Origin of the sequence: Dactylosporangium sp. NBC_01737, from assembly GCF_035963215.1 — a bacterium.
GTDB lineage: Bacteria > Actinomycetota > Actinomycetes > Mycobacteriales > Micromonosporaceae > Dactylosporangium.
On sequence record NZ_CP109153.1, the window covers coordinates 10,296,249 to 10,526,934 of the forward strand.

The 230,686-nt window shown below is 70.1% G+C and carries 195 protein-coding genes, 1 tRNA gene and 17 pseudogenes (2 of these 213 only partly in view); 105 read left to right on the forward strand and 108 right to left on the reverse strand.

Annotation, left to right across the window (positions count from 1 at the left end; translation table 11 throughout):
• The 11 genes and pseudogenes from OHA72_RS47280 to OHA72_RS47330 form a co-directional block, all read left to right on the forward strand.
• On the forward strand, window positions 1-1,068 hold the end of the coding sequence (locus OHA72_RS47280; protein WP_327002654.1) for an ATP-binding protein. 1,683 nt of this gene lie to the left of the window's left edge; 1,068 of the gene's 2,751 nt are visible here — the last part of the coding sequence; its start codon lies beyond the left edge, outside the window; the stop codon is at window positions 1,066-1,068.
• Window positions 1,069-1,315: 247 nt separating this feature from the next.
• Window positions 1,316-1,594, forward strand: a pseudogene (locus OHA72_RS65190) (tannase/feruloyl esterase family alpha/beta hydrolase); the annotation flags it as partial.
• 106 nt (window positions 1,595-1,700) lie between these two features.
• Window positions 1,701-2,123 carry a tannase/feruloyl esterase family alpha/beta hydrolase gene (locus tag OHA72_RS47290; RefSeq protein ID WP_327011798.1) on the forward strand — a complete coding sequence of 141 codons (423 nt, stop codon included), beginning with the start codon at window positions 1,701-1,703 and terminating at the stop codon, window positions 2,121-2,123.
• 425 nt (window positions 2,124-2,548) lie between these two features.
• On the forward strand, window positions 2,549-3,466 hold the full coding sequence (locus tag OHA72_RS47295; protein WP_327002656.1) for an NADP-dependent oxidoreductase: 918 nt from the start codon (window positions 2,549-2,551) through the stop codon (window positions 3,464-3,466).
• A 204-nt stretch (window positions 3,467-3,670) separates the two neighbouring features.
• A complete protein-coding gene (locus OHA72_RS47300; protein ID WP_442788771.1) occupies window positions 3,671-3,982 on the forward strand; it encodes a YybH family protein in 312 nt (103 codons plus the stop codon).
• A 12-nt stretch (window positions 3,983-3,994) separates the two neighbouring features.
• On the forward strand, window positions 3,995-5,458 hold the full coding sequence (locus tag OHA72_RS47305; RefSeq protein WP_327002658.1) for an FAD-dependent oxidoreductase: 1,464 nt from the start codon (window positions 3,995-3,997) through the stop codon (window positions 5,456-5,458).
• Between the two features lie 595 nt (window positions 5,459-6,053).
• Window positions 6,054-6,926 (forward strand): phytanoyl-CoA dioxygenase family protein, encoded by an 873-nt coding sequence (locus OHA72_RS47310; RefSeq protein ID WP_327002659.1) that lies wholly within the window; start codon window positions 6,054-6,056, stop codon window positions 6,924-6,926.
• Window positions 6,927-7,072: 146 nt separating this feature from the next.
• A complete protein-coding gene (locus tag OHA72_RS47315; protein ID WP_327002660.1) occupies window positions 7,073-7,534 on the forward strand; it encodes a cupin domain-containing protein in 462 nt (153 codons plus the stop codon).
• 159 nt (window positions 7,535-7,693) lie between these two features.
• Complete coding sequence (locus OHA72_RS47320; protein WP_327002661.1) at window positions 7,694-8,647, forward strand: winged helix-turn-helix domain-containing protein; 954 nt, start codon at window positions 7,694-7,696, stop codon at window positions 8,645-8,647.
• Window positions 8,648-8,800: 153 nt separating this feature from the next.
• Window positions 8,801-9,082 (forward strand): annotated as a pseudogene (locus OHA72_RS47325) (TraM recognition domain-containing protein); the annotation flags it as partial.
• Between the two features lie 44 nt (window positions 9,083-9,126).
• A pseudogene (locus OHA72_RS47330) lies at window positions 9,127-9,207 on the forward strand (hypothetical protein); the annotation flags it as partial.
• 42 nt (window positions 9,208-9,249) lie between these two features.
• Here OHA72_RS47330 and OHA72_RS47335 read toward each other — a convergent pair.
• Window positions 9,250-9,837, reverse strand: a complete 588-nt coding sequence (locus tag OHA72_RS47335; RefSeq protein WP_327002662.1) for a TetR/AcrR family transcriptional regulator — start codon at window positions 9,835-9,837, stop codon at window positions 9,250-9,252.
• An 89-nt stretch (window positions 9,838-9,926) separates the two neighbouring features.
• On the opposite strand from OHA72_RS47335, the gene OHA72_RS47340 reads away from it, so the two are divergent.
• The 4 genes and pseudogenes from OHA72_RS47340 to tnpB all read left to right on the forward strand — a co-directional run.
• Window positions 9,927-11,342, forward strand: a complete 1,416-nt coding sequence (locus OHA72_RS47340) for an MDR family MFS transporter (protein ID WP_327002663.1) — start codon at window positions 9,927-9,929, stop codon at window positions 11,340-11,342.
• Window positions 11,343-11,811: 469 nt separating this feature from the next.
• A complete protein-coding gene (locus tag OHA72_RS65195) occupies window positions 11,812-11,943 on the forward strand; it encodes a LuxR C-terminal-related transcriptional regulator (protein WP_442788772.1) in 132 nt (43 codons plus the stop codon).
• Window positions 11,944-12,238: 295 nt separating this feature from the next.
• Entirely contained in the window at window positions 12,239-12,814 is a 576-nt protein-coding gene (locus OHA72_RS47345) for an IS607 family transposase (protein ID WP_327011799.1), read from the forward strand.
• Window positions 12,811-13,764 (forward strand): annotated as a pseudogene (tnpB, locus tag OHA72_RS47350) (IS607 family element RNA-guided endonuclease TnpB); the annotation flags it as partial. The gene OHA72_RS47345 and the pseudogene tnpB, both read left to right, overlap by 4 nt.
• A gap of 81 nt (window positions 13,765-13,845) precedes the next feature.
• On the opposite strand, the gene OHA72_RS47355 reads toward tnpB, so the two are convergent.
• Window positions 13,846-15,546: an IS1182 family transposase gene (locus OHA72_RS47355; RefSeq protein ID WP_327001903.1), complete on the reverse strand. Its 1,701-nt coding sequence runs from the start codon at window positions 15,544-15,546 to the stop codon at window positions 13,846-13,848.
• 111 nt (window positions 15,547-15,657) lie between these two features.
• On the opposite strand from OHA72_RS47355, the gene OHA72_RS47360 reads away from it, so the two are divergent.
• Window positions 15,658-16,029, forward strand: coding sequence for a zinc ribbon domain-containing protein (locus OHA72_RS47360; protein ID WP_327002664.1), 372 nt, complete (start codon window positions 15,658-15,660; stop codon window positions 16,027-16,029).
• Here OHA72_RS47360 and OHA72_RS47365 read toward each other — a convergent pair.
• Both OHA72_RS47365 and OHA72_RS47370 read right to left on the reverse strand, forming a co-directional pair.
• Entirely contained in the window at window positions 16,016-21,367 is a 5,352-nt protein-coding gene (locus OHA72_RS47365) for an AAA family ATPase (protein ID WP_327002665.1), read from the reverse strand. The two genes, OHA72_RS47360 and OHA72_RS47365, sit on opposite strands and share 14 nt — an antisense overlap.
• 972 nt (window positions 21,368-22,339) lie before the next feature.
• Window positions 22,340-22,708 carry a cupin domain-containing protein gene (locus OHA72_RS47370; RefSeq protein WP_327002666.1) on the reverse strand — a complete coding sequence of 123 codons (369 nt, stop codon included), beginning with the start codon at window positions 22,706-22,708 and terminating at the stop codon, window positions 22,340-22,342.
• 571 nt (window positions 22,709-23,279) lie between these two features.
• On the opposite strand from OHA72_RS47370, the gene OHA72_RS65200 reads away from it, so the two are divergent.
• Window positions 23,280-23,348 (forward strand): hypothetical protein, encoded by a 69-nt coding sequence (locus OHA72_RS65200; protein ID WP_442788773.1) that lies wholly within the window; start codon window positions 23,280-23,282, stop codon window positions 23,346-23,348.
• A 140-nt stretch (window positions 23,349-23,488) separates the two neighbouring features.
• Here OHA72_RS65200 and OHA72_RS47375 read toward each other — a convergent pair whose 3' ends face one another.
• On the reverse strand, window positions 23,489-23,959 hold the full coding sequence (locus OHA72_RS47375) for an RrF2 family transcriptional regulator (RefSeq protein ID WP_327002667.1): 471 nt from the start codon (window positions 23,957-23,959) through the stop codon (window positions 23,489-23,491).
• Between the two features lie 67 nt (window positions 23,960-24,026).
• Here OHA72_RS47375 and OHA72_RS47380 point away from each other — a divergent pair, with 67 nt between their 5' ends.
• Window positions 24,027-24,776, forward strand: coding sequence for an SDR family oxidoreductase (locus tag OHA72_RS47380; RefSeq protein ID WP_327002668.1), 750 nt, complete (start codon window positions 24,027-24,029; stop codon window positions 24,774-24,776).
• A 405-nt stretch (window positions 24,777-25,181) separates the two neighbouring features.
• Here OHA72_RS47380 and OHA72_RS47385 read toward each other — a convergent pair.
• Window positions 25,182-26,065, reverse strand: a pseudogene (locus OHA72_RS47385) (non-reducing end alpha-L-arabinofuranosidase family hydrolase); the annotation flags it as partial.
• Between the two features lie 247 nt (window positions 26,066-26,312).
• On the opposite strand from OHA72_RS47385, the gene OHA72_RS47390 reads away from it, so the two are divergent.
• The 6 genes from OHA72_RS47390 (at window position 26,313) to OHA72_RS47415 (ending at window position 33,329) form a co-directional block, all read left to right on the forward strand.
• Complete coding sequence (locus tag OHA72_RS47390; protein ID WP_327002669.1) at window positions 26,313-27,668, forward strand: ricin-type beta-trefoil lectin domain protein; 1,356 nt, start codon at window positions 26,313-26,315, stop codon at window positions 27,666-27,668.
• A gap of 98 nt (window positions 27,669-27,766) precedes the next feature.
• Window positions 27,767-28,015, forward strand: coding sequence for a hypothetical protein (locus OHA72_RS47395; protein ID WP_327002670.1), 249 nt, complete (start codon window positions 27,767-27,769; stop codon window positions 28,013-28,015).
• A 48-nt stretch (window positions 28,016-28,063) separates the two neighbouring features.
• A complete protein-coding gene (locus tag OHA72_RS47400) occupies window positions 28,064-29,338 on the forward strand; it encodes an ABC transporter substrate-binding protein (protein ID WP_327002671.1) in 1,275 nt (424 codons plus the stop codon).
• A 75-nt stretch (window positions 29,339-29,413) separates the two neighbouring features.
• Entirely contained in the window at window positions 29,414-30,364 is a 951-nt protein-coding gene (locus OHA72_RS47405; RefSeq protein WP_327002672.1) for a carbohydrate ABC transporter permease, read from the forward strand.
• A complete protein-coding gene (locus OHA72_RS47410; RefSeq protein ID WP_327002673.1) occupies window positions 30,361-31,251 on the forward strand; it encodes a carbohydrate ABC transporter permease in 891 nt (296 codons plus the stop codon). The genes OHA72_RS47405 and OHA72_RS47410 overlap by 4 nt, the downstream gene beginning before the upstream one ends.
• A complete protein-coding gene (locus OHA72_RS47415; protein ID WP_327002674.1) occupies window positions 31,248-33,329 on the forward strand; it encodes a family 43 glycosylhydrolase in 2,082 nt (693 codons plus the stop codon). The genes OHA72_RS47410 and OHA72_RS47415 overlap by 4 nt, the downstream gene beginning before the upstream one ends.
• A gap of 10 nt (window positions 33,330-33,339) precedes the next feature.
• Here OHA72_RS47415 and OHA72_RS47420 read toward each other — a convergent pair whose 3' ends face one another.
• The 4 genes and pseudogenes from OHA72_RS47420 to OHA72_RS47435 all read right to left on the reverse strand — a co-directional run bounded on the left by OHA72_RS47420 (window position 33,340) and on the right by OHA72_RS47435 (window position 36,643).
• Window positions 33,340-33,438: an RICIN domain-containing protein gene (locus OHA72_RS47420; protein ID WP_327002675.1), complete on the reverse strand. Its 99-nt coding sequence runs from the start codon at window positions 33,436-33,438 to the stop codon at window positions 33,340-33,342.
• A 167-nt stretch (window positions 33,439-33,605) separates the two neighbouring features.
• A pseudogene (locus tag OHA72_RS47425) lies at window positions 33,606-33,794 on the reverse strand (transposase family protein); the annotation flags it as partial.
• A 322-nt stretch (window positions 33,795-34,116) separates the two neighbouring features.
• Entirely contained in the window at window positions 34,117-35,757 is a 1,641-nt protein-coding gene (locus OHA72_RS47430; protein ID WP_327002676.1) for a reverse transcriptase/maturase family protein, read from the reverse strand.
• A complete protein-coding gene (locus tag OHA72_RS47435) occupies window positions 35,711-36,643 on the reverse strand; it encodes a reverse transcriptase domain-containing protein (protein ID WP_327002677.1) in 933 nt (310 codons plus the stop codon). The genes OHA72_RS47430 and OHA72_RS47435 overlap by 47 nt, the downstream gene beginning before the upstream one ends.
• 851 nt (window positions 36,644-37,494) lie before the next feature.
• Between OHA72_RS47435 and OHA72_RS47440 the strand changes: the two genes are divergently transcribed.
• The 5 genes from OHA72_RS47440 (at window position 37,495) to OHA72_RS47460 (ending at window position 41,588) form a co-directional block, all read left to right on the forward strand.
• On the forward strand, window positions 37,495-37,995 hold the full coding sequence (locus OHA72_RS47440) for a hypothetical protein (RefSeq protein ID WP_327002678.1): 501 nt from the start codon (window positions 37,495-37,497) through the stop codon (window positions 37,993-37,995).
• Window positions 37,996-38,017: 22 nt separating this feature from the next.
• Window positions 38,018-38,674: a hypothetical protein gene (locus OHA72_RS47445; RefSeq protein WP_327002679.1), complete on the forward strand. Its 657-nt coding sequence runs from the start codon at window positions 38,018-38,020 to the stop codon at window positions 38,672-38,674.
• A gap of 20 nt (window positions 38,675-38,694) precedes the next feature.
• Complete coding sequence (locus OHA72_RS47450; protein WP_327002680.1) at window positions 38,695-39,267, forward strand: hypothetical protein; 573 nt, start codon at window positions 38,695-38,697, stop codon at window positions 39,265-39,267.
• Window positions 39,268-39,407: 140 nt separating this feature from the next.
• Window positions 39,408-40,613 carry an IS256 family transposase gene (locus OHA72_RS47455; RefSeq protein ID WP_327011800.1) on the forward strand — a complete coding sequence of 402 codons (1,206 nt, stop codon included), beginning with the start codon at window positions 39,408-39,410 and terminating at the stop codon, window positions 40,611-40,613.
• 729 nt (window positions 40,614-41,342) lie between these two features.
• Window positions 41,343-41,588 (forward strand): hypothetical protein, encoded by a 246-nt coding sequence (locus OHA72_RS47460; RefSeq protein ID WP_327002681.1) that lies wholly within the window; start codon window positions 41,343-41,345, stop codon window positions 41,586-41,588.
• Between the two features lie 164 nt (window positions 41,589-41,752).
• Here OHA72_RS47460 and OHA72_RS47465 read toward each other — a convergent pair whose 3' ends face one another.
• The 6 genes and pseudogenes from OHA72_RS47465 to OHA72_RS47490 form a co-directional block, all read right to left on the reverse strand.
• Window positions 41,753-42,493: a hypothetical protein gene (locus tag OHA72_RS47465; protein ID WP_327002682.1), complete on the reverse strand. Its 741-nt coding sequence runs from the start codon at window positions 42,491-42,493 to the stop codon at window positions 41,753-41,755.
• Between the two features lie 201 nt (window positions 42,494-42,694).
• Window positions 42,695-43,207 (reverse strand): DUF4184 family protein, encoded by a 513-nt coding sequence (locus tag OHA72_RS47470; protein ID WP_327002683.1) that lies wholly within the window; start codon window positions 43,205-43,207, stop codon window positions 42,695-42,697.
• A gap of 4 nt (window positions 43,208-43,211) precedes the next feature.
• Window positions 43,212-43,538, reverse strand: a complete 327-nt coding sequence (locus OHA72_RS47475; RefSeq protein WP_442788396.1) for an integrase core domain-containing protein — start codon at window positions 43,536-43,538, stop codon at window positions 43,212-43,214.
• Complete coding sequence (locus OHA72_RS47480; RefSeq protein WP_327000308.1) at window positions 43,516-44,916, reverse strand: IS30 family transposase; 1,401 nt, start codon at window positions 44,914-44,916, stop codon at window positions 43,516-43,518. The genes OHA72_RS47475 and OHA72_RS47480 overlap by 23 nt, the downstream gene beginning before the upstream one ends.
• A 47-nt stretch (window positions 44,917-44,963) precedes the next feature.
• A pseudogene (locus OHA72_RS47485) lies at window positions 44,964-45,892 on the reverse strand (IS3 family transposase); the annotation flags it as partial.
• Between the two features lie 59 nt (window positions 45,893-45,951).
• Window positions 45,952-46,254, reverse strand: coding sequence for a DUF4184 family protein (locus OHA72_RS47490; RefSeq protein WP_327002684.1), 303 nt, complete (start codon window positions 46,252-46,254; stop codon window positions 45,952-45,954).
• Between the two features lie 2,250 nt (window positions 46,255-48,504).
• On the opposite strand from OHA72_RS47490, the gene OHA72_RS47495 reads away from it, so the two are divergent.
• From OHA72_RS47495 to OHA72_RS47510, 4 genes are read left to right on the forward strand one after another with little or no spacing between them, the layout of a single operon-like run.
• The gene (locus tag OHA72_RS47495) at window positions 48,505-49,029 is read left to right on the forward strand and encodes an RNA polymerase sigma factor (protein WP_327002685.1); all 525 of its coding nucleotides are present in this window, start codon (window positions 48,505-48,507) and stop codon (window positions 49,027-49,029) included.
• Window positions 49,026-49,508, forward strand: a complete 483-nt coding sequence (locus OHA72_RS47500; RefSeq protein ID WP_327002686.1) for a hypothetical protein — start codon at window positions 49,026-49,028, stop codon at window positions 49,506-49,508. The genes OHA72_RS47495 and OHA72_RS47500 overlap by 4 nt, the downstream gene beginning before the upstream one ends.
• Complete coding sequence (locus tag OHA72_RS47505; RefSeq protein WP_327002687.1) at window positions 49,505-50,200, forward strand: ABC transporter ATP-binding protein; 696 nt, start codon at window positions 49,505-49,507, stop codon at window positions 50,198-50,200. The genes OHA72_RS47500 and OHA72_RS47505 overlap by 4 nt, the downstream gene beginning before the upstream one ends.
• Window positions 50,200-50,835, forward strand: coding sequence for an ABC-2 membrane transporter-related protein (locus tag OHA72_RS47510; RefSeq protein ID WP_327002688.1), 636 nt, complete (start codon window positions 50,200-50,202; stop codon window positions 50,833-50,835). The genes OHA72_RS47505 and OHA72_RS47510 overlap by 1 nt, the downstream gene beginning before the upstream one ends.
• Before the next feature lie 760 nt (window positions 50,836-51,595).
• Here the strand turns inward: OHA72_RS47510 and OHA72_RS47515 are convergent.
• The 3 genes from OHA72_RS47515 to OHA72_RS47525 all read right to left on the reverse strand — a co-directional run bounded on the left by OHA72_RS47515 (window position 51,596) and on the right by OHA72_RS47525 (window position 53,999).
• Window positions 51,596-52,216, reverse strand: a complete 621-nt coding sequence (locus OHA72_RS47515; protein ID WP_327002689.1) for a hypothetical protein — start codon at window positions 52,214-52,216, stop codon at window positions 51,596-51,598.
• 292 nt (window positions 52,217-52,508) lie between these two features.
• On the reverse strand, window positions 52,509-52,781 hold the full coding sequence (locus tag OHA72_RS47520) for a hypothetical protein (RefSeq protein WP_327002690.1): 273 nt from the start codon (window positions 52,779-52,781) through the stop codon (window positions 52,509-52,511).
• Between the two features lie 954 nt (window positions 52,782-53,735).
• Window positions 53,736-53,999: a hypothetical protein gene (locus OHA72_RS47525; protein ID WP_327002691.1), complete on the reverse strand. Its 264-nt coding sequence runs from the start codon at window positions 53,997-53,999 to the stop codon at window positions 53,736-53,738.
• A gap of 834 nt (window positions 54,000-54,833) precedes the next feature.
• Here OHA72_RS47525 and OHA72_RS47530 point away from each other — a divergent pair.
• On the forward strand, window positions 54,834-55,802 hold the full coding sequence (locus OHA72_RS47530; protein ID WP_327002692.1) for an NYN domain-containing protein: 969 nt from the start codon (window positions 54,834-54,836) through the stop codon (window positions 55,800-55,802).
• Between the two features lie 215 nt (window positions 55,803-56,017).
• On the opposite strand, the gene OHA72_RS47535 is transcribed toward OHA72_RS47530, so the two are convergent.
• Both OHA72_RS47535 and OHA72_RS47540 read right to left on the reverse strand, forming a co-directional pair.
• Window positions 56,018-56,971, reverse strand: a complete 954-nt coding sequence (locus OHA72_RS47535; RefSeq protein WP_327002333.1) for a DDE-type integrase/transposase/recombinase — start codon at window positions 56,969-56,971, stop codon at window positions 56,018-56,020.
• A 41-nt stretch (window positions 56,972-57,012) separates the two neighbouring features.
• A complete protein-coding gene (locus OHA72_RS47540) occupies window positions 57,013-57,444 on the reverse strand; it encodes a hypothetical protein (protein WP_327002334.1) in 432 nt (143 codons plus the stop codon).
• 211 nt (window positions 57,445-57,655) lie between these two features.
• Here OHA72_RS47540 and OHA72_RS47545 point away from each other — a divergent pair, with 211 nt between their 5' ends.
• From OHA72_RS47545 to OHA72_RS47555, 3 genes are all read left to right on the forward strand, one after another.
• Complete coding sequence (locus OHA72_RS47545) at window positions 57,656-58,132, forward strand: hypothetical protein (RefSeq protein WP_327002693.1); 477 nt, start codon at window positions 57,656-57,658, stop codon at window positions 58,130-58,132.
• 316 nt (window positions 58,133-58,448) lie between these two features.
• Window positions 58,449-58,925, forward strand: a complete 477-nt coding sequence (locus tag OHA72_RS47550; RefSeq protein ID WP_327002694.1) for a SigE family RNA polymerase sigma factor — start codon at window positions 58,449-58,451, stop codon at window positions 58,923-58,925.
• Complete coding sequence (locus tag OHA72_RS47555; RefSeq protein WP_327002695.1) at window positions 58,922-59,974, forward strand: hypothetical protein; 1,053 nt, start codon at window positions 58,922-58,924, stop codon at window positions 59,972-59,974. Before OHA72_RS47550 ends, OHA72_RS47555 begins: the two co-directional genes overlap by 4 nt.
• Window positions 59,975-60,185: 211 nt before the next feature.
• Here the strand turns inward: OHA72_RS47555 and OHA72_RS47560 are convergent, their stop codons facing one another.
• The gene (locus OHA72_RS47560; RefSeq protein ID WP_327002696.1) at window positions 60,186-60,365 is read right to left on the reverse strand and encodes a sensor histidine kinase; all 180 of its coding nucleotides are present in this window, start codon (window positions 60,363-60,365) and stop codon (window positions 60,186-60,188) included.
• A gap of 114 nt (window positions 60,366-60,479) precedes the next feature.
• On the opposite strand from OHA72_RS47560, the gene OHA72_RS47565 reads away from it, so the two are divergent.
• Complete coding sequence (locus tag OHA72_RS47565; protein WP_327002697.1) at window positions 60,480-60,662, forward strand: hypothetical protein; 183 nt, start codon at window positions 60,480-60,482, stop codon at window positions 60,660-60,662.
• Window positions 60,663-60,840: 178 nt separating this feature from the next.
• On the opposite strand, the gene OHA72_RS47570 is transcribed toward OHA72_RS47565, so the two are convergent.
• The 6 genes from OHA72_RS47570 to OHA72_RS47595 form a co-directional block, all read right to left on the reverse strand.
• The gene (locus OHA72_RS47570; RefSeq protein WP_327002698.1) at window positions 60,841-61,290 is read right to left on the reverse strand and encodes an Imm1 family immunity protein; all 450 of its coding nucleotides are present in this window, start codon (window positions 61,288-61,290) and stop codon (window positions 60,841-60,843) included.
• Window positions 61,291-61,486: 196 nt separating this feature from the next.
• Window positions 61,487-62,341, reverse strand: a complete 855-nt coding sequence (locus OHA72_RS47575; protein WP_327002699.1) for an Imm26 family immunity protein — start codon at window positions 62,339-62,341, stop codon at window positions 61,487-61,489.
• Window positions 62,342-62,754: 413 nt separating this feature from the next.
• Window positions 62,755-63,066, reverse strand: coding sequence for a DUF2199 domain-containing protein (locus OHA72_RS47580; RefSeq protein ID WP_327002700.1), 312 nt, complete (start codon window positions 63,064-63,066; stop codon window positions 62,755-62,757).
• 390 nt (window positions 63,067-63,456) lie between these two features.
• Window positions 63,457-63,858 carry a hypothetical protein gene (locus tag OHA72_RS47585; RefSeq protein ID WP_327002701.1) on the reverse strand — a complete coding sequence of 134 codons (402 nt, stop codon included), beginning with the start codon at window positions 63,856-63,858 and terminating at the stop codon, window positions 63,457-63,459.
• Between the two features lie 183 nt (window positions 63,859-64,041).
• Window positions 64,042-64,464 carry a DUF3592 domain-containing protein gene (locus OHA72_RS47590; RefSeq protein WP_327002702.1) on the reverse strand — a complete coding sequence of 141 codons (423 nt, stop codon included), beginning with the start codon at window positions 64,462-64,464 and terminating at the stop codon, window positions 64,042-64,044.
• Window positions 64,465-64,823: 359 nt separating this feature from the next.
• Window positions 64,824-65,174, reverse strand: coding sequence for a hypothetical protein (locus OHA72_RS47595; RefSeq protein WP_327002703.1), 351 nt, complete (start codon window positions 65,172-65,174; stop codon window positions 64,824-64,826).
• Window positions 65,175-65,864: 690 nt separating this feature from the next.
• Here OHA72_RS47595 and OHA72_RS47600 point away from each other — a divergent pair.
• The 4 genes and pseudogenes from OHA72_RS47600 to OHA72_RS47615 form a co-directional block, all read left to right on the forward strand.
• Window positions 65,865-66,063 (forward strand): annotated as a pseudogene (locus OHA72_RS47600) (IS630 family transposase); the annotation flags it as partial.
• A gap of 160 nt (window positions 66,064-66,223) precedes the next feature.
• Window positions 66,224-67,129, forward strand: coding sequence for a hypothetical protein (locus OHA72_RS47605; protein ID WP_327002704.1), 906 nt, complete (start codon window positions 66,224-66,226; stop codon window positions 67,127-67,129).
• Window positions 67,122-68,141, forward strand: coding sequence for an NUDIX hydrolase (locus OHA72_RS47610; RefSeq protein ID WP_327002705.1), 1,020 nt, complete (start codon window positions 67,122-67,124; stop codon window positions 68,139-68,141). The genes OHA72_RS47605 and OHA72_RS47610 overlap by 8 nt, the downstream gene beginning before the upstream one ends.
• Window positions 68,142-68,790: 649 nt before the next feature.
• Window positions 68,791-70,230 (forward strand): IS1380 family transposase, encoded by a 1,440-nt coding sequence (locus OHA72_RS47615; RefSeq protein ID WP_327002706.1) that lies wholly within the window; start codon window positions 68,791-68,793, stop codon window positions 70,228-70,230.
• 800 nt (window positions 70,231-71,030) lie between these two features.
• Here the strand turns inward: OHA72_RS47615 and OHA72_RS47620 are convergent.
• The 4 genes from OHA72_RS47620 to OHA72_RS47635 form a co-directional block, all read right to left on the reverse strand.
• Window positions 71,031-77,291, reverse strand: coding sequence for an RHS repeat-associated core domain-containing protein (locus OHA72_RS47620; protein WP_327002707.1), 6,261 nt, complete (start codon window positions 77,289-77,291; stop codon window positions 71,031-71,033).
• Between the two features lie 464 nt (window positions 77,292-77,755).
• Window positions 77,756-78,577 (reverse strand): transposase family protein, encoded by an 822-nt coding sequence (locus OHA72_RS47625; RefSeq protein ID WP_327002708.1) that lies wholly within the window; start codon window positions 78,575-78,577, stop codon window positions 77,756-77,758.
• Between the two features lie 347 nt (window positions 78,578-78,924).
• Window positions 78,925-79,446, reverse strand: a complete 522-nt coding sequence (locus tag OHA72_RS47630) for a hypothetical protein (protein WP_327002709.1) — start codon at window positions 79,444-79,446, stop codon at window positions 78,925-78,927.
• A 679-nt stretch (window positions 79,447-80,125) separates the two neighbouring features.
• Entirely contained in the window at window positions 80,126-80,515 is a 390-nt protein-coding gene (locus OHA72_RS47635; protein WP_327002710.1) for a hypothetical protein, read from the reverse strand.
• 429 nt (window positions 80,516-80,944) lie between these two features.
• On the opposite strand from OHA72_RS47635, the pseudogene OHA72_RS47640 reads away from it, so the two are divergent.
• From OHA72_RS47640 to OHA72_RS47650, 3 genes and pseudogenes are all read left to right on the forward strand, one after another.
• Window positions 80,945-81,886 (forward strand): annotated as a pseudogene (locus OHA72_RS47640) (reverse transcriptase domain-containing protein); the annotation flags it as partial.
• A gap of 138 nt (window positions 81,887-82,024) precedes the next feature.
• On the forward strand, window positions 82,025-82,675 hold the full coding sequence (locus OHA72_RS47645; RefSeq protein ID WP_327011801.1) for a group II intron maturase-specific domain-containing protein: 651 nt from the start codon (window positions 82,025-82,027) through the stop codon (window positions 82,673-82,675).
• A 1,048-nt stretch (window positions 82,676-83,723) separates the two neighbouring features.
• Window positions 83,724-84,086 (forward strand): GntR family transcriptional regulator, encoded by a 363-nt coding sequence (locus OHA72_RS47650; RefSeq protein ID WP_327002711.1) that lies wholly within the window; start codon window positions 83,724-83,726, stop codon window positions 84,084-84,086.
• 431 nt (window positions 84,087-84,517) lie between these two features.
• On the opposite strand, the gene OHA72_RS47655 is transcribed toward OHA72_RS47650, so the two are convergent.
• On the reverse strand, window positions 84,518-84,994 hold the full coding sequence (locus OHA72_RS47655; RefSeq protein ID WP_327002712.1) for a hypothetical protein: 477 nt from the start codon (window positions 84,992-84,994) through the stop codon (window positions 84,518-84,520).
• A 721-nt stretch (window positions 84,995-85,715) separates the two neighbouring features.
• Complete coding sequence (locus tag OHA72_RS47660; RefSeq protein WP_327002713.1) at window positions 85,716-86,738, reverse strand: hypothetical protein; 1,023 nt, start codon at window positions 86,736-86,738, stop codon at window positions 85,716-85,718.
• 165 nt (window positions 86,739-86,903) lie between these two features.
• Between OHA72_RS47660 and OHA72_RS47665 the strand changes: the two genes are divergently transcribed.
• Window positions 86,904-88,094, forward strand: a complete 1,191-nt coding sequence (locus OHA72_RS47665) for an IS701 family transposase (protein WP_442788719.1) — start codon at window positions 86,904-86,906, stop codon at window positions 88,092-88,094.
• Between the two features lie 293 nt (window positions 88,095-88,387).
• On the opposite strand, the gene OHA72_RS47670 is transcribed toward OHA72_RS47665, so the two are convergent.
• The 5 genes from OHA72_RS47670 to OHA72_RS47690 all read right to left on the reverse strand — a co-directional run bounded on the left by OHA72_RS47670 (window position 88,388) and on the right by OHA72_RS47690 (window position 91,183).
• A complete protein-coding gene (locus OHA72_RS47670) occupies window positions 88,388-89,098 on the reverse strand; it encodes a GGDEF domain-containing protein (protein ID WP_327002714.1) in 711 nt (236 codons plus the stop codon).
• 148 nt (window positions 89,099-89,246) lie between these two features.
• The gene (locus OHA72_RS47675) at window positions 89,247-89,636 is read right to left on the reverse strand and encodes a hypothetical protein (protein ID WP_327002715.1); all 390 of its coding nucleotides are present in this window, start codon (window positions 89,634-89,636) and stop codon (window positions 89,247-89,249) included.
• On the reverse strand, window positions 89,633-90,226 hold the full coding sequence (locus tag OHA72_RS47680) for an RNA polymerase sigma factor (protein WP_327002716.1): 594 nt from the start codon (window positions 90,224-90,226) through the stop codon (window positions 89,633-89,635). Before OHA72_RS47680 ends, OHA72_RS47675 begins: the two co-directional genes overlap by 4 nt.
• A gap of 114 nt (window positions 90,227-90,340) precedes the next feature.
• The gene (locus OHA72_RS47685; protein ID WP_327002717.1) at window positions 90,341-90,655 is read right to left on the reverse strand and encodes a hypothetical protein; all 315 of its coding nucleotides are present in this window, start codon (window positions 90,653-90,655) and stop codon (window positions 90,341-90,343) included.
• A gap of 66 nt (window positions 90,656-90,721) precedes the next feature.
• Window positions 90,722-91,183 carry a hypothetical protein gene (locus OHA72_RS47690; RefSeq protein ID WP_327002718.1) on the reverse strand — a complete coding sequence of 154 codons (462 nt, stop codon included), beginning with the start codon at window positions 91,181-91,183 and terminating at the stop codon, window positions 90,722-90,724.
• A 410-nt stretch (window positions 91,184-91,593) separates the two neighbouring features.
• Between OHA72_RS47690 and OHA72_RS47695 the strand changes: the two genes are divergently transcribed.
• Window positions 91,594-92,430 carry an ISL3 family transposase gene (locus OHA72_RS47695; protein WP_327002719.1) on the forward strand — a complete coding sequence of 279 codons (837 nt, stop codon included), beginning with the start codon at window positions 91,594-91,596 and terminating at the stop codon, window positions 92,428-92,430.
• Here the strand turns inward: OHA72_RS47695 and OHA72_RS47700 are convergent.
• Window positions 92,416-93,369, reverse strand: coding sequence for a DDE-type integrase/transposase/recombinase (locus tag OHA72_RS47700; RefSeq protein ID WP_327002333.1), 954 nt, complete (start codon window positions 93,367-93,369; stop codon window positions 92,416-92,418). The genes OHA72_RS47695 and OHA72_RS47700 overlap by 15 nt on opposite strands.
• A 41-nt stretch (window positions 93,370-93,410) precedes the next feature.
• Entirely contained in the window at window positions 93,411-93,842 is a 432-nt protein-coding gene (locus OHA72_RS47705; protein WP_327002334.1) for a hypothetical protein, read from the reverse strand.
• A gap of 164 nt (window positions 93,843-94,006) precedes the next feature.
• Between OHA72_RS47705 and OHA72_RS47710 the strand changes: the two are divergent.
• Window positions 94,007-94,567: pseudogene (locus tag OHA72_RS47710) on the forward strand (hypothetical protein); the annotation flags it as partial.
• Window positions 94,568-94,638: 71 nt separating this feature from the next.
• On the opposite strand, the gene OHA72_RS47715 reads toward OHA72_RS47710, so the two are convergent.
• Entirely contained in the window at window positions 94,639-96,927 is a 2,289-nt protein-coding gene (locus OHA72_RS47715; RefSeq protein ID WP_327002720.1) for a tyrosine-type recombinase/integrase, read from the reverse strand.
• A gap of 56 nt (window positions 96,928-96,983) precedes the next feature.
• The gene (locus OHA72_RS47720; protein WP_327002721.1) at window positions 96,984-98,033 is read right to left on the reverse strand and encodes a tyrosine-type recombinase/integrase; all 1,050 of its coding nucleotides are present in this window, start codon (window positions 98,031-98,033) and stop codon (window positions 96,984-96,986) included.
• Between the two features lie 192 nt (window positions 98,034-98,225).
• Here OHA72_RS47720 and OHA72_RS47725 point away from each other — a divergent pair, with 192 nt between their 5' ends.
• The 3 genes from OHA72_RS47725 (at window position 98,226) to OHA72_RS47735 (ending at window position 101,294) form a co-directional block, all read left to right on the forward strand.
• The gene (locus OHA72_RS47725; RefSeq protein WP_327002722.1) at window positions 98,226-98,648 is read left to right on the forward strand and encodes a hypothetical protein; all 423 of its coding nucleotides are present in this window, start codon (window positions 98,226-98,228) and stop codon (window positions 98,646-98,648) included.
• Between the two features lie 227 nt (window positions 98,649-98,875).
• Window positions 98,876-100,315 (forward strand): recombinase family protein, encoded by a 1,440-nt coding sequence (locus tag OHA72_RS47730; protein ID WP_327002723.1) that lies wholly within the window; start codon window positions 98,876-98,878, stop codon window positions 100,313-100,315.
• Window positions 100,254-101,294: an IS30 family transposase gene (locus OHA72_RS47735; RefSeq protein WP_442788399.1), complete on the forward strand. Its 1,041-nt coding sequence runs from the start codon at window positions 100,254-100,256 to the stop codon at window positions 101,292-101,294. The genes OHA72_RS47730 and OHA72_RS47735 overlap by 62 nt, the downstream gene beginning before the upstream one ends.
• A 48-nt stretch (window positions 101,295-101,342) precedes the next feature.
• Here OHA72_RS47735 and OHA72_RS47740 read toward each other — a convergent pair whose 3' ends face one another.
• The 3 genes from OHA72_RS47740 to OHA72_RS47750 all read right to left on the reverse strand — a co-directional run bounded on the left by OHA72_RS47740 (window position 101,343) and on the right by OHA72_RS47750 (window position 103,254).
• Window positions 101,343-101,519, reverse strand: a complete 177-nt coding sequence (locus tag OHA72_RS47740) for a hypothetical protein (RefSeq protein ID WP_327002725.1) — start codon at window positions 101,517-101,519, stop codon at window positions 101,343-101,345.
• A 70-nt stretch (window positions 101,520-101,589) separates the two neighbouring features.
• Window positions 101,590-101,682, reverse strand: a tRNA-Ala gene (locus OHA72_RS47745).
• 99 nt (window positions 101,683-101,781) lie between these two features.
• On the reverse strand, window positions 101,782-103,254 hold the full coding sequence (locus OHA72_RS47750; RefSeq protein WP_327002726.1) for a fibronectin type III domain-containing protein: 1,473 nt from the start codon (window positions 103,252-103,254) through the stop codon (window positions 101,782-101,784).
• A 234-nt stretch (window positions 103,255-103,488) separates the two neighbouring features.
• On the opposite strand from OHA72_RS47750, the gene OHA72_RS65205 reads away from it, so the two are divergent.
• Window positions 103,489-103,764, forward strand: a complete 276-nt coding sequence (locus tag OHA72_RS65205; RefSeq protein ID WP_442788774.1) for an integrase core domain-containing protein — start codon at window positions 103,489-103,491, stop codon at window positions 103,762-103,764.
• Window positions 103,765-104,281: 517 nt separating this feature from the next.
• On the opposite strand, the gene OHA72_RS47755 is transcribed toward OHA72_RS65205, so the two are convergent.
• The 9 genes from OHA72_RS47755 to OHA72_RS47795 all read right to left on the reverse strand — a co-directional run bounded on the left by OHA72_RS47755 (window position 104,282) and on the right by OHA72_RS47795 (window position 115,575).
• Window positions 104,282-105,055, reverse strand: coding sequence for a hypothetical protein (locus OHA72_RS47755; protein ID WP_327002727.1), 774 nt, complete (start codon window positions 105,053-105,055; stop codon window positions 104,282-104,284).
• The gene (locus OHA72_RS47760; RefSeq protein WP_327002728.1) at window positions 105,040-105,603 is read right to left on the reverse strand and encodes an RNA polymerase sigma factor; all 564 of its coding nucleotides are present in this window, start codon (window positions 105,601-105,603) and stop codon (window positions 105,040-105,042) included. Before OHA72_RS47760 ends, OHA72_RS47755 begins: the two co-directional genes overlap by 16 nt.
• A 481-nt stretch (window positions 105,604-106,084) precedes the next feature.
• Window positions 106,085-107,734 carry a glycosyl hydrolase family 28 protein gene (locus tag OHA72_RS47765; RefSeq protein WP_327002729.1) on the reverse strand — a complete coding sequence of 550 codons (1,650 nt, stop codon included), beginning with the start codon at window positions 107,732-107,734 and terminating at the stop codon, window positions 106,085-106,087.
• 257 nt (window positions 107,735-107,991) lie between these two features.
• Window positions 107,992-110,358, reverse strand: a complete 2,367-nt coding sequence (locus tag OHA72_RS47770) for a hypothetical protein (RefSeq protein WP_327002730.1) — start codon at window positions 110,356-110,358, stop codon at window positions 107,992-107,994.
• Window positions 110,352-111,203: an enolase C-terminal domain-like protein gene (locus tag OHA72_RS47775; protein WP_327002731.1), complete on the reverse strand. Its 852-nt coding sequence runs from the start codon at window positions 111,201-111,203 to the stop codon at window positions 110,352-110,354. Before OHA72_RS47775 ends, OHA72_RS47770 begins: the two co-directional genes overlap by 7 nt.
• 405 nt (window positions 111,204-111,608) lie before the next feature.
• Window positions 111,609-112,514 carry a 5-dehydro-4-deoxyglucarate dehydratase gene (locus OHA72_RS47780; protein ID WP_327002732.1) on the reverse strand — a complete coding sequence of 302 codons (906 nt, stop codon included), beginning with the start codon at window positions 112,512-112,514 and terminating at the stop codon, window positions 111,609-111,611.
• A 73-nt stretch (window positions 112,515-112,587) separates the two neighbouring features.
• Window positions 112,588-113,871, reverse strand: coding sequence for an ABC transporter substrate-binding protein (locus OHA72_RS47785; RefSeq protein WP_327002733.1), 1,284 nt, complete (start codon window positions 113,869-113,871; stop codon window positions 112,588-112,590).
• A 49-nt stretch (window positions 113,872-113,920) separates the two neighbouring features.
• Window positions 113,921-114,745 (reverse strand): carbohydrate ABC transporter permease, encoded by an 825-nt coding sequence (locus OHA72_RS47790; protein WP_327002734.1) that lies wholly within the window; start codon window positions 114,743-114,745, stop codon window positions 113,921-113,923.
• Complete coding sequence (locus OHA72_RS47795; protein ID WP_327002735.1) at window positions 114,745-115,575, reverse strand: carbohydrate ABC transporter permease; 831 nt, start codon at window positions 115,573-115,575, stop codon at window positions 114,745-114,747. The genes OHA72_RS47790 and OHA72_RS47795 overlap by 1 nt, the downstream gene beginning before the upstream one ends.
• Window positions 115,576-115,874: 299 nt before the next feature.
• On the opposite strand from OHA72_RS47795, the gene OHA72_RS47800 reads away from it, so the two are divergent.
• The 4 genes from OHA72_RS47800 to OHA72_RS47815 are packed head-to-tail and all read left to right on the forward strand — an operon-like array spanning window position 115,875 to window position 119,384.
• Window positions 115,875-116,747: an NAD-dependent epimerase/dehydratase family protein gene (locus OHA72_RS47800; protein WP_327002736.1), complete on the forward strand. Its 873-nt coding sequence runs from the start codon at window positions 115,875-115,877 to the stop codon at window positions 116,745-116,747.
• A complete protein-coding gene (locus OHA72_RS47805; protein ID WP_327002737.1) occupies window positions 116,744-118,264 on the forward strand; it encodes an aldehyde dehydrogenase (NADP(+)) in 1,521 nt (506 codons plus the stop codon). Before OHA72_RS47800 ends, OHA72_RS47805 begins: the two co-directional genes overlap by 4 nt.
• Entirely contained in the window at window positions 118,261-119,082 is an 822-nt protein-coding gene (locus OHA72_RS47810; protein WP_327002738.1) for an IclR family transcriptional regulator, read from the forward strand. The genes OHA72_RS47805 and OHA72_RS47810 overlap by 4 nt, the downstream gene beginning before the upstream one ends.
• A gap of 35 nt (window positions 119,083-119,117) precedes the next feature.
• Window positions 119,118-119,384 carry a hypothetical protein gene (locus OHA72_RS47815; protein WP_327011802.1) on the forward strand — a complete coding sequence of 89 codons (267 nt, stop codon included), beginning with the start codon at window positions 119,118-119,120 and terminating at the stop codon, window positions 119,382-119,384.
• On the opposite strand, the gene OHA72_RS47820 is transcribed toward OHA72_RS47815, so the two are convergent.
• The 7 genes from OHA72_RS47820 to OHA72_RS47850 form a co-directional block, all read right to left on the reverse strand.
• The gene (locus OHA72_RS47820) at window positions 119,377-121,464 is read right to left on the reverse strand and encodes a putative phage tail protein (RefSeq protein WP_327002739.1); all 2,088 of its coding nucleotides are present in this window, start codon (window positions 121,462-121,464) and stop codon (window positions 119,377-119,379) included. The genes OHA72_RS47815 and OHA72_RS47820 overlap by 8 nt on opposite strands.
• A gap of 110 nt (window positions 121,465-121,574) precedes the next feature.
• Complete coding sequence (locus tag OHA72_RS47825) at window positions 121,575-122,435, reverse strand: carbohydrate ABC transporter permease (protein ID WP_327002740.1); 861 nt, start codon at window positions 122,433-122,435, stop codon at window positions 121,575-121,577.
• Between the two features lie 14 nt (window positions 122,436-122,449).
• Window positions 122,450-123,448: an ABC transporter permease gene (locus tag OHA72_RS47830; RefSeq protein WP_327002741.1), complete on the reverse strand. Its 999-nt coding sequence runs from the start codon at window positions 123,446-123,448 to the stop codon at window positions 122,450-122,452.
• Window positions 123,449-123,453: 5 nt separating this feature from the next.
• Window positions 123,454-125,067: an extracellular solute-binding protein gene (locus tag OHA72_RS47835; RefSeq protein ID WP_327002742.1), complete on the reverse strand. Its 1,614-nt coding sequence runs from the start codon at window positions 125,065-125,067 to the stop codon at window positions 123,454-123,456.
• Complete coding sequence (locus tag OHA72_RS47840; protein WP_327002743.1) at window positions 125,049-128,528, reverse strand: glycoside hydrolase family 38 N-terminal domain-containing protein; 3,480 nt, start codon at window positions 128,526-128,528, stop codon at window positions 125,049-125,051. The genes OHA72_RS47835 and OHA72_RS47840 overlap by 19 nt, the downstream gene beginning before the upstream one ends.
• A 6-nt stretch (window positions 128,529-128,534) precedes the next feature.
• Entirely contained in the window at window positions 128,535-130,073 is a 1,539-nt protein-coding gene (locus OHA72_RS47845; protein ID WP_327002744.1) for an FAD-dependent oxidoreductase, read from the reverse strand.
• Window positions 130,074-130,078: 5 nt separating this feature from the next.
• On the reverse strand, window positions 130,079-131,770 hold the full coding sequence (locus OHA72_RS47850; RefSeq protein ID WP_327002745.1) for an FAD-dependent oxidoreductase: 1,692 nt from the start codon (window positions 131,768-131,770) through the stop codon (window positions 130,079-130,081).
• A gap of 198 nt (window positions 131,771-131,968) precedes the next feature.
• On the opposite strand from OHA72_RS47850, the gene OHA72_RS47855 reads away from it, so the two are divergent.
• Both OHA72_RS47855 and OHA72_RS47860 read left to right on the forward strand, forming a co-directional pair.
• Window positions 131,969-133,585 (forward strand): FAD-dependent oxidoreductase, encoded by a 1,617-nt coding sequence (locus tag OHA72_RS47855; RefSeq protein WP_327002746.1) that lies wholly within the window; start codon window positions 131,969-131,971, stop codon window positions 133,583-133,585.
• Entirely contained in the window at window positions 133,582-134,637 is a 1,056-nt protein-coding gene (locus OHA72_RS47860; protein ID WP_327002747.1) for a LacI family DNA-binding transcriptional regulator, read from the forward strand. Before OHA72_RS47855 ends, OHA72_RS47860 begins: the two co-directional genes overlap by 4 nt.
• Before the next feature lie 15 nt (window positions 134,638-134,652).
• On the opposite strand, the gene OHA72_RS65210 is transcribed toward OHA72_RS47860, so the two are convergent.
• The 10 genes and pseudogenes from OHA72_RS65210 to OHA72_RS47900 all read right to left on the reverse strand — a co-directional run.
• Entirely contained in the window at window positions 134,653-135,192 is a 540-nt protein-coding gene (locus tag OHA72_RS65210; RefSeq protein WP_442788402.1) for a transposase, read from the reverse strand.
• Window positions 135,128-135,772: a dienelactone hydrolase family protein gene (locus OHA72_RS47865; RefSeq protein WP_327011803.1), complete on the reverse strand. Its 645-nt coding sequence runs from the start codon at window positions 135,770-135,772 to the stop codon at window positions 135,128-135,130. Before OHA72_RS47865 ends, OHA72_RS65210 begins: the two co-directional genes overlap by 65 nt.
• Before the next feature lie 672 nt (window positions 135,773-136,444).
• Window positions 136,445-136,924 carry an RtcB family protein gene (locus OHA72_RS47870; protein ID WP_327002748.1) on the reverse strand — a complete coding sequence of 160 codons (480 nt, stop codon included), beginning with the start codon at window positions 136,922-136,924 and terminating at the stop codon, window positions 136,445-136,447.
• Between the two features lie 23 nt (window positions 136,925-136,947).
• On the reverse strand, window positions 136,948-137,832 hold the full coding sequence (locus OHA72_RS47875) for an IS5 family transposase (RefSeq protein ID WP_327002749.1): 885 nt from the start codon (window positions 137,830-137,832) through the stop codon (window positions 136,948-136,950).
• A gap of 158 nt (window positions 137,833-137,990) precedes the next feature.
• Window positions 137,991-138,912 (reverse strand): annotated as a pseudogene (locus OHA72_RS47880) (RtcB family protein); the annotation flags it as partial.
• A 357-nt stretch (window positions 138,913-139,269) separates the two neighbouring features.
• Window positions 139,270-139,548 (reverse strand): DUF1876 domain-containing protein, encoded by a 279-nt coding sequence (locus OHA72_RS47885; RefSeq protein WP_327002750.1) that lies wholly within the window; start codon window positions 139,546-139,548, stop codon window positions 139,270-139,272.
• A 1,448-nt stretch (window positions 139,549-140,996) separates the two neighbouring features.
• Complete coding sequence (locus OHA72_RS47890) at window positions 140,997-141,776, reverse strand: lantibiotic dehydratase C-terminal domain-containing protein (RefSeq protein WP_327002751.1); 780 nt, start codon at window positions 141,774-141,776, stop codon at window positions 140,997-140,999.
• Window position 141,777: 1 nt separating this feature from the next.
• Window positions 141,778-142,461 carry a lantibiotic dehydratase C-terminal domain-containing protein gene (locus OHA72_RS65215; protein WP_442788775.1) on the reverse strand — a complete coding sequence of 228 codons (684 nt, stop codon included), beginning with the start codon at window positions 142,459-142,461 and terminating at the stop codon, window positions 141,778-141,780.
• Entirely contained in the window at window positions 142,356-142,880 is a 525-nt protein-coding gene (locus OHA72_RS65220; RefSeq protein ID WP_442788776.1) for a lantibiotic dehydratase C-terminal domain-containing protein, read from the reverse strand. Before OHA72_RS65220 ends, OHA72_RS65215 begins: the two co-directional genes overlap by 106 nt.
• Window positions 142,881-143,053: 173 nt before the next feature.
• Window positions 143,054-143,185, reverse strand: a pseudogene (locus OHA72_RS47900) (transposase); the annotation flags it as partial.
• A gap of 95 nt (window positions 143,186-143,280) precedes the next feature.
• On the opposite strand from OHA72_RS47900, the gene mltG reads away from it, so the two are divergent.
• The 6 genes from mltG (at window position 143,281) to OHA72_RS47930 (ending at window position 147,734) form a co-directional block, all read left to right on the forward strand.
• A complete protein-coding gene (gene mltG / locus OHA72_RS47905) occupies window positions 143,281-144,486 on the forward strand; it encodes an endolytic transglycosylase MltG (protein ID WP_327002753.1) in 1,206 nt (401 codons plus the stop codon).
• A gap of 112 nt (window positions 144,487-144,598) precedes the next feature.
• Window positions 144,599-144,796, forward strand: coding sequence for an IS3 family transposase (locus tag OHA72_RS47910; protein WP_442788403.1), 198 nt, complete (start codon window positions 144,599-144,601; stop codon window positions 144,794-144,796).
• Window positions 144,797-144,804: 8 nt separating this feature from the next.
• On the forward strand, window positions 144,805-145,008 hold the full coding sequence (locus tag OHA72_RS47915) for a hypothetical protein (RefSeq protein ID WP_327002754.1): 204 nt from the start codon (window positions 144,805-144,807) through the stop codon (window positions 145,006-145,008).
• A gap of 63 nt (window positions 145,009-145,071) precedes the next feature.
• Window positions 145,072-145,461 (forward strand): hypothetical protein, encoded by a 390-nt coding sequence (locus OHA72_RS47920; protein WP_327002755.1) that lies wholly within the window; start codon window positions 145,072-145,074, stop codon window positions 145,459-145,461.
• A complete protein-coding gene (locus OHA72_RS47925; RefSeq protein ID WP_327002756.1) occupies window positions 145,458-146,816 on the forward strand; it encodes a hypothetical protein in 1,359 nt (452 codons plus the stop codon). Before OHA72_RS47920 ends, OHA72_RS47925 begins: the two co-directional genes overlap by 4 nt.
• 219 nt (window positions 146,817-147,035) lie before the next feature.
• The gene (locus OHA72_RS47930) at window positions 147,036-147,734 is read left to right on the forward strand and encodes a glycosyltransferase family 2 protein (protein ID WP_327002757.1); all 699 of its coding nucleotides are present in this window, start codon (window positions 147,036-147,038) and stop codon (window positions 147,732-147,734) included.
• Window positions 147,735-147,857: 123 nt separating this feature from the next.
• Here the strand turns inward: OHA72_RS47930 and OHA72_RS47935 are convergent.
• Window positions 147,858-148,046: pseudogene (locus tag OHA72_RS47935) on the reverse strand (hypothetical protein); the annotation flags it as partial.
• Between the two features lie 277 nt (window positions 148,047-148,323).
• A complete protein-coding gene (locus OHA72_RS47940; RefSeq protein WP_327002758.1) occupies window positions 148,324-148,527 on the reverse strand; it encodes a hypothetical protein in 204 nt (67 codons plus the stop codon).
• Window positions 148,528-148,699: 172 nt separating this feature from the next.
• Here OHA72_RS47940 and OHA72_RS47945 point away from each other — a divergent pair.
• The 18 genes and pseudogenes from OHA72_RS47945 to OHA72_RS48025 all read left to right on the forward strand — a co-directional run bounded on the left by OHA72_RS47945 (window position 148,700) and on the right by OHA72_RS48025 (window position 172,375).
• Window positions 148,700-150,383, forward strand: a pseudogene (locus OHA72_RS47945) (ISAzo13 family transposase).
• A gap of 260 nt (window positions 150,384-150,643) precedes the next feature.
• Window positions 150,644-151,123: a hypothetical protein gene (locus tag OHA72_RS47950; protein ID WP_327002759.1), complete on the forward strand. Its 480-nt coding sequence runs from the start codon at window positions 150,644-150,646 to the stop codon at window positions 151,121-151,123.
• A gap of 29 nt (window positions 151,124-151,152) precedes the next feature.
• Window positions 151,153-151,578 (forward strand): ISAs1 family transposase, encoded by a 426-nt coding sequence (locus tag OHA72_RS47955; protein WP_327002760.1) that lies wholly within the window; start codon window positions 151,153-151,155, stop codon window positions 151,576-151,578.
• Between the two features lie 148 nt (window positions 151,579-151,726).
• Window positions 151,727-151,954 (forward strand): hypothetical protein, encoded by a 228-nt coding sequence (locus OHA72_RS47960; protein WP_327002761.1) that lies wholly within the window; start codon window positions 151,727-151,729, stop codon window positions 151,952-151,954.
• Between the two features lie 65 nt (window positions 151,955-152,019).
• Window positions 152,020-152,592 carry a hypothetical protein gene (locus tag OHA72_RS47965; protein WP_327002762.1) on the forward strand — a complete coding sequence of 191 codons (573 nt, stop codon included), beginning with the start codon at window positions 152,020-152,022 and terminating at the stop codon, window positions 152,590-152,592.
• Window positions 152,593-153,170: 578 nt separating this feature from the next.
• A complete protein-coding gene (locus OHA72_RS47970) occupies window positions 153,171-153,692 on the forward strand; it encodes a hypothetical protein (RefSeq protein ID WP_327002763.1) in 522 nt (173 codons plus the stop codon).
• Window positions 153,689-154,315: a hypothetical protein gene (locus OHA72_RS47975; protein ID WP_327002764.1), complete on the forward strand. Its 627-nt coding sequence runs from the start codon at window positions 153,689-153,691 to the stop codon at window positions 154,313-154,315. Before OHA72_RS47970 ends, OHA72_RS47975 begins: the two co-directional genes overlap by 4 nt.
• Window positions 154,316-154,334: 19 nt before the next feature.
• On the forward strand, window positions 154,335-155,684 hold the full coding sequence (locus OHA72_RS47980) for an MAB_1171c family putative transporter (protein ID WP_327002765.1): 1,350 nt from the start codon (window positions 154,335-154,337) through the stop codon (window positions 155,682-155,684).
• On the forward strand, window positions 155,681-156,862 hold the full coding sequence (locus OHA72_RS47985) for a cytochrome P450 family protein (protein WP_327002766.1): 1,182 nt from the start codon (window positions 155,681-155,683) through the stop codon (window positions 156,860-156,862). Before OHA72_RS47980 ends, OHA72_RS47985 begins: the two co-directional genes overlap by 4 nt.
• Before the next feature lie 565 nt (window positions 156,863-157,427).
• Window positions 157,428-162,290 (forward strand): NAD-glutamate dehydrogenase, encoded by a 4,863-nt coding sequence (locus tag OHA72_RS47990; protein WP_327002767.1) that lies wholly within the window; start codon window positions 157,428-157,430, stop codon window positions 162,288-162,290.
• A gap of 36 nt (window positions 162,291-162,326) precedes the next feature.
• A complete protein-coding gene (locus tag OHA72_RS47995; RefSeq protein ID WP_327002768.1) occupies window positions 162,327-162,449 on the forward strand; it encodes a hypothetical protein in 123 nt (40 codons plus the stop codon).
• Window positions 162,450-163,207: 758 nt separating this feature from the next.
• A complete protein-coding gene (locus tag OHA72_RS48000) occupies window positions 163,208-168,628 on the forward strand; it encodes an AAA family ATPase (RefSeq protein ID WP_327002769.1) in 5,421 nt (1,806 codons plus the stop codon).
• A gap of 54 nt (window positions 168,629-168,682) precedes the next feature.
• Window positions 168,683-168,961 carry a hypothetical protein gene (locus tag OHA72_RS48005; protein ID WP_327002770.1) on the forward strand — a complete coding sequence of 93 codons (279 nt, stop codon included), beginning with the start codon at window positions 168,683-168,685 and terminating at the stop codon, window positions 168,959-168,961.
• Between the two features lie 186 nt (window positions 168,962-169,147).
• Complete coding sequence (locus tag OHA72_RS48010) at window positions 169,148-170,818, forward strand: hybrid sensor histidine kinase/response regulator (protein ID WP_327002771.1); 1,671 nt, start codon at window positions 169,148-169,150, stop codon at window positions 170,816-170,818.
• Window positions 170,819-170,867: 49 nt separating this feature from the next.
• Window positions 170,868-171,026 (forward strand): hypothetical protein, encoded by a 159-nt coding sequence (locus OHA72_RS48015; protein ID WP_327002772.1) that lies wholly within the window; start codon window positions 170,868-170,870, stop codon window positions 171,024-171,026.
• Between the two features lie 404 nt (window positions 171,027-171,430).
• A pseudogene (locus OHA72_RS65225) lies at window positions 171,431-171,508 on the forward strand (hypothetical protein); the annotation flags it as partial.
• Window positions 171,509-171,824: 316 nt separating this feature from the next.
• Window positions 171,825-172,037, forward strand: a complete 213-nt coding sequence (locus OHA72_RS48020) for a hypothetical protein (protein WP_327002773.1) — start codon at window positions 171,825-171,827, stop codon at window positions 172,035-172,037.
• Complete coding sequence (locus tag OHA72_RS48025) at window positions 172,028-172,375, forward strand: VOC family protein (protein ID WP_327002774.1); 348 nt, start codon at window positions 172,028-172,030, stop codon at window positions 172,373-172,375. The genes OHA72_RS48020 and OHA72_RS48025 overlap by 10 nt, the downstream gene beginning before the upstream one ends.
• Window positions 172,376-172,565: 190 nt before the next feature.
• Here OHA72_RS48025 and OHA72_RS48030 read toward each other — a convergent pair whose 3' ends face one another.
• A complete protein-coding gene (locus OHA72_RS48030; RefSeq protein ID WP_327002775.1) occupies window positions 172,566-173,666 on the reverse strand; it encodes an ArsR/SmtB family transcription factor in 1,101 nt (366 codons plus the stop codon).
• Window positions 173,667-173,811: 145 nt separating this feature from the next.
• Here OHA72_RS48030 and pdxR point away from each other — a divergent pair, with 145 nt between their 5' ends.
• On the forward strand, window positions 173,812-175,245 hold the full coding sequence (pdxR, locus tag OHA72_RS48035) for a MocR-like pyridoxine biosynthesis transcription factor PdxR (RefSeq protein ID WP_327002776.1): 1,434 nt from the start codon (window positions 173,812-173,814) through the stop codon (window positions 175,243-175,245).
• Between the two features lie 57 nt (window positions 175,246-175,302).
• Window positions 175,303-176,592, forward strand: coding sequence for a S1 family peptidase (locus OHA72_RS48040; RefSeq protein ID WP_327002777.1), 1,290 nt, complete (start codon window positions 175,303-175,305; stop codon window positions 176,590-176,592).
• Window positions 176,593-176,649: 57 nt separating this feature from the next.
• Here OHA72_RS48040 and OHA72_RS48045 read toward each other — a convergent pair whose 3' ends face one another.
• Window positions 176,650-176,781, reverse strand: a complete 132-nt coding sequence (locus tag OHA72_RS48045; RefSeq protein WP_327002778.1) for a hypothetical protein — start codon at window positions 176,779-176,781, stop codon at window positions 176,650-176,652.
• Between the two features lie 126 nt (window positions 176,782-176,907).
• On the opposite strand from OHA72_RS48045, the gene OHA72_RS48050 reads away from it, so the two are divergent.
• Window positions 176,908-177,525 (forward strand): tetratricopeptide repeat protein, encoded by a 618-nt coding sequence (locus OHA72_RS48050; RefSeq protein WP_327002779.1) that lies wholly within the window; start codon window positions 176,908-176,910, stop codon window positions 177,523-177,525.
• Between the two features lie 175 nt (window positions 177,526-177,700).
• Window positions 177,701-178,639, forward strand: a complete 939-nt coding sequence (locus OHA72_RS48055; protein ID WP_327002780.1) for an ATP-binding protein — start codon at window positions 177,701-177,703, stop codon at window positions 178,637-178,639.
• Here the strand turns inward: OHA72_RS48055 and OHA72_RS48060 are convergent.
• The 4 genes from OHA72_RS48060 to OHA72_RS48075 form a co-directional block, all read right to left on the reverse strand.
• Window positions 178,580-179,116, reverse strand: a complete 537-nt coding sequence (locus OHA72_RS48060; RefSeq protein ID WP_327002781.1) for a hypothetical protein — start codon at window positions 179,114-179,116, stop codon at window positions 178,580-178,582. The two genes, OHA72_RS48055 and OHA72_RS48060, sit on opposite strands and share 60 nt — an antisense overlap.
• Before the next feature lie 193 nt (window positions 179,117-179,309).
• Window positions 179,310-179,894 carry a hypothetical protein gene (locus tag OHA72_RS48065; RefSeq protein ID WP_327002782.1) on the reverse strand — a complete coding sequence of 195 codons (585 nt, stop codon included), beginning with the start codon at window positions 179,892-179,894 and terminating at the stop codon, window positions 179,310-179,312.
• Complete coding sequence (locus OHA72_RS48070) at window positions 179,891-180,355, reverse strand: hypothetical protein (protein ID WP_327002783.1); 465 nt, start codon at window positions 180,353-180,355, stop codon at window positions 179,891-179,893. The genes OHA72_RS48065 and OHA72_RS48070 overlap by 4 nt, the downstream gene beginning before the upstream one ends.
• 4 nt (window positions 180,356-180,359) lie before the next feature.
• On the reverse strand, window positions 180,360-180,656 hold the full coding sequence (locus tag OHA72_RS48075) for a hypothetical protein (protein WP_327002784.1): 297 nt from the start codon (window positions 180,654-180,656) through the stop codon (window positions 180,360-180,362).
• Between the two features lie 235 nt (window positions 180,657-180,891).
• Here OHA72_RS48075 and OHA72_RS48080 point away from each other — a divergent pair, with 235 nt between their 5' ends.
• The 3 genes from OHA72_RS48080 to OHA72_RS48090 all read left to right on the forward strand — a co-directional run bounded on the left by OHA72_RS48080 (window position 180,892) and on the right by OHA72_RS48090 (window position 184,810).
• On the forward strand, window positions 180,892-182,247 hold the full coding sequence (locus OHA72_RS48080; protein ID WP_327002785.1) for an AfsR/SARP family transcriptional regulator: 1,356 nt from the start codon (window positions 180,892-180,894) through the stop codon (window positions 182,245-182,247).
• Entirely contained in the window at window positions 182,244-184,049 is a 1,806-nt protein-coding gene (locus tag OHA72_RS48085) for an AfsR/SARP family transcriptional regulator (protein WP_327002786.1), read from the forward strand. The genes OHA72_RS48080 and OHA72_RS48085 overlap by 4 nt, the downstream gene beginning before the upstream one ends.
• A gap of 392 nt (window positions 184,050-184,441) precedes the next feature.
• A complete protein-coding gene (locus tag OHA72_RS48090; RefSeq protein WP_327002787.1) occupies window positions 184,442-184,810 on the forward strand; it encodes a hypothetical protein in 369 nt (122 codons plus the stop codon).
• Here the strand turns inward: OHA72_RS48090 and OHA72_RS48095 are convergent.
• Window positions 184,791-185,033, reverse strand: a complete 243-nt coding sequence (locus OHA72_RS48095) for a hypothetical protein (protein WP_327002788.1) — start codon at window positions 185,031-185,033, stop codon at window positions 184,791-184,793. The genes OHA72_RS48090 and OHA72_RS48095 overlap by 20 nt on opposite strands.
• Before the next feature lie 157 nt (window positions 185,034-185,190).
• Window positions 185,191-187,002, reverse strand: a complete 1,812-nt coding sequence (locus OHA72_RS48100) for an AMP-dependent synthetase/ligase (RefSeq protein ID WP_327002789.1) — start codon at window positions 187,000-187,002, stop codon at window positions 185,191-185,193.
• A 128-nt stretch (window positions 187,003-187,130) separates the two neighbouring features.
• Here OHA72_RS48100 and OHA72_RS48105 point away from each other — a divergent pair.
• Both OHA72_RS48105 and OHA72_RS48110 read left to right on the forward strand, forming a co-directional pair.
• Window positions 187,131-187,358 (forward strand): annotated as a pseudogene (locus OHA72_RS48105) (phosphoketolase); the annotation flags it as partial.
• Between the two features lie 140 nt (window positions 187,359-187,498).
• Window positions 187,499-187,714, forward strand: coding sequence for a hypothetical protein (locus tag OHA72_RS48110; RefSeq protein WP_327002790.1), 216 nt, complete (start codon window positions 187,499-187,501; stop codon window positions 187,712-187,714).
• Window positions 187,715-187,796: 82 nt separating this feature from the next.
• Here the strand turns inward: OHA72_RS48110 and OHA72_RS48115 are convergent, their stop codons facing one another.
• Both OHA72_RS48115 and OHA72_RS48120 read right to left on the reverse strand, forming a co-directional pair.
• A complete protein-coding gene (locus OHA72_RS48115; protein ID WP_327002791.1) occupies window positions 187,797-188,159 on the reverse strand; it encodes a hypothetical protein in 363 nt (120 codons plus the stop codon).
• Window positions 188,160-188,538: 379 nt separating this feature from the next.
• Complete coding sequence (locus OHA72_RS48120; protein WP_327002792.1) at window positions 188,539-188,802, reverse strand: hypothetical protein; 264 nt, start codon at window positions 188,800-188,802, stop codon at window positions 188,539-188,541.
• 690 nt (window positions 188,803-189,492) lie between these two features.
• On the opposite strand from OHA72_RS48120, the gene OHA72_RS48125 reads away from it, so the two are divergent.
• Together OHA72_RS48125 and OHA72_RS48130 are read left to right on the forward strand one after the other, a co-directional pair.
• Complete coding sequence (locus OHA72_RS48125; protein ID WP_327002793.1) at window positions 189,493-190,236, forward strand: SGNH/GDSL hydrolase family protein; 744 nt, start codon at window positions 189,493-189,495, stop codon at window positions 190,234-190,236.
• Between the two features lie 61 nt (window positions 190,237-190,297).
• The gene (locus tag OHA72_RS48130) at window positions 190,298-190,474 is read left to right on the forward strand and encodes an aldehyde dehydrogenase family protein (RefSeq protein WP_327002794.1); all 177 of its coding nucleotides are present in this window, start codon (window positions 190,298-190,300) and stop codon (window positions 190,472-190,474) included.
• Window positions 190,475-190,503: 29 nt separating this feature from the next.
• On the opposite strand, the gene OHA72_RS48135 is transcribed toward OHA72_RS48130, so the two are convergent.
• A complete protein-coding gene (locus OHA72_RS48135) occupies window positions 190,504-192,090 on the reverse strand; it encodes a GGDEF domain-containing protein (protein ID WP_327002795.1) in 1,587 nt (528 codons plus the stop codon).
• Between the two features lie 93 nt (window positions 192,091-192,183).
• Complete coding sequence (locus OHA72_RS48140) at window positions 192,184-192,768, reverse strand: FtsX-like permease family protein (protein ID WP_327002796.1); 585 nt, start codon at window positions 192,766-192,768, stop codon at window positions 192,184-192,186.
• A gap of 547 nt (window positions 192,769-193,315) precedes the next feature.
• On the opposite strand from OHA72_RS48140, the gene OHA72_RS48145 reads away from it, so the two are divergent.
• A complete protein-coding gene (locus tag OHA72_RS48145; RefSeq protein ID WP_327002797.1) occupies window positions 193,316-194,137 on the forward strand; it encodes a hypothetical protein in 822 nt (273 codons plus the stop codon).
• 722 nt (window positions 194,138-194,859) lie between these two features.
• On the opposite strand, the gene OHA72_RS48150 is transcribed toward OHA72_RS48145, so the two are convergent.
• From OHA72_RS48150 to OHA72_RS48165, 4 genes are all read right to left on the reverse strand, one after another.
• On the reverse strand, window positions 194,860-198,069 hold the full coding sequence (locus tag OHA72_RS48150; protein ID WP_327002798.1) for an FtsX-like permease family protein: 3,210 nt from the start codon (window positions 198,067-198,069) through the stop codon (window positions 194,860-194,862).
• Window positions 198,063-198,770 (reverse strand): ABC transporter ATP-binding protein, encoded by a 708-nt coding sequence (locus tag OHA72_RS48155; RefSeq protein WP_327002799.1) that lies wholly within the window; start codon window positions 198,768-198,770, stop codon window positions 198,063-198,065. The genes OHA72_RS48150 and OHA72_RS48155 overlap by 7 nt, the downstream gene beginning before the upstream one ends.
• Window positions 198,767-199,636 (reverse strand): ABC transporter ATP-binding protein, encoded by an 870-nt coding sequence (locus OHA72_RS48160; RefSeq protein ID WP_442788405.1) that lies wholly within the window; start codon window positions 199,634-199,636, stop codon window positions 198,767-198,769. Before OHA72_RS48160 ends, OHA72_RS48155 begins: the two co-directional genes overlap by 4 nt.
• A 288-nt stretch (window positions 199,637-199,924) precedes the next feature.
• On the reverse strand, window positions 199,925-201,625 hold the full coding sequence (locus OHA72_RS48165; protein ID WP_327002801.1) for a glucuronoarabinoxylan endo-1,4-beta-xylanase XynC: 1,701 nt from the start codon (window positions 201,623-201,625) through the stop codon (window positions 199,925-199,927).
• Between the two features lie 336 nt (window positions 201,626-201,961).
• Between OHA72_RS48165 and OHA72_RS48170 the strand changes: the two genes are divergently transcribed.
• Window positions 201,962-203,527, forward strand: a complete 1,566-nt coding sequence (locus OHA72_RS48170) for a Rieske 2Fe-2S domain-containing protein (protein ID WP_327002802.1) — start codon at window positions 201,962-201,964, stop codon at window positions 203,525-203,527.
• Window positions 203,528-203,588: 61 nt separating this feature from the next.
• Window positions 203,589-203,720 carry a hypothetical protein gene (locus tag OHA72_RS48175; RefSeq protein ID WP_327002803.1) on the forward strand — a complete coding sequence of 44 codons (132 nt, stop codon included), beginning with the start codon at window positions 203,589-203,591 and terminating at the stop codon, window positions 203,718-203,720.
• Window positions 203,721-203,776: 56 nt separating this feature from the next.
• On the opposite strand, the gene OHA72_RS48180 is transcribed toward OHA72_RS48175, so the two are convergent.
• Window positions 203,777-204,259, reverse strand: a complete 483-nt coding sequence (locus OHA72_RS48180) for a Crp/Fnr family transcriptional regulator (RefSeq protein ID WP_327002804.1) — start codon at window positions 204,257-204,259, stop codon at window positions 203,777-203,779.
• Window positions 204,260-204,440: 181 nt separating this feature from the next.
• Here OHA72_RS48180 and OHA72_RS48185 point away from each other — a divergent pair, with 181 nt between their 5' ends.
• The gene (locus OHA72_RS48185) at window positions 204,441-204,701 is read left to right on the forward strand and encodes a hypothetical protein (protein WP_327002805.1); all 261 of its coding nucleotides are present in this window, start codon (window positions 204,441-204,443) and stop codon (window positions 204,699-204,701) included.
• Window positions 204,702-204,723: 22 nt separating this feature from the next.
• On the opposite strand, the gene OHA72_RS48190 is transcribed toward OHA72_RS48185, so the two are convergent.
• Window positions 204,724-205,062 carry a hypothetical protein gene (locus OHA72_RS48190; RefSeq protein WP_327002806.1) on the reverse strand — a complete coding sequence of 113 codons (339 nt, stop codon included), beginning with the start codon at window positions 205,060-205,062 and terminating at the stop codon, window positions 204,724-204,726.
• Window positions 205,063-205,431: 369 nt separating this feature from the next.
• Here OHA72_RS48190 and OHA72_RS48195 point away from each other — a divergent pair, with 369 nt between their 5' ends.
• Window positions 205,432-207,255, forward strand: a complete 1,824-nt coding sequence (locus OHA72_RS48195) for a putative nucleotidyltransferase substrate binding domain-containing protein (RefSeq protein WP_327002807.1) — start codon at window positions 205,432-205,434, stop codon at window positions 207,253-207,255.
• A gap of 9 nt (window positions 207,256-207,264) precedes the next feature.
• Window positions 207,265-207,918, forward strand: coding sequence for a 3'-5' exonuclease (locus OHA72_RS48200; RefSeq protein WP_327002808.1), 654 nt, complete (start codon window positions 207,265-207,267; stop codon window positions 207,916-207,918).
• Between the two features lie 24 nt (window positions 207,919-207,942).
• Here OHA72_RS48200 and OHA72_RS48205 read toward each other — a convergent pair whose 3' ends face one another.
• Together OHA72_RS48205 and OHA72_RS48210 are read right to left on the reverse strand one after the other, a co-directional pair.
• On the reverse strand, window positions 207,943-208,992 hold the full coding sequence (locus tag OHA72_RS48205; protein WP_327002809.1) for an Acg family FMN-binding oxidoreductase: 1,050 nt from the start codon (window positions 208,990-208,992) through the stop codon (window positions 207,943-207,945).
• A 194-nt stretch (window positions 208,993-209,186) separates the two neighbouring features.
• Window positions 209,187-209,591, reverse strand: a pseudogene (locus OHA72_RS48210) (CoA-binding protein); the annotation flags it as partial.
• A gap of 491 nt (window positions 209,592-210,082) precedes the next feature.
• Here OHA72_RS48210 and OHA72_RS48215 point away from each other — a divergent pair.
• Window positions 210,083-210,664, forward strand: a complete 582-nt coding sequence (locus tag OHA72_RS48215) for a CBS domain-containing protein (protein ID WP_327002810.1) — start codon at window positions 210,083-210,085, stop codon at window positions 210,662-210,664.
• Between the two features lie 36 nt (window positions 210,665-210,700).
• Here OHA72_RS48215 and OHA72_RS48220 read toward each other — a convergent pair whose 3' ends face one another.
• Together OHA72_RS48220 and OHA72_RS48225 are read right to left on the reverse strand one after the other, a co-directional pair.
• Window positions 210,701-210,904: a DUF1918 domain-containing protein gene (locus tag OHA72_RS48220; RefSeq protein WP_327002811.1), complete on the reverse strand. Its 204-nt coding sequence runs from the start codon at window positions 210,902-210,904 to the stop codon at window positions 210,701-210,703.
• A gap of 182 nt (window positions 210,905-211,086) precedes the next feature.
• A complete protein-coding gene (locus OHA72_RS48225) occupies window positions 211,087-212,100 on the reverse strand; it encodes an Acg family FMN-binding oxidoreductase (protein ID WP_327002812.1) in 1,014 nt (337 codons plus the stop codon).
• 372 nt (window positions 212,101-212,472) lie between these two features.
• On the opposite strand from OHA72_RS48225, the gene OHA72_RS48230 reads away from it, so the two are divergent.
• Complete coding sequence (locus tag OHA72_RS48230) at window positions 212,473-213,279, forward strand: HEAT repeat domain-containing protein (RefSeq protein WP_327002813.1); 807 nt, start codon at window positions 212,473-212,475, stop codon at window positions 213,277-213,279.
• 19 nt (window positions 213,280-213,298) lie between these two features.
• On the opposite strand, the gene tal is transcribed toward OHA72_RS48230, so the two are convergent.
• Both tal and OHA72_RS48240 read right to left on the reverse strand, forming a co-directional pair.
• A complete protein-coding gene (gene tal / locus OHA72_RS48235) occupies window positions 213,299-214,399 on the reverse strand; it encodes a transaldolase (protein ID WP_442788777.1) in 1,101 nt (366 codons plus the stop codon).
• Window positions 214,400-214,442: 43 nt separating this feature from the next.
• Window positions 214,443-214,880 carry a hypothetical protein gene (locus tag OHA72_RS48240; protein ID WP_327002815.1) on the reverse strand — a complete coding sequence of 146 codons (438 nt, stop codon included), beginning with the start codon at window positions 214,878-214,880 and terminating at the stop codon, window positions 214,443-214,445.
• Between the two features lie 96 nt (window positions 214,881-214,976).
• Between OHA72_RS48240 and OHA72_RS48245 the strand changes: the two genes are divergently transcribed.
• Complete coding sequence (locus OHA72_RS48245) at window positions 214,977-215,642, forward strand: helix-turn-helix transcriptional regulator (RefSeq protein WP_327002816.1); 666 nt, start codon at window positions 214,977-214,979, stop codon at window positions 215,640-215,642.
• 12 nt (window positions 215,643-215,654) lie between these two features.
• Here the strand turns inward: OHA72_RS48245 and OHA72_RS48250 are convergent, their stop codons facing one another.
• The 8 genes from OHA72_RS48250 to OHA72_RS48285 all read right to left on the reverse strand — a co-directional run bounded on the left by OHA72_RS48250 (window position 215,655) and on the right by OHA72_RS48285 (window position 225,522).
• A complete protein-coding gene (locus OHA72_RS48250) occupies window positions 215,655-216,254 on the reverse strand; it encodes an adenylate kinase (RefSeq protein WP_327002817.1) in 600 nt (199 codons plus the stop codon).
• A gap of 124 nt (window positions 216,255-216,378) precedes the next feature.
• Window positions 216,379-216,669 carry a TraR/DksA family transcriptional regulator gene (locus OHA72_RS48255; protein WP_327002818.1) on the reverse strand — a complete coding sequence of 97 codons (291 nt, stop codon included), beginning with the start codon at window positions 216,667-216,669 and terminating at the stop codon, window positions 216,379-216,381.
• A gap of 11 nt (window positions 216,670-216,680) precedes the next feature.
• Window positions 216,681-217,445, reverse strand: a complete 765-nt coding sequence (locus OHA72_RS48260; RefSeq protein WP_327002819.1) for a rod shape-determining protein — start codon at window positions 217,443-217,445, stop codon at window positions 216,681-216,683.
• Window positions 217,446-217,600: 155 nt separating this feature from the next.
• Entirely contained in the window at window positions 217,601-218,353 is a 753-nt protein-coding gene (gene narI, locus OHA72_RS48265; protein WP_327002820.1) for a respiratory nitrate reductase subunit gamma, read from the reverse strand.
• Complete coding sequence (narJ, locus tag OHA72_RS48270) at window positions 218,350-218,964, reverse strand: nitrate reductase molybdenum cofactor assembly chaperone (protein WP_327002821.1); 615 nt, start codon at window positions 218,962-218,964, stop codon at window positions 218,350-218,352. Before narJ ends, narI begins: the two co-directional genes overlap by 4 nt.
• Window positions 218,961-220,592, reverse strand: a complete 1,632-nt coding sequence (gene narH, locus OHA72_RS48275; protein ID WP_327002822.1) for a nitrate reductase subunit beta — start codon at window positions 220,590-220,592, stop codon at window positions 218,961-218,963. Before narH ends, narJ begins: the two co-directional genes overlap by 4 nt.
• A complete protein-coding gene (locus tag OHA72_RS48280; protein WP_327002823.1) occupies window positions 220,592-224,266 on the reverse strand; it encodes a nitrate reductase subunit alpha in 3,675 nt (1,224 codons plus the stop codon). The genes narH and OHA72_RS48280 overlap by 1 nt, the downstream gene beginning before the upstream one ends.
• A gap of 47 nt (window positions 224,267-224,313) precedes the next feature.
• Complete coding sequence (locus tag OHA72_RS48285) at window positions 224,314-225,522, reverse strand: MFS transporter (protein ID WP_442788406.1); 1,209 nt, start codon at window positions 225,520-225,522, stop codon at window positions 224,314-224,316.
• Between the two features lie 186 nt (window positions 225,523-225,708).
• Between OHA72_RS48285 and OHA72_RS48290 the strand changes: the two genes are divergently transcribed.
• Together OHA72_RS48290 and OHA72_RS48295 are read left to right on the forward strand one after the other, a co-directional pair.
• Window positions 225,709-226,344, forward strand: a complete 636-nt coding sequence (locus tag OHA72_RS48290; RefSeq protein ID WP_327002825.1) for a response regulator — start codon at window positions 225,709-225,711, stop codon at window positions 226,342-226,344.
• 35 nt (window positions 226,345-226,379) lie between these two features.
• Window positions 226,380-228,044 carry a sensor histidine kinase gene (locus OHA72_RS48295; RefSeq protein ID WP_327011804.1) on the forward strand — a complete coding sequence of 555 codons (1,665 nt, stop codon included), beginning with the start codon at window positions 226,380-226,382 and terminating at the stop codon, window positions 228,042-228,044.
• A gap of 13 nt (window positions 228,045-228,057) precedes the next feature.
• Here the strand turns inward: OHA72_RS48295 and OHA72_RS48300 are convergent, their stop codons facing one another.
• Together OHA72_RS48300 and OHA72_RS48305 are read right to left on the reverse strand one after the other, a co-directional pair.
• Window positions 228,058-229,026 (reverse strand): Acg family FMN-binding oxidoreductase, encoded by a 969-nt coding sequence (locus OHA72_RS48300; protein ID WP_327002826.1) that lies wholly within the window; start codon window positions 229,024-229,026, stop codon window positions 228,058-228,060.
• On the reverse strand, window positions 229,023-229,826 hold the full coding sequence (locus OHA72_RS48305) for a nitroreductase family protein (RefSeq protein WP_327002827.1): 804 nt from the start codon (window positions 229,824-229,826) through the stop codon (window positions 229,023-229,025). The genes OHA72_RS48300 and OHA72_RS48305 overlap by 4 nt, the downstream gene beginning before the upstream one ends.
• A 194-nt stretch (window positions 229,827-230,020) precedes the next feature.
• Between OHA72_RS48305 and gap the strand changes: the two genes are divergently transcribed.
• Window positions 230,021-230,686 carry the 5' portion of a type I glyceraldehyde-3-phosphate dehydrogenase gene (gene gap, locus OHA72_RS48310; RefSeq protein WP_327002828.1) on the forward strand. The gene runs 357 nt beyond the window's last position, so the window shows 666 of its 1,023 coding nt (coding positions 1-666); its start codon is at window positions 230,021-230,023; the stop codon falls past the right edge of the window.

Sequence of the window (230,686 nt, forward strand, 5' to 3'; positions counted from 1 at the left end):
GAGGCCGTCGCGGTGGGCGATTCCACCGACACTGTCGTCGCGGCACGCCTGGCCGTCGCAGCGGCGTGGACCGCCAACCCTGCCAAGTACGACCCGGATCCGGTGCTGTCCGAGGCCGCGTTGCTCGCCGCACGCGACACCGCTGATCCCGTCCTTGTCAGCGCCGCCATCGATGCGACGGGTGTGGCGGCGATGAGGCAGGGCCGGCTGCGGGAGGCGCACCGTCTGACCCGGCAGCGATTCGACCTGACTTCCGCCATGCGGCGCGACGATCCACGCTCGGCTCCCGAGATCATGGACATCTTCGGGGCAGCGGTGGCCGACGCCATCATGACCGGAGACCTGCCCGCCGCAATCTCCGTCGCCCGGCAGTCCTTGGCGGACGAACTGCTCGGCGACCAGTCACAGATAGCGGCGAGTCGGATGATCCCCGGCCTGGTCCTCTCCGGCGATGTCGACCAGGCGCTGCGATACTCGGTCCTGTTGTGGGACGACTGGACGCAGGCCGGCCGTCCCCACGCGGGGTGGATGTGGCCGGCGGTGTGGGCGATCGCGCTCGCTCACGGTCTACGCAGGGACGCCGGCAAGCACGCATTGTGGCGCGCTAGGGTGGCGGAGGTCGCCGGGGCCGCGAACGTCGGCACCCGCCGGCTTTCGCCGATCGCCGCCTTCATCGACGCACGACTCGCCATCCAGACCGGCAACCTGGCCGACGCCGCCACCCTGGTCGAGAACGCCGTGGCCGGCGCGCCGGTCGGGCTGAGCCGCTACGAGACGTACGCTCGCGCCACCGGCGCTGAACTCGCTGTCGTCGCCGGGCTGCCCGACGCCACGGCATGGCTGACCGCCGCCGCCCCGGCCGCGGCGGAGAACGACTGGGCGGCCGCCTGCCTCGCACGCGCCGCCGGCCGGCTGCACCGCGACAAGTCCGCTCTCGCCGTCGCGGTCGAGGGCTGGGAGCGCATCGGCGCACGGTTCGAGCGGGCCTGCACCCTCCTGCTCCTGCCCGAGCGTGCCGACGAGGGCCGCACCGAACTGTCCGCGCTGAACCTCCCGGCGCCAGGCTGAGGCCGGATGCGGACGGGTTCGACGCATGCCGGCGAGGACGTTGCCGGGCGCTGTTGCGTTGGGCCTTCGTGTTGATCGAGCGCCGAAGAATTTCCACAACGATCGCCGGCGGGTCGACAACTGACTCCGCGCCGCACAGTTCCGGCGACGTCTATGCGGTACTTGTCCGGCTATCCACAAGGCCACGCGAGGCCATGATCGTTCGCTAGCCGCAGCTTCTCCGGCGGCTGATCTTGACGATCGCTCAATGCAACAGCGCCGGCAGCGGTATCTGCAGACCGGGTGCGGGGCGTTCTGCGGCAGTGTCGACTTCTTCGCCGACGCGGCGGACGGGTGCGTGCCACTGGACCGCGGCGACTTCGTCGTCGCCACCAACAACCAGGGGCACGTCGGCGTCTCCGGCTTCGACGCCACCTTCGGTGCCGACCCGCAGCTGCGGGTCGACTTCGGCTACCGGGCCGACCACGTCGTCGCGCTCGTCGTCAAGCGGCTCATCGCGCTCTACTATGGACAAGGCCCGCGCTACTCGTACTTCGACGGCTGCTCGCAGGGCGGCCATGAGGGGTTGACCGAGGCGCAGCGCTACTCTCTGGCACGGCTGGGCAGACCAGACGATCTCGCCCTACGGGACGATCGCCTACTACCACGGCCTCACCGAGCGCATGGGCGGGAAGGACGCCACTTCTCAGTTCGCCCGCCTGTTCATGCTGCCGGGCGTCGCCCACTGCGGTGCCGGTCAGGGACCGGATGCGTTCGACGCGCTCACCCCCACCCTCGCCTGGGTCGAGAACGGCGTCGCACCCGACCGGCTCGTCGCCACGAAGCGCCAGGACGACACCGTCGTACGGACCCGGCCGGTCTACCCCTATCCGACCGTCGCCCGCTACGACGGGAGCGGCAGCATCGACGACGCGGCGAACTTCGCACCGGCGGCGCCGCCCACGCGCTACGAGGACGACATCCCCTGGCTCGGGTCGTTCCGCTCCGGCTACGAACAGACCTGCGGCTGGCACGACGGCCACTGGTCCTGCACCCCCGCGCCGCAGCCGAGCTAGTAAGCGCGGCTTGCGTCCTACACCCCAACCGCGGCCAGGGCCTGCCGATCGGCTGCTTGTCGCCGCGCTGGACCACCTCGGCGTCTCCCCCGCCGACCTGCACCAGGCCGCATGTGGCGGGCATCCTGCCGGAGATGCCGGCGTGATCGGCGTCGGGTTGCTGCGGCTGCCGTGGTGGGCCGTCAGCGACCGGGCCTTCCGACACCCCGAAACGAGATACCGGTGTTGTGCGCCAGACGCTCGAACCCAGGTGCGGGAGTTCGGGGCCCATCGGTTTGCTGTGGTGTCAGAGGCGGAGTTGTTCGTAGCGGTCGCGTGGTTCGGCGGTGAGTGGGTTGATGCATCGGCGCAGCGGCGGGGTGAGCGCCGGGTATAACGACGCCGAGTCGGAGCAGGCCGCGCGGTCCGGTGACACGATCGACCCTATGAGGGCGATAGTGGTGACCGACCAGGCGGCCGGAACGGCCGGGATGACGCTGGCAGAGCGGCCGGAGCCGCCTGCGGGGATCAATGACGTCATCGTGCGGGTCCATGCGTCGGGATTCGTGCCGACCGAGCTGGAGTGGCCGTCGACCTGGACCGATCGCGCCGACCGGGACCGCACGCCGTCGATCCCCGGGCACGAGCTGGCCGGCGTGGTCAGCGCGCTTGGGTACGGCACGACCGGGCTGTCGGTGGGACAGCGGGTATTCGGCCTCACGGACTGGCATCGCGACGGCACCCTGGCGGAGTACGTGGCCGTCGAGGCGCGCAACCTCGCACCGCTGCCCGGCGACGTCGACTTCACGGTGGGCGCGAGCCTGCCGATCTCGGGCCTGACCGCGTGGCAGGGGCTGTTCCAGCACGGCCGCCTGCAGGCGGGGCAGAGTGTCCTCGCCCACGGTGCGGCCGGCGCGGTCGGGACGATGGTGACGCAGCTCGCGCGCGAGGCCGGCGCACACGTCATCGGTACGGGGCGCGCCGCCGACCGGGAGAAGGCGCTCGACTTCGGCGCGCAGGAGTTCGTCGACCTCGACAAGGACGCATTGGAGGACGTCGGCGGCGTCGACCTGGTCTTCGACGTCATCGGCGGCGACATTCAGCGCCGCTCCGCGGGCCTGATCCGCGCCGGAGGAGTCCTGGTGAGCGTCGTCGGGCCGGCCGAGGCGCGGCCCGCCGACGGCTTGGCGATCGACTTCGTTGTCGAGTCCGATCGCGCGCAACTCGGTGAGATCGTCCGCCGGGTGCGGGACGGACGGCTGCGCACCAACATCGGCACCGTTGCGACCCTCGACGATGCCGTCGCCGTCCTCAACCCGACCGAGCGGCTTCGCGGGAAGACGATCATCCGCATGCGTTCGTGAAATGGAGGGTGATCCTCCAGGACGGCCATCACCCGCCGCCTCCTCCGGTTACCCCATCACTCGCCGATAGCGTGGGAGCCATCGCAACTCCACCAACCTGGAGAGGAGATCGCGATGTCCGAGTCCTTTTCCCTCCCCACGGCGCCCGAGGGCGTCATCCCCGCGCTGGTCGAGCGTTTCAACTCCGGCAAGGTCGGCGAGTTGATGACCCTGTACGAGGGGGCGGTACTCGTCGCCGACGACGGGCGGACCGTTACCGACAGCACCGAGGTCGCGGCCGAGCTCGAGCGTGACATCAGCCTCGGGCTGCCGCTGGCGGCCAAGGCGCGCCATGTGTTCGTGGCCGGCGACATCGCCGAGATCGTGGTCGACTGGGCGATCGACGGCCCCGGTCCCGACGGCCGGCACGTGCACGTCGCCGGCACGGCCAGCGATGTGGCGCGCCGCGGCTCCGACGGCCGCTGGCGGTACCTGATCGATAACCGTCTTGGGACCGCGGTACGACAGCCTGCGTGACGGGGGTGCGCCATGACGACCATCGAGCTGTACCCGGACGACGTGCACAACCGGCGGACGATCCACCAGGGCCACCCGCCCGACTGGGTCAACCGCGACGGTGGCGACTACGACGTGGTGGTGGTCGGCGGCGGACCGGCCGGCCTCACCGCCGCCACGACGGCCGCCGCAGGCGGGCACCGCGTCGCGATGACGGAGCAGCGGCTGACCGGGGGCACCTGTGTCAACTTCGGCTGCACGCCGAGCAAGGCGCTGATCCGGTGCGCACGCGCGGTTCACGATGCGGGCCGCGGAGCCGAGTTCGGATTCCGGCTCGACGCCCCGCCCCGAACCGATTTCGGCGCGGTCATGGAGCGGGTCCGCCGGATGCGCTCCATGAGCAGCGCCGGCGACGCGGTCCAGATGGCCGAGGAGGCGGGGGTACAGGTCTACCTCGGCCACACCCGCTTCACCGCCCCGAACGCCGTGGAGGTCGACGGCCGGCCGCTGCGGTTCCGCAAGGCGGTGATCGCCACCGGATCGGAGCCCGTGGTGCCGGCCATCGACGGTCTGCGGACCGGCGAGTACCTGACCAACGAGACCGTCTTCGCCCTGACCGAGCAGCCCTCCCGGCTGGTCGTTGTCGGCAGCGGCCCGCAGGCGTGCGAGCTCGCCCAGGCCTTCCGCCGCCTCGGTAGTGAGGTCGACCTGGTCGGCCACTCCACGACCCTGCTGTCCCAGGACGAGCCGGAGGCCGGCGAGCTGATCCGCCGCCGGTTCGAGCAGGAAGGGATTCGGCTGCATCTGGGATTCACGGCGGTACGGGCAGGCGCCGGCCGGCTGCTGGCGCTCGGCCCCGGTGGGACACGCGAGCTGCCGTACGATGCCCTGCTGCTCGCCACCGGCCGCAAGGCGAACGTGGAGCATCTGAACCTGGACGCGGCCGGGGTCCACGACGCCGGGGATGGCGTGGCGGCGGATGCGTACCTGCGCACCGCCAACCCCGACATCTATGCCGCCGGGGATGCGACCTTCCCGCTGAAGTACACGCACGCGGCCAACGCGACTGCGCGGCTCTGCATCGCCAACGCCCTGGATGCAGCGCATCGCCCGGCCCGGGACCTCGTGATTCCCCACTGCACCTACACCGATCCCGAGGTGGCCGAGGTGGGCCTGACCACACGCCGGGCCCGCGACGAGGGCGTCGCCATCGACACGTACCGGCTCGACCTGACCAAGGTGGAGCGGGCCTTCATCGACGGCGAGGACGAGGGTTTCGGGGCGATCCACACCCGCAGCGGCAGCGGCGAGATCGCCGGCGCAACCCTCGTGGCAGCACACGCCGGCGAGATGATCAGCGAGCTGACGCTGGCGATCACGAACCGGCTGACGCTGGAAGCACTCGCCGACACGGTGCACTGCTACCCGACCCAGGCCGAGGTCTTCCAGCGGATCGCCCTGCAGGCCAGACCCCAGCGGGTTGCGACGGCCCACTGAGTCCGCCGGCAGGCCTGAGATCCGGGACGGCACCAGCCATGGCGGTGCCGTCCCGGATCCACCGATGACTCTCAACCGCCTACCGCGCTGTGCCGCCGCCAGCGAGGTCGAAGCACGCCGCCGAGCACGCCGCCGCCAACGGCTGGCCCAAGGCCACCGATGGTCACCCGCAACTCATAGTCCAATGTGGAGTGTCGACGGCGGGTGTTGTACCAGCCTTGAAGCCGGCCGAGTCAGGGGTCGCGATCCGGCACAGCCGGACTGTGGGCATGACAGCGAACCAGCCTCCGCAAACCTCTACCTCGTCAGCCTGCTCCTGCTCGCCGTAATCTCGATCGGCTGGCTGTCGCTGCGCATCGCCGGCCCCGGAAACTCGATCTGTTTATCACCTGGCCCTGACAGATAGGGTTCGCCCCGCCTGGGCATGGTCCCACTCGGCTCGGCGAGATCGCCGTGGTGGTCGGCGGGACGGTCGAGGGCGACGGCGCCGTGACGGTGACCGCGCCGACCGGGCTCGACGGCCGGCAGGCCTAGCCGGGCGGCCTCTTCATGTACGTGCAGCAGAAGTCTGTCCACGGGAGGAAAGGACCCCTTCGTGACCACCTCTATCTCGGCCCGTCCCCATCCGGGCACCGCAATGACCGACGAACAGCGCGCCGACTTCGAGCGGGACGGTTTCATCGTCGTGCCGGGCGCGCTCTCCGAGGACGAGGTCGCACACTACGCGGCCGCCGTTGACCGGGTCTACCAGGAGCACGCCGCCGCCGGCAAGCTCGCCGCCGACCGGTCGCTGCACAAGCTCAACGCGGTCGACAGCTGCAACGACCTGGCGCCGCTGCTCGACCACCCGAGCGTCTTCGGCCTGGTGTGGTCGATGCTGGGCTGGAACGTGCACGCGTACCACTCGCACCTCGACGTGCACCCGCCGCTGACCGAGAGGAAGCCGTTCCGGTTCGAGTGGCACCAGGACGGCGGCCGGCAGAACCGCGAGATCGAGAGCGACCCGCGGCCGCGCCTGTCGGTGAAGCTCGCGTATTGGCTCTCCGACGTCTCCGCGACCGGCCGCGGCAACTTCCAGGTCGTGCCGGGCAGCCACACCGCCAACTGGATCGACGGTCCGCCGCGCCGCGACATGGAGTGGCCCATCCCCAAGGGCGCGATCGAGGTGACCGCCAACCCGGGTGACGCGGTCTTCTTCGACCGGCGCATCTGGCACGCCCGGTCGAACAACTACTCGCAGATCACCCGCAAGGGCGTCTTCTTCGGGTACACGTATCGGTGGGTGCACACCCGCGAGACCATGTCCACGGACCTGGTCGGTCTCACCCCGGTGCAGCGGCAGATGGTTGGCCTCGAGGACGGCGACGGCGACCACGCGTGGGGTCACTACCCGAGCAAGGTCCCGCTGTACGGGCTACTGAAGGAGCATGACCTGCTCGACCCGAAGCACCCGCCGCTGAAGCCGTAACACGCCTCCGGAATCACCCGGCCAGTACCGTTTCGCTCCGCCGTTGCCGGAGATACCGGCAGCATCCCGGCGGGCACATCTCCGGACGTACGCACGTCTGTGTCTGAAATGGCGTCGAGCCGGGCCCATTCCGAGAAAGGACGTCCATGGAAGTCATCCGCGCTCCATGCAGGAGCCGGCCGGCCGAACAAGAGTGCTATACCGGCGTCGTATGGGTCGACCAGGAGGTGGTGGGTCTGCAGCCGTCGCGCCTGCTGACGTTCCGCGCGCAGTTCAGCCTTGGTGCGCGGACGGCCTGGCACCGCTGCCCGTACGGGCGGGTACTACACGTTCTGCACGGCGTGGGCAGGGTTCAGCGCCGCGGAGGCCCGGCCTACGAGGTGCACGCCGGAGACACGGTCGTCGCCGCCGCCGGAGAGTGGCATTGGCACGGCGCTGCACCGAACGCGTTCGTGGCGGTGATATCGGCCCACGAGACCGACCCGGATGGCACCGACATCGAATGGGGTGCGCACGTGACCGACGCCGAATACCTGCTGCCACCGCTCGGGATGATAGCTCCGCGCCAAAGCACGGATCGGGTCGCGCACCGCGAAGCGTGCTGGTAACAGCCCTGAGCTTCATGTTGAAGATCTTTCGGATTCGTGAGTCGTTGTCGATCGATCGGGTTGGCAGGTAAGACAATCAGCGTTGTGACTACCTCAACCCGGTCGACCGGTCCGCGCCGCGGTGTCGTTCGCGATGCGGATGCGTTGCGGGAGCAGCGGATGCGGGCGGTGGACATGTTCGAAGCCGGTTGCCGGCGGGTCGATGTGGTTAACGAGCTGGGTGTCACGGCGCAGGCCGCGTCACGGTGGTACCACCGTTGGCGGTCCGGCGGGCGGGAGGCGTCGATCGGTGCGGCGCGGCTGGGACGCCGGTCGTGGCTGTCCGACGAGCAGATCGGGCAGGTGGAGGCGGCGTTGCTGGCCGGGCCGAAGGCCCGCAGGTTCGGCGCCGACATGTGGACCCTGGCTCGGGTCGCCGACGTGATCGAGCGAGTGACCGGTGTGCGGTACTCGCCGACGCAGACCTGGCAGATCCTGCGGCACCGTCTCGGCTGGACCCGCCAGCGGCCGGCCCGCCGCGCCGTCGAGCGTGACGACGCGGCGATCGAGGCGTGGGTCAAGCAGGACCGGCCGAGGATCAAAGGGGGCTCGACGATCCGGCGCCTGGATCTGCTTCCAGGACGAAAGCGGATTCTCCCTCCTGCCCGTAGTCCGCGGGACCTGGACCCCGCGCGGGCAGACACCCGTCCTGCGGCACCGGTTCTCCTGGACCCGCATGTCGATGGCCGGCGTCCTGGCCTACCCACCCGACCGCTCCCGCGCGAAGCTGGTCTTTCAAACGAAGGCCGGCAGCTACAACACCGACAGCCTGATCGAGTTCCTCACCCAGCTGCGCCGGCACCTGCGCGGCAAACCCGTCGTGCTGATCTGAGACGGGCTGTCCGCGCACCGCTCCAAAACATGAAGGCCTGGCTCGCCACCCACCAGCACTGGCTGACCGTCGAAGCGCTGCCCGGCTACGCCCATGACCTCAACCCCATGGAACTGGTCTGGGGCAACCTCAAAACACCGAACTGGCCAACCTGTGCCCCGACATCCTCGACGACGCGGACACCGCCGCCCACACCGGCCTGCACCGCATCGGCAGCAGCTACCAAATGGTCGCGGCACTGACCGACCAGGTCATGCGCCATGGCGTATGCCGGGCCGAGGCCCGCGGCGGCCGGCTCGACCCACCGATACTGGCCATGCCCGACGAGGCCGCCAACATCTGCCCCACTGGCGGACCTGCCGCTGCTCTACAGCCACTACGGCAGCCGCTCCATCATGCTCGTCACCATCCTGCAGACCTACCAGCAGGGCAGCACCGTCTGGGGCGACAAGGGCATGGGCACCTTGTGGGGTGCCGCCACAGTGAAGCTCATCGGCGCTGGCGGTGACGACCCCTGGTTCGCCGCCGACGTGTCCTCGCTCATCGGCGAACACGACGTGGCCACCATGTCGCACATTCGCGACGGCAACGGCACCGTGTCGCGGCAGGATAGCGTCGGCCTGCAGCGAATCATGGGACCCGAGGACGTCCGCGCCCTCAAGCGCGGCACCGCCATCCTGCTCGCCTCCGGTGCCCGGCCCGCGCTGTTGCGGCTCGATCCGTGGTTCCGCCAGCCGTTGTCGACGGTGGCGACTTGCCACCCGGGTGCCAACTGCCGAGCGAGGCCGACCTTGCCGAGCGGTTCGGCTGCGGCCGGGACACGGTCCGCGACGCCTTGGCCGATCTAGCGCGTCACCCGGACGAGGGGCAGGAACAGCTCGTCGACGATCGAGCGGATGCGGGCCGGCTCCAGGGGTTTGAGGTCCATGAACAGGTCGTGGCGGACCAGATCGAACGGCATGCGCAGGACCGCGGCCGGGATCCGGTCCAGGTCGATCTCACCGCGGTCGTGGGCGCGCTGGTACATGGTCCGGCTGCGGAACAGCGGCTGATTGCCCAGGATCCGGTCGCGCACCTCGGCGGGGGTGAGTCCGGTGCCGGCCAGCAGGCCTGAGAAGGCGGCGGCCGCGGTGACGGCGAAGAAGGCGGCGCGGGCCTGGCCCATGCCGGTCAGCGCGGCGATCAGGTCGCCGCGCAGGGTGCCGGTGTCGGGCAGCTCGACCGGGTGGCTGGTGCGGTGGCGCTCGATCGCGGTGAGCACGAGTTCGTCCTTGTTGGCCCAGCGGCGGTACAGCACGGCGATGCCGGTGCCGGCCCGGGAGGCGACGGACTCCATGGTCAGCTTCGCGTAGCCGGCCTCGACCAGCTCCTCCCAGGCGGCGTCCAGCAGCGCGGCCTCGAGCTCGGGTCCGCGTCGGCGGGAGGTGGTCATAAGCACAGTATAAGGAAGGTTTGCATTCCCTAGTGCGCGGCCCTACCTTCCTAAGAGATGAATTCCTCTCTTAGGAGACGGGTGAGACGATGACCATGACAGAGGCCCCTCCGGCGACGCTGTCGCCGCAGGTCAAGTACGCACTGCTGGCACTGCTCGTCGGCGGGATCGCGGCGATCCTCGACTCGACGATGGTGACGCTGGCGATCCACACGCTGGTCGTGAAGCTGCACTCGAGCACCGGCGCGATCCAGTGGGTGACCACCGGCTTCCTGCTGGCGATGGCCGTGGCGATCCCGATCACCGGGTGGGCCGAGCGCCGCTGGGGCGGCAAGCGGGTCTGGATGGCGGCGCTGCTGTTGTTCCTGCTCGCCTCGGTGCTGTGCGCGGTGGCGTGGAACGACGCCAGCCTCATCGGCTTCCGGGTGCTGCAGGGCTTCGGCGCCGGGTTGATCTTCCCGCTGATGCAGACGCTCGCTGTGCGCGCCGCGGGCGGGCGGGTCAGCAGCTCGCTGATGGCGGCCGTCAGCCTGCCGATCGCGCTCGGCCCGATCCTCGGCCCGGTGTTCGGCGGCCTCATCCTCAACTGGCTGAGCTGGCGCTGGCTGTTCCTCGTCAACGTGCCCGTGATCGCCGTCGGGCTGCTGCTCGCGTGGAAGCACCTGCCGGCCGATCGCCCCGCGGCCGGAGCCGGGCGCGGCCGTCTGGACTGGCTCGGCCTGGGCCTGCTCGCGCCCGCCCTGGCCGGGATCCTGCTCGGGCTCTCCCAGTTGTCCGCGGACGGCGGGATCGGCCACGCCGGGGTGCTGGTGCCGCTGCTGGCCGGGACCGCGCTGCTGGCCGCGTTCATCGCTTGGGCGCTGCGGCCCGGCGACCGGGAGCCGATCGTCGACATCCGGCTGCTGCGGCTGCGGTCGCTCGGCACGGCCTCCGCGGTCCTGTTCACGGCCGGCGCGGCGATGTACGCCGCCATGTTCCTCCTGCCGCTCTACTACCAGCAGCTGCGCGGCGACAGCGTCCTGGACGCCGGGCTGCTCCTGATCCCGCAGGGCGTCGGCGCCCTCGCCGCCCGCTTCCTGGTCGGCAAGCTGGTCGACCGGCTCGGGGCACGCGCCGTGACGATCGGCGCGTTCCTGCTCACCACCGCCGCCACCGTCCCGTTCGCGCTGGCCGGGCCGGGCACCAGCCTGTGGTGGCTGGGTACCGTACTGCTGATCCGCGGCCTCGGCATCGGGACAGTGCTGATCCCGCCGATGTCCGTCGCCTACCAGGACATCGAGCCGGGCGGCATCCCGCACGCCACGATGAACACCCGCATCGTGCAGCAGGTAGGAGCCTCGTTCGGCACCGCGATCGTCGCCGTCGTGCTGCAGTCGCTCGTCGAGCACGGCGCCACGGACGCCTTCCGGGGCGCGTTCTGGTGGGCCATCGGCATCTCCGCGGTCGCGGTCATCCCCGCCGCCGCCCTCCCCGCCAAGCAGCCGAGGGTTGAGGCCCTGTCCTAGCGCAGCAGGGCATCGTGATCAAACAGCGCGGGAAACGGACCATCGTGCGCGAACGACCGACCCTGACACCGGTACCGCTGCTGGCGGGCGCCACGATCGTCGCGCGGCCCGTGACACGGCATGAGATCGAAGACCTCGGCTGGACGAGGCGGTCGCACTGTTCCGGCAGTCGCTCGCCCTGCCCGGGGTTGAGTACTGGCCGTTCGAGCATGCCCGGATCCGGCTGGCCCTCGGCGAACACTACCGCCGCCGCCAGCAGCCGGGCGCCGCCCGCCCGGAACTCCGCCGCGCCACCGACCTCCTCGCCCGCCTCGGCGCCACCACCTGGAGCCGCCGCGCCGAACAGGAGCTGCGGGCCACGGGCATCGCCGTCACCGGCACACCTCGCGCTGACACGGACCCGGTCGACCTCACCGCACAACAGCTCGAGGTCGCCCACCTGGCCGCCGCAGGCCTGAGCAACAAGGAGATCGGCCAGCGCCTGTACCTGTCCCAACGCACGGTCGGCGCCCACCTGTACCGCATCTTCCCGAAACTCGGCATCACCTCCCGCTCAGCCCTCCGCGACGCCCTCGACCACACGGACCACGAACGGTCTTGAGGGGGTGTGGGTGGAGCGAAGCTCCCCCACCGGGGAGCAAGGCGAAGCCTTGCGCGGGGCCAAGTGGAGCCACAACGGCGGATCGGCACAGCCGATGAGCAGGCTGCGCTGATTGGCGGAACGTGGGCCGGAGGTATCGCGATGCGAACCCGGCTCACGTGGTGGTCGGTGACCCACTGCCGCTGGCTCTTCGCGGGTCACTCGGGCGGAGTGAGGCCCGATGACCGACCCTGATCAGCGGAGCCGGGAGGGGGTTGCCAACTACTTGCGCTCGATGATGCGGTATGACGCTCTAGTGAACTTGAAGGAGTGGGCGGAGCGGGAAGGTGTACACCACGTCACCGCCTACCGCTGGTTTCGGGAAGGGAAACTGCCGGTCCCAGCACGCAGGATCGGCCGGCTCATCCTGGTCGACCCCGTCGCGACCGCCGCTCCCGTCGCCGCGACAACCGCTGTGTACGCCCGGGTGTCTTCCGCGGACCAGCGGGCAGACCTGGACCGGCAGGTCGCGCGGGTCACCACCTGGGCCACCGGGCAAGGGCTGGCCGTGGACCGCGTTGTCACCGAGGTTGGATCGGCGTTCAACGGGCGTCGCAAGAAGTTTCTTGCCCTGCTCCGCGACCCGCGGGTGTCCACGATCGTGGTCGAGCACCGGGACCGGTTCGCCCGCTTCGGTGCCGAGTACGTCGAAGCCGCTTTGGCCGCGCAGGGACGCCGCCTGCTGGTGGTCGATCCGGCCGAAGTTGATGACGACCTGGTTGGTGACGTCACCGAAATCCTGACCTCGCTGTGCGCCCGCCTGTACGGCCGCCGCGCTGCCGCGGACCGTGCCCGCCGCGCGGTCGAGGCGATCGGCTCGGACGTGCCGTGAAGACGATCCAGGCGTACCGGTACGCCCTCGACCTCACGGCACACCAGCAACGGGCCACGCTCGCCCACGCCGGCGCGGCCCGCGTCGCCCACAACTGGGCGCTCGCGCGGGTCAAAGCCGTCATGCAGCAGCGGGAAGCCGAACGCACCTACGACATCCCCGACAATCAGCTCACCGAGTCGATGTCGTGGACTCTGGCGGCGCTGCGCCGCGCATGGAACGAAGCCAAAGCCGAGGTCGCCCCGTGGTGGGCGGAATGTTCCAAAGAGGCGTACAACACCGGCCTCGACGCGCTGGCCCGCGCGTTGAAGAACTGGAACGACTCGCGGACCGGCAAGCGGAAAGGCAGGCCGGTCGGGTTTCCTCGGTTCAAGTCCCGCCGCCGCACCACCCCGTCGGTGCGGTTCACCACCGGCACCATCCGCGTCGAACCCGACCGCAGGCATGTGGTGCTGCCTCGGTTGGGCCGGCTGAAGCTGCACGAGTCCGCCCGCAAACTCGCCCGCCGCATCGAGGCGGGCACGGCCCGGATCATGTCCGCGACCGTGCGGCGCGACGGCAGACGTTGGCATGTCTCGTTCACCGTCGAGGTGGACCGCGCCGACCGCAAGCCAGCACGGCCGGACTCGGTGGTCGGGGTCGACGTCGGCATCAAGCATCTCGCGGTGCTGTCCACCGGCGAACTGGTCGCCAACCCCCGCCACCTACACGCCGCGCAGGCCTGCCTGCGGACGTTGGGGCGGGCGATGGCACGGAAGGTCGGCCCGGACCGGCGGACCGGTCGACGCCCGTCGAACCGGTGGCATCGGGCATCGGCCGCTTCCAGTCGCGCCCATGCGAGGGTAGCGAACCTGCGCCGCGACGTCCTGCACAAGCTCACCACCCGGCTGGCCCGTGAGTACGGCACGATCGTGGTCGAGGACCTGAATGTGGTCGGCATGCTCGCCAACAGGAGTCTCGCGCGGCACGTCGCCGACGCCGGGTTCGCCGAGATCCGCCGCCAGTTGGATCCTGCTGGCCAATTGTTGGGTTCATGCGGCTTGGGCGAGTCGGGCGAGGTGGCTGGTGCGGGTTCGTTCAAGGGGGTTGTCGTTCCAGTAGGCGGTAAGTCGTATCAGGTTGATCGCGACGGCGCTGAAGACGTTTTGCAGGTGGGTTTTGTTCAGTCCTCGGTAGCGGGCGTGGCGTGTGCCGGTGACGTTGACGGCTTGGCTGATGGTCCCTTCGACACCGGCGCGCCGCGCGTATTTCGCTTGCCAGGCTTGGGTTTGCTGCTCTGCGCGGACCTGTTGGATGGCTTCGTGGACCTGTCGGGGACGTATCGTCAGCTTCCGGCGGCCGGTGCGGTCGGTGGTGCACTGCTGACGCATGGGGCACGGCTGGCAGGTCGAGCGGGCGAACTGCACGACGATGACATCGTGGCCCAGGTTCGTGGTCGGACTCCAGACGGCGCTGCTGTGGCCTTGGGGGCAGGTGGCTTGCTGGTTGTCGAAGTCGATGGTGAACGCGGTGCTGTCGAAGCCGCCGGCAGCGCGCGCCTGGACGGAGTTGTTCTTCCGCAACGGGGTGACCAGCGTAATGCCGTAGCGAGCTGCGGAGGCGACGACCAGGTCGATGGACGGGTAGCCGGAGTCCAGGTAGTGCTCGTCAGGCAGCAGCCCACGCTGGTCCAACCGTTCATGGATCGGGGTCGTCATCACCGAGTCGTTCACGGTCGCGTCGGTGGTCATCACGTTGGTGACGAGGTTGGGCAGCTCATCTGCGGCCGGGTCCGGATCGTTGCAGGTTTCGCTGAAGTGGGCCTTGTAGCCGTGCCAGACCTTGCCGGCGGCGCGGGTGGTGCCCCACCGGGCGTCGGTGTCGTAGGGCGATGCGATGCGCTGTCTTCCCGGCGGGAGACCATCCACTGTGGACTCCCGCCGCCTGACCACCTCCCGCCCGTGCTCGTCGCGCTCACGGACGTAGTTCTGCAGCAGCACCACCCGCAGCACCTCCACGGCCGGGAGACGAGCTAACCACGCCGGGCTCGCAGGGTCGTAGACCGCCCTCAACAGCCCGAACCCGTCACGGCCGTAGACGTCGGCCAACTCGGCCCGGGCGGGCCGCGACGACGGCAGCCGCCACTCGTGGACCCGCTGCCCGTATCGCTTCGCCAGGACCGGCACGTCGAGTGTCTGCCCGACCCAGTCCGGCGCCGCCACCGCCAACGCTTCCAGACAGGCCCGCACCGACTCCCCGGCCAGTTCCAGCCGGCTCAGATCCCGTACAGCCGCCACCACATGGGTGGCGTCCGTGCGCTGCTTGCCACCCGCAGTCAGCAGACCCTCACCAATCAGCCTGGCCAGCAGCAGATCAAGGACCCGCTCCTCCAAGCCTTGAGCGACCACCCGGGCGCGGAACTCACTCAACACCGACGCGTCGAATCCCGTGTCGGTCAGTTCCAGTCCCAGCGCGTACTTCCACGACAGCTTGTCCCGGACCGCCTCGGCCGCCTGCCGATCGGTCAGGTTCTCCACCATCTGCAACACCGTGATCAACGCCAACCGACCAGGAGACCAGCCAGGCCGACCTCTCACCCCAAACGCCACACCGAACTCCTCATCGGCGAACAGCTCCCCCAACCGATCCCGCACCACCACCGGCAACGGAGCCTCACGCCCGACATACATGGCACGAATCACCGCAGCGACCTGCGGATCAGGCTCAGGCCACGGCATCGGCTGCATCGACATCGCCGAACCCACCTCCACAACAACCAACAAACAGAAAGCCGCAGAAGCTACCACGCCGTCACGCCGGAACAGCTACCACCACAACACTCCCAATTGGCCAGCAGGATCCAGTTGGCGTACAAGACGGAATGGAACGGTGGTCGGCTGCTGACGGCCGACCGCTGGTACCCGTCCAGCAAAACCTGCTCAGGCTGTGGCACGGCGAAAGCCAAGCTGGCCCTGGCCGAGCGTGAATACCACTGCGAGGCGTGCGATCTGGTCATCGACCGCGACCGCAACGCCGCTGCGAATCTGGCCGCGCTGGCGGCCGAGTTCGACACCGCCGGGAGTGGCCCGGTGGCTGGACGTGGAGCCGACCAGAAGACCCGCGTACGCGGGCAGGTGGCTGCGAAGCGTCAACCCGGCACCGCGTCAGCGGACAAGACCGGGACCGTCCCACCGCAAGATGGGACTCTCAATCGGATGCTGGCTAAAGCATCATGAAAGAGAACGGTTTCTCTCCCGGCTCCCGTGCTGAGGGGATCTCGACGGCCAGGCGTGTACCCTCGCCGTGCGGGCTGTTGAGGGTGATGCGGCCGCCGAGTGCCTCGACGCGGTCTTTGAGGCCGAGCAGGCCGGTGCCGTGGGTGAAGTCGGCGCCGCCGACGCCGTCGTCGTGGACCGTGACGCGCAGGATGGTGCCGTCGATGTCGACGGTGACCGTGATGGTCGAGGCGTGCGCGTGTTTCGTGGCGTTGGTCAGTGCTTCGGCGATGACGTAGTAGGCACTGACCTCGACCTGCTCGGGCAGCCGTCCCACGGTGCGGATGCCGAGCTCGACCGGGATCGGTGAGCGGCGGGCGAGGGCGCGCAGGGCCGGGCCGAGTCCGCCCTCGGTGAGGATCGCCGGGTGGATGCCGTGGGCGATCTCGCGGAGTTCGTCCGCGGCGGAGTTGGCTTCGGCGACGGCCTGGTCGAGCTGCTGGCCGAGTGTGTCGAGTTGGGGTGGCACGTCCGCCTGCGCGGCGCGCAGTTGCAGCGCCAGGACGATCAGCCGTTGCTGGGCGCCGTCGTGCAGGTCCCGTTCGATGCGTCGGCGGGTCTGGTCGGCGGTGGCGACGATCCGCGCGCGGGAGGTGGTGAGCTCGGCCCGGCTTTCGGCGTTGGCGATGGCGGTGGCGACGAGTTCGGTGAAGTCGGCCAGTCGTTGTTCGGTGTCCTCACCCAGCCGTTCGTGGCGGGCGGCGGCGCCGATGGCGCCCCAGAGGCGGCCCTCGACCACGATCGGGCTGGCGATCGCGGAGTGGTCTTCGGCGGGGGCGTGCTCGTTCGGGCCGCTCTGGAGCGGGCTGTATACGCGGTGGCGGTGCGCGGCGCGGCCGGTGGCCTGGACCGATGCCATGGCCGAGCGGGGGTCGAGTCTGGTCCGTGTGCCGGGTTCGATGCGCCTGACGCCGAAGCCTCCCATCACTGTCGCGTCGCCGTCCGGCTCGAACCGTACGATGGCCGTGTTGTCGGCGTCGAAGAGCGCGCCGACCTCGTCGGCCACCGCGGCGAAGACGGGGTCCGGACCGGCGCCGCGGGCGACCAGCGTCGCCACCCGCCGCAGTGCTGCCTGCTCGTTGGCGATCCGGCGGAACTCGGCATAGAGGCGGGCGTTGGTAAGGGAGACGGCGAGCTGGCCGGCGATGAGCTTGACGGCGTCGAGTCGTTCGGTGTTGAAGGCGCCGCGGATGAGGCGGTTCTCCAGCAGCAGTACCGCCTGCAGCGCGCCGCGGTTGACGATCGGCACGGCCAGCACTGAGCAGCAGCCGAGGTCGGCGAGGTACGGATCGCGGGCGAACCGGTCGTCGCGGGTGGCGTCGCCCACGACCAGCGGCTCGCGCGCCCGCTGGACGTATCGCAGCACGGACATCGGGATTGCGTGTTCGTGGCCGGTGATGCTGCCCGCGTCGGTGCCGCTCCCGCTCGGTGTCGGCAGCAGCCAGTGCTGCCGGTCGTCGCTCCACAACACCAGCTGTACCTGGGTGGCGCCGGTGATCGCGCCGAGCACCCGGACCAGATCGGCGTGCAGCCCCTCGATGCTGGTCTGCGAGCTCAGCGCCTGCGACGCGGAGAGAATGCCGAGCAGGTCGATCGTCCCGGTCGTGACGGAGGAGCGCCCGTGGTGCGCATCGCCGGGCCGATCGGGTGGTGGCCGCACGGTCGGGTAGGCCCAGTCGAGTTGGTGGACCTTCGCGGTCGCGCCCCACGCGAGGTACTCGTGGCGCGCTTCGAGCAGCAGGTTGTAGCCGGCGTGCTCGATGCCGTGGGCCAGCCAGAAGCGGGCCGTGTACTCGGCGATCAGAGCCCGATGCCACGGGCGGCTGCGCCGGGTCGCCTCGTGCCGTGCGGCGTCGAAGGCGAGGACGGCGGCGTGGAAGTCGCCGACCGCCGACGCCCGCTCGGCCTGGACCAGCCGCAGCAGGTGCAGGAAGTTCGCCGGCGCGTCCGCGGCGCGGTCGGCCAGCCACCGGGTCACCTCGTCCAGTTCCGACAGCAGCGCGCCGCGCTCCCCACCGCGGTTGTCCCGGGCCTGCCCGGCGAGGGCCAGCGCGCGCAGCAGATGGGCCAGGGCGGTCGGATAGAGGCCTGGGGCAGCCGGCAGCAGCGGCATCGCCGCCGCGGTGTGCTGTGCCAGGCCGACCGGATCGCCAAGGACGGCGGCGGCGAGCGCCCGGTTGACGTGCGCGTGGAACAGGGCCAGCGGGTCGGTGGCGTACCGGTCGGGCGCCGCCTCGGCGGCCGCGGGGGAGCACTCGCCGCGCAACACGTCGGCCAGCCATTTGTAGGTGTTGAGCCATTGGCCGGATTGTTCGCTGCCGGTACGCCGCATGAAGGCCAGCCCGGCCTCCACTTCGGCGACGCAGCTGTCCAGCGACGGCGCGCTGTCCAGCAGGCCCACGACGGTCGTGTAGTAGGTGAAGGCACCGTGGGTCAGGTCGCCCCCCGCGACGAGCCCCTCCCGGGCCTGCCGCCCGGCCTCGACACCGTTCTCGAGCGGCTCGAACCAGCAGGACCTGAGCGCGGACAGGAAGCGCACCTGTGAGGTGTCGGGCTCGTAGCCGTGGAACTCGCTCAGCGCCAGGACCCGCTGCAGCACCCGGTACCCGGCGGCGTAGTCCCCGTGCAGCACCGCCACGGTGGCGGCGGCGCCGGCCGGCCCGACGAGGGTGGGACCCGGGCCGTGCTCGAGCCACATCCGCAGCGCCTGCAGGCTCAGCCAGCTGTACGTGTCGTAGTGGGCGGCGAGGTAGGCGGCCGTCAGCACCGCGGTCAGTAGGTGGGTCGCGGCGAGGAGTGTCGGGTCGGTGATTTCCGGGCGAGCCAGTTCGTCTGCGTCCTCGGTACGGTCCAGCCACCGGTACAGATCGTCGAGCCCGGCCGGGAGCGGGTCCGCCGCCGGGACGGTGACGCCGAGCTCGCGCAGCGACCCGAGGCCGAGCTCGATCGCCTCCGCGAGCCGGTTGCGGTGGGTCAGGCTACGGACCTGCACGCACGTCGCGCAGGCACGGTCCATGACGCCGGTGGTCAGGCCCACGATCGCGCGGTACTCCTCGTCCGCCTCCTCCAGGCGCCCCAGGCAGTACAGCGCGGCGTGGCGGCCGGTGCGCACCTCGACGAGCGTGGCGGTCTCACCCGGGTCGACCAGCCGCAGCGCCGCGGCCAGCAGCGCGTTCACCAGAGCATGGTCCCCGATCACCACCGCCTGGCCGGCGGTCCGGCGCAGCAGCCCCACCACCCGACTCCGCTCCGCGGCGTCGTCGACCGCGTCGACCACCGGCAGGTACTGCTCCGCCGCGACCGCGAACAGCTCCGGAATGGCCGCCAGCCGCCGGGCCATCGCCAGCTGCAGCGGACGTCGCCGCCGCGGACCCAACCCGCCCAGGACCACCTCGTGGATCCGGTCGTGGCGGAACCGCACCGCCGGGTGTGTCTCGGGCTCCAGCACCAGCAGGCCATCGTCGAGGGCGGGCACCAGCCGCTGTTCCACCACGTCCTCCGGCACGGCGGTCGCCGTCCGCAGCACGCAAAGCTCAACCCGCCCACCCAGACACGCCATCGTCTCCACCAACTGCCGGGACGCCGGTGGCAGGGCGTGCACCCGCGCTGCGAGCAGCCCGGCGATTTCGGACCGGCCCAGGTGCGCACGCACGGCCGCCGCGTCCCACTGCCACCCGGCGACCGTGACGGTCAGCACGCCGTCGCGGCGCAGCGCGTTGAGCAGCTCCACCGTCTCGTACGGGTTGCCGGACGTGTACGGGTTGATCAGTTCGCCCAGGCCCGCCGCCCTGACCGGGTCCACGTGAAGCATCTCGGCGACCATCGTGATCGTGCCGGACACCGGCAGGTTGACCAGTCGCAGGTGCCGCACTCCCGGCTGCTCCCGCCATCGGGCCAGCGGCGCCGCGAGTGAACGGGCCGCGTCCACGTCGGCTTCGCGATACGCGCTCACCAGCAACAGGCCGTCGATCTGCTCCTCGTTCAGCACGATGTCGATGATGCCCAGCGGCGTGTGCCCCGCCCATTGCAGGTCATCGACGAACATCACCACGGGCCGTTTTCGCGAGGCGACCGCGCGCAACGCATCCACCGTCACCCGCTGCGCCCGCACTTGCGCGGTCAGCGGATCCCCCGGATCGGGCGGTACCCCCAGCAATGCCGCGAACTCCGGTGTCACCGCGGCCAGCAGGCCCGCGTTCGGCCGGACCGCCGCCAGAACCCGTTCGCGCACCTGCGCGAGCTCATCCTCCGGCTCGGCCAGCAACAACCGACCCAACGCCCGGAACACCTGACGGACCGCGTCGAACTCCAGATCCCGCCGATACTGGTCGAACTTGCCCGTCACGAACCAGCCGTCGAAGCGGGTCACCACCGGCCGCAGCTCATCGACCAGCGCCGTCTTCCCCGCCCCCGGCGCCCCTCCGACCAGCACCCCGCGACACCGGCCGGCCAGCGTCTCCTCGAACGCCGACTCCAGCACCGCCACCTCCGCGTCGCGACCCACCAGCCGCGACGGTGGCAGTAGCCGCAGCGGGACGTCGTGCTCGCCGACCCGCAGCCTGGCCGCGGCCCTCGGGCCGATGTCGCGCAACCGCTCCAGGTCGTGGACCACCCCCTCCGCGGTCTGGTACCGGTTGTCCGGTTCCTTCTCCAGCAGATGCATGATGATCCCGGACAGCGGCTCCGGTACGGCCCGGTTCACCTGCGACGGCGGCACCGGCACCCGAGCCAGATGGTCGTGCGTGAGGCGCAACGGATCGCCGAAACCGAACGGCGGCGTACCCGTGGCCAGCTCATACAGGGTCGCGCCCAGCGCGTACAGGTCGGCCCGCTGGTCCACCGACCGGCCGGTACGCCCGGTCTGCTCCGGCGCCAGATACGGCAACGTCCCCACGATCTCGGTGTGATGCGTGAACCTCGGACGAAGCTCGGCCAAGGACGAGGCCAGGTCGAAGTCCCCCAGGTACGGCGCGCCGTCGCGGGAGACCACGATGTTCGTCGGCGCGATGTCCCGGTGCAGCACACCCCGCCGGTGCATCCCCGCCACCGCCCGGGCCAACGCCACCGCCAGCTCGACCAGGTCGTCAACCGCCAGCGGCTTCACCAACTCGGCCAGACACGAGCCACCGACGTCCGCCATCACGACCGACCCCGGCAACCGCGGCGCATCCACCAGCTGCGCAACCCCTTCGACACCGCGCAGCCGCTCGAGGATGGCCACCTCGTGCTGCACCCGCCGCTGCGCATCCGGCCCCAGCGGCTCCTTGCGGACGACCGTGCCGCCCCCGGCCACGGGCACCCGAGTCACCCGCGTGTGTTCGCTCTCGTGCAGAGTGCTAGCCCGAGCCGGCGGACCTTGCCACGCCAGCTCCCGCTCTGCCAGGTCGCCGCCCGGTCCCATCCGACACCTCCGGTACCGGTAGGTCTAGTGCCCTGTTTACACCCATTTGACTGCAACGGCGAGCGACGCCGCGGATGGGCAGGGTGCCGGGCACGGACCGGCGACGAGCACGAGATCGTCGACGAGGCCGGTAACCGCCCCCGGCTGCCGACCGTGTGGGCCGGCTCCGACAGGCCCGGCATCGACGTGCGGACCTGGCCGCGTTCGCCGCGCACCGGCCAGCAGATGGTGCACTGTTTCACGCTCCACCTGCCCGAAGCCGTACCGGCGGCGCGGACCCGATCTGGTCGCCGTCGCGGGTGTTCCAGCGGCAGGACGAACCATGATCACAGCCGACTCGACGCCGTTCTTGCCCGTCTCGGCAAGCACGATCCGTTCGGCCACGCGCTCTGGGAGACGCTGGCCCGGCCCACGCCGACAGCAGTGCGGTCGCGGTTCGTAATCGAACTCGTTGCCCACCTGCACGACTCGCTGACCGACAGCTTCGTGACCGAGCGGGAGGTGTACCAGACCTTCGAGCGGACCGTCTCGATGCTCAGCTCCCGTCGCCGACGGGACGGCAGCGACCGTCCTTCAGCATGTCAACCCGCAGACACGTCCCGGTGGACTCGTTCGCAGCGGTCGACGGCCCCGAGGCGGTGTTGGACGGACCGCGGACGCTGTTGCGAGGCTCCACACCGAACGGCCCGACGCGAGCCCGGCGGACATCACTGCCGAGATCGGCGTGTCCGAGCGGCTTGTCCGCCGGCTCGTGTCCGGGCATCGCCGGTCGGTTGCGACATCCGGCCCGCGCGGCGCGGCGGACACCCAAGCTTGACCTTTATGGACGAGGTTTCGGCACGCACAAGGTCGAGCGGGCACATAGCGTCTTCAGGACGGCCGCGGTGCCCGCCGTCCGCGACGGCTCTGGAGCTCCTCGTCGTCGACTAGCCGAAGCATCGGTTCGCCAGGGACCATAATCATCATCACTACGAGCCGGAGCCACGTCGTTGGCAGGTTGTTGGCAGTTTGGTAGTGGATGACGTCCCCGCCGGGCTCCCAGAACGCCTCGCCGGCCCGGATGACGCGCTCGGGTTCACCCTCCAGTTCAAAGATCATTTCACCTTCGAGCACGTAGCCGTATACCGGACCCGAGTGGCGGTGCGGAGGCGTTCCCGGATCGCCCGGTGGCACCTCGACGAGCACGGTCATCACCTCGGGTGACTCCGGAATGAACGGGGGAGACTGGTCGAGCAGCATCGTCTGCACTGTGAGGTCGTTTCTCATTGTCATCCCAACATCGAGGCTGGCAAACCGTGGCAGGTGATCACCCGCCACCATGCTCACTGGACAGCTGGGGACCGACCACATGCTGGCCGGGTGATTGGGCCGGCCGGTTCGCCGGCTCCCACCGGGCGGTGGCTGTGACCGGACGACCCGGGTCCGCCGGGTCGAGGACCCTCGCAGCACTGACCGCAGCGCCATCCAAGCCAGCTCCAACTGCCCGTGCTGCTCGGCGCGCTCACCGGCGGCCCCGACGGACGTCGCTGGGCCGCGCACTTCGTCCGCGCTGAATCGCACGCTCGCCAGGCTCGCCGCCGCCCGCGCGCCGCACGTCGCCCGGTTACCGTCCGTCCCCGCCGGGCGCCCGTCGAAAGCCAACCCGAACCGCTCAACGCCCACAACCCGGCTGCTGAGGCTCGACGGCCTGGCCGTCGCTGCGGTCGCCGACGGACCGCATGGCCCGGTCGTGGACCTGGTCACCGCCGATGAGCAGGCACGCCGGTGTCCGGAGTGCGGATACCCCTACGCGCGGTCCAAGGGAAGGCGGGTGACCCGGCCACGCGACCTGCCCGTCGGCGGGCGGCCCACCCGGCTGCGGTGGTACAAGCGCCGTTGACGCTGCCGCCTCGGCTTTCGGCCACCTGCCCCCAGTGGCGTTCACGGCCGCCCTGGACTGCCTCGCCGACCTGCCCGCCGCCGACCGACCGGGCCGGGCACCGGCGCGGACGCCGGCCGGCTCGACCTGATGGCCGGTGCTCACGTGCGGGAGAGCAGCCGACGGGTGCGGGCGGGGGCGTCAGCGGGCAGCGTGCCGATGACGTCGGCCAGGCTGACCGCTGCCAGACTGGCTCGCCATGTCTCGTGGGCCGCGCGCATCGTCGTGGCTAGGACGCACGGCTCGGTGCAGTCCTCGGCGGGCAGCGCGCCACGCCCCTGCTGCCTGATCTCCCGGCACTGGTACGGGTCGGCACCGCCGTCGACAGCTTCGATCACGTCCAGCACGGTGATCTGCGACGCGGGCCGGGCTAGCCGGAACCCGCCCCGCGGACCCGTCGTGGCGGTCAGCAACCCCGCCCGGACCAGGTGTGCCAGCTGCTTGGCCAGGTAGGGCGCGGGAACGCCGAAGTGCTCCGCGAACTGGGCGGTGCTCGCCGTGGCCCCGCCGTCCAACTGCGCCAGGGAGGCGGCGCAGTGCAGGACCCACTCGGCACTCTCAGGCAGTTTCACGTGCCCAGTCTAGCCATAACTGCTATTATGGACCTCTTATATCTGCAATATGCAAGGAGCTGCCAAGATGCGAGTAGCCGTCATCGGGGCCACCGGACGGATCGGATCCCTGACCGTCGCCGCCCTGCAACGCGATGGGCACGACGTCGTGCCCATCAGCCGGACCCACGGTGTGGACGTCGTCGCCGGCACCGGCCTCGACGAAGCCCTGGCCGGGGTGGACGCGGTCGTCGACGCCACCAGCACCAACGCCGCGGCCGAGGCCGATGCCGTCGGCTTCTTCACTACCGCCACCGCCAACCTGCTCGCCGCCGAACAGCGAGCCGCGGTCGGCCACCACGTCGTGCTGTCCATCACCGGGGTGCGCGCCGTGCCCGGCAACGCTCATATGGCGGGCAAGCGCGCCCAGGAGGCGGCCGTCGAGGCCGGGCCGATCCCGTACACCATCGTTCCCGCGACGCAGTTCCACGACTTCCCCGCGATGGTCGCCGGCTGGGTCGAACAGGACGGGGTCGCACAGCTGCCGCCGCTGCTGATGCAACCGATCGCCCCCACCGACGTTGCGAACATCCTTGCCCGGGTCGCCGTCGGCGCCCCGCAGGGCCGCCACCGCGACATCGCCGGACCCGAGCCGCATGACCTGATCGACATGGCCCGTCGCACGCTCGCCGCCCAGGGCAGCAGCATCCGGCTCGTGCCGACCTGGCACGGCGGCATCTTCGACGAGACCGCGGCCGGCGACGTCCTGCTGCCCGCGGCCGACGCCGAGATCGCCCCCACCACCTTCGACGAATGGCTGGCCACCCAGCAACGATGAGCGAGCCTGGGGGCGAGACGTTAGTGAAGCGCATGTGCGCCGTCGCGGTCAGCGTCGACCCCTCGTCCAAAGGGCCTGGGGTATCGGCCAGGCCAACATCGGCGCCGACCTCGACTTCCTGCTCGGCTCCAGCGGCGATGAGGTTTCCCGCGAATCCCACTGACGAGGAATCCCGGTGAGCATCCCCCGCACCGCCGTCATTGCCAGCGACACGTGCATCATCAAGTGGACCTGGTGATGCACGTGCGCCGGCCGCGTACCGAGGGCCTTGCCGTCAGCGCTGCCGGGTCAGCATGCCCGGTCGCCACGGGAGCAGGTTGTAGTCGCCGCCCGCGCTGGGGTTCTTGCCCTGGTACAGCAGTTGCAGGTTGCACGGGTCGATGGTCTTGGTCTGGTCGGGGTCAGGTCACCGATGAGGGTCTGGTCGATGACGCCGGTGCTCGAGCCGGTGATGCTCCCGGTGAACAGTGTCTGCGGCGAGGACCAGCCGTTGGCGTTGGTCGGGTCGCTGGAGGTCTTTAGTGAACGCGTCCGGACCCCACTGGTAGGCCAGCACCCCGGTGTTCTTCGGGGCGAAGTAGAACAGCGTCGGCGCCACCGTGCCCTGGCTCATGCCGTTCTGGCTGGCCGAGGCCATGTCGGACCAGCTGGTGAAGAGGCTGAAGTTTCATCGAGCCGTACGAGCCTTCGCTCGAGACGTTCGACGCGTAGACCAGGTGCTTGCCGTTGTACATGACGCTGGTGAAGTCCTTCAGCGACACCCACCCGGACTTCGGGTTGGTCAGGGCGCCGGTCGACGACCAGCGATACGTCGACGGCAGTGAACAGTTCCCGCTCGGGCTGGCGCTCGGGCTGGCGCTGGCCGAGCCGGGCGAGCTCGCCGAACCGCCGACCGGGCCGTTGCAGGCGGTGCCGTTGAGCGCGAAGTCAGTGGGGACCGGGTTCGAGCCGTTCCAGGAGCCGTTGAACCCGAAGGCGGCGTTGCCGTTGGTGGAGCTGCTGTTGCTGTTGTAGCTGGCATTGGTGACTGTGACCTGGGCGCCGGACTGGGCGACCGAGCCGTTCCAGAGCTGCATGACGCTCCGCCCGGCGCCGAACGTCCAGGTGAGGCTCCAGCCGTCGACGGCGTCGGCGTAGTTGGTGACGGTGACATTGGCGTTCAAGCCACCCGGCCAGGAACTGGACACGACGTATTCGACACGGCAGCCGGCGGCCGCCTGAGCGGTGTTCGCGGTCAGCACCGCTTCGGTCCCGGCCACGGTGAGGCCCGCCGTGCAGGCGACCACCACCCAGGACCGCGAGCGCCCGCGACCGGCGCGGCAAAAGTGTTATGTGCGGCACTGCCGTGCGGTCGCGTTTGACAACGTGAAACTTCCATTCCTGGTCGGTTACTCCACCGGTTCCGAAGGAGTTTCGGAATGTGTTGTCTTCGCGTGAGGGCCGTGACAACATCGGCGCGCACGAATCCCCCGTGCGGCATCGCCAGGCGTTGCACCGCGACGTTCAGCGCGACGTGTTCGTGGAAGGAATCGCACGATGTCAAGACGCAGAGGTTCGCTCGTTGCCGTGATCGCGGCGGCGCTCGTCGCGGTCGCGGCCGGGTGGCAGGCCAGCGGCCACGACGCGACCGCGGAGGCGAGTACCAGCGGCACGCTCGCCACCACCGCCGGATGCGGCAAGGCTCCGACCCTCACGAGCGGCACCCGCTCCATCCAGAGCGGCGGCCAGAATCGTACGTACATCCTCAGAATCCCCGACAACTACAACAACAGTCATCCGTACCGGCTGGTCTTCGGACTGCACTGGTTGAACGGCTCCGCCAATGCCGTCGCCTCGGCCGGCTACTACGGGCTGCAGCCGTTGTCGAACAACAGCACCATTTTCGTGGCGCCCCAGGGCATCGACAACGGCTGGGCCAACACCGGCGGCCGTGACCTGACGTTCGTCGACGATCTGACCAGCCTCATCGAGAACGGTCTGTGTGTCGACACCGCCCAGGTGTACGCGATGGGCTGGAGCTACGGCGGCGCGATGAGCTACGCGCTCGCCTGCGCCAGGCCGAACGTCTTCCGCGCGGTCGCGGTGCTGTCCGGCGCGAACCTGAGCGGATGCAACGGCGGCACGCAGCCCGTCGCCTATCTGGGCATCCACGGCACGCACGACAGCGTGCTGAACATCTCGAACGGACGGTCGTTGCGCGACACGTTCGTCAGGAACAACGGGTGTACCGCGCAGAACCCGCCCGAGCCGGGTCAGAACAGCCTCACGCACATCGCCACGAGCTACTCGGGCTGCCGGGCCGGATACCCGGTGCGCTGGATCGCGTTCGACGGAGACCACACACCCAGCCCGGTGGATGGTTCCACCAGCCCCAACGACTCCCGGACCTGGACGTCCGGGGAGGCCTGGCGGTTCTTCACGCAGTTCGAGAGCACCACGCCGCCGAGCTCGACCCCGCCGAGCTCGCCGTCCTCGTCGCCGTCGACCCCGGCATCATCCTCGCCGCCCCCGCCGTCCGGTGCCAAGCGCATCGTCGGCGCGCAGTCGGGTCGGTGCGTCGACGTGCCGAACTCCTCGCACAACAACGGCACCCGCGTGCAGCTGTACGACTGCCACAGCGGGACGAACCAGCAGTGGACGCTCACGTCCAGCCGGCAGCTGACCGTCTACGGCAACATGTGCCTGGACGCCGCAGGGTCCGGCAACGGCGCGGCCGTGCAGATCTACAGCTGCAACGGCCAGGCCAACCAGCAGTGGAACGTCAACAGCAACGGCACCATCACCGGCGTGCAGTCCGGGCGCTGCCTCGACGTCTGGGGCACCGGCAACGGCCAGCAGATCCAGCTCTACGACTGCAACGGCCAGGCCAACCAACGCTTCAGCCTCAACTGACCCGCCATGTCGCCGGTGGTCGAACGGCCACCGGCGGCATCTTCAACGGCAACGGCGACGACTACGTCACCGCGGCCGACCGGTACGGCTTCATCATCGTGCTGCCCGAGGCGACGCGCAGCGGCAACTGCTTCGACGTGTCGACGCCGGCGGCCCTGCGACGTAACGGCGGCAGCGACTCCACCGGCATCATGTCGATGGTCGCCTACGCCCGCGCGAACCACCCGATCGACGCCTCGCAGCAGCGACAACGCCTTACGTCCACCGTCCGCGGCCGCGCGGGGCATGAAAGGTACATGCGCGACCCGATCTATCGAATATATGAACGTATCGATATTGACGATTGACATCATACGGCCTGCGTTTGCGCGGGTCCGACCGATCGGAGGAGTCACGTGAGTCGCCGCATTGCCGCAACGCTCGTCCTCGCCGCCGCACTCCTATTCAGCCAGGCCTGTTCCGGCGGGTCCGATGACGGATCCGCATCGTCCGGGTCGAACACCTTCGAGTTCTGGTCCTTCACGGGCATCAACCAGAAGTCCGACGTCGACCGCTACACCAAGGCGCACCCGGAGACGAACATCAAGCTGACGGAGGTCGGCAGCACGAGCGAGACCGCACAGGCGCTCACCGCCGCCCTTGCCGGCGGCAAGGTGCCCGACCTCGTGCTGATCCAGGGCGATGACCTGCCCAAGTTCATGTCGTCCGTGGACAACTTCGTCGACCTCAACACGCTGGGGGCCGACAAGATGAAGGGCGACTACCTCGACTGGGTCATCAGCCAGTCGACCGCCAAGGACGGCAAGATCATCGGCATCCCGACGGATGTGGGCGGCCTGGCCGTCGCCTACCGGACCGACCTGTTCAAGGCGGCAGGCCTGCCGACCGACCGGGACGAGGTCTCGAAGCTCTGGCCCACCTGGGACGCGTTCATCGGGGTCGGCCAGCGGTACGTGCAGGCGACCGGCAAGGCGTTCCTGGACAACGCGCCGACGAGCGTCTACTTCCAGGCCATCAACCAGGGCAACGAGCGCTACTACAACAACGCCGACCACAAGGTCTCCTACAAGACGAACCCGCAGGTGAAGACGGCGTTCGACGTCACGCTCAAGGCAATCGCGGCCAACATCAGCGCGAAGCAGGGCTCGTTCTCCTCGGGCTGGACCGCCGGCATGGGCAAGGGTGACTTCGCCGTCGTGTCCGCGCCGTCGTGGATGCTCGGTTCGATCCGGACGAACGCCCCCGGCACGGCCGGCAAATGGGACGTGGCCGCGATCCCCGGCGACGCCGGTAACTGGGGCGGCAGCTTCCTGGCCATCCCGAAGCGGGCGAAGAACCCGAAGGCCGCCTGGAAGTACATCACCGAGACGCAGTCGCCGGCCGGGCAGCTCGATCACTTCCTGCTCACCGGGGCGCTGCCGACCACGCCGTCGGTCTACGCGGACCCCAAGCTGGTGGCGCAGACCGACCCGTTCTTCTCCGGCGCCCCGATCGGCAAGATCTACACGGACTCCGTGACCAGGCTCAAGCCGTTCTACATCGGACCTGAGGACGGCACGATCGGCACCGAGTTCCTCAATCTCCTGACGAGCGTCGAGCAGGGGAAGGTCCCGCCTGACAAGGCCTGGTCGACCGCCATGACGAACGTCGAGAACGCCATCCGCGGCTGAACGGACGGGCCGGTGGGCGGTGGACGGTGTCGTCCGGCCGCCGCCCGCCGGGAAAGGGTGATCGCTGTGCCGACCATGCTCAGACCGACCGAGGCGGCGACCGCGCCGGCCGACCCGCCCAGGACCAGAGCCGTGCACCTGGGGGTACGGGAGCGGCTGGCGCCGTACGCCTTCGTGGCCCCCTTCTTCCTGCTCTTCGCCGTCTTCGGCCTGTTCCCGCTGCTGTTCACCTTCTATGTCGCCCTGTTCGACTGGGATCCCATCGGGGAACACACCTTCGTCGGGCTCGACAACTTCTCCCGGTTGCTCGACGATCCGCGCTTCTGGGGCGCGCTGCGTAACACGTTCAGCATCTGGGTGCTGTCGACCGTCCCGCAGCTGCTGCTCGCGCTCGCGGTGGCGCACGTGCTCAACCACGCGCGGTTGCGGGCCTCGGCGTTCTTCCGGATGTCGGTGCTGGTCCCGTACATCACCTCGGTCGCGGCCACCACCATCGTCTTCGCCCAGCTCTTCGACCGCGACTACGGCCTGCTCAACTGGCTGCTCGAGCTGCTGGGCCTCCAGCACGTCGAGTTCACCGCCTCCGTCTTCGGAAGCCATCTCATGATCGCCACGATGGTGATGTGGCGCTGGACGGGCTACAACACCCTGCTCTATCTCGCCGCGCTGCAGGCGGTGCCGCGCGACGTCTACGAGGCCGCCGCGGTGGACGGGGCCAGCGGCTGGCGGCAGTTCCGCCACATCACGATCCCCTCGCTGCGGCCGATCATCGTGTTCACCGTGGTCACCTCCACGATCGGCGGCCTGCAGGTCTTCACGGAGCCGCTGCTGGTCAGCCCCGGCTCCCTGACCTGCGGGGCGGCCCGGCAATGCCAGACCCTCACCCTGTTCCTGTACGAGCAGGGTTTCGGCCGCTTCCACTTCGGCTACGGCTCGGCGATCGGGGTCGCGCTGTTCGTCATGGTCGTCGTCGTGGCCACGATCAACTACCTGCTCATCACTCGGATCCGCTCGGAGCGCCCATGACCACCACGTCGCAGTCCACCCCGCGGCCGGCCGGGGCGACCGAGCCGCGCCCGCACCGCCACCGGCGCATCAGCCGGGTCCCGTGGTGGACGTACGGCCTCCTCGGCGTCATGACCCTGGGCTCCGTCTTCCCGCTGTACTGGATGTTCGTGGTGTCGACCACCGACTCGGCCGCGGCGACGAGCCTTCCGCCGCGCGTGGTCCCCGGCGGCAACTTCCTGCACCTGGCCGGGCTGGTCTTCGACATCGTGCCGTTCCTGCAGGCCATGCTCAACAGCCTCGTCGTCGCCACCGTCATCGGCGCCGGCCAGGCCCTGCTGTGCGCGCTGGCCGGCTTCGCGTTCGCCAAGCTCTCGTTCCGGGGGCGCGACACCCTGTTCCTCATCGTCGTGCTGACCATGACCGTCCCTACGCAGCTGTCGGTCATCCCGCAGTACCTCATCATCTCGGAGCTCGGCTGGGTGGACTCCCTGACCGCCCTGATCGTGCCCGGGCTGATGAGCGCGTTCGGCATCTTCTGGATGCGCCAACACATCGCCCACGCCATCAGCGACGAGCTGCTCCAGGCCGCGCGCGTCGACGGCGCGACGACCTGGCAGATCTTCTGGCGCGTCGCCTTCCCCCTGGTCCGGCCCGCGGCGTTCGTCCTGGGCCTGTTCGGGTTCGTCACCGCCTGGAACGACTTCCTGTGGCCGTTCATCGTGCTGAAGTCGCCGGATCGGTACACCATCCAGATCGCCATCAAGGCCCTGCAGAGCAGCCGGGACATCGACCTCGGCCTGGCCATGTCGGGCTCGTTCCTGGCGACGCTGCCGCTGCTGGTGCTGTTCGTGTTCGTCGGGCGGCGCCTGGTCAGCGGGATCATGGAAGGCGCGTTCAAGGGATGACCGACGGTGCCGGCCACGCCGTCAGTGGCGCGGGGCGCGTGATCCTGCCGCCGGTCCTGCGTTCGGGCGTCGCCACGGGGGCCGGCGTCCGGCTCGTCACCGACCATCCCGCCCTCGACGTCACCGGTGGCCGGATCGCCGGCCGGGCCACGGACCCCGTGACCGCCGTCATCCAGGTCGTGCCGGCGGCCGCCGACGGCCGCTCCGCCGAGCCGGAGGCGTTCGCGGTCACCGTGCTGCCGGCGGCCGCACCGGCGCTGCTGGCCGGCACCCGACGCCCGGACCCCGACCCGGACGTGTACCCGCCGCGCCTCGCCCTCGGCCTGCACCTGACCCTGGTGTCGGCCGAGGGCGCCGTCACCCGCCTCAACGACGGCCGCGCCGTGCTCTTCCCGCGCTCGGTGCCCACCGGGCACCTGGACGTGCGCCGGGTCCGCACGCTGCACGAACCCTGGGTGTTCGCGACGCCCGACGGGTACTCGGTCGTCGCCTCACCCGGCCGGCGCGACGGCTCGCCCGAGCCGGCCGCCGACTCCTCGGTGCTGGTGTTCCGGTCGGCCGACCTCATCCACTACGAGGAGATCGGGCTCGTCCCGGTGTCCGTCGGGGGAGGCGTGCGACGGCCGCGCGGGGTGTACGACAGCGCCCGCGCCGAGTACGTCCTGTGGTGGCGCGACGACGCGGGCCGGGACTGGTCCGCGCGGTCGGCGACGGTGCCCGGGCCGTGGGGCCCCGCGACACCGGGCGCGCCCGCCGTGCCGGGCATACCGGTGCCGGAACCGGCCGGCTCCGACGTCCCGGCCTGCGCCCTGCCGCTGACCGAGGAGGCCGCCGAGCGGCTCCGGCGCCGCTTCGGACGCATCCGCAACGTGGCCGCCGAAGTGCCGCCGCTGCTCGTCACGGCGGGCGAGCCGGCGCGCGACCTGCCGTGGGCGGAGCTGACGTACGACGACGGCTCGACCGCCCGGCGCCCGGTCGACTGGGACCCGGCCGGCCTGGCCGGTGTCGACTGGGGCACGCCCGGCGAGTACGTCGTCGCGGGCACGGTTCGCCAGCGCGTCTACCCGTTCCCGTTCGTCGTGGACCGGGCCGACCCGACGGTCCTCGCCCATGGCGGGCGGTGGTACCTCATCGCCACCGACGACCCCGGCGGCGACTGCGTGTCGACGACCGGCCTGCTGATCCGTACCGCCGACAGCATCGCCGGGCTCGCCACCGCGGCCGACCACGCGATCCTCGGCGTCGGGGCGGCCGGGATCGCCGGCTGCTTCTGGGCCCCGGAGCTGCACGTGTTCGGCGGCCGGCTGCACTGCTTCTTCGCCCCGTGCGTCGGGGCGGCGGACTGGAAACGGGTCCAGTGCCACGTGATGCGGCTGCGCGAAGGCGGGAACCCGGCGGTCGCCGCCGACTGGGAGCCGCCGCGCCCAGTCCGGCAGGCGGACGGGTCGCCGCTGCAGCTCGACGCCGAACACCCCGGGCTCAGCCTCGACATGACCTGCTTCGAGGACGCCGGGCGCCGCTATGTCGTCTGGTCGCAGCGGTACATCACCGACCGCATCGGCGACGCCGAGCTCTGGATCGCCACGATCGACCCGGCCGACCCCTGGCGCCTGACCAGCGACCCGGTCCGCCTCGTCGGCCCCGGGTACGGATGGGACGACGACGTCGCCGAGGGCCCGTTCCTGGTGCGCCATGGGGACCGCCTCGTGCTGACCTACTCCGGCTCGGCCGTCGGGCCGACCTACGCCGCCGGCGCGCTCGAGGCGACCGGCGGCGCCGACCTGCTCGACCCGGGCGTCTGGACCCGGACCCACGCGCCGGTCCTGGGCACCGGCGGCCACTTCGGCCACTGGGGACCGGGCCACAACACGTTCGGCCACGACGAGGACGGGCTGGAGATCGTCGCCTTCCACGCGCATCCCACGATCGCCACCCGCGGGCGGTGCACGGCGCTGCGGCGCACGCACTGGGCCGCCGACGGGCACCTGGTCCTCGACCAGCGCCCCGACGAGGAGGTCGCGCCCCACCTGCGCGAGGTCCGGGCGGTGGTGCGCGTGGCACCACCGCCCGGCTCCTGACCCGCCGGCCTCAGCCGCGCAGGCTCCACTGCTGGTTGGTGCCGCCGTGGCAGTCCCACAGCTGGGCCTGCGTGCCGTTGGCGGTCGACGCCCGCCGATGTCGATGCACCGGCCGGACGACCCGCCCACGATCGTGGCCCTCGTCCGCCGCTGCTGCCCGGCCGGCGCACGAGCCACTTCGACTAGGCCGAGCGGTTGCCCTGGGCATCCACCACGAACAGCCGCTAGTCCCCCGCGGTCGTCGGCACGGCGATGGACGTCGAGGTGCCGGCGGCGCTGGAAGCCGGCGGCAAGGCGGGCGTAGGTGTCACCGTTGCGCAGGTGGGCCAGGGCGAGCAACGCCTGCCGTGCGGGATCGAGGCGCCGCCACCGGGATCGATGCTGGTTGCGATGACGGCGGATGCGGGCGGCCAGGTGGTTCAGGGTTCGGCTGGACAGCGGGATTGCGGCGGGGTAAGACAGCACAGCGAGGCTCCCGGTTGGGGCATCGGATCTTGGTCGACTGCTGTCTTACCTGGAGCCTCGCCCTCATCGATCTCCGGGGCCGCCGCACACCCTCCGAGCTGCAACATCAGCTTGGAGGGTCGGGAGCTGGCGCGGTGCGTGTGCGTGGCGGTAGGTCCGGCAGTCTTCGTGTTCCTGTGGTTTCCCGTCAGGGTGCCCCACTGCCGTGACCGTGGCCCGGTCAGCTCCGTTTCCAACTCCCGCCCGTCAAGTGAAGTGGGCCGCCGGCGAGGTGCCTGTGGTTCAGGTCCTTTTCCGTCGGCCTCTTCCCGAACCGCGCGGGTCACTTTCGCAACACGCGGCTCTCCAGTGGTCGGTTCCGGGTGGATGCACTGGTCCGACCGGCGTGGATGTCCTCGTGGCAGGTGCGGCAGACGACCAGGGTCTTGCGTCGTCGTTTGGCCATGAGGTAGATCCAGGCGGGCTTGTCGGGTCGGTCAGGGCGGTTGAGATCGGCGAGTTTGCGGATGTGGTGGACCTCGATGTCGGTCCGCGAATCGCAGATCTCGCAGCCTCCCGCAAGGAGTCGGTGGATCAGCTCGTTGCGTTTGGTGCTGGCCATGATCGGTGACAGGTCGGACAGGACCGCTGTGCGTTGGCGTTTGAGCGGGATGCCGCCGAATTGGGCGACCAGTGGCTTCCTGCCTCGGTCCCGGTGGACGACGACCTGGAAACAGGTCCGTTTCCCCGAAGGGGTGTCGATGATCGTCTTGTACTTGGCGGCCATCGTGTTGACGGTGGACCGGTGTTTCCCGGCGAGGGTCTTGAGCATCGAGGTCTCGGTGACCCAGCGCAGGGTGTCCAGGCGGAACACGTCCTGGGCAAGGAGGTAGTACTGGACCAGTCCGCGGTACTCGGAGGCGTACTTCGCCACGATGGTGAAGTCGTCGTCGTGGAGGAGCGCACCTCGTTGGGCTGGTTTCCCGTGGCTCATGTAGCGGGCGCATCGCTGCCTGATGACGTCGCGGGGCACGAATAGGCCGATTTTCGCGTTGACCGACCGGCGTCCGGCCGTGATCTTCGCGTCGGCGTGTTGGGTTTTGATCTCGTAGCCGAGGAACCGTGCCGCCTGGCTGGTGGCATGGGTGATCAACGTCTTGGCTGGCGACAACTCCAGCTTGAGGTCGTCGCGGAGGAACCGCGCGATCTTCGACTTGATCTGTTCGGCTTCGTGCCTCGGTCCGGCGAACCCCAGCAGCCAGTCGTCGCAGTACCGCACATACCGTAGGCGCCGATACTCCGGATCGTTCGGGTCCTGGCTGGGCAACCGGCGGCGTTGCTGCTTGAGCATTCGCACCGCCCGCCGGTCACCGCGCCGGGTGGCCCGCTCGACCGCGTTGTCGACGTCCCGGTATGCCTCGTTGCGTCGCCGTTTGCTGCCGTGGTTGTACTCAGGTAGCAGAGTCTGTTCGACGAACTGGTCGAAGCGGTCCAGGTAGATGTTGGAGAGTACTGGTGATGCGACCCCGCCCTGCGGCGCGCCGCTGAGCGTGGCGTGCCACCGCCAGTCCTCCAGATATCCGGCCTGGAGCATGTTCGAAATCAACCGCAGGAACCGGCCATCGTGGATCTTCTCCGTCAGGACCGCGGTCATCACCTGATGATCCAGCGACCCGAAACAGTCGGAGATGTCTCCCTCGATGAACCAGTGCGTTCCGGACCAGACGTTGACCACCTCGTTCAACGCGGTGTGGCAGCCGCGTCCGGGCCGGAACCCGTGGGACCGGTCGGAGAACTGGACGTCGTAGTACGCCTCCAACAGCAGGCGCACCACCTCGGCGACCAGTTTGTCCGACCAGGTCGGCAACCCCAACGGGCGCGTCTTCCCGTTCTTCTTCGGGATGTGCACGCGTTTGACCGGCCGCCATCGGTAACGCTCACGACGTAACACGTCGATGATCGCCCCGATTTTGGCTTGGGACATGCCGTCCACGGTCTCCGGCGTGACCCCGGGCGTCATCGCACCCGTGTTGGTGTAGATGCGTCCGTAGGCCAGCAGGAACAGCTGCGGGTTGAACAGTTGTCGATACAGTCTCTCGAGCGGCAGGCCACGCCTGCCGCGTTCCCGGATGACGTTCAGCACCGTTGCGGCATCTCGCATGCGGGGAGATCACCCCGCCTTGCGGGGTGCCGGTCACTTCCCGACGAACCAGGCCCTGTTCCATGACTCCTGCGCGCAGCATCACCCGCAGCAGCTTCAACAGCGCCTGGTCACAGACGCGTTCCTCAACCGCCTGCATCAACTCCTGGTGCGGTATCGCCGAAAAGCAGTTGGCGATATCCGTCTCGACCACCCACCGCCTGCCCCGCGCGGACTCCTCGATGAGGACCTGCAAGGCATCGTGCGCCGAACGCCTCGGGCGGAACCCGAAACTGCACGGCAGCATGCCCGCTTCGAAGACCGGCTCGAGCACGATCTTCACCGCGGCCTGCACGATCCGGTCACGCACCGCAGGGATCGACAGCGGTCGCAGCTCACTGCCGCCGGGCTTCGGAATGAACACCCGCCGCGTCGGCAACGGCCGGTAGCTGCCGTCCCGCAGTTCATCGGCCAGGTCGTCCAGCAGCCGGCCAACGCCGTCCTGCTCGACCTGATCCAAGGTGGTCTTGTCGATGCCCGGAGCGCCGTCGTTGCGGCGCACCGCGACCCACGCCCGCCACAAGACGTCCCTGCGCAGGACCTTGTCTCGCAGCGCGTGGAACCGACGTCCGGGATCGGCCTTGGCCGCCCGGTAAAGCACATGCTGCAAGGCACGGACCGGATCAACGATCGATCCACCAGCGGCGGGACTAGCCAAAACGGCACTCACCGGGCCCCTCCTCCACGTCATGCGCATCGACGAAGCAGCGGTCCTTCCCTCACCGACGGTTCTGTTGTCCGCTCGGCTCGATCGGTACTACGACCGCCTCCGACGCCCTCCCGGCTGATCGTTCACTTCCCGAGGCCATCGGTTATAGAACGCCACGCTTCCGGTGACATCAGCGCAGACCACCGGGCCGGGGAGGGCCTCCCCAGTTCCCGCCGTCACTATCTGAACGTTCCGCGCCCCATACGCCGGACAGTCCCTCACGGCTGCAATCCAGGTGCTCCACCGCTTCCATGGCCTTCACCCCGATTTCGAAGGGCTCGGCACTGCCTGGTGCCACCCTCACAGGCAGCTGAGTAACGACGCCGCAGGCTTCGCTTCACGCTACGGACCGCTCAATCGCTCCCCCATCAGGGCTTTCGACACTGGGCTCCGACCCGGCCCGTTTCCAGACCAAGCCGCCAGCCTGCTACCGGGCCTCCTGGCAGTTACCCGGACCGGACTTCCACCGGCAAGCGACGACGAGCTTACGAACAAAGATCAACCACCTACACGGCCAACCTCCACTCTGCTGGGCGCACGAAAATGGCTCACGGGTTCACCGCGCCGCCCGATCAGGTAACGCAACGGCGCCGACTTGAGAGCTTCACCGCTCACCGCTCAAGTCTGCTCGATCTTGCCCTCGGCCAATGCAACAGTGCCCCCATACCGATCTTCGCCGGTCTATTGCAATTTTCGCCATTTGCCAAAATCATTCGAAACGATCATTCAGGCCGCCCGTAACGGGACGGCGAGGCTCGGATGCTGGCGGTAGCGTAACCCGAAACACCCACCACGAATCGGGGGACAAAATGGTGCGAAAACTGCTGTCTGCACTGCTCATCGGTGGACTCGTCGGTGTCTTTGCGACCGTTTCTCCGGCAAGCGCGTCGCCGGATCAGTGGTCGCCGACATCGAAGTCCCGCACCGCCGACGGAAAGCCTTTCATTGCACCCGACAAGAATGCGCTTGGAAGCCGCGGGGGTGTGTCACCGGCACTGGCGCCCGGCTGCTACGGCCAGACCGATCAGCCGCATTCCTCCAGCCACGTCAACGGTTCGATCAACGTCGTCGCCCGCACCGTGTGCTCCGGGCTCGGGGTTCACGTCGACGTGACGCTCTACCGCAGCCGGTGGTACGGGTGGGAGCAGCGCGGCTACGGCTCGAAGGACGGCTACAACTCCGTCAGTACGAATGCCGCCGAGAGCGCGGCGGACTGCGATGGCACGCACGACTACCTCGCGAACTCCTATCACGAGGCGAGCGACAGCTCATACGCGTACACGTCGAACTCGGCGAACGGGTTGACGTGCTGACGCACGGCTGCGCCCAGCGCAGATGACCGCCGGACGACGGCTGGTCACCGTGCTGCTGGCGGTCATCGCACCAATGGGTGGCCTGTTCGGCTGCACGGTGAACCAGTCGCGGGTAGACCGTCCGGACGCCATCGAAAGCCTCTCGTCTGGGATACCGCTCCCCGGATCCGGCCAGCCGATCTGGCGCGAAGCGACACCCCGCGCGCTGCTCCTCGGTGCGAACGGAAAGGACGAGATCGGCATCCTGCTGTCGTCGCGATGGTTCTCGCCGTCCGGCGACATGCAGACTACGGCTCCGGACGGATCGCCGGTCCATTGGCCGCCGGCCGTGCCAGTTTCGGTAGCGGCCGACATCGAAATACGTATACCGACGCAGTCGCACCCGACCGCGGTCGATGTCCGCCTCTTCCAAGGCGCGCTCGACGACAACGGAGTGCCGACATCCGAACCGCACGCAATTGCGTGCCCGGACGAACTGTCGTCGCCTGCCGTCCTGGAAACGGAGTGCCGTCTGAAAAACGATCAGGACGGGGCGCTGGTTCGCCTCACGAATAGTTCGGCATTCCCGGTGATCGTGCTTTATGCTGAGTGGTACGTTCCGGTTTCCAGCCGTCCAGCCAATGCCCGCGACAATGCGGTGGTGAGCGCCAGCTGGGGATTCCGCACCACGGAGGAGTAATATCGAGGAGGTGACCTGGCGTGCAGTGGTCTGAGGACGTTGCAGCGGCGCGGTGGATCGTCGAGAGACTGCATCCGTTCGCCCAGGATGTCGGCAGCCTGGTTCCCGAAGCGTTCGCCGCATACGCGCGGATCCGCCATCCGGAGGCCGGCACGCTCGACCGGCCGCAACTGGACGCGCTCCTCGAGGTGCTCCCGCGGCACGCACCCGAACCAGGATCGTGTTGGTTCGCCATCTGGGACGGGTACGCCTGGCTGCATGGGCCTCCCGCGATGACCGCGCTGACCCGCGACGGCAGTGCTGATCCACCGGCGTGGATCACCCCTCCGCTGGCGAGGATCCAGATGCCGTCCCGTTCCTTCGCGCTGTACCGCGGCGGGCTCGACGCCGCGCGGGCTCTGTGGGATGTGTCGTGGGAGCAGAGTCCCAACCTGTGGTGGCCCGACGACCGCTCCTGGTGCGTCGCCACCGAGATCGACCTCACGTCGACCTATCTGGGTGGCTCGGCCGCACTCGTGCGCGACCTGCTGGACGACCGCCGGATCAACGCGCAGCCGGCCCGCCCGGGCGACCCGATCGGTGCCGGCGCGTAGTACTGCAACGGCGGGGACTGTACAAATAACGGCGGATCTGCTGATCAAGGGAGAGACGCCAGATGACGACGGAGACCACCGTCGAGCAGGAACCGACCGGCGGGCCGGTCGGTGCGGTCACGGACGAGCAGTTGATCGCGATGCTGGTCGACCGGGCCCGTGGTGACGGTCTGCAGCTGACCGGTGAGGGCGGGTTGTTGCAGCAGTTGACCAAGCGGGTCCTGGAGTCCGCGCTGGACGGCGAGATCACCGATCATGTCGGCTACGACAAGCACGACCCGGCGGGCAAGGGCAGCGGTAACAGCCGCAACGGCGGCAGGACCAAGACGGTGCTGACCGATGTCGGGCCGGTCGAGGTGCGGGTGCCCCGGGACGTGGCCGGGACGTTCGAGCCGCAGATCGTGCGCAAGCGGCAGCGCAGGCTGTCCGGGGTCGATGACCTGGTGCTGTCGTTGTCGGCGAAGGGGCTGACGCACGGGGAGATCGCGGCGCACCTGGCCGAGGTGTACGGCACCGACGTGTCGAAGCAGACGATCTCGACGATCACCGACAAGGTGATGGACGGGATGGCCGAGTGGCAGAACCGGCCCCTCGACCCGGTCTATCCAGTGGTGTTCATCGATGCCATCAACGTGAAGATCAGGGACGGTCAGGTCGCGAACCGGCCGATCTATGTCGTCATGGCGGTGACCGTCGACGGGCACCGCGACATCCTCGGGATCTGGGCCGGCGACGGCGGCGAGGGCGCGAAACACTGGCTGCATGTGCTGACCGAGCTGAAGAACCGCGGCGTGCACGACGTGCTCATGCTCGTCTGCGACGGCCTCAAGGGCCTGCCGGACGCCGTTGCGTCGGTGTGGCCGCGGACCATCGTGCAGACGTGTGTGGTGCACCTGTTGCGCAACTCGTTTCGGTACGCGGCCCGGCAGGACTGGGACAAGATCGCCAAAGCGTTGAAGCCGGTCTACACCGCGGCGACCGAGGACGCCGCGACGGAACGGTTCCTCGAGTTCGCCGAGACCTGGGGCAAGAAGTATCCGGCGATCGTCAGGTTGTGGGAGAACGCCTGGGCGGAGTTCGTGCCGTTCCTGGCCTTCGACGTCGAGATCCGCAAGGTCATCTGCTCGACCAATGCGATCGAGAGCGTCAACGCCCGTATCCGCAAGGCCGTCCGCGCCCGCGGGCACTTCCCCAATGAACAGGCCGCGCTCAAGTGCGTGTATATGGCCTTGATGAGCCTGGACCCCACCGGGGCGGGCCGCCGGCGGTGGACCATGCGGTGGAAAGCACCGTTGAACGCGTTCCAGATCGCCTTCGAAGGCCGGCTCACCCCGGCCAACCACTGACCACCTCAACAAACCCGGATCAGCCGTTAATTTGACACTCCCGGTCACGGCAGATATCGCCAGGGCGGTTCGGGCACTGCCCAATCGGTTTCACGTTTCCCCAGGTCACATCCCGTGGTGGACCCGATGTGGCAGAACCCGAACCGCATTCACCCTGTTCCGGGCCCGATCGTGAACCTGACGGCCGTACGCCGACGTCTACCCTGACCAGCTCACTGATGGCCATCAGCCGCAGCGCCGCCTGACGGATCCGATCCGCGAACAGTTCTGGCGCTGCGGCCCCGGCCGCCCGACCACCACTGGTGGATCATGACGGCCAAGGCCGTCACCGACTGCCGGCGATCTTCCGCCGAAAGAGGTGCCGTCCTCGGCTTTCGCACCACCACGACCGGTGTGCGGCGCTTCGCTCCCGACATGACCAGAACAACGACTGCACGGCCGCGCAGGAACGCGACCCGTTCCGCCAGAGCCAGCCCACGCCGACTCGCCACTGGGGCTTCGCACCGACGCAGAGCCCGACCCCCGACACCGGCGACTACGTAGCGTCGTCGAACTGGACGCTAGAGGCCTTGATCAATTTACTCATTTGCCGATGTGCGTGCGACCGCACTTCTCGCTGAGGCTTCATGCCGGCACGCCCGGATCACGAGCAGCCTCTCCACGAACTCGGTCGCAAACATTCACAGCACTCCATGAAGTGGCTGTTGGCCGGCGCATAGGATTCGGCGGGTGAAGGACCGCCAGCCGATGTCGAACCGCGCCTCGTGGGTGTGGCCAACGGTTACGGTCGCTGTGTTCCTCCTGGGCGCGGTGGCGCTATGTATTGTTGGACTCTCGGCCGTGATCGCAGACTACGACGGAATCACCAGCTGGATCAACGCCGTCACTCTTGGAAGTTGCTGTGGTGTGGCCGTGTTGGTCTTGCTGGCGTTGCCAGTGTCGTGGTTCGTGCACGAGGCCTTCCGCGACCGTTGAGACCTGCCGCTGATTGCGTCCGCGGCGATCGACGCAACGCCCGCTCATGCCGTCGTTGGTGCGCGGCGCCTCGTGGGTACTCGTGGCGGTCGGTGATCCAACCCGCGAGGCGGCAAGGTCCGCGATGTCTTTCGACGGACTGACTCGGCGGAGCACTGATTCGTCTAGCGACGGCGGAAGAAGCCGCCCTTCGGCGGCTTCGGCCGCACGAGTTCCCCGATCAGCGAGCGGATCGCGTCGAAGGTGAACACCCCAGGGTTCCGGTCGGCCGACGCGATCAGCCCGAGGCAGCGCAGAACGAAGCCGCGGTCGTCCCGCCGCTCGGCGATGAAGACGGGACCGCCCGCGAATCCGTCGGGCAGTGAGCCCTGCCAGCGCACTACCCCGTCGGGGTCCCGTGCGATGTTGGAGGTGGCGATGGCCAGCGGTCGCTCCTCGCCCGGCTCGCCCACTTCCCTCGTGATGTGGCCCAGGGCGTACGCCCGGCGCGGCTGCGCATCGACGGCGCGCACGTGCTGGGCCTTGGCGGCGACGCCGTCGGTGATCTGCACGGCCACCCACGACCAGCCCCTCTTCGCCGCGTGTTCGTGGAGGAAGAACGTACGCATCACCGCCACACCGGAGCGCCGCGACCACATCTTCTCGAAGTCCGGCACGGCCAGATAATCCGACGCTGCGCCCGTGGGCTCTACGAGATCGGACCGCAGCCGCACCTCGCCCAGCTTGGTACGCGTCAAATGGTCAGCGGTCAGCCACCATTCGCGTACCCGGTCGCCCTCGGGCGTGGACTCCACGAGCTCGTTGTAGAAGAACGCCGTCCCCGCGCGCTTGCGCGGCCCCAAAGGCAGGGTGCATCCGCTCCAGTGTTCCAGAATTGCGCCAGCGAGTGGATCATCCTCGGTCACGGCTGACATCTTGCCTGCCGCGCGTCCGCGACCGCGACCCGACTGATGCGTGGCGTCCGCTTCTGCCGCCGGTCGTGCGCTGTGGCTCGCCGAGCGGTCGTCACGCTGTGTACGCCGCTCCGCCCTGCATGTCTGAGCTTCTGGCGCGCTCTCGAAGCCGATGTGCGGACGTTGGACGCCAACCGATGCAGTAGTCCCGGGCTAATCGGGTTCGGTCCTTCGGCGTTGCCTGGTCAGGACGGTCCAACAACCTGCGTACAGCATCGCGGCGATCAGGCCGCCCCCGGCGGCGCCCGTGCCGGCGAGGAAGACAATCCGGAGCAGTCCTTCACCATCGGGTGCGGGCAGCGCGGCGACAAGTCCACCCGCGATGCCAGCGAGCACGATGATCGCCCACGCCGTCCGTGCGGTCCACGCCGCAGGCTCGGAGGCGTGGGGAGTGACAGCTTGGTTTGCGTGCCACCAGCGCAGCAGCCAGGCGGCGATGCTGATCGCGCCGACGACGCCACTGGCGTACTGCGACCATTGGTAACCGGGTAGGCCGGTATGTTGCTCGGCCAGCCAGCCAATGTGTCGAGATCCCCATCTCCCGGCGTGCGTGAACGCGTCCCACAGTGTGTGCGTGGCCGCGCCCACGGTCAGCGAGGCCACTGTCAGCACGATGCCGCGCACCCTTGTGGAGTGAGTTGGGCCTTCGCCCCTGATCTTGGACACGCGTTTATGCGGCTTGGGGCAGCGTAGCTGACGTCGGTTGGTTGGCTTCGTAGGCGATTGGTGATCGGTGTCCGAGCCTGGAGTGGCGGCGGACGGTGTTGTAGCGGTGCAGCCATCGGAAGGTGGTGAGTCGGGCGTCGTGTTCGTCGGTGAAGGCTCTGCGGCCTTGCAGGGTTTCGCGTTTCAGTGAGGCGTTGAACGATTCGGCGGCGGCGTTGTCCGCGGAGCTGCCGATGGCGCTCATCGACTGCCGGACGCCGGCTGCGGTGCAGGCGGCGGCGAAGGCCTTGGACGTGTATTGACCGGATTCAACCAGTCGTCGCAACACCATTGTCCTGAATGGACATTAACAGCTCGTTGAGGACCTCGGTAGGTGTCCTCCATTCGAGTGTCTTACGTGGACGGTTGTTGAGAGTGGCGGCTACCGCGTCGAGGTCGTCGCGGTTCCAGCGGGCCAGGTCGGTGCCTTTGGGAAAGTACTGACGCAGCAGGCCGTTCGTGTTCTCGTTCGTTCCGCGTTGCCACGGACTATGCGGGTCGGCGAAGTAGACCTGGACGCCGGTGTCGATGCGTAGTTGGGCGTGCTGGGCGAGTTCTTTGCCGCGGTCCCAGGTCAGTGTCCGGCGCAGTTGCTCGGGCAAGGTGGTGATGGTGGCGGCGATCGCGTCGCGGACGGCTGCGGCGCCGTGGCCGGCCAGTGCGGGGCCGTTCTTCACGCGTGACTCGACTCCATAGCCTTCCATGCGGGGCAAGTGCAGCAGCATCGTGAAGCGGGTCGTGCGTTCCACCAGAGTGCCGATCGCGGACCGGTCCAGCCCGATGATCAGGTCGCCTTCCCAGTGCCCGGGCACGGCGCGGTCGGCCGCCTCGGCCGGCCGTTCGCTGATCATCACCTCTGGAGTGACCATGCCGTCGCGGCGTTGCTTCGCCCGTGCGCGTGGCACGCGCAGCGCGCGGCCGGTTCGCAGACAGGCGACCAGTTCACGCTTCAACGCCCCGCGCCCTTGAACGAACAAGGCTTGATAGATCGCCTCGTGCGAGATGCGCATGGACTCATCATCCGGGAAGTCCACCTTCAGCCGGTTGCTGATCTGCTCCGGGCTCCATCCGGTGACCCAGCGGCGATCCCCGCGCCGGGGCTTGTTGCGGCCCTTCCAATGCGCCCCTTGTGGCCCGGCAACCGGGCGGCCGTCCACCGCGCAGACCGCGCCGGAAAGTCGTTGCTGGACGTATTCGCGCAGCCGCTCGTCACCGGCCAGCTTCGCGGTCTTCGGACGGCGGGCCCGGCGCTCGGCATGCCACTGCGCGGCCGACGCCTTGTACTCGACGTTGTAGGTCCGGGTCGAGGCGTTGCGCCGCAACTCCCGCGAAATCGTCGATGGATCACGGCCGAGCCGGCGCGCGATCTCGCGGACCCCCTTGCCCTGCGCCCGCAACAGCGCGATGTCCTCACGTTCGCTGAACGACAAGAACCGACCCGACACCGTCGCAGGCAACCCAGGATTCACGCCGCCAGCATGCCGGAACCACCGAAACCCGACCGGAGACGACACACCCGCCGCCGCAGCCGCGTCCTCGGTCACCGCACCACGACCGATCGCGGCCCAGAACGTGACCCGATCCTCACGCCACGCCACCGACGGCCGCCCCGGCGACGGCATCTGCCCCCGATACTCCCGAACCTGCTTCTGCCGCGGCCCCAAACCCATCGCTCCACCCTCCGGAAGGGGTGTTGCGACCACCAGTTGAATCCGCCTTGAGATCCGTGATCGGTGTGTAGGACCGCCCCGTGCAGGCCGCCGAGGGCGGCTCGGGTGCGCTGGGCGGCGTGCAGGGCGTCCAGGACGAGGTCGGTGCGCATGTGATCGGCGATCGCCCACCCGGCGAGGCGGCGGGAGTGCAGGTCGATGACGGTGGCGAGGTAGAGGAACCCGCGGTCGCCGTGCGGCAGGTAGGTGATGTCACCGACGTAGCGCTGGTTGACAGCCTCGGCGGTGAAGTCCCGGCCGATCAGATCTGGTGCCTTCGCCGCGGCCGGGTCCGGGACGGTCGTGCGGTGCCGTCGGCGTAGCCGCAGGCCTTGCAGGCCGATAGCCCGCATCACCCGGGCGACGCGCTTGTGGTTGACGTGTTCACCGGTGTCGCGGAGCTCGTCGGTGATCCGCGGGACGCCGTAGGTGCCGTCGAAATCGGCGTGCACCTGCCGGATCTGCTCGACCAGCCGCGCGTCGGCCTCGGCACGAAGCGCGCGTGCCGGCGCGGACGCCTTCCAGTGATAGAAGCTGGACCGGGCGACGCCCAGGACCTGGCACAACCGCTTCACGCCGTAGCGCTCGGAGTGGTCAGCGACGAACTGGAAGCGGTTCACCAGCGCGTCTCCCCGGCGAAATACCGGGCCGCCTTGCGCAGGATGTCACGTTCCTCCTCCAACTCCCGCACCCGCCTGCGCAGCGCGGCGTTCTCCGCCGCAGCGGCCTCGACCGGATCGTCCGCCGCCGGTCGGCCCGTCGGCCGCGCCGCGGGGGTCGTGCCGCGCTGCCGGTCATCGACCCGGATCCAGTTCCGCAGTGTCTCGGAGTTCACGCCCAGATCGGCAGCGATCTGCGCGATCGTCGCGCCGGGCCGGGACCGGTACAACGCCACCGCATCGGCCTTGAACTCCGGCGGGTAGTGCTTCATAGCCATAGTCTTCCAGGACTCCCATCCACCCGGACCACTCAAGATCCAGGTTCAGGTGTCCAAGGTCAGGGGTTAACTCCCGTTCGTCGCTGCGACCCGGTTGCGGCGAGCCGGCTGCGCACGGGCGTCGGGGACACGGCGACCAGGAACGGCGCCAGTACGGCATGCCAGACCAGGAAGGCCGCGCCACCGAGCACGATGTCCACGGTGACCGTACCGACGGGCGAATGCGTCATGCCCGCATCGACCGGGACAGGTAGGTAGTACGGCAGGTCGGGCGCCATGCTGCCGATCACCAACGCGGATGGCACCAGCCCCCATCGCATGAGCGGCAGCACCGCAGCGGGATGGCTACCGGTGAACGGCACGTTGTCGCCTCATCGCCGCCAGAATAGGTGAGCGCCACGCTGATCACGTCGAGATGGGCGGGCGGCCGATGACGGTGTCCGATGGGCATGAACCCCGGCTGGACTCGGGCGCGCCGGTGAACGTCGTGTCAGGCAAAAGACGCCAGTTGTCGCCAGAGCAGCTGACGGGGCATGGCCCCGTTTTACCGATCCGCATCCACAAAGGAGCCGACAAGCCACCGACATCGACAAACCATCCGCACTATGCCGCCGATAGCGCTCGGCAAGCTGCTGATCGTCGGGGAAGCAGGACAGGCGACGCCGGCTTCGTTCACCCGTGCGGCACGACCGACACCGGCCGCCGGTAGCATCCGGGCATGCAGCCGCGACGTCACCGGATGCGCCAGCGGCAACGCCGTGATTCGGCACAGGAATGGATCCGTTCCGGTGCCGCGGTCACGGTGAAGAGCTACGCCAGACGGTACGGCGTCGACAAGTACGCCGCCTACGACGACCTGACCGCGCTCGGGTTCGCGTTGCCAGACTCGGCGCAGCAGTGGGCACAGCGCCCGCCAGCGACCCCCGCCGTACCGTCGACGCAGTGGCGACCAGATCGACGACGAATGGTGGATCATGCTGGACGGCAGATCGTTCTTCGTGGCGGGCTACACCTCCGGCGGCGCGCCCTACGGCATGTTCGCCGACGAGATGCTGCCACAAGATGATCCGCAATGAAGACGCTCCGGAACCAAGACCATGTGCACGGATTTGCCGCGATCCGATCGCTACCGGCTGTCACCGCTTACCGCATCAGCCAGCGCACGCTCGCACCAAGGACAAACGCGTTGCCAGCTCAGTCAGAGCCTCAACAGCTCACCGACGTAGCCGGCCACCGACGTCGGTACAGCGCCGGACAGGATCCCGAAGCACCACGCCCGGACCGCGTGCACGAACCAGACCCAACCCGCCAACATGGCCGGTCCGGCCAAATCAACGTGCCGTCGGAACACTCCGCCGTCACCGCACAAGCACGGCCGCCCTACCGCGAACACGCACGTTTTCCCAGGCCACGGGACACATCGTGAAGGCGGTTCGGGCACCGCCCAAACGGATTCACGTTTTCCCAGATCACATGCCGTGGGTGGACCCGATGTGGCAGAACCCGAACCGCATTCACCCTGTTCAGGGTCCAATCATCACCCTGACGGCCGTACGCCGACGCCTACCCTGACCAACTCACTGATGGCCATCAGCCGCAGCGCCGCCGGACGGATCCGATCCGCGAACAGTTCTGGCGCTGCGGCCCCGGCCGCCCGACCACCACTGGCGGATCATGACGGCCAAGGCCGTCACCGACTCCCGGCGATCCTCCGCCGAAAGAGGTGCCGTCCTCGGCTTTCGCACCACCACGACCGGTACGCGGCGCTTCGCTCCCGACATGACCAGAACAACGACCACACGGCCACACAGGAACGCGACCCGTTCCGCCAGAGCCAGCCCACGCCGACTCGCCACCGGGGCTTCGCACCGACACAGAGCCCGACCCCCGACACCGGCGACTACGTAACGTCGTCGAACCGGACGCTAAAGGCCTTGATCAATTTACTCATTTGTAGCCGATGTCCGTGCACCCGATCTTGGTCTTATGCCGCCCTTCGGGCGGCGTCGCAGACTCGCTGATATCAGATTCGGGCGCAGGGCGAGGCCGCGGGCGGTGATGAGGGCGACGAGGAGCGAGTGACGGCGGCGTCGGTGATCGCATCGGCGACGACGTCGAGCAGGTACCGGTGGGACGGCCGCCTTCGGCACAGCAGCGGCGACCCTGCCGACGCACGCAGGAAACTGCTGACCGGGCATGCAGCCTTGAGCGGTGTGCTCGCGCGGCTGGCCGGATCAACCCGAGGTGGCACGGGCACGTGTCCGGATCGACTTACTCAACGAGGTTTCCCCGCGCCTCAAGGCGTTGGAAGCGGCACAAGCCGTGGCCGGACGCGCCGCCGGTCGGATACACGAACTCGCTCCGGACGAGGCAGAGGCCGTTGGGGGATGTCGCAATTACCGCGACCGCCCAGCGTTGGTGACCTCGATGCGGCAACCGGCACCGCCAGCCGAATGATCGCTTGGAGACAGAAGGCGAATGCCTGCGGATCGGTCGGGGGTTGATAGCCATTCGCTGCCTGACCCCCCAATCGTCCTGCCAGGCAGGCAAATGCGTGAGGCGTGAACCTGATCGGATGCTCGCCCGACTGTTGATGGTGATGGGAGGATGAGATGACCGATGAGCTGCTGGTGGTGCACGCTCAGTTGGGCGAGCGGGCGGCATTGGCCGAGCTGGTGGCCCGGTGGCGCGTGCCGGTGTGGCGATACGTCCGGCGCATGCTGGACGCCGATCGGGCTGACGACGTCGCTCAGGAGATCTGGCTGGCCGTGGTCCGCGGCCTGCCACGGTTGCGGGAACCCGCCCGGTTCACGCCTTGGCTGTTCGCCATCGCCCGCCGATCGGTGGTCGACCGCCTTCGAACGGAGTACGCCCGGGAGCAAGCGACGCTGGTGCGGGACGAACCGTCGGTCGACGACCCGGTCGAGGCCATGGTGGCCCGCGCAGAACTCGTCGCCGCGCTCACGAGCCTGCCGGTGCTGGAGCGGGAAATCCTCGTCCTGCACTACTTGGAAGACCTGTCCGTCCAGGACTGTGCACAGATCTGCCGAGTTCCGGTCGGCACGGTCAAGTCCAGGCTGAACCGGGCTCGTCGCCTGCTGCGGGAGCACCTGAACGGGAAGGAGTACCGGTCATGACCGACGAGCCACGCCTGTCGGCACGGGAAATGCTCGACCGGCTCGAGGAGACGCTGTCACGAAGGACTCGCATCCGCGCGGTGGCGGCGCTGCTGGCCGGGCTGGCCGGCACGGTGTTCGTGACCTCGCTGTGGTGGAGCGAGCCGGGTCCGCTACCGGGCCGCACCCACCTGTCGTTCGCGCTGTTCACCGTGTTCTGCCTGGCCTGGGCCTGCTATGGGGGCTGGCTGCTGACCCGCCGGGTGCCGCTGTTCGCCACCGAGCAGGTGATCGCCGCCTGGATCGCCTTGGCCGCCTCCATCGTGACCACCGGTGTCGCGGCCGTCGCCGCAGCCCGAAGCGGGACCGACCTGGTGGCTGCGCTGGCGATCGGGGGCCTGTTCGTCGCGGCGGCGCTGGCGCTGGCCGTGCGGGCCCACACCCGCCGCGCCGCGCTGCTGCGCCGCGTGCGGCAGCTGACGCAGCAGGATCGGCCATGAACGCTCTCGAAACCAACGCGCTCGGCAAGCGGTACCGCCAGCGGTGGGCACTGCGCGAGTGCACGATCGAGCTGCCCGCTGGCGCGTCGGCCGCGGTGGTCGGGCCGAACGGGGCAGGCAAGAGCACACTGCTCAATCTGGTGACCGGCATGCTCGCGCCGACCACGGGTACGGTGCGCGTTTTCGGCCGACCGCTCCAGTTGGCCAGGGTCGCGTTCGTCGCCCAGGACAAGCCGCTCTACCGGCGCTGGAGCGTGAGCGATCTGCTGCGTTTCGGCGCCGCCACCAACCCCCGCTGGGACCATGGCCGCGCGGAGTCGTTCCTGCGCGCCCACGACATCCCGCAGCGCCAGCGGGTGGACCGGCTGTCCGGGGGCCAGCGCACGCTGGTGGCACTCGCGCTGGCCGTTGGCAAGCGGGCCGACCTGGTGGTGCTGGACGAGCCGCTGGCCGAGCTTGATCCGTTGGCCCGGATCCATGTGATGGAGGTGGTCCGCCGGTTGGAGGCCACCGTGCTGGTGTCCTCGCACATCCTGGCCGACCTGGCCGAGGTGTGCGACCACCTGATCCTGCTCGGCAGCGGCCGGGTCCGCCTGTCCGGCAGCTTCACCGAGCTTCTCGACACGCATCGCACCCCGACCCTGGAGGGACTCGTGCTGGACTACCTGCGTAACCCTGAATCGGCCCACTGATGGGGCTGCTGTGGGTGGCCTGGCGCGGCCAGCGCGCCCAGTTCGCCGCTATCGCCGCCCTGCTGCTGTTGTACGGCGCGGCCGCGCTGGTCGAGCGCAGCGAACCGGAGCTGACCGGGCTGACTGGCCAGTTGGCGGGCTTCCTGCCGGGCGCGGTGTGCCTGGTGTGGGGCGCGCCCCTCATCGCCCGCGAACTTGAGACCGGCACGTTCAAACTCGCCTGGGCCCAGAGCGTGACCCGGGGCCGCTGGCTGGCCGCCATCCTCGCCAGCGCCGCCGCCGGTGCCCTGGCGGCGACCGGCACACTCGCTGCGCTCCTCACCTGGGCGTTGCCCGACGCGGGAGGTGATCCGATGGCCTGGCCGCACTACGAAAGCCACGGCATCGTCCCGTTCGCCAGAGTGGTCTTCGCCCTGACACTCGGCGCCGCACTCGGCGCGGTGACAGGACACTCCCGCGTCGCCATGCCGCTGGCGGTGCTGCTGGTCGGCGTCAGCCAACTGGGCGGCCGGGCGATGCGCGGCCAGTTCCACCTGTCGTACTGGCCGATGCAGTCCGCCGAGGCGGCAGCATACGTCGGCATCACAGTCTTCCTGACCGGCATCGCCTACCTGGCGATACGCCGGCGGGCCTGACACAAAGGGACAATCGATGATCCACAATCCGAAGCTGATCCGCCGCAGGTTCGGCCGGACGACGCTGATCGTGGTGACCCTGCTCGTCGCTGCGGTGCTCCTCGCCGGTCTGATCGTCCTACTGAGCTGACGCAACGCCGGCCGGTGAGCCGTCGACTGTGCCGGTTGTTCCTGCTCCCGCTGGCCCGAGGTGCACGTCGTGTCCGTGTAGGCGTCAGGGTGGTGGACAGCAGTGGAGCCAGGTCGCTGAAGCGATGATGTTCGATCCGCACGAGTACCGTGCCGATATTGCGGCCATGTGCGCACTGACGGTCGGCGGGGACGACCGCGGCGCCTGACATGCGGCCTGCACGGGGCTACGGCGGCCAGCGGCGGCGGTGCGGGCGCGGCGCTCCGGTTGGCACCCCTCGGCACCGGTTGTCACCTTGCAGACGTGCCGGGCCTCACCGTCGTGACCTGGTCCTGAGGTCATCGCCTCACTGGCATGTACCCGGGACCGATGTTCCCGACGTCATCGACAGGTCGAGCGACCCCGACAGGTACAGCAGACCATCGGCTATCGACGCCAACGTCGATCATCGTTGAAACGCGCTCAACTGCCGCGTCTGGTGCGCGAAGGCCAGCTGGAGTTCGTCACAGTGGGTGACCGACGCTTCCACCACTAGTGGCCTGTCATGCCGATGAGCGGAAACGCGATCAAGGAGCCGGGGCAACGTGGGTGCCGGCTGTTCCTACCGCTCTTCCCGCACTGATCGGCGGGTCAGCCGCAGATCTCCCGCGTCTCGCGTTCGGCGACGGCGATCGGTGGCGCGACGAGCACCGACGTCACCTGGTCGAACGTGCGCAGGGTCGCGGCGGTGTCGTCCAGCGCCGCGGCATGGTCGTCGATCGCTTTGCGCAGGGCGGGGTTGATGGCCTTCGCAGCGATCGGGCGGATCGTCGTCGCCCAGGCCGTGAGCCCGTTCTTGGCCGCGCTCATGATGGCCTGCTGCTTCGCCGGGTCGGTGATCGCTTTGATGTCGCCGTGCTTTGAGAGCCCGCTGATGAACGCGGCCGTCTGGTCGAAGTTGACCTTCTTGAGCTCGTCGCACACCTGGCGGGTGTTGGCGGCGACTGCCGGATCTACGGGCGCCGACGACGAGGGTGACGGCGACGGCGGAGGTGACGCAGGCGGGGCGGCGGAGGTGGCCGCCGAAGACGACGAGCTCGCCTTCGCGGTGGGCGTGGCCTCGTCGCCGCAACCCGCGACGACGAGCAGCGAGAGACCGCAGAGCATGCCGAGAAGTTTTCGCACGCGCTCATCGTAGGGATCGCCGCGAATACCGTGTGTCCGCAGAATCGGGTGATGCCGTACGGGAAGTCGACCCATGATCTTGGACACCTGGAACCTGGATCGGCAGCACGGCGCGACGTCCGCGGCATGGTCGGCAGGCCTGCAGTTCGCGCACGTGAGCAGGCCTGTGCCCTGACGGCCGTTCGTTGCGAGGACGTCGTAGTCTCCTGGGCCGCGACGATCTTCAGGACGGCATGGAGGGGTAGAACTGTGATTCGGGGCGGGCGGTGGCGGCGCAGGGGATCGTCGAGGCTGAGCGGCGGCTCGAGATGACGTTGCCGCCGAGCTGTGTGCGGTTGCTGTCGACGCGGATGCTTTAGGGTGCATGTGGCCCGGCGCGTTAAGCGATGTGGCCCGGGGGCATGTCAGCCAGTTCGGCGATCGAGGGATCGTCGTCGGCAAGGTGGCTCATGCTGTCGATCAGCACCGCTCCGGGCTGGTTCGGGTCGTTGACTCCATCGCCGACGAGCCAACTGTTGTCATCAGTGTGGACAACCTCTCGGGCCGGCTCCGCGCCGGTGGACACGGTGCGCTGTACGACCGCCCCGAGCTGGTGCGGAAAGCGGCCGCCTGGGAACGGAAACTCGACGTCGCGGTACAACTCGTGAGACACGCCGCGAGTCTGCCTGATCACGTGTAGGCACGGCGCGTTGACGCCACCCGGTCCTGTCGGCGCAGTGCCCTCATCTGCCGCGATCCGTTCGCTACTGGCTGTCACCGCTTACCGCATCGGCTAACGCACGCTCGTACCGAGGACAAGGTGCGTTGCCAGCTCAGACAGAGTCCCAGCAGCTCATCGACGCAGCCGGCCGCCGCCGTCAGTACCGCGCCGGACATCACACCTAGCACCGCGCCGGGATCGCTTGCGCGAACCGGACCCAACCAGCCGACGTGGCCGGTCCGGCCGATCAACGTGCCGTCGGGAACACTCCGCCGTCACCGCATAAGAACGGCCACTCGACCGCGGACGCGCACGTTCGCCCAGGTCACGGCAGATATCGCCAGGGCGGTTCGGGCACTGCCCAATCGGTTTCACGTTTTCCCAGGTCACATGCCGTGGGTGGACCCGATGTGGCAGAACCCGAACCGCATTCACCCTGTTCAGGGTCCAATCGTCACCCTGACGGCCGTACGCCGACGCCTACCCTGACCAGCTCACTGACGGTCATCAGCCGCAGCGCCGCCGAACGGATCCGATCCGCAAACAGTTCTGGCGCTGCGCCCCCGGCCGCCCGACCACCACCGGTGGATCATGACAGCCAAGGCCGTCACCGACTGCCGGCGATCCTCCGCCGAAAGAGGCGCCGTCCTCGGCTTTCCCACCACCACGACCGGTACGCGGCGCTTCGCTCCCGACACGACCAGAACAACGACCACACGGCCACACAGGAACGCGACCCGTTCCGCCAGAGCCGGCCCACGCCTTGCCACTGGGACTTCGCACCGACGCAGAGCCCAACCCCCGACACCGGCGACTACGTAACATCGTCGAACTGGACGCTAGAAGCCTTGATCAATCTACTCATTTGCCGATGAGCGTGCGACGGATGTGGGCATCCCGTCTGCGTCAGCCCATGTTCAAGCCGTCGGTATTCAAAGCGCCCAGGTAGTTCTTCAGGAACCGTCTTGTTTGATCCTCATCTGCTACGAACTCGTTGTCATAGTGACTGTCCGCCCAGGAAGTCCTACCTGTTTCGCGAATACGTAGCTCTCCACTCACGATCTGGTAGTGCCTGTCGTTAGTGTTGTTCCTGTCCCTGTAGTGAGTCGATCTCTCGAATCCTTCATTCTGATCCAACAGCTGTCGAATCACCTGCTTCGTCAGGCGCATGATGCACATCCTTGGAAAATCCGTGCAACCGATTGTCGGCGGGCGTGTCGAGCACGTTGTCCAGCGATCGGGAGTGTACCTGAGCGCCTCCGCCTAACGAAAGTATCGAAGCCTGCGTCGCGGCACCTGTCAGTCCCACTTCAAACGGATCGAACCGTCTGAAGATTCGCACAATTCAGAACCGCGGAACGTCTCACAGAAAGGTAACCCCATGTCTCCGCAGGCGTTCTGTCTCGGTAGACGATGGCGCACGCACCGAGTGCCTGTCGACGGAGCGCGGCCCCACCAGCCGGCGCAGTCGCATTCCTCTGCCGCGATCCGGTGCGGTCATGGCTGTGCGTCGTCTTGTTCTCCGGCGAACTGCAGGTATCTGGACCAGATCTGGGCCTTGCGGTACGGCCGTCTCCGGCGTGGTCGATCTCCACGGCTCGTCCCACCCTGCCTCCTTCACGACTCGAACCCGCGCACCGGACGGCATGGCCAAGGATGGCCACTCGCGCGGCAACGGACGTCCCAGGAGCTGTTCCAATGCTGCTCGATCGGCCGCGTTCTCGCCTTCGTCGCCAGATTGCCCCGTTGACATATGGTCACCGTCGCGGATACCGGCCCAGGCTTGCAAGCCAGAGCCCGCCTGAGGATGCAATCGGCTGTGGCCGCGGGTCTGCGGCCAGTTGATCCAGTGCGCGGACATGCCGCGCGGAACTCGCGGCAGCCATAGAGGCGGGCACAGGACGTGACGCCCAAGGAGACCACCGGTGCGCGGTCACGCCGGCGAGAGTGCGTAGAGCGCGCTTTGGACCCTCATCAGGACTCGCGTCGCTCGGGGCTGGTGGCATGCTGTGGACCGTGAAGCCTAGGTGCTCTCTCTATGTGGACGTCGGCTATCTGCTCAGCGCCGCAGCCGTCCGGGTGACGGGGACGTCGTTCCGCAACGGGATCCAAGTCGACTATGAACCCTTGATCGACGCGCTTGTCCAGCAAGCCGAGGCGCTATCGGAGCTGCCGGTGCTCCGAGTGCACTGGTACGACTCTGCGACGGACGGCGTGCCCGACAATCAGCAGCAGTTCATCGGTGAACTGCCCAACGTCAAGTTGCGGCTCGGTCGGTTCGGCTTCGATGGCCAGCAGAAAGGCGTCGACCTGCGCATTGGGCTTGACCTCGTGGCGCACGCACGTAACGGAGCCGCGGACGTCTTCATCCTCGTTTCGGGGGATGATGATCTAACCGAAGCTGTCGAGGAGGCCCAAGTTCACGGCGTGCAGGTTATATTGCTCGCCGTTCCCAACGCGGACGATAAACCTCACGGCATCAGCCGACACCTAATTCGGGCCGCCGACGGGCTCAAAATCATATTTCCAGATACCATTGATCAGTCGGTTACTAAGGTCCAAGTGCCGCCAACGGCGCAGTCAATAGCACTAGCGCCGCAAGGCGGGCGACCACGAGCCAAGGCTACGTCTAGGGACCTTAACAACGAGGGAGTCCCTGGCGCGCTTCGCCCGCCCATGCTCACGTCCGGCGGAGCCATCAACAGCGAGCCGCCAAGTGCGCCGGCGTATGAGGATCCCGCTGAGCTTGCCAAACAAATCGATTCGGTGGTTGACAACGTCCTGCTGACTTTCCGTAGGTCCGCCACGCCAGAAGCGCTGGCGGAACTCACGGCAGGGAAGCCATCGATTCCACGAGACGTTGATAAGGCATTGTTGACTGACTTATCCGATCGCCGCGGTGGGATCGAGTTGAGTGAAGCTGTGCGACACAAGCTGCGGGCGCAATTCTGGGAGAAGTATGACGAGGCCTAGCCGAAGGGCCGAGCACCAGGATTCGAGTCCGTTGGTACGCATGCGGTTCTTCTTGGGATTGCGTCTGAGCGCTCCTTCCAGTTGCACCTCCGACGTCCAAAGGTCAGATGCACGGATTTGCCGCTGTCCGCTCGCTGCCGTGCAGTGAGATTCCGTGTGCCGTGGCTGTCGGTGCTGGCGATCGGTATCTGTCAAGTCAAATGAGACATTTGATGTCAAGTCTTCTGTAGTTCCTCGGCTGGTTGGTTGATCCAGCTGTGGTCGGGGATCTGGGGCGGGCGGGGTCGTCGGGCGAAGCGTTCGGGGTGGGCGGCTTGGGCGGTGTCGAGGGTGTGCTGGCGGGCGGCGTCGATCGGGCCGGTGGTCGCGAAGTGCACGGATGCCGGGGTGTGCCAGCCGATCCCGGAGTGGCGGTGGACGTGGTTGTACTCGGTGAAGAATCCGTCGCAGAACGCCCGTGCGGCCGGTAGGTTCGGGAATGAGCCGGGGAAGTCGTGCAGGTATTTCAGGGTTTTGAACTGCGCTTCGGAGAATGGGTTGTCATCCGATATCCGGGGTCGGGAGTGGGTTCTGGTGACGCCGAGGTTGGCCAGCAGCGCGGATACCGGCTGGGAGGTCATCGAGGTGCCGCGGTCGGCGTGGACGGTGTGCGGGATCTGGCCGTTGCGGGTGATGGCTTCGTCGATGAAGTCGCGGGCCAGGACGGAGTCCTCGGCGGCGGCGAGGATCCAGCCCGGGTTGTAGCGGGAGTAGATGTCGATCAGGACGTACAGGTGGTACCAGACGCCTTTGGCCGGTCCGCGGAGCTTGGTGATGTCCCAGGTCCAGACCTGTGACGGGGCGTCGGCGACGAGTTCGGGTTTGACCTTGGCCGGGTGGGTGGCCTGACGGCGTCGCTCCCTCGTCTGTCCCGCGGCGGCGGCGATGCGGTACATGCTGGAAAGCGAGCACCAGTAACGGTTTTCGTCGAGTTCACGGATCCAGATCTGCCCGATCGACAACTCGGCGTAGCCGGTCTGGTTGATCACTTGCAGGACCGCGGCCCGCTCCGCGGTGTCCAGTGCCTGCGGGCCCGGCTGACGTCGTTGCCTGGGTCCGAGGACCGGGCCGCGGGCGTGGCGGTAGTGGGTGGCCCGCGAACGTCCGACGAGCCGGCAGGCCGTCCGCACGGGCGTGCCGGCCTCGGTGAGGGCGTTCAGGGTTTGTTCGATCAGCGGCTCGATGACGGCGGTGTGTCCGTGCTCTCGGCCAGCGATGCCAAGAGCTCGTGCGCTTTTCCCATGATCGACAACGCGGCCTGGGTCTGGGCGAGTTTCGCGTTCAGCCGGGCATTCTCGGCGCGTAACCGTTCGGTCTCGCGTTCGGCCCGCGACAGGCGGGCCGTCGTCGCCGACGTGTTGACGGAACCATTCGCCGGTCCGGCCGGCGTGGCGGTGTTGCGGGCACGGGTCCATTCCTGCACGTGGGAATGGAACAATCCTTCCCGGCGCAGGACCGCGGACTTCTCGCCGTGCGGCGCGGCCTCATACTCGGCCACCACCTTTGCTTTGTACTCGGCGGTGAAGCTACGCCGGGTCGGACGCGGAGCCGGATCGACCGGCCCGGACCCGTTGGTCTCGGGCGCCTGCTTGTTGCTGCTCACGTACGCATCTCCAGTCACGCCCTACAAGCCAACCCCGATCGCCGGGGTGTCTCACGACAGCCTGACAGGGAGGGATCGAAGCCGGTGCCGCACGCCGGTGGCTCCAGCGAGGTACCGTGCGGTGGTGGTTTGGCAGGCCTTCGAGGCGGCGTGGCACGACAGTGGATGTCATGCCCTCGCTGGTCTGGCCGCGGCCCGTCCGGGCGAACGGTTGTACGCCGCGGCGTTCCACCTCTTCTACGCCGATGGCACCGTGATCCTCCCGCCCGCGCTGGCCGCCAACACCGAGACGGCCGTGCGCCGCAACGACGGATACTCGACGCGGTTCACGCCGCCGGAGTGGCGGTGGGACGTGCTGGACGCCGCGAGCGATGCGATGCGGCCGTGGTACCAGCGCCTCACCGAGGAGTACCTGGCCCCCGCCACCAGTGATGCCGAACGTGACCTGGCGCTGGAGTCGCTGTGGATGGCTCATGACGCCGCCATGGCTCGGGTCTGCAAGGCGATGACCGCGACCGCGCGTATGGGCGGCATCCACAGCTCGCTCCCGGCCACGTTCGTCGTCGTCATTCTGGAGGGTCAGCGGGGAGACGAGGAGGCGGACCTGATCCGCGCGAGCGTCGATCCCTTCGTGCTCACGACCGTTCCCGAACTCGCCGAGCATCTGCGAGAGGCCGAAGAGGCGTGACCCTACTGCCGGCCCAACGGCCGCCGGTACCGATACTGACACGCACATCTGCCGCGATCCGATCGCTACCGGCTGTCACCGCTTACCGCAGGTGGTGTTCTCGACGACGGCGGGGGCGGCGACCAGTCGGTCACCGGTCGGCACGCGAGGATCGACGGTACGTGGCGCGGGACCCGGTGGGGCTCCTCGCTCCGGGAGTTCGGGGTCTACGGCTCCTGGTCGAAAATCTCGCCGCCCCCTGCACAAATCCGCCTTCGCATGCGTCATAGGGGCGGAAGGGAGCGGCTTGAGTTTCGACGAGTTCCTGACGGCACGATTGTCCGCGCTGCTGCGATACGCGACGGTCCTGGCCTGCGACCCACACCTCGCCGAGGACGTGGTCCAGGAGGTGATGGCGCGCGCCCATCCCCGCTGGAGCAGGATCGCTGCGGCTGACGCGCCCGAGGCGTACGTGAAGCGCATGATCATCAATGAGCTGATCTCGTGGCGGCGGCGTCGCGCCTCACGGGTGATCCCACTATCGCACGAGGCGCTCGCCGTGATCGGCGGCCTGGTCGGCGACGCCGCCGACCGGATCGTTGAACGCGACGCCCTCATCCAGCAGATCGCCGGCCTGCCGGTCCAGCAGAGGATCGTCATCGGGCTGCGCTACTACGAGGGCCTGCCCGACGACCAGATCGCGAACGTCCTGGGTTGCGCCGTAGCCACCGTCCGCTCCCACGCTGCGCGCGGCCTGGCCACCCTCCGCAAACGCATCACCGTTCCCATCGACGAATCCGGGAGGAACCGATGATCGACGAACAGCTGATCCAGTCCGCGTACGAGCGGATCGCCGCAGACGCACCGGCGGTCGACCGGGTGCGGGACGGGATCCAGTCCCGGGTTCGCGTCCGCCGGCAACGACGCACGGTGCTCATCGGGGTCGGCGCGGCAGCGGCGGTCACCGCGACCGTGGGCCCGGCCACCCTCCTGCTCGCCGCCCGCCGCGACCGACCCGACGGCTCCAGTTCCGAGGTGTCCGGTCACGGCGTACCCACCACGCCGGTGCCGTCGGTGTCCTCGACCCCGACATTGCCCGACCGGCCCGCCCGGCTCCTCGGGTACCGGGCGGACTGGCTCCCATCGGGTCTGGTGGAGTACCACCGGGCCGTCTACCTCGCCCCCGACGCGCCGCGCGGTGCCCGCCTGTGGGCAGCCCCGGGGACCGCCGACCTCGGTAAGCCCGGCACGGTCGGGGTCCAGCTCAGCATCGGCGAGCGCGTCGACGACAACGCCGGGACCAGCGTCACCGTCAACGGTGTGACCGGCAGACTCCGCGTACCAACGTCGAAGGACACCATCGTGGAGTGGCAGCCTCGCGGCGGACCCAGCATGGTGCTCAGCGTCTTCGGCCTGCCCGACAACACAAACACCGCCCTGCGCATCGCCCGGTCGATCGCGCCCGACGACCGGACCGCGCTGCGCTCCACCATGTACCTGCCGTGGGTCCCGGACCGGATGCAGGGCTACGAGCAGTTCGGTGCCACCAGGACGCTGACTGGCTGGTCGCAGTTCCTCGGCCGCGGAACACTGGACTACCGCGGATCGGTGACCATCGTGGCCGCGCTCGGCGGGCCCGACCCGCTCGAGAAGACGGTCGACACGGTCACGCTGCGCGGCCAACGGGGCAACGTGACCGCGACCGACGGCGCCTGGGTCCGCATGCCCGACGGGGTGCTCATCTCCATTCAGGGCCGCAAGGGCAGCTATCCGGCCGAGTGGCACACGACGCTCGAGGAGAACCTCCGCCTGGTCGAGGAGTTGGCCTACCAGCCGCCGGACCTGTCGTGGGCGGCCCGCTGAAGTTCAGGCAGCAGCGGTGTTCCGGACCGGGGCGGGTCCTGCCGGACAACCATGCCGCAGATAACGCGCGTCGCACCGGCAGGGAGTGCCACGCTCCGCAGTGGTTACGAAACGGGCAAAACACCGCCTCCGAAGCCATCACGCCCTGCAGGCAGGTAGACCCTCGGTTGATCTCAGCGGACGATCTGCGGCATCAGATGCTCGGGATCGCTTAATGCAACAGCGCCCCTTGCCCGGCCGGGCTGCTGATCATAATTGTGCCGTTCAACGCTTCGACCCGGTCGGTGAGTCCGATGAGGCCGGTACCGCATGCCGGATCGGCGCCACCCACGCCGTCGTCTGCGATTGACAGGTGCGGGCGACCATCAAGTACTGCCGCGTCGATGCGCACGAGCGAAGTGTGCGGATGTTTGGTGGGGTTGCGAGTGCTTCGGCGACGATGCGGTACGCCGCCATCTCGACGGGCTCGGCGAGCCGGCCGTTGAGATGGAGGTCGAGGTCTATCGTGCCGGAGTCCGGCGCCGGGCCGGAATGGCTGTTCGGCCGGGTGGACGTCACGGGCAAGGACGAAATCGCGGTCACTGCCAAGGACGGGACCGTGGGGCGAATTCGCTTCAACGACCGCACGCTGACCGCGGTCGAACCGCTCGACAGGTGTAGCGGCGCCCCGGCCATGATGGCCGACTGATCAGATGCGCTCGGATCACCTGGCCGTCGCAACCGATATCCCTGCCCGCTGATCGCGGCGGACGGGAATCCCAACGGCGCCGACCGCTTCGATTCGTGGATGACGGAGGTGTAGGTGTCCCGGTGATGGTGACGGAGGAGCGCGCGAGAGTTTGCTGGATGCGGCGCTGGCGAAGGGATCAGGCATCTCCTCGGTAGAACATGCCGCGGGGCAGCGCCGCCGCCTCCGCCGGGGCCGCGACCCACTCCACGAGCCGGGGCCGCTCACCGGTGGCGACGTAGTCGGCGATCACCTGCCGGGCGGTCGGCACGCTGACCCGGGCCATGCCCGGGGGGATGATCTGCAGCGGCGCGTCGCCGTTCCACACCACCTCCAGCGGGTCGCCCCGGGCCAGCTCGACGGCGATCGTCTCGTCGGCGAGCCAGGTCAGCGCCGCCCGGCCCGCGTCGACGTCGATGTCGACCCGCAGGTCCTTGGCGCCGCCCTCCGGGCCGATCATCACCGACTGCCCGGACTGGCCGTGCCACATGATCTCCCGGGCCACGAAGTCGAAGACGTCGAGCGCCTGCCGCGGGTCGGTGAGCCGGTCCGGCCGCGCGATGGAGTTCAGCAGTTCGTAGGTCGTCACCGTACGAACCTACCGATCCCTTCGTAGGTCCTCACCTGATAGGTGGCGCCGCCGTCGATCGCGGTCCACACCGTGAACCGCGAGCCCGCGGGCAGCACATCGGCCTGGTATGCGCGCTGGATCGCTGTGACCTCAGGTGACGACACGCGGTTGTCCAACGCCGCGCTGCAGCGTGCGCAGCTCTTCGACGGTGGCGCTATCCGTGGATCACCCGGGCCACGGTTGCCGACTCGTCGGGGATGAAGCGGTCGTAGCGGTCCAGCCAGTCTCCCACACCGAAGGCGGCGCGAGCGGCCTCCGCCACGATCGCCGGGGAGCACTGTGTGCGGGACTTCAGGGTCCGGGCCTCGTGCGGGGTCGCCACGCGGAAGTGGTTGCCGAAGTGGTCCACGACGAACGTGCCGATCGACGTGGTGCTCTCCTTATAGACCGGCCAGGGTACGTCGGCGCTGACGGGACGGCGTTCGACGATCGGCCAATCGCCGGCGACCAGGCAGTCGTCGAAGGTGTTGGCGATGAGCAGGATATCCGCGGTGTCGACCGCGTCCAGGCTGAGCGCGTCGAACACCACGACGAGCAGCGCATCGCCGAACGTCCCGGCCATGCCTTCCTTGGCCACGACCTGACCGAAGACCGACCGGGCATCATCGAGCGGGATCCGGAACACATCACCCTCCACCGCGACCTGCGTGCGCGGGTCCGGCTCGGGACGTGCGGGCGGCGGGCCGACCAGGCCGGCATCGAGGTCAACCTCACGGCGCACCGACGTCGGGTCACCCGCCTCGCCGTAGCGCAGGGTCGCCCGCGCCGGCCGGTGCGGAAACCCACGCAGCAGCGGCTCGACCGCCGTGTACAGCCGGTCAGCGTCCGGGCCGTCGAGGAACAGCGCAACCTCGCCGCCGCCGAACTCATTGCCCGAGACCTCACCAGCCCCCTGCCCGGCAAGCGCCTCCCGGAGCCGCTCCTGCAGGGCATATACAGCGGCCCGCTCGTCAGCCGCACCGAACGTGCCGCCCGTCAACATGTAGCGCACAACGACCGCGTCGGACATGGGTCCACCACCTCCAGCACGCAGCGTACGGACTGGGCAGGAGCGAGCCTCTCCAGAACCGCAGTTCGCACCTGCGTCACCTGGCCGCGCCACGCGATCCGCCATCCCACCAACCGGACGCAGTCCGCGGCGAGAGCTACATGCCGCGCGTCCACCGCTGAGTCCAGAGTCGGCACGGAACCAAGCTGAACTCGCACGCTCGAACCGCACCGACGGTCGTCGATCTTGGCGTCCGCACATACCGCGTTGCGGTCGTTCCTGCGTCAGGAGTGCCGATCGGCCGCGGGGAGTATGAGGTCGTGAGGCCACTCCTCGTGGAGCACGCGGTCGAGCAGCGGATCGCTGGAGCTCTCGCAGTACGGCGTTTCGTTCGCATTGCGGACTACCGTCTGGACCGGTGCGGCGAGCATGCCTCAGGGTGCGATGGCGTTGGCGAGCCATCCCGCCATCCGAAGGCTCTCGTATTCAGGCTCCCACCAGGTTGCAAAGACGGGCTGAAGGTGGGCGGGGTCGATCGCAATCCAGACGCCGAACGTAATGGTGTGTCCACCGGTCAACCTGACTGGAAGGAGGGCGCGGACAAAGGCGCCGACATCCGGAACCTGCATCATGACCGACTCGTGAGCGTTGGCATGGCTCATCCAAGTGCCCGGCGTCCGTTCCTGCTCAGCGGTATCGAGAACCGGGTCCGGCAACGTGAACCGTACATGGCGGCTGTGCTCCACGAGAGGGCGACCGCAGGCGGAACACTCAGGATTCACGAGGCGAGTGTCTCAAACGCCCAACCTGCACCAACCGTCCGGCCGCCACCGGCGGCGTCCGCTTCTGCCGCCGGTCGAGCGCTGCGGCTCGCCGACGATCGTCACGCTCCGTGCGTCGTCGCGGCGGCTCAAGGAGCCGATGACAGGGCGCGGACGATCGTCGGGTGCGCTACGGGTTGGCGGTCGCTTGGATGAACGACAAGACCTGCGGCAGGACGTAACAGAACTCGCCGCCGCCCCATGAGTCCACGAGGCCACCGGCTCGTTCCATCGCGTTCCAAAACGGCTCGGTCGATCGAATGATGTCTTCCGCCGCAGCCGGATCGACGTCGATGGCGGCGCAGACAGCCGCCGTCAGTTCGGCGTGCTGTGAAATCCACGTTGCAGCCAGCAGAACAGGGTGACCTTCGGCATGCCGATGGCGCGGGCGAGGTCGGACAGCCACCATTCATGTTCGCCGAGTCGTAGGGCGCCTGCGCCGGCTGGGTGTTCGGGCTGGCTGGCGCAGTCCAGCCGCTGCATGATGTCCCGGAACCCTTGCGCGCCGAAACGCTCACGGCGTTTGGATGGATGGAAGCCTTCGTCGCCGAGCCGGTGGGCGATCTGTGCGGCGGTGTGCCCGCCGGCGGCGAGTTCACGTATCCGGGCGGCCAAGCGGAAATAGCTGAGCTGTTGCAGGGTCGCGACCGGGCGGGCCAGTTCGCCGTCGGTGCGGTGCCCACCGCCGAGAACCTCGAGGTGGACCTGCTCGACCACGTAACGGATGAGCTGTTTGCGTTCGGGCGTCGGTGGTCCTAGACCGTGTCTGGTTTGGGGTGTTCGATAAGTTTGCGGTAGAGCCGCCGCACGTCAGCCTCGGTGTGCAACTGATGCCCGCCGCTGATCACTCGCCGGGGCGCAGCAGCCTGATCTCGTCGAAGTGGTGCAGCGTCCGCACGTTCAGAGCGCGCCGTGGACGTACAGTCCACCGCCCGCTATTGCGGCGCTCAACACCAGCAGCACCGCAAACGGGATGACCACGGATTGAGTGCCGGTGGCTCCGGTCGGAACGACTAGGACCCGTGACGGGCGGGACGGGTCGTAGACCACGCTCACCTGACTGCTGTCCGGTTTGAACGACGTCTGCCGCCACCGTCCCGCCGACGAAGTCACCATCGCCCCATCAACGGTACAAAAACGCACTACCGGCGCATAGCTCTCGCCACTGGTCTGTTCGGTGACCAGCAGGTCAATCACTTCTCCGGGTACGCGGACGCCCTCACGCAGCAGACGCAGGTCGCGCCAGAACCGAATGGTTCCGAAGGTCATCCCGGTCAGACCGAGACTGAACATGACGACGAGCGCCACCAGGGACGCGGACATGTGCCTCCTCCCGTCTCCGTCGAACCGACACGCACACTCTGCTCTGCGTAGCCGCAAGTGCCGTCGACCGGCAGTCCGAACCGCTGCTGGTGCGACGCCACATAACGTTGCGGGCAGCCGGACCGACGGCGGCGCGCACACCCACTCGACCGGTTCTTCCGGCGCTGTCGCGTCGAGCGATTACCAAGATCATTCGCCGCAGAACCTGCGGCGAGCGGACGATCATGAACTGCGCGAGGTCCTACGGCGAGCTGACACAGTACCGCGTAGCGGGCGCCAAGGGCGTGCCGAACGGAGTCGTCGATCGCTCCGCTCGCGATCGCCGTGAAGATTTTTCGGCGCTTGATCGATGCGAACGCTCACTGCAACAGCAGCCGCCGACACTGATCGCGGTCGCGTGGCAGGCCGGCCTGCTTGAACACCAGGCCGGCGTTGCCGTCGGTCGGCGACCACAGCTCGGGGTTGGCCAGGAGCGCCCCGACGATCAGCCGCTGCGAAGGGGTGAGGGGTACGTCGGCCCGGTACGCGGGTTGAAACGCCGCGCGTACCAGCGGACCCCAGGTCCGGTCCGCACCGGTCCAGCTCGCGGTGCGTACCAGCAGCGCGGCCGGTTCGGCGATGCGTTCGAAGTCGGGTAGCCGCTCGATCAGGGCCGCGATCAGTCCGGCCAGCGAGTACCCGCGCCACGGGTCGGCCCACGCCCAGATCACGCGACAGCCTGCCCAGCACCTTCACAAGGTCATCACTTAATCGCGCGCTGTCCACGCGCCTGGGGCGGTGCGCTGGAGCGACATCCGGATCTGCCGCGATCCGATCGCTACCGGCTGTCACCGCTTGCCGCATCAGCCAGCGCTTCGGGATCCTGTCCGGCGCTGTACCGACGTCGATGGCCGGCTACGTCGGTGAGCTGCTGAGGCTCTGCCTGAGCTGGCAACGCGTTTTGTCCTTGGTGCGAGCGTGCACTGCGCCGGCACCGCGTGCGCGAACCAGACCCAACCCGCCAACGTGGCTGGTCCGGCCAAATCAACGTGCCGTCGGAACACTCCACCGTCACCGTACGAGCACGGCCGCTCTACCGCGAACGCGCACGTTTTCCCAGGCCACGGGACATATCGTGAAGGCGGTTCGGGCACCGCCCAAACGGATTCACGTTTTCCCAGGTCACATGCCGTGGGTGGAGACCAGGGGACTCGAACCCCTGACCCCCACACTGCCAGGACTGGACTCGCAACTGCCGCTGACGTGCACGCAGGTCTGACGCTTGTGGAGCGGCCGATTCCCCGTGATTGGCCCCTGTGCACCGAGATCAACCGCGCCATCTGACACGCGTCTGGCACGTCAGGGCGGCTGGACCAGGGGTACGACACCCCTCTGTCCCCCGCCACCGTTGTTCCGGGCGACCGCTGCGGATGTTCGTCTCGGCCCGGCCCTAACCACCCCAACCACACCGTCGCGACACGTGCCCTGCACACCTACCTGCGGTGGCGCAACGCCAACGCCTGACGCTCTGACGTCCTAACCGCCCAACACCGCGAACACGCCCGCACCCGCTCCGAACGACAACGCCGATGGGGCCAGCCGCTACCCCCCACAGCCTGAACCCCAACCCGACCAACATTCCGGTCGCAGCACTGGCCCATGGGACCGCGCCGAAACCTGGTCCGCGTCATCAGGCAACGCCTATACTGCACAGTCAGCCCAAGCAGCGTAGCGCTTCCGGCTATGCGGCGTCGCGTTCCACGGAACCAGGAGCGAAATCGTGCACCCTGCCCGGTCCTCGACGCTGAGGCGCTGGTTTTTCGCCGCCTTGATGCTTGCCGCGGCGGTCATTGTGCTCACCCGGTTCCTGGTTTTTCCCGATACCGAAGAAGCCGCGGACTGGAGTCGCACCCTTGGAGCAACCCTCGACAATCTCCTCGCCGCCACTATCACGTCCTTGGCAATCGGTTTGGCGTACGTTCTCCTACTGCCGGCGCCGGAGGCGGAATCGGTCGATGTCACCCAGCCGAGGGAAATCGCGGGACTTCTTGAGTCCGCGGCGAAGGACTGCACGTTCTGGGCGATAAGGTCCAGGACGGCGAGCTACTTCGCAAGGGTCACGCTGCCGCAGCTGAGAGACAACGCCCTGCGGACCGGCGGAAGCATCCGGGTTCGAATCCAACTGCTCGACCCGACTAACGATCGCGCGCTGCAGGCATACGCGACGTTTCGGAGCAACCGACCCGGCGCTTCCGCTATCTGGAACGTCGCCCGCGTGCGCCTTGAGATCTACTCGACGATTCTCGCGGCGGCAGTTCACCAGAATGAAGCCCCACGACTCGATGTTGAAGTCGGCTTGAGCCAGGACTTCTGGATACTCAGTTTGGACCTCTCCGACAAGATCGCGATCATCACCGGACAGAACAAGGGTGAACCGTGCCTCTGCATCCGGCACACGTCGCCGCTGTTCAGCGGCTGGCGCGACGACTTCGACGCCGGTTTCTCCGTGTGCCGGGTCATCCGGCCGGCCATCTCCGGCCTCCGCATGCAGGAACTGCACCGCCCCAGCGCCCGCGCTCTTGACAGCATCCGCATCTTCTTCGACCAGCTGGGTTTCCCGAACTTGGATGACCCCAGCCTGCGGAAGATCGCAGACTACGCAGGACGGGAGCACAACTATGCATGATGCGGATGTTGCCGAATGGCTGGCGGGTCGCGTCGAAGTGGATGTCAGGACGATGTTGGAGACCGTCGAGCGCTCCTATCAACACCCCTACGGCTTCACGGTCTACCGTCTCGGCATACGCCAACTTGCCCCGTGGCAGCTCCGCGTCCACATCTGGCCGGGACCGTTGCTGTGCTACCAGCATCTGCATCTGCACCGGACCGAGTCACAGCTCATCCATGCGCACGGCTGGGATCTGCTCTCCGCAGTGGTCTCCGGAGAACTGGAGGAGCGCACGTATGAGCTGAAGGAAGAGCGGTCCGCTGATTTCGGACTCTACTCCACCGCGCCGATTCAGAGCCACAGCACCAGCATCCTCAGAACGACTGGGAAACGACTTGCGATGCAGCAGGTAAAGAAGCAGCAGCGGCGACCAGAGCATGGCGCTTTCGCGATCGCCGCAGGTGTCTATCATTCCACTCTGCCCGCCAAACCCAGTATTTCGCTGGTCGCGACGAGGCAGTTTCCCGGTCAGATCTCGCACGTTGCGATGTTCCGCGGCACGGACGACCACATATCGAACGCGTCGCCGGCCCAACAACCAGACCTCCGGCTGCCCTCGAGCCCTGAGGCCGAGCCTGACAACTGGGCGTCGTTCGCCTTCTTCCTGCGTGGCGAGGAAGTGCTCTTGGTCCGCACCAGAGACCATCCGCATCAGTGGCAGCCCGTAGGCGGCAGGAAGAACGATAGCGACTCCAGCCCTGTCGATACGCTCATCCGGGAGGTCGGCGAAGAGACCGGGGCACTGATAGATCCGGTAATGGCGGACTGGTCGAGCCTGCACGAAGCAGACGCGGGCACCGGCGTCGTGTGCTTCTGGACGATCACGGAGTTCCGCTTCGACGATCCGATACGACTCCAGCGCGAGGAACTCCTGGAGGCGCGCTGGTGGAATATCGCTGAGGCCAAACTCCTACCCATGTACAGCGCCAGCACCGAAGCGTTGACACTGCTGGCAAACAGAATGCCGTAAGTAAAGCGCCGCTCAGGTCTGCGTCGAGCGAACGCCTGAACCGTCCTTGTGCACAACCTAGTAACTTTGAACCCCCGACCCCCGCACTGCCAGGACTGGACTCGCAACCGGTCTCCGAGGTGCATGCTAGTCAGAACCTCGTGGGCCAGCCGCTCTGATCCGCCAAGTTGCCACGCGCACGGGATCTCCACGCCTCCGATCCATCGCCGGCCTTATGGGCGATAGCTTCCCTTTGGCTCACCTTCAGGTAAACCGTGAGGAGCGTAAAGAGTTCCGCTGTCAGCGTCCGCGAACCAGCCACTCCAACGGTCAATAAATTCTTCTAGGTCATCGACCTCAAGCGGCATCCGCCACTTGATCAAGCTCACGCCGTCCGCTGTATTACATGTAATACAAGACGGGCTGGCTACGGTTCCCGGCTACACACCGGCCGCGGACTCAGCCCTGATCCACCGATGAGATTGATGTGGCGGGGACGTCTCGGACGCGACAATGCCCCCGCGAGCTGGAAAGATAGAGGTTCTTGAGCCCTGATCCACCGATGAGATTGATGTGGCGGGGACGTCTCGGACGCGACAATGCCCCCGCGAGCTGGAAAGATAGAGGTTCTTGAGGCATCTATCGTTCAGTTCGAGAGGGCACCGTCCGGGTGAGAATATCGCACGGCGCGGCACGGCTGCGCGCATCGTTTGATGATCCGAATCTGGTGTCGTGTGCCGGGCTGGCGCCGGTCCTGGCGCTCGCGCAGCGGTGTGACCTGCACGGGGTCGTCGATGCTCGGCTGCGGGTGCCCACGGACAAGGGGTCCAACGCGTCGGGAAAGGTCACCACGATCGTGGCGGGCATGGTGACCGGCGCCGACTCGATCGACGACCTGAACGTACTGCGCCACGGCGGCATGCCGGCTCTGTTCGACAGCGTGTACGCACCGTCGACGCTGGGCTCGTTCCTGCGGACGTTCACCCACGGCCACGTCCGGCAGTTGCAGGCCGCCTCGCGGCAGTTCCTGGTCCGGCTGGCCGGGCAGGCGCCGTTGCTGCCCGGTGCCGGGTCGGTCACGTTCGTCGACGTCGACTCGCTGCTGCGCCGGGTCTACGGCAAACAGAAGCAGGGTGCTGCGTTCGGTCACGCCAAGGTCGGCGGCTATCAGGTTCTGCTGCGTGGTCTGAACCCGCTCATCGCCACGATCAGCACCGCGGACGCGGTGCCGGTGATCGCCGCGACCCAGCTGCGCGCCGGGAACGCGGGCTCAGCCCGGGGCGCGGCAGCACTCGTCGCCGAGGCCGTCGCCACGACCAAAGCCGTCCTGGCAGCCCAGGCAGCCCGGCCCGCAGCCGCCACGACAGCGTCGACGACAGCACCAGCCGGTGAGATCGTCCTGCGAGCGGACTCAGCGTTCTACTCCCGCACGGTCGTCACCGCCTGCCGCCGAACCCGGGTGCGTTTTTCGATCACCGTCCGCATCGACGCCAAGGTCCGCCGGGCGATCGCCACGATCGGCGAGGACGCCTGGACCGAAATTCGTTACCCACAACCGGTCTGGGACGACGAGCAGCAACGGTTCATCTCCCGCGCACAGATCGCCGAGACGACCTACACCGCGTTTGAAGGCACCCGCCACGAGGTCACTGCCCGGCTCATCGTGCGCCGCGTCCCCGACCTGAACAAATCCACAGTGGACAACCAAGGCGCACTGTTCACCGTGTGGCGTTACCACGCCGCGTTCACCGACAGCCCATACATCCTCGTCCAAGCCGAAGCCCAACACCGCGGCCACGCCATCATCGAACAGGTCTTCGCCGAACTCATCGACGGCCCCCTCGCCCACCTGCCCTCGGGCCGGTTCAACGCCAACAACGCCTGGCTGACCTGCGTCGCTATCGCGCACAACCTCACCCGCGCCGCAGCCACCCTCGCTGGACGCCCCCACGCCACCGCCCGTGCTGCCACCATCCGCCGGCACCTCATCAACATTGCCGGCCGACTCACCCGCCACGCCCGCGAGGTCACCATCCACCTCCCGCAGCACTGGCCCTGGCAGCACAACTGGCGACGGCTCTTCACCACCGTACACGCCCCACCCATCTGACCATCCACAGTAGACAATCACACAGCCGACGCAGGCCAACCACACGTCAAACCCCGCCAAGCGACCCCGAGCGCACCGGCAAACCGGCCGGCCACCGCTACACGCCCTGACCAACACCCAAGATCACGGAACCAGCCCCACCGAACACCGAAACCTCATCGGTGGATCAGGGCTAAGTGCAAGGTGGCCGCCGCACGTCTCAGGCTCGTCTCCGCCGCGCCCAACGCCAGGGGCGAAGGAAGACCACCCCGACTAGAAGAATCCCTGTGAACACCGCCGTGTATCCCGCTGGCTCCTGCCAGATCGGATCGCCCGAAAGAGGATAGATCACAGTCCTGCTGCCGCTGTCAAGTGCGGGCACGGTATCTCCGACCGCCGCACCAGGCGGAAGTCCGCCGCTCAGTTCCTTACCCCGTCTTACCACCAGACCGTCGTCGCTAACGAAGTCACCGGACCAGCCGCATCGTTGCTGCGGTGGTTGAAAACGATCACAGGATGACGGTTCCGTGAGGGTGAACGTTCCGGTATGCCCGCCGCCGTGAGCGGCCCGCCAAGCGGGAACGAGGGAGGACGTCGCAGCGACGGCCCCGAATCCGCCGAACACAACCAACATCACTCCAAGAACGCGCCGCTTCACACCGTTCCCAAGTGACATCATGCGACTATCCTAACGTATTCGATAACGGACACGGCGCGGCCGAATCAGGGGTGACGTGCGCGAATATTGCGAATTCACCCCCGACCCGGCCGCCGGCACTATTCCAGCACCATTCCTAGCAAAGGATACGTCCGACCTACTGTCAGAACTTCCAGAAGTAGTCGTGTACGTGCGTCCGGGAGGTGCCGCCGTTCACTCCGATAGGAGCTCCCAACGCTGCCCAACCCAACGAGGTCACGGACACCTTGCCGTCCGTCGCGTAGCCGCCCTGGACCGGCCCGATGTTTCCCTCACCGTACTTGAACGGACCAGCGAGCTGATCCTTGTCTTCCGCGTCGGACCACTCAACCTTCAGGCCAGCACCCCAACCGAACCCATAGCTTCCGTCGCCCGGCTTTGTAAGGTCAGCAGGCTTGGCTCCCGACCTTGCAATGAATAGTCCTTCATTATCCTTCATGACGCAAACTTCGCCGCCAAGGTTGAACACAGCCCCCATACCCGCGTTCCCGCAAATACCCCAGATACCTGCGGCCGGCTTTGCAGGCAAGACACCCGGCAGCAGCGGGTCGCCCTCGCCACGTACAGTTCCCGCCGCAGCCACCATCTTCTTCGGTTGCGGCTGGTTGTACTTGGCCATCGTCGCTTCGCAGGCTCGGGCGGTCATGCCGGCGCATAGTTGCTCCTGCACGGTCTTTCCAGGCTTTTGCTTGATCGGTTTGCCGCGGTAGCAGCTGCCGCCGCAAATCTTCTTGTTCTTGGCTGAGTGTTTCTTGTCCACGCCACTGCCCCAGAACGGGTTGCCGTGCGAGTAGTCCTCCTTGGTACCGCCGAGGCCCTGGCCGCAGTCTTCCGGGCCGGAACAGGTCCGTAGACCGGTCGGGTCGCTGTTGGTGACGGGGTTCGCGGCGGCGTACGCGTACCCGTTGACCTGTAGCGGGTCGTTGTAGTCGGTGATTGGGTCGTCGGAGATGAATCGGCCGGTCAGCGGTTCGTACTCGCGGGCGCCGATGTGTGTGAGACCGGAGTTATCGCGGGTGCCGCCGACGAACCCCTTGGTGTTGGGCCAGGTCGGATCGGTGCCGCGCGGGTTGCCGAACGGGTCGGTCTTGCGCCGGGTGGCGGTCTGGCTGACCGCGTCGATGGCGAGTTGTCCGGTGCCGTGGTGGTCTGCGGCGACCCAGGTCAGTCCGGACGGGGTGCGGCTGGCGACGCCGTAGTAACGGGTGCAGGTGACCGTGCTGCCGACCTTGCGCAGCTCGTACCCGGGCAGGTGCACCGTCGCCCCAGCAGGGTCCTTCGCGACGAGGCGGGTGCCGTTGGCGTCGTAGATGTAGCTGCTGACGCCGGCGCTGTCGGTGACGGTGGCGAGGTGGCCTTCATTGTCCCAGCCGAGGGTCTGGCCGGGTTTGCCGGTGACGTAGCGGGTGACGGTGTTGCCGGCGTTGTCGTAGGTGTAGCTGTCGGTGCCGGTGCTGCCACCGGTGGTCTCGACCTTCGTGAGGGTGTGCCGTTTGCCGGTGGTGGGGTAGGTGTAGGCGCGGGTGGTGTCGGTGCCGCCGCCGATGACGTGGCGGATCTCCTGGGTACGGTTGCCGCTGTTGTAGTTGCTGGTGCCGGTGACGTACTGGTAGCTGGTCCAGTACGGGTCAGCTCCGCCGACTACCGCCGTGGACGGGTTCGCCTGGCACGCCACGGCGGTCGTCGTCCACGCCTCGGTCAGCTCACGCAGTGCGTCGTAGCCGAAGCACTGGTTGGACACGACCGACCCACCCAGCGTCTCGGTGATGTTCTTGACGTTGCCGGCAGCGTCGTAGCCGTAGCCTTCGGTCAGCCGCTCGGCCCACGTGTTGGGGTTCGCGGCATTCTCGGTCTCGGTCTTGGCGCTGGTGAGCCGGCCGGTCGCCTCATCGACGGCCGTCGTCTGCCGGACCCGCTTCGAACCGGAGCCGAGGACCTGCTGGTACATCGGGCCGAAGGCCTGGTAGGTCGTCGCGGCGACGTAGGTTTCCAGGCCGCTCAGGGTGAGCGCGTTGCCGGTGTTGTCGTAGGTGGTGGCCAGCGTCTCCGCGGGCAGGCCGCCCGCCGCCGGGTACGTCACCGTGGCCGTGGACCCGTCGACGTTGTACGTCATCGACGTGGTGTAGGAGCCGTTCGGCAGCCACGGCATAGTCAGGCTCGACGGGATCAACGTGGTGGTCCCGAGTGGCCGGTAGCCGTCGTCATAGCCGGTGACGGTGCTGGTGAACGCATCGGTGCCGACGTACCTGGTGGATGAGGTCAGCTGCCCCTTGGCGACCGTGTCATACGCCCACGACGCCCGCTTGAACCCGGTCGTGCCGACCCCGTCGTACAGGCCGATCTTGCGGCCGAGTTCGTCGTACTTGACGGTCGTGCTGACGGGACGCGCGTCAGTGACCGTGATCGGCCGGCTGCTCAGGTCATAGCTGATGGTGGTGGTGCCCTTGTCCGGGTCTGTGGTGGATTCGACCTGGCCGAGTCGGTTGTAGCTGGTGGTCCAGGTGTTGCCGGACTGGTCGGTGGTGGTCCGCATCTGGTCGAGCCGGTCATAGGTGTAAGTAGTGGCGTGGTAGCTGCCGGTAGGGGTGCTGCTGAGATATTGGCGCAGCTCGGTGGTGTTGCCGCGGCCGTTGACGTAGGTGGTGGTCGGCGTGCCGCCAGTGGGGGGTGTGACGGTGGTGTAGTTGCCGTCGTGGGCGGTGGTGGTCTGCCACTGCAGGGTGTTGACGGAGTACAGCGCGTCGACGGTCTGCCGGCCGAGGCTGTCGTAGGTGTAGCGGTGCTGGTTCTTAATGCCGAGGTCGGTGTCGGCGAAGTTGGCGAGTGCGGCGGCTGGCGCGCTCAAGTTCCAGAACGTGGTGGTCTTGGCGGTGAGGCCGCGTCCGTCGTACTGGGTGTCGGTGACGATCCGTCCGCCGTTGGCCTGCGGGGCGGGCCGCTGCCGCTGCCGCTGCCGCTGGTTGCCGTCGTACAGGTCGTAGCTGGTGATCCCATTCCCGTTCGGGCCCAGCACAGTCGTGGCGATCGAGTTGGTCGTCCCTGCGCCCGTGTACAGCGTGTAGGCGTAGTGGAGGTCCGCGGTGCCAGAGGCGGCGCGGTTCAGCCACACGTCGGTAAGCCGGCCCAGCGGGTCGTAGACGGCGTTGGTGGTCTTGTTGTTGGCGTCCTTCACCGCGACCGGGACGCCGCGGGCACCGTCCGACGTGCTGGTCGTTTGGTGGCCGAGCGGGTTGGTGGTCACGGTCGTGATCACCGGGGCGTCGACGGCCGGGGTGTACTGAATGGTGGTCTTGTGGGCGTTGTCGTTCATCGGGTCGCGGGTCCAGGTGACTCGGCCGTAGGTGTCGTAGCCGGTGTTGGCGGTGTTCTGCCATTGCGGAGACGTCCCGGACGCCCCGGTCGTCCCGTTGAACTCGTCGACTCTGGTGACGAGGCCTTGGCCGACCGGACCGGTGCCGGTGGTGTTGCCGTCGTAGTAGAAGAACGTCCCCGCGAGAAAGTCGTTGCCGTCGACAATCGTGCAGGTGGTCTGGATGCTCGTACGTTGGTAGTTCACGTGGTAGCGGCCGCTGCCCGGGTCGACGCTGCGGTCGGCGTACGTGATCTCGGTACAGCGGTCGTCGGCCGGGTCAGCCTCGTCACCGTAGTCGCGGATCAGGGTGGGCAGCGTATAGCTGTCCGTGGCGGTGGTGACCTTCGTCCACCGCCACCCCTCGACCCCCGCCGGGGTGGTGATGTGGGTACGGGTACGGGTCTCGACCTCGGCGAAGTTGTTCGCGACCAGATTCCCCATGCTGTAGGCCAGCGGCCGCATCGCGACCGTGCCCCAGCCGTAGCTGTGCAGCGTCGAGGAGTACGCCAGCCCACCCGGCCGGAACGACGTGGTCTCCCGCAGCTGGCCGCGAAGGACATTGACGTCGGTGGTGGTGCCTTGCGAGTCGGTGATGGTGGCTGTCCGGGTCCCGCCGGTGGCGTCGGCGCGGTCACCGTGCAGGCCCCGGTAGTACAGGTCTGAGGACACCGTCTGTGTGCCGCCGACCGGCCCGGTCGTGGTGGTGACGTCGGTGTAGCCGCGCCAGTCCGACCACGACCGCCCCGACAGCGGCGCGGTCTCGGACGGATCATGGCCCCACAGCACAGGCGTCGAGGAGTGCGTGAGGCTGTAGCTGTAGCTGGTCAGCACCGGCGGTGCGGTCGAATCGGCCAGGTCCGTCTGCTGCACCGCGGTGACAACGTACTTGTGGAACCAGCCGAACCCCGCCGTACCACCCTCCGGCGACCAGTACTGCGGGAAACACCGATAAATGTTGGCGTTCGCGCTGCCCTCCGGAATGCTCGTCGGGCTGCAGTCCTGGCCCGCGTAGTACACCGTCAACAGACCACCCGTGCCGTTCTCGATACTGCCGAGCCGGAACCGGCGCAACTTGAGCACACCAGCGGCGATGTTGTAGTCGACCCGGTTGTCCAACGCCCCACCACCGAACGCCATCGGCGGCTCCGACAACGACACGCCGCCCTTGAACCCGGTGTGCTGCAACCCTTCCAGCCACAACGCCGCCGGACTGGTGTCACCAGGGTTCAGGAAGTCATGATCGAGGGTCCACCGGTCGACGTTCTGATACGTGGCAGTGGCCGGATCCATCAACACCTTCGTCGTGACCGACGCCAACGCCCACTGCATGAAATGCGCCGGGCTGGTCTGGTTCGGACACGACGTCGCCACACAGTACTGATCCCACGGCACGTCGATCCCGCAGGACCCCACGTCGTTGCACCGGCCAGCCGGGTTCACGGCGAAGTCGACCACCATCGGGGCCGGCTTCCCCGCCGCGCCCTCCGAACCCTGCCGCGTACCGTACTCGATCCGCACCGGAAACACATTGATGTCGTAAGCGGCGACACCGTTACCGTTGTTGTGCCCGTAGTTCGCGGTGGTCTTCTGGTAGAAGATCGTCTCGCTGTTGCCGCGCGGGTCCACGATGTAGTCCAGGTTCCACCGGTACGCCTGCGGACACGACGACGCCGCATACCCGCCCTGCGCCGGCGTCTTGTAACACGGCTCCCCACTGTGGTTGCCGTACACCGGCACGATCCCCGTGGAATACGTCTGCGCCGCCGTAGCGCTGTAGGCACCGCCGTGACCGAAGAAGTACTGCGTCCCGTCCGGCGACATCACCTGCCAGAACTCGCCGTCATTGTCATAGTTGACCGCACCGGTGTACTTCTTGAAACTCCACCCCGTGTGGAGCGCCGACTTGTACTCGCCAGTCGTGCTGTCCCGCACCAACTGCCCCGACACGCCATCCATCACGATCGAGATCGGCTCGTTGTCGCCGTTCGCCGACGTCCAGCACAAGTCACCAGTCGCGTTGCCGTCACCGGAACACCCTCGGTACGACCGCTCGATAAACCCCAGACTCAGGTCCCAGCCGTCACCAACCCACGACGCCTGCGCATTCGTCGCCACCGTCTTGCCGTCCAAGCTGCCCGAGCTGTACTGGAGCTCCAGATTCGGTGTGGGACCGCCCAACGACGGCGGCACCTTCAACGGCACCGAGTAGGTGAAGTCACCCGACGAACCGCCCTGCGACCACGACGCCGACGGCGACAACGACGTCTTCGACCAGTCGCCCGCCTGCGACGCCGTACCCGACGTCAACGCCAACACCGCACCAGCAGACCCCGAACCAGCAGACTTCGACCCACCCGCCACCACAGCCGGGTCACCCGGCACCGACACCGCGTCGAACGACACCCGCTTCGACACCGGGTTGTTCACCGACCTCAACGGCGTCTGCACCTGACACTGCGGCAGTGACGGCGTGCTCGCCGCGCACGCCGGCAGCGACACCAGCCGCAACCGGCCGCCGAAATCACCGCCGAAGCCCGTCGCGAACGCGGCGTAGTCCAGGTCCAGGCCCACCGCCGCGGACCCCGCAGCGCCGTCCGCCCTTGCCACTGTCAACACCACGCCCTTGACGTTCAACGCCGCGGCCGCGTCCTGGCCAAGCACCGAAACCCGCACCTGCGACACCGCCGCAGCAGCGGCCTGCGCCGCCTGCTCCCCCGCCGTGCGCGGCTCCGACACCGGACCACCCGGCCGCACCACCACCGGCAACCCACCCGGCGCCACCACAGCCCCCTGCTGCTTCGCCTGCGCCGTCCCGGACATCGGCACCACCGCCGACGCAGCCACCGGCCACACCGGCGTCGGCACCTTCCCCAGCGCCGCCGTATCGGACGCAACCGCCGGCCGAGCCCGGCCCGGCACACCAGACACCGCCACCGACCGCTCTTGAGGATTCACCGCCCCAGACGGGGTGGCTGGCGCGGCGTGGGCCGGCAGTGCCACCAGCACAGTGGCCAACAACGCACCCGTCGACATGGCAGTCAACCACCGCCACACCCGGCCACGCCCCGACCCGCGCACCGAGAATGCGCCCCGACGACCCACCATGCGTGCCTCCCCCGCAACGATCATGCAGGCAGGACGATAGTGACGACCGCCGATCCTGGGAAGAACCTGAAAGACCCACTACATGCGGTCACCGACTCATCCGCGGCCTCTCCGTGTGAGAGCCGCCAATACCGAGCAGTTCAGTGACCGGCATCACATCACCGAGATACGCGGTGTTACCGAACTCGGACAGTTCCCCAAGCGACCTGCCGCCCTCTTCGCCAAAGTGGGCTCGAACAGGCCGTCAGCCCCGTCGCCATCGCACATGCCTCGGCCGCCACGCACGCGCCTGCCTGCCGCGGACGGCGACCGCGCAGCCACCCAACCCGCCCGGATCGCAACCACAGCGGGCCAAATGAGCCATTCCGAGCAACGGATTGATCACTGACGGTTTATGTTGTGCGGGCGCGGTCGATGTGGAGCAGGACGAGCGCTGCGGCGACGATCTTCCCGATCCGCCAAGGGCACAGGCTGACGTTGCGCAGTGCCCTGAAGGTCATCTTGAGCAGGGCGTTGCCGCGTTCGGTGATGGCTCGCACGCCGTTGTGGGCCTGGTTGAGCTGCTGTTGCACGAGGGTGAGCCGGCCGTCCTTGGGTGTCTTGAATGCCACGGTGATGGTGTCGGCTTCGCCTTCGTAGCCGAGGTCGCCGAGGGTGCGCAGGTCACCGCCCGCGGCGGTGAGGGCGGGCAGGATCTCGGTGTGGGTGCGCACCGCGGTGGTGTCGTGCTCACGGCCGGGCCGTACGTCGGAGGTCCAGATCGGCCAGCCGTCCGGCACGGTGATGACCTGGACGTTGCCGCCGTGGTTGGCGTGTTTGCCCGACCACCACAGATCCACACCGGGCGTGGGCCCCGGCGTGCGGCACCGGTCCGTTTCGATCAGCGTGCCGTCGATGTTGACGTGGCTGTAGCCGGCCGTCTTGGCCGCCAGCAGCGCCCCGTGCAGGCTGGGTGACCGGGCCGCGAGGACGTCGATGCCTTCGTGCAGGTAGGCGTAGCCAGTGGACCGGCCGATCGCGTTGTCCCGGGCCAGTTGGCTCATCCGGGTGCCATCCAACAGCCAGCGCAGGACCAGGACCGCCTGGTCGTGGCAGGGCAACGCCCGCGTGCCGGCGCGGGTACCGCGCCGTGCCCGTTCTGCGGTCAGCAGACCGGTCAGGAAGTCCACCGTCTCGTCGCGTACCGGCAGGACCGAGGTATATGTGACACTCATCGTCGACGCAGCACTCTATGAAGTTGATCTGTGAGAGGACCACCTTCATACCGGGGTGCTGCGTCTTTTCGTTGCACCGCAACGGATTCGGCGTGTCACCACCGCGGAAGCGCGAGCGACTACACAGCGTCGCCCGCCGTTACGGAAGGCTCACTGGCACGCCGCCTCGTCGACGTGCTCTTCGGCTTGACGCTTGACACGATCATTCAGATTCAGTCAAACCGGGTCAGGCCCAGAGCGCACTCACCATCGGCGACAACATCATCGAGACCGGCACCGACTCCTACCGCATGGCCCAGACCCACGCCAAGCAAGCATCGACCAGTTCACACACACCAACTGACCTGTCACGAAGACGGTTGGACGAAGCCCTCATCGTGCCAGTACGCCGCAATCCGGCTGGTCCGCCGTACGATCCGGTCCGCTTCTCCGGGCGCCGGCCAGAAGACAAGCAAGTAGTGATCCAGTGGCTCGGCGGTCTCCGGCTCCCCAAGGTAGGTCTTGCCCGCGTCCATGCCCCGGGCGCAGTAGCGCACCCGGTAGGCGACCGATTCGCGCAGCGGCAGCGAGGACATCCCCTCGTGCCAGTCCATCAGGCTGACGTCGTCCGACAGCGCGGTGAAGGAGACCTCCACGATCTCCCCCCACTGCGGATCGAGCGGCGGCGGTCCGTCCACCACCTCGGCCCGGAAGCCGACTTTGCCGGTGTTCCGGCCGGTCACCAGGAACAAGGCGCCGGGCACACCGGCCCCGCACAGGCCGTTGACCTGGCCGACGAACGCCCGTACCGGATCGGGTGGTTCGTCGTCGCTGACCACGTAGGCCTGGCTGTAGGCGACGCTCCACAGACCATCGAAGGCAACAGTCATCAATCCTCCCGATCGCAAGTACCCGCGCCGCCGAAACTACTCGTGTAGACCGATCCGCGGCCGAGGTGACACCACCGCGCGCCGCCCTTCCAGATCATGACGTCAATCGTCGGCGCTTGGAACCGCGATCGACCACTCGACGTCACCCACCGTTACGCGGAATGGCTCAATGTGTGATCGACGTGTGATCGACCGCTTTCGCATACGCCGACAGCCAACGACAGCACCAGCCATTGACACAGCAGCGAAACCGTCGTGGTGCGGCCCGCGTTCGTCCCTGTTGTACGTATCGAGCGGAACGTAGGCGGCCAACTCATCTCCTTGAATACCCTCACTGGGCATCGCCCTGCGCCCCGGAGGTTGCGTCGGCAAAAGAGCGATACCGACGCAGGGCACGGCACCGGATCAGACGTCTTACCGGTGGATGTCGGCTTGCATCATCTGGAGATTTGGCTTCGGGCAATCCAGCTCTCGCCATATTCCGCGGGTCCCGCAGCGCCTCGCCCCCAACGTCTGGAACGACCGCTGCTTTCCTGGCATGCTCTGGTCCCCCAAGATCCTTTCGAACCTGAGGTGAGCCATCAGACCCAGGAACCTCCCTCCGAGTTCCTCCCGGCTGCACCGGGGATACAACAAGGCGCCTCGCGGCGCACCACTCATGGCCGATGTGCGTGCACCGTCATCGACCGCCGCTGTACTTGAATCGGGGCGGGCCGTCCGGCGCGTACCGCGTTGCGAGTTCGGTCAGGATCGCGGCGCGGCGCTCGTTCCGGTCGGCGGCTTCGGTGTCACCGCGGGCCGCATCATGACGTCCGGCCAGGGCGGCCTGGGCAGCCGCCTGCCACCACCGCTGCCCGAGCTGCACCAGCTCAGGCGACCGCGGCACCGACTCCGCCACGAGATGCACGACCACCACGTCGGCATTGCCGGCGGCGCTGAGCAGCGCCAGCTCGTTGCGCTCCGCACCCCGCTCGACGAGCTCACGAGCCAGGTCCAGGCCGATCGTGGACCCGCCGAACCGCAGGGTATGCCGCACCGGCACCTGACGGTCGAGCAGCAAACGCACCACGCTCCACGACCTCGAGCGCAAAGCCAGGTCCAGTGGCGCCAGACCGTTGCGGACCGCCTCCACCGGGTCGCCGCAATGCTCCACGATGCGGACGAGCAAATCGACGTCATCGGTCGACACCGCACGGTCGAGGCGAGCTGCCGCAACCGGCGCTGCGAACTGAGCGTGCCCTGGTCCAGCGCGGCGCGCCAGAACAGGACGCCCAAGAAGCGAATGCCGGTAGCCGAAAGGCAGCAGGAAAGCGGAACCGTCAGTGCCAGTCCTTCCAGCCGGCGGGTTCTCGTATAACTGGCCGGATACCGGGCCTGGTGCCCGGCTGCGAAAGCAGGCTGACTTGTGGCGGGTGAGCCTTTGAACGATAACGCGCCGAAACCACCAGAACCGAAGGGCAAGTTAGACGCGATGACAGCCTTTGCTTTCGATGTTGCGATGGCGGCCCTCGGAGCGAACGGACCGGAGGACGAGGACCTCGACTGGGACGCAATCGTGTGGCCCGTGCACGAGGAACATGTACGGCGGCTACGGAGCAGGATCTTCAAGGCGTCGAAGGCCGGGGACCTGGCCATGGTCAGGAACCTGCAGAAGATGATGCTGCGGAGCTGGTCGAACACGCTGGTCAGCGTGCGGCAGGTGACGCAGCGCAACGCCGGTCGCGCGACCGCGGGGGTGGACGGGCAGGTCGCGTTGACCTCCCGCGCCCGGATGGACCTGGCCGTGCTGGTGCACCGCACAGCGAGACCTTTCCATCCCTTGCCGGTCCGCAGAGTGTTCATACCGAAGGCCAATGGAAAACGCAGACCGCTCGGGATTCCCGTGCTGACCGACCGTGTCCACCAGGCGCGGTGTCGTAACGCATTGGAACCGGAGTGGGAGGCCCGGTTCGCGCCCCGAACATACGGGTTCCGGCCGGGCCGAAGCTGCCAGGACGCGATCGCAGTGATCCACGTTATGGGCTGCGGGAAGAATCCCCAACGCCGGTGGGTGCTGGATGCGGACCTCAGCGCAGCATTCGACCGGATCGACCATCCCCGCCTTCTTGCTGAACTCGGCACTTTCCCCGGCAGGGAAATGATCCGCCGATGGCTGAAGGCGGGCGTATTCGAAAAGGAAACGTGATTCGCGCCGACCGATGAGGGAACCCCTCAAGGCGGCGTGATTTCACCGCTGTTATTGAATGTTGCGCTGCATGGGCTGGAGGAAGCGGCCGGAGTCCGCTACGAGGCGAGCGATCCGGCTCGCACGAAGCGAGGCAGCCCGGCTCTGGTGGTTTATGCCGACGACATGGTCGCTCTGTGCCACTCGCGGCAGCAGACCGAACACGTCAAGGCGCGCATGGCTGAGTGGCTGGCCCCACGGGGCCTGTCGTTCAACGAGGCCAAGACGCGGATCGTGACGCTGGAGGACGGGTTCGATCTCCTCGGGTTCGCGATCCGCCGGTACGCCGGAAAGCTGATCACCAGGCCGAGTAAGGCCGCTGTCAAGCGGGTCAAACACCGCCTTGCCGTCGAGATGCGCGCCCTGCGGGGCGCGAACGCGGCGGCCGTCCTCGCAAAGATCAACCCGATCGTGCGGGGATGGGCGAACTACTACCGGGGAGCGGCAGCGTCCAGGACCTTCACGGCCCTGGACCACTACCTGTGGCAGCTCACTTACAAATGGGCCTGCTTCAGCCACCACAACAAGCCGAAGTCCTGGATCATCTCCCAGTACTATGGCCGGTTCAATCCCGCCAGCCGCGACCGGTGGATCTTCGGTAACCGCGACAGCGGTGCCTGGCTGCCCCGGTTCGGCTGGACCAAAATCGTCCGGCACAGTCTGGTCCTCGGCGCGGCGTCTCCGGACGACCCAGCCCTGACCGACTACTGGGCCCGGCGGCGCGGAAAGAACCCGCCCCTGCTCGACCGCAGCGTCCTGATCCTGCTCGCCAAGCAGAACGGCCGATGCGCCCTGTGCCAGGGACTTCTCCTGCACGCCGACCACGAGCCACGCAGCCCCACCGAGTGGGAACAATGGCATCGGGTCACCCGCAAAGCGATCACCAAGCACTACGTGACCGCCCAAGCGGATGAGGCCACACCGGACGGCACCCGCCTCGTTCACTCGCACTGCCGACGCCGAGCAACCGGCGCCCGCAAAGAACCAGCACTCCTCTACGCCTGAAACGCCCCCCGGGGCTTGCTTGAGCCGTATGCCGCGACGAGTGGCACGTACGGATCTGAGGGGGCCCCGGTGCAGCAATGCATCGGGGCTACCCGACCGCTCGCGCCTGTGGGACCAACGGCGGACGCGACGACGGAGAGTGATGGCGTGCAGGGACCACTCGACGCGGGGTGGGGCCAGTTATGTCCTGGTGGGGCCACCAACCTCCGTCACAGCCAGACGAGCCTCAATCTCGCCTGCGCCGTGCACATCGCCCAAGAGCCCTCGCCGGCGCGGGCTCTAGCCGTCGGCTTCGGTGTCATGATCGCCGGGGACCTGTAGATGGCTGGGCTGGCGTGGTAGGCGGTGGCGGTCATGTCGCGGCGAGTTCGTATCGAGAGAAACGGTGGTCGCGCGCAGGTCGGCGGTTCGTCTCCGCTGTCGGCACGCACCGTTCCGTGCGTGCCGAGAGCGACCGTCCCGGACTATGGACGCTAGTAGCCATACGGCATACAGTCGGTGAATGAACATCGATCGTGGTTCGCCGATCCCCGTGTATGTGCAGTTGGCGGAGATGCTGCGGCCCGAGTTCCGCAGTTGGTAGACAAACGGCTCGCTGGAAACGCCACCTGAACTGGGAGAACGCACAACTGCGTCGCACGAGGCGTGTGTCCACGTCCGTGCACCACCTTGTCCCCTTCTGTCCGGGCGATGTCGGGCATATGCCTCGAACTTTGCCTCAGACTGGTCGACAGGCCGCCTGCCAGGCGATTTGTCGACGGGGACAAGCCGCTTGATTGTATGGATCGCGCACGGCGATCGAAGCAGGTGGGTGTCCACTGTGGTCGATCAGGGGCGGAGGACAATCGATTCCGCTTGCCCCGCCGTGGTGGTCGGTTCGGACCTCGGCCTTGTGCTTTGTTTGTCCAGGTCGACCGGGTTTCTCCCGACTTTGTGTCCGCTATGCCCGGGATAGTGTAGTAACACGACCGACATCGAGTGACCAAGCCTCTGACCTGCTCAAGCACATGATCAGTACGTCCGTGTAACTACGAACTGCGGAACTCGGGTGCGGGACCAGATCAGCAGCGGCCGGTACCCGCCGGGTGCGGTGCTGCCGACGGAGGACAGCATCGGTCGGCTGTATGGAGTCGGCAGGATGTCGGTGCGGCGGGCGGTGGCGGTGCTGCGCCACGAGGGATTGATCGTCACCGGACGTGGCATGCAGGCGCTGGTGCGATCGCAGCCAAAGCGGATGTTCCTCGGTATTGCGGGCTCGGACATGCTCGTTGCGAGGATGCCGACTCCGCCGGAGTCGCGACGGTTGGAGTTGACTGCAGGCGTTCCCGTGCTCGAGATCACCCGCGACGACGGGTCGGTCGAGGTGTTCCCCGCAGACCGCTACGGCGCGCACGGCGCGCAATCCGGCTAGGCCTCGTGCTGCAGCGCCTGCTGTGCATCGTGCCGGAGCCGACGGACGCGTTTCGAGGGCCGCCGTGCAGTGAGCCTCTGGACATCGAGAGGGCCGGTACCATCGCGGTACCGGCCCGGAGAAGAAGCGGCTCATGGTTGCCGTGGGTGGCTTCGGGCGGGTGAGGTGGCCGGTCGGGGTTTGCGCGCACCCTTGGGTGTGTCCCACCGGCCACCGTCCCCGTTGTGTCAGGTCGTGCACTTCGCCACGGTCCGCCAGCACACGGCCGCCATGGTCGCCGATTGGTGGCGCGACGGGTTTGCTTGTGCGGGTTCGCTGGCCGCCTCATACGTGGTGAGGATCGCGGGCGCGATGGTCGTGTCGAGCACGACGCCGTCGACTTTCCTTCAGACAGCGTGCGGGCCGGGACGGGTCCCGCCCGCACGCTGCGGCTATACGGCGGCCGGGACGCCGGGAGCGGGTATCGCGCCGGTGCCGGGCCGAGGGGCGAACGCCGGGGGCTTGTACGGCGGTTGCGCGGTGATCGGTGGCAGCGCCTCGGCGACTTTGCCGCCGGTGCGGTCGATGCCGATCGCGGCGTACGCAGTGAGGTGAGTGCCAACCGCGAGGGCTTGCGCAGTGGTGAGCCGCACGACGAACGGCCGGTGGCGTTCGTCGTGGGCGCGAAGGCTGATCTCGCCGGTCGGCAGTGGCTGGACCGGTAGGAACGTCTCGACCGTGACCTCGACAGTGAGTGCGTTGTCGAGCGTCTCGCCGATCCTACGGTGGAGCGCCCGCCCGGCCGCGTCCCAGTAGCGGGCGACGTCGAGGTGCTTCGCCCGCGCCTCCGGGTCGCCGGTGTATTCGGCCATCGTCTTGGCGACCTGGAGCTTGGCGTAGGCGGTGCACGACTCCTCGACGAGGCGCATGATGTCGGCGCTACCTGCGCTGACGGTCTCGCGCGGCGGGATCGCTTGCAACCGGAGCGAAGATTGACGCGCCGGCGCTGCCGTTGCGGCTGACACTCGTTGGTTGGGTGCGGCGGGTGCCGGGCGGACCGTTGACCGGTTGGTCGGGCGTTGGGGGCTGCCGGGCTGCGGTGGGCGGGACGGCGCCGGGGATGGTGCCGGGACCGGGGACGTGGGTAGGCGGCGGTCGGCGGTGGTGGCGCCGATGGCGTCGGGTCGGTGTGTGCCCTGGTGTCGTCGTCCCCAGGAACGGGGCAGGAATCGGCGCATGTCAGACCCCCGCCCGGTCGGGGGCAGCGGTGCCGATGGCCGGGGTAGTGGCTCGGGGTGGATCGGACAGTCGCGCGGATGCGTGTGCTGCCCGTCGGCCGCCGCACGGTGCGGCTGGCGCGGTGGTGGTTGTCATGGCTGGCATGTCCTTTCGTAGGACGCTGTTGGGTGGGCAGCACCGCCGGGGGTTTGCGGTCCCGGCGGTGCCGTCACAGACAATGTTTCCGATCTATACGGGTTGTTCAAGCCACCGCCCGCCGTTCACCTCCAGTCGGTCGGGCGGTGCGGCGGAGCCGCACCGCTCGCGACGGGGTGGTCGTGCGTAGCACCGGCACATTCGATGCAGGACGCTCACCGAGCGGACGGTGACCGGGCGCAGCGGTGGCAGGAGGTCCCGCCGCGCCCGGTGTTGCTAGGCCCTGTCGTCATCTTGCGGGTCGTTCGATCCATGGCTGCCGAGGATGCGCACCGTGGTGCTGAGCTTGATCTCTGCGTCCTTCGGGCCCCGGAGGTGGGGATGGATGTAGACGGGGCGGCGTAGTGCTCGGCCAGGGCCGTACGGCTGGTCGCGCCAGTGGCCGGTCACCCACACTCGGCTGGTGTACGCCCTGTTCGTTGCCGTCCGGGAACCGCCGGCGTCTGCTGTGTGACGGGTTCGGATGTGGACGATTCGCACGTCGGGTAGCGGGCGCTTCAGCCGTTCGTACTTCTTGCGGGTGTTCTTGTCGATCGCTGCGGGCTCGGCTTCGGCGGCGCCTTGGGCGATGAGGAGCCAGGTTGTCAGCAGCGGCGAAACCGGGTGGCGTCTGCCGTCATCGAGGCGCTGCCCTGCCTGGAGGGTTTGATCGCGGGTCGGCGCGAGCCAGCCCGCGTCGTCGCGGAGGGCCTGCATGGCCTCGTCTCTGAGGCCGCCGCCGATGGTTCGGTAGAGGACGATCCAGGTGGTGTCGCCGTGGCGTGACCAGCTGGCGGCGGCGATGCCGCGAGGCGCGATGGGTCGGGACCAGATGAGCAGTCCGTCGTCGCACGGTGCGAGGTCGCGGGCGACGGTTACTGCTGGGAGTTCGGCTGCGGCGGCTTCGGCCATGTTGGTGAAGTCGTCGTCGACCCAGTAGAGCCGTGCACGGTCAAGCGAGTCGGCAAGCTGCGTCCGTCGCGGCGGCACCCTCGTTGTGGCTGGCAATCCGAGTGCCCCGCGGCAGAGCCGGGTGAGGCCGTCACGGATGCGGGGTAGGTCGCGGGCAGCGAGGTTGAGGTCGGGCCATGCGGTGGTGGTGATGAGTGTTCGGCCGGGACGCCGTCCGGCGAGGAATCCGGCATGCAGCGTCCGGTATGCGGCGCGGGTCGTGGTGTCGCGGTGCAGGCCCGCCCGGCGCGCGGCCCGTTCGGCGGGTGCGTGGTTGCGGCCTGCTTCGATGTCGATCGTGCACGACACGCACGCTGCCCAGACCTCGCCGAGGTCTTGCAGCAGGTCTTGCTGCGGGCCGACGCCTAGTACTGCAACGGCGGGTCGCTACCTCGTGTGGTTCTGGGTCGTTTGCCGGGTGTGGTGACGGTTGAGCAGGTCGAGGGCTGGGACGATGACTTTCGGGAGTACTTCCTGGGGTTTTCGCACTGGTTCAGTCGGGCGGATATCCGGTGGCGGGCGTTGAAGTATCTGCGTGGGTTGCTGGCGCCGATCGAGCGGCGGAACGGTTGGACGCTTGCTGAGCTGGTTGGTGACCGGTCCCCGGATGCGATGCAGGGGTTGTTGTGCAGTCCGTGTTTCGACCGTGAGGCGGTCCGTGACGAGGTCCGCTCGGGTGTGCTCGCGGCGATCGGCGACCCGCGCGGGGTGCTGATCGCCGACGAGACCGGATTCGTCAAGAAGGGCAAAGCCTCGGCGGGAGTGCAGCGGCAGTACACCGGTACCAGCGGCAAGGTCGACAACTGTCAGATCGGGGTGTTCCTGGCGTATGCCAGTCCGGTGGGGCGGGCGTTGATCGACCGGGAGTTGTACCTGCCGGGGTCTTGGACCACCGATCGGGACCGCTGCCGTCGGGCGAGGGTCCCCGATGAGGTCGAGTTCGCGACCAAACCGCAGCAGGCACAGACGATGCTGGAGCGGGCTGTGGCAGCGGGAGTGCCGTTCGCCTGGTTCACCGCTGATGAGGCCTACGGGCAGAACCCGGGCCTGCGTACCTGGTGTGAACAGCAGGACATCGCCTATGTGATGGCCACCCGCTGCGATGATGAGGTGTCCTCCGGGTTGCGCACCACCACGCGTGTGGACGAGCTCGTCGCCAAGATACGGCCCGGCGCGTGGAAGCGGATGTCCTGCGGCGACGGCGCGCACGGGCCCCGGGTCTATGACTGGGTGGCTACGCCGATCCGGCAGCAGTTCCCGCACGGCCGCCGCGGCTGGGTCCTCGCTCGGCGCAACATCAGCACCGGGGAGGTGGCCTACTACCGATGTTTCGGGCCGCGCGGCACCCGGCTCCGCGTCCTGGTCGCCACTGCCGGCGCCAGGTGGGCAGTGGAGGAATCGTTCCAGACCGCGAAGAATGAGACCGGTCTGGACCAGTACCAGGTCCGCCGCTACGACGCCTGGTACGCCCACATCACCCTGGCCATGGCCGCAGCGGCGTTCCTGGTCATCACCCGCGCCGCCGAGCAGGCACGGGGGGACCGAGCCCGGACCAGACATGCTGATCCCGTTGAGCAGCAACGAAATCCGTCGCCTGTTCACCCGACTGGTCTGGACCGTCCAGCACCACGCCAGTCACATCCTGCACTGGTCACAGTGGCGTAGACGCCGACAAGCGCAGGCCAGAGCCGCTCACTACCGCAAACGACTCGAACCGCCGTAAGACACGACCCGCCGTTGCAGTACTAGGACGGCGACGCTACCGCCGGTAATTGACCACGCGGGCTGCGGGTCGCCGCAGAAGTCGCAGACGCGCCGCACGGTGTCCAGAGTGCGAACGGGCACGGGCGCGGGCTGGTGGCCGTCGGTCTGATAATGCATGGGGTGCCCGTACTCGCCGTTGAAGACGTTGAGCGGTACGAAGCACACGGCACACGCCATCTCGTCGCGGGGCGGGGTCATGCGGTCGCCCCCGGGTGGGTGTGGCGCAGGTCGCGCGGGCGGGGTCCGTGACGGCGCGCCCGGTCGGGCATGCTCATGCCGGGCGCATAAGTGATGTGTCGGTTCCCGCCCTGGTGTTTGGCGTGGTACATGGCTGTGTCGGCCCGGTGCAGTGCGACGTCTTCGAGGTGATCGGTGCTGTCGATGACGGCGACGCCGAGGCTGGCCTTGACTGCGGTCGGGACCGGCCCGTTGGCGACATCGAGCTGGACGGGCCGGCCGATCGCCGAGACGAACCCGTCGGCGAGGCTGGCGAGTTGCTGATCGCGGACGGGCAGGACGATGACGAACTCATCTCCGGACAGCCTCGCCGCGGCCCCGCCGTTGATCTCCGCGATCAGGCCGATTCGGTCCGCGACCTCCATGAGCAACGTGTCGCCGCCGTCGTGGCCGTAGGTGTCGTTGACCTCCTTGAACCCGTCGAGGTCGAGGAGCATGACGATGAGGGGCTGCGGTTCGGTTGCGGCGGCGAAGCCGGAGTAGACGGCGCGCAGCCCGGTGCGGTTGAACAGTCCGGTGAGCGGGTCGTGGGCCAGCTGCCAGGCCGCGTCGGCAAGCTCGCGGTACATCCGGTTGAGGGTCGGCCGGGCGGCGAGGTTGCCGAGCCCGAAGCCGATGCTGAGGATCGCCGCGGCGATGGTGGCGATCACGAGGATCGTGGTGAACACTGGGTGCTCCATTTCGATGGAGACCCGGGACGCTGTCGTTGTCTAGGCGGGGCGTCCCGGGTCCTGAATACGACGACGGCCCGCCAAGGCGGGCCGTTTGATGTGCTTCTGCCGCCCGTTGTTGCGGCGGCGTCCTCGAGGAGCGAGGTCAGTGGGCCGTGGCCGGCGCGGTCGTGCCGTCGAGGCTGTCGGCCGCCCCGACTCGGGCGGGATAGCGTCCGGCGCTGACCCACCTGCCGCTGGGAGCCTGATGGGGCTCGTCGGCGCGGGACTGCCGGGTCAGGAGCTGGCTGGGCTCTCGCGGGCTGCCGGTGGGCCGGTACTCGTAGTCCTCGGAGGTGACGCTGACGTAGTCGACGTCGGAGGCGTACGGGACGTAGCTGCCGCGCAGGATGGTGCCGCCGAGCCGGTCGCAGCAGGCGACGGAGACCGGGTACCAGCCGTTGACGGCGAGGGTGACGCGGTGCCCGCAGGTCAGCGACAGCTCGAATACGCACAGTCGGTGCAGTTCCTGACCGTCGATCGCTGGGCCGGTCATGACGTCACCGCTGCGGTGGTGAAGGTGGCGCGAATGCGGCGCAGGGCGCGTCGTTCCAGGCACCGGACCGCTTCGGGGCTGCGGTCCATGAGGCGGGCCGCCGCGTCGCGGGGGTAGCCGTCGATGTAACGCAGTTGGATCGCGCGGCGTTCGGCGGCGGTGAGCCCGGCCATGGCGTGCACGAACGTGATGTGCCCGGCCCGGGCGGGCGGGTCGGCGACCAACTGGGGCGCGGTGTCGCGGGCGGCGTGATCGCGCACGGTGTATGCGGCGCGGGTGTAGCGGCGGCGCGACCAGTCGTGGCAGATGCACGCCTTCGCGGCCTGGATGATGAACCAGCCGCGGACGTCGAGCAGCGCGGTGGACAGCTCGGCCAGGGCGCTGGCGAACGCTTCCTGGACGAGGTCCGGGATGGCGTCGCGGTCGCGCATGCGGACGGTGACGTACCGGGTGACGGGCTCGTGGTAGGTCCGGTAGAGCTCGGCGAAGGCATCACGGTCGCCGAGCTGGGCGCGGTGGAGCAGGGCGAGAACCTGCGGGGTGACTTCGGGGCGCCGGCGGCGTACGCCGCTGGAGCTGTTGCCGTGCATGGGATTCCTCCTCTGGCGTGTGAGGGAATCCGGGCACGGCTGTCGGCCGTGCCCGGAAGGTGCGCGTGTGCGCGGTCGGCCGGGCGACGGCCGGAATCGGTGGAGCGGGGCTGGCTACCGCGTTCGCGGAGCCGCTTTGCGGTGGGTCGCTGCCGTTATCGGCGCGGGCGGGTGCGCGGCCTTGTCGGCGCGCAGCTGCTCGGCGAGCCCGTCGGGGATGTCGGCGTACGGCGCGACGGCCGCGAGCACGTCGGTGGGATCGGCGACGTCGCCGCGCAGCTGGACGCTGTCGGGTTCGTCGTCCGGGTCGGTCACCGCGTCCCAGCCGAAGTCCACGACGGTGGCGAAGAACGCGCAGTGCGGCGTCCAGCCGACCTGGATCGTGTAGCGCTCGCTGCCGGGTTTCGGGGTCAGGGTGTAGAGGCTCATGGCGCCTCCTGGACGTGAAGGAGGCGCGTGTCCGTCGCCGGATCGCGCGCCTCGAGATGGGGTGGATTACCTGCTCAGCCCGTGCAGGGTGAGATGTGCCTCCTTGAGGTGTCCGGCGGTCAGCTCTCCGTTCGCGCCGGCGGTGCTGAGGCTGTTGGTGAGGGCTTGCAGTGCCGCGGCGGGCGCGGTGTCGAGCGCGCGGAGATTGCGGCCGTCAACGGACTCGGCCATGCGCTGGATGGTTTGGGCGAGGTGGGCCTGGATGAGGTTGAGGCCGCACAACAGCCTGGCCAGTTCCGCCCGGTCGTGCTGGGTGACTGCGTGGGTGATCGTGTCGCCGAGGTGCTCGACGGCGAGCAGGATCACGTGCGTCGCGGCGACGGTCTGCGCGGGGCTGAACCCCGCTTCGTCGCCGAGCAGGCGGGCGATACCGCCGATGAGGTCTTGGCTGCCGTCGTCCAAGCGCCGGGCGTCGGGCAGGAGGCCGAACCAGTTGGCGTCAGTGAGGTACCAGGCGGGTGTGAGCATGCTGTCCTCACATGGACATGCGAAAGGCGGCCACCGGTTGGTGACCGCCTGCGGGAATGGAGGTATCGCGCCCCGGAGATCGCGTGGAGGCGAGGGGCGTGTGTATGAGTGCGCTGGGCTGATGGTGGCGGCGGCGGCCGACCAGAAGGTGGGCGCGATGCCGTCGCGGGACGTCAGGTCAGCAGCACATGGAAAAAGAAGAACCTTCAGGCTAGCCGTGCAGCGACGCCCGGAACCTGACCTGTCAGGTTCGGCGGCCTGGCTGAACCTGACAGGCAGCTCGCGGCGTCCTGACAGCGCCGTCCCGAAGCGGCGGTGGCGGCAGCGGGACTGGGGCGTGGCTTCGTTCGTGAGAACGGGGTTCTGGCGCGAACTGTGTGATGGATCTCGAGTGATAGATCGTTGTCGCGGTGCGCGATGCCGTCGGACAGCTTCTCCCTCATCTGAACGGCATCAAGATCGATGCGGTCGTGGACGCCGGCTCCGAACTGGTCGTCACGGCTCGGGTCCGCGGGCATCAGGCCGGTTGTCAGGCGTGTGCGGCGTCGTCGTCTCGGGTGCATTCGCGGTATCGCCGGACGCTGATGGACGCCCCGATCGCCGGCCGGCCGGTCCGGGTCCTGTTGTGGGTGCGCCGGTTCTTCTGCGAGAACGCCGCATGCGGGGCAAAGACGTTCACCGAGCAGGTTGACGGTCTGACCCGCCGGTGGTCGCGGGTCAGTGAAGGGCTGCGACAGATGCTGACGACGGTCGGGCTGGCGCTGGCCGGTCGAGCCGGTGCGCGTCTTGCTGCCCAGTTGGGCATGCCGGCCAGCCGTCACCGCCTGATCCGACTGGTACGGGCGTTGCCGGATCCACCGGTCGGTGTGGTCACGGTGCTTGGAGTCGATGACTTCGCGGTCAGGCGTGGACACCACTACGGCACTGTGCTGATCGACTGTGAGTCCCGCAGGGTCGTTGATCTGTTGCCCGGCAGGGACGCCGACCCGTTGACCGCGTGGCTGCAACAGCATCCAGGTGCTCGGGTGATCTGCCGGGACAGGGCCAGCGCGTATGCGGAGGCCGCACGTACCGGCGCACCGCAGGCCGTCCAGGTCGCCGACCGGTTTCACCTGTGGCAGAACCTTGCCGCCGCGGTCGAGCGCTGCGTGGCGCAGCATAAGAGCTGCCTGCAGGAGCCCGTCGAGGTTCCCGCCGAGCGGTATCTGTCAAGTCAAATGAGACATTTGATGTCAAGTCTTCTGTAGTTCCTCGGCTGGTTGGTTGATCCAGCTGTGGTCGGGGATCTGGGGCGGGCGGGGTCGTCGGGCGAAGCGTTCGGGGTGGGCGGCTTGGGCGGTGTCGAGGGTGTGCTGGCGGGCGGCGTCGATCGGGCCGGTGGTCGCGAAGTGCACGGATGCCGGGGTGTGCCAGCCGATCCCGGAGTGGCGGTGGACGTGGTTGTACTCGGTGAAGAATCCGTCGCAGAACGCCCGTGCGGCCGGTAGGTTCGGGAATGAGCCGGGGAAGTCGTGCAGGTATTTCAGGGTTTTGAACTGCGCTTCGGAGAATGGGTTGTCATCCGATATCCGGGGTCGGGAGTGGGTTCTGGTGACGCCGAGGTTGGCCAGCAGCGCGGATACCGGCTGGGAGGTCATCGAGGTGCCGCGGTCGGCGTGGACGGTGTGCGGGATCTGGCCGTTGCGGGTGATGGCTTCGTCGATGAAGTCGCGGGCCAGGACGGAGTCCTCGGCGGCGGCGAGGATCCAGCCCGGGTTGTAGCGGGAGTAGATGTCGATCAGGACGTACAGGTGGTACCAGACGCCTTTGGCCGGTCCGCGGAGCTTGGTGATGTCCCAGGTCCAGACCTGTGACGGGGCGTCGGCGACGAGTTCGGGTTTGACCTTGGCCGGGTGGGTGGCCTGACGGCGTCGCTCCCTCGTCTGTCCCGCGGCGGCGGCGATGCGGTACATGCTGGAAAGCGAGCACCAGTAACGGTTTTCGTCGAGTTCACGGATCCAGATCTGCCCGATCGACAACTCGGCGTAGCCGGTCTGGTTGATCACTTGCAGGACCGCGGCCCGCTCCGCGGTGTCCAGTGCCTGCGGGCCCGGCTGACGTCGTTGCCTGGGTCCGAGGACCGGGCCGCGGGCGTGGCGGTAGTGGGTGGCCCGCGAACGTCCGACGAGCCGGCAGGCCGTCCGCACGGGCGTGCCGGCCTCGGTGAGGGCGTTCAGGGTTTGTTCGATCAGCGGCTCGATGACGGCGGTGTGTCCGTGCTCTCGGCCAGCGATGCCAAGAGCTCGTGCGCTTTTCCCATGATCGACAACGCGGCCTGGGTCTGGGCGAGTTTCGCGTTCAGCCGGGCATTCTCGGCGCGTAACCGTTCGGTCTCGCGTTCGGCCCGCGACAGGCGGGCCGTCGTCGCCGACGTGTTGACGGAACCATTCGCCGGTCCGGCCGGCGTGGCGGTGTTGCGGGCACGGGTCCATTCCTGCACGTGGGAATGGAACAATCCTTCCCGGCGCAGGACCGCGGACTTCTCGCCGTGCGGCGCGGCCTCATACTCGGCCACCACCTTTGCTTTGTACTCGGCGGTGAAGCTACGCCGGGTCGGACGCGGAGCCGGATCGACCGGCCCGGACCCGTTGGTCTCGGGCGCCTGCTTGTTGCTGCTCACGTACGCATCTCCAGTCACGCCCTACAAGCCAACCCCGATCGCCGGGGTGTCTCACGACAGCCTGACAGGGAGGGGAGCGGTCCGGCGCTGTTACTGCCGCGGCGGCCGAGCCGGCCGGGGCGATGGCCGAACGTCGCCGCGCCCATCACGCACTCGTGCACGAAATGCTCGCTCAGGGCGCCGGGTTCCGGCAGATCGCCCGGCATCTGGGCTGGAGCCACCACACGGTATCGCGGTACGCCCACGCCGCAACGTGGCAGGAGATGATGGTCGGGCAGAAGATCCGGCCGAGCCAGGTCGACCCGTTCAAGACCTACCTGATCCAGCGCATCGGCGAAGGTTGCCTCAAGGCCGCCACACTGCACCGTGAGGTCCGCGCCCAAGGTTTCGCCGGCAGTTACGCCATCATCCGCAAGTTCGTTGAGCAGTACCGCAGCACGCCGGACCTGACTGCGGTGCACCGCCCACCCTCGGTCCGGCAGGTGACCGGATGGATCTGCCGACGACCGGACGACCTCGCCGACCGCGACAGCGCCCGACTCCAGGCGATCCTCCAGCGCTGCCCGCAACTGCGCGCCGCCACCGACCTGGTCCGGTCGTTCGCCGACATGCTCACCCATCTGCGCGGTCAGCGACTTGACGCCTGGATCGCGGCAGCCGAAGCAGCAGCATTGCCCGGTGTCACGAAATTCGCCACCGGCCTGACCGCAGACCTGGCCGCCGTGACCGCCGGCCTCAGTTTGCCCTTCAGTTCCGGGCCGGTCGAAGGCAACGTCAACCGCATCATTCTGTGGAATCAGAGCCTGTCGATGAATGCTGCTGATTTGTTCGGCGCTGGAGTCGGTGGGAGCACGGTCAGGGGCAGTTGTCTGCCGGGCTCGGCGCGTAGTTGGTTCGGCGTCGGGCCGGCCGGGGTGGCGACGTCGGCGAGGCGTTGCAGGAGGCGGTCGACGGCGGCTTGATCGTTGTCGACGGCGGCGCGTTCGTCGTCGGTGAGCGGGATGCCGACGAGCATTCGCTGCAGGCCTGTCTTCGCCTCGAGTAGCTGGGCGGAGCTGGAGGTTTTCGGGGTGTAGAAGTCGCAGTGGGCGCAGGCCATCCGGTGCTGGCACTGTTCGAAGAACGTGTAGTTGCAGTAGCCGTGGCCGAGGTCGTAGTGCTGCCAGGGTTCGCCGTTGGTGGTGGCGCCGGAGGCGACGGCGTCGCGGTCGATGAGGACTTCGATGGTGCGCACGTTGCGGGCGAAGTAGCCGGCGTCCTGGTAGGCGCGGGTCAGGGTGGTGGGGCTGATCTTCGTGTAGTACTGGGTCGATTGCGGGGACCGGTGGCCGAGCCAGGCTTGCAGCTCGAACAGGGTCATCGGTTCCTTCGCGTTGTAGAGCTGGCTGGCGATGGTGGATCGGGCCCGGTGGCTGGTGATCGCGCCGCGAACATCGGCGGCCGGGACGCCGCCCTTGCGGCAGAGCATCGGGATGACCGTGTTGTTGATGTAGGCGGTGGACACCCGGCGGGCACGGGCGGCGAACAGCAGGTCGACGCTCTCGCCGGTGCGCCGATCGGTGAACGGCGGCTGAGCGGGTCGGATGGCCTGCCAGGCTTCGATGGCCTGGCCGAGGATCGGGTCGACCGGCTTGGTGAACGCGGTGCCGGTTTTGTGGGTGGGGACGTCGAGCAGGCAGACGGCTTCGCTGGCCAGAACATCGGTGGAGTCGCCCTCGATCGCGGTGCCGTGGTGTTGCCAGCGGATGCAGCCGACGCGCAGCCGGGCGATCTCGTCGCTGCGTTGGCCGGAGAACAGCCAGGTCAAGGTGACCGCACGGACCAGCTCGAACGGGTAGTACGGGCCGGACTGCGTGGCCGGCAGGTCGCCGGCGGTCAGGTTGAGCCCGGCCCAGAGCAGCTTCGCCCAGATGTCATCGGCGATCACGCGGGGGTTCGGGCCGAGCAGGGCGGCGATGCTGCGTGGGACGGCCAGTGCGCGTTGCGGATCGAACCGGCGGGGCAGCCATTCCCATTCCTGACAGTCGCCGAAGAACCTGCGCACTGCGCTGATCTGCCCGGCCTTGGTCGCCGCGGTCAACGGCTGGCCCAGCCGGTTCCCGAGGCCGGCGGTGCGCTGGACGAAATCACCGACCCGCATGCGGTCCAGCGCGGCGATCCACGTCGCGCAGGTCTGCCGCGTCCACGCCGCCGGGTCGGCGACCTCGGGATGTTCCGCAGCCAGCCACCGACCGACCTTGAGCAGGTTCGCGCGGACACTGCCGCGGACCCGCCGGGTGAGCGTGGACGTGTCATACCAACGGTCCGCAGCCTGCTGCCAGGTCTCGGCGCCGCCACCGGCCCTCGCGTGCTGACCGGCGCGGCCGAGCGGGGCCGCGCAGAACCCGAGCTCGGCGACCGCTCGCTGCACCGCGTGCACGGTGTTGAGCCGGACGCCGTCGAGTAGCCGCTGCTCACGGACCCGGTCGAACAGGCCGGTGGTCATGTCCTGCAGGTGCGGGCTCCGGTTTGCCAGCATCAGCTGCGCGACGGTCAGCGGCAGCAGCGGGTCGTCGGCCCGGCCGAGCTGGTAGCCCCAGCCGCCCAGCACCCGGCGGAGCTGACCGAGTTCACCGTCGACGCGGTCACGGCCGAAGATCCGCCAGCACAGCACCAGCCGTTGGAAGCTGCCGAGCCGGTGAAACCCGGTGAACCCGCCCAGCAGGAACGCGTGCGCCGCCAGATAGGGACGGACCTCGTCACCCACCCAAGCGGGCGCGGCGGCCCGGAACTCGGCCACGGTGCGGCCCAGCATGGCCTCCCACTGCTCGGCGGTCCAGTCCCAGTAGCTGCCGGCATCGGGCTGCGCGCAACGCGTCAGCAGCAAGGCGACCACATCCAGCATGGCGCGGCGCCGGTGCGGGGTCGGCGGGGAGTCCAACCCGGCGTTGACCGCGTCCAACGGCCGCACCAGCCGAGCGATGACCGGCCAGCCCGGCGCGGCCGGATCGCCGGTCTTGAGCCGGCGCAGCGTGACCAACCCGAGCTCGCCGATGGCGGCGGATTCCTCGGCCCGCACGACCACCCGCAACCGCGGACGGGTCACCGACGGAAGCCACCGGCCCGGTCCCGTCGGCGACGGCTGCGACATCGCCGCGCTCATCAGCTTGAACCCGTGCTGGCCGTGCCGGCGAGCATCTCGACGCGCCAGGCGTGGATGTGCTGCATCCCGGCGGCGAGCTTGTCGGCCAGGTCCCGCCCGGACAGATGAATGTATTGCAGCGTGGAATCGGTATGCCGGTGGCCGGCGAACGCGGCGATCGCGTGGACCTCCCAGCCCATCCGGGCCAGATCCGTCAGACACAGATGCCGGGTGGTATGCGTCGAGAACCGCGGCAACCCTGCCGCCGACGCGACCCGCCGCACCACCTTCGACCAGGTCCACAACGTCACCGGCTGCGCCGTGTTGCGCCGCGACTCCGACAACAGCAACGGGCCCCGGGCACGGCTCAACGTCGCCCGGTGCCGCAGATAATCCGCCAGCAACACCCCGGTCGGCGCCGAGTACGGCACCGCGCGTTCGAGGCGGTTCTTCGTCGTCTCCGCCCGCACCCGCAGCATCCGCCGTCCCGGATCGAGATCGTCGGTCCGCAGTGAACACAGCTCCTCCCGCCGCAACGCTGCGTCATACGCCAACGCGAGCATCAACCGATTCCGCGCCGACTCGCCGCGGAACACCGTCAGCAACGCCAGCCACTCGGCCTCGGACGGGATCCATGGCAGCTTCGTCAGCCTCGGCACCAGACCGCGCTGCTGCCCACCGAACCGGCGACCAGGGGTATAGCGGCCCCGCCCGACCGGGTTCGACTCGCGCACACCCTCCTCGATCAGATAGTCGAAGAAGAGCCGCACCGGCACCAGCCGCTGCTGCAACGTCGCGTTCGACAACCCCGAACCCGAGTCGATCGACACCACGTTCGCGCCGTGCCGACTCGGCCGCGACGTCAACGTCCGAACGAACACCGCCACATCCGCCCGCGACGCCCGGACCGGATCAACGCCAGCGCCCTCGCACACCTCGAGGAACTCGGCCAAGCCCCGGGCATACGCGTCGATAGTCCGAGCCGCACGCCCCAGATCGGTCCACACCCGAAGCCACTCGGCCGCCCGCTCGTGGCGGACCAGGACTGGCCACTTCTCCTCGAGGATCATCAGAGGCTTCAACCGCGGCACCACCGCCTGGCAACGCCTTTGACCAGGGGTTCAGTCCACCGCGTGATTCCAAGTAACTTTAAAAATGATCAAACGACAGATGTACGGCCGCGCCGGCTTCGACCTGCTCCGCAAGCGTGTGCTGCTCGCACCTTGATCAGCGCCAGCCGCTGCCCGCACTACGCTTTCTGGATGCGCTACCTCACCCGGCAGTTCGCTATCGGGGCCCTGCGCCGCGGACACGGCATCGAGCAGTTCCTCGGTGGCACCCAGGTCGGCGGTGAGGCCGCCATCCAATGGGTCGCGATCAGCCCCATGGACGGTCAGTACCGCGTCTCCCTGCACACCGTGCAGGACCCTGACGACGACGAGTTCAGCGACCTGCCCAACCTCATGTCCCTGGACCCGGTCGACCAAGACTACGTCGGCGAAGGCCGCGAACTCGGCGCCAGCCACGACGAGGCCGAAGCGATAGCGCTCGCCGAGCAACTCACGACCGCACAACCTGACCGCTGGGTCAACCACGCGATTGCCGGCGACGAATACACGGACTTCGTCCGAAGCCGACGAAACACCACCGACACGCACGGCCAACAAGATCAATCACGAAGTTAGCGCCAGAACCCAGAGGTCACCGACGCAGCCAGCCGGCGGCGCTCCACCTAACGACCGACACAAAGACGGAGCAGATAGAAGGCCGGAACGGCGTGCAGAACGCCGTCCCGGCCTTCTATCTGCCTTTCCGCAGCTCAAGCGTTCTCGACCAGCTTGACACGCCGACCGGATGGACTGACGTTCGACGATCAACCAACCCCTTAAATGATCATGAGAGGCATCGATCTATGGCTAAGAAAACCCGCACACCTCATCGCATACGACAGATCGAGGAGTCGACCACCCGCCGCGTGGCGATATACCTCCGCCGGTCCACCGACGAGGACAACCAGCCCTACAGCCTGGAAGCGCAGGAGACCAAGCTGCGCGCGTTCGTGGAGTCACAACCGGGCGACTGGCAGATCGTCAAGATCTACTCCGACGACGCCTCCGGCGCGACCACCGACCGCAAGGATCTTCAAAACATGCTGCGTGCCGCCCGCGCGGGGCTGTTCGACACCCTGCTCGTCTACCGCGTGGACCGGTTCTCCCGCCGACTGCGCGACCTCGTGTCGCTGCTGGACGAGCTCACCGACGCCGACGTCGTCTTCCGCTCCGCCACCGAGCCCTTCGACACGTCCACCCCGATCGGCCGCATGCTCGTGCAGATGCTCGGCGTGTTCGCAGAGTTCGAGCGCGAGGTCATCATCGACCGCGTCATCACGGGCATGGAACGCAAGGCAGCCAAGGGCCTGTGGAACGGCGGCTCAACCCCATACGGCTACACCCTCGATCCGGCGACCCACAACTACGTCGTAGTCGAGGCCGAAGCAGCGACCGTCCGCCGCATCTTCAACCTCTACACGAAAGACCGCCTCGGTACCCGCGCCATCGCCACCGTCCTCAACGACCGCGGGCTACGCACCAAGCGAGGCAAACCCTGGTCACAGCGATCGGTGGAAACCGTGATCAACAACCGCCAGTACCTCGGCGAGAAGAACTTCCGGGACATCACCGCCACCGACGCTCACACGGCGATCATCACCGCCGAGCAGTTCAAGTACGCCCAGCACATCCTCACCAAACGCAGCGAAGACATCGGCCAGCGCGCAGCCAACGCCTCCGACTACACACTCACCGGCAAGATCCCCTGCCCACAGTGCGGCAGCAAGTACATCGGCACCGTCGCACACGGCCGGAACAACCGCTACCGCTACTACATGTGCTGGAGCCGCAACCGGTACGGCGCCAAGAAGGGCTGCGACATCCACCGGTTCAACGCCGACGAACTGGAGACGGCGATCGGGCAAGCGCTCCTCGACTTCTACACCACCGGCCACGACGTCATCGACCAGGCCATCAGCGACTTTCTCAACACCTACGCGCAGGCCACGAGCAGCCACCATGACGAACTTGCCTCGGTCACCCGCCAACTGCGCGACAACGCTGCCGCCGTTGACCGCTACCTCATGGCCTTCGAACGAGGCACGCTCGATGACGGCGACCCCGAGATCCAAGCGCGGCTCGCGAAACTCAAGATCCACTCTAAGCAGCTGCGCACGCGGCGGGCTCAAGAGGTGGTTGCAACACTCCGAGTCATGATCGATAGATGGGTGTGTGCAGCTAGTGGCGTCTCGGTTGTCGTTCGCGGAACGGGAAGAGATCTCGGTGGGGCTGGCCCGGGGTGAGTCGAGGCGGGTGATCGCGGCCCGGTTGGGTCGGGCGGCGTCGACGGTGTCCCGGGAGATCTTCCACCATTCCAACCACCGCTGGTCCGGGCTGGGTCAGCCGGGTCTGGTGTACCGGGCGACGCGGGCGCAGGTGTCTTCGGACGCGTTCAAAGCGAGGTCGAAAGCGGGGAAACTCACCGCGGCGTCGCCGTTGCGGGACGCGGTGATCGCCCGGCTCGAGGACCGGCATTCCCCGCAGCAGATCGCTCTACGGTTGCGGGAGGACTTCCCGGACGACAGGACGATGTGGGTGTCACACGAGACGATCTACCACGCCATCTACCTGCAGGCCCGCGGCGGTCTGCGCGCGGAACTGACCCGGCAGAAGGCACTGCGGTCCGGGCGCGTCAACCGGCGCCCCCGTGCGGCCGAGGCCGGCGCGGTCCGCTCCAACCGGCCCTGGCTCGGGCTGCGCATCAGCGACCGACCGGCCGAAGCAGCGGACCGGGCCGTGCCCGGGCACTGGGAAGGTGACCTCCTCATCGGCAAGCACGGCACCACCGCGATCGCGACCCTCGTCGAACGCACCACCCGGTTCGTGATCCTCGTCGCCCTGCCCGACAGCCGCGTCAGCGAACACGTCATCGCCCAGCTGACCGCGAAAATGACGCAGCTGCCCGAGGAACTCCTGCGGTCGCTGACCTGGGACCAGGGCACCGAAATGGCCCTGCACGCCCGGTTCAGCATCGCGACCGGCTGCCCCGTGTTCTTCTGCGACCCGCACAGCCCCTGGCAACGCGGCTCGAACGAGAACACCAACGGACTGCTCCGCGAGTACTACCCCAAAGGCATCCACACCTTCACCACCACCAGCCAGGCCGACCTGGACGCCACCGCCGCCCAACTCAACCGCCGACCCCGTGAAACACTCGGATGGCGAACCCCCGCAGAAAAACTCGCAGAACTCCTGACCAGCAACGTTGCAACCACCTCCTGAAACCGCCCGCGAAAGGCCCAAATCGAGTTCGACCTTGAACAACCACCGTCAGGACCGTCCGCCGACGACCTGACAAAAATCCGGGACCACGTCGCGGACATCATCGCGAACGGCGATCACAAGGCCAGGAAGGCACTGTTTGAGGCTCTGATCGAAGAAGTCGAGATCCAGGCGGACGACAGCGTCATACCGCGCTTCCGCATCCTGACCCCGGAAACGGATCAAGGGCTGACCCTAGAGTCGACCCTTGATCAACTACCTGTTGACGGTACGGTTCGCGTACTGCCACATGTAGTGGAGTTGAGGGGACTCGAACCCCTGACCCCCTCGATGCGAACGAGGATGAGTTGCTCGCTGATGCCAACATGAACGGCCAATTCCTCAGTCCACGCCGGCAGATCGAGAGGCTGCGACAGTTCCTGTTGCTGGTGGTGCGTGACGCGCGGTCCAGTTGGCCGTGGCCGCCGCAAGCGAGGCAGCGGCTGCGTCACGGCGGCGGAATGAACGGGATCGTGAAGCGGACCGGGCCGGACGCCGTCGACTCCTGGCCGGCGGCGTCCACCGCGACCACGATGACGGTGTGCGTAGGCCCGGACGGCAGGGTCAGCGTCAGCGAGGTACCGCTGGCGGTGGCGAACAGTGCCGCGCCCTCGTAGAGGCGGTATCCGGTCACCGGGTCCGCGCTGGCCGGTTGGGTCCAGCTGAGCGTCGCGGTACCGGTGAAGGCGCCGCTCTGCCGCACGCTGACGGTCAGGCCGGTCGGCGCGGTCGGCCGGGCCGCCGGTCCGGCAAGGGTGGTGGCGGTGACCGTGCTCCCGGGCGCCGAGGAGCCACACGCGGCGGTCTGCGCGCTGACCGCGTACCCATGGGTGCTGGCCGATGGCAGGCCGGTGATGACGGCGGAGTCCGCCGCCCCGGTGGCGATCACGGCGCCGGAGGGCTTGGCGTACACGGTGAACCCGGTCGCCTCCACGGTGGACACCCAGTGCAGCGCGATCGCGGACGCGGACAGCGCGGTGGCGGTCAGCCCGGTCGGCGCGGGTACCGACGGATCGCAGGTCTGGGTGGTGGTCGCCGCGGGTGCGCTCTGCGCCGACTCGCCGCCCGCCGCGTCCAGCGCGGACACGGTGAACTGGTGGCCGGCGTCTCGCCACAGGCCGGTGATCGTCGCGCTGGTGGCGGTGCTTGCGGCGACCGGGGTGGCGCCGTCGTAGACCTGGTACCGGACCGCGGCACCGGTGGAGGGCGCCCAGGACAGCGCGATCGAGGTGTGGGTGCGGGCGCCGACGGTGAGGCCGGTGGGCGCGGCGGGCCGGGCGCTCCCGCCGGACAGCGTGGTGACGGTGAGGCTGGCGCTCGGGTGCAGCGTGCCGTTGCAGTCGCGGCGGGCCACCTGCACGGTGTGCGTGGAGGCCGGCGCCAGGCCGCTGATCCGGGCACTGTCCAATGTGGTCTGTTGGACCGCCGCGCCGTCGAGCAGCACCAGGAGGGTACCCGGCTGGTCCCAGTAGGGCTGGGCATTGGACCAGGACAGCGACACCGCGGAGGCGGTGACGTCGGTGGCGACCAGGCCGCTCGGCGCGGTCAAGCCGCAGGCGAACGGGCCACCGACGATCGCGGTACGGGTGACCGGGGCGCTCGGCGCGGACTCCCGGCCGTACCGGTCGACCGCGGTGACCGTATAGGTGTGCGCGGAGTTGAAGACCAGGTTTCCGACGGTCGCGTGGATGGTGGTGTTGCGGGCCACCACCGCGCCGTTCTCGTAGACCTGGAAGTAGGTGGGCCGGCTGCCGCTGGCGGGCTGCGTCCAGCTCAGTGTGATGGAGGTGGCCCCGTTGCGGGCATACAGCCGTTGGGGGGTGGCCGGCCCGGAGGTCGCCGATGCGGCGCCCGGCAGGCCGGCCAGTGCCAGCGCGGTCGCCACAGCGAACAGCCCGGTGCGTCGCAGTACCTGTCGCATGGCTACAAGACAGCACTATCCATCAATGCTAGTCAATGGGATCCCATCGTGGACGATGGCCCGCGGACGAGCGCCCTGACTGAACCAGCCCAAGCTCGTGATCACTGATCGCGACGACGGCCGAAGGCGAAGGACTGACGCCGCTCGCATCAAGACAATCCGGATGCTCGACCGTCACCCGTTCGGGACGGCCACCGGCTGGTCATCACCGGTGAACGGCACCTGACGAGCGTCCTGACCTCGTACACCGCGCACTACAACGGCCACCGCCCACACCGATCACTCGGACAACGACCACCGAACCCACCACCGCAGATCGTTGACCTCGACGCCGCCCGCATCCGACGACGCCCGATCCTGGGTGGACTGATCAACGAATACTCGCAGGCAGCGGAGCCGAATCTGATTCGCGAGCCCCACAGGCTCGAACTACACGTCGCTGCGGTTCGCGCAACGCTTGGCGGACAACGCGATCCTGCCCTCGATGGGCTCGGTCGGCGACTCGTATGACAACGCCCTCGCCGAGGCGTTCTTCGCCACCCTCAAACGCGAACTCGATGTCGACCGCCGCACCTGGACCTGCGAAGCCGACGCCCGCCGCGACGTCTTCCGCTGGATCGCCTTTCTACAACCACCGCCGACGCCACTCAGCCCTCGGCTACCACAGCCCCGCCGACTACGAACGAACCCTCACAACCGCTACCCTGCAACAGATCGCGGCGTAACCCGGTGTCCACATCCCGGAGGGAAGCCCAGGTTGACGCCTCCCCCCGCAGGGTGGCGCCGAAGGGCCACAAACCCTCATCATCTGCACAGCACCACCTCGAGTGAGGGCTCCTACCCCACCTCACCCTCCGCGCTCGTGGCGCACCTAAAGTCAAGCTAAAGCCCCGGGTCCGTCGCAGCCAACGCCCAAGGACCCGGGCCGCCTGGACGATCGGCAACGGCGCAGCATCCGGGTTACCGGCGTGCGGCCCGATCCTCCAGTTGCGGTGGTCTCCTTGACCACCGCAACTGGATCGGATCATTACGGCAGTTGGGAGGGGCGGTAGCTGGCCGTGCGGTCGGCGGTGTGCACGATCACTGTGAGGCGGTCGACCTGACCGCCCTCGGGGCCTGGCCACCAGGCTGCCCACCAGCCGGCCTGCACGCTGGCCTCGACGACTCGGCCGTTGTCGAGGCGGACCTGCACGCCGGTGACTCCCGGGCCGACCCGGCCGACGATGTTCGACCACATGCTGTCGCCGTCGCCAAGGGAGCTCATCGTCTCCAGGGTCGCCACGCCGGAGGGCGGGGCCGGCCGCGGGCGGTCGTCGGCCAGCCCCATCGAGGCGAGTGTGTCGTCGCCGACGCTGAGGCATTCGACGGTCGTGCCGCTGCTCTTGCGCATGATGAGCAGCGTCGCGACGCCACGCTGCTCGGCGAGGAGCACGTCTGACGGCTGTACCGTCGACGAGGTGCCACCCACGTCGTTGCCGGCGCACGCCCGCGCCTGCGGTAGCACCTGCTCACCGGTGCGGGTACTCGGCACGGCGGTCCAGGAGGCGACCGCCTTGTCGGCGTCGCCCGGCAGGAACGCGGGCACGACCACCGCAGCGGCGCCGCCCGCCGCGACCGCCACGACGGCCCCGGCCAGCAGCCGGCGACGCGCGGGCCTGTGCGCCGACCTGCCGGTGACCTGACCGGCCATCACCCGCTCGACGAACGCCTGCGAGCGCGCCCGCTGCATGTCGGTGGGCACGCGCCCGCGCGCCGGATCGAGCACGGCCAGCTGCTGTAGGTCCTTCATGCTCGGGTCCATGACTGCTCCTTGACAGGGTGGGGACGAGAAGACGAGCGGGTGTGCGGTCCGGCCGGTTCGAGGGCCGTCCGCAGGCGTGTACGGGCACGGCTCAGCCGCATGGCGAACGTCGACCTCCGGCAGCCCAGCACGGCGGCGGCCTGCTCGGCGGTCAACCCGTCGAATGCGATCAGCGCGAGAACCTCGCGGTCCGCCGCGCTCAGGGCGCGCCAGGCGCGTTCCAGGTCGATCCGGGCCGCCGCGGCGGCTGAGTCGTCGGACGGCTCATCGGCGTCCAGCGACGCCAGCCGAACGTCCAACGCCCGGCGACGCCGCCAGCCGCGGGTCCGGTTCGCCATCGTGTTGCGCGCCACCGCGAACAGCCACGGCCGGGCTTCGACCGGCACCTCCTCGAAGCGGCGCCACGCCGTGAGGAAGACCGCCGACACGACGTCCTCGGCCTCGCTGACGGGCACCCTTCGCTCGACGAAACGCAGCAGATCGGCGTACGTATCGCGGTGCAGGCAACGGAAGCGCTCCTCGCGAGCGCCAGGATCGGCCCCGCTCATCCAGGTACTTCTTCTCGGTTCATACCCCATACCTGTCCGGCTCCGCGCCAACTGTCACACACCGGTTTCATCGGCCGCCCATCACCGAATCGGAGTCCGCCGCTGCACCTCTCCCGATACACCGCTGTACAGCTTCTGCGTCCTCTTCAGCGCCGAGACCCGGCCATGCAGGACCGAACGTCCGCTATCGCGGCCTTCGGTACGCGGATCCGCCTTGCCGCTCTTTCAGCGCTGCGCCCGTAGTGCTCGGCGTTGCGGGCGACGGGCTCTCGGAGACACGGTGGTGATGGCCACCTGGCACATTCATTCGGCAACGGATTCGGCTCAGTCGTCACCGCTACGGACGCCGCCGATCTTGTGGGTAGGCGCGGGCCGTAGCGACGTGCTGGTCGATCAAAGCCGCGGCCGGGGTCTCGGGTGGCGATGAGTCCCCGGCCGCATGACGCAGCCAACCGTGGGTTCCGGTTGATGGTTGCGCTGGTCAGCCCGAGATGGTCACGGGGCCGTAGTCGGACAGGTTGGTGATGTTCATCTGGTTGAGGGACGTGGCCGGGCTCGAGCTGCCGGGCATGTACACCCGATCCAGCGTGACGCCGGTGATCGGAGCACCGGGCTGGCCGTTGATCCTGCCTGGCGTCGTCCCGGCGTTGCGGATCCGCGCGTTGGTCACGGTAACCCCGTTGACTGGGCCGACGCCGTAGGTGTTGCCGGTCCATAGGACGAGCCAGGTGCGGTTCTGGTCGTTGGTGTAACTCAGCCGTTCCACATCGATGTCCTCGAAACGTATGTGGGAAGCGGCGCCTGTGCCGTACTTGTGGTGGACGCCAATTCCGACTGCGGCGTCGTAGACGACCGCACGGCGGAACGTCACGCTCTCCTGGTTCTGTATGACGCCCTGGCCCACCTTGAGCCCGTAGCAGAACGTCCATGACACGAGGTCCTCGAAGGTCACCCCGTAGAGCGGCATGGGGCTGCCGGGCACATTGCGGAACAGATCCACGGTGTTGTCCCAGGTCTTGGTACTGAACGGATCGTCATGGCCGATGCCGATCGCGTTGCTGACGGTCACGTTCGAGGACTCCATGACGTCGATTCCGTCATTCTCGCCCATGCCGAAGCGGTTGAAGATCTTCAGGTTGCGGAAGGTCATGTTCGACGAGCGGGTCGGCATGATGGCCCAGCTGCTCGACTCGCGGAAGGTGACCCCGTCCACGGTGAACCCGTTTGTGTAGATGGGCGTGAGCAGGTTGACGGCGAGATTGCTCGGCTGCAGCGACGCCGCCCCGTTGCCGTCGATGACTCCACGCCCGTAGATCGAGATGTTGCTCGACGAATAGCGGGTCGAAATGAACCACGTGACGTCGCGGTTCTGGGATTCCTTGTGCCAGTGCGTGGTGTAGTTGGCCCGCTCGCCGGTGTACCGCAGCACGGCGCCTTGCTCGAGATAGAGCGCGAGGTCGCTGCGCAGGTACAGGTTGCCGACGGTGTAGACGCCGGGCGGCACGTAGACGATGCCCTGCCGGGCGTTGGCCGAGCCCCACGCGGCGGCGTCGTTCAGCGCCTGCTGGAACGCGGTGGTGGCGTAGCCACTGCCCGGTTGCACTGAGTACGGAGCGTTGCGGACGTTGAAGATCCCCATGCCGCTGGATGGCGGTCGATTGGTCTCCCCGGGGTCGATCGCGATGGCGAGGTTGGGCCGGCCATCGACCTTGACGATCAGGTATGCGTTGTCGTGCACGGTGAAGGTCAGGGTCGGGCCGCTGACGGAGCCGACGATTCCGAGCTTCTGCGGGCTGATGCTGTAGGCGCCGATGCTCGTGTTGTTGATCTTCGTGACGGCGAGGGTGACATCGCCATCACTCATCGCGAACTGCGCAAAGTCGTAGCCTTGGTAGCCGTTGTAGCTGGCGTACTTCTGCACCGGCACGGTGCGCCCGTTGACGGTCAGTGTGTAGTCGGTCGACAGCGCGTAGATCGATTGAACGGGATAGACGGATGTGTTGGCGACAGCGGCGTTGGCGGGGTGTGGTGCGACGACGACAACCACCACCGCACCGACGGCGGCGAGGCCGACGGCGAGCAGGCGGGAGAGTAGGGACCAGCGGTGACGGCGGTGGGATGGGAGGTTCATGCGAGCCTCATTCTCGGGGCGCATCCGGCGGCGGCCGGGAGTGGGGTGTCGCAGCGGGTCCGCCCGGCGACGTGTGAGACGGGGACGTCAACGGCGCGGTAGCGGGGTTCGGGCAGACAACGCTGCTGCTTAGGACTTGTGGACATCGATGTGGTGATCGCACAGTGCCTGCGCTGGCGGTGCCGGCGACCGACACTGCTGCCTGCGGCATGAGATCCTCGAAGGCGTGCTCCGCGCAGCTCTGGCCGTGCGGGACGTCATGGTGCGTCTGCGGCTCGGGCGGCTCCGGCCGCGCGTACTGCGGCGAAGGTCTCGCCCATCGGGCCGTAGGGCACGAAGTGGCCGAAGGTGTCGTTGGCGAAGAAGCAGACCCCGTCGACGAGGTCGCCGTGCGCGGTGAGCACCTCCCGCTGGAACGTGTAGGTGCGGCGGTCGTCGAGGTGGGTGCGGTACCAGTACCACGGGTCGACGAAGTCGAGGCCGAGCAGCACCCGCGGCCCGCTGCCGTCCGGCCGGCGCAGTGCTGCCTTGCTGCGCAGGTTCGGCAGGATCTCGGTGCGCTCGACGAGGACGGCGAAGGTGGACACGAGGATCGCGTCGAGCGTGTGGTAGCCGGCGTCGGTCATGCCCCACGCCTGCCGTTCGACGTCGGCGCGCCAGTAGGTGTCCATCCAGTACACCTGGCGGTCGCCGAGCCCGGCCCGCAGCCGCAGGAAGAAGCGCTCCACCGCGGCGCGGCGCTGCGGAGTCGGTGGTGGCGCCTGGTCGGGGTGCCAGAAGCCGACGAGGCCGAACTGGTTGCCGAGGAACACGCCGTCGAGGCCGAAGTCGGTGACGAACGCCGCCGTCTGCGCGGCCACGAAGTCGCCGGCGGGGAAGCCGCCCGGGTAGGCGGCGTAGGGCCCGGGGTCGGCGGTGAGGGGCAGCGTCACGTCCAGGACACCGGCGACGATGTGTCCGCCCGCGTCGGCCGCGGCGGCGGCGACCTCCGGGTGGCGGCGGGTCTTCCATTCGCTGCGGCAGAACTCGGGCCCCGGTTCCAGGTACTCCAGCAGCGTGACCGCGATGCCGCGGCGGGCGGCGACGATGCGGACCGCGGCGTAGATGCCGGCCAGGACGTGGTAGTCCATCGGCTGCTCGGACAGCACGAACATCGGCCCGGCGCTGTACGGGTTGGCGGAGCGCTCGCCGCCCTCCCGGACCCGGGTCAGCCAGTCGCCGTTGTGCCGCCGGGCGATGCCGGCCGGGCCCGCGGCGTCGTCGGCGGCGAAACAGTTGTACCGGGCCCAGTCGAACGTCCGGTCCCAGGTACCCGGCCCGGCGTAGCCGAGGATGTGGTCGCCGTTGCCGGCGCACCAGACGAGGGTGAGCGGGCGGCCGTCGAGCCAGTCGTGGTGGTGTTCGAAGAACGCCTCGATGCCGGGTTCCGGGTCGGTGAGGTCGTCGAGCACCTTGGGGGTCAGCAGCAGGCAGGCTTCCAGTGGCATCAGGGGCGCTCCGATGTGGCAGGGGAAACGGCGGTCACGGCCGCGGCCGCGGCCCGCAGCCTGGCGTCGGAGGCCAGGCCGGCGTGGTAGAGGTGCAGCTCGCCGGCGCCGGCGGCCACGAGCTCGGGCCAGCCCGCGCCGACGTCCGCCGCACCGGCGGCCGACGGCGGCAGCATCGAGACGTAGGCGCCGAGGCGGCGGTCCGGGCCGGCGGCGCGCAGCGCGGCGGTGCCAGCAGCGGCCGGGCCCCAGCAGCCGATGACGAACGTGTCGTGCGAGCCTGCCGGGTCTGCCGGACCGGCCGGCAGCGGTGCGCCGGCCGGTGGCCCAGGGGTCCGCGGTGGCGTGCCAGGCGGCCGGCCGGTCCGGGGTGACCGCGGCCCGCATCGCGTCCACCGCGGATGTGCGGACGCCGAGCACGGCGGCGGCGGTGTCGCCGAGCACCGCCTCGACGGTGCCGTGCCCCCGGCCGACGGCGGCCCGGACCGCGGCGGCGACGGCGTCCGGGTCAAGTCCGGCCGCCGCCTGCCCGGACCGGCAGGCCACGCAGCAGCAGATCGACAGCAGCGCCTCATCCACTGTGGACCAGTCCGCGCCGCTGGTCTTGTCGTGGTGGCTCTGATGGCCGGCGCCGAGCTGGCCGTACGCCTCGAGGACCACGCCGTCGGGCGCGCCCTGGGCGAGCACCTCCCGGACCAGCCGGGCGCTGTAGTCGCGGACCGCCGGGTTGGCGGGGCAGAGCGCGTAGTCGTACCGGTCGCCGAAGGCGTTGCGCACGACCAGACCGGGATGCCGGCTGCCGAGCAGCGTGTGGTGGGTCAGCACCACCCAGGCGTCGACCGCGATCCCGGCGGCGCCGAGGCGCTCCCGGGCCCGGGGGAACGCGTCGGGCGCGGCCCAGCCGCCGGGCGCGACCGGGGTCAGGGTGCTGCCCCGCCACGCGGCCGCCCGCACCGGCACGTAGCACGCCGCATGAGCCGCGTCGACCACGCGGTGCGCGGGGTGCCGGGGGGTCGCCGCCCGCACGGAGTGGTACGCGGCGGCGAGCGCGACCCGGCGCACCCCCAGGCCGGCGAGCCTGGCCACGGCGGACGGGTCGCCCAGCACGTCCCACGGGTAGAGGTACCAGGTCACCATCGCGGCAGGGCCGGGTCGAAGCCGGGCCGGTGGCGGCGCAGGTAGCCGGCGTCGTCGCGGACCTGGCGGCCGGATTCCAGGTACGCCCGGTGCAGCCTGGCCACGACGTCCTCGTCGAGCTCGACGCCGAGCCCGGGTCCGGTGGGCACCGGCACGCTGCCGTCGACGAAGCGCAGCGGGCCGGGGCGGACCACGTCGTCGGCGGCGTTCCACGGGTAGTGGGTGTCGCAGGCGTGGGTGAGGTTCGGGATACTCGCCGCGACGTGCGTCATCGCGGCCAGGCTGATGCCGAGGTGCGAGTTGGAGTGCATCGACAGCCCGAGGCCGGTGGCGGCGCAGACGGCGGCGAGCTCGCGGGTGGCGCGCAGGCCGCCCCAGTAGTGGTGGTCGGCGAGGACGATCTGGACGGCACCGGCGGCGAGCGCGGGCGCGACCGTCTCGAAGGAGATCACGCACATGTTCGTCGCCAGCGGCAGCGCCGCCGGGCCCGCGGACCTGCGCACCTGCGCCATCCCGGCGACGCCGAGGACCGGGTCCTCCAGGTACTCCAGGGTGCCGGCGAGCGTGTCGACGACACCGGCCGCGGTCGCCGGGGTCCACGCGCCGTTGGGGTCGATCCGCAGCGGCAGGTCCGGGAAGGCGGCCCGCAGCGCCCGGACCGCGGCGATCTCCTGCTCCGGTGGGAACACGCCGCCCTTGAGCTTGAGCGAGCCGAAGCCGTAGCGTTCGATCATGCGGGCCGCCTGGGCGACGATCCCGTCCGGGTCGAGGGCGGCGCCCCACTCGTCGGCGGGGGCGCCGGGGTGCGCGGCCCACTTGTAGAACAGGTAGCCGCTGTAGGGCACCGCGTCGCGGACCGCGCCGCCGAGCAGGTCGCTGACGGACCGGCCGGTGAGCCGGCCCTGGGCGTCGAGGCAGGCGACCTCGATGGCGGAGGCGGTGGCCCGCCGGTCGACCAGCCGCCGTCCGGCCGGTGCGGCCTCGTCGGCGAGGGCCGGGTCGGCCGGGTCGGTGCCCCGAGCGCGGCGTCGACGGCCTGGGCGATGCGGGTGGTGGCGAAGACGTCCAGGCCGCGCACGGCGTCGCGGGCGACGGCGAGCCGGTCGAGGCTAGCCTCCCCAGCCCGACGGTGCCGTCGGCCAGGACGAGCCGCAGGATGCCGCGCAGCGCGAGGGGTTCGTGCAGCCCGGCGGCGTTGAGCAGGGGCGGGTCGGCGAACGCGATCGGGGTGACTACGAGGTCGGCGATCCTCACCGGGCGGCCAGTTCCAGGCCGTGGCGCAGCAGCGCGCCGAGCCGGTCGACGTGTTCGGCGCTCGGGTCCAGCAGCGGCGGCCGGACCCCGCCGACGTCCAGGCCGCGCAGCCGTACGCCGGCCTTGACCAGGGCGACGGCGTAACCGCTGACCTCGTCGCGCAGCTCGACCAGCGGGGTGTAGAACTCCTCCAGCAGGACCCGAATCGTGTCGGTCTCGCCGGCGGTGACGGCGCGATGGAAGCGCAACGCGATCTCCGGGGCGAACGCGAACACCGCGGAGGAGTAGAGCTGCACGCCGAGCCCGCGGTAGGCGGGGACGGTCATCTCCGCGGTCGGCAGACCGTTGAAGAACTGGAAGTCGGGGCCGACGGCCCGGCGCACGGTGAGCACGGTGCGGTGCATGAGCTCGATGTTGCCGATGCCGTCCTTGATGCCCACGACGTTGGGGATCGCGGCGATCTCCGCGGCGGTGCGGGGCGTGGGCACCGCCGCGCCGCGCTGGTAGAAGATGACGGCGAGCGACGTGGCGGCCGCGACGGCGCGCACGTAGTCGACGAGCCCGCGTTGCGGGCCGGCCACCAGGTAGGGCGGCAGCAGCAGCACCCCGTCGACCCCGGCCCGCTGGAGCCTGCCGACCTGGTCCAGCGCCACCGGCAGGGGGCCGCCGGCCGCGGCGTACACCGGCAGCCGCCCGGCGACGGCGGTGACCGCGACGTGCGCGCACCGTTCGACCTCGTCCGGGGTCAGGGCGTGGAACTCGCCGGTGCCGCAGGCGACGAAGACGCCGCCGGCGCCGGCGTCGACCCCGTTGCCGATGTGCTTGGCGAGCGTGGCCTCGTCCAGCGTGCCGTCCGCATGGAACGGGGTGACCGGGAAGAACAGGACCCCTTCGAGCTTCATCGCTTCCTCATTGTCTGTAGTGGACGGTGCGCCGGTGAGGGGGTGGCGGGGCGGTGCCCCGCCACCCGCGGGGCTACTTGGCGGTGGTGAATGCCTTGTCGAGCCGGGAGAGGGCCGTCGGCACGTCGATGGTGCCGTTGAACAGCTCCTGGATCGCGATGAGGTGCTCGGACTGGACCTTGGGGTTGGGCCAGGTCTGGTCGGGGTAGATGGTCGACCTGCCGGCCTTCTGCGCGTCCAGGACCGGCTGCTGGATGGCGTCGGCCTGGAACGCCGAGCTGGGCAGCGCCGGGGTGGCGCCGGCCTTCGTGGCGTACACCTGCTGGCCCTCCTCGGAGGCGAGGAACGCGAGGAACTTCTTGGCCAGGGCCGGGTTCTTGGCCTTGGCGTTGATCGCGTAGGAGATGCCGACGGAGACCGGGACGAACGTGTCGGCCGGGGAGTCGGTCGCCGGGAACGGTGTCATCGAGAACGGGGTGTTCGCCGGCGCGTACTTCTTGGCGTTGGGCACGGCGGACAGCACGTGGACGGCGCCGAGTGCCTTGCCCTGGCCGATCATCTGCATCTGCTCGTCGTAGCTGACGCCGTTGGGGCTGGGGTTGAAGCAGTTGGCGTTCTTCATCTCCAGGTACTTGTCCATCGCCTGCTTCCACGCCGACGCGGCGAACGTGGCGGTGCCGGCCTTCTGCTGCTGCGTGAAGGACGGGTTGGGGCCGTAGACCAGGGTCGCGGTCAGCGCGTACGGCACGAGCTGCGTCACCCACGCGGACTTGAGGCCCAGGGCGAAGGCGTACACGTTCTTCTGCCGGGCCGCGCCGCAGAACGCCAGGACCTCGGTCCACGTCTTGGGCGGGGTGAGGCCGCTGGCCTTGACGGCGGTGTCGTTCCAGATGGCGCCGATCGCGCCGATGGTGATCGGCAGGGCGACGAGCTTGCCGTCGGGGCCGTTGGAGACGGTCCGCTGCACGGTGCTGACCTTGCCTGCCCACGGCTCCCCGGAAAGGTCCAGCAGCAGCCCGTCCTTGCTGAGGTCGGCGACGGAGGTGGAGTTGCCGCCGCCGGGCCAGAGCCGGAAGACGTCCGGTGCGGTGCCGGAGGCGAGCTGGGTGCGCAGCTGTTGCTGGTAGGAGGCGTCGTCCTCGGTGAACGTGGTCTTCACGGTCACTCCGGGGTTGGCCTTCTGAAAGGCGTCGATGGCGGCCTGGGCGGGTGCGGTGCCGGCCGCGCCGAGCGTCAGAACCGTGTCGGCGGCGTCGCCGGTCGGGGTCTTCGAGGTGGAGCAGCCGCCGGCGACGAGCGCGGTGACCGCGAGCGCGGCGAGCAGTCCGGTGGCGGGGTGCCGGTGGGCAGGGTGCATCGTTCCTCCGAACGAGGGTGGGGTGTGCGGGGGTGGGTGTGGCGGCCGGTCAGCCCTTCAGGCCACCGGCGAAGCCCTTGATGATGTATTTCTGCAGGGCGAAGTAGACGACGAGGATTGGGACCACGCTGATCACCAGACCGGCGAAGATGAGCGGCCACAGCGACACGTACTGGCTGACGAAGCCGTAGATCGCCACGGGGGCGGTGGTGTTGTCGCTGCCGCCGAGGTACAGCAGCGGCGTGAAGAACTCGTTCCAGATGCCGACGGCGTTGAGGATGACGACGGTGCCGGTCACGGGCCGCAGCAGCGGGAACACGACGGTGGCGAAGCACCGCACCGGCCCGGCGCCGTCGAGCATCGCCGCCTCCTCGTAGTCCAGTGGCAGTTCGCGCAGGAACATCGTGTAGAGGAACACTGAGAACGGCAGCTGCTGCCCGAGGTTGATCAGCACGACCGACCACAGGGAGCCCAGCAGCCCGAGGTCGCGCATCGTGGCGTACAGCGGCAGCAGCGCGAGCTGGCCGGGGATGAGCAGGCCGCCGATGATGAAGTAGAACGAGAACCGGGACCAGGCGCGGGTGACCCGGGCGAGCGGGTAGGCCGCCAGCGCCGAGCAGGCCACGATGAGCAGCACGCTGACGACCGTGATGAACAGGCTGTTGCCCAGCGCCGGGCCGAGGCTGGCGTCCTGCCATGCCTTGACGTAGTTGTCCGGGGTGGGCGGCCAGTCGAAGGCGAGCGCGCTGGTCTGGCTGTCCTGCGGTTTCAGCGACACGTTGAGCAGGCCGAGCAGCGGCACCAGGAAGAGCAGCGCGACGAGGATGAGCGCGGTCTCACGGGTGAGGGTGCGCCAGGTGTACCGGGTGTGCATCAGGTGTTCGACCTCAACGTCAGGCGGTACTGGACCGCGGCGAGGATCGCGATGAGCACCGTCATGACGACCGCGAGCGCGACCGAGAACGGGAAGTCGCCGAGGTTGAAGGCGCTCTTGTAGATCGTGGTGGAGATGGTCTCGGTGGCCGTGCCGGGTCCCCCGCCGGTCATGGCGATGACCTGGTCGAACTGTTTGAGCCCGCCGATGAGGCAGAGCATCACGTTGATCACGACGGCGCCGTTGAGCAGCGGCAGCACGATCCGGCGGAACTTGGCCCATGGCCCGGCGCCGTCGATGGTGGCGGCCTCGATCACCTCGGCCGGGATGGCCTGGAGGCCGGCCAGGTAGATCACCATGGAGTAGCCGGCAAACTGCCAGATGATCTCGACGGCGATGGCGTACAGCGCGGTGTCCGGGTCGCCGAGCCAGTCCCGGGTCAGCGACTCCAGCCCGACGGAGGTCAGCGCGGCGTTGACGGTGCCGTTCGGGGAGAGCAGGAAGCTCCAGACGTAGCCCGCCACGAGCGGGGTGAGGACCACCGGCGCGAAGAAGACGACCCGAAGGACGTAGCGGCTCTTCACCATCGTGTTGACGCCGAGCGCGAGGGCCAGCCCGACGGCGTTCTGCAGCACCGTCACGACCGCGGCGAGCACGACCGTGTTGATCAGCGCGGCCCGTGCACTGCGGTCGGTGAAGACCGCGGTGAAGTTGTCGAGGCCGACGAAGGACCAGTCCGGGCGCAGCCCGTTCCAGTCGGTGAACGAGTACAGGGCGCCGTTGACGCTGGGCACCACGACGATGAACACGTAGGCCGCGACGGCCGGCATCACGAACCACCACGGCGCGCGGATGCCCACCTTCCGGCGCCTGGGCCGACGGCCCGGCGCCGGCGTATCCGGAAGCGCTGCGCCCTCCGGCGCCGCGCCCGTCACCTGGTATGCGACCACGTGAGCCGCTCCCTTCCCGAACTCGTCGTCGGTGATTTTCACATATGTGAACGCTTTCGTAGTGGCGAACACATGCGGTACGCTAGGAACGGTCCAAGCAGATGTCAAGGGTGTTACCAGCGTTCTTCCCCAGCGTTACCGCCACCCGGCACCCCGGACGGCCGAATGGAGCAAACTACGTGACAGACCGCCTCCTGCTCACCGGGGCGTCAGGCCGGGTCGGCTCGCTGCTGCGGCCACACCTCATCCGACCCGGCCGCGAGGTCCGGCTGCTCGACCCCGCCCCGCCTCGCGGGGCCCCGCACCCCGGCGAGATCCACCTGAGCGGATCCGTCACCGACCCGGACCTGATGGCCGCCGCGTGCAAGGACATCGACCTCGTCGTCCATCTGGGCGGGCACGCCGGTGAACGCCCGTGGCGGGACCTGCTCGAGGTCAACATCCACGGCACCTACGTCGTGCTGGAGGCCGCCCGGAAGCAGGGCGTGCGGCGCGTGCTGCTGGCCAGCTCCGCCCACGTCGTCGGCATGCTGGCCACCACCGAGACCGGCGCCGACACGGTGCTGCCACCCAGGCCCGACACGCTGTACGGGGTGAGCAAGGCAGCCGTCGAGGCACTCGGCAGCCACTACGCCGACGCGTACGGCATGGCCGTCGTGTCCGCCCGCATCGGCACCGTGGACCCTGCGCCGGACAGTGTGCGCAGCCTCTCGACCTGGCTGTCCCCCGGCGACGCGGCCCGGCTCGTCGAGGCCTGCCGGGCGCTGACCCGCCCCGGCCACCACATCGTCTGGGGCGTGTCCGCCAACCGTCGCCGCTGGGTGTCCCTGGCCGCCGGCGAAACCATCGGCTACCGGCCCGCCGACGACGCCGAACGGTTCGCGGTGCAGATCCCCGGCGCCGGCTCCCCCGGACCGGCCGACCCCGCGGTCCGCATCGGCGGCCCATGGGCCGACCAGTGGGCCGACGAGTGGGCCGACCAGCACCCGCGGCACCCCGCACATTCCGAGCCACAGAACGAGCCCCAGAAGGAGACCACCGCACCGTGGTGACGGACCTCGAACAGTCACTCGCCGCCGCCGCGACGGCCGCCCGCCCCCTCGCCGACCTCACCGGCCCCGACCGGGCAGCACTGCTGGACGCCGCCGCCGACGCGCTCGACGCGGCCGCCGCGGACCTCATCCCGATCGCCGCCGATGAGACCCGCCTGCCGCTGCCCAGACTCACCGCCGAGCTGGCGAGGACCACGTTCCAGCTGCGCCTGTACGGCGACGAGGTCCGCACCGGCCGGCACCTGGCGGCCCGCGACGACCCGGCCGACCCGGCCTGGCCGACCGGCCCACGACCGGCACTGCGCCGCGTCAACGTCCCGCTCGGGCCGGTCGTCGTCTTCGCCGCGTCGAACTTCCCGTTCGCGTTCTCCGTCGCCGGGACCGACACCGCCGCCGCGCTCGCCGCCGGCTGCCCCGTGCTGCTCAAGACCAACCCCGGCCATCCCCGGCTGTCGCAGCGCACTGCCGACGTGCTCACCGCCGCCCTCGACGCCGCCGGCGCGCCGCACGGCAGCTTCGCCCTGCTGCACAGCGAGGCCGACGGCCGGGCCGCGCTGCTCGACCCGCGGGTGCGCGCCGGAGCGTTCACGGGCTCCCTGCGCGGCGGGCGGGCGCTGTTCGACCTCGCCGCCGGCCGCCCCGAACCCATCCCGTTCTACGGCGAACTCGGCAGCCTCAACCCCACCTTCGTCACACGCGGCGCCGTCGCCCGCCGCGGCGCCGCCGTCTGGACCGGCTTCGCCGACTCGTTCACCCTCGGGGGCGGGCAGTTCTGCACCAAACCCGGGCTGCTGCTGGTGCCGGCGGAGGCAGCCGCGGCCGCCGCGATCACCGCCCACCTCACCGGCCGCGCCGCCACCGACCTGCTGACCGACCGCATCGCCGACGGCCACCGCGGCGTCCGGCACGAACTGGCCACGCACCCCGCCGTACGGGTCCTGGTCGACGGCGCCAGCACCGGGCGGGCCGCCGCACCGACCCTGCTCGGCACCACCCTCGACGCCGTCCTCGCCGACCCCGGCCGTCTGCTGGTCGAGTGCTTCGGGCCCACCGCGCTGCTGGTCACCTACACCGACGACACCGCACTGCCGGCCTTCGCCCGCCGCCTCGAGGGCCAGCTCACCGCGACCGTCCACGGCGAGCCCGACGAGCCGGTCGCCGCGGCGCTGCTGCGCGAGCTCACCGACCGCGCCGGCCGGATCATCTGGAACGGCTGGCCCACCGGCGTCTCGGTCACCCCGGCGATGCACCACGGCGGGCCGTACCCGGCGACGACCGCACCGCTGCACACGTCGGTCGGACCCGCGGCGATCACCCGGTTCCTGCGCCCCGTCACGTTCCAGGACGTGCCCGCCGCGCTGCTGCCATCCCCCCTGCGGCGCCGCGCGGACCCTTCCGGCGTTGCGTACGCTACCGACCGGACCGATCCCCCGCCCACCGGCCCGGCACACACCCCGCACCGCGACACCTCCATCACGTCGGCCCACACCCCGCCCGCCGAGGAGACCGCCAGATGACCCGCGAGCCGTCCAGCCGCCCGCTCGGCAACGAGCCGGTGGACCCCGCCGCCGACCAGAAGCTGGTCAAGTCCGCCCAGCGCACCATCCACATCCTGGAGATGCTCGGCGCCGCCCGGGACCCGGTGACCGTGACCGACCTGCACCGGCGCACCGGATACCCGCGATCCAGCCTGCACCAGCTGCTGCACACGCTCATCGCGATGCGGTGGATCGAGCCGACCGCGGACGGCTCGGCGGTCGGCGTCGGCCCGCACGCCCTGCTGTGCGGCACCGCCTACCTCGACCGCGACCCGGCCCTGCCCTACGCCACCCGCACCCTCGAGCTCATCGGCGACAAGGTCGGCTACACCACCCACTACGCCCGCCTCGACGGCGCCAACGTCATGTACCTCGCCACCCGGGAGACCATCGAACCCCGCCGTGCCACCTCCCGCGTCGGCCGCCAGCTCCCGGCACACGCCACCGCACTGGGCAAGGCCCTGCTGGCCGAGCTGACCCCACGCGAGGTCGCCACGCTCCTTCCACCCGGCCCCCTGGCACGGCTCACCGAGCACACCATCATCGAGCACGACGAGCTGATGACCGACCTCGAAGCAGCCCGGTCCCGCGGCTACGCCATGGAGCGCGAGCAGAACACCACAGGGCTGGCCTGCGTCAGCGTTGCCGTGCCGTACCGCATCCCGGCCACCGACGCGATCAGCTGCTCGATCCCGGTCGCCGCGGCGACGGACGAGGAGCTCGAACGGGTCGCCGAGGTCGTCCACGAGCAGACCCACCAGTTGGCCGCCCGGCTCCGCGCCGAAGGGATCCGCTGAGCGGAGCGATCACCCAGGCATTCCACGCCAGCGAGATCCCGTACGCCTTCGGCCACCTCCAGGTCAGGAACTGGGACTGGCAGCCGCGGAACCATCAACAGTCGCGGTTGCTGTCCGGCTACTGGGTGACGTTCGCCGCCGCCGCTGACCCCAACGGCGACGGACGGCCGCTGTGGGCGCCGGTCGACGCCGATCAGCCGGCCATCCTGCACATCGGCGCGACCACGCAGATGGGACAGATCCCCCACCGCGACCGCCTTGACCTACTCGACACCGTGGACACCGTGGACGAGGTCAGCTGATGAGCTGGTACGCGAACTGCAGCTCCAGCCCGTTGGCCGATGCCGCGTTGAGGATCCGCAGCTGCAGCCGCTGCGCTCCGGCCGTTGCGTCGATCGTGAACGGCGCGACCAGCGTGGTCGTCTGCACCGCGGTTGTTACCGCGATGGCGTTGCCGCCCGCGGACGCGCCGTTCGCGTCCAGCCGTGCGTCGCAGGTGCCGGCACCGAGCTTGCGGGTGATCTTCACGACCCGGATCCGCTGGCCTTCCAGGTACAGCAGGCTGCCGAAGTCGTACAGCCCGTCGCTGACCGCCCCGGGCACTCGGGCCGGCAGCCAGCCGTCGATCTGCTCGACGCCCTTGTTGCCGGTGAACCGGGTGTCGCGGGTCAGTGTGCCGGTGAGCTGGTACGGGCCGGCCGTGTTGCCGTTCAGGTCGTTGTCCGCGACCAGCACGTCGGCGGCCTCGTTGACGACGCCGTAGTCCTGGCGGTTGACGCCGTCGGCGAGGCCCCCGATCGCGTTGCCGACGACGACCACGCGGCTGGCTTCGGACCGGATGTTGATGCCGCCGCCGTGCCGGTATGCGCTGCCACCCCCGCTGTAGCCGTGGCTGAAGGTGACCGGCAGGTCGAACTGTGTCGGGCTCACCACGTCGATCCGCCACTTGCCGTTGGCCTCGGTGGTGCCGTTCACGCCCGAGACGGTGATCCGGTCGCCGGTCTCCCAGCCGTGGCCGGCGGCGGTGGTGATCCGGACCCGGCCGGCCGGGCTGGCGGCGGCGCCGCTGATCGTGCGGCCGAAGTTGGGGTGGGCGGTGCGCCCGTTGTTGCCGATGAGGCACCCGGTGACGGTGACCCGGGTGGAGGCGATGTCCAGGCCGTTGCGGCCGCAGCCGCGGATGATGCAGCCGGTGAAGGTCGCGCTGCCGGTGAAGCCCGGGTTGATGCGGACGTTGTCGTGCTCGTTGTCGGCGGAGATGTAGACATTGGTGAACTGGGCCTGGGCGCCGGCGTCGAGCAGCACCGGGTTGCCGTGGCCGTTCTCGAAGCCGCCGCCCTCGAAGTAGACGAATTTCGGGTACGAGCCGCCGGTGGTGTTCTTCAGCCACAGCCCGTGCCGGCCGAAGAGGACCGCCGTGGCGAAGAACTTGATCGACCCGCCGAGACCGTCGATGACGATGTTGTCGGTGGTGGTGTTGCCGCCGCCGGCCGCGATGCCGCATTGCACGAACTCGATCGGGTCGGCGCGCGAGTCGTTGCCGACGCCGTTGAGCAGGATGACGTACGGGCCGCTGAACCCGTTCCAGACACAGTTGCGGAACCGGATCGTGTTGCACGAGCGCAGCGTCATGCCGGTGTAGCCGTCCTTGAACCGGACGTTGACGAACGACACCATGTAGTTGCGCTCGCCGGTGTCCGCCTCCGTGGCGACCAGGCTGCCGCCGGTCAGGCCGTCGCCTCGGACGACCAGGTCGCGCAGGCCGCCACCGTGGACGTTGGTGAGCAGGAAGCCGTTGGCGTTGCCGGTCGCCACGATGTACTGGGTGGCGTAGTCGTCGTTGTCCGTGGCGCCGGCGCCTTGGAAGGTGATCGGGACGCTGCGGACCTTGACGGTGCTCTGCAGGCGGATCTTGCCTGGGCCGGCCTCGATGACACCCCCGGCGGGCAGCGCGTTCACCGCGGCTTGGACGCGCGGGGTGTCGTCCTCGGCGCCGGTGCCCTTCCAGCCGAACCAGGCCAGGTCCAGCCGGGCGGCATAGGGTCGTTTCCAGCGGCCGGTCGCCCGGCCGGTGACGGCGAAGACGGTGCCGCCGTTGTCGGGGTCGGTGCTGTCGGCGTCCCAGTAGAGGGTCCCGCCGCCGCGGCCGGGGAGGTCGCCGTGATAGCCGAGCAGTTGCACTTGCTGGCCATCGGCGGCGGGCGTGGTGGTGCGCAGGTCGGCCACGCTGTTCACGGTGGCTTCGGGGTCGTCGTGCTTCCTGGCGGGTGCGGCGGACGCGGTGCCGGCGACCGCCTGGCTGCCGGCGACCGCGAGGCCGGCGAGACCGAGCGTGGCCAGGGCACGGCGGCGGACCGTGCCGGCGGGTGGGGTGTGGGACATGGGCGTTGCCTCCTCTTCGACGCGCCGGCATCACGTCCGGCGCGCAGGGGCCAGCCGCCGGCGGGGGTCTGCCGGCGATGCGGAGATAACCTCGGCGGAGCGGCCGGGGGTCAGCCTTTGACGGCCCCGATCACGACTCCCTTGGCGAAGTGCTTCTGCAGGAACGGGTAGACGAGCAGGATCGGCACGAGGGAGACCACCAGGATCGCCATCTGCAGCGACTGCTGCGGCGGGACGACCTCGCCGGGCAGGTCGGTGCCGATGGCCGCGTTGTCGACGACGTAGGTGCGCAGCACGAGCTGCAGCGGCCACTTGTCGGTAGAGTTGATGTAGAGCATGGCGTTGAAGAAGGCGCTCCAGTAGGCGACGGCCTGGAACAGCGCAACGACTGCCAGGACCGCTTTCGACAGCGGCAGCATGATCCGGGTGAGGATCTGCAGCTCGCTGGCGCCGTCGATGCGTGCGGCGTCGATGATCTCCGTCGGTACCTCCATGAAGAACGCGCGCACGATGATCACCTGGAACGCCGAGACCAGCGGCGGCAGGATCAGCGCCCACCACGAGTCGATCAGCCCGAGCTGCTTGACGAGCAGGTAGTTGGGGATCATGCCGGCGTTGAAGAGCATGGTGACGAGCACCAGCATCAGTATCGGGCGGTGACCGAAGCTGCCCGGGCGCGACAGCGAGTAGGCCAGCAGCGCCACGACGATGACCGACAGGGCCGAGCCGACGGACGTGACACCGATGGACACGAGGGTGGCGCGGGTGACGACACCGCCGCGGAAGATCGCCGCATACGCGTCGAGCGACGGATGGGCCGGCCACAGCACGTACCCGCCGGCCGCGGTGATCTGCTGCTGGTCGGCGAGGGAGGTGGCGACCACGCCGACGAACGGCAGGACCACGACCGCGCAGCACAGCAGCAGGACAACACCTTTGACGGCCCGCATCACCGGATGCGGTGGCGCCATACCGTTGACCATGGTCACCATCGGGAGTAGATCCCCCTCTCTCCGAACAGGTGCGCGATCTTGTTCGCGGCGAGCACGAGCCCCAGCCCGACGACGCCCTTGACGAGGCCCACCGCGGCCGCCACGCCGAAGTTGCCGTCGATGATCCCGCGGTTGTAGACGTAGGTGTCCAGCACCTCCGACGCGTCCTGCCCGACCGCGGCCTGCTGAAGGATGATCTGCTCGAAGCCGACAGTGAGCACGTCACCGAGCTTCAGGATGAGCAGCAGGACGATCACCGACCGGATCGCGGGCAGCGTGACGTGCCACAGCTGGCGCAGCCGGCCGCCGCCGTCGACGGCGACCGCCTCGTAGAGCTCCAGGTCGACGCGGGACATCGCGGCCAGGAAGATGATGGTGCCCCAGCCGGCGTCTTTCCAGATCGCCTGGCTGGTGATGAGTGTGAGGAACAGATCCGGGTTGCCGATCAGGTGCAGCAGCGGGAGGTCGTGCGTCCGGGCCCAGGTGTTGTACAGCCCGGCGTTGCCCAGCAGCTGTTGGAACAGCGCGACGACGACCACCCACGACATGAAGTGCGGCAGGTAGAGCACCGACTGCGCAATCCGTTTGAGCCGCTCCGAGAGCAGGCTGTTGAGCAGCAGTGCCACGGCGATCGGCACGGGGAACACGACGATGATCTGCAGCAGGGAGATGACCAAGGTGTTGGTCAGCGCGTTGAGGAACGCCGGGTCGCCCTCGAAGATGACCCGGAAGTTCTCGAAGCCCACCCACGGCGCCTCCCAGATGGTGAGGTACGGCCGGTAGTCCTTGAACGCGATGACGTTGCCCGCCAGGGGCACATAGTGGAACACAAGAATGAGCAGCAGCCCGGGCACGCCGAGCAGGACCAGGAACCAGTCCCGGCGCAGCCGCCACCAGCCGGTTGGACGCCGCCGGGCAGCCGGACCGCGCGGCTGGTCGGCCGTGCTCGGGGACGCGGGCGACGCGTCGCTGACGAGCTTCGTCGATGCCATCGCCGTCAGCCCTTGTCCGCGAGAGCCTTCTCGTATTCGGCGCGGGCGACATCGCCGCCGGCCTTGCGCCACTGGGCGACGGTCTCGTCCCAATAGCTGATTGGCTTGCGACCGGAGACGATGTCCAGCTCGGCCGCGTCGATGATCTTACTCATCTCACCGGCCTTGTCGGTGGCGGTGGCCGAGTAGAGCGCGTCGGCGGGGTTGCGCAGGATCGTCGGGACGACCTTCTCCTGGTATCCGTGCTGGGCGTCGACCCGTGCCCGGTCGGTGGGGCCGAGCACGTGCGGGGCGTCGACGATGTACTCCAGCGGCAGCTTCACCTCGACCTTGCCCTTGTCGGTGAGGACCGGCGCGCCGTTCTGCATCGTGTAGTGGGTGCCTTCGGCACCGAACTTACGGAACATGTACTCGGCGGTGCCCAGCGGCGCGGCGAGCCAGTCGCAGATGCGCAGCAGTTGCTGGACGCGGGCCTTGTCGGTCTTCTTGATGGCGGTGATCGCGAAGGCGGTGGTCCCGGCGCGGTGGCGGGCCACGCCGCCGCCGTTGTACTGCGGCGCCGCGGTCGCGCCGATCTCGACCTTGTACGTGTTGGCCAGGGTGTCCCAGGCGGCGTACCCGTCAGGGTTGAATGCGAGGGTGCCGTTGCCGAACAGGTCGCGGATCTGCAGCTTGCCGCCCATCGAGTCGGGGTGGAACAGCCCGCTCTTGACCATCTCAGCGGTCCGCGCGATGGCCTCCTTGCGCTGCTCGGTCTCGTGCTCGGAGGTGAACCTGCCGTTCTCCTCGCGCCACACGTTCGGCACACCGAGCATGGTGCCGACGAAGTAGATGACCTGCTTCGGCGAGCCGAACGCCCACTTGTTCGCGCGGGCGTCCGACAGCCCCTTGGCGACGTCGAGGAACTCCGCGTAACTGGCCGGCGCGGGATTGAGGCCGCGGGCGCGGACGAGGTCGGTGCGGGTGAACATGATGGTGCCCACGATGGCCCGCGGGATCGGCACCGCGTAGATGCCCCCGCCGTAGGCGGTGGTCTGCCACGCGTCGGTGGGGATGTTGGCCAGGAACGGGTACTGCTTGATCGCGGAGCCGGACACGAATTCGGACAGGTCGGCGCACAGTCGGGTGAGCACGTCGGCGCGGTGCGCGAGTCGGGCGGAGATCAGCGTCAGGTCGGGCAGGTCGCCGCTGGCGATGACCGTGGAGAGCTTGCTGAGGTAGTCCGCCTGGGGCGTCATGGTGATGTCCAGCGTGGCGCCCAGGCGGGTGTTGAGCTCCTGCCAGTAGGCGTTGGCGCCGACGGCCGGCGGCACGGGGTTGAACATGTTGGTGAGCACGGAGACGGTGCCGGCGCCGTCGCCGGGCTTGCTGGTGTAGGCGACCGCCGGCGTGGCCGGGTAGGTGTAGAAGCCGGCCATGACGCCGTCGGCCCGGGCCGGCAGGTCGGCCTTGACCAGCGTGGAGGGGATGTAGTCGGGCAGGGCGACGCTCCCCGCGCCGCCGGGCTTCGGCGCGGCCGGTTCGCCGCACGCCGCGAGCAGGCCGGATCCGGCCGTCAGCGCGGCGGCTCCGCCGGTCAGCGCCAGGAAGCGGCGCCGGCTCAGGGTCGGGTTGCGCATGGTGTATCTCCGATCGGGGTAGCGGAGGGCGGGAAGCCGTCGAGCAGGAGCGTGACGACCTGCCACGCCCCGAGCTCGACGGCGACGCGGCCGTCGGTGCTGGGGTGCAGGCGATCGAGCGGCCGTTCGTCGGCGTGGCAGCGGACGGCCGAGCCGGCGCCGCCAGCGGGGTGTTTGAAGTGGACGGTCCGGGCCTGCCCGGCCAGGTCCTGCAGGCGGATCAGCAGCCCGCTGGCGGAGCGCGGCTGCGCGACGCTCGCGTGCACGGAGTCGGGCAGGTCGAGGTCCAGCAGCGCACCGGCGGGTGCGGCCAGCGGACGGGCGCCAAGGTCGAACTTGTCCAGCCAGGTGATCTCGGTGGCGACCGCGGGTGCCCGTACCTCACGGCCGAACCGGCCTGCGGCGACGGGGTCGAACGCCGGCAGCGGGGTGAACGCGTAGCGCAGTGTCAGCGTGCCGGACTGCTCGGGTGGGGTGTTGGTGGGCCAGTAGTTGTTGAGCACCCACGAGTACAGCGTGGCCGAGGCGGGCTGGAACCGCTCGGCCCAGGCGCCGCGGACGATGTCCCCGGCGGTGAACAGCGGCGCGTCGGCCGAGGCCCATGCGACGGCGGGACCTCGACCCGGCATGCGGTCGGCCACCACCACCGCGTACTGGGTGGTGAACCAGTCGTGGCAGGCACCCGGTGAGTGGTCGACGGCCGGATCGATCCAGCCCTGCTGCCGGTCGTAGCGGAACACCGGGTCGGTGGCCGCGAATGGGAAGGTGATGTACAGCGCCTCCTTGGCCAGCACCGGTTCCTTGTCCAGCTCGACGGTGACGTCGACGCGGTCGCTGCCGTCCCGGATCAGTACGTCGACCTCGATCCGGGGCAGGCTCGGCGCGTGGCCGACGGTCCGCAGCCGCCACCCGTCATGGGTACGGCGCAGTCCGACGGGCCGCATCCGTGCAGGGTGGACGGTCAGCGCGGGCGGGTCGGCCTTGGGGCGGCGGCCGAGCAGGGTGCTGCGCGGCGCCGGCTGGTGCCGGTGCGGCACGCCGGAGTGCTCCGGCCGGGCGCCGCGGGTCAGCGACTCCGGGCCCTGCAGGGCGTACAGCACCTGGCCCAGCCGCCACGGTCCGGTGGGGTCCAGCAGATCCCGGCCGCTGGGACGGTGCCGCAGGCCGAGCACCGCGCCGGTGGCCGGGTCGAGCGACACGTCCCACCGCCGGCCGGTGAGGCGCGGCGGTACCGGCTGCCAGTCCTCGGTCACGGCAGGACCACCGGCGGGCGCACCTTCCTCCTCGCCTGGGGCGAGGGTCCGCGCGCCACCCATCGGCAGCACCCGGTAGCCGAAACCCGGGACGTCCGGCACGGTCATCCGCACCCGGCGCAGGCCGTTGCAGTCGGCCAGCACCTCGCCGACCAGCGGCGCCGCGCCGGGCAGGGTCTCCACCTCGACCTCGATGTCGCGCCGCCAGCCGAGCGGGTTGTGGACCAGCAGGGTGGGTCCCGCGGTGTGGACGAGCTCGCCGAGCTGGCTGAGCGCGCGGCGGGCCTCGTCGGTCGCGGTGCGGTGGGCGTTGTGCACCTGGTGGCGTTTCCAGTCGAGTTGGTCGCCGACCTGGTGGCCGTGCGGGTGGCCGTTGGCGTGCGCCCACGTCCACGTGTGTTCGCAGCCGAACAGTGCGCTCTCCCATGCCGCGTCCAGCGCGGCCCGGTGCGGCCGGTAGCCGTGGTCGGCAAGCGCGACCAGCGCGGCGAGGCCCTCGGCGGCGGGCAGCGCGGCCTGGGCGCGGCGGTGCTCGGCGGTCACCGTGGCCCCGGTGCCGACCCCGTCCTCCCAGTAGCTGCCGCCGTCGCCGCGCCACACCGGCAGCCGGTCGGCCAGGGGCCGGACGGCGTCCAGGTAGCCGGCCAGTGTCGAGACCCGCATCCGGGGGTACGCGTAGCGCTCGTTCCAGCGGGCGGCGAAGCCGGCGTCGCCGTCGGCGAGGTCCTCGTTGTCGGCGTGGGTACCGATGACGGCCAGGTCGTGCGGGAGGTAGTCGGGCCGGTCGTAGCGGGTCAGCAGGCGGCAGAAGGCGTGCGCGCCGCCGGCGACGGTCTGCGGGTCCCCGGCCATGAACCGCAGCTGCGAGTAGGTGTCGGAGAAGTGGGTGAGCACGCGGGCGCCGTCGACACCCTCCCACAGCACCGGGCTGGCGAGGTGCTGGGCGTCGCTGTCGGCGTTGCCGCCGCGGTGGTGGTTCTCGATGCCGACGAACGCGTCGATGCCGAGCGCGTGCAGGATCGACGGGATCGCGGCGCTGTACGACGGCACGTCGGTGAGGTTGGCGTAGGTGACCGGGACGCCGTGCTCGTCGCGCAGCCGGGTCGCCGGGTACGCCGCCCGGTAGCACTCCTCCAGGCTGGCCACGCCGGACAGGAAGAGGCTGTGGAACGCGTTGACCGACAGACGCCCGGAGCGCAGCGCCGCCAGCATCCGGTCCGCCCGCTGCGGTGCGCGCGTGGCCAGGTACTGGGTGACGATGAGCGAGCCGTCCACCGAGAAGGCGAACCCGGGGTCGCGCTCCAGCGCGTCAAGCGCCCGGTCCAGGTTCCGGCTGTGCAGCTCCAGGACCTTGCCCTGAACATCGGTGTAGCCGACGTCGAGGTGCACGTGCGGTACCAGGTGCAACGTCCACTTGCGGGCCGGCCGCAGCTCGACCGCGGTGAGGGTCACGCCGTCGACCTCAACCGTGGCCGGCTGCGGGCCGGTGAACTCCGGCACCGGGAACCGGCTCCGCACCTGGCCGAAGGTGCGGTCCTTGCGGTGCAGATCGAGCTCGTGGTCGCTGCCGGCGAGCCGCACGACGGCCCGCGCCGGCCACTCGGCGCCGGGCGGCACCGACACGGTCAGCTCCAGCAGCTCCAACAGCGCGCCGTCACGCTTGACGTACAAGGGGGTGGCGACGAGCTCGGCGTCCACCCGAGCCGGCGCCGGCGTCTCCGCCGCGGCGAGCGTCAGCGCGTGCCAGGTGATCCCGCTGCCGAAGTGGTGGCCGAACTGCTCGCGGTGCCGCGGCCGGCCCGCGGGCTCGGCGGTGACCGGTCCGGTCGCGGCCTCCTCGTCGAGGACGGTGGTCAGGGCCAGCACGTGGGAACCCGGGGCGAGCCAGGCCGCCGGCAACGGCACGTCGAGGGTGACGTCACCGGCGATCGGGCCGTGCCGGTAGACCTCGGTGCGGTCGTCGCGGCGCACGGCCGGGTGGAACAGGCCGTGGTGGACGCCGTCGAGCTCCACCGCGAGGTCGGGGCAGGGCCCGTGGCCGGCGGCAAACTCCAGGCGCAGGACGCAGCCGTCCGGCGGGACGTCGCCCTGCGCGATCCGCAGCGGCAGCTCGACCCGGTGCGGCCGCCAGCCGGTGCCGGCGTTGAGCGGGCCGGGCTGGAACGCCGGCAGGTCGATGCCGACGGCGGCGAGGGTCAGTGGCAGCACGGCGGCTCACCCCGTCCCGGCGTGCAGTTCGGGCAGGGTCAGCACACTGCCGTGCTCGCGCAGCGCGGCGGCGAGGTCCGGGTAGTCGTAGTCCTGCACCGGCCTGCCGGTGCGCAGCGACTGCGCAGCCAGCTCGCCGCAGGCCTCGCCGAGCATGCCGTAGTTCGGCTCCATCCGCGGTGACGTGTAGCCGACGTGGCTGGCCGAGAAGCACAGCGGGACGGCGATGTTCTGCACCCCGCCGCGCGCCGGGAACAGCACCTCGGCCGGGATCTGGTACAGGTCCACCGGCGGGTTGAACTCGGTGCCGCTGAGGGTGCCCTCGCCGACGATGGTGTCGTCGCCTTCGGCGTAGTACTGCACGATGTGGCTGTCCATGCCGTACTTCCAGCAGCACACCGCGGTGGCCTTGGTGTTGCCGGGCCGCAGCAGGTCGTGCTGGGTCAGCACGTGGGCGCCGAGCAGCCGGCGGCCCTCACGGATGTACAGCGCGTGCGGGAAGCCGGGTCCGTGCGGGCTGTCGGTGAACTCGTCGGGCGGCAGCCCGAAGCGGCGGGCGTCGGCGCGGAAGGTCTCCGACAGCGACGGATCGCTGGCCAGCCAGTACAGCATCCCCTGGTGCCAGCTCGCCTGCTCGGCGATGACCGCGTCGCGCCGGGCCCAGCTGCCGTCGGGGTAGTCCCACGACGCGCCGGGCAGGTCGAAGCCGATGAACAGCGCCTGGTTGGTCTGGTACTTCCCGCCGGGCAACAGCGCGGTCTCGGTGACGATCGAGGAAAGCCCGGTGATGCCCCGCTGCGCCAGCAGCTGCGCGAGATACGTGTAGCGGGCGGGGTCGTAGCCGTCCGGCTTCGGGAACGGCAGCCGGTCGGCATCGACCGACAGCACGCCGCGGAAGTTGTACGCCTGGGTCTTCTCGTCGCCCTCGCCTTCGGGCAGCTTCGGGTCGACGCCGACGGGGTACAGCGTGTTGGGCCGGAAGCTGCGCCGCCGGTACGCCTGTACCGGCTGGAACCCGGCGAGCGGCTCGTCGTAGCGGGTGCGTGGCTCCCGCCCGACGGCGTACGGCACGCCGGCGGCCGCCATGAGGTCGCCCTCGTACGACGCGTCGATGAAGAACCCGGCCCGCTGCCAGCCCCGGGCGGTGCGGACGGCCCGGATCCGGCGGCCGGTGACCTCGACGTCGGCAGGGCCGTGCAGGCGGTGGCCGGTCAGCACGGTCGCGCCGGCCTCGGCGAGCAGCGCCCGGGCGACGTCCTCGGCGATCTTGGGCTCGAACCGGTACCGCGGCCCGTCGCTGCCGTAGGCGGCACCGATGCCGGCGAAGAACCGGCTCAGCGTCAGGCCGGCGAGGGCCTCCGCGACGTTGGGCGTATCGGTCTTGACCAGGCCACCGGCGATGATGCCGCCGACGTGCCCGGTCGGCTCCAGGATCACGCTGCGCAGGCCGCGCAGCCGCAGCCGCAGTGCGGCCATGATCCCGGCGAGGGTGGCGCCGTAGATGACGGCGTCGACCGGCTCGGGTGCGCTGTCGCGAACCTCCACGGCGGTCACTTCCCCGCCGGCAGGCCGGCCGGCTTGACCCGCTGCTGCGGCAGTGCCAGCAGCGGCGTCGCCCCCTTGGCGGCCTGCGAGGGCCGGGTGCGGCGGATCTGCTCGGGCCAGGCGACCGGGATCCCGAGGGTCTGGGTCAGCAGCTGCTGGTAGTCGCTGGTGAGCCGGTCCGAGTCGGCCACCGCGTGCGGCTCCGTGCCCTGCGCCAGACAGAACGCGGCCAGCGCGCCGACCGCCTCGCCGATGCTCCACTCCACCGGGTGCAGCCGGTAGCAGCCGTTGGTGATGTGGGTGGTGCCGATGTTCTTGCAGGCGGGCAGCAGGTTGCGGACGCGGACCGGGATCAGTGCGCCGAGCGGGATCTGGAACGGGTAACACTCCAGATTGACGTAATTGACGCCGGCGGTGCTCGGGTGCAGGTCGATGTTGTAGTGCCCCACGCCGACCGCGTCGGCGAACTGGACCGCGCCAGCGCCCTCCGGCCGGTCCACGACGGCGACGTGCTGCTCGAGGACGGTGAAGCGGGCCCTGATGCGGCGGGACTCCCGGATGTAGGCCGTCTTGGCCAAGCCGTCGGCCGTCCCGGTGAGGTCAGGACGCAACCGCAGTCCCGGGTAGCCGTGCCCGCCGTCGGGGCGCGGCGCCTCGGTCTGCATCCAGTGCAGATACGACAGCGACAGCTCCTTGCACCGCCGCAGCGCCAGCTCACGGGCTGCTTCGTCCACCCCGGGACCGACGAGCGGCGCCTCCCAGTAGTCGGTGTTGGGCCAGTTGACCAGCGAGATGTCGGTGTCGACGAGGTCGGGCCGGAACTGGCTGCGGGCCCGGATGCGGCGGAAGTGCCAGAGGTCCGGCAGCCGCACCGCGTCCATGTCGCCCTCGAAGATGCGGTTCTCCTTGCCGGCGTTGGTGTGGATGTCGATCTTCATCCAGGACAGCTGCGGCCCCGGCCAGAACGGGTCGACGTGGGTCTTCCAGTGCTCATACGAGGCCGGGCGGTCCACGACGTGGTCCTCGCCAGGCCGGTACTCCACCGGGAAGCACCAGGTGATCGCCTGCTGGTCGGTCCAGTCCGGCTCGGGTGCGGCATACGGCTCGCCGGTCTGCTCCTGCGACTCCGCGCCGATGACGTGCTCCGCCCCGGCGAGCTCCAGCAGGTCGCCGAGCTCCGTGGCGTCGGCGACGAGCGGTGCGCGCACCGTGCGCAGGTCGCCGGTGCGCAGGTCGCGAAGCGTCACCGCGGTGATCCGGTCTCCGTCGGTCTGCGCGGCGACGGGCTCGTGCTCGGTGAGCACGGTGATCCGGCCGGCCGAACGGTACCCGGCGAGCAGCTCGTCGATGACCGCGACGCCGACCCGCGGCTCGTGGCACAACTTGCTGACGTTGCCCAGTCCCGGATTGAGCGTGGGGTCGGCGGCCGCCTCAGGCCGCATCGGGTAGTTGCGCCGGTAGTAGTCGCGGATCCGGTCGCGAAGCTCCCGGTAGCCGGGCGAGACGTATTCGGTCTCGATCCACGGATGCTCGTCGGAGGGGACGGCCTGGGCGGTGAGCTGCCCGCCCAGCCAGTCGGTCGGCTCGGTCAGTACGACCCGCCGGCCCAACCGTGCGGCGGTCAGCGCCGCGGCCACTCCCCCGAGGCCGCCGCCGACCACCAGCAGGTCGGTCTCCAGCTCCGTCGCCTTGCTCATGCTCGCCTCCGTCGTGGACACCGGCTGCTAATATTTTCTTCGTCAATTGCCGGCCCGAGATTGCGGCTACGTTACCTGCCACCGTCATTGCCGTGTCAATACGCGCACACGCTGCAGCTTTCGACACAGTTCCATATCAACAGATCAGCAAATATTAGCTATGTACAGTCGTCGGCCGGAGCTGTTAGAAAGCCATCCATGACCGCCGCACCCGCCCTGCCCGGACTCCACTACCTCCTCCCCGCCGACCCCGCGCAGGGCGGCCCGACCCGATCGGACGTCGTCGTGTACGGAGCAACGTCGGGCGGGGTCACGGCGGCGGTCCGCGCCGCCCGGGACGGGATGTCGGTGTTACTGCTCGCCTTCGACGACCACGTCGGCGGGATGACCGCCGGCGGCCTCGGTGAGACCGACGTCGGGCGGGCGGACACCGTCGGCGGCCTGGCCCGCGCCTTCTACGCCGAGGTCGCCGCCGCCTACGACGCGCCCGACCCACACTGGACCGTCGAGGCGCGGGTGGCCGAGGAGATCTTCGAACGCTGGCTCGCCGACGCCGGCGTGCAGGTGCGCCACCGCCAGCACCTCAGCGGCGTCACCGCGGTCGCCGGCCGCATCGTCGAGCTGCGTACCGGCGATGGCGGCCGGCACCGGGCCGCGGTCTACATCGACGCGTCCTACGAGGGCGACCTCATGGCCGCCGCCGGGGTCCGCTACACCGTCGGCCGGGAGGCGTCGAGCACGTACGGCGAACCGCAGGCCGGCGTCCAGGTCAGCGAGAACCACCAGTTCACCCGCCGCGTCGACCCGTACATGCTGCCCGGCCGGCCGGGCAGCGGCCTGCTGCCGGGGATCAGCCCCGCCGGGCACGGCAGCATCGGTGCCGGCGACCGGCGCGTCCAGGCGTACACCTTCCGCCTGCACGTGACACCCTCCGCCCGCCGGATCGCCTACCCCCGCCCGGACGGCTACGACCCCGACCGCTACGAACTGCTGCGCCGGTACATCGACGCCGGCATCTTCGACCTGTACGGCCGCACCACCCGCATCCGCGGCGACATCCACGACATGAACAACCACGGCGCGGTCTCCTCCGACCACATCGGCGCCAACTACGACTGGCCCGAAGCCGGCTACGACCGGCGTGAGGAGATCTTCCAGGACCACGTCCGGTACCAGGCCGGCCTGCTCCACTTCCTTGCCAACGACCCGCGGCTGCCGGCGGCGGTCCGCGACGCCACCCGGACGTACGGGCTGTCCCCGGCGGAGTTCCCGGCCACCGGGCATTGGCCGCACCAGCTGTACGTCCGCGAGGCCCGCCGGATGGTGGCCGGCTACGTCGTCACCCAGCACGACGCATCGGGCCGGCCCCGGCCCGCCGACCCGATTGCGCTCGCCTCTTACGTGATGGACTCGCACAACGCCAAACGCGTGCTCGTCGACGGGCAACCCCGCAACGAAGGCAACGTGCAGCACCCGCTCACGGCACCGTTTGGTATCCCGTACCGCGCGATCGTGCCCAGGCCCGCCGAGTGCACCAACCTCCTCGTCGCCGCCGCGGTCTCGGCCTCACACGTCGCGTTCGCGTCGGTCCGGATGGAGCCGGTGTTCATGATGATCGGCGAGGCCGCCGGATGCGCCGCGGCACAGGCGGTCGACGCGCAACTCAGCGTCGCGGACGTGGACTATGAGACGCTGCGCAAGGAACTCGTACGAACCGGCGCGGTCCTCGCGTGGCCACCGCACTCGACCGTGCCGGCGCAATCGACCGGGCCCGCTCAATCGACCGTGCCGACGCACGCAGGAGGACAGCCGTGACCAGGCCACGCACCCGGGGCTCGCGCCAGGCCGACATCGCGCGCGAAGCCGGCGTCTCCCAGTCAACGGTGTCGCAGGTGCTGCGGGGCGCGGGCGATCTGAGCCGGATCTCCCCGGAGACACAGCGGCGAGTGCTCACAGCAGCCCGCCAGCTGCGCTACAGCACCAGCCCCCAGCAGCGCAGCACGCTGCAGCGCCGCCACGCGCCCCCGCTCCTCGGCGTGCACACCTTCGAGCCGATCTTCCCCACCAGCACCGGCGACTACTACTTCGAGTTCCTGCAGGGCATCGAGGAGCAGGCCAGCATCGAGGGCTGCAACCTCGTGCTGTTCACCGCCGCCCGCGACGAGGGCGGGGTGCGCCGCATCTACCGTGACAACGTCAACGGCCTCGGCCAGGCCGCCGGCAGCCTGATCCTCGGCCACCGCGCGCACCGCGACGACCTCGCCCGGCTCGCCGCCGACGGCCACCCGTTCGTCTACATCGGACACCGCGAGGTACCCGGCGTCGAGATCTGCTACGTCGGCGGCGACTACCGCGCCGCCACCGGCCGGATCGTCGACGACCTCGTCGCCCTGGGACACCGGTCATTCGCCTACCTCGGCGAGGCCGTCCGCTACGAGCCGCAGGCCGACCGGTGGGACGGCTTCGCCGCCGCCCTCGACCGGTTCGGCCTTGCCGTGCCGGTCCCGGCCTACGCCAACCCCGACGGGCTCACCGCGCAATGGCTCGACGACGCGCTCGCCGCCGGTACCACCGCCATCCTCGTCGAATCGGTCGGCCTGCTGCGGGTGCTGCACGCCATCACCAGCCTCCGTGGCCTGCGCATCCCCGACGAGATCTCGATCGTCCTGCTCGTTGACGACCCAGGCGGCGAGGTCGGCGGTCAGCCCTGGGCCTGCATGCACATCCCGCGCAACGCCATGGGCCGGCGGGCCGTCCACATGCTCACCGGGCTACTCACCGACCCAGCCGGCGACTATGATCGGCAGCTACTGCTGCCCTGCGCCCACACCCTCACACGCACGGTCGGCCCCCCACGCCCGACCTGACCGGCCCGCCGCCGCTCACGCCAAGCCCACATGCGGACGACGTACGGGTCCGTTCTGGCCCGGTAGACGACGTCGGCACGTCGGAGGTTCAGGCAGCGAAGTGCTTCCTTTTAGGACTTCCCGGCGGCACGTTTGCCCTGGTAGTAGACGCGCCCGGCGGTGTCGCGCCGGATCTGGGTGATGGCCATGACGTGTTGGGCATAGCTGAGTTGCGGTGACCGACGCGGGACAAGCGGTGCGTTGCACGTCGCCGGAGGACACGTCAATCGGTGCGACGCCGGCCAACGATGCGAACACAGCGGGTGAGCGGAACCGGGCCAAGGCGCCCGTGCGGGACAGAATCTTCACGGCAAGGACACCTGGGCCGAAGGAGGCGACCGCCAGGCTGGCCGCGACGCCCCCACACGCTGCTGACAGGCCTACCGCTTGCCGGACGATCATCCCGGACCCGGAGATGGCCGCCCCGTCGACGTCCAGCACGGCCTGCCCCTCAGGCGGGTGGGCGGCCCGTGTGGGCGACGTGGCGCAGGTGTGTGGTGAACCAGGCCTGGGCATGACGGGCCGCCGCGGTCAGCGTGCCCGGTTCTTCGAACAGATGCTTGGCATCAGGAACCACGACCAGGTCGTTGGGGCACCGCAATTGGGCTTGTGCGGCTCGGTTGAGGGCCAGCACCTTGGTGTCCAGGCCGCCGACGATGAGCAGCGTGGGGGCGGTGACGGCAGGCAGCCGCGGTCCGGCCAGGTCGGGGCGGCCACCTCGGGAGACGATCGCGGCGACGCCGGCGTGCGGCTCGCCCGCGGCCCACAGGGCCGCCCCGCCGCCCGTGCTGGCGCCGAACCACCCGATGCACAGGTCATGGCCCCACGGCTGATCGTGCGCCCAGGCGCTGACATCGGTGAGCCGCTGGGCGAGCAGTTCGATGTCGAACACGTTGGCCCGCTCTGCCGCCTCGTTCGGGGTGAGCAGGTCGAACAGCAGAGTGCCCAAACCTGCCTGGTTGAGGATCAGGGCCACGTACTGATTGCGTGGGCTGTGGCGGCCGCTGCCGCTGCCGTGGGCGAACAGCACCAACCCGCTCTCATCCGGGGGCAGGGTGAGGTGCCCGCCGAGGTCCAGGTTCCCGGCGCGGATCATCACCTCCTCGTCGCGGCCAGCCGAGCCGCCTGCGCGCTTGCCTCGGCCGGCGCTCCGGCGGACACCCGGGTGGACGGCGGCCCGGATGAGCAACTCGCGGACCTCGTCGTCCGAGGTAGGGGTGAAGTCGGCGTTCACGGCCCGTTCTGGCTCCTCCACCGCTGCTAGCTCGTGGTCAGTGACATTCGCGAGGCGGATCACCTGCGGGTTGATGACGCGGTCACCGTCTTCACCGACCGCACCCATACCAAGTTCGGGCCGCTCCGGGACTCCACCGCGCGGCAGACCGACACCACAACATCGTGGCCGCACAGGTGAGCCAGTTTGCTGGCGAGCCGCCGGCCCGCGTCGACGCGGCTTCGGAAAACCCGCTTACCCAGGATCGTGGTCCGCCTCCTCGCGAATCCGTCCGCGCCCAGACTGCTCCGAGTGCGACGAAAGACCTACGAGGCGGTTTCCCTTCGCCAGCATTGCCTGGATCAGGTAGTGGGGATCGCCGTTCGACCTCTCGGTCGTTCAACCTCTCAGCTCAACTGTCACCCAGTTGGGCTCTCCCGCACGTCTCGCAGGTCCAACTTCGAAACTATCCCTGTGACCGGACGGCGCAGGGTGATTCACGGGGGGATCGCCCACCGCTACCTGCCTGCCGGAGGCCGGGACGCATGCCCGTCCCTATGATGGATCGTCCTCGCCAACACCGATAAATGAATGCGGAGAACGCACGCCGGTGAAAGCGGTACAGCGGGCTCGTCGGCAGGTGTCGACCACCTCGTCCACGTCCTTGTACGCCTGCGGCGCCTCCTCGGCCAGCCCACGGGCGCTCGCGCCTCGGACCAGGACGCCGGCGGCGGCCAACTCGCGGCCGACCGCCTCGACGGGAGCGCGCTGGACGGCGGCGTGCCGGCTGAGCGTGCGGCCGGCGCCGTGGCAGGCGGAGTGGAACGCCTGCCCGTCGGCCACGCCGACGAGCACGTAGGAGGCAGTGCCCATCGAACCGGGCACCAGCACCGGCTGGCCCTCCTCCCGCAGCGGTTCCGGCAGGTCGGGGTGGCCGGGCGGAAAGGCTCGCGTAGTGCCCTTGCGGTGGACGCACAACTCCCGGGCCGCCCCGTCGCCGGTGTGCGTCTCCAGCTTGGCGAGGTTGTGCGACACGTCGTACAGCAGCCGCAGATCGCCTAGGTCGTGTTTCGTAAGGCTCGGAGCCATTGGTTGATAACGGCGATGGTGACGGTGGCTTCGTAGCGGACGGCGAGCTTGTCGTACCGAGTGGCCATGGCCCGGTGGTGTTTGAGCTGGTTGATGCCGCACTCGACGGCGTGACGCAACCGGTAGACGACAGGGTCGAAGGCGGGTGGCCGCCCGCCGTTGGACCCCTTGGCTTTACGGTGCGCGTCCTGGTCGGCCTTGCTCGGGATGCAGACGCGGATCTTGCGGCGGCGGGCGTACCCGCGGTTGCCTCTGCTGGTGTACGCCTTGTCGGCCAGGATCAGGCTGGGACGCGTCCGTGGCCGGCCGCCGCCGATGCGGTGCACCTTGATGCGTTCCAGCACGGGGATGAACTGCGGGCTGTCCCCGCGCTGCCCAGCGGTCACGACCACCGCGAGGGTCTTGCGGCCCTGCTCGCAGACCAGGTGGGTCTTGGTGGTGAACCCGCCACGAGAGCGGCCTAGACCATGATCGGCCGGTTCGGCACCGCCGACCCCGTCTGGTGGCTCCTTCTGCAGGTGCGCGTCCCGGCGGGCGCCGGCAGCGTGCTGATGCGCGCGACTGACCGTGGAATCGACGCTGACCGTCCAGCCGATCTTCCCAGCCGCGTCCGCCAGGGTCTGCAACGCGGCCAGGATCTTCGCCCACGTCCCGTCGCGTTGCCAGCGCCGGAACCACCGGTACAACGTCTGCCACGGCGCGTACACGGCAGGGACGTCCCGCCACGGCACCCCGGCGCGGACCCGCCACCGGATCCCGTCGACGACATCTCTGACTGCCCACTTCCGCGGACGCCCACGACCGTTTCCCGCAGGCAGCAACGGTTGCAGCACCGCCCACTGCACGTCGGTCATGTCATGGCGCCTCGCTGCCGCTACGCTCGGCACGAGGTCTCCGGTCTGGTATTCGGTTTTGCTTGGTCGCTAAACCACCTACCGGAGACCTCTTCAGTTATCGATCACCGCCACGCCGCAACATCGACCCCTTACGAAACACGACCTAGGCCGGCATCGCGGAAACAGCGCCGGGCCTCGTTCGTGAGCAGTTGCCGGTTCGCGCGGCCGTAGTTGGCGGCCGCCGCCATCGCGCCCAGATAGCGCCGGCTCTCCGGGGACGCCACCGGGGCGCAGGCCAGCTGCGGATCCGGCACCTGGATGCCGTACCGGTTCATCGCCGACATCACGCGGACATGGTCCGAGCAGATCTGGTGGCCCAGACCCGCGACCCCGCATTGGATCATCAGGCAGAGCAGGTCCGGACGCAGGCCGACCGTGCGGGCCACCCGCTCGTCGTAGATCCGGTCGATGGCCTGGACCTCCAGGAAGTGGTTGCCCGAGCCGAGGCTGCCCACCTGGCCCCTGCCCCGCTCGAGCGCACGCGCGCCCACGGCGCCGGGGTCGGCACCGGCCACCGCACCACCGTCCTCGCAGAACACCAGATCCGCCGGGACCCCGAAGCCGCGCCGGACTGCGTACGCCGAGCCGCCGGCCAGAATCTCGTCCAGCTCGGCCTGGCCGGTGGCGGGTAGCACGCCGCCGCGGCCCATGCCCCGCGGCGTCGCCGCCCCGAGCAGGTCCATCAGGCGCTTCGGGTGTGCCGCCGCGTCAGCACGGGTGATCGTCGAGGTGAGCAGCCGCACGCCGCACGAGATGTCGAAACCCACGCCGCCCGGGGAGATCACCCCGCCGCGGGCCGGGTCGGTGGCCGCCACCACGCCGATCGGGAACCCGTATCCCCAGTGGACGTCCGGCATGGCGTACGACGCCTCGACGACACCGGGCAGTGTCGCCACGTTCGCCACCTGCTGCAACGCCTGATCCCCCGGCGCGTCCGGCAGCAGGCCCGCGGTGGGCGAAGACCACGCCGGGCACCCGCATCGCCCCGACCGGCTCGAGACGCCACCGGCATACCCCGTCTGGCGCGACACTGACCATGAGGTTCTCCTTGACACTTCCGCGCTGATATCGACCGCCGCCGTACCGAGGACAGCGGACACTCCATCGGGCCGGACCGATCCAACAGCCGGTCCTCCGGACCGCTCCGCAGACCGATCCGGGTCTCGTCGCCTGCACTGTCTCGGCGGGGGTGTGCTGATCTCATCGCCGGCTCGCTGGCCGCCCTCTGGACCACGCACCACGAAGGTGGGTCGTCGTGTCACAACGCCTCATTCGACAACTCCCGGCAATCCACGGCCCGAAGCGGTGTGGGGTTGCTGGAGCAGGCAACCTCACCTTGCCAGACGAACCCACCGGAGCTGGACCGGGCACCCTCGAGATCGGCCGGAGAACCCACTATCGACTCAGATGTACTGGGCGGTCGGAGGTGGCCTGGATGTCTGCGGTCGCCGTGAGCAGGAGCTGATGGCCGAGGTCGGACAAGGCCCGTGCGACGGCGAGCTCGTCGCCGATCTCCGGGATGTCCTTGTCCGCCGGGTTGAGCCGGGCCTGACCCGTGCCGGCGAGATATGTGAGGCGGGTCTTGTCGCCGGCCTGCAGGCGTGCTTCCGCGTATGTCCGGCTGTCACGTTCGTCGACGAATACGCTGACCGTCCAGCGTTTGACCTCGGTCATGGCAGACTCCTATCTGGACTCCCGGATGCCGGGCTGCGGTGATGTTCAGGAATTCCGGGCGACGAGTGCCCGGACCGGTGCGGTGCTCGAGCACCTTCCGGGCGACCGGGTCGAGGCGCAGCATCCACGGGCCCGGTCGTCTCTGTCCATTCTGGCCCGGCATGGGCCGCTGCGGCCGGAAACCACCGGGCGAACGGGACAGGACGGTCGAACAATGAGGTGCGGACGTGGCAGTGCGGACCGAGAACGCTCCTGGCGGTTCTGATGACCCGGTCGTGGCGGTGCACGGACCACGCGGCGGTGGTGTTCCTGGTCTGAGACCGGGCGTACAAACTCAAAAGTCGGTCGGCCTGGGTTTCCTGGACTTCACCGCGAACGCCGTCAACCGGTGCGCCGGCGCGAGGTCGAACTCAACCGGAGGATCGTCCCGATGTCTACCTGGGCATCAGCGACGTGCACGGCCCAGGCGGCGCGCCGTGCGATCACCTGGTGGTGATGCGGCGGATGCCGGCGCGACGGTGGTTGGCAGCACTGGTCCGGACTGGCGCACCCGTGGACGATCAGGTGCGGCGGCTGGCCACGACGACGAGCATGCTGAGCATCGCCGCGGCGCCCACGACATCGGCCCACCACGCGCGTTGCCCCGGGCCGCGCCCCGCCGTCGTCCCGGTCGCACTCCGCCACCGTCCGCGGGCGGCAGCCGCTGCCGGTCGAGCCCGGACGACCTGCCACCGCCGCGGCGGGCGAGACGATGGACCTGGACCCGGCCCGCAGCTTTCCGTCGGCACGGCCCGAGCGCTCATCGAGACCATCGGCGGGGCGGCGCAGTGCCACGCCACTCCCGGTGGCGGGCTCAGCTTCACCGCGACATTGCCCAGGACCGCCCGGCCGTGACGGGCCGGCGCCTCCGGTTGGATCACGACCTATGAGGCATTTTGATCCTGCGTAGCGGCTGGTCGACGTGGTGTAGCACGAGGATCGCCGCGCCCGAGAGCCCCGCCCACGGCGAGGCGGGTGCCGTCCCGCGGCTGCGGCGGCTGGGTGTGCAGGCCGAGGACATACCTGTCGCCGACGTGAGCGCTGCCGGGGTTCAGGGCGCCGGTCGCCTGCCAGGACTCGGGGCGGTCGTCGACGCTGCCGGCCCAGTTGGGGAAGCCCCACGTCTGGCAGGGGATGCCGGGGCGGTTCGTGCACACCCGTCCCCATCGCAGTGGCCCGCCGGCCGGTTCGCGCCAGCAGTGCCGCGTCGTCACGCCCGCGCGGGATGCCGCGCCACCGCACGGTGCCCGCGTGCGGGCCACCGCCGGTCAGGCCGAAGACCCGCACCGGCGATCTCGCCGTACAAGCCTCAGCGATGTGACCGGCGGCGAGGTCGGCAGCGCGGCGATCACTGAGCGGCCGAGGGTCTTCGCGCGTTGATCGCGCGACCGGGGGTTCCCGCGCGTCGATCACCGGCCGAGCGAGGCGCTGCACGCGCCGCCCGGACCGTCAGGAGGCGCGCCGAATGAGGTCGCGGACCAGCCCGACCGCCCCGAGACGCGGTCCATCGGGGTGAGGCCGAGGCGGGTCAGGTGCAGGTATGTCGCGTTGAGCGCCACCCGGTAGCGCAGGAAGTCGGGCCGGGTGAACACCGTCTCGTGGTACGCCGCGTGGTCGAACATCAGCCGGTGCAGCTCACTGTGCTCGACACCCCGGCGACCGGTGCGGCGTCGGCGCGGGTCCGACGAGAGCACCGTCACCGACGAGCGCGGTGAAGGACGTGCGGTGACGCCGGAGCAGCGCGGCCCGCTCCCGGACGAACGGCACCTCCGATGAGCTCGGGTCGTCCAGGCAGCGCACGACGGCGCGGACCCGTTCGGCCACCTCGTCCGCGCGGTCGCGGGATTGTTCGGGTACCAGAGGGTAAGCGGGCCACGTTCGTACTCCTGCAGCGCCAGCACCCGGTGCCGGTCCAGCGATGCCGCCGGGTCGAGCACCGTGACCGACGGGTGTGCCGCCAGATACGCGCCGACCGCCTTCTCGACGAGTGGCCGCACGCGTTCGCGCCAGGCCCGCTCGTCGGTGCGGACGTTGAGCCGCAGGTACGGGCCACGCCACCAATGCCGCAAGAGGAACGCGTCGGTGCCGTCGGCACCGAGCCGGGCGAGGGCGGGCCGGATCCTGTCGAGGAGCAGGCCGTCCTTGTCCGCGTCGTGGTAGGCGATGTGGAGGGTGTGCCAGGACCGCATCTCAGGACTCCATTTCGGGCGGTGCCGCCGGGCCGGGCCGGGGCGGGGTGCGGTGGTGCAGGTCGGCGAGCGTCCGCGCAACGAGCAGCCCGAGCCGGGTCTCGACGTCGAGGCCGAGACCGAGGCGGTTGTTGAACAGGTGGGCGCAGCGCAGCAGGACCAGGGTCACCGCGCGGCGATCGGCACCGGTGACGGCGGCGAGCGGTCCCATCGGCGAGCCCGGGTCGCTCGGGCCGTCGGCGGCCGCCCACAGCGACGTCAGCACGGCGTGCAGCGACCGGACGGAGCGGGACCAGTCATCGAGGACCGCACCGGCCGGTCCGACGTCACCGGCCCAGCATGCCCGGGCCTGGCGCAGCAGCGCGGCGCGGTCGCGTGCGTACGCCGCCTCGACGATGGACCGGTCCGCGTCGAGCGGCCCGCCGGCCGGCGTCCGGTGCAGCGCGCCGGCGACCCGGCTGGCCGCCGCTTCGAGGTCCGGTTCGCACACGGCGCGGGTGGTCATGGTCGCGGCCAGTGCGATCGCCGCCCGCTGGTGCGGCGCGGCGCCGGCCCGCAGTACCCGCAGGGCGATGGCGCTCAGCTCGGTGACGTGGCGCTCCACCGCCGCCAGAGCCGGGCCGGTGCCGTACGCGTGGTGCTCCGGCCGGTACGCGACGAACCGGACCGAGTCGTTCGGCAGCAGCCGCGGCTCGTAGCGGTCCAGCCGCTCGCCCCGGGCGAGGGTGCCGCGAGCGTCCGGTACACCTCGGTGCTCATCGCCGGTGTCGAGGGATGCGCGGCAAAGTGCGCGGCGGCGCGGTGCCGGACGCGGTCGCGCACCGGTCCGGCGTGCTCGCGCCGGGCCGGGCGCAGCCGCAGCCGCATGTGCGGCCCGCTGTCCCCGTGCCGCAGGAAGAAAGTGTCCGTCGACGAGGCCGGCGGCGGTCGTCTCGTCGACAGGGGGGCGACGACGCCCGTGAAAAGGGTGTCCAGACCCCCCGTGGTACAAGTGGGCGCTGATCCAGTCCACGTCACCGGTCGGCTGCCCGAGTCTGGCCGATCCAATGCGCCAGAAGATCGGGATCGTCCGATCGCGTAGAGACCGCCACCAGGAACTCCCACCGGCCGCTACGACCTGATCCTGCCGAACCCTGCCCGCGCTGACCGGGAGCCGTACTAGCATGTGGGGCTGATGCTGGAGTTCGCGGCCGTCGAGGATGCGCACCAGCGGTGGCCGATCCATTCCCGGGTCTGGTGAAGGTGCGGGAGACCCGTAGTCGGCCTGCAGGGGCTCGACGCAGTTTCCACAAAATTCCGTTGATGACCTGCCGGGGCTCACGCCACCGTCCCGACCGCGACCCGGCCTCAGGCGACAACGGCGCGATCACCGCCCACGCCGCATCAGTCAGCTCACCGCGACGAACCACCGACGCATCATCAATCAACTACGTCATGATCAGCAGAACAGACCCTGGGCCGATCGGACGGATCCGGCGAGCCAGTATGACGCACGGAGGCGAACGTGCAGATCGACGATCTCGACCTGACGTGGGAGGACGATGCCGGACGCGGCCGTCACCGCTGGGCCAGTGCGCGAAGCGCGGCGCCGGCCCGGCGGAAGAAGGGCCGCGGTTCCCGGACGTTCCTGGCGTTGTTCCTGGCACTGGCAATGCTCGTGGGCATCGCGGGTGCGGTGTACTTCAGCGCCGATAAGATCCAGAGCCTGCGCGCCGTGCCCGACTACGACTCCGGTGGCTCCGACGCGGTGACCGTCGAGGTCAAGGAGGGCGACACCGCCTTCGCCATCGCGCAGACCCTGCTCGGCAAGGGCGTGGTGAAGAGCACCAAGGCGTTCGTCCAGGCCGCCGAGCGCAACCCGCGGAGCAAGGCGATCCAGCCCGGCGCATACCGGCTGCGCCACCAGATGCGCGCCGAGGATGCCCTGTCGATGCTCCTCGACCTCAGCAACAAGATCGTGAGCCGCACGATGCTGCGCGAGGGCCTGTCGTACGTGGCGACGTTCAAGAAGCTGGCGGAGTCGACCGGCATTCCGTACTCGGACTTCGAAGCGGCGGCGAAGGACCCCGTGGCGCTCGGCGTGCCGGACTTGTGGTTCGAACGCCGTGACGGCAAGCCGTCGAAGAAGTCGATCGAGGGCTTCCTCTACCCGCTGAGCTACGAGTTCGAGCCCGGCTCGACCGCCGAGTCGGTCCTCAGGGAGATGGTCGGGGAGTTTCTCAAGGTCGCTACCGAGATCGGCTTCGTCGACAAGGTGCAGTCCGCGCTGTCGGTCAGCCCGTATGAGGCGCTGATCGTCGCGTCGCTGACGCAGGCCGAGGCGGGGATCGAGGAGGACCTGCCGCACATCGCCCGGGTTGCCTACAACCGCGCGTACAAGGCGAAGCTGCCGTTGCAGTTCGACGTCACCGCCAACTACTGGCTGGAAATCAACGGCAAGGACCCGAAGCACTCCGGCAAAATCTCCAACACCGAGCTCGACGACCCCAACAACCCGTACAACACGGTGAGAATGACCGGGCTGCCGATCGGGCCGATCAACAGCCCGGGGAAGAAAGCACTCCTCAGCGCGATGAACCCCACCCCGGGGAAGAACTGGCTGTTCTTCGTGGCGATCGACAAGTCCGGCAAGTCCGCGTTCGCCGACACTGTCGCCGAGCACGACAGGAACATCCAGCAGGCGTGCAGGAACGGCGTCCCCCTGTGCTGAACCGCTCCTGGGAACTCTGCGGGTGCCGGCAAATCATCGTGCTGGTCATAGGGCTGACCAATACCGCCGGGTGCCCGCGGTCCGCCCGCTCGCACTGGCGGTACGACACGGCATGATGGAGTCGTTCTGGGGCCGCATGCAGACCGAGTTACTCAACCGCCGCCGGTGGAAAACCCGCATCGAGCTTGCCAACGCCATATTCGAATACTTGGAAGTCTTCCACAACCGGCAACGCCGGCACAGCGCCCTCGGAATGCTCGCCCCGGCCGAGTTCGAAAGACTCCTTCCCACCATCCCGTCCGTGGCATGAGACCAACCGTGACGGCTCCACGGAACCCGGGGAACATCATCCCCTACCCACTGCTGTCCGCGTCCCGCATCGGCCTGGAAATCTTCCCCGCATTCATGCTGCTCGGCCGCCTCGGCAACCGCGCCACCATCGACCGGACCGCACTGACACTGTTCCTGACCGTCCAAGGCATCCTCGTCGCCCGGTTCCTGCACGCCGGCTGGGTCACCTGACCGCTCCAAATCTCCGGACTCCCGGGGCCGCGAGAATCGCTCGCAAGGTTCTAGGGTGTGCCGATGCGCCGATTACCGCTCCCACAACTTGTCGCCAGCCTGCTCGTCGCCGCCCTCTGCGGGGTCGCATTGCTCCAGGCGATCCGCCCGGCGGTCCATTCCGGCCGGATGGGCGTCAAGACGGTGCGCACCGCCCACCTGCAGCATCCGACCCGGCAATTCCGCGAGCTGATCGAATACCTCAGCAACGAGATGCGGCGGCAGGTCCCGGCCGGCACCAGGGTCCTGATCGTCGAGGACGTACAGGACCTGCAACTGCGCATGATCGAGTTCGCCGTCCTGCACGGCCTCGTCGTCGTTGCCGGGGACGCGCAGGTGAAGGTGTACCTCCAGAAGGACCCCGCCGCGCCGTACGGCATGTGGCTACGCACCCAGGAACTGGCCGACGCATGACCAACACCCTGCTCGCCGTACTCATCCTGATCGTCGCCGGGTTGCCGCTGAGCTTCGCCCTGACCCGCGCCGTCCCCCTCGCGATCGTCCTCGCCCCGATCGCCGGCGCCGCCGTCGCCACCGCCGCGGTGCTGCTCATGCTCGCCTTCACCGGCCCGCTGCTGCTGTGGTTCGTCCCCACCTACCTGCTCACCGGCGTACTCGCCTGGCGGCTGCGGAACCGGCCCCGGCTACCCGCCAGCGGCTGGCGCGACGCGCTGCTGACAACCGTCCCGCTCCTGCCGCCGCTGCTGCGCCTCGCCACCGAACCGATCAACGGCGACGCCCACCTCATCTGGTGGCTGCACGCCGGCTACTTCACCCACGGCGGCGACTACGCCCGCGCCGCGATCAGCAACCCGGTCCTCGTCTACACCCACCCCGACTACCCGCCGCTCGCATCCGCGCCCGTCGCGCTCGCCTGGCAGATCCTGGACATCCGCAGCTTCTACCCCGCCGCGTTCATCACCGGCTTCCTCACCTACTCCGCCGTCGCCATGCTCGTCCACGCCGTCCGCGTCGCCACCGCACAAGCGCCCGCGCTGCTGTCCTGGCCCGCCGCGATCGCCACCGGCTACGCCGCATGGACCCCGCTGTGGACCACCCCCACCGACGGCGTCAGCGACGCCATGTGCGCGTGCGCCTTCGCCGCCGGGGCGGTGCTGCTGCTGTTCGCCCGGCCGTCGCCAGGTGTGCTGGCACTGGCCCTGTTCCTGCTGTCCGCGGCCGCGCTCATGAAGAACGAAGGCGTCAGCCTCGTCGTGGCCCTGGCCGTGGTCGGCACGGTCAAGTTCCGGCGCGACCCTCGCCGCGCCGCGCTGCTCTGGACCCCCGTCGCCGTCACCGCGATCTGGTCCGTGACCGCCCGCCTGCTCGACGCCAAGACCGACGTCCTCGCCGCCGGAGCCTTCTCCGCGCTCCTGCACGGCGACCCCGACACCGTCGACCGCCTGCCGATGATCCTGACATCCATGACCGGCCGGATCGGCTCGATCGTCCTGCTCATCGCCGCTGCCGCCGTGCTCGCCAACGTCTTCCTGCGCCGTGCCCGAGCCGCGCTCGAACTCGGCCCGGACGGCTGGATCTGGGCAGTGGCAGCCCTGCACACCGGCGCGCTGATCCTGATCTACCTGGTCACCCCGTACGACCTCGGCTGGCACCTGCGGACCTCGGTCGACCGGGTGACGATCGTCGTGGCGCTCCTGTGCTGCGCGAGCGCCGCCTGCTGGGCCGTCGTCGCCCTCACCCCGCTGCTGACCGCTCTGTCACCCGACCCGCGGGCGACCCCAACCGCCGAACCAGTTCCAACGGCGTAACGCAACGCCCACGGCCGCGACGGACGATGCAGGGCTGGTGGAAACCAGCTGACGTGGGCGACCGGCCTTCCGGATGGCAGGACTGTCGCCCACCGCTTCGCCGCACTCCCCCTCATTGGCCGTACCGTACGAGATCCGCAACCCCCTGACGGGACATCACACGCCCGGGTGACGGGAGGCTAGTCTGACGGTCCCAGCCCGAACCCTTCGGAGATCGTGATGAAACTGTCGATCCTGATGCCGGTCTACAACGAGGAAGCCCGCGTCGCCGACGCCGTCAAACAGGCGCTCGACGTGGACTACCCGACCGAGACCGAGCTCGTCATCGTCGACGACGGAAGCCGGGACCACACCGCCGAAATCCTCAACGGACTGCACGACGAACGCATCCGCGTCGTCCTGCACCCGCACAACAAGGGCAAGGGCGCGGCGATCCGTACCGCGGTCGAGCACGCCACCGGCGACTACATGGTCATCCTCGACGCCGACCTCGAATACGACCCGCAGGACATCCCGAAGCTGCTCGAACCGGTCCTCGACGGCCGCGCCACCGTGGTCTACGGCAACCGGACCTTCGGCAGCCACAGCTCATTCTCGTTCTGGTACGTCATGGGCAACAAAGCGGTCACCACCGCCGCGAACATGCTGTACAACTGCTACCTCGGCGACCTGGAAACCTGCTTCAAACTCATGCCCGTCGACCTGTACCGGTCGCTGCAGATCCGCTCCGCCGGCTTCGGCATGGAAGCCGAGGTGACCGGCAAACTCCTGCGCAACCGGCACCGCCCCTACGAGGTACCGATCAGCTACCGGGCCCGCACCCGCGACGAGGGCAAGAAGATCACCTGGAAAGACGGCGTCGAAGCGCTGTGGATCCTCTCCCGCGAACGCGTGCGCAAACCGTCCGCCAAACACTGACCCTCACATCAGAACAGCGTCGACTGTGCGCTTGCCGAAAAACCCATCCGCCCTGGTCAAGGCCGGCGTGGGAGTGCCGGAGATGTTGATCCGGATGCTGGGCCTGGGCGTCGCTGGTGATCGTTGCACCCAGCGGAAGACGGTGGTGTGGTCGACATCGGCACCACGCTCGACAAGGAGTTCTTCGACGTCGCGGTAGGACAGGTTGTACCGCAGGTACAGCCGGACCACGATCACGTCGGGCGGGAACCGGAACCCGGAGAACGCCGACCGTGCCGGCGGGGCCGGACGCCAGCGGTTGGAGACCTTCACGACTCAAGCGTGCCCGACCCGAGCAACGCTCAACGCATCTGCCCCTCGGGACGCGGGTCATGACCTCGATCGCGGCGTACAACGCCAACGGCGACCAGGCGGCGATGCTGCGGGCGACGGGGTCCGGTGCGGCGTTGTAGGACGTTGGCCGCCATGCTCACCGCGAGCGCCAGGCCGAGCGTTCCCCGCAACGTCCACTGGATCAGCCGCAGTCTCCGCAGCTGCACATCACCCTCCGATACAGCCGTTGTCCGAACACTGTCGTTCATCGCTGGTGTCATTCGGCCGCCTCGCCCGGTTCATCGTCGAGCATGTCGCGGCCCAGGACTGTTTCGACGGGGGCCTTGGTGTCGGCGTCGGGTTGCTCGTCGATGCAGGCGAGCGCTTCCCGCAGCTGGACGTAGCGGTGCCGGGCGGCGTCCGTGTCGCCGAGGGCGGCAAACGCTTCGATCGCCGCGCACGCCAGGGTCGTATGCCACAAGGCTCGCGTCCCTCTGACGGCCGTCAGAGCCGAGAGCACCTCCCAGCGGGTCTATCTGCTCGTCGGAGACCTCTTGAACGCCGTGCTCCAGTCCAATGACGCAATGCTCATCTACCAAGGGATCGCAGAAAAATAATCCGTAGCTTCCCAAGATGCCGGTCGTTGCTGTGGTATAGGCGTCATGGTGGAGGTCGGCGGGGTGTTGGCGGCGAAGTTCCAGGCGGTGTTCCCGCATCTGGATGAGCGGCAGCGCCGGTTGTTGATGGGTGCTGAGGCGCGGGCGTTGGGGCATGGCGGGATCCGTGCGGTGGCCCGGGCAGCTGGGGTGCGTGAGGCGACTGTGTCGTTAGGCGTCGATGAACTGGACTCCGGTGCTGCGCCGTTGGGTCGGGTCCGCCGGCCCGGCGGCGGCCGGAAACGTCTGTCCGAAGTGGACACAGGTCTGCTGCCGGCGTTGCTGGCGCTGGTGGAACCCGATGAGCGCGGCGATCCGATGTCGCCACTGCGGTGGACGACGAAGTCGACCCGCAACCTCGCCCGGGGAACTGACCCGCCAGGGACATCGGGTGGGCGCCGACACCGTCGGTGACCTACTGCGGGCGGAAGGATTCAGCCTGCAGAGCAACACCAAGACCGTCGAGGGCAAACAGCACCCGGACCGTGACGGGCAGTTCCGCTACCTCAACGACCAGGTCAAAGACCATCAGGACAGCGCCGACCCGGTGATCAGCGTGGACACCAAGAAGAAGGAACTCATCGGCCAGTACGCCAACGACGGCCGGCAATGGCGACCGTCGGGCGAGCCGGTCGCGGTGAAAACCCACGACTTCCCCGACGCCGAGTTGGGTAAGGCGGTGCCCTACGGCGTCTACGACCTGACCGCTGACACCGGTTGGGTGAACGTCGGCACCGACCACGACACCGCCGCGTTCGCGGTGGAATCGATCCGACGCTGGTGGAACGCGGTCGGCGCCAGCGACTACCCACACGCCCGACGGTTGCTCATCACCGCCGACGCCGGCGGCTCCAACGGCCACCGCACCCGCGCCTGGAAGGCCGAACTCGCCGCCCTGGCCCTGGAAACCGGCCTGGAGATCACCGTCTGCCACTTCCCGCCCGGCACCTCGAAATGGAACAAGATCGAGCACCGGCTGTTCTCCCACATCACCATGAACTGGCGCGGCCGCCCACTGTCCAGCCACGAGGTCATCGTGCAGAGCATCGCCGCCACCACCACCCGCACCGGACTGCGGGTCCACGCCGAACTGGACACCAACACCTACCCAACCAAGGTCCGCATCAACGACCAGCAACACGACGCACTACCCGTGAGCCGCCACGACTGGCACGGCGACTGGAACTACACCCTGCGACCCGAGACCTACGAACACATCACCACCAACCCTGACCCGTTCGACCAGCCCAGCCCCGACCTGGCCTGGCTGCACCACCCCGCACTGACAGCACTACCAGCACCACAATGGGACACGCTGATCACCGCCCTGATGACACTGCACCCCCGACAGCGGGAAGCGAACCTGGACAAGCGACGCGGTCACCGCCCCAGAATGACCGCACCCGGCACCGGCCGCCGACCCGTCCTCACCCTCGCCGACCGGCTCCTCGCCACCGTCCTGCACCACCGCCACGCCCTACCCCAAACCGCCATCGCCACCCTGTTCAACGTCCGACCCGAAACGATCAACCGACACATCCGCGAGACCCGCCAACTCCTCCACCAGGCCGAACACACCATCCAGCCCAGCCCACACCGACTCGCCACCCTCAACGACCTCTACACCCTCGCCACCACCGAAGGCATCACCACCCCACCAGAGATCAAGACAGCGTGTTGATGATCTGCGATCCCCAACCGGAGCAAGTTGCCAACGCACATCGCGGCAGCGCAACCGAGCTGAGCCTGGAGCCTGTTCTCATGAGCATGGTCGCCACATGCCAGAACGGCGGCTACTGATAGACGGCGCGGCCGGCACCAGCGCACATTCGACCTGTTCGTTGACGCGGTGCTCGCCTTCTACGCCCGGGTGCGCTGATCTTCACGAGATCCACCCATGTCGAACACTCGCCCTTCGCCGCGCGTCGGTAGCGTGGCGGCATGGTGGACTTCGCCCTGGTGGCATTGATCGCTGTGATCGCCGCGTACGCCGGTGGCGTCGCGGCCATCGTCCGGCTGCGGCCGGCCGGCCCGGCCCGGGCCCTGTTCGAGGGCGCCGTCGCGGCCGCCGGTGTCGCCGCGAGCTTCGCGCTCATGCTGGTGCTGGCCCGCGTGTGGCTGCCGGGCACGATCATCGTCGCCGCGCTGCTCGCCGGCGGCGTCCTCTACGGCACCCTGCGGCGCGACCTCGGGCCGGCGCGGGCGGGCGGGTTGGCTGCGGGTGGCGGCTTGCTGATCGGCGCAAGCTTCCTGTTCGTCTCCTACCTGGCAGTCATGGCGTTGATCGGCGCAGCCGGGGTCTACCTGGCGTTGCGGCTGCGGCTGCGGACCCGCCCAGCGCTGCTGGTCATGGCCGGGGCGCTCGGCACACTGCTCGCCACCTCGGCAGGCGTGTTCGCGCTCGCCCTGTCCAGCATGTGACGGGCCCGCCCGGACGCATCGACTGTGCCGTGCTGGACCGAGACAGCCGCGACGGTCGCCCCGGTACGTCGATCGCCGTGGACGGCAAGACCATGCGCGGCTCACGCACCCGCCACACCACCGCCCGGCACGTCCTGGCCGCCGCGGACCAGCACACCGGGGCCGTGCTCGCCAGCACCGACGTCGACAGCACAACCAATGAGATCACTCGCTTCGCCGCGCTGCTGGACCAGCTCCACGACCCGCACGGCACCGTCGTCACCGCCGACGCGTTGCACTGCCAGCGCGACCACGTCACCTACCTCGCCCAGCGCGGCGCCCACTGGATGCTGACTGTCAAAGGCGATCAGTGCCCAGCCTGCACCAGCAACTCGCCGGCCTGCCCTGGCGCCTCGTCCCGGTCGCTGACCGCACCACCGGCCACAGCCACGGCCGCCGGGAGATCCGCACCTTGAAGATCCCGTCAGTCGCCACCGGCGTCGACTTCCCAACGCGGCCCAGGCACTGCAAATCCGCCGCCGGCGACGACTCGACGAACCGAAACGCTTCACCACCGAGACCGTTTACGCCATCACCGATCTCCAAGCCCACCAAGCCAAACCGATGCAATTGGCCGACTGGATCCGCGGCCACTGGACCATCGGGAGCAAGGTCCACTGGGTCCGCGACGTCACCTACGACGAAGACCTATCCCAGATCCGCACCGGCACCGGACCCCAAGTCATGGCCACCCTCCGCAACACCGCCATCAGCGCCCTCCGCCTCGCCGCCGCCAACCGCCACCACGCCCGCAACACCAACCGCCCGCTGGCCCTGCTCGGCATCACATAACGACTTCTGCCAGAGCCCTGGGCGGGAATCCCCGCGGGACGGGCCCGTGCCCTCACAATGAGGCCGTGATCCCACCGCCACCAGCGCCTGACGCTGTCCTGTTTCGCAGTTCCGTGGGCCGGTCCGTCGCTTGTGTTACCGGCATCGCTGTCCTCCTCTGGCTGTGCGCCGCCGGGATCCACGCGGGGCTGGCGGCGCTGCTCGGCCGGCCGGTCTACGGCACCGTCGACTTCATCACTTTTCCGCTGTTTGTCATTCCATTCGTCGTCGCCAGCCTCGGCGCGCCGCTTGCGATGCTGATCCGCAGCCCGCACTGGGTCCGGCTGTCCGCCGCCGGTGTGGAGATCGGCACGCCACTCGCCCGGGCGGTCCTGATTCCGTGGCCGGGCGTGGAGTCCGCGAAAGTCCGCGGCCGGTCGATCCTCGCCAACCTCCACGTCGTCCCGCGTCCAGCGGCGATGACCGCGTTGCAGGACGCGGAGGGCCAGCCTCCTCGCAAGCGCACACGTGGCGGGCGGCGCGGCTATGCCGTGCATGCCGGGCTCTTCCCGAGCGGACCAGGAGCAGTGACGGCTGCACTGCGCGCCCAGGGCGTTCCGGAGGACCGCCTGCCCGCGCCCACAGTCGGCTCCCACTGACTCACGAGGCCCTACCGACTCGGTGTCACCCAAACAACTTTGCGGAGCCCTGGTTGCGAGGCGCAGAAGGCGTGCACGGCGGAGACGATGGTGGCATGGCGGTGCCAGCACACTGGGACGTATAGCGGTTCTCGCGCAGGTCGACACCGCATCCATGTGATGTGCGGGGTCAGCGGCATGGTCGATGAACTGCCCTAACGTCCCCTGCACGCCGTGGCCAGCGACCTCCACGCGGCGCTGCATTCACCGTGTACTGCGGACCGCAGTGGTCAATGCGCCTGGGGCGGAAGGTGCCCCCTGTTATCTGGCGCCGGAGCACCGCACCTTCCATCCCAGCGCTGGCTGCTTCACGTGCGTTGCGGGTCGGACGTCTTGCTCAACGTGCGTTTCACGCAGCGGTCTGAGAATACGCTGTGTCGATAGGCGTCTGTCAACGCCTGCGCGGATTGGCGGGCGGCTCGTGCGTGGACGGTGCCCTATACTCCCCCACAACCGTCAACGATCGATCGATCATCGTCTGCGCAGCTGCAGACGTACCCTGGCCTGGCAGCGCCAGGCGCGGACAGTAGGAGCCCGCCATGGAGGGACAACGCTCCCTGGCAGATCGCCTGAATCTGCTCTTCGCGACCTTCAAGCCCAGCGACGACGTCAACCGTGCCCGCTCCGACGGCGAGTATTTCAACAGCGAGATCGCCGAGCGGATCAACAAGGGCTCCCTCGCCGGTCGGCTCCAGCAGGAGATGGACACACCGGTCACCATCAGCGGGGCCTACATCGGCGAGTTGCGCAGTGGCAAGGCCACCGACCCGCGGCTGAGCCACCTCAAGGCGCTCGCGATGGCGTTCGGCGTGCCGACCGCCTACCTCATCTCCGCCGACGACGACCCGGCGCTGGACGACGTCGAGGGTGACCTCTCGCGGCTGCGTACCATGCGCGAGCTCAACGTGCAGAAGGTCGTCCTCCGGGACGTCATCGGCCGGACCGGACTGTCCTCGGCCAGCCAGCACGCGCTGAACTCAGTGCTGGCGCAGCTGCTCGAGCTGGAAGGCATCGAGAATCCCGGGGCGCACGGTCAGGGTTCGCCGGAGTCGCCGGCGTGACCCAGAACCTGGTCTCGGTGTGGGCGCGGCCGCCACATGCCGGTCTGGAGGGTGAGCGAAGCGGTGGACGGATGAGATGGGCACGGCAGCGCCGGCGCAGCAGCCTTGTCGCCGGGTTGTCGCTGCCCAGGAGGGTCACCCCGGACGTGCTCTGCGACGTCATCAGCGAGCGCGTGGGCAAGCCGATCCACCGGCTCTACGTGGCGATGCCGCCGGAGTTGCCGAGCGGTTGGGTCGCGGTACGCGCGACGAGCCTGAGCATCATCATCGACTCCGCCGCGTCACGCTGGCTGCGCGACATGGTGCTGTGTCACGAGCTTGCCCATCTGGCCCACGGCCACCATCTGCTCGAGCTCGACGACCCCGAGGCGATCCGGCGGCTGCTGCCGAACCTGGACCCGGCGGCGGTGCGCGCGACCCTCGGCGAGCCGGGTGAGGGCACGGTCGAGGGCACGCTGGCCCGCACCTGTTTCGAGGGGGCCGCCGAACGCGAGGCCGAGGAGCTCGGCACCGAGCTGTTCGAACTGCTCAACCCGTGGCGGGGCGAACAGCGTTGGGACGTCCCCGAGCGTGCCGCCGGCGTCATCACCCGCATCGAACGCGCACTCGGAGACCAGGAATGACCGTGGGAATGAGGCCGGCGTGAACGGTCTGCTGTATCCGCTCGCCGCCGCCCTCGCGTGGATCGCGCTGGCCTACCGGCTCGTGCGGGGCCTGCGCCAGGATCCGAGGGATCCGTCGCTGTACTCCATCGCTGCGGCGATCGCGCTGCTGGGCATCATTTTCACCGTGTCGACTCCGGCGGTGTGGGCGAAGATCGACCACACCGTGGCGATCCCCAACCTCTCGCTGCTCATCAGCCAGAGCTGCGTCATCGTCTTCTCCGGCACGATCCAGTGCATCATCATCTTCTGGACGCATCCGCGCCCGGACAGCTGGCGGCGGGCGCGCTGGCGGGTCGTCTGGGTGTTGGGCGTCCTCACCGTGATGGTGGCGCTGTTCGCCGCCGCCGGCCGGCAGGACGAGCATCCGACCGACGCCGCCGCGACGTACGCGCAGGACCCGGTCTACGCGGCCTACCTCGGCTGCTACATCGCCATGGTGGCGCTGGGCTTCACCGACATCATCCGGCTGTGCCTGCCGTACGCCCGCGCCGCCGGCCGCGTGTGGCTCAGCCGTGGGCTGCGGCTGACCGCCGTCGGTGCCGGTCTCGGGCTGCTCTACTGTCTGGTCCGCGCGGCGACCCTCATCGAGGGCCAGCTCGGCACCGACCCGAAGCGACTCGAGGCGCTCGTGCCGGTGTTCGCCGCGTTCGGTGCGATGCTCGTCATCGTCGGCCTGACCCTGCCGTCGTTCGGCCCGCGACTGTCGCGCATCGCCGCCTGGCAGGTCCAGCGGCGCGCGTACCGTCAGCTGTACCCGCTGTGGGAAGCCATCACGGTCACCGTCACCGAGGTCGTGCTGGACCCGCCGGCCTCGCCGGACCGGGGCATCCTGCGCGACGTGAACCGGCGGCTGCGGCGGCGGGTGGTCGAGATCGGCGACGGGATCCGCCAGCTGCGTCATCACATGAGCGACACCGTGGCCGCGGCCGCGGCGGCGACCGCCGATGCGCAGGGCCTCACCGGCCAGCCCCGCGACGCCGCGGCGCGCGCCGCGCAGATCCTGGTTGCCTGCCTCGCCTACGAGCCGGAGCGCCGCGAACGGTTCGACTCGCCGGCGGTGGACGGTGCCGTCGACGGCGCCGGTCGCGATGACGAGCCACGGCGGGCGCGCTGGGACGCCTGGCGTACCGCGCTACCGGCCACCGACCGCCGCCTGTCGGCCCCGGCCACGGCCGGCGCGCAGCCGCCCGAGTTCGGGGCGGACCACGACGACTTCTCCGCCGAGGTGCGCTGGCTCGTCGCCGTCGCCAAAGCACTGCGCGGCTCATGGATTCCAGCGGCCGCCGCCGGCGACCAGGCCGGCAACCAGATCGGGAGCAGGACATGACCACCACCGCGATGGACGCGCTGCTCGCGGATCCGCACGGCTTCGCCGCGAAGCTGCGCGCCGTCGGACGCGCCCACCAGGTGACGTTGCCCGACGGTTCGCCGGTCTGGCTGCTGACCCGGTACGAGGACGTCCGCGCGGCGCTCGCCGACCCACGACTCTCGCTCGACAAGCGGAACTCCACCGGCGGTTGGGCCGGGTTCTCGCTGCCGCCGAGGCTCGACGCCAACCTGCTCAACATGGACGCGCCGGACCACACCCGGATCCGCCGTCTGGTGGCACCGGCGTTCACGCCGCGCCGGGTCGAGGCCCTCCGACCGCGCATCGAACGGACCGCGAACGACCTGCTCGACCGCCTCGCGGCGGACACCGACGCCGACCTGGTGAGCGGTTACGCCACGCCGCTGTCGATCGCGACGATCTGCGACATGCTGGGCCTGCCCGACGCCGGCCTGGACCAGATGCGGGCCTGGACCAACACGCTCATGAGCCCGCCGCCCGACGACCCGAAGGCCCCGGCCCGCGCGGTCATGGCGATCGAACGGTTCCTGGTGGACCTCATCCGTCGCAAACGCGCCGAGCCCACCGACGACCTGCTGACCGCGATGATCACGGCCCACGACGCCGGCGACCGCCTCAGCGAGGAGGAGCTCACGTCACTGGCCTTCCTGACGATCTTCGCCGGCTACGAGAACTCGATCAACCTGATCGGCAACTGCGTCCTGGCCCTGCTGCAGCACCCGCACCTGCTCGACGACGTCCGCGACGATGCCGACCTGCGCCGCGCCGCCATCGACGAGACCCTGCGGCACGAACCGGCGGCGCAACTGTCGATCCGCCGGTTCGCCCTGGAAGACCTGACATACGGTCCGGCAACGATCCCCGCGGGCGCCACGGTCCTGCTGAGCCTCGCCGCCGCCAACCGCGACCCGTCGATCGTCGGCGATCCGGATGCGTTCCGCCTGCGCCGCCCGAGCGCGCCGCACCTCGGCCTGGGCCACGGCCCCCACCACTGTCTCGGCGCGGCCCTGGCAGTGCTGGAGACCGACGTGGCCGTCGGCGAGCTGCTTCGACGCCACCCGCGGCTGACTTTGGCGAAGGCCTCCGGCCTGCCCGCATGGCGCCGATCGTTTCGCAGCCGGTCCCTGTCGACCCTGCGCGTCACGTTGAAGGGCTGAAACGGCGCCGGACACAAGGGGACCGGCATCCACGGGGGAAGATGCCGGTCCCACCGATCACTTTACTCGAAATAACCCGCATGCACCAAGGTCGATCCCGACTCGTCGCGAAAAAGTCTGATGGTTACCGTTGAATTGTCAACTATTGACAGAACTGGTGGGGCTGTCATCGGCCGGACTTCGCTGGATCCGGTGCCCGAGATGCCTGCATCGCGACGTGATCGGAGCGGCCAGATCCGGGGACAACGACCGCAATGATCACCGTTGGGGCAACCGCGGCACCGCCGAGGTGGCCGCGATGATCCGGCCCCACCTGCGGCGCGGCCGCCGGTTCGCGGTACGCGCGAGGGCGAAGGTGATCCTGGCCGGTCCGAGCAGGCTGAGGGACACTACAAGAAGTGGCCACCTTGCCCTCTTTCGAGCAGATTTGGTCGTCTACTCAACAGTGACGGGGTGACCGCCCCACGAGCCACTCCACCGCCGCTGAGGCGGATCAAACGTTGAACGCGAAGCTTGGGTTGTCCATGGACAACCCACAGCGTCGTGGGTGAGGAGAGAACGACCGATGAACCGGCCGACGGCCACCCGGGTGAGCGCCAGCGCTGCCGAGCCTGCGGTCGAGGACGACGAGTCAGAGCAGTACGTGCCCGATGCGGAGCACCTGGTCGCGGAGGCTGTCGTTCTGGCGGCAGCCCAGGACGCCGACCCCGAGTTGGTCGCACGCTACTGGCGCCTCGTGCCCGACGAGGAGCTCGCCGGTTGCCAGGTGGCCTGGATGGTCGAAGCCGCACGGTCGCACCTGGGGCTGGCCCAGCAGCGGGTGCCCGGCGAGCTGAAGCTGCGTCTGAGCATGAGTGTCGCCGGCGGCACGTCGCTGGAGATCGTCACCGACGACATGCCGTTCCTCGTCGACTCGGTCACCAGTGCGCTGTCGTCGCGCAACATCGACGTGAACATGCTGGTGCACCCGCTCGTTGTCGTGCGGCGGGCGCCGCTGGGTGCGCTGGAGCGGGTCCGGGTCGGCCTCGAGCCCGAGGACGCCGCGCCTGGTGACATCGTGGAGAGCTGGATCCGCATCGAGGTCGACCAGATCCGTGACGAGGCCGATCATGAGGAGCTGCGGAACGACCTGGCCCGGGTGCTCGATGATGTGCGTGAGGCGGTCGAGGACTGGCCCAAGATGCGTATGCAGGCGCTCACGCTGGCCGACGAGCTCGGCAGTGCGCAATTGCCGGTGCCGGACAAGGACATCACCGACTCCGTCGAGCTGCTGCGCTGGCTGGTGGACGACCACTTCACATTCCTCGGCTACCGGGAATACCGATTGATCAAGGGCGACGACGGCGAGGAGCTGCTGCAGGCCGTCCTCGGCACCGGCCTGGGCATCCTGCGGGCCGACCAGACCCATCCGCGGGTGCTGAGCTCGATGACCGCCGAGGCGTATGCCAAGGCACTGGAGAAGCGGCTGCTGATCATCACCAAGGCCAACTCCAGGGCGACCGTGCACCGCTCCGCCTATCTGGACTACATCGGCTTCAAGCTCTTCGACGCCGACGGCAACGTCACCGGCGAGAAGCGCTTCCTGGGGCTGTTCTCCTCCGCGGCCTACCGCACCAGCGTGCGGGACCTGCCGGTGGTCAAGCGCAAGGTCGCCGAGGTGGTGGAGCGCTCCGGCCTGTCGCCGCGCAGCCACTCAGGCAAGGACCTGATGGAGACCCTGGAGACCTATCCCCGCGACGAGCTGTTCCAGATCACCACCGACGAGCTCTACCGCTCCTCGATGAGCGTGCTGCGCCTGGCCGGGCGCCGGCGGCTACAGCTGTTCCTGCGCCGCGACGCCTACGGCCGATTCATCTCCTGCCTGGTCTACCTGCCCCGGGACCGGTTCACCACCGCCAACCGGCTGCGCATCCAGCAGATCCTCCTGGCCGAGCTCAACGGCATCGGCGTGGACTACACGACCAGGGTCAGCGAGTCGAAGTTCGCCCGGGTCCACTTCATCGTGCGCACCGAGCCCGGCAACCCGCCCGGCGATATCAACGTCCACCGTCTCACCGAGCGGCTCGCCGATGCCACCCGGCTGTGGGACGACGACTTCCGGCTGGTGCTGGAGCGCAAACTCGAGGACGAGCACCAGGCCAAGCTGCTCTACCAGCGGTATGGCGGCGCGCTGTCGGACACGTACAAAAACGACCACACGCCGAATGAGGCGGTGCAGGACCTCGCGAAGCTGGAGCTGCTCGACGTGCCGGGCCAGCTCGTGATACACGTCTACCGGCGCCGCCAGGCCGAGAGCGACATCCGGTTCAAGGTACTCCGCTACGGCAAGCCGATGATGCTCTCCGCCGTGCTGCCGGTGCTGCATTCGCTCGGCGTGCGCGTCACCGACGAGCGGCCCTACGAGATCGTCCGCTCCGATGGCACCATCTACCTCTACGACTTCGGGCTGCAACTGCCGCCCGACGCGCGGGCGATCACCGAGGTGCGTCCCCACCTGGAGAACGCGTTCTCCGCCACCTGGCACGGTGAGGCCGAGGTCGACGGATTCAACGCCCTGGCGCTGAAGGCCGGCCTCACCTGGCGCGAGGTTGTCGTCCTGCGGGCCTACGCGAAGTACCTGCGCCAGGCCGGCACGGTGTTCTCGCAGGACTACATGGAGATCACGCTGCTGCAGTACCCGGCGATCGCCTCGAAGCTCGTGGACCTGTTCACGGCTCGCTTCGACCTGCGGCTGCGGTTGTCCGAGACGGCGCGGTCGGAGTGGTCGAAGGAGATGGTCACGGCGATCAACGAGGACCTCGACACGGTAACCAGCCTCGACCAGGACCGCATCCTGCGCTCCTTCCTGCACGTCATCCAGGCCACCCAGCGCACCTCGTTCTTCCAGCGCGGCGAGCAGGGGCGCCCCAAGTCGTACACGGCCTTCAAGCTCGACCCGCAGGCGATCCCCGACCTGCCGGCACCGCGGCCGCAGTTCGAGATCTTCGTCTACTCGCCACGGTTCGAGGGTGTGCACCTGCGCTTCGGTGCGGTGGCGCGAGGTGGACTGCGCTGGTCCGACCGGCGCGAGGACTTCCGCACCGAGATCCTCGGCCTGGTCAAGGCGCAGGTGGTCAAAAACGCGGTCATCGTGCCGACCGGCGCCAAGGGCGGGTTTGTCCTCAAGGAGAAGCCGGGCGACCGTGACGAGGCCGTCGAGTGCTACCAGCTGTTCATCTCCGCCCTGCTCGACGTCACCGACAACCTCGACGGCGGCAAGGTCGTCGCCCCGGCCGACGTGGTCCGCCACGACCCCGACGACCCCTACCTGGTGGTCGCCGCGGACAAAGGCACCGCGACGTTCTCGGACATCGCCAATGAGGTCTCGCTGCAATACGGGTTCTGGCTCGGTGACGCGTTCGCGTCCGGCGGCTCGGCGGGCTATGACCACAAGAAGATGGGCATCACCGCGAAGGGCGCCTGGGAGTCGGTCAAGCGGCACTTCCGCGAGCTCGGCGTCAACACCCAGCAGACCGAGTTCACGGTGGTTGGGGTCGGTGACATGTCCGGAGACGTGTTCGGCAACGGGATGCTGCTCTCGCGGCACATCCGGCTCGTGGCCGGGTTCGACCACCGGCACATCTTCATCGACCCGGACCCCGACGCCGCGACGTCGTTCGAGGAGCGGGCCCGGCTCTTCGCGCTGCCCCGGTCCTCGTGGGACGACTACGACAAGTCGCTGATCTCCGCCGGCGGCGGCGTCTACCCGCGGACAGCGAAGTCGATCCCGATCTCCCCGGAGGCGAGGGACGCGCTCGGCATCCCGGCGGCGGTCACCGCGCTGACGCCCAACGAGCTGATGCACGCGATCCTGTCAGCCCCGGTCGACCTGTTCTGGAACGGCGGCATCGGCACCTACGTCAAGGCCACCAGCGAGTCGCACGCCGACGTGGGCGACAAGGCCAACGACCACATCCGGGTCAACGGCCGCGAACTGCGCGCCAAGGTCGTCGGCGAGGGCGGCAACCTCGGCCTGACCCAGCTCGGCCGGATCGAGTTCGCGCTCGGCGGCGGTCACATCGCGACCGACTTCATCGACAACTCCGCCGGCGTCGACTGCTCCGACCACGAGGTCAACATCAAGATCCTGCTCGACCGCGCGGTCGTCGACGGCACGCTCGACCCGAAGGACCGCAACGCGCTGCTCGCCGAGATGACCGACGAGGTCGGCGAGCTGGTCCTGAAGGACAACTACGACCAGGCCACCGCGCTGGGCAACGCCCGCGCGCAATCCCACTCGCTGCTGCCGGTGCACAAGCGGCTCATCGCCGAACTGGAGCGCCGTGGCCAGCTCGACCGCGCCCTGGAAGGGCTGCCGACCGACGAGGAGCTCGACGCGCGGGCCGAGGCCGGCGTCGGACTGACCTCGCCGGAGTTCGCCGTCCTGCTGTCCTACGTGAAGATCGTCCTCGAGCACGAGATCCTCGACTCCAACCTCCCCGACGAGGACTGGACCACCGAAGTGCTGGTCGACTACTTCCCGACCCCGCTGCGGGAGCGCTTCGTGGAGGCGATGGCCGAGCACCCCCTCCGCCGCGAGATCGTCACCACACAGGTGGTCAACGAGGCCGTCAACCGCAGCGGCCCATCGTTCTTCCACCGCGCCGCCGAGGAGACCGGGGCCGGCGCCGCCGACATCCTCCGGGCATCCGTGGTGACCCGGGACGTGTACGGGCTGAGTGAGCTCCGCCGCGCCGTCGAGTCCCTCGACAACCAGGTCCCGACGGATGCGCAGACGGCTGTCAACCTGGCGACCCGCCGGCTGCTCGACCGGGTGGTCCGCTGGCTGGTCTCCAACCGACGCCTGCCGATCGACGTCCCCGGCGAGATCGCCCGCCTGCGCCCCGGCATCTCGCGCCTGCTGCCGCAGCTGGAGACACTGTTCCGCGGCCAGGAGCGTGAGGCGCTGCACACCAACGCGGCCACGCTGCGCGGGCTGGGCGTGCCGGCAGAAATCGCCGACACGACAACCCGGATCATGTACGGCTTCGGTCTCCTCGACATCGTCGAGGTCGCCTCGCAGACCGGCCGGGACGTCAACGAGGTCGCCACCGTCTACTACGTGCTGTCGGAGCGGTTCCGGGTCGACGACCTGCTGTCGAAGATCTCCAACCTGCCACGCAAGGACCGCTGGCAGACGCTCGCCCGCACGGCGCTGCGCTACGACCTGTACGCCGCACTGGCCGCCCTGACCGCGGAGGTCCTCAACGCGACGGCCCCCGGCGACGACGCCGAGGCCCACGTCCACGAGTGGGAGCAGAGCAACGCCACGTTGATCGCCCGCACCCGTAACGCCATCGGCGAGTTCGGCGAGTCCTCGGGCGACCTGGCCGCCATCTCGGTGCTGCTCCGCCAGATCAGAACGCTGGTCCGCACCTCCGCCGCCTGACCCTCGTTCGCCGAGTTCCACCGCACCGGGTCGGCGTTGGGTGTCGTCCGCGCGTTCGCCGACACCGGCCGGCCGTTCCCGCAGCGGGCATGGGGCGGCGGCACACCCGCAGCCACCGCGCTACGGGAGCAGTTCCGTGCCGTCGAACACGGTGCGTGATCGGGCACGACGGCACGACCCGACGGACCCTGCAGCAGCATTACTGGGTGATAACCGTTCCGACGTTCGTGGTCGAGTCGAAGTCAGGGTCCGTCTGCGAACCCGCTGACAAGAGTCCTGATGTGAGATCCGTCGCGAGTCTGGAGGCCCTGATTCAGAGTTTCGGCAGCCCTACCCCTCCCTGGTGTCCGCCCCGGCGGGGTCGCGGCGGACTCGTGCGGATCGGCAGACAGCGTCGGCGGTATCTCGGCCGCTGGCGCTGCCGGCGTCTCCGTGAGGACCTCGAGGCGGCTCGGTGCGGGTCCGGCGCGGACCTGGCGGCGCGCCCGCCGCCGCAACCGGATATCAAGCCATCGCCATCCAACAATTGTCCATCTCGCCCGTCATTGGCGGTCAACCGCAGCTCGACCGCCCGGAACCGGCCGCCGCGACCGCGCGCAGGATCGCGCCGCCCTGCGCCACACGCTCGCGCTGACCGACCCCGACAACGGCCACACCCTGCCCAGCGGCACCAACGTGCCTACATGTTCGTCGGCAAGGACAAGTTCCCGATTCATCCCGGTTGCGACTGTAAGCTTCACGTCACATCCCGTTTCTATCGAAATATCCTTTCATTCTCGACGAGGTGTTAAGTACAATAGAGGGTTGACCGTGCGCGGAGGCGTCGGATGGGGAAAGACAGCGTACTACCTGCCGTGCCACCGGGCCGAGATCCGCCCGTTCACGCCGAAATCATGTACGAGAGCGAACGCACGCGCGTGACTCGGCGGTTCGCTGCTGGGCGCACGGTCGTCCACAAGGAGCCGCTGGGACCGGACGCGCAGCGGCGGGTGCGGCACGAGGCGGCAATCCTGGGGCGGCTGCGGGGTGTGGCGGGTGTCGCGCAGCTGGTGGAGGCGCCACGGTGCCCGGGGTCGGTCGTGGTGGAGGACATCGGTGGCATCAGCCTTGCCGGGTTGGCGAAACCGCTGGCGATCGATGAGCTGATCGGACTTGCGGTGGGTTTGGCCCGGGCGGTGGCGGGGATGCACCGGCGGGGGGTGATGCACCGGGACATCACGCCGGCGAACATCGTGATCTCCCGCGACGGCGCCCCCTGCTTGGTGGACTTCGCCTTGGCGACATCGTTCGCCGAGATACGTCCCGACTTCACGCATCACAGCGAGATCGTGGGGACCTTGGCGTATCTGGCGCCGGAGCAGACCGGACGTACCGGCCGTTCGGTGGATCAGCGCGCCGATCTGTATGCGTTGGGTGCGACGCTGTACGAACTGGCGACGGGTGAGCCGCCCTTCGGTACCGGCGACCTGCTGCAACTCACCCATGATCAGTTGGCTCGGGTGCCGGTCCCGCCGACTGAGGCGAACCAGGCTGTACCGGGGCCACTGTCCGAAGTGATCATGCATCTGTTGGAGAAGGAACCGGACAGCCGGTACCAGACGGCGGATGGCGTGGCGTACGACCTGGAGCGGTTGCGGAACGCGGACGCGGATTCGGCGGCGACCGCACTGCGGGTCGGCGAGCATGACGTTCCGTTGCGGCTGTTGCCACCGTCGCGGCTGGTGGGGCGCGACGCGGAGGTGGCGGCGCTGGAGGCGGCATTCGAGGAGGCGGTGGTGGGCCGGCGTCGTGGGGTGCTGGTCAGCGGCGCGCCGGGAGTGGGTAAGACGGCGTTGATCGATGAGCTGCGGTCGGTGGTGACGGGCAGTGATGGCTGGTTCGTGGCGGGCAAGTTTGATCAGTATCGGCGGGATCTGGAGTTCGATGCGGTCTATCAGGCGTTCTGCGCGTTGGGTCGGCTGTTGCTGGCCGAGCCTGAGCATGAGCTCGCCGACGTCCGCGAGCGGATCTTGCAGGCGGTCGGGCCGAACGCGGGCCTGATGACCGCGGTGCTGCCGGAGTTCGCGGCGTTGCTGGAGGTGCCGCCCGATCCGGGAGATCCGCTGACCGCGCAGGTGCGGGCACAGCGGATGGCCGTGGAGAACCTGCGGGCGGTCGCCTCGCGGAAACGGCCGATGGTGGTGTTTCTCGACGACCTGCAGTGGGCCGGGCGCGCACCGCTCGGGTTCGTCGATCTCGTGCTGAGCGAGCAGCAGATCGACGGCCTGTTGCTGGTGTGTGCCTACCGCGAGGACGACGTGGACGCGGCGCATCCGATGGCGGCGCTGCTGTCCCGATGGCGTGAACAGCCCGGGGTGGAGCACCTACGGCTGGCTGGTCTGCCGTTCTCCAGCTCCGTCGCCATGGTCGCGGAGATGCTGCACGTGGACCGCACCACCGCGACCAGCTTGGTCGAGGCGATCGACCCGCATACGTCCGGCAACCCGTACGAGACCGTGGAGCTGCTCAACGCGCTGCGCCGCGAGGACGTGTTGACCGCGACGGCCGAGGGGTGGCGCTGGGACGCGGCGGCCGTACGCGCGCACCTGGGGCAGTCCGACGTTGCCGGACTGCTGGCGGCGAGTGTCGACGCCATGCCGCCGACGTCTCGGCAGATGATGGAGGCGATGGCGTGTCTTGGTGGGCGAGCCGAGATGCGCCTGCTACAGACCGCGACCGCCGCACCCGTGGACGTGGTGGAACAGCGGCTGGCCTCCGCCCTCGACGATGGGCTGCTGGTGGCCGAGCCCGGGGCCCGAGACGCGGTGCGGTTCCGCCACGACCGAATCCGCGAAGTGGTCCTGCGCGGGGTGGATCCGCTGCGGCGGCGCACCCTGCAGTTGGCGATGGCACGGCGGCTGGCTGGGGTGCCGGAGTGGTTCGCGGTCGCGGCGGAGCAGTACCTGCCGGTGGTCGACGCGGTCGACGATGCCGCAGAGCGGCGAGTGGTGGTGGGGCTGCTGCGGCGCACCGCCGACCAGGCGGCGTTGATCGGGGACTACGCGCTGGTGAACGCGCTGCTGGCCGCCGCGCTGCGGCTCATCGGCCCGGACGAGACGGCCACCCTGATCGAGGTCCACACCGGCCGGCACGCCGCGCTGTTCAGCATGGGGCGCCTGGAGGAAGCTGACGAGGAGTACCGCACGATCGAGGGGCTGTGCACCACCGCCTTCGACCGTGTCGACGCGACGGTGGTCCAAGCGCGTAGCCTGACCCACCGCAACCGCTACACCGAGGCGATCGGGCTTGGCCTGGCGTCGCTGCGTGAGCTGGGCGTCGCCATGCCAGCCGCGGACCGGCTCCCGATGGAGCTCGACCATCGGCTCGACGAGCTGTACCGGTGGCTGGACCACACCGAAGACGTCGACGACCTGGCTCGACCGGACGTCACCGAGCCGGTGCTGCTCGCCGCAAGCCGTCTGATCAACGCGATCCTGCCAGTCGCCTACTTCACCGCACACGCCACCTTCTCCTGGCTGAGCCTGGAAGCGCTACGGGTCTGGATCGAGTACGGCCCAGCTCGTACGCTGCTCGGCCCAGCGAGCCACGCCGGCTTCGCCGCTGTGGCGGTGCGCGGCGATTACGCCGTCGGGTACCGGACGTTACGGCGGTTCGTCGCTCTGGGAGAAGCGCGTGGATACGAGCCTGACACCTCGCAGACGCGCTTCCTGCTCTCGCTGCAGGGCTGCTGGGCCGAACCGGTCGAAAGCAGTGTCCAGGCTGCTCAGCGGGCACGCGAAGGGTTGATCGCGGGAGGCGATCTGGCCAACGCCGGCTACACCTACCACTCCACCACGGTGGGCATGCTGGAATGCGTGCCGTCGCTGGACGTCTACGTCGCCGAGATGGGAGACGCGCTGGCCTTCTTGCGGCGAACCGGCAGCGCACAGACCCTCCAGTGGCTCGACACGTACCGGTGGCTGGCTGGTCTGCTGCGCGGCGAACGCTCCGTCGCGGCCGGTGAGACAGCCTCGTTCGACATGTATGCCGACAGCCCGTGGGCGTTGTTCCACACGCACATCGCCCGCGCGATCGCCGCCGCCATCTTCGCCGATGTGGTCGGCCTGGTGCGGCACACGGCGGCGGCGATGCCGCTACTACCGGCAGGCGCCGGCCTCTACGCGACCGCCCTGGCGCGGTTGCTGCGTGGCTTGGCCCTGGCAGCGCAGGCCCGGGCCGGCCATGACGGCGAGGGCGGTGGTCTGCTGACCGAACTGGACGATGTGACCAAGTGGCTGGCCGCGCGCGCCGTGGACGCACCGGACAATTTCCTGCATCTGCTGCGGCTGCTCGAGGCGGAGCGGGCGTGGGCGGTCGGCGACTTCCGTGCCGCCGGCCTCGGCTTCGACGCCGCGCGGCGCGAGGTCGCCCAGCGTCGGCGGCCCTGGCATCAGGCGTTGATCACCGAACACGCCGCCTGCTTCTACCTGGCGCACGGCTTCGAGTTCGCCGGCTACAACCTGCTGCTCGAAGCGCGCCGGGAGTACCTCGCCTGGGGCGCGACGGCGAAGGTCGACCAACTCGACTGGGCCTACCCGACCCTGCGGCCACAAACCGACGCGGCCGCCGGGCCGCACGGCGACCAGCCCGATGATGCCCTGCATCAGCGGGCCACCGTCACCACCGGAACGCTCGACCTGCTCGGCATTGTGTCCGCGTCGCAGGCGCTGAGCTCACAGACCAGCATCGAAGGGCTGCACTCGCGTCTGGTCCGGGTGCTCACGGCGATGACCGGCGCCACCGGCGTACACCTGCTGCTGTGGAGCGACGACCAGCAACTGTGGCTGCTGCCGGCACCGGGCGGCGGCGCGATCCCCGGCAGCGTCACCGGCCACGAACGCATGGTACCGATGTCCGTGCTGCGATACGCCCAGCGGATGCGCGAACCGCTGGTCGTGGGCGACGCCACCCGCGATGACCGCTTCACCCGCGACCCGTACTTCTTCGATGTCGACTGCTGCTCGTTGCTGGCCGTGCCCATCCTCAGCCGTGGCATGCTGCGGGCGGTGTTGCTGCTGGAGAACCGCCTCATCCGCGGCGCGTTCACCACCGAGCGGCTCGACGGTGTCAAGCTCATCGCCGGCCAACTCGCCGTCTCACTCGACAACGCCCAGCTGTACGCCCAGTTCCGCCGCATCGCCGACGAACAGACGGCGTTGCGGCGGGTGGCAACGCTGGTCGCCCGCGGGGTGAGGGCGGATCTCGTGTTCGCCGCTGTGGCCGAGGAGGTCGGCGCGCTCTTCGACGCCGACGGCACGGCGATCGTGCGGTTCGAGCCGGACGGGGAGACGACGCTGATGGGAGGCTCCGGGTTCGAGCCCACCCAACCGGGTTGGCGTGGCAAGCCCGACCCCCACTCGGCCATGGCGTCGGTCCAGGCGACGGGCTGCGCGGCTCGCCGCGACGTGGACGACCCGGCGTCGCAGAGCCTGCCCGAGACCACCCTCCCGGGACTGTGCTCCGCGGTCGCCAGCCCGATCCTGGTCGAGGGACGGGTCTGGGGCGCCATGGGCGTCGGGTCACGCCGCGAACGGCTGCCCCAGGACGCCGAACAACGGCTGGCCGACTTCACCGAGCTCATCGCGACCGCTATCGCCAACGCCGAAAGCCGGTCCGAACTCACCACGTCGCGCGCGCGGATCGTCGCCACCGCCGACCAGACCCGCCGACGCATCGAACAGGACCTGCACGACGGCGCCCAGCAGCGGCTGGTCGCGCTCGCCCTGCAACTGCGCACAGCACAGGCCGACGTGCCACCCGAACTCGGCACGCTCGCCGCGCAACTCGACCACGCCGTCGCCGGAGCGACCAGCGCCGTGAACGAGTTGCGCGAGATCTCACGCGGCATCCACCCGGCGATCCTGACCGAAGGCGGCCTCCGCCCAGCGCTACGCACGCTCGCCCGCCGCTCACCGATCCCCGTCGACCTCAACCTGCACGCCGTGGGGCGGCTGCCCGAGCAGGTCGAGATCAGCGCGTACTACATCATCGCCGAGGCACTGACCAACGCGACCAAACACGCGCACGCCTCGGCCGTCACAGTCACCGTCGAAGCCGACGCCATCGAAGCCGCCGACGCCGACACCGTCGACGCCGTCCTGCGCGTCACCGTCAGCGACGACGGCGACGGCGGCGCCGACTTCGCCCGTGGCACCGGCCTGCTCGGCCTCAAGGACCGCGCCGAGGCGCTGGGCGGCCGAATCGTTCTCCACAGCCCGCGCGGAGCGGGAACCACCCTGCACGTGGAGCTCCCGCTCACCGCCACGAACGGCGGCTTCACCACCCGCCAGCTAGCCTGACCTCGAACTATGCCGCGACCATCCCTCTGCTCCAGCCGCACGCAGTATCCGACGGTGATGGCCGACGACGGTGCGGTCTTCGCGGGCTACCAGGCGCTGCTGGTCGCTGGTGCCGCACGGGCAGATCGGTGCCGAGCCGCGTGCCATCGCCGCGATGACGTGCGCGCCGGCCGCGACGAACGGCGTCTGGACAACCGGTTGCGCGCGGATCTGCTGGCGGTGTTCCCCGCAGCCGTCGAGATCGCCGACGGCGATCTGGGCTCCGCCTTGTTCCTCAGCAACGGCGCTGACCACCCGCACGGTAACGCAACTGTGCTGTCCCAGCTTGTGTGATCGAGCGGGTCGCGAGCCGGCTGCATCGACCCTGTCCTGCGGCTTTGCGCCCGCTCGGCAGCCCGATCTTGATAGTCTGCGTTGGTGTCCGGTTTGCCGGGATCTGTTGGTTCGGTGGGGTTCGGTGCCACCGGGGCCGCGGTTGACTTCCGCGCGTTGTTCGAGTCTGCGCCCGCACTGTGTCTGGTGCTGGACCCGCAGCTGCGGATCGTCGCGGTCAGCGACGCCTACCTCAAGGCGACCATGACGGTGCGGGCGGAGATCATGGGCCGGGACATCTTCGAGGTGTTCCCGGACAACCCGGACGACCCGCACGCCACCGGCGTGGCCAACCTGCGCGCCTCGCTGGAGCGGGCCCTGCACCAGCGGGTGCCGGACACGATGGCGGTGCAGCAGTACGACGTGGCCCGGCCGGACGCCGGCGGGGGCGGGTTCGAGGTGCGCTACTGGAGCCCGCGCAACACTCCCGTGATCGGCGCGGACGGCCGGGTGGCGTACCTCATCCACCAGGTCGAGGACGTCACCGAGTTCGTCCTGCTGCAGCAGCAGGGCGACCGGGCGCAGCAGCAGACCGACCAGTTGCGTGAGCGGACCGAGCAGATGCAGGCGGAGATCCTGCGCCGCTCCCGCGAACTGCACGAGGCCAACCAGGCACTCCGCGCGGCCAGCGACGCGAAGAACGAGTTCCTGTCCCGGGTCAGCCACGAACTGCGCACCCCGTTGAATGCGATCCTCGGCTTCAGTGAACTGCTCACCCTCGGTGAGCTGGACACCGAACCGCGGGAATGGGCCGGGCTGATCTTCAAGGCCGGCCGGCACCTGCTCGCACTGCTCAACGACGTGCTGGACATCGCCCGCATCGAAGGCGGGAACCTGTCAATGTCAGTAGAACCGGTACCGGTCGATGCGCTGATCAACGACGCACTCGACCTGGTGCGGCCACTGGCAGAGGCGGGCGGGGTGCGCGTGGCGCCCACCCGCCGGCTCCCCGAGGACCTGTGCGTGGCCGCAGACCGGCAGCGGCTGCGGCAGGTGCTGCTGAACCTGCTGTCCAACGCCATCAAATACAACCATCCCGGCGGCAGCGTCGCCGTCATCGTCGAGCACCGCCGAGGGCAGTGGCTGCGCATCCGCGTCATGGACACCGGCCGGGGCATCGCACCGGAGTCGCTGAGCAAACTGTTCACCCCGTTCGAACGCCTCGACGCCGCCCAGGCCGGGTTCGAGGGCACCGGACTGGGTCTGGCGCTGTCGCGGCACCTCGTCGACGGCATGGGCGGCACCCTGGACGTGTCCAGCCTGCCCGGTGAAGGCAGCACGTTCTGGGTCGACCTGCCGACTGCCAGCCCAGCCACCTCCGGCAGCGGCAACGAACAGGACACCGCACTGCTGGCCCTGCGCGGCTATCCCGGCCCGAGGCGGGTCCTCTACGTCGAGGACATGGTGGAAAACGTCCGCCTGGTCGAACAGATCCTCACCCGCCGGCCCGGCATCACCCTCATCCCCGCCATGCTCGCCGGCGTCGCCCTGGACCTCGCCCGCGAACACCGACCCGACCTGGTCCTGCTCGACCTGCACCTCCCCGACATGCCAGGCGAACACGTCCTCACCCAGCTCCGCGCCGAACCAGCCACCCGCGACATCCCCGTCGTCGTGCTCAGCGCCGATGCCACCCAGCACCACATCGACCAACTCCACGCCACCGGCGCCACCGCCTACCTGACCAAACCCATCGCCGTGCGGGACCTGCTGGCCACCCTCGACCGCCTGCTCGACCAACCCGCCGACCACCCGCCTGACCGCCAGGAACCAGCAACAACGACAACAGAAACAGGACACGCAACCCAAACGGCGTAGCCACTTGGGAGCCGATTCATCAGCGCGGGGCGGATGCCGTACGAGCGCCGTGCTCGGTGAAATGGCCGAGTTGGGCCACATCGCGACCCGGGAACATCGGACGTTGGGCGAACTGGTATCAGTCGCCGATGTGCGGTGGCTCGTGGCGGTTGGCGACGACAACGCCAACGAACTGGCTCAGAAGCCCACCGGCTTGAAGCCGATTTGAAGCAGCGGGTTGATACGGTCCGGCACGTGTGCAGGACGATCCCTGGATGACATGCGGGATCCGGGCGGCGCACCTGCCTCAGAGGGTGAGCGAATGGCCGCATGAATGCGTCCAGAAACCCTTCGCTGATTGGCTCAGCCTGACGGTTTCGGATCGAACAAGGAGTCCAGATGCGACATCGACCCACGTTCGTGAAGGCGGCACGACGGTTCGTCGCGGTGCTCGGCCTCGCGGCGGCTTTGAGTTCAGCGACGATGGTCGCCGCCCCCGCCGCGCACGCGAGTGACGGCGTTGGCCGCACAGGGGGTGTGGTCCACGCCGGCGAGGTCGGCCAGGCTGCGAGCCCTCCATACGCGTTCGTTATCTACAACGGGGCGGCCAAGGTCGATTGTCCCCTCGGCTACATGTGCCTGTGGACAGGCGATTACTTCTCGGGCGATGGCCTGTTCATGCTCGGTGCCGGCCTCGCCAGGTGCGAAGGGTACCGATTCGAAGGATCCCGTTGGCAGGACAATGTCGGATCGATCTGGAACCGGCTGCAGGGTGGGCCGTCGTCGGTCTGGAACAGGCGTGCCGACGGCTCGTACCACTACTCCAAGATCGCATCGATCGGCACCGGCTACAGCCACGACACCGGATACAGCCGCAGCATGGACGCGTTCGTCTGGGACCCGGCCAACACGTGCAGGAACCTCACACTGCACTACTTGGCCCCCCCTTGTAGGACCGCCGTCCTGCGTTCCGGCCGCACACGAGGCGTGCGGCCGGAACGGCTCGGGCAGCCGCGCCTACGCCGAGATGATTGCCGCCGTCGGGGCCGCCGAGCGCGCGGCGGCGCGTGGCGTCCAGGTCAACCTGGTGCCGGACCGCGACGCCGCCAGTATCCTCCTCCGCGGCTGGCTGCCCTGTGGGGACGTCGTGCTCGTGAAAGGCTCCAACTCGGTAGGACTGTTGAAGGTAGCCGCCGAGCTCACGATCGGCCTCGGCCCGAGGAGACAGACATGGCAGTAGGAATATTTGCAGGCATCCCGGTGCGCGACTATGACAGCGCCCTGCAGTGGTACAAGCGGCTGCTCGGTGCTGAACCGGCCTTCTACCCGAACGATATCGAGGCGGTCTGGCAGCTGGCCGAGGATCGGTACGTGTACATAATCCAAGATCCCGACCGGGCCGGCGGAGCTGTCTGCATGATTTGGGTCGACGACCCAGTCGCCGAGGTTGCGAAGATCTCCGGACGGGGGCTGGAGCCGGTGAACATCGAGAAACACGACTCCGCCTGGAAGTACGTCTTCCACGACAGCGACGGCAACGAGACCGGCATCGGCGGACAGGTCTCCACGACCGGATGAAGACCGGCCCCGCGCGGCTCGCCGGCTGCGGCACCGCGACCGGCGCCACCGCCGAGGTCGCCAGGCAGGCCAGGGTCGCGGCGATGGTGTGTCGAATCCTCACAACTGCTCCCCTCGCGCGAAGCGCGCTCACCGCAGGGGCGTCCAGGACGTTCCCTTCGCCGTCCTCCTGTGCCCGGTCGGCGCATGATCATGCCCGGCTCAGCGGATCGAGGAACGCGCGCAGCGCCTCGGCGAGGGACTCGAGGCAGTCGCGGCGCAGGCGGTACAGCACGTAGTGGCCGTCGCGCAGCGGCTCGACCACGCCCGCGTCGGCCAGCCGGCGCAGGTGTTTGGACACGGTCGACTCGCTCAGCCCGACCAGCGGTGCGAGCTCCTGCGTGCTGCGCGGCCGTTCGGCGATCCAGCGCAGCACCCGCAGCCGGTTGTCGTCGCCGCACGCGCGCAGCACCCGCACCAGCTGCGCCGGTGGGACGCGCGGCCGGGTCTGCCGGGCGAGGAACCCGGCCGGGTACGTCATCCCGGGCGGCCGGCCCGCCTCGACGCCGCACCAGACATGCGGCCACGAGAACGCGCTCGGCGTGAACGTGAACGTGTCCGTGACACCGACCTGTACGTCGGGCAGGCCGGCTCCTGCGCCCGGGTGCGGCGGGCAGGTGACGTCCAGCGCCACCGATCCGCCCGAGATGCTGAGCCGCACCCGCGGCCCGAGCGTCGCGACGAACGCCGCAAGCCCGCCGGCGACGAGCAGGCGTCCCGCGTCGGCGACGGTCTGTGCCAGCTGCGGCTCGACCCGACGGTATTCCACGGCGAAGGCGGCCGCCCAGTAGTCCTCCAGCAACCGGCACAGCCGGTCCGCGAAACGGCTCGGATCGGTGCGGGCCAGGTCGCGCGCCACCCGGGTCTGCGGCGTGCCGAGCCGGTCGCCGGCCGCGACCGCGTCGGCGAACCGTGCGGCCACCGTCTGCTCGGGCATCGACCGCACGAACGCCACGCCCGCCTCGAACGAGGTGAGCAGGCCGGGCGAGAAGCCGGCTAGCGGGCTGGGCAACGCGCCGCCGATCCCGCCGGCCGGGGCCGCCGTGGTGCCGAACGCGAACGCGAACCCCGCCAGCTCCCGGCGCAGCGGCAGGGGCAGGGCACGCATCCGCCGTACCCAGTCGTGGTGCATCGGGTGGTGCTGCGGCGCCACCAGGACGTGCAGGCTGAACACCGCCTCGGGCAACGGGCCGTAGGCGAAGCCGACCCGCTCCAGCGGGTTGCCGGGCAGGGCGAAGCGGATGGTGGCCAAGGGCGCGCGGTTTCCTTGTCGGGGGACGGTCTGTGGCGGCGTGGCTGGTCACGGACAGGCTAGGTCCGCCCATGGCCTGCTCGACAGGACCAAGTTCGCACGTGTTCTGCTGGACCAAGTCGCAGTCACCGGGTGAACTGGTGCCATGGAGCTGTTCCTGGATCCCGACGACCCGAGCGCACGCGTGATGCAGCTGTACGAGCAGGTCCGCACAGCCATCGCCGAGGGGCGGCTCGCACCCGGCGACCGCCTTACCCCGTCGCGGACGGTCGCGGCAGCGCTGGGTGTCTCGCGCACGACGGTCACGGAGGCCTACGGCCGGCTCAGCGCCGAGGGCTACATCGAGGGCAGGTCGGCCCGCGGCAGTGTGGTCAGCGCGGCACCGCCGCACCTGCACCGCGATCCCCGGGTCGCCGCGCTGCGACCGACCCGCCGCGCGGCGGGGATCGTCGCGTACGACTCCGACCCGGCCGCCGACGGCATGTTCGACTTCCGGGCCGGCCGCCTCGACCGGACCGTGTTCCCCGCCCGCGCCTGGCGCCGTAGCGTCCTGCGGTCGCTGGAGCGGGCGCCCGCGCACTACGCCGACCCGGCCGGCACACCCGAGCTGCGGGCCGTGCTCGCCAACTGGGTGGCCCGCTCGCGCGGCGTCACCGCGAGTGCCGAGGAGGTTTTCGTGACGGCCGGGGCCGGGCACGCCGTCGACCTGGTCGCCCGGGTGTTGGTCGACCCGGGCGCCACCGTGGCCGTGGAGGAGCCCGGCTATCCCCCGGTGCTGTCGCTGCTGCGCAGCCAGGGGCTGCACGTGGTGACGGTGCCGGTCGACGAGGGTGGCATCGTCGTCGAGGCGCTGCCGCCGCGCACGCGGCTGGTGTACGTGACGCCCTCGCACCAGTTCCCGCTCGGCATGGTGATGGCCCGTTCCCGCCGCCTGCAGCTGCTGGCGTGGGCCGCCCGCAGCGGTGCGGCGATCGTGGAGGACGACTACGACAGCGAGTTCCGTCACACCGCCCGCCCGCTCGAGCCGCTGCAGCGCCTCGACCGCGACGGCCGGGTCGTGTACGTGGGCACCTTCAGCAAATGCCTGTCGCCGGCGCTGCGGGTCGGGTTCATGGTGGTCCCCCGCACGCTGGTGCCGACGCTGCGTGCCGTACGCCAGGCGATCGACTGGTGCCCGCCGGTCCCGGCGCAGGCCGCATTGACGCATTTCGTCGGCGAGGGCCGCCTGGATCAGCACCTGCGCCGCAGCCGACGGGTCTTCGGCAGGCGCCGCCAGGTGCTGCTGGAGGCGCTCGAACGGGCGTTGCCGCCCGGGTACCGGCGGCTGCCCTCCGACGCGGGGCTGCACGTTACCGTGACGGGACCAGAGGATCCCGACGACGAGGGCCTCGCCCTGCGGCTGCGCCGCCACGGTGTGCTGGTGTCGTCGCTGCGGCGGACGTACGCGACGACCCCGGCCGGCTCCGGCCTGATCCTCGGCTTCGCGGGCCTGCCGGACCCGCTCGTGGTCCCCGCCGTCGACGCCCTGAGCGCCGCCCTCACCCGCCGCAGCCCGCGACGCGTACTGAAGCCGACCTGAAGCCATCGATGACTAGTGTTCCGCCGCGTCACGTCCCAGCGACGGCAGGAGGAATCGATGCTTCGACGAACAGGCGCGGCCGCGGCGTTCGTGGTCCTAGTGGTACTCGTCGGCGGTACGCCCGCCCGGGCCGACGAGCCGGCGGACCTGATCGACCCGGCGGTCGCCGCCCTGATGGTCGAGCGAGGGCTCAGCACAGCGGAGGCCAGCCGGCGGATCGGCTGGCAGGGGCGCTCGGCCGACCTGGCCGACGCGGTCGAGGCCACGATCAGCCCGGACCAGTACGGCGGGGTGTGGATCGGCACCGACGACGACAGGGTCACCGTCGGCGTGCTCACGGCGGCGGCACCGCTCGACGCGTTCCGCTCGACGGTGACCGGCCTGGCCGCGAACGTGGGCCTGGAATCGGCGGGGGTCAACGTCGTACCCGTGCAGCACAGCCTCACCAAGCTGGTCGAGGCGAGCGACTGGCTCGCGGACCGGGTCACGGTGGCGAACGAGGGCGCCACCGCATACCTGACCGCCGGCGGGTACACCACGGCAGGCAACGTCGTGCGGCTCGGGGTGCCGTCCGCCCCGGCGGTCCTGACGCCGGCACAGCAGGCGGTGGTCAGCGAGGCGCAGCAGCGTCTCGGCGGGATGCTGAACGTCCACGCCGCGGCCGGAGACGCGCAGGCGCAGGCGTGCAGCGCCCACTACTGCGACGTGCCGCTGCGCGGTGGCGTCCGCTTCGACGGCACCGTCGGCTGCACCCTGGGCTTCATCGGGCGGAGCCGGGCCAACGGGCGGTTGTACGCGATCACGGCCGGGCACTGCTTGCGCGTGCCCAACGGCACCCAGACCACCTCACGGTTCGCCTCCGGCCCGACCAACCACATCATCGGCCCGGCGCGTAACTCCCTGCTCGATCGGCGGGGGGACGCTGGCATCATCGAGATCACCAACTACACCGGCTGGAAGCCTCAGGCCCGGGTGTACGTGACCGCGTCACCGGCATGGGCCGGCGTCCCCGGGACCGTCCGCAACGAGCTCTACCCGATCCGCGGCGACAGCCTGAGCCGGGTCGGCCTGCGAGTGTGCAAGCGGGGCTACACCGCGGGCACGAGCTGCGGCCGGGTGACCGAGCTCAACGCCACCGTGTACTACACGAACCTGCGCGTCACCGTCGGCGGGCTGGCCGTGGCGAACTACTGCGCCCGCCCCGGCGACAGCGGCGGGCCCGTCTTCGCCGGCAGCACCGCGTTCGGCATCCACTCCGGCGGCAGCAACAGCAACGAGTGCCTGACGTACTACCAGGGCATCCGCGGCGCCGAGAACCTGATGAACTTCAACGTCTCGTCCGTCTGACCCGCGCGGACCTCGGACGTGTGCCCGCGGGTGGCGTCCGAGGTCCGCGATCGCCGTTCAGCCGTGCAGGACGGCGAGCACACCGAGTCCGAAGTAGACGGAAGCGAACCACCGGTGCATGCCGGACCTGCACTGCAGCTGCCGGCCGTTCTGCGCCGTGGGCGCCGGCGGCACGATCGTGCTGGCCAACCGTCCCGGGTGGCCAGGGCGACCGGGTGACGCACCTGCTGTACGACGTGAAGCCGGACTGAAGGCGCCGGCTGGCACGATGTCCCGCGGCATCCCGTGCTCCCAGACCCGGAGGAACGTTGCAGCATGAGCGTCGACGACCCACTGTCCAAGGGGATCGGCCCGGCGGCGATGATCGCCCTGCCCCGGGCGGCGGCGGAGAACGACGCCGACGTGGCCTCGCAGTGGTGTGCGAGGCTCGCCCGGTTCGGCCTGCTCGGCGCGGCCGAGGCGCACTTCTGCCCGGCCGCCGACCGGGGCGAACTGGTCGCGGTCAGGTGCCTGGTGTGGCTGGCCCGTGAGCAGGGCGACACCGGCGGTGCGCAGCGGTGGCTGACCCGCGCCGCCGAGCTGGACGATCCGTGGGCGATGAACGACCTGGCCATCCTGCTCAGTCGCGGCGGGGACCGTGCCGAGGCGATGCGGTGGTACCGGCGAGCCGCCGACGCCGGCGTGACCATCGCGATGAACAACCTGGCGATCCAGCACGCCGTGCAGGGGCAGCTCGACGACGCCGAACGGTGGTTCACCAGCGCCGCGCACGCCGGCAACGTCGACGCGATGGCCAACCTGGGCCGGCTGAAGTGGGACGCGGGCGAGCTTCAGCAGGCCGAGACGTGGCTCACCGCGGCGGCCGGGGGCGGCCACGAGGGCGCCCGCGACCGCCTGACGGAGCTGCGGGCGCTGGGCGGGGCGCGGGACTGAGGCCAGGTGCCGCCCGACAACCTCCCGGCGCAGCTGACCAGCTTCGTCGGCCGCGCCGCCGAGCTGGACGACCTCGAACGCGCCGTCGCCGGCGCACGGCTGGTGACCCTGGCCGCGCCGGCGGCTGCGGCAAGACCCGCCTCGCCGTGCAGGCCGCGGCCCGGCCCGCCGGCCGGTGGGCGGACGGCGGTGGTGGGTCGATCTCGGCGCCGTCGCCGAGCCGTCGCTGGTCGCACCACTGGCCGCGGCGTCCGTACGGGCCCCGGTCCAGCCGGCGGCCGGCGCGCTGGCGGCACTGTGCTCGCAACTGCAGCATCGCGACATGCTGCTGTGCCTGGACACCTGTGAGCAGGTGCTGGACGCCGCGGCCGAGCTCGCCGCCGCGCTGCTGCGGGCGTGCCCGCAGGTGTCGATCCTGGCCACCAGCCGCGAGCCGCTCGGCGTCCCCGGCGAGCTCGTGTGGCGGGTACCGTCGCTCGGGCAATGGGACGCCGTGCGGCTGTTCACCGAGCGGGCCGCGCTGGTCCGCCGGGACGTCGGCCCGCTGCACGACGCAGCGGACGCCGTCGACGCGATCTGCCGCCGCCTGGACGGCATCCCTCTCGCCATCGAGCTCGCCGCGGCGTGGATGCGGGCGCTGACACCGGCCGAGCTCGCCGCCGGCCTCGACGACCGGTTCCGGCTGTTGGCCGGCGGGCCGCGCGGCGGCGTCGCCCGCCATCAGACGCTGCTGGCGTCGATGGACTGGAGCTACGCCCTGCTCGAGCCGGACGAGCAGCGGGTGTTCCGCCGGTTGGGGCTCTTCGCCGGCGGGTTCACCCTCGACGCCGCGCTCGCGGTGTGCACCGGCGACGGCGAGCAGGGCACGGCGTGCACCATGCTCAACGCGATCGGCCGGCTCGTCGACAAGTCGCTGGTACTGCCCGGCGAGCAGGGCGGCCGGTTCGGAGCGCACCCTCGCGGAGGCCCGGGCGTGCGGAGAGGCCGCCGGCGACCCGTTCACCGCCGGCTTCGGGCTGCTGATGCAGGCGTGCTCGCTGACCAACCGGGACCGTCACGACGACGCCGTCCGGCTCGTGCAGCCGCTGGCCGACGCTGCACTGCGGCGCGGTGACCGGTTCTGTGCGTCGTTCGCGCACGCGGTACAGACCTGGGCGGCGCTGTACACCGGTGAGCTGCCCCGGGCCGTCGCGCTCGCCGGAACCGCCGTGCGGATCGCCGAGCCGCTGCGGGACCAGTTCACGGTCGGCACCAACACCGCCAACCTGGCCTGGACGACCGGGCTCAGCGGCGACGCCGCGGCGGGGGCTTGCGATGATGGCGCCGGTGGTCCGCCGACCAGCAGCAGGCCGGCGAACGACACGGCGTACGCGGTGATCACCCACTGCCGGTCGGCGTCGCCGAAGTCCAGCGCGGACTGCACGGACGGCAGTGCGATGTTGACGACGGTGCCGTCCAGCGCGGTCATCAGTTGCGCGACGGCGACGACCACGAGGGCGAACCATCGCCGGTCCCGCCGGGGTGCCCGGGCATCCGCCGCGCCCGGCGGGCGGTGACGTGCGGGATTGTCATGGTGGCTGTCCACATTCATGCTCTGCTCCTCAGTGCCATGCGGATACACCGCAGATCGGCTGACGGGTGCTTGCCCCGACCAACCTGCCGCCGGCGGGCACGGCGGGGATCAACCACCTGGTGGAGCCGGGCGCCGGCACCGGGTTGAACCGGCCGGTCCCGCAACGACGACGGAGCCGCTGCCTGGGCAGCGGCTCCGGGTTTCGCGGCGCCTACAGCAGGGCGGCGGCGATCAGGGCGGTGCCGACGCCGGCGTCAACCACGGCGCAGAACTCCGACCAGGGACGGTTGACGACCTTGTCCGCCTTGAAGTGGTACATGTCCCAGGCGCCGTGGGCGAGGAACGCGGCGCCGGCCACGGCGGTGCCGAGGGCTGGCTGCACCGCCGCGCACAGCAGCGTGAGGGCACCGAACACCACCATGCCGGCGGTCTGCACCCAGAACCTGGGGACGTCGGTGAACAGCCGGCGAAGCAGCAGCCAGCACCACAGCACGAGCAGCACGCCGGCCATCCCGACAGCCGGGTCGAGCGTCGTCGCGCCCGACAGCCGAAGGACGTGCAGGACGGAGACGACGGCGCTCAGCACGACGAACGCCGGCCACGCCGAGACCGGCCGACCGGTACCGTACGCGGCGAGGTAGATCGCCGCCATCGTAGCCACCGCGGGCCCGAACAGCTCGGCCTCGCGATCGAGCAGCACGATCACCGTGACGGCACCGGCGACGGCCGCGAGCCCCAGCGCCGTCGGCCACCGGTCGGCCGGACCGGCACGCCGCGAGACCCCGGGGCCTGTCACCGCATCCTCCGCAGGGCGCGTGTGGTGGGTGGCAGCATCGCCAGTACGGTCGCGCCGCCCCACATCAGGGCCGCCACCGCAGGCACACCAGCGAGCCGGACGGCGTCGTGTGAGACGAGATACCCGACCGCGTACAGGTAGTAGACCGTGACGACGGCGCCGATGAACACCAGTGCCCAGCGGGCGAACGCCAGCCGGGCCAGCAGCAGCGGCGCGAGCGTGAAGGTCGTGCAGGCGACCGTCATGGTGGCTGAGATACCGAAGTCGATGTTGCCGGTGATCCGTCCCGACAGCACGATGCCGATGACGCCGGCCAGGCTGCGGGCCTGGCCGTCACCGTTCCAGTTCACCAGCGCGAAGACCAGCGACACCAGGGCGCAGGCGGTGAACACCCCGCACGCCGCGTAGAGCGGCAACGGCGAAGCCGGGGCGGGACGGGAGAGATACGGGGGATATGACACCGCGTCACGCTAACCGAGCACCACGCTCAGAAAATCGTGCGAACCGTGCATACCGCTGCGGTACCACGCCGGTGAAGCCGATCTGAAGCAGCGGCGGCGGACTGTCCATCGATCGACTGACACCGCGTTCGGTCGTCCCACTGTCCCGCGCGGCGCCGCCGACGGCGTCCTGTCCGGCATCGACGGCACCCTGCGGGTCGTCGAACGGCTGGCCGGCACGCAGGTGGCGTCCGCCGCGGCGGACGCGGTGGGCTGGCGGCACCACTTCCCCGGCGCGCCGCAGCGGATCGCCGAGCAGCACTTCGACGCATTGACGTCGCATCAGCGCAGTGGCGCGCCAAGCTGCTGGAGTACCCCGCCGGTGACCTCACCCTCACCAGGCGGGCTGGCCGGTGGGCCGGCCGTACGCCGCCGCCCGTCCGCGGCACCCGATGACCCGGCCGATGTCGTCTTCGGCGAATCAGTCGTCACGACCGGTGCCGGGGCCTAGCCTCGGCCACGGATCCGCAACGCGAGATGAAAGGAGCCGCTGGGACATGCTCGGCCCGCCCGCAGACGCCGTGGACGTCACGATCGGACTGCTCGGCCCGTTCGTCCTGCGGGTCCGCGGCCGGTCCGTGCCGGTCCGCTCACCGCAGCATCGGACACTGCTGGCCGCCCTGGCACTGCAGACCGGCCAGGTCGTCACGGTCAGGGACCTTGTCGCGGCGGTGTGGGACGGGCATGAGCCCCGCAACCCCCGGCGCGCCGTGCAGCTGGCGATGGTGCGGCTGCGGGCGCAGCTCGCCGCGACGGGCTGCGCCGGGCTGATCACCACCAGCGCCGACGGGTACCGCATCGAGCTACTGGCAGAGTCCCTTGACGTCAACCGGTTCCGGCGGCAGCTCGACGACGCCGATCGCGCGGCGGACCCCGCGGCGGCGGTTGCGGCGCTGCGCCGGGCGCTGCACCTGTGGCGCGGCGAGCCGCTAACCGACGTCCCGTCCGGCACCCTGCACCGGTTGCACGCGCCGGGACTGCACGAGCAACGGCTGCGCGCGCTCGAACGGCGTTTCGACGCCGGACTGCGCCTCGGCCACCATCACGACCTGGTCGACGAGCTGCGCACCGCGACCGCTGCGCACCCGTTGCGTGAACGGCTGTCGGTGCAACTGGTGACCGCGCTGCACCGCGACGGCCGGCGCGCGGACGCGCTCGCCGCGTACCACACCGCACGCCGGCACATCGCCGACGCGTTGGGCGTCGACCCGGGCGAGGAGCTGCGACGGCTGCACGCATCCGTCCTGGACGGCCTGCGGTCCCACGCCACCGGTGCGGTCCTGGCGCCCGCCGTCCCGCACCAGGTGCCCGCCGGCCGGACCGGCTTCGCCGGGCGCACGGCCGAGCTCGCCGCACTGGACGCCATGCTGGCACCGCACCGCGACCCGTCGTCGCCGGCCCGGCTGGTGGTCGTCACCGGTACGGCCGGCGTGGGCAAGACCGCGCTGGCACTGCGCTGGGCACGGTTGTCGGCGGACCGGTTCCCGGACGGTCAGCTGTGGGCGGACCTGCGCGGCCACCGCTGGCCCCGCGGGCCCCGGGTCTCGCCGGGAGCGGCACTCGGCCGGTTCCTGCACGGGCTGGGCGCACCGCACGACGTCATTCCGTCCGACCCGCAGAGCCGGGCAGGGCTGTACCGCACCCTGATGGACGGCCGGCGGGCACTGGTCGTGATCGACGACGCCGGCGCCGCCGAGGACGTGCGTCCGCTGCTGCCGGGCGGGCCCGGCAGCGCGGTGCTCGTCACCAGCCGCGACGAGCTGACCGGGCTGGTGGCCGCCGACGGCGCCGGTCTGCTGCACCTGGCCCCGCTCGTACCGCGGAGGTCACCCCGCCGCGGGCCGGCCACGTGAACGGCGACGACCTGCGCTTCGGCGTCCTCGGGCCGCTCACGGTGCACTCCGGCGCCCGGGGCGCGATGCAGCTGCGCTCCCCCAAGTACCGCATCGTGCTCGCCGCCCTGCTGCTCGCGCCGGGGCGGACCGTGCCGGTGGCCGAGCTCGCCGAGGCCGTCTGGGGGACCCGCCCGCCGGCCGACGCGCGACGTGCGCTGCAGCTGCACATCCTGCGGGTTCGTGCCGCCTTCGCACAGTCGCGCCTGGCACCCGTGATCGTCAGCGACCCCGGCGGGTACCGCATCGACGTCGACCCGGGCACGGTCGACACCGGTTCGCTCGCCCGGCTCCTGGGCGAGGCGGACGCGGCCGCCCACCGTGACGATCCGGACGCGGAGGCCGCGGCACTGCGCGGGGCGCTCACGCTGTGGCGCGGCGAACCGCTGTGCGACGTGCCGTCCGACCTGCTGCACCGCACGTACGTCCCCGCCCTCGACAAGCAGCGGCTGAGCATCCTCACCCGCTTCCACGACCTTGGCCTGCGCCTGGGCCGGCTCGACGAGACCGCCGAGTCCGCGCTGCAGTATCTGGGCCGGTACCCGCTGGCCGAGCCGCTGTGGCGTCAGTTGGTCACGGCATTGCACCGGGCCGGCCGCCGAGCCGACGCGCTGCAAGCGTACGAACGCGCCCGGCAGCGGTTTGCCGACGACCTTGCGGTCGCCCCGGGGCCGGCGCTGCGGCAGCTGCACGCGAGCGTGCTGGCCGACCGTCTCGTCACCGCCGACCGGGCCGGACCGCCGGGCGTACCCCGGCAGGTGCCGAACGCGATCGCCGGGTTCGTCGCGCGTACCGCGGAGCTGCGCCAACTCGAGGCACTGGTCGGCGGCGGCGACCGGCGACCCGTCGCGGTGACCGGGACGGGCGGCATCGGCAAGACGGCGCTCGCGGCTTACGTCGCCCGCCGCGCCGCCGACACGTTTCCCGACGGCCAGCTCTGGATCGACCTGCGCGGGTACGACGCCCGCCCGGCCCTGCCGCCAGCCCAGGCGTTGACGATCCTGCTCGGCTCGCTCGGCGTACCCGGCACGCTGTTGCCCGCCGACCTGGACGGCCTCACCCGGCGGTACCGCTCCGTCATGGCCGGCCGGCGCGCACTGGTCGTCCTCGACAACGCCCGCGACGCTGCCCAGGTACGTGCGCTGCTGCCCGGGCGGTCACCGAGCCTCGTACTCGTTACGAGCCGCCGGACGCTCGGTGACATGACGGGCGGGCACGTGCTCCGCCTTGGGCCGTTCGACCGTGCGGCCGGTCGTGCGCTGCTGGTCGAACGGCTCGGCGCGGCGCGGGTGGAGCGCGAATCCGCGGCCGCCGACGGCATCGTCGAGCTGTGCGAAGGTCTGCCGCTGGCACTGGCCGTCGCCGCCGCCCGCGCGCTGGCACACCCCGCCGTGCCGCTGGCACGCCTGCATCGGCAGTTGCGGTACGTCGACGCCCCGCTCGACCGGTTCGCCGGCAGCGACGCACGGGCCGACGTCCGCACTGTGCTGTCCTGGTCCTACCTGGCCCTGCGGCCCCGGGCGGCAGCGCTCCTGCGGCGCCTCGGCCAGCAGCCGGGCTTGATCGTGCGGGAGTGCTTCGCCGCAGACCGGGCAGCGTTGGACGAACTCGTGGAGGCGCACCTGATCACCGAGCGGCGGGCAGGCGCATTCGGTATGCACCCGCTCGTGCACGCGTACGCCGCCGAGCAGCCCGGCGGGAGGCAGCACGGTCTAGGCGGGGGTGAACGTGGACGCGCGGCCGAGCTTGCAGGGCGCAGGTGAGAACGTGGGCGGCTCTGGGACGCCTACTTCGCCGTGATCTTCGCCCTGACGCTCTGCGCCATGGCGCTCTGCGACGTGCCCTCCGCTCAGCGGTGGCTCTCGGAGGGATGCTGGTGGCGATCGCAGTCCTGTACCTGGCCTACGGGCGCGGTCTCGTGCGCCGGGGCACGACCCGCGGGCCCTCCATCGGCTTCCTCGGCGCCGTCCCGTGCTGTCCAGGAGTGCCAGGACCCGGCCGACGATGACGTCCTCGCTGAGGCTCGTTGCGTTGACGGAGCAGGCCAACTGCAGGACCCGCCCGTCCGGATCGCTCTCGCGGTGGGCCTCCAACTGCCGGTGAGCAGCAGGAAGACCGGCGTGAAGGCAGCGGCGGCCGGACGGTACCCGGCCTCGTGGGCGGCGGCTACCGCCCCGGTGGCACCGAGGATGGGCTGGTCACACACCACCGCGACCCCGTCGTTGTCGTAGGCCTCGGCCGCGTCGCGGACCTCGTTCATGTCCCGCTCGAACGGCCGGTCGTGCCTGCCGCTGGTCAACAACGCCTCCGCCGCGTCACGGGCTTCGCCAAGATCGCCACCGAACCGGCGGAGACAGCTCGGATGACCGACCTCGTCCGGTGCACACACGGCCTGGAATCCCGCCTGTTCATGCTGATCGACCGCGTCGCCGCCCGCGGCAGGCGGCAGGCGGCGACGTGTCGTGCGCCGCGTGGCCGTACAGGTCTGTGCACCGCTGGGACGCTCATCGCCACAGCACGCTGACCGTCATCGCCAGCCCAGCGACGGCCGCCAGGATGCCCACCAGCCGCGCGGTGCGGACCACGTCGCGCTCCCGATCGGCTGGCACCTGCCGGAACCGGCTCACGGAGGCGGCCAGATCCGAGGGCATCGTGACGCACCTCGTAACGACCCCGCCGACGTTCGTCGCGAGGGCCACGCCCGTCACGACGAACGCCAGTCCAAACCCGAACAGCTCCCACTGCATGGCGCGGCAGCCTACGGCGCAACGCGCACAACGCCGTTACGAGACGGTGTCGCGGCGGACAACCCAGTTCACGGCATCGCACTTCACGTCCGGCTGCGTCGGCATGGGTGCGGCGGCGGTGACGCTGCTCGGCACGTGCCTACGACCACGAAGGCTTTCAGCGGGCGCGGTAGAGGGCATCGACGTCGGTCGCGAACCGTTCCGCTACCACGTTGCGTCTGACCTTGAGGGTGGGGGTGAGCTCGCCGTCGGCCTCGGTGAAGTCGCGCGGCAGGATCCGGAAGGTCTTGACCTGTTCGGCCTTCGACACCGCCCGGTTGGCTCGGTTGACGGCGGAACCGATCTCGTTACGCAGGTCCGCGTTGTCGCGCAGGTCGGCGAGCGACGACTCGGGCCGGCCGTGAGCGGAGGTCCAGCGGGTCCAGGCCTGAGGATCGATGGTGACGAGTGCGGCGACGTACGGCCGGCCGTCGCCAACGAGCATGCATTGGCTGACCAGTGGGTGTGCGCGGATGGCCTCCTCGATCGGGGCGGGCGTCAGGTTCTTGCCCGACGCGGTGACGAGCACCTCCTTCATACGACCCGTGATGGTGAGGAATCCGTTCGCGTCCAGGCGACCGAGGTCTCCGGTGCGCAACCAGCCGTCAGCGGTGAACGCGGCACGGGTGGCGTCCGGGGCGTTCCAATAGCCGGGGAAGACCACATCGCCGCGCGCCTGGATCTCGCCGTCGTCGGCGATGCGGATCTCCACCCCTGGCAAGGGACGGCCGACGGTGCCGATCCGCTGCTCCGACGGCGTGTTCACGGTCAGCGCCGGCGACGTCTCGGTCAGTCCGTACCCCTCCAGGACCGTGATTCCCGCGCCGCGGAAGAAGTGCCCCAGCCGCTCGCTGAGTGGCGCCCCGCCGACGATGGCGGTCCGGCATCGCCCGCCAAGCGCCGCCCGGAGCTTGCGGTACACCGCCATGTCGCACGCGGCGCGGAGCAGCCGCAGCGGCGTGCTCGGACCGCGCGAGCTGTCCAGGGCTCGGCTGTAGCGCACCGCCACCCGCTCGGCCACCGAGAACAGCGAGCCGCGGCGTGACTCGCGGGCCTTCTGCCTGGCCTGCTGGTGCAGCTTCTCGAACACCCGCGGCACAGCAAGGATGAACGTCGGCCGGTGCCGGCGCAGCTGATCCAGTGCACCGGCGATGTCGGCGCTGTGCACCATCGTCGCTCGCGCCTGCACCGTCCCCACCTGGATCAGGCGCGCGAACGCATGCGCGAGGGGCAGGAACAGGACCGTCGACGCCCCTGGATGCAACAGATGCGGTAGTGCCGTGAGCGCGCCCGCCGCGTCGCAGTGAATGTTGCGGTGTGTCAGCGTGCAACCCTTCGGACGACCGGTCGTCCCGCTGGTGTACACGATCGTGGCCGTATCCGCGCCGGTCACCCGTTCCCGGCGCGCATCGAGCCGGGCATCGTCGAGGGCCCGGCCGTGCTCGGCCAGGGTAACCAGCTCTCCCGCACCGATCTGCCAGGTGCTGCGCAGCGCGGGCAGAAGGGGCCGCAGGCCATTGACGGTCGCGGCGTGGTCACCGGTCTCCGTCACGCATCCCACCGCGCCGGAGTCGGCCAGGATCCACTCGATCTGTTCGCGGCTGGCAGTTTCATAGATCGGAACCGTCACCGCGCCGATCGCCCACAACGCGTAGTCCACGAGCGTCCACTCGTACCTCGTGCCGCTGATCAACGCTACCCGGTCACCGTGCTCGACACCGGCGGCGAGGAACCCCAGAGCGACATCACGAACATCAGTACGGAAGGCCAGGCAAGTCACCGACATCGGCCCGGGCCAGGACCCGGCATCCGGGTCGGGCCGCACGAACTGCACCACTTCCGGGTCTCGACGGGCGTTGGCCCACACCACGTCCGCGAGCCCGGGCAACGACGCCCGGGTGACCACCGGCTCCACCGCCACGTACTGCATGCCGCACACCCCCACGCTCCGGCTACGACCCCATGATGCCGTCGGGCACCGGCAGCGGCCTCACGCCGCGGAGGGGAGGTGAGCGGAGCGCGGGTCTGCCTACCCACCGGGCGAAAGGGAGGACAGGCATGCAACTCAGCCGGATCGACGCGTGGTGGCGGGCCGCCAACTATCTGTCGGTGGGGCAGATCTACCTGATGGACAACCCTCTGCTGCGCCAGCCGCTGCGCCCCGAACACGTCAAGCCGCGCCTGCTCGGGCACTGGGGCACGACGCCCGGCCTCAACTTCATCTACGCACACCTGAACCGCTGTATCAGCAGCCGCGACCTCAACGCCATGTACGTGATGGGGCCCGCCGCGGCGAACGCACACTGAATTGTCGGCAGGGCCACCGGTCATGGGCATCATTCGAAGATCCCGAACGCTCTTTCACGCCACCGCCGCACACCCTCCGATCCCCCAGCCGGAGCAGTCTCGATGGTGTGTCGCAGGGTATGGGCCAGTCCGAAACACTCATCGTCACCGAAGCACTCGGCCATTGCGAGCGCCTCCTCGTCCGTCACGGGGCGCTCAATACGGTCCAGAAGTTCTCCGGCGCGCCTGACAAGCACCTCAAGAACGTCATCAGGCTCAAGATCTTCCGATGGCAGTCTTCCGAGGCTGATGAACTCACGAACTTCCGGCCGAATCATTCGGACCTCACCTCCTAGCCGGCCAGGCGGCGCGCCCGAGCCCCCGTCAGGTGACTGCGGTTGAGCGCGCTTTCCGCGACGCGCGGGGCACCGACAACAGCTAATCGAATCCGCCGATCAGGTTCGACCACATCGACGATGCTCCGGTAAACGCCTCTTGGTCCACGGCCGCGAAGCTCCGCCGGACCTCACTGCACAGCAACCGATATGGCTCATAGGCATCGAAGTCAGCTCCGGGCCGAACGCCCTGCGCCCCGCCGCTACTTGCGTGCCAAGCCGCGTCGTCGGATCTGTCCGCTTCATCGTGGACGCTGCAAAGGATCTCCGACAACCAGTACCAACGCCATGAGAAATCCACGAATGCGCCGGCACCGCTGTTGATCACTTCGTCGGCGACCCCCTCAGGATGCAGGTCACGCAGCGGGCCGGCCAACTCCCGGAAGTTGGGCACGGCAATCACCACGCCGGCTGATTCCTGGCACACGATCCGCACGTCCGCACAGAGAGCGATCCGATAGGCACGCAGTTCCGCCGTCGCGTAGGTGGCTCTGACTCAGGCTGGAAATCGGCCCCTACACGTGCGAAGACGTCATCCTCCTCGACAGCGGGCAGGCCGTACCCTGACAGCACATTCCTGTCCCGTTCAGGAATGTGCCAGTCACGGACAGCCGGCGGCGGTGCCACACCGGCGCTCCCGGCGACGGCCAAGTCAGAGAGATCCGCGCGCAGGATTCGTCGCACCTCCTCCCGTGCCCGCTGAAACTCCATGTACCTCACCTCGACAATCCAGCCCACGAGCCATGCCATCAACCCCACATGGATCGGCGCAGCCAACTGCAGTGCTAGTGCAGTGGATCCCGATAGCCGGACATGAATTGCGTCCGGGTGAAGCGAACCGTCCCCGGCCTGCGCCGGTGGAATGGCGCCGTCAGGTCATCCGTCGGCCGGCCGTCGCCGGTGTACAGGATGTCGAAGAACGCGCCGTCCTCGCTCGGCCCCCACGCCCGGATGTCGACGCCGTGGCGAAGCAGCAGCGGTCGCTGCTCCCTCGCAAGATCGCTCAGCGTCGTGATCTCCTCCTGGGTGAGCCGTACCGGTGAAGTCACCGCAACGCCTCCCTACTCTCGACCTCTCGTGTTGCCTGGTATCACACCAGGCATGAGGTGCAAAGCCGCCTCAGGCAGGTAACCGGTCCGGTTCGGTGTCGCCGCCAGGTGGGCGTTGGTGCCGGTAGCGGGGATGGGCAGCCGGCAGATCACCTGGGTGCCGGCGGGTAGGTTCGGCGTGATCGATGCCGTGCCGCCGAGTTCGGCGCAGCGCTCCCGGCCACGGTGTCGGCAGCAGCCAGGAACGCCACGACCGCGCTCATCGTGACAAGCCGGCGACGTCGGCCGCGTCTCGCGTGGAGGTGTTCAGCGGCCGCTCTGCGTCGAGACAGGAATCCCATGGGGCAATCCCTTTCTGGCCGACCACCTCGGGTTCGGCCAATGTAAACTGCCGTTTTCCGGCGTGCACGGATTGGATGGCGGACCCCGGCGGTTCGAGTTTGTTGTGGCCGACAACATCCGATGGGCTGGTGAAACCGTAGGCATGCCATAGGCGGCGGGCGATGGGTCACGTGACCCGACACGGCCCGGGACACCACCGGGACAGCTGTACCTGACCCAGCTGCTGAACCAGCACCCCGGCGACGCCCACGCCGGTGCTCGTCGCCAGGTACTGACGCCGCCACCGTGTTTCACGCCGCCGCGGCAGCTCGCGTAACCTGGTGCGTTGCGAAACGGAAGGCGGGGGCAATGCGGTACGTGGCGATCGGCGACAGCTTCACCGAGGGCATGGGCGACGAGCGGCCCGATGGCACGCCACGCGGCTGGGCGGACCTCGTCGCGGCCGCCCTCGCCGGCGGTGGTGAGCCGGTGTACTACGCCAACCTCGCGATCCGCGGCCGGCTGCTCGAACCGATCGTCACCACCCAGCTCGACACCGCCCTGGCCATGTCGCCGAAACCGACCCTGATCTCGCTCAACGGCGGCGGCAACGACATGATGCGCCGCGGCGCCGACCTGCAGCGCCTGGTGACCCTCATCGAGGGCGCCGTCGAGCGGTGCGAGGCCGCTGGGGTCCGCATCCTGGTGCTCAGCGGCGCCGACCCGTCCGCGCACCTGCCGCTCGGGCACGTGCTGCGCCGCCGCGCCGCCGCGCTGACCGTGGCGGTCCGCGAGCTCACCGCCCGTCACGACGTGCTCTTCGTGGACTGCTTCGGCGACGACGAGCTGCGCCGGGCCGAGTACTGGTCCGCGGACCGCCTGCACCTCAACGCCGCCGGGCACCTGCGGGTGTCCGGGCTGGTGCTGGCCGCGCTGGGACACCCCGCCGACGCGCACCGGCTGCCCGCCGCCCCGCCGGTGCGCGGGGTCCTCGCCGAGGCGCGGTACTACCGCGAGCACGTCCTGCCGTGGGTGACCCGCCGGCTGCGCGGCCGCTCCTCCGGCGACGGGCGGGCCGCGAAGTACCCGGACTGGACCGACGCCCCCGCATAACGACGTCGCCGGCACGCACGGCCGCGAAGCGTCCGGCCCGGTCCGCTGGCCGCCGGCACCGATGGTTCGTGCCTGTGGGCGGGTCGACTCCGGCTCCGTCGGCATCAACGTCTTCGCCTCGAACCGCGCCGCACCGTTCGGCGGCCGCCACAGCTCGGGCCTCGGCGTCGAGTACGGCGTCGAAGGTCTCCAGCAGTACATCACCTACAAGTCGATCCACCGTCCACTGCCCGGCTGACGCCTCCCGCGTTCGCGGACGCCTGACGGTCAGGCGGCCCGGCCGGTCATCCCGGGCGCGGGCGGGCCGACCACACGGTTACGGCCAGCCCGTTTGGCCTGGTAGAGGCGCAGGTCGGCGAGCGCGAGCAGATCCGGGCCGGACGCCACGCCGATGCTCACCGTGACCTCGAGGCCGACCGCGACGGTGCTCCACGGGAACTCCTCGACCAGGCACCGCAGCCGCGTCGCCGCCTCCATCGCCTCGTCGTCGGCCATGCCGCGGAACAGCACGGCGAACTCCTCCCCGCCGTAGCGGGCCGCGACGTCCTCGCCGCGGCAGCCCGTGCGCAGCAGCGCCGCCAGCACGCGCAGCACCTCGTCGCCGACCTGATGCGAGTACCGGTCGTTGACCTGCTTGAAATGATCCACGTCGATCAGGGCGATCGTCTGCCCGTCCGCCCCGGCGGCCAGCTCGTCGTCGAGCCGGCGCCGGTTGGCCAGCCCGGTCAGCGGGTCCTCGAGACTGATCCGCAGCAGGCCGTCGGCGCGGCGCCGCTCCTGCTCGGCGGTGGCCTTGGCCCGCTCGGTCTCCATCCGCACGGCCGCCACCCGGGCGTTGCGCTGCGCGGTCTCCGAGGCCACCTGGCAGTACAGCTGATGGAACCGCTTGTAGGCGGTCAGGGCGGCGCCCGGGTCCCCGTTGCGCTCGTGCGCCTCGGCCAGGTGCTCGGCCGCGGTCAGCGCCGCGTTCTTGCTCTCGGCCAGCTCCAGCGCCCGCGCGAACGCCGCAATGGCCTCGTCGTGCCGGTCCAGCGCGAGGTAGACCTGCCCGCGCGTGTCGAGGTGGTGGGTGATCGTGTACACCGTGTCGCGCTGCACGTCGATCTCCCACGACTGCAGCAGCCGCAGCGCCTGGTCGGCGTCGCCGACGAAGGCGAGCACCTCGGCGAGGTTGGCCATCGCGGTCGACTCGTTCCGCCGGTGCCCGAGCCGGCGGGCGATCAGCATCGCGGCCCGCGACCGGTCGGCGGAGTCCATGGCGTACGCGAGGGCGGCCTCCTCGTCGCCGTCCGCACGTGCCGCCAAGGCCAGCGCGCTCATCGCGCACGCCCCGGTGTCGAGCATGACGCCCTCGGCGAGTTCGTCGCCCATCAGCCGGGCCACCTCGGCGCCATGCTCACACAGCTGCACCGCCAGGTCGAACTGCTGCATCACCAGATAGACGTTCGCCACGGCGGCAAGCGCCGGGACGACTGCCTCCAGGGTGCCGCTCGCCTCGGCCAGGGCCAGCGCGGCCGTGCTCTCCTCCAGCGCCTCGGAGGTCTCGCCGGCGGCCAGCAGCACCCGGGCCACCTCGCTGCGGGCGCGCCCCTCGATCGCCGGGTCGGCGCCGGCCCGGGCCAGCTCGGCGGCGGCCTGCGCGGCGGCCAGGGCGTCGGGGTACTCGTCGCGCAGGCGGTGACACGTGGCGATGATCGACAGCGCCTCGGCCCGGGCGGCCGGGTCGTCGGCGGCCGCGGCGGCGAGCTCCCGGGCGCCCTCCGGGTCGGACACCGCGAGCCGCCCCCGGCTCAGCCGGATGAGCTGCGCGGGCGTGGCGGCCCCGGCCACCGCCGCGTCGAATCCGCTCGACATGCCCCACCCCCGGCTTGACGGCGGATTCCACCTGACCGAGGAAACCATCGGCGGGCAAGGACCCGAATTGAGGATCACACGTGACTTCGCTGCCTAACCTTCGCCGATCCGCAACGCTGCGGCCAGCCGCCAACGGCGGCGCCGTGCCGATTCGACGACGACGACCACGGCAAGCGCCGCCAGGAACATCATCGGCACAGCCCCGAGCCAGCCCCACGGCGGGGTCAGGACCTGATCGGTGGCCTGCCCGGTGACCCGCGGCAGCGACAGCGGTCCGAGGGCCGCCCCGGCGAGCAGCACGCCGAACAGCGGGCCGGTCAGGCCGGCGATCACCACGACCGGCAGCAGTTCCCCGGCCGCGACCCCGCGGGCATCCCGCAGGCGCAGGCCAAGGGTCCGCAAGCGGCTCAACGTCAGCCACCGCTGCGGCGCCTGCGCCGCGGCGCCCAGCATCAGCCCCATGAGCCCGAGCGCCATCAGGATCACCACCGAGGCCGCCGAGAGCCGCAGTAGACCGGAGACCAGCGGCGCGTCGCGGAGGGATCGCAGCACGTCGGTCCGCAGCACGGTGTGCCCGGTGGTGGTCGCGGCGGTGGCCCGCTGGGCGCCCGGCCCGGTCACCCAGATCGTGTTCGGCGCGACCGGCATCCCGGCGGCGGCGAGGGCCGCGGCGTCCACGAGGACGACGTCGCCGGCGCCGCCGACGGCGGGGCGGTACCGACCGCGGTGAGCGGATCGCCGGTTCGCCGGCCCGGCGCAGCTCGAGGCTCATGCCGGGCCGCAGGCTGCCGTCGGCCGAACGCACCAGCGCGGGCACGCCTCCCCCGGCCGGCGCGCTCAGCCGCGCCAGTGACGGCGCACCCGGCAGCGGCGTGTCGGCGAGCATCCGGCCGAACCCGGCCGCGTCCACGATCACCAGGCGTGTCGAGACGGAGACGTCGGCGGTCGCGACCTCCGCCGCGTCGGTGACCTGCGCGGTGACGACCCTGCGGACCCCGGGCTCGGCGGCGATCTGCCGGGCCGGCCCGTCCGCGGAGCCGTCGGTGAGGTCGACGCGGGCATCGGCGCCGACGGTCCGCCACGCCGTGTCCCGGATGCCTGCCTCGGCGCTCGCGCCGACGGTGAGGACGAACGACGCCAGTGCCCCCGCGGCAACCAGCGTGACCAGCGGCAGGCCACGCCCGGAGGTCGATGCCGCACGGGCGACGCCGAACACCGCGACCGGGTGGCGGGAACGCAGCGCCTGGCGCAGCAGCAGGCGCATGCCGGGCGGCAGCAGCCGCGCCAGCACCAGCGCCCCGGCCAGCGCGCCGAGCGTGGGCGCGCTCGCCGGCAGTGCCGCACCGCCTTCGGGGTGCACGCCGCGCTGGTACAGCGCGACGAAGGCGGCGGTCGCGGCGGCCACGACGGCGCCCTCCAGGACCAGGCGGCGCAGGTGCCGGGTGCGGGCGGCGAACCGGCGGGCGGCGCGGTTCGCCGACACCGGCCGGTCGCGGGTGGCGAGAGCGGCGGTGCGCATGCCGAAGACCGGCGTGACGGCGGCCGCGGCGAGGATCACGGGCGCGACCCAGGCCCAGGCGACGGCGGGAACGACCGCCCGCGCGAGGCCCAGCCCGGCCGCGGCGGCCACGACCGCCGTCACGGCGGCCTCGACCAGCAGTTCGGCGCCGAGGACCGGCAACGCGACACCGAGGCGCCGGGCGAGGACCAGCGCCGGGGCCCGCCGACGGACCAGCAGGTCGGCGACGAGCATCAGCACCAGAACCGCAACGGCGATGACACCGATGAGCACCACCGACATCTGTACCGCCGCGGCATCGATGTGCGCGGCGACGTCCCGGAGCACGGCATCGAGCTGCGTGTTCCACGACGACTCGGTGCCGAACGCACTGGGCGAGGCGGAGCCGGCCTCCAGAGCGACCGCGGCCGCGCCGACCGTCCGCGCGTGCTCCAGGGTGAACGCCTCGGGGCGCGGCGCGAACGTCACGGCGGGCCGCATGTCGTCCGCTTCGAAGGCGAGGCGGGCGTCGGGCAGCGATTCGCGTGACAGCAGGCCACCGAGCCGGACGGTTCGCATCCGGTCGGTGCCCGGGTCGGGCTCCAGCAGCCACGGCGCCAGCCGCCACTGGGGGTCGGCCTCGTCCATGGCGCGGAAGATCCCGCTGACCTCCACGTCCTTCGGCGTGCCCCGCTCATCCACCAAGGGGATCCGGTCACCGGGCCCGACCCCCAGCGCGGCGGCGTTGGCCTCGGACAGACCGATGCGCACCAGCCAGGCCGTCTGGTACGGGACCTCGGCGTCGTCCGCGCCGGGAACGGCGGGCCCCGGGGCACCGCCCGCCAGCCAGGTGACACCGGGTTCGGTGCCCGCCGTCAGATACGCCATCCGGAACGTCCGCACCCGGCCCTCGCGGGCGACCCTGAGCGTGGGGCTGGTGACCGACGCGACGGGCGACGCCAGCACGGCGCGCAGGCCGGGCTCCAGCTCGCTCAGCGCCCGCAGCCGGCGGACCTCGACGTCGTCGGCGAGCCACGGCGCGCGGAAGCGGCCCGTGGGCCCGGCGTCCGGCTCCCACCGCGCGGCCGCCGTCACGTCCGCGTCGTCGCCGGCGCGGCGCACCGCGTCCTCGACGGCGTCGTCGGCGATGCCCCGCAGCAGGGCCGGCACCGCACCGGCGAGCAGGACGACCAGCGCGACGACCGCCGCGGACAACAGCAGTGCGCCGCTGTCGGCCCAGGCCCGGCCGCGGATGCTGGGCCAGTGCAGTCTCATGACGCCACCCGCAGATCCGTGGTGTCGACCGCCCGCGTCCGTACGCCGACCACCACACCGACCGCGACAAGGCAACCGGACACCAGAACGGCGAACGCCGACGCCTCAGCGGGCCACGGCCACTGCGCGACGGCACCGGGATCCGGCGGGGCCCCGGTGTCGGAGCGCACGAGCAGGGGCGTGAGCAGCTCGGTGACGAGTGCGCCGACAGCGGCTCCGGACAGGCACAGCGGCACCAGCAGCAGGACGTGCTGCCCGAACAGCATGGTGCGGATCTCCCGGCGGGTCATGCCCATCCCCCGCAGGCGGGCCGCTTCGAGCGCACGGGCCTGCAGGTCGTACGTCACGTGCAGCACGACGCCGGTGAACAGCAGCAGCGCCACGGCGGGCACGAGCAGCCGCAGCACGGCCGGCAGCCCGGCGGACACCGGGCCGGCGGCGAGCCGGGCGGTCTCTGCGGCGCGGGTCGTGACGGCGCCCAGGTGCAGCGCGGTGGCACGCGCGCCGGCGTCGGCGTGGGCCGGATGCCCGACCCACCACGCATCCACCGGAGACGCCAGGTCGCCCTGGACGGCGAGCGCCCGCGACAGGGTGTCCAGGTCGGCGAGCAGAGCCGCGGCACCCGGCGCCGACGGGACGGCGGGCACCACGCCGGCGACGGTGACCGGGACGGCGGTGTCGCCGACCGTCAGGTCGAACCGGGTGCCGGGTCCGGCGCTCAGCGTGCTCGCCAGTTCGGCGGAGACGGTGACCGGCACGGCTCCGGGGTCGGGGAAGGCGGTCGCGACGAGCTTGCGGGTGACCTGCGGCGGGCCGCCGGGCGGGACGGTCGCCGTCATCCGCACCAGGGCCTCGGCGCCGGAGCCGGTCACGGTCACGGCCGGGCCGGTGACCTGCTCCAGTTCCGAGCGGGTCGTGCCCGCGGTCCACGTGCCGTCCCCGACGGCGGTCCCGGCGCCGGTCCCGGTTGCCGGGACGGCCACGGTGACGGCGACACGGCCGGCGCTCTCCCCGCCGTCGACGGCCGGTTCGACGGCCAGTTCCAGCAGCACCGCGACGAGTCGCAGCCCTTCGACCGCACCGCAGGGCGTCAGCCGGTGCGGTCGGCCGTCCAGCGGGACCGGCGCACCGGCGCAGGTCGTCCGCAGCCCGGTGGCGTCCTCCAGGAGCAGCTTCGGGGTCGCGGTCGTCCCGCCCGCGCCGCTGGCCTCGCCGGTCATCGTCACCGCGGCGCCGGCCGGGACCGTGACGCCGAGCGCCCGGGCCGGCGGCGCGAGGGCGGCCGCGGCCCAGGCCCAGCCGCGGCCGGTCGGCGACCGGCCGCGCAGCAGGTCACCGGCGCGCGTGGTGTCCACGGCGACCAGCCGGGCCGCGTCACCGCCGCCGCCGCCGAGCCACTGCCCGACGGCGACGCTGCGATCGGTGGCCGGGCTGACCGTCCCGCCGGTGGCCGCGAGCACAGCCGCGCCGTCACCGGCCGCCGGCGGCCCGTCCAGGGTCAGGGCCAGGTCGGTACCGACGGCAAGATCGGCCTGATCGCGTTGCGAGCGTTGCCATGTGGCGTCCAGGGCGACACCGAACGTCGTCGCCGCGCACGCCATGACGATCAGCAGACCGGCGGCGGTGGCCTGCGTCCGCCGCGCGGCACCGAACGCGGCCAGCGGCCACGTGAGCCCGTCGGACCTGCCGGCGAGCCGGTCCACCAGGGCCAGGACCGGTCGCAGCAGACGCAGTGTCAGCAGCCCGCCCGCGATCAGCATCAGGGTCGGGACGACCGTGCGCACCGCGTCGGCGTCGAGGACCGGCCGCGCCGGTTGCGCGCGGACCTGCCACCAACCGGCCGCGGCCAGCACCACCACGGCCAGGTCACCGCCGGACTGCGCCAGCCCGGTACGCCGGCCGCGCAGGTGGGCGCCGAACGGGTTCCGCGCGGCGAGCACGACGAGCAGCACGACGAGCGAGAGCGCGGTCGTGGCCACCACGAGCAGCTGCCCGGCGGTGACGCGCGGCGACGTGGACAGCCCGGCGGCGGCCGGCGCGGGCAGCCGCGTGATGGCGGAGTGCAGGACGGACGACGCCGGCAGCGCCACCGCGGCGGCGAGCACGGCGAGCACGACGGCCTCCGCGGCGGCCGTCAGGGCGAGTCGCCGGCGGCTGGTGCCCATGGTCGACAGCAACGCACTCTCACCCGCGCGGACGGCAGCGGTGAGCCGGCCGGCCAGGCCGAGGGCGGCCACCGTCAGGAAACCCCCCAGCACGGCGACGGCCACGACCAGGGCGTCGGTGACCTGCTGGTGCCGACCGGCGGTCGCCAGCGTCGAGGGCAGCGCGGAGGCGACGCGTTCGCTCTGCACCCGGCCCTCGAGGATCCGCGCCAGCCTGCGGTCCGCGCCGCCCACGGCCCGGGCGACGGCGCCAAGGTCGTCGTGGCGGGCCGCGGAGAGATCCGGGCGGGCGGTGAGCTCCATGCGGCTGAGGGTCGAGCCGCCGGTGAGCAGGTCGGCGAAGTCCACGATGAACGGGCCGAACGTCCCGGACGGCTGGTTCGCGGTCCCCTCGTCGTAGGAGAGGTCGACGCCGGCACCGCCGAGCAGATCACGGTGCCAGCCCGTGCCAGGCAGCGGCCGGGCGACGCCGACCACGACCACGTCGACGGCCGGATCGCCGTCGCGCACCAGTTCCGCACCGAGCCGCACCGGGCTGCCGACGGACAGGCCCAGGCTCCGTGCCGTCGTCTCCAGCACGACGGCCTCCAGCGGCACGGTCCCCCTCCCGGCCTGCGATGCCCGCCGCGGCCAGCGACCGGCCGTCAGCTCGGCGCGCTCCGCCAGCCGCTCGATACCCGACAGATACGCCACCGCGGGTGCGCCGGACGGCCCGGCCGGGACATCCGGCAGGACCCGCATCGCCGAGGAGGCCTGCCCGGACACGGTGACGGGCAGCGGCGCCAGCGTCGAGGTCAGCAGGGCACGGGTGTCGGCGGCGACCGACGCCGCGTCCTGACCGCGGATGGTGGCGGTGTACGCGGTGACCTCGACATCAGCGGCGCCGGCCCGGGCCGCGGCCACCTCCAGCGCCCGGTCCCCGGTGGTGGTCACCAGCAGCGCACACACACCCAGCAGCGTTCCGCCGACGGCTACGACGCACAGCAGCGCAGCCAGCAGCCGCCACTGCACCCGCGCCCGGCACGCGGCGAACCTCAGCATGGAACGGACCCGGCGTCCTGCCCGTCGATCCGGCCGTCACTGATCCGGATCGCGCGATCCGCCAACGCGATCATGACCGGGTCGTGGGTGGACACGAGTGCGGTGACACCCTCGGACTCCACCACCCCGCGCAGCAGCGCCATGACCGACAGGCCTGTCTCCGCGTCGAGCTGCCCGGTCGGCTCGTCGGCGACGAGCAGCCGGGGCGAACCCGCGAGCGCGCGGGCGATCGCCACCCGCTGCTGCTGGCCGCCGGACAGCTCACCGGGACGCTGCCGGGCGTGCGGGGCCAGACCCACCAGATCGAGCAGCAGGCCGACACGGCGTTCCCGCTCGCGCCCCGGCACCCGTGCCAGCCGCAGCGGGACGCCGACGTTCTCGGCGGCCGACAGCTCCGGAATCAGGCCGAACGTCTGGAACACGTACGAGACCGTCCTGCGCCGCAGCCGCGACAGGCCGTCCTCGTCGAGGCCGGTCACGTCGGTGCCGTCCACGACGACGGTGCCGCGGTCCGGACGGTCCAGGCCGCCGATGATGTTGAGCAGCGTGGTCTTGCCGGAACCGGACCGGCCGACCACGGCCACCATGGATCCGGCGGCGACGGTGAAGGTGACGTCCCGCAGCGCGTGCACGACCACCGCACCGGCCACGAAGCGACGGCTGACCCCGCTCACCCGCACCAGCGGATCCGTGCCGCTCACGCGGTTGCGCCCGTGTCGTCGGGGTGGATGGTGACGTGGTCGCGCTCCAGCGCCAGCCGGACCCGCCTCGTCAGGGCCAGCGCGTCCCGGTACTCGCGCGGTACCTGGATGCGGCCCGCCCGGTCCATCACCGCGTACTCCACGGCGCTCACCCGCGTGTCGCCGTCCGCACCGGTCGCGGCACGGCGCACCACCTCGCTGCTGGTGCGGCCGTCGCGGATGGCCACGGTGCGCTCGACATGGGCGCTGACCTCCGGGTCGTGGGTCACGATGACGGCGGTGACGCCGAACTGCCGGTTCACGTGCCGGACCGCCTCGAACACCTCCGCGGAGGTGGCACCGTCCAGCTCACCGGTCGGCTCGTCGGCGAGCAGCAGACGAGGCCGGTTGGCCAGCGCCACCGCGATGGCGACCCGCTGCTGCTGCCCGCCGGACATCTGCGCGGGACGGCGGTCGGCGCAGTCGGCGACGCCGAGCGTCTCGAGCAATTCGTCGCAGCGGGCCCGCCGGACCCGGGACCGCGTGCCCGCCGCCGTCATCGGCAGGTCGATCACCTGCCGCGCGGTCAGGTACGGCACGAGATTGCTCGCGGTCTGCTGCCGGACGAAGCCCACCGTGGTGCGGCGGAACCGCACCCGGTCGGCCCGGGACATCGTCAGCAGATCCCACTCGCCGACCTGCGCCCGGCCGGCGGTCGGCGTCTCGACGCCGGCGAGAATGGACAGCAGCGTCGACTTGCCCGAGCCCGAAGCTCCCACGACGGCGATCATCTCGCCCGGCGCCACCACGAGGTCGAGCCCTTGCAGCGCCTGCACCTCGACCGACCCGGTCTGGTAGATGTGCACCAGGCTCTCGCACCGGACCACCGAATCACCGGGCTGCGGCGCGGCGGACCCAGGCGCCGACGAGAGGCTCCAGGCCATCACTCCCCCGGCGTTTGTCGCACTCGTTCGCCTGCCTGCGGCAGGCTGCAGGCCGGGCGGGTGAACGCTAACATCGGCCGATCGTCGCCACAAGCCAGCATCCACCGGCCTGCGCAGATTGCCTGCCGGAACATGTTGGCGCTCACACGCGTCGCGGACGACGCGCAGGAGCCGATGCGGCCCCTGCGTCGCGCAGGGGCCGCACCCGTACGTTCGCCGCTCGCCTGCCGGTCAGGCCACGGTGCAGGCGATGCCGTTGAGGGTGAAGGCGGTCGGCTCGGCGGTGTTGCCGGTGTGGGTGGCCTGGAAGCCGAGGTCGACGGTGGCCCCCGGGGCGAGCGTGCCGTTGTAGCTGACGTTGCGGGCGCTCACCTGGCCGCTGGAGGGCGAGTAGGTGGCGTTCCAGCCCGACGTGATGCTCTGGCCCGAGGGCAGGGTGAAGGCCAGGGTCCAGCCGTTGATCGCCGAGGTGCCGGTGTTGGTGACGCTGATGTTGGCCGTGAAGCCGGTGCTCCAGGTGCTCATCGTGTAGGTGACCCGTGGCGCCGTGCCACCACTGCTGGGTGGCGGGGAAGATGAGGGGCTGACCGGCGGGCTGACCGACGGGCTGGGCGACGTCGTGCCGCTCACGTTGGCCACGAAGGTCGTCACGCTGCGGGCGGGCAGCGTGACGGTGAAGGAGCCGTTCGACATGCCGACCGCGCCCTGGGGCGCGACGTTCCTGCTGGCGTCGGTCAGCCAGTTGGCGACGCTGCCGGACGCGGTGGTGTTCGCCAGGGCGAACTGCTGGCTCACCGAGGAGGTGTTCTTGTTGACGGCGACGATGACGACGGTGTCGCCGCCCCGGTACGCCGAGACGTAGACGTTCGACGCCGGGTTCGCCGTCGCGTCGATCCGCACGTACCCGGGCCGGACGAACCTGGCGAACTGCGCCATCATGGCGCCGCGCTTGCTGATCTGACCGTCCTCACGCATCGGGCCGTAGCTGCGCCGGATGGTCCACCAGATGTAGGTCTGGAACTCCGCGTCCACCATGGCGTGGTGGATGTGCTCCCCCACGTCCAGCGCCTCGGGCCAGGCATCGCCCGCGTTGGCGGTGCTGTTCGGGTAGTAGACCTCGGTCATCCACAGTTCCTTGCCCGCGCCCTTCTGCTTGAACAGCGGGTACGGGAAGTTCGCGTACGACGTGCCGTAGAGATGGGCCCCGATGATGTCGACGTTGGCCAGCGCCGCCGAGTCGTTGAGGATCGGGTCCGACATGGACTTCACGTACTGGAACGACTCCGGCGCGATGACCCTGGTGCTGATCGAGCCGGCGTTCTCCCGCAGGAAGCGGACCATCTCCGCCGACGTCCACCACGTCCAGTCCGTCGCGTAGTCGGGCTCGTTCTGCACCGAGATGCCGTACAGGTTCACCCCGTTGTTGCGCATGTAGGTGGTGAAGTCGTTCAGGTGCTGGGCGTAGGCACCGTACGAGCTGTACCTGAGGCGCTTGGCGTTGGTCTGGCTGCCGCGGGTGAAGGTCTCGATCATGCTGGCGGGCGGGTTCCACGGCGACGCGAAGACGGTCGCGCCGAGCTCGACCGCGCGCTTCGCCGTCGCCAGATCACGGCCCCAGTCCGCCTGGTTCTCACCGACGGGGATCCGCAGCACGGAGAAGCCCAGCCGGCCCTCACCGGCGCCGAACGCCGTGTCCCGCTGGGCGGCCGTCAGGTCGCCGATCCAGGCCGCGTGGGCCATGCCGCCGAAGCCCCGGATCGTCTGCCGCGACGCCGATGGATTGATGTTCGCCGCCGCGGCCGCGGCCTCCGTGGCCCCCATCACCGACGCCGCGACCGTGACGACCGGCACGGCCCCCATCGCCGTCAGGACGACTCTGCGGCTCAGCAGCCGCCGCTCGCCGCTCGCCGGCTCATTGCGATCTTGCGTCATGTCTCGTCCTCACAGGGGTCGGCGCCATCGACGGGCGTGAATGTTAACGCTCACATCACTGTGTACGAACCGGCAGGCCGCCCGGGTGGCCACGGAGGGTCGTACTCCAGCGCAGTGTGTTTCCGCCATCGGCACCGGGCAAGTCCGAGCCGGCGGACGCCCCCGCCGACCTGCGTGAACGTCCCGCCGGAGCGTGAAAGTTTCCGGTCAGGAAGCCCGGACCGATAGGGACTTTCGGCCTTGTGGCTGTCGGGACGTTCAGCCCTGCACGCCCCCGCCCGCGGACCGCAAGCTCGACACCATGACGGCGGACGGCAGCGGAAGGACCGTGGACACATGCGGGTAACGGGGACCGGTCACGCCGGCATGCTCATCGAGACGTCGGCCGGCACCATCTTGTGCGACCCGTGGGTGAACCCCGCGTACTTCGCCTCCTGGTTCCCGTTCCCGGACAACTCCGGCCTGGACTGGGACGCGCTCGGCGCGTGCGACTACCTCTACGTGTCGCACCTGCACCGCGACCACTTCGACGCGGAAAACCTGCGCCGGCACGTGTCGAAGAAGGCGACGGTGCTGCTGCCCGCGTACCCGACCTCCGATCTGGAGGACGAGCTGCGCGCGCTGGGGTTCCGGTCGTTCCTGCGGACCCGCAGCGGCGAGCCGGTGACCCTCGACGGCGGGCTCACGGTCATGATCCAGGCACTGGTGTCACCGACCGACGGACCGATCGGCGACTCGTCGATCTGGGTGGAGCACGACGGGGTGCGCCTGCTCAACCAGAACGACGCCCGCCCCCGTGACCTGTCCGCGTTCGCCGAGCTGGGCCACGTCGACGCGCACCTGCTGCAGTTCTCCGGCGCCATCTGGTACCCGATGGTCTACGAACTGCCCGCGGCCGCGAAGCGGGCGTTCGGCAAGCAGAAACGGGAACGGCAGTTCGACCGGACCCTGCGCTACATCACCGAGCTGAACGCGAGCCGGGTCTTCCCGATCGCCGGGCCGCCCTGCTTCCTCGACGACGACCTGTGGGGCGTCAACGACCTGTTCGGCGACGAGGGCAACATCTTCCCCGACCAGCAGGACTTCATCGAGCACTACGAGCGGCTCGGCCACGACAACGGCGTCATCCTGCTACCCGGTACCACCGCCACGATCACGCCCGGCGCGTGCAAGGTCGAGCAGCCGGTGCCCGACGTGCCGGCGTTCTTCGCCGGCAAGGAGGAGTACCTGCGCGCCTACCAGCAGCGGCAGCGCCCCGTGATCGAGGCGGAGAAGGCGGCGTGGCCGCACCCGGAGCTCGACGTCCTCGCAGCGCTGACCGACCGGGTACAGCCACTGATGGCGCAGAGCGAGCACATCGCGAACGGCATCGGCGGGCCGATCCGCTTCGACCTGACCGACGACGCCGACGAGGTCGTCGAGAGCATCGTGTTCGACTTCACCGCCCGCGAGATACGCGCCGCCGGCGACGAGCGGGTGCGCTACCGCTTCCGCACCCGAAGGACCCTGATCGAGCACCTACTCGCGACCGGCGAGACCGACTGGGTCAACAGCCTGTTCCTGTCCTGCCGCTTCTCCGCCGCCCGGATCGGGCAGTACAACGAGTACCTCTACACCTTCTTCAAGTGCCTCGACCAGGACCGGCTGCAGTACGCCGAGGGCTGGTACGCCGAGCAGACCACCGACGTCGAGGACATCGTCATCGGCGACTGGGCGGTACAGGGTCTCTGCCCGCACCTGAAGGCGAACCTCGAACGGTTCGGCAAGCTCGACGGCACCGTGCTGACCTGCCAGATGCACGGCTGGAAGTTCGACCTGCCGACCGGCAGGTGCGTCACGAGCGCCGGGCACCCCATCCGCGCCCGCCGCGTCGGCGAACCGCAGGCGGACGCCGCGGGATGACCTTCGGCCCTGGCGCGCGCCGCCCGCCCGGTGCACCGTGACGGGTGAGGAGGTGAGTTCGATGAGACTCCATCTGCGCGATCGCCTGACGACGATGCGCCGCGCGCTGCACCACCCGGCGGCGGTCCCGGCCGCGGAACGACTGCTCGAAAGGCACCGGGACGAGCTGCCGCCACGGCTGTACGTCGGCTGACGGCAGCCGCCGTGACGATTCCTGACGGGGGTGTGGCGGCGCCGCCCGCCGGGGCGTCACGGCGACCCGGCCCCGCTCCCGCTGGGTGCGATGTCCTGGCTGAGCAGCCGCATGCGGGTGACCTGCATGCGCTGCAGCATGACCGCCAGGAAACGGTTCGTCAGGTCGTAGCCGAACGCCGGTTCCGTGTCGCACAGACCGCGGACCCGCGGACCGTCCAACGCGATCGCCAGCACCGGCTCGACCGCGACGGCACTGAAGTGCCAGCGGCGCGGCGGGAACAGCCAGGACCAGCCGAGCACCTGACCGCGACCGATGACGTCCACCACGACGGCGCCGCGACCGGCGACCCGGGCGGTCAGCTCGGCGGAACCCTCACGCAGCAGGTAGCACGTGTCGGCGGCCTCCCCTTCGATGATCAGGTGTTCGCCGGCGCGGGCGGTCGCCCGGCGCGCGCACCGCGCGAGCCGCTCCACGAACCTGGGCTGTACGCCGGTCAGGAACGGGTGGGCGGCGAGGAGGTCGAAGTCGGTCACCATGACGCCTCCCTGGACGCCGGTACCCCCAACGGCACCGGACCCGCACAGCATGACGCCGAGCGGTCCCGGGCGGCCAGGGCCGCAAGACCTGTTCCTGTGCAAGGAGGGGTCATCCGGCACTGGTCATGCGGCGCCGAACACGGGACCATGATGCCAGTCGATGCATCGGAGGTGAGCGACAATGACGACAGGACTGATCGTCCTCGGTGTCGTCGTCGGCCTGTTCGGCCTGGCGACCGTCGTCGGCCTGGTCGCGGAGCGCAGCATGCCGCCACGGGAGGCCGTGCCGATGAACCGCAGGCTGGCCGGCCGCGAGAGCGAGGCCGCCCGGCGGTTGATGGACGGCAGCCTCGATCCGGCCGCCTACCGCGCCGACATGGCCTCGATCGCGGCGCAGGACGCCGCCGAACACCCGCTCGACGTCCCCCGGCTGCGGCAGTGACGCCGGCCGGCGGCCCGCAGCGTCACCGGCGGGTGCGGCCGAGCCGGTACAGCCGCCGGCCGACCAGCACGTACCAGACCTCGAGGAACACGACCGAGAGCACCGCGTGGGACACACCGACCCGGGGGACGTACAGGCCCAGGCCCACCGTGTTGGCGGCGATCGCCAGGAACGCGACCGGCCGGCTGAAGACGCCGCCGCGGAGCATCGCAGCGCCGAGCATGATGCCGGCGGCCGAACCGAGCAGGTAGGCGGTGTGGAACGCGGTGCCTGCCAGGTCGCCAGCGCCGCCGTGCCCGCCGCCGCGACCGCGGCACGGTCGGCGTCCGTGGCCGCGGCCGCGTACCGGTCGCTCAGCCACGCCGTCTGGACGACGGAGTTGGCCGCCACGTACAGCAGCACACCGGTCATGCCCAGCGCCACGGCGAGCGGCACGAGGGACCGGTTCGCCGGGTACAGCGCAACGCCGATCGCCAGCAGGATCGGGATCAGCACGTTGTCGACGACCAGCAGGTCCAGGTCGACGAGCGCGGCCAGCCGGTGCTCCCGCAGCAGGGCGAACCAGTCCGACACGGAGCCGTGTGCGCCGATGTCGTCATGGTGGGATCGTCCTGCCGTGACGGCCGCACCCGGCAGGGCCGGAAGACCCGCGCGCACCGGCCGTGACGCCCTCGACAAACGCCGCCCGGGGACTTGAGGATTGACTCGGCCGGAGTGGGAGGTGGGCGGCGTGCAGGAGTTCGTGGACTTCCTCGGCGGGCAGGCGCCGTTCGACGCGCTCGACGCCGACGACCTGGCGCGGCTGGTCGCGCGCGTCGACGTCGAGTACTTCGCGGCCGGGGCGACCGTCGTCACCGAAGGGGTGCTGCTGGAGCACCTGTGGGTGGTGCGCACCGGCGCGCTCGAGGTCCTCGACGGCGACCGGATCGTGGACCTGCTGGGACCGGGCGACATGTTCGGCCACCTGTGGCTGCTGTCGGGATTGCCGCCGACGGTACGGGTCCGGGCGCACGAGGAGAGCCTGTGCCTGCGTATCCCGGACCCACGAGGCATCCTCGCCCGGCCGGGACGGTTGCGGTTCGCCGCGGTGCACCCCGGCTCCGCCCGGTCGCGGCTCATCCAGGACGCCGGGCTGCACCGGGCCGTGCAGCCGCTGACCCGGCTCATGCGTCCCGTCGTCTGGTGCGACGGCACGGACCTGGTCCGTGACGTCGCCGAACGCATCGGCGCGGCCGGGCTGTCGTGCGCGCTCGTGCGCGCCGGCGAGCACATCGGGGTCGTGACCGACCTCGACTTCCGCCGGAAGGTGGCGACCGGCCAGGTCGGCGTCGACGCCCCGATCACCGCCCTCGCCACGATGCCGGCGCTGACCGTCCAGGACGACGCCACGCAGGCCCAAGGGCTGCTGCGCATGATCGAACGCGGCGTGCACCATCTCGTGGTCGTCGACCAGGCGGGCCGCCCGGTCGGCGTGCTGCGGGCGGTGGACCTCGCCGGCGCCGAGGTCCGCGATCCGCTGCTGATCCGCTCGGCGATCGACGAGGCCCGCGACGTCGACGAGCTGGCCGGGGCGTGCCGGCTGCTGCCCAGGATGCTCGTCGAGCTGTGCGACGACGCCGTGCCCGCCACCCACATCGGGGCGATCCACGCCGCCGTCGTCGACGCGGCGATCCGGCGCACGCTGCACCTGCAGCAGCACCCGGCGCTCGACGGCGTGCGGCACTCCTGGGTCCTGCTCGGCTCCCTGGCCCGGCGGGAGCCACTGCCGCTGTCCGATGTGGACACCGCGCTCGCGTGGGCCGACCTGCCCGCGGACGGCCCGGACCCTGCCGGGCAGATCCGCGTCGAGGCGCGGGAGGTCCTGCGCGGGCTGCAGCGCTGCGGGTTCACGCTGTGCGCCAACGGCGCCAACGCACACAACCCGCTCTTCAGCCGGGCACGTTCCGGGTGGATCGCGGCGGCACGCGACTGGCAGCACCACCCGACCCAGGACAACGCGCTGCTGCTGTCGGCGATGGTCGCCGACAGCCGCCCGCTGACCGACCCGGAGCTGGGCGGCGCGCTCAGCCAGACGATCCGGTCCCACACGCGCACCAGCCAGTTCCTGCGCGCGCTGCTCGACGAGGCGCTGGGCTGGCGCCCGCCCGCCGGGTTCATCCGGGACTTCGTCGTGCACCACGGCGGCGAGCACCGCGGCCAGCTCGACCTCAAACCGGGCGGCCTGACCCCCGTCGTCGCCCTCGCGCGGTGGATCGCCATCGCCGCCGGCGACGCCAGCGGCACCACGATCGAACGCCTGCACCGCGGCGCCGCGCTCGGGCTGCTCACCACCGACGAGGCGGACACCCTGGCCGGCGGGTTCGAAAGTGTCTACGGCCTGCTGCTGCGCCATGAGGTCCGGACGCTGCGCGCCCAGGGCACACCGACGAGCACGTTCATCGCGCCGAAGGAGCTGGACTCGCTCACCCGCCGGCACCTGCGTGAGACGTTCCGCGCGATCGCGCTCGTCCAGTCACGGGTGGACCGGGCGTGGCTCACCCGGCTGCCCGGGTGACGCGCCGCGATGCGACTGCGCCGGCGGGCGCCGCTGCCGGTTCCCGGCCCGCGCACGCCCTGGCGGGAGGCGGAGTTCTGCGTCCTGGACCTGGAGACGACCGGCCTGGACCTGCGCCGCGACGACGTCGTCTCCTACGGGGCGGCGATCGTCAGGCACGCCCGGATCCCCTGCGGGCAGGTCGTGTACCGGCAGCTGCGGCCGGCCCGCCCGATCTCGGTGGCCGCCATGACCGTGCACGGCCTGCGCAGCGCGGACCTCACCGACGCCCCACCGATCGGCGACGTCCTCGACGAGCTCATCGAACTGCTGACCGGCCGGGTACCGGTGGCGCACGCGGCCTGGGTGGAGCGCGCCTTCCTGGACCGGGCCCTGCGCCCGCGCGGGCTCCGGCTGGGCCGGACGATGATCGACACCGCCGCGCTCCTGCGGGCCTGCCGCCTCGCCGACCCCGGCGCCGGCCACGAACCCGGTCTGGAGGCCGCGGCGAGAAGCCTGGGGCTGCCGGTGCACACGCCGCATCACGCGCTCGGCGACGCGTTCACCACGGCACAGCTCCTGCTCGCGCTCGCCACCCGGCTGGAACACGCCACGGGCGGCCACCACCCACGGCCGCTCACCGTCGGCGACCTGTTCGCCCTGTCACGGCACCACGGGAACTGAGCCGGCTGCCCGTCGGCATCGGCATCAGCCGTCCGCCGGATGCGGGCCGCCGGGGTCCGCGACGACCTCGACGGCGTCGGCCGCCGCGCGGCGCGGCGCCTGCGGCGGCGCGGCACCCGATCCGGGGACGCCGATCCGGACGCCGATCGCGGGATGGCCCACGTTGCCGAGCATGCGCCGCAGCATCGCCCGCGACGTCGGGTCCTCGACGAGGTCACTCATCGCCGAGGTCGCCAGCCGCTCGGCGGTCGCGGTGAGCAGGACCGCCGAGAGCGCCTCACCCGCCACGAGCCAGGCCGCGGGCTGGTCGACGTCGGTCACGATCACGCCGTAGCGGGCGTTGCGATCGGCCACGTCGATGCCGCTGTAGATGCTCGGACCCGGATCCGCGCCGGTGAAGTCGCGCAGCGGAACGGGTCGGGCGCCCACCGCCGCGACGGTGTCCGGTGGCACGCCCTCCCCTGCCTGCCGCCCGGCACCGGTCCAGGTGGCCAGTTCAGCGCGGTACGCCGGGTCGGCCTGCTGGGCGGAGGCGGCGTGACCGGCTGCGACGGTCAGGGTGGTCAGGTCCTGCGGCCGCACGATGTCCAGGTCCGCCCCGGCCCGGCGGGCCGCGTCGCACAGACGGTCCACGACGTCTTGCGGCACGGTCCGGTCGGCGAACGGCCGCCGGTCGGAGCGCCGGGCGGCGATGGCCCGGCGCAGCCGTTGCGCGTCCGGTGACCAGTCGGCCGTGCCGGCGTACCGCAGCGTCGCGAGCAGGTCCGGGTCGTCGGTGTCGGGCAGCCGGTCGACGACGGCCTCGGTGCCGACGGCGGCCAGCGCGACGCGCGCATGGTGCAACGCCACGCCGCAGCTGACGGTGAGCAGCCGGCCCTCCGGGTCGATGCTGCGCAGCTGCCTGCGCCGGTCCGCGCGGAGCTGGGCGACGTCATGGTCGATGCGCCAGTGCCAGGGCTGCGTGTTCCAGATCGACGGTGCGCGAAGCGCAGCCACCGCGGCCGTCGCGAGGACACGGCTGATCGGTTCCACCCTGACCGGCGTGCGGCCGTCGAGGTGGTGGCTCGTTGTCATGTCGAACTCCCTCCGCGGCGGCGGCCGCTCAACCTGCCGTGCCTCCCCCTGCCGTTCCTGCCTGCTGGCGACGGCCGTCCGGGTCATGACATCGCACGGTCCGTGGTCGAACCCCATTGCGTCTGACCGGCTCCTGCCTGCGACGGCTCCGGCTCCGGCACGATGCCGTGGTAGACCTGGCAGGCCGGCTTGCACCCACCGTGGACCATGTCGGCCAACGCCCGCTCCATCCCCATGCAGGCATCCTCGACATAGTCCAGCCCGAGCTCGTGCGCGAGGTGCTGCGCCTTCGGGTTGGTGATGCCCAGCTGCAGCCAGATGGCGCCGGCATGGATCGCCGCCGCCTCACGGACCAGTTCCTCGGCCTCGGCCGCCGGCCGGAAGACCTGGACCACGTCCACGTGCACGGGCACGTCGGAGAGCCGTGCGTAGACGTGCTCGCCGAACAGCCGTTCGGCATGCGGGTTGACCGGGATGAGGTGCCAGCCCTGTTCCTGCAGCATCTGCGGCACCCAGTGGGCGGGCTTCTGCGGATCGCGTGACGCTCCTACCACCGCGATGGTGTGCGCGTCGGCGAGTATTTGTCGTGGCGTACGCATCGGACTCAGCTCCTCGCTGTGTGTTCGACCAGCGACCCCTCAACCGTGACGCGGCGCGGGACCGGCGTTCAGGGCCGAACGTCCTCCATCGGTGGGACCCCGGCACCCCCGCGGCGACCGGTCCTGGTGCCCGCCGGGGATCCACGGCCGCGGATGCCGCCAGACCTGGATGACGGCGAGCCGCCCGCCGCGACCGGCGGCCTCCTCGAACGCGAGCCGCAGCGGGCGGCGGGCCGAGTCGGATCCGTCGAACCCCGACCACCACGGTCCTTCCAGCGTGTTCCTGCCGTGAGGGCCATGCCAGGCGCTGCCCGGGAATCATGCCGACCGGGTGAGTCGCGACGCCGTGCGACGTCCCGGCACGTCCGGTCATTCCGGATCGGCCGGCGCGTCTGAAGCCGCCGCGAGCGGGCACATATGGACGTCGTGACGGGACATCGGCCGCTGGGACCGACCGTACCGGCAACAGACTTCCGCCCCGGGAGGATCACATGCACGCCAAGGACATCATGAGCCAGCCGGCACACACCGTCCGAACCGACGAACCGGTCGGACACGCGGTGGCACTGCTGGAGCAAGCGCAGATCACCTCCGCGCCGGTCGTCGACGAACGTGGCACGCTGGTCGGCTCGATCAGCGAGTTCGACCTGCTCCGCCGACGCGGCACCGTGGCCGCGCCGGACAGGCCAGGGCCGCCGCCCCGGGTGGCAGAGGTGATGTCGAGCATGCCGGTGGCCGGCTGGCCGGAGGCAGACGTCGCCGACATCGCCCGGCTCATGGTCGAGCGAGGCGTGCACAGCGTCCCGATCGTATCCGACGACGAACACGTCATCGGCGTGGTCAGCCGCTGTGACGTGTTGCGCACGATCATGCCCACGGACGAGGCCGCCGGCCGCGAGGCGCAGCGACGGCTGGACGCCTACACGGGCGGTGAACGGCGCTGGACCGTTGCCGTGCAGGACCGCGCCGCGGTGCTGTCCGGCGCCTCCGACGACGCCACCGAACGTGACATCGCCGCCGCGCTGGTGCGCACCACGGCCGGCATCGACACCATCCGCCTCGCGCCGGCCTGACCGCTGCCGGCGCCCGGGCACAGCCCGGTCGCCCGCTCAGTCGTTGTGATCGTGGGCGGGCTCGAGACGAGCACTGGATCCCGGGAAGACCAGCGCGTCATGCCCGGTGTCCAGCCACCGGATCTCGTACGGCGGAGTGCCGTCGTCATGGCGCAGCGCCGTCACGACGCCGATCCGGCGATGGTCGCCGACATGCGTGCCCTCCTCGATGATCCGATCGCCAACCTTCGCCTTCATCATCAGCTCCCTCACCTCGTCGACCGCTGCTGGCTCACCGCCCTCTTCCCGTCCGGACGCTCGATAACCTTCCGGAGGTCCGGCCCCGACCGCCCGCATCATCGCGTCGCGTGTCGGGCGTGGCGACCGACGTGGCGCACACGACCGGTGCACCGCGCGGGCATCCACGGCGAGCGCCACCGGCGCTACCGATGACCGTCTGGGTGACGCGCGGGCGGCTCGTCGCTCACGACCTCACGGGCCGGGCGGCGCTGGGACGCCGCGGGCGCGGTGGTGCCGGTCTCGACGCCGGCACGCAGGACGAGCTGTGGATTGCCGGGCCGGTGCAGGAGGCTGCGCAGCAGCACGCGGGCGCCCGGCACCTCGACGACCTCGCTCATCGGCGACACGGCCAGCCCGAGCGTGGTCGCGGTGAGCCACACCGCACTCGTCGCCTCGCCGGCCCGCAGCCAGTCCACAGGTTCATCCCCGGCGGTGACCACGATCAGGTACTCGGCAAGACGGTCGTCGCCGGGACCCGGCTCCAGCATCACTGCTCCACCGAGGCCGAAGCCACGCAAGGGAACAGGACGGGCGGCGGGCGCCACCACGGTGCGCGGCGAGACCCCGTCGCCGGACGCAGGGGCGCGCCCGGTCCATTCCTGCAGCTCCTGTTCGGCATGCACGTCCTTGCGCTCGATGGTCTGCGCGCCGACGGCGGCGGCCCTCAGGTACGTGACCTGATCCGCGTCCACGCGGTGCAGCCAGGCATGCTCGGCGTCGGCCGCCGCATGGAGGGCGGCGACGGTGGTGGCGGGCACCGGAACCGTTGCCTGGAACGGACGCCGATCGGTGTGCCGCCGCCGGATGCTGCGCCAGGCGGTGGTGTCGTCGGCGTGGACTGGGTGCGTGCCACCGATGCTGACCCGGGCGATCCAGCGGTCGTCACCGGCCTGGTCGACCCGGTGAACGACCGGTTCGTACCCGGCCGCCGCCAGCGACACCCTCGCGTGGTGCAGCGCCGCGCCGCAGCTCAGGATGAGCATCCGGCCATCCGGGTCGAGAGAGACGAGTTGACGGTCCGGTTCTGCGTACAGGTCGAGGTCCGCGCCGTGGACCTGCCAGCGCCACGGCTGCGTGTTCAGGATCGACGGCGCGAGCCGGGCATCCTCCGCGGCGTTGAGCAGCGCCGCACCGTCGGCGTCCGGAAGATCATCCATGTCCTCAGCCGTCCTCAGCCGTCGCAGAGCCCATGTGCCGGCCCACGGTTCCCCGGCAGCCGCATCCGCCGCCCGGTATTCCAGGGTGCCGCCGGACGGCGCACGACACGTCACCCGCAAAGGATGGGCTCGTGGCACACCGGCCCACGAGGCGTCATGGTGGAGACGCGGGCGGTGGTGCGCGACAGTGCCCATCGGCCCCGTTGCCCGGGCGATCCGGCCTTGGCGCCGCCGGGCGATCCGGCGCACAGTGGGCGTCTGACCGGTTGCCCGGCACTGATCGGAAAGGGGCCGTTGCACCGCGGTGCGGATGCGCCGATGACACCGGCCGCGAGTGACAACCGCACCGGCCGACGAAGGAAGGGGCTGACGGTGACGACCACGAAACACAGCGCCGGGGGCGCGCCGGGGGACCGGCACCGCTCGGCCCTTGCCGGGATGCCACCGGATCAATGGGACACGTACCTACGGACCTGCTCCGGCCTGCCGGGCCCGCGCGCCAACCTGGAACTCGCGCAGACCGCGGCGGACCTCGGTGAGGAACGTGCCTTCCGCCGCTGGCTCGCCTCTGACGACGAGTTCCTCGCACTGTGCGGCGCCATCGGCATCGGACGTCTCATCGCCGACGGACGTGGGCACCTCTGGCCGCTGCTGCGCGCGGCCGCAGACGACCCCCGTTGGCGGGTCCGCGAGGCGGTCGCCATGGGCCTGCAACGCGTCGGCGACGCCAGCACCGAGGAACTCCTCGAGGAGATCGAGGTCTGGGTCGACGGCTCACCGCTGCTGCGCCGTGCTGCCGTTGCCGGCATCGCCGAGCCACGGCTCCTCGGCGACCGGGCCACCGTCCGGCAGGCGCTCATGCTGGTGGAGCGGATCACCCGGACGCTGCTGCACGAGCCCGACCGCCGCGACCCGCGGGTGCAGACCCTGCGGCAGGCACTGGGCTACTGCTGGAGCGTCGTGGTGTCCGCGGACCCGGACCACGGGCTGCCGGCGTTCATGCGCCTGGAGGCGACCGACGACCCCGACGCTCGCTGGATCACCCGGGAGAACCGGCGCAAGAAGCGCCTTCAGGCCGCCATGACGAAGGCAGCGTCCGAGCCGTCGGCTGCCATCGGGCGGAAGGTCACCGCGGCACCGGGCCGGCCGCCGGACAGCCGAGGGTCTCGTCGACCCTGACCGTCCGGCCCGGTGCCGCTCAGCGGTGGCTGAGCCGCTCGGCCTTTGCCGCGAGCGCGGCGAGCACCCGCTGGGATGCGTCGTGGAAGCCGGCGATGCCCTGCGCTTCCAGGGTCAGCCCCACGTCGTCCATGTCGACGCCGGCGGCGGGCAGCCGGCGCATCACCTCGGCCGCTTCGTCCACGTCCGTGTCGATGGTGCGGGCCAGCGTGCCGTGGTCCTCGAACGCGGCGATGGTGACCTCGGGCAGGGTGTTGACGGTGTCCGGGCCGATGAGCCCGTCGACGTACACGGTGTCGGGGTACGCCGGGTTCTTGGTGGACGTGGAGGCCCACAGCGGCCGCTGCGGGTGTGCGCCGAGGTCGGCCAGGCGCTGCCATCGCGGTCCGGAGAACTGCTCGCGGAACAGCCGGTACGCCAGTTTGGCCTGGGCGATCGCGGCCCGGCCGCGCAGCGCCGCCGTCCCCCCGGTCCCGGCGGACGCGAGGCGCCGGTCGACCTCGGTGTCGACCCGGCTGACGAAGAACGAGGCGACGCTGTGCACGGGCGACGGGTCGCCGCCCCGCTCGACGAAGGTTTCCAGCCCGGACAGGTACGCCTCGATGACCTGCCGGTACCGGGCGAGGGAGAAGATCAGCGTGATGTTGATGCTGCGGCCCTCGGCGATCATGGCCTGGACGGCGGGGACGCCCTCGGCGGTGGCCGGGATCTTCACGAACAGGTTGGGCTCGGCGATCAGCTCGTGCAGCGCCCGGGCGGCGACCTGGGTGGCCCGGGTGTCGTGTGCCAGTTCGGCGGCGACCTCCACGGAGACGAAGCCGTCGGTGCCGCCGCCGGCGTCGAACACCGGACGCAGCACGGCCAGCGCGTCGGTGATGTCGTCGACGACCAGTTGCCAGTACGCGTCCTGCAGTGGCCGACCGGCCGCGATCAGCGCCGCGAACTGCTCGTCGTAGTCGGCGGAGCCGAGGATGGCGTTGGCGAAGATGGCCGGGTTGGCGGTCACCCCGCGGATCCCGCCGGCGACCATCCGCGCCAGTACGCCGCCGTGCAGGTGGCCGCGCGTGAGGTTGTCCAGCCACGGGCTCTGGCCGCACTCGGTGTGGAGACGCTCCAACATGGTCATCGCTCTGCCCTCCTGGTTGGACGGGAGCCTCGGTGCGCTACCCGCGCGGCGCGGCCGGGTCCGCCTGCCGGCTGGCCAGCCGCCACAGTGCGAGCGCGCCGACGAGCAGGCCGAAGTCGCGCAGTGCGACGTCGTAGAAGTCGCCCAGGATCAGCAGGTTGACGATGATCCCGGCCAGCCAGGCGGCGACCACGAGGGCGCCGTACTTCGGCCGGACCGCCACGAGGAGGCCGGCCACGATCTCGATCACGCCGACGGCGTACATCGCCTGCTGCGCGGTGCCCGGGACGATCCGGTCGGCGAACGGTGCCAGGTAGCCGGGCCAGTCGGTCAGCAGGTTGACGAACTTGTCCAGGCCGAACGCGATCGGCGCCACCGTGAACACCGTGCGCAGCAGCAGGAACGCGTGGTGGGCCGGATCTGCGCGGTCGGTGAGCCGGGCGGTCACCGACGGGCTGGGTGCGTTCGCGCTCATCAGTACCTCAATCTCTAAAAGCGTGATTGCTGTCTGTTAGAACGCTAGGCCCGGACCTTGTCTAAAGTCAAGGCGTTCGTGTTTTACAATCGGGTCATGGCTCCCCGTCCGTTCCCCGACCGCGTCGCCGCCGTGGCCGCGCTCGACGATCCGGCCCGGCGGGCCGTGTTCGACCTGGTCGCCCGCGCCCAGACGGCGGTCGGCCGGGACGCCGCCGCGGCCGCCCTGGGCGTCAGCCGCCGGGTCGCCGCCTTCCACCTCGACCGGCTCGCCGACGAGGGGCTGCTCGTCGTGGAGTACCGCCGGCCGCCCGGGCGTGGCGGTCCCGGCGCCGGTCGCCCGGCGAAGCTGTACCGGCGCACGGACGGTGAGGTGGCCGTGTCGGTGCCGGAGCGCCACTACGACCTGGTCGGCGGGCTGCTCGCCGCGGCGGTGACCGAGTCGATCGACACCGGAGCCCCCGTGGAAGAGGTGCTGCACCGCGCGGCCTACGACGCCGGCACGGCCATCGGCGCGGCGGCCGGCAGCCTGCCCGCGGCCCTGGAGGACGCCGGGTACGAGCCACGGCAGGACCACGACGACGGCGCCGTCGTGCTGGGCAACTGCCCGTTCCACCGGCTCGCCCAGCAGTTCACGGTGCTGGTGTGCGGGGTGAACCTGCAGCTGCTGCGCGGCGTCGCCGACGGTGCCGGTGACCGGTCCCGCGTCGCGGAGCTCGACCCGGGCCCGGGTCGCTGCTGCGTCCGGCTACGGCCCGCCTGAGGCGCGGACGGCCTACGAGGCGCCGGCGTCCCCGGTCGTGCGCCGCCTGGCCTCCAGCGCGTCGATGATGTCGCGGGCGACGTCCTTCGCCGGCCGCATGGCGTCAATCGGCACGAGGATGCCGCGTTCGCGGTACCAGGCGATGATCGGGTGGGTGACTTCGTAGTACACCCGCAGCCGGTGCCGCATGACGTCCTCGGTGTCGTCCGAGCGCCGCTCGACCACGGCCCGGGCGCGCAGCCGCCGCAGCAGCTCCTCGTCGTCGGCCTGCAGGTGCAGCGCCACGTCGGCGGTCATGTTCAGCTCCAGGCCGATCCGGTAGGCGGCCCGGGCCTGCTCCATCGTGCGCGGCACCCCGTCGAGCACGTAGCCGCCGCCCGCCGCCTTCGCGGCCACGATCGCCTCACGCACCATGGTCATGACGATCGCGTCGGGCACCAGCTCGCCACGGTCGAGGTGCTCCCGCACGGCCTTGCCCAGGTCGGTGTCGCGCGCCACGTGGTCACGCAGCAGCGCACCGGTGGCGATGTGCGGGATGTCGAAGTGGCTCGCGATCACCGTCGCCTGCGTGCCCTTGCCCGCACCCGGCGGCGCGACCATCAACACCCGCATCCTCGTCCTCCGGTCCGCTCGTCATGCTTCGCCGATCGAAGCATGTCCGGTCGCGGGTGACCAGGGTCAACATGCCCATGACCGCCGATCGGCGGATGCGGGGCCGGGGCCGGGGCCGCCGGGTCTACCGGCAGTGCGAGCAGCGGCGGGCGTGCGGTACCGCGACCAGCCGTTGCCAGTCGATCGTCGTCCCGCACGCCTCGCAGCGACCGTAGCTGCCCTCCGACATGCGCCGCAGCGCCTGTGCGGTGTTGGCGACGCCGTGCCGCGCCGACTCGACCTGGGCCTCGTACGTCGCGGGATCCGTTGCGGGGCCGCGCACCGTGAGTTCGGTCAGCCGGTTGGTGTGCACGGCGAATGCGCGCTCCAATCTGTCCCGGAGCAGCTCCACCGGTTCCTGCATCGTGCTGGTCACAACAGTCCTCCTCATGCAACGTTCGTCACGCGACGCCGGGATGGCGCAGCGCCGCGGCGGCGGCGACACCGGCGCCGTTGACCGCCGCGCGGTGTGGCGACGCCGCGCAGTGCACCGGCATGCGCAGCCGCGTCACCAGCTGCGCGGTCAGTGCCGGTCGCGTCGCGCCGTCGCCGACGAGCAGCACCTCGGCGCGTCGCCGCGGACAGCAGTGGTTGCGCGGCCGGTACCCCTCGCAGCTGCCCGATCATGCGGGTGACCGCCTCCGCGACGACGGTGGCGCCGGCGCCGCGGCCGAGGTCGCGGGTGCCCAGGTCGGTGCGCCGCGCCGCGACCACCCGGCCGTGCTCCAGCAGCGCCACCTCGGTGAGCTGGGCGCCGACGTCCACCACGAGCAGGCCGCCCGCGGCTGCTCCGGCGCCGATGGCCGCCGCGCGGACCGTGTCGATGAGCAGCAGCCGCGACGGTGCCAGCACCTCGGTCAGGACCCGCCGCAGGGCCTGCTGCTCCGCCGGGGTGCTCAGGACCGGCCGGCACGCGACCACGACACCGCCGGCCGGCACCGGCTCGTCGAGCTCGCCGATCAGCCGCGACAGCAGCGCGACGCAGCCCGGTTCGTCCAACACCCGGCCGTGGCGCACCAGCGGCGCCGACGTGTCCCGGCCGGATGCGGCCGGACCGGACAGGTTGCCGCCGCCGGACGTCCAGAGCCGCACGCAGCCGCTGCCGAAATCGACGGCCGCCGCGGCGGGCCGGGCGACGTGGTGGCTGGCCATCGGTGCCTCCTCCGCGGTCACGAGTCCTGTGAACCTCCCAGCGTGCCCGCCGTTGCGGGCATCGTCATGGGCAGCCGTCGGCGAAGATGACCGCCGTGCGTTGCCGACGGTCGGCAACCTGCACGGCGGCACCGGTCGCCGGCCGGGTGCGGGGATCAGCCGCGGCGGGTCTTCGCGTCGCCGGGGAGCTTCGGCGGGCCCTCCCAGCCGGGCCGCGCCGGGCGCAGCCCCGGGCGGGCGTCGCGGCTGCGGTAGACGACGTACGGTCGGGTGAGGTAGCCGACGGGGGCGCTGAACGCGTGCACGAGGCGGGTGAAGGGCCAGAACGCGAACAGCGCGAACGCCATGACGATGTGCGCCTTGAAGCCCAGCGGGACACCGGCCATCTGCGCGGGGTCGGGATTGAAGTAGAACAGCGACCGCAGCCACGGCGACACGGTCTCGCGGTAGTCGTAGCCGCCGCCGACGACGTTGGCGCGCACGGTGGCCAGCAGGCCCAGCAGGATCACGGCGAACAGCACGACGTACATGGCCTTGTCGTTCTTCGTGGTCGCCGCGAATACGGGGCCGGTCAGCCGCCGCCGGGCGATCAGGATGGCGAGGCCGATCAGCGTGCACAGGCCCGCGACGGTGCCGATGAACACGGCCGCCAGGTGGTAGGCGTGCTCGGTGATGCCGACGGCCTCCGTCCACGACTTCGGGATCAGCAGCCCGCCGACGTGCCCGACGAGGACCATGAGCACCCCGACGTGGAACAGCGGACTCCCCCAGCGCAGCACCGCCGACTCGTACAGCTGCGAGGAGCGGGTGGTCCAGCCGAACTTGTCGTAGCGGTAGCGCCAGATCACGCCGCCGACGAGGACGGCGATCGTCAGGTACGGGTACACGACCCACAGTGCGGTGTTCACCGTCGTCCTCCGGTGGTGTCGACAAGTCCGAACGGTTCGAGGCCGACCTGCTCGACCGGCGGCCCGGACCGGGCGAGCCGGACGGCGGCGGCGATGTCGCCGGGCCGGGCCGCGGGCAGCATCGCGCGGACGGCCTCCACCGCGTGCCGGTACACGGAGCCGTCCAGCGCGTTCGTGAGCAGGTCGAGGCCGACCCGGTTCTCCCGCAGCAGCCGCCAGCCGTCGTCGTGGACGGCGGCCAGGTCCAGCACCGCGGGCAGGTAGTCGGGCAGTTCACCGCCGACGACCTCGACGCCCGCGGCCTTGTAGCCGGCCGTGAACAGCACCAGCGCCTCGCCGCGGCGGCGGGTGTCGCCGGCCGTGTAGTACGTCAGGTGCAGGCAGCAGCGCCGCCGGAAGTCGAACAGCTGCACGTAGTCGTCGGCGAGCCGGATCGGGTCAACGCCGGCCCGGTGCTCGGCGAGCGTCCGCAGGTCCCCGGCGATCCCGGGCGGGAGCGTGCCGAGCGCCGCCAGCAGGGTCGGCAGGACGTCGAGGGTGTCCCGGTCCGGGTAGCGCAGCAGCAGCGACGCGGCCCGGGCGGCGATCGGCCGCCACGACGGCGCCGTCATGACCCGTCACCGCCGCCGCTGGGCGGGAACATGCCGTCGGGGCGGCCCTTGCCGTCCCAGTTCAGCAGGTTGACCCGGGTGGGCGTCGCGGAGTCGGCGGTCTGCCGGTCGCGCAGCATGTGGAAGTTCTCCACCGAGATCGGCGCGGGCGTTCCGGACGACTCGCCGAACGGTCCGCCGTCGAGGCTGCACTCGGTGGCGAGCTGTTCGAGGCGGTGGGCGTCCTCGAGCAGTTCGGGGTGCGCGGCCGGGATGACATACCGCTCCTCGTACTTGGCGATCGCGAGGAGGCGGTACATGTCGTCCATCTGCTGCCCCGTCATGCCGACGGCGGCGGCGATGGCCTCGTCACGGTCCTCGCCGAGATTGATCCGCCGCTGGTACGCGCGCATCGCGGCGAGGCGCCGCAGCACCGCGGTGACCGGCGCCGGGTCGCCGGCGGTGAACAGCCCGGCGAGATAGTCCACCGGGATGCGCAGGGCCTCGACGGCGCCGAAGAGGTTGCCGGCGTCCTCACCGTCGTGGCCGGTGTCGCGCAGGACGTCGACGACCGGCGACAGCGGCGGGATGTACCAGACCATCGGCATCGTGCGGTACTCCGGGTGCAGCGGCAGCGCGACCTCGTACCGCATGATGAGGTCCCAGATCGGTGAGCGCTGCGCCGCGGTGATCCAGTCCTCGGGGATGCCGGCGGCGCGGGCCGCGGCGACGACCTGCGGGTCGTTCGGGTCCAGGAACACCGACCGCTGCGCCTCGTACAGCGCGTGCTCGTCCTTGACCGCGGCGGCCGGGCCGACCCGGTCCGCGTCGTACAGCATGAGACCGAGGTAGCGCAGCCGCCCGACGCACGTCTCGGAGCAGATCGTCGGCTGCCCGAGCTCGATGCGCGGGAAGCAGAACGTGCACTTCTCGGCCTTGCCGGTGCGGTGGTTGAAGTAGATCTTCTTGTACGGGCAGCCAGTGACGCACATCCGCCAGCCCCGGCACCGGTCCTGGTCGACGAGCACGATGCCGTCCTCGGCCCGCTTGTAGATCGCCCCGGACGGGCACGACGCCGCGCAGGACGGGTTGAGGCAGTGTTCGCAGATGCGGGGCAGGAAGAACAGGAACGCCTTCTCGTACTCCTGACGGACCTGGTCGGACAGCTGTTGCAGGATCGGGTCGCCGGCGGCGATCTCGTTGCCGCCGGCCAGCGAGTCGTCCCAGTTCGCCGACCAGGTGACTTTCGTGTCCTTGCCGGTGAGCAGCGACCTGGGGCGGGCGACCGGGGTGTCGGTGCCGGCCGGGGCGGTGAGCAGGTGCTCGTAGTCGTAGGTCCACGGCTCGTAGTAGTCCTGCATCGCGGGCAGTTTCGGGTTGGCGAAGATGCTCAGCAGCCGCTTGACCCGCCCGCCGGAGCGGGGCTTGAGCCGGCCGGTGCGGGTGCGGACCCAGCCGCCCTGCCACTTCTCCTGGTCCTGGTACGTGCGCGGGTAGCCCTGCCCGGGCCGGGACTCGACATTGTTGAACCACACGTATTCGACGCCGGAACGGTTCGTCCAGGCCTGTTTGCACGTCACCGAGCACGTGTGGCACCCGATGCACTTGTCGAGGTTCATCACCATCGACATCTGGGCCATGACCCTCATCAGTACTCCACATCCTGGGACCGGCGGCGGATGACGGTGACCTCGTCGCGCTGGTTGCCCGTCGGGCCGAGGTAGTTGAACGCGAACGACAGCTGCGCGTACCCGCCGATGAGGTGGCTCGGCTTGATGAGCAGGCGCGTCAGTGAGTTGTGGATGCCGCCGCGGCGGCCGTTCGTCTCGGCCTTCGGCACGTCGATGACGCGCTCCTGGGCGTGGTACATGTAGACGGTGCCCTCGGGCATCTTGTGCGTGACGACGGCCCGGCAGACCACGACACCGTTGCGGTTGACCGCTTCGATCCACTCGTTGTCGCTCACCCCGATCTTCGCCGCGTCGGTCTCGCTCATCCACATCGTCGGGCCGCCACGCGACAGCGTCAGCATGATCAGGTTGTCCTGGTACTCGGAGTGGATGGACCACTTCGAGTGCGGCGTCAGGTAGCGCACGGTCAGCTCCAGCTCCCCGTTGCGGCCAAGCCGCGGCTCGCCGAAGAGCTTGTGCATGTCCAGCGGCGGCCGGAACACCGGTAGTTCCTCGCCGAGCTCCTGCATCCAGTCGTGGTCGAGGTAGAAGTGCTGCCGGCCGGTCAGGGTGTGCCAGGGTTTGCGCCGCTCGACGTTGATGGTGAACGGCGAGTACCGGCGGCCGCCGTGCTCGCTGCCGGACCACTCGGGGCTGGTGATCACCGGTACCGGCCGGGACTGGCAGTCGGCGAACCGGATCTGTTTGCCCTCGTGCTCCCGGGACAGGTCCGCGAGGCGCTGGCCGGTGCGCCGCTCCAGGAACTCGAAGCCCTCGGTGGCGACCCGCCCGTTGGTGGTGCCGGACAGCGCGAGGATCGCCTCGCACGCACGGATGTCGGTGTCCAGGCGCGGCCGGCCGTCGGCGACGCCGCCACGCACGGTGCCGTTGACCTGCTTGAGGAACTCGACCTCGGGGTTCACGTCGACGGTCACGGCCTTGGTGGTGGTGCCGAGCCGGTCCAGCAGCGGGCCCAGGGCGCCCATCTTCGCCGCGACGGCGCCGTAGTCGCGCTCGACGACGACGAACTTCGGCATCGTGCGGCCCGGGACCGCGTCGACCTCGCCGGTCCTCCAGTCCCGGACCACCCCGCCGGGGGTGGCGAGGGCGTCCGGCGAGTCGTGCAGCAGCGGCGCCGCGACCAGGTCCTTGCGCACACCCAGGCGCGGGCCGGCGAGCTCGGAGAAGACCTTCGCGATGCCGTGGAAGGCGTCGAAGTCGGTCCGGGTCTGCCACGGCGGGTTGATCGCCGGCGTGAACGCGTGGATGAACGGGTGCATGTCGGTGGTGTTGAGGTCGTGCTTCTCGTACCACGTCGCCGCCGGCAGCACCACGTCGGAGAACAGCGTGGTAGACGTCATCCGGAAGTCCAGCGACAGCAGCAGGTCCAGCTTGCCCTCCGGTGCCTCGTCGTGCCACACGACGTCCTTGGGGCGCTGCTCCGGCGCCGCCTCCGCCGCCCGCAGCGACGCGTCGGTGCCCAGCAGGTGCCGCAGGAAGTACTCGTTGCCCTTCGCCGAGGAGCCGAGCAGGTTCGCCCGCCACACCGTCAGCACCCGCGGCCAGTTCTGCGGCGCGTCCGGGTCGGTGCACGCGAACCCGAGCCTGCCGTCCACCAGTTCCCGGGCGACGTGCGCCGCCGGGTTGCCGGGGTTCGCGGCGAGGGCCTCGTCGGCGACGTCGAGGGGGTTGCGGTCGAAGGTCGGCATGGACGGCATCCAGCCCAGCCGCGCCGACTTGGCGAGCAGGTCCGCGGTGTGCCGGCCGGCGAACTCGCCCTTCGCCAGTGGTGAGGTGAGCACGTCGGCGGTGTACCGGTCGTAGCGCCACTGATCGGTGTGCAGGTACCAGAACGCGGTGCCGATCATCTGCCGCGGCGGCCGGGACCAGTCCAGGGCGAACGCCAGGTGCGACCAGCCGGTGACGGGCCGACACTTCTCCTGCCCGACGTAGTGCGCCCAGCCGCCGCCGTTGACGCCCTGGCAGCCGGTGAGCGTGGTCAGCGTCAGCATCGCCCGGTACGTGGTGTCGGAGTGGAACCAGTGGTTCGTCCCGGCACCCATGAGGATCATCGACCGGCCGCCGGAGCGGTCGGCGTTGTCGGCGAACTCGTGGGCGATGCGGGCCACCGCCGCGGCCGGCACGCCGGTGATCGGCTCCTGCCACGCCGGGGTGTACGGCACCGCCGCGTCGTCGTAGCCGCCCGGCCAGTCCCCGGGCAGGCCGGGACGCGGCACCCCGTACTGGGCGAGCAGCAGGTCGTACACGGTGGTGACCAGCTTGCCGGCGACGTGGGCCGTCGGCACACCACGGCGCATCAGCTCCGGGGTGTCGTTGTCGAACCGCGGGAACACCACCTCGACCGCGTCGCCCTCGCCACCCTCGCAGCTGAGCCTGGGCACGATCGCGCCGAGGTCGAGGTTCCACCGGCCGACGCCGGCGTCGCTGAACCGGTGGCCGAGCGAACCGCCGGGCACCGCGACCGCGTCGGCGGCGCCGTCCCACAACGCCGGGCGGAACGCCGCCTCGGCGTCGGTCTCCCCCAGGTCGGCGGCGGTCACGAACTTGCCCGGCCGGTACCCGCCGCCCTCGACCGGCTCCAGCGCCACCAGGTACGGCAGGTCGGTGTAGCGCGAGACGTAGTCGGCGAACCGCGGGGTGGTCCGCTCGACGAAGAACTCCTTGAGGATGACGTGCCCCATCGCCATGGCGAGGGCCCCGTCGGTGCCCGGCTGGGCGGGCAGCCACTCGTCGGCGAACTTGACGTTGTCGGCGTAGTCCGGTGACACGACGACGACCTTCTGGCCGCGGTAGCGGGCCTCGGCCATCCAGTGCGCGTCCGGGGTGCGGGTCACCGGGACGTTCGAACCCCACATCATCAGGTAGCTCGCGTCCCACCAGTCACCGGACTCCGGCACGTCGGTCTGATCACCGAACATCTGCGGGGAGGCGACCGGCAGGTCCGCGTACCAGTCGTAGAACGACAGCATCGACCCGCCGATCAGCGACAGGAACCGGGCGCCGATCGCGTGCGACACCATCGACATCGCCGGGATCGGCGAGAACCCCGCGACCCGGTCCGGGCCGTGCTCGGCGATCGTGTGCACGTGGGCAGCGGCGACGATCTCCTGCGCCTCGTCCCACGACACGCGGACCAGGCCACCCTTGCCGCGGGCCCGCTGGTAGCGGCGGCGGCGCTCCGGGTCGGCCTGGATGTCGGCCCACGCGGCGACCGGGTCGCCGCCGAGCCGGGCCTTCGCCTCGCGGAACATCTCGACCAGCACACCCCGCGCGTACGGGTACCTGACGCGGGTCGGCGAGTAGGTGTACCAGGAGAACGCGGCACCGCGGGGACAGCCGCGCGGCTCGTACTCGGGCCGGTCCGCGCCGACGCTCGGGTAGTCGGTCTGCTGCTGCTCCCACGTGATGATGCCGTCCTTGACGTACACCTTCCAGGAGCACGACCCGGTGCAGTTCACGCCGTGGGTGGAGCGCACGACCTTGTCGTAGGACCAGCGGTCCCGGTAGAACGCGTCCGCCTCGCGGCCGCCGATCTGGTGCAGGGTACGGCCGTCGGCGGACACTTCCGCGCGCCGGAGCAGCCCGCCGACGGCCAGCAGCGCCCGTCCCGCCTGTTCCGCGGTTCCCGACATGTCGCGTGTTCCTCTCTGTGCTTCCTGATGGCGGCTGTGTCGGCGGGTCACGCGCGACCGGCGACGGCTCGTGCCGACCTGCGGACCGCTGTGGTCGTCAGCAGGACCGCGGCAGCCGCGACCACGGCGAGCAGGGCCAGCCCGAGGGTGTAGGAGCCGTACCGGCCGTAGATGCTGCCCATGAGCAGCGGCGGGACGAACCCGCCGAGGCCGCCGGCGGCGCCGACGACCCCGGTCACCGAACCCACCTTGCTGGCCGGGGCGAGCATCGCGACGAGGGCGAACGTCGCGCCGCTGCCGGCGCCCAGCGCCGCGGCCATCGACAGGAACGCCACGGTGCCCAGCGGTGCCAGCGGCGGGGTGAACGCCTGCACGACCGCGCCGACGCCGACGACGCTCAGCGCGACGGTCAGCACCCGGGTCGGTTCGATCCGGTCGGACAGCCAGCCGCCGATCGGCCGCATGACCACCGCGAGCAGGACGAAGCCGGCCATCCGGTTCGCCGCGTCCGCCTGGGTCAGCCCGTACGCGGTCCTCAGGTAGGCGGGCAGGTACACGGAGAACGCGACGTAGCCACCGAAGGCGACCGCGTACAGCGCGGCGGCGTGCCAGGTGACCCGCAGCCGGAGAGTGGCGGCCAGGCGGCGGCCGAGCGGCTCGCCGGGCACGGTGCGGTCCGGGGCGTCACGCATCAGCAGCCACGCCAGCACCGCGTACACCGCGAGCACGACCGCGGTCAGCACGAACGGTGTGCGGCTGCCATAGGTGTCGACGAGTTTGACCGTGGTGAGAGCGCTGATGGCGGTCCCGCCCATGCCCGCGCCGAACACCCCGACGGCGAGCCCCCGCTTCGCGGGCGGGAACCAGGCGGTCACGAACGGCACCCCGACCGCGAACGAGGTGCCGCCGACGCCGAGGAAGAACCCGCCGACGAGGAGCCCGGCCAGCGACGTCTGCCCGGCCAGCCCGAGGTACAGCACCGGCACGATCGTGGCGAGGGACACCAGGGGGAACATGACCCGCCCACCGAACCGGTCGGTCAACGCACCGACCGGGATCCGGCCCAGCGAGCCGACGATCACCGGCACCGCGACCAGCAGCGCCTGTTGCAGCGGGCTCAGGTGCAGCGCGTCCTTCAGCTTCGGCGCCAGCGGGCTCAGCAGCGCCCACGCCCAGAAGTTCACCGCGAAACCGGCCGTGGCCATCGCCAGCATCAGCCCGCGGCGCGCCGAGGTGGTGTCCGTGCTCATCGTCATCTCTTCCGTCGGTGGGGCAGGTCTCGCGGTGCCCGTGACCCGGGACCTGGTGGGTCCCTCCCGCCGAGCATCGTGGTAGACAGAGAACGGCCCCAGGGTCTTTGGACCCGGAACACCGGGACCGCCGGCCCGTGAAGCGCCGGTGCGCCCTGCCCGACCGGGCCGAACTCGATGGAGAAGGACCGTATGATTCGGGTATACCTGCTGGACGATCACGAAGTTGTCCGTTTCGGACTTCGCGAGATGCTGGAACGCGAGGGCGACATCGAGGTGGTCGGCGAGTCAGGATCGGCGGTGGACGCCACCCACCGCATCCCGGCGCTGCGCCCGGACGTCGCCGTCCTGGACGGCCGGCTGCCCGACGGCAGCGGCATCGACGTCTGCCGCGACGTGCGCTCCGTCGACCCGGCCATCAAAGCCCTCATCCTGACGTCCTACGACGACGACGAGGCCCTCTTCGCCGCCATCATGGCCGGCGCCTCCGGCTACGTGCTCAAACAGATCCACGGCACCGACCTCGTCGACGCCATCCGCCGCGTCGCCGCCGGCCAGTCACTGCTGGACCCCGCAGTCACCGCCCGCGTCCTGGAACGCATCCGCAAAGGCCCCGAACAACCCGACGAACTCAAGAACCTCACCGACCAGGAACGCAAAATCCTGCTGCTCGTCGCCGAAGGCCTCACCAACCGCGAGATCGCCGAACGGATGTTCCTCGCCGAGAAGACCGTCAAGAACTACGTCTCCAGCCTCCTGGCCAAACTCGGCCTCGAACGCCGCACCCAGGCCGCCGTGCTCGCCTCCCGCCTGCTCAACAAGCCGTGACCGACGATCAGACCGGCTGGCAGCCGGCGCTGCCGCTGCCGCTGCTGTCCCGGGTCGACCTCGACGCGCTGCTGCAGGAGCTGCTCACCCGCGTCGGTGAGGTGATGACCAGCCGCGAACGGCTCCGGGCGCTGCTCGACGCGGTCGTCGGGATCGGCTCCGACCTCGACCTGCACAGCACCCTGGAACGCATCGTGCAGGCCGCCTGTCACCTGGCCGACGCCCGCTACGGTGCGCTGGGCGTCATCGGCCCCGACCGGATGCTCGTCGAGTTCATCAACCACGGCGTCACCGCGCAGGAACGCGCCGAGATCGGCGACCTGCCCCGCGGGCACGGCGTGCTGGGGCTGCTCATCGAGGAACCCCGACCGATCCGCCTCGAGGACATCACGCAGCACCCCCGCGCGTACGGGTTCCCACCCAACCACCCGCCGATGCACAGCTTCCTCGGCGTGCCGGTCCGCATCCGTGACCAGGTGTTCGGCAACCTGTACCTCGCCGAGAAACGCGGCGGCGGACAGTTCACGCAGGACGACGAGGACCTCGTCGCCGCCCTGTCCGTCGCCGCCGGCGCCGCCATCGACAACGCCCGCCTGTACGCGCAGGCCGAACGGCGGCAGCGCTGGCTCATGGCGGCCGCCGAGATCACCTCCGTGCTGCTCGGCGAGGTCCGGCGCACCGAGGCCCTCGAACTCGTCGCCACCCGCGCCCGCGACGTCGCCGGCGCCGACCTCGCCATGGTGCTCCTCGCCGACGACAGCACCGAACGCCTCACCGTCGAGGTGTCCATCGGTGGCCCGGACGCCGCCGGCTGGTCGATCGCCGTGGACGGCAGCGAGTTCGCCGAGGTGCTCGGCCGCCAGCAGCTGTCCGTGGTCACGGACCTCGGCGCGGCGGCGAGCTGGCCGGTGCTGCTGTCGACCGGCACGGCGCTGCTGGTGCCCCTCGCCGTCGGCGGCGTCGCCCTCGGCTCGCTCGTCGTGGCCTACCGCAAGGAGAGCGTCCCCATCGCCGAAGGGCTCGAGCTGGCGATGGTGGAGACCTTCGCCGGGCAGGCCGCCCTCGCGCTGGAACGCTCCCGCGCCCAGAACGAACGGGAGATGCTCGCCGTCGTCGGCGACCGGGAGCGCATCGCCCGCGACCTGCACGACGTCGTCATCCAGCGGCTGTTTGCCGCCGGCATGCAGCTGCAGGGCGCCACCCGGCTGTCCGGGCAGCCCGACGTGCAGCAGCGCATCGACCGGGTGGTCAACGACCTCGACACCACCATCCGTGACATCCGCGGCGCGATCTTCGAGCTGCGCGGCCCGGTCCAGCACAGCTTCCGCACCGAGATCCGCGACCTCGTCGACGAGGCGCGCGAGGCGCTCGGGTTCCGGCCCGGCCTGCGCATCGACGGGCCGGTCGACACCGCCGTGCCCGACGTCCAGCGCACCGCGCTGCTGGCGGTCCTGCGCGAAACCCTCAGCAACGTCGCCAAGCACGCGCACGCCCGCACGGTGAACGTCACGGTCGCCATCGCACGCGGCAACCTGTCGCTGGTGGTCGAGGACGACGGGCGCGGCATCGCGACCGGCACCGCCGAGCCGACCGGTCACGGGCTGCCGAACATGCGGGCCCGGGCCGCCGACCTGCGCGGCGACTGCACGGTCGAGCCCGCCTCGCCCGGCACCCGCGTCACCTGGCACGTGCCACTCTGACGCCGCGACCTGATCAGCCGCGCCCCTCCGGGTCGATGACGTCGGCGACCGGCCGCCGGTTGGTGTAGCAGGTCGTCGGGGCGTACCCGAAACGCAGGACCAGCTGCGGGGCGTGCAGGCGGTGCACGACGAGCCGCAGCTGCTCCCGGACCTCCGGCACCTCGATCGGCTGGGAGTACATCGCCACGGCCAGACCGAGGTCGGCGGCGAGCAGCAGCAGCTGCTGCAGCACCATGCCGGCCCGCACCTCGTCGGCGGCGTGGTCACCGTGGACACCGAACACGGCGACGACCGGTTCGTGGGTGGGGTCCCGGGTGGCGTCACGCTCCGGGCCGCCGAAGTCACGGCGCGGCATCAGCTCCGCCGGGTGCGGGGCGGCACCGGCCGCCTGCCGGCCGACGCCCTCCACGTCGAGGTCCGCCGCCGCGGTCCACGTGCGCAGCTCGGCGGCATAGCCGGGATCGGCGCGCAGCTGGGCGTCGGCCTGCCGGGTGAGTGCCGCCAGCGCGGCGCGGCCCGGCTCGTCCTCGACGAAGTCCAGCCAGCCGCCCTCACGCGCGGCCGTCTCCGCCAGTTGGGCCACGACGCCGGCGTCGACGCGGGTCTCGGCGAACGGCGAACGGTTGGTGTGACGCCGCCGGATCTGCCGGTGCAGCCGGCGCTCCCGTGGGGTCGCCGGCCTGCCACCGGCCGGCGTCAGCCGCACCGCGGCGCCGCCGTGCCCGACCGTGGCGACGGCAGGTGCACCGGCGACCGCGAGGGCCAGCATGAGGTTGCACACGGCGGCCCCGCAGGACACCCGGGCGGCGCGCCCGTCCGGGTCCGTGACCGGCAGCGCCCTGCTGCGGTCGACGAGTACGTCGATGCCGTGCGCGCAGCGGCGGAACCGCCACGGCTGGCTGTTGTGGATCGACGGCGCCCACACCGCCTCGCCGACCGCGGCGGCGAACGTGTCCTGGTCCCACGTGCCGGTGGCGCTCATGGTGACTCCTGGTTGCCCGGTGCGGATGCGGTGGGTCCGGCGGGCGGGCCGGCCTGCCGTGGAGGGCCGAACCGGTCCGCGACCCCCACCCGGACCGCCGCCGCGGGGAACCCGCCCTCCGCCTCCCGCGGCGTGAACGCCGTCAGGTCGGTGACCGGCGACGTGGCCAGGCCGGCCGCGGTGGCCGTCAGCAGCACCGCCGAGAGCGCCTCACCCGCCGTCAGCCAGTCACTCGCCGCGGCGGCGACCGGCGCGGTGATGACGACGTACGTGGCGTCGCGGTGCACGGTGCGCGCCGCGGCGCCCGTCTGCTCCGCCGCGTTCCTGAGCAGGGTCAGTTCCCCGTCCGGGACCGGCCGGTCGGCGAACGGCCGCTGGTCGCTGCGCCGCACGGCGATCGCGCGGTGCAGCGACCCGATACCCGGCGCGGGGTCGGCCGGGCCCGTGTACCGCAGCTCGCTGAGCAGGCTCGGGTCGCCGGGGTCGGGGAACCGCACGACGTCGACGCCCACGCCGTCCGCGGCGAGCGCCACCCTGGCGTGGTGCAGCGCCGCACCGCAGCTGATCAGCAGCAGCCGGCCGTCCGGGTCGAGGTCGGCCAGTTGCCGGGCCCAGTCGGCGTGCAGCCCGATCCGGTGCTCGGTGATGCGCCAGCGCCACGGCTGCGTGTCCAGGACCGACGGCGCGTTGAGCGCGGCGAAGGTGGCCTGCGTCAGCGATCGGCTGACCGGGCCGGACCGCGCCGCGGCACCGCGGTCGGCGTAGTGGATGGCCACCATGGCGTGCTCCTCGAAGATCACACAACGTCTGCTACCCGTCACGGTCCCCGGAAACCGGCGCGACCGGCAGGGACGAAGGTCCCGTCCAGGGCATGACCGGCCGGTGGCCCTGCCACGTGGTGACCTTCGGCCCAGGTGCACGGGCGCTGCGCGGGGCGAAGGTGGGACGGACGGAGCCGACCCGGTTCCGCGGCGCGGGGCACCAGGAGGACGCCATGACATACCGGATCGCCATCAACGGATTCGGCCGGATCGGCCGGGACTTCATCCGGTGTCTCGTCGAGCGCCGCCTGCTCGGCGACGCCTACGCCGTCGTCGCGATCAACGACCTGTACGACGCCGGAACGCTCGCCCACCTCCTCCAGCACGACTCGACCTTCGGCCGGCTGCGCGCCACCGTGGACCTCGACCCGTCCGGCAGCGGCATGACCGTCGACGGCCAGTACATCGAGGTGCTCCGCCAGCGGGATCCGTTGTTCCTGCCATGGGCGGACCTCGACGTCGACCTGGTCATCGAGTCGACCGGCAAGTTCCGCGGCCGTGACGACGCGGCGTCGCACCTCAAGGCCGGCGCCCGCAAGGTGCTCATCTCCGCGCCCGGCAAGGACGTCGACGCCACCGTCGTGCTCGGCGTCAACACCGGCAGCTACGACCCGGCGCAGCACGACGTCGTCTCCGCCGCGTCCTGCACCACCAACTGCGCGGCCCCGATGGCGAAGGTCCTGCACGAGGCGTTCGGCATCGAGCAGGGGTACCTCACGACCGTGCACGCCTACACCAACGACCAGATGGTCCTCGACGCACCGCACAAGGACCTGCGGCGGGCCCGCACCGCGGCCGTCAACATCATCCCGACCAGCACCGGCGCGGCGAAGGCGATC

What these genes read in the sequence shown, in the direction of transcription:
- OHA72_RS47295 (WP_327002656.1), top strand. Translation starts at nt 2,549, where the DNA reads ATGAGGGCGATAGTGGTGACCGACCAGGCGGCCGGAACGGCCGGGATG.
- OHA72_RS47300 (WP_442788771.1), top strand. Translation starts at nt 3,671, where the DNA reads ATGACCCTGTACGAGGGGGCGGTACTCGTCGCCGACGACGGGCGGACC.
- OHA72_RS47305 (WP_327002658.1), top strand. Translation starts at nt 3,995, where the DNA reads ATGACGACCATCGAGCTGTACCCGGACGACGTGCACAACCGGCGGACG.
- OHA72_RS47315 (WP_327002660.1), top strand. Translation starts at nt 7,073, where the DNA reads ATGGAAGTCATCCGCGCTCCATGCAGGAGCCGGCCGGCCGAACAAGAG.
- OHA72_RS47320 (WP_327002661.1), top strand. Translation starts at nt 7,694, where the DNA reads ATGCGGGCGGTGGACATGTTCGAAGCCGGTTGCCGGCGGGTCGATGTG.
- OHA72_RS47335 (WP_327002662.1), bottom strand. Translation starts at nt 9,837, where the DNA reads ATGACCACCTCCCGCCGACGCGGACCCGAGCTCGAGGCCGCGCTGCTG.
- OHA72_RS47340 (WP_327002663.1), top strand. Translation starts at nt 9,927, where the DNA reads ATGACCATGACAGAGGCCCCTCCGGCGACGCTGTCGCCGCAGGTCAAG.
- OHA72_RS47355 (WP_327001903.1), bottom strand. Translation starts at nt 15,546, where the DNA reads ATGTCGATGCAGCCGATGCCGTGGCCTGAGCCTGATCCGCAGGTCGCT.
- OHA72_RS47370 (WP_327002666.1), bottom strand. Translation starts at nt 22,708, where the DNA reads ATGCTGCTCGACCAGTCTCCCCCGTTCATTCCGGAGTCACCCGAGGTG.
- OHA72_RS47380 (WP_327002668.1), top strand. Translation starts at nt 24,027, where the DNA reads ATGCGAGTAGCCGTCATCGGGGCCACCGGACGGATCGGATCCCTGACC.
- OHA72_RS47390 (WP_327002669.1), top strand. Translation starts at nt 26,313, where the DNA reads ATGTCAAGACGCAGAGGTTCGCTCGTTGCCGTGATCGCGGCGGCGCTC.
- OHA72_RS47405 (WP_327002672.1), top strand. Translation starts at nt 29,414, where the DNA reads ATGCTCAGACCGACCGAGGCGGCGACCGCGCCGGCCGACCCGCCCAGG.
- OHA72_RS47410 (WP_327002673.1), top strand. Translation starts at nt 30,361, where the DNA reads ATGACCACCACGTCGCAGTCCACCCCGCGGCCGGCCGGGGCGACCGAG.
- OHA72_RS47415 (WP_327002674.1), top strand. Translation starts at nt 31,248, where the DNA reads ATGACCGACGGTGCCGGCCACGCCGTCAGTGGCGCGGGGCGCGTGATC.
- OHA72_RS47430 (WP_327002676.1), bottom strand. Translation starts at nt 35,757, where the DNA reads ATGTCCCAAGCCAAAATCGGGGCGATCATCGACGTGTTACGTCGTGAG.
- OHA72_RS47445 (WP_327002679.1), top strand. Translation starts at nt 38,018, where the DNA reads ATGACCGCCGGACGACGGCTGGTCACCGTGCTGCTGGCGGTCATCGCA.
- OHA72_RS47455 (WP_327011800.1), top strand. Translation starts at nt 39,408, where the DNA reads ATGCTGGTCGACCGGGCCCGTGGTGACGGTCTGCAGCTGACCGGTGAG.
- OHA72_RS47475 (WP_442788396.1), bottom strand. Translation starts at nt 43,538, where the DNA reads ATGGTGTTGCGACGACTGGTTGAATCCGGTCAATACACGTCCAAGGCC.
- OHA72_RS47480 (WP_327000308.1), bottom strand. Translation starts at nt 44,916, where the DNA reads ATGGGTTTGGGGCCGCGGCAGAAGCAGGTTCGGGAGTATCGGGGGCAG.
- OHA72_RS47495 (WP_327002685.1), top strand. Translation starts at nt 48,505, where the DNA reads ATGACCGATGAGCTGCTGGTGGTGCACGCTCAGTTGGGCGAGCGGGCG.
- OHA72_RS47500 (WP_327002686.1), top strand. Translation starts at nt 49,026, where the DNA reads ATGACCGACGAGCCACGCCTGTCGGCACGGGAAATGCTCGACCGGCTC.
- OHA72_RS47505 (WP_327002687.1), top strand. Translation starts at nt 49,505, where the DNA reads ATGAACGCTCTCGAAACCAACGCGCTCGGCAAGCGGTACCGCCAGCGG.
- OHA72_RS47510 (WP_327002688.1), top strand. Translation starts at nt 50,200, where the DNA reads ATGGGGCTGCTGTGGGTGGCCTGGCGCGGCCAGCGCGCCCAGTTCGCC.
- OHA72_RS47525 (WP_327002691.1), bottom strand. Translation starts at nt 53,999, where the DNA reads ATGCGCCTGACGAAGCAGGTGATTCGACAGCTGTTGGATCAGAATGAA.
- OHA72_RS47530 (WP_327002692.1), top strand. Translation starts at nt 54,834, where the DNA reads ATGCTGTGGACCGTGAAGCCTAGGTGCTCTCTCTATGTGGACGTCGGC.
- OHA72_RS47555 (WP_327002695.1), top strand. Translation starts at nt 58,922, where the DNA reads ATGATCGACGAACAGCTGATCCAGTCCGCGTACGAGCGGATCGCCGCA.
- OHA72_RS47575 (WP_327002699.1), bottom strand. Translation starts at nt 62,341, where the DNA reads ATGTCCGACGCGGTCGTTGTGCGCTACATGTTGACGGGCGGCACGTTC.
- OHA72_RS47590 (WP_327002702.1), bottom strand. Translation starts at nt 64,464, where the DNA reads ATGTCCGCGTCCCTGGTGGCGCTCGTCGTCATGTTCAGTCTCGGTCTG.
- OHA72_RS47610 (WP_327002705.1), top strand. Translation starts at nt 67,122, where the DNA reads ATGCATGATGCGGATGTTGCCGAATGGCTGGCGGGTCGCGTCGAAGTG.
- OHA72_RS47620 (WP_327002707.1), bottom strand. Translation starts at nt 77,291, where the DNA reads ATGTCGACGGGTGCGTTGTTGGCCACTGTGCTGGTGGCACTGCCGGCC.
- OHA72_RS47625 (WP_327002708.1), bottom strand. Translation starts at nt 78,577, where the DNA reads ATGAGTGTCACATATACCTCGGTCCTGCCGGTACGCGACGAGACGGTG.
- OHA72_RS47630 (WP_327002709.1), bottom strand. Translation starts at nt 79,446, where the DNA reads ATGACTGTTGCCTTCGATGGTCTGTGGAGCGTCGCCTACAGCCAGGCC.
- OHA72_RS47645 (WP_327011801.1), top strand. Translation starts at nt 82,025, where the DNA reads ATGCGCGCCCTGCGGGGCGCGAACGCGGCGGCCGTCCTCGCAAAGATC.
- OHA72_RS47655 (WP_327002712.1), bottom strand. Translation starts at nt 84,994, where the DNA reads ATGCGCCTCGTCGAGGAGTCGTGCACCGCCTACGCCAAGCTCCAGGTC.
- OHA72_RS47675 (WP_327002715.1), bottom strand. Translation starts at nt 89,636, where the DNA reads ATGACCGGCCCAGCGATCGACGGTCAGGAACTGCACCGACTGTGCGTA.
- OHA72_RS47680 (WP_327002716.1), bottom strand. Translation starts at nt 90,226, where the DNA reads ATGCACGGCAACAGCTCCAGCGGCGTACGCCGCCGGCGCCCCGAAGTC.
- OHA72_RS47685 (WP_327002717.1), bottom strand. Translation starts at nt 90,655, where the DNA reads ATGAGCCTCTACACCCTGACCCCGAAACCCGGCAGCGAGCGCTACACG.
- OHA72_RS47690 (WP_327002718.1), bottom strand. Translation starts at nt 91,183, where the DNA reads ATGCTCACACCCGCCTGGTACCTCACTGACGCCAACTGGTTCGGCCTC.
- OHA72_RS47720 (WP_327002721.1), bottom strand. Translation starts at nt 98,033, where the DNA reads ATGATCCTCGAGGAGAAGTGGCCAGTCCTGGTCCGCCACGAGCGGGCG.
- OHA72_RS47725 (WP_327002722.1), top strand. Translation starts at nt 98,226, where the DNA reads ATGCGCTACCTCACCCGGCAGTTCGCTATCGGGGCCCTGCGCCGCGGA.
- OHA72_RS47730 (WP_327002723.1), top strand. Translation starts at nt 98,876, where the DNA reads ATGGCTAAGAAAACCCGCACACCTCATCGCATACGACAGATCGAGGAG.
- OHA72_RS47750 (WP_327002726.1), bottom strand. Translation starts at nt 103,254, where the DNA reads ATGCGACAGGTACTGCGACGCACCGGGCTGTTCGCTGTGGCGACCGCG.
- OHA72_RS47755 (WP_327002727.1), bottom strand. Translation starts at nt 105,055, where the DNA reads ATGGACCCGAGCATGAAGGACCTACAGCAGCTGGCCGTGCTCGATCCG.
- OHA72_RS47760 (WP_327002728.1), bottom strand. Translation starts at nt 105,603, where the DNA reads ATGAGCGGGGCCGATCCTGGCGCTCGCGAGGAGCGCTTCCGTTGCCTG.
- OHA72_RS47765 (WP_327002729.1), bottom strand. Translation starts at nt 107,734, where the DNA reads ATGAACCTCCCATCCCACCGCCGTCACCGCTGGTCCCTACTCTCCCGC.
- OHA72_RS47770 (WP_327002730.1), bottom strand. Translation starts at nt 110,358, where the DNA reads ATGGTGACCTGGTACCTCTACCCGTGGGACGTGCTGGGCGACCCGTCC.
- OHA72_RS47780 (WP_327002732.1), bottom strand. Translation starts at nt 112,514, where the DNA reads ATGAAGCTCGAAGGGGTCCTGTTCTTCCCGGTCACCCCGTTCCATGCG.
- OHA72_RS47785 (WP_327002733.1), bottom strand. Translation starts at nt 113,871, where the DNA reads ATGCACCCTGCCCACCGGCACCCCGCCACCGGACTGCTCGCCGCGCTC.
- OHA72_RS47790 (WP_327002734.1), bottom strand. Translation starts at nt 114,745, where the DNA reads ATGCACACCCGGTACACCTGGCGCACCCTCACCCGTGAGACCGCGCTC.
- OHA72_RS47795 (WP_327002735.1), bottom strand. Translation starts at nt 115,575, where the DNA reads ATGCCGGCCGTCGCGGCCTACGTGTTCATCGTCGTGGTGCCCAGCGTC.
- OHA72_RS47810 (WP_327002738.1), top strand. Translation starts at nt 118,261, where the DNA reads ATGACCCGCGAGCCGTCCAGCCGCCCGCTCGGCAACGAGCCGGTGGAC.
- OHA72_RS47820 (WP_327002739.1), bottom strand. Translation starts at nt 121,464, where the DNA reads ATGTCCCACACCCCACCCGCCGGCACGGTCCGCCGCCGTGCCCTGGCC.
- OHA72_RS47825 (WP_327002740.1), bottom strand. Translation starts at nt 122,435, where the DNA reads ATGGCGCCACCGCATCCGGTGATGCGGGCCGTCAAAGGTGTTGTCCTG.
- OHA72_RS47830 (WP_327002741.1), bottom strand. Translation starts at nt 123,448, where the DNA reads ATGGCATCGACGAAGCTCGTCAGCGACGCGTCGCCCGCGTCCCCGAGC.
- OHA72_RS47835 (WP_327002742.1), bottom strand. Translation starts at nt 125,067, where the DNA reads ATGCGCAACCCGACCCTGAGCCGGCGCCGCTTCCTGGCGCTGACCGGC.
- OHA72_RS47850 (WP_327002745.1), bottom strand. Translation starts at nt 131,770, where the DNA reads ATGAGCAAGGCGACGGAGCTGGAGACCGACCTGCTGGTGGTCGGCGGC.
- OHA72_RS47855 (WP_327002746.1), top strand. Translation starts at nt 131,969, where the DNA reads ATGACCGCCGCACCCGCCCTGCCCGGACTCCACTACCTCCTCCCCGCC.
- OHA72_RS65210 (WP_442788402.1), bottom strand. Translation starts at nt 135,192, where the DNA reads ATGCCCAGGCCTGGTTCACCACACACCTGCGCCACGTCGCCCACACGG.
- OHA72_RS47865 (WP_327011803.1), bottom strand. Translation starts at nt 135,772, where the DNA reads ATGATCCGCGCCGGGAACCTGGACCTCGGCGGGCACCTCACCCTGCCC.
- OHA72_RS47875 (WP_327002749.1), bottom strand. Translation starts at nt 137,832, where the DNA reads ATGACCGACGTGCAGTGGGCGGTGCTGCAACCGTTGCTGCCTGCGGGA.
- OHA72_RS47885 (WP_327002750.1), bottom strand. Translation starts at nt 139,548, where the DNA reads ATGACCGAGGTCAAACGCTGGACGGTCAGCGTATTCGTCGACGAACGT.
- OHA72_RS47890 (WP_327002751.1), bottom strand. Translation starts at nt 141,776, where the DNA reads ATGCGGTCCTGGCACACCCTCCACATCGCCTACCACGACGCGGACAAG.
- OHA72_RS47910 (WP_442788403.1), top strand. Translation starts at nt 144,599, where the DNA reads ATGATGGAGTCGTTCTGGGGCCGCATGCAGACCGAGTTACTCAACCGC.
- OHA72_RS47920 (WP_327002755.1), top strand. Translation starts at nt 145,072, where the DNA reads ATGCGCCGATTACCGCTCCCACAACTTGTCGCCAGCCTGCTCGTCGCC.
- OHA72_RS47925 (WP_327002756.1), top strand. Translation starts at nt 145,458, where the DNA reads ATGACCAACACCCTGCTCGCCGTACTCATCCTGATCGTCGCCGGGTTG.
- OHA72_RS47930 (WP_327002757.1), top strand. Translation starts at nt 147,036, where the DNA reads ATGAAACTGTCGATCCTGATGCCGGTCTACAACGAGGAAGCCCGCGTC.
- OHA72_RS47950 (WP_327002759.1), top strand. Translation starts at nt 150,644, where the DNA reads ATGGTGGACTTCGCCCTGGTGGCATTGATCGCTGTGATCGCCGCGTAC.
- OHA72_RS47960 (WP_327002761.1), top strand. Translation starts at nt 151,727, where the DNA reads ATGCAATTGGCCGACTGGATCCGCGGCCACTGGACCATCGGGAGCAAG.
- OHA72_RS47970 (WP_327002763.1), top strand. Translation starts at nt 153,171, where the DNA reads ATGGAGGGACAACGCTCCCTGGCAGATCGCCTGAATCTGCTCTTCGCG.
- OHA72_RS47985 (WP_327002766.1), top strand. Translation starts at nt 155,681, where the DNA reads ATGACCACCACCGCGATGGACGCGCTGCTCGCGGATCCGCACGGCTTC.
- OHA72_RS47990 (WP_327002767.1), top strand. Translation starts at nt 157,428, where the DNA reads ATGAACCGGCCGACGGCCACCCGGGTGAGCGCCAGCGCTGCCGAGCCT.
- OHA72_RS48020 (WP_327002773.1), top strand. Translation starts at nt 171,825, where the DNA reads ATGATTGCCGCCGTCGGGGCCGCCGAGCGCGCGGCGGCGCGTGGCGTC.
- OHA72_RS48025 (WP_327002774.1), top strand. Translation starts at nt 172,028, where the DNA reads ATGGCAGTAGGAATATTTGCAGGCATCCCGGTGCGCGACTATGACAGC.
- pdxR (WP_327002776.1), top strand. Translation starts at nt 173,812, where the DNA reads ATGGAGCTGTTCCTGGATCCCGACGACCCGAGCGCACGCGTGATGCAG.
- OHA72_RS48040 (WP_327002777.1), top strand. Translation starts at nt 175,303, where the DNA reads ATGCTTCGACGAACAGGCGCGGCCGCGGCGTTCGTGGTCCTAGTGGTA.
- OHA72_RS48050 (WP_327002779.1), top strand. Translation starts at nt 176,908, where the DNA reads ATGAGCGTCGACGACCCACTGTCCAAGGGGATCGGCCCGGCGGCGATG.
- OHA72_RS48060 (WP_327002781.1), bottom strand. Translation starts at nt 179,116, where the DNA reads ATGAATGTGGACAGCCACCATGACAATCCCGCACGTCACCGCCCGCCG.
- OHA72_RS48080 (WP_327002785.1), top strand. Translation starts at nt 180,892, where the DNA reads ATGCTCGGCCCGCCCGCAGACGCCGTGGACGTCACGATCGGACTGCTC.
- OHA72_RS48095 (WP_327002788.1), bottom strand. Translation starts at nt 185,033, where the DNA reads ATGCAGTGGGAGCTGTTCGGGTTTGGACTGGCGTTCGTCGTGACGGGC.
- OHA72_RS48100 (WP_327002789.1), bottom strand. Translation starts at nt 187,002, where the DNA reads ATGCAGTACGTGGCGGTGGAGCCGGTGGTCACCCGGGCGTCGTTGCCC.
- OHA72_RS48110 (WP_327002790.1), top strand. Translation starts at nt 187,499, where the DNA reads ATGGGCCAGTCCGAAACACTCATCGTCACCGAAGCACTCGGCCATTGC.
- OHA72_RS48125 (WP_327002793.1), top strand. Translation starts at nt 189,493, where the DNA reads ATGCGGTACGTGGCGATCGGCGACAGCTTCACCGAGGGCATGGGCGAC.
- OHA72_RS48130 (WP_327002794.1), top strand. Translation starts at nt 190,298, where the DNA reads ATGGTTCGTGCCTGTGGGCGGGTCGACTCCGGCTCCGTCGGCATCAAC.
- OHA72_RS48135 (WP_327002795.1), bottom strand. Translation starts at nt 192,090, where the DNA reads ATGTCGAGCGGATTCGACGCGGCGGTGGCCGGGGCCGCCACGCCCGCG.
- OHA72_RS48150 (WP_327002798.1), bottom strand. Translation starts at nt 198,069, where the DNA reads ATGCTGAGGTTCGCCGCGTGCCGGGCGCGGGTGCAGTGGCGGCTGCTG.
- OHA72_RS48165 (WP_327002801.1), bottom strand. Translation starts at nt 201,625, where the DNA reads ATGACGCAAGATCGCAATGAGCCGGCGAGCGGCGAGCGGCGGCTGCTG.
- OHA72_RS48170 (WP_327002802.1), top strand. Translation starts at nt 201,962, where the DNA reads ATGCGGGTAACGGGGACCGGTCACGCCGGCATGCTCATCGAGACGTCG.
- OHA72_RS48175 (WP_327002803.1), top strand. Translation starts at nt 203,589, where the DNA reads ATGAGACTCCATCTGCGCGATCGCCTGACGACGATGCGCCGCGCGCTG.
- OHA72_RS48180 (WP_327002804.1), bottom strand. Translation starts at nt 204,259, where the DNA reads ATGGTGACCGACTTCGACCTCCTCGCCGCCCACCCGTTCCTGACCGGC.
- OHA72_RS48185 (WP_327002805.1), top strand. Translation starts at nt 204,441, where the DNA reads ATGACGACAGGACTGATCGTCCTCGGTGTCGTCGTCGGCCTGTTCGGC.
- OHA72_RS48200 (WP_327002808.1), top strand. Translation starts at nt 207,265, where the DNA reads ATGCGACTGCGCCGGCGGGCGCCGCTGCCGGTTCCCGGCCCGCGCACG.
- OHA72_RS48205 (WP_327002809.1), bottom strand. Translation starts at nt 208,992, where the DNA reads ATGACAACGAGCCACCACCTCGACGGCCGCACGCCGGTCAGGGTGGAA.
- OHA72_RS48215 (WP_327002810.1), top strand. Translation starts at nt 210,083, where the DNA reads ATGCACGCCAAGGACATCATGAGCCAGCCGGCACACACCGTCCGAACC.
- OHA72_RS48220 (WP_327002811.1), bottom strand. Translation starts at nt 210,904, where the DNA reads ATGATGAAGGCGAAGGTTGGCGATCGGATCATCGAGGAGGGCACGCAT.
- OHA72_RS48225 (WP_327002812.1), bottom strand. Translation starts at nt 212,100, where the DNA reads ATGGATGATCTTCCGGACGCCGACGGTGCGGCGCTGCTCAACGCCGCG.
- tal (WP_442788777.1), bottom strand. Translation starts at nt 214,399, where the DNA reads ATGTTGGAGCGTCTCCACACCGAGTGCGGCCAGAGCCCGTGGCTGGAC.
- OHA72_RS48240 (WP_327002815.1), bottom strand. Translation starts at nt 214,880, where the DNA reads ATGAGCGCGAACGCACCCAGCCCGTCGGTGACCGCCCGGCTCACCGAC.
- OHA72_RS48245 (WP_327002816.1), top strand. Translation starts at nt 214,977, where the DNA reads ATGGCTCCCCGTCCGTTCCCCGACCGCGTCGCCGCCGTGGCCGCGCTC.
- OHA72_RS48250 (WP_327002817.1), bottom strand. Translation starts at nt 216,254, where the DNA reads ATGCGGGTGTTGATGGTCGCGCCGCCGGGTGCGGGCAAGGGCACGCAG.
- OHA72_RS48260 (WP_327002819.1), bottom strand. Translation starts at nt 217,445, where the DNA reads ATGGCCAGCCACCACGTCGCCCGGCCCGCCGCGGCGGCCGTCGATTTC.
- narJ (WP_327002821.1), bottom strand. Translation starts at nt 218,964, where the DNA reads ATGACGGCGCCGTCGTGGCGGCCGATCGCCGCCCGGGCCGCGTCGCTG.
- narH (WP_327002822.1), bottom strand. Translation starts at nt 220,592, where the DNA reads ATGAGGGTCATGGCCCAGATGTCGATGGTGATGAACCTCGACAAGTGC.
- OHA72_RS48280 (WP_327002823.1), bottom strand. Translation starts at nt 224,266, where the DNA reads ATGTCGGGAACCGCGGAACAGGCGGGACGGGCGCTGCTGGCCGTCGGC.
- OHA72_RS48285 (WP_442788406.1), bottom strand. Translation starts at nt 225,522, where the DNA reads ATGACGATGAGCACGGACACCACCTCGGCGCGCCGCGGGCTGATGCTG.
- OHA72_RS48290 (WP_327002825.1), top strand. Translation starts at nt 225,709, where the DNA reads ATGATTCGGGTATACCTGCTGGACGATCACGAAGTTGTCCGTTTCGGA.
- OHA72_RS48300 (WP_327002826.1), bottom strand. Translation starts at nt 229,026, where the DNA reads ATGAGCGCCACCGGCACGTGGGACCAGGACACGTTCGCCGCCGCGGTC.